General features: G+C 46.5%; 148 protein-coding genes and 2 tRNA genes. 66 read left to right on the top strand and 84 right to left on the bottom strand.

Annotated features, from left to right (window positions below):
* Positions 1-197: 197 nt before the first annotated feature.
* From H6F52_RS04605 to H6F52_RS04650, 10 genes are all read right to left on the bottom strand, one after another.
* Entirely contained in the window at positions 198-1,817 is a 1,620-nt protein-coding gene (locus H6F52_RS04605) for an adenylate/guanylate cyclase domain-containing protein (RefSeq protein WP_190532301.1), read from the bottom strand.
* A gap of 75 nt (positions 1,818-1,892) precedes the next feature.
* Positions 1,893-2,237, bottom strand: coding sequence for a hypothetical protein (locus H6F52_RS04610; protein WP_190532304.1), 345 nt, complete (start codon positions 2,235-2,237; stop codon positions 1,893-1,895).
* Between the two features lie 40 nt (positions 2,238-2,277).
* Entirely contained in the window at positions 2,278-2,862 is a 585-nt protein-coding gene (locus tag H6F52_RS04615; protein ID WP_190525799.1) for a DUF6272 family protein, read from the bottom strand.
* 300 nt (positions 2,863-3,162) lie between these two features.
* Positions 3,163-5,103, bottom strand: a complete 1,941-nt coding sequence (locus tag H6F52_RS04620; RefSeq protein WP_190532307.1) for a PAS domain S-box protein — start codon at positions 5,101-5,103, stop codon at positions 3,163-3,165.
* A gap of 289 nt (positions 5,104-5,392) precedes the next feature.
* The gene (locus H6F52_RS26340; protein ID WP_190532310.1) at positions 5,393-8,188 is read right to left on the bottom strand and encodes a SpoIIE family protein phosphatase; all 2,796 of its coding nucleotides are present in this window, start codon (positions 8,186-8,188) and stop codon (positions 5,393-5,395) included.
* 597 nt (positions 8,189-8,785) lie between these two features.
* Positions 8,786-11,773, bottom strand: coding sequence for a UPF0182 family protein (locus tag H6F52_RS04630; protein WP_190532313.1), 2,988 nt, complete (start codon positions 11,771-11,773; stop codon positions 8,786-8,788).
* A 75-nt stretch (positions 11,774-11,848) separates the two neighbouring features.
* On the bottom strand, positions 11,849-13,135 hold the full coding sequence (locus H6F52_RS04635; protein ID WP_190429782.1) for a glutamyl-tRNA reductase: 1,287 nt from the start codon (positions 13,133-13,135) through the stop codon (positions 11,849-11,851).
* Positions 13,136-13,290: 155 nt separating this feature from the next.
* A complete protein-coding gene (gene glpX / locus H6F52_RS04640) occupies positions 13,291-14,328 on the bottom strand; it encodes a class II fructose-bisphosphatase (RefSeq protein WP_190415450.1) in 1,038 nt (345 codons plus the stop codon).
* Positions 14,329-14,521: 193 nt separating this feature from the next.
* On the bottom strand, positions 14,522-15,439 hold the full coding sequence (locus H6F52_RS04645; protein WP_190415730.1) for an NAD(+) kinase: 918 nt from the start codon (positions 15,437-15,439) through the stop codon (positions 14,522-14,524).
* Positions 15,440-15,558: 119 nt separating this feature from the next.
* A complete protein-coding gene (locus H6F52_RS04650; RefSeq protein WP_190532317.1) occupies positions 15,559-16,536 on the bottom strand; it encodes an SDR family oxidoreductase in 978 nt (325 codons plus the stop codon).
* A 159-nt stretch (positions 16,537-16,695) separates the two neighbouring features.
* Between H6F52_RS04650 and H6F52_RS04655 the strand changes: the two genes are divergently transcribed.
* Positions 16,696-16,854: a hypothetical protein gene (locus H6F52_RS04655; RefSeq protein ID WP_190532570.1), complete on the top strand. Its 159-nt coding sequence runs from the start codon at positions 16,696-16,698 to the stop codon at positions 16,852-16,854.
* On the opposite strand, the gene H6F52_RS04660 is transcribed toward H6F52_RS04655, so the two are convergent.
* Entirely contained in the window at positions 16,816-16,929 is a 114-nt protein-coding gene (locus tag H6F52_RS04660) for a PetM family cytochrome b6-f complex subunit 7 (RefSeq protein WP_190415454.1), read from the bottom strand. The genes H6F52_RS04655 and H6F52_RS04660 overlap by 39 nt on opposite strands.
* Before the next feature lie 58 nt (positions 16,930-16,987).
* Between H6F52_RS04660 and pdxA the strand changes: the two genes are divergently transcribed.
* Positions 16,988-18,160 (top strand): 4-hydroxythreonine-4-phosphate dehydrogenase PdxA, encoded by a 1,173-nt coding sequence (pdxA, locus tag H6F52_RS04665; RefSeq protein WP_347276186.1) that lies wholly within the window; start codon positions 16,988-16,990, stop codon positions 18,158-18,160.
* Positions 18,161-18,215: 55 nt separating this feature from the next.
* Complete coding sequence (locus H6F52_RS04670; protein ID WP_190532320.1) at positions 18,216-19,268, top strand: phosphodiester glycosidase family protein; 1,053 nt, start codon at positions 18,216-18,218, stop codon at positions 19,266-19,268.
* A gap of 110 nt (positions 19,269-19,378) precedes the next feature.
* Here H6F52_RS04670 and H6F52_RS04675 read toward each other — a convergent pair whose 3' ends face one another.
* Positions 19,379-19,735 carry a hypothetical protein gene (locus H6F52_RS04675; RefSeq protein WP_190532322.1) on the bottom strand — a complete coding sequence of 119 codons (357 nt, stop codon included), beginning with the start codon at positions 19,733-19,735 and terminating at the stop codon, positions 19,379-19,381.
* Positions 19,736-20,335: 600 nt separating this feature from the next.
* Positions 20,336-21,013, bottom strand: coding sequence for a response regulator transcription factor (locus H6F52_RS04680; RefSeq protein ID WP_190415460.1), 678 nt, complete (start codon positions 21,011-21,013; stop codon positions 20,336-20,338).
* A 150-nt stretch (positions 21,014-21,163) separates the two neighbouring features.
* Between H6F52_RS04680 and H6F52_RS04685 the strand changes: the two genes are divergently transcribed.
* The 5 genes from H6F52_RS04685 (at position 21,164) to H6F52_RS04705 (ending at position 29,439) form a co-directional block, all read left to right on the top strand.
* Entirely contained in the window at positions 21,164-24,907 is a 3,744-nt protein-coding gene (locus tag H6F52_RS04685; RefSeq protein WP_190532324.1) for a PAS domain S-box protein, read from the top strand.
* A 105-nt stretch (positions 24,908-25,012) separates the two neighbouring features.
* Complete coding sequence (locus H6F52_RS04690) at positions 25,013-25,615, top strand: DUF1517 domain-containing protein (protein ID WP_190525704.1); 603 nt, start codon at positions 25,013-25,015, stop codon at positions 25,613-25,615.
* A 50-nt stretch (positions 25,616-25,665) separates the two neighbouring features.
* Positions 25,666-26,547, top strand: coding sequence for a hypothetical protein (locus H6F52_RS04695; protein ID WP_190415465.1), 882 nt, complete (start codon positions 25,666-25,668; stop codon positions 26,545-26,547).
* Positions 26,548-28,293: 1,746 nt separating this feature from the next.
* Positions 28,294-28,455 carry a hypothetical protein gene (locus H6F52_RS04700; protein WP_190428556.1) on the top strand — a complete coding sequence of 54 codons (162 nt, stop codon included), beginning with the start codon at positions 28,294-28,296 and terminating at the stop codon, positions 28,453-28,455.
* Between the two features lie 642 nt (positions 28,456-29,097).
* Positions 29,098-29,439, top strand: coding sequence for a hypothetical protein (locus tag H6F52_RS04705; protein ID WP_190440968.1), 342 nt, complete (start codon positions 29,098-29,100; stop codon positions 29,437-29,439).
* A gap of 72 nt (positions 29,440-29,511) precedes the next feature.
* Here the strand turns inward: H6F52_RS04705 and nadB are convergent, their stop codons facing one another.
* Together nadB and psbU are read right to left on the bottom strand one after the other, a co-directional pair.
* On the bottom strand, positions 29,512-31,284 hold the full coding sequence (nadB, locus tag H6F52_RS04710) for an L-aspartate oxidase (protein ID WP_190532326.1): 1,773 nt from the start codon (positions 31,282-31,284) through the stop codon (positions 29,512-29,514).
* Between the two features lie 238 nt (positions 31,285-31,522).
* Entirely contained in the window at positions 31,523-31,957 is a 435-nt protein-coding gene (psbU, locus tag H6F52_RS04715; RefSeq protein WP_190415476.1) for a photosystem II complex extrinsic protein PsbU, read from the bottom strand.
* A gap of 242 nt (positions 31,958-32,199) precedes the next feature.
* Between psbU and H6F52_RS04720 the strand changes: the two genes are divergently transcribed.
* The 3 genes from H6F52_RS04720 (at position 32,200) to H6F52_RS04730 (ending at position 34,636) form a co-directional block, all read left to right on the top strand.
* Positions 32,200-32,838, top strand: coding sequence for a peroxiredoxin (locus H6F52_RS04720; protein WP_190415478.1), 639 nt, complete (start codon positions 32,200-32,202; stop codon positions 32,836-32,838).
* A 174-nt stretch (positions 32,839-33,012) separates the two neighbouring features.
* Positions 33,013-33,597 (top strand): Uma2 family endonuclease, encoded by a 585-nt coding sequence (locus H6F52_RS04725; RefSeq protein WP_190525707.1) that lies wholly within the window; start codon positions 33,013-33,015, stop codon positions 33,595-33,597.
* A gap of 64 nt (positions 33,598-33,661) precedes the next feature.
* Positions 33,662-34,636: a cysteine synthase A gene (locus H6F52_RS04730; protein ID WP_190532328.1), complete on the top strand. Its 975-nt coding sequence runs from the start codon at positions 33,662-33,664 to the stop codon at positions 34,634-34,636.
* A gap of 69 nt (positions 34,637-34,705) precedes the next feature.
* Here the strand turns inward: H6F52_RS04730 and H6F52_RS04735 are convergent, their stop codons facing one another.
* Positions 34,706-35,464 carry a 4'-phosphopantetheinyl transferase superfamily protein gene (locus H6F52_RS04735; RefSeq protein ID WP_190532330.1) on the bottom strand — a complete coding sequence of 253 codons (759 nt, stop codon included), beginning with the start codon at positions 35,462-35,464 and terminating at the stop codon, positions 34,706-34,708.
* A 186-nt stretch (positions 35,465-35,650) separates the two neighbouring features.
* Here H6F52_RS04735 and H6F52_RS04740 point away from each other — a divergent pair, with 186 nt between their 5' ends.
* The 12 genes from H6F52_RS04740 to H6F52_RS04795 all read left to right on the top strand — a co-directional run bounded on the left by H6F52_RS04740 (position 35,651) and on the right by H6F52_RS04795 (position 52,245).
* Positions 35,651-35,890 (top strand): hypothetical protein, encoded by a 240-nt coding sequence (locus tag H6F52_RS04740; RefSeq protein WP_190532332.1) that lies wholly within the window; start codon positions 35,651-35,653, stop codon positions 35,888-35,890.
* A gap of 743 nt (positions 35,891-36,633) precedes the next feature.
* Positions 36,634-38,478, top strand: coding sequence for a fatty acyl-AMP ligase (locus tag H6F52_RS04745; RefSeq protein ID WP_190532334.1), 1,845 nt, complete (start codon positions 36,634-36,636; stop codon positions 38,476-38,478).
* A 77-nt stretch (positions 38,479-38,555) separates the two neighbouring features.
* Positions 38,556-40,364, top strand: coding sequence for an acyl-CoA dehydrogenase family protein (locus tag H6F52_RS04750; RefSeq protein ID WP_190532336.1), 1,809 nt, complete (start codon positions 38,556-38,558; stop codon positions 40,362-40,364).
* Positions 40,333-40,785 carry an acyl carrier protein gene (locus H6F52_RS04755; protein WP_190532337.1) on the top strand — a complete coding sequence of 151 codons (453 nt, stop codon included), beginning with the start codon at positions 40,333-40,335 and terminating at the stop codon, positions 40,783-40,785. The genes H6F52_RS04750 and H6F52_RS04755 overlap by 32 nt, the downstream gene beginning before the upstream one ends.
* Positions 40,786-40,972: 187 nt before the next feature.
* The gene (locus tag H6F52_RS04760) at positions 40,973-42,436 is read left to right on the top strand and encodes an MBOAT family protein (RefSeq protein ID WP_190532339.1); all 1,464 of its coding nucleotides are present in this window, start codon (positions 40,973-40,975) and stop codon (positions 42,434-42,436) included.
* A complete protein-coding gene (locus H6F52_RS04765) occupies positions 42,436-43,401 on the top strand; it encodes a hypothetical protein (protein WP_190532342.1) in 966 nt (321 codons plus the stop codon). Before H6F52_RS04760 ends, H6F52_RS04765 begins: the two co-directional genes overlap by 1 nt.
* Positions 43,402-43,462: 61 nt before the next feature.
* On the top strand, positions 43,463-44,812 hold the full coding sequence (locus H6F52_RS04770) for an NAD(P)/FAD-dependent oxidoreductase (protein WP_190532345.1): 1,350 nt from the start codon (positions 43,463-43,465) through the stop codon (positions 44,810-44,812).
* Between the two features lie 68 nt (positions 44,813-44,880).
* Positions 44,881-46,716: a DCC1-like thiol-disulfide oxidoreductase family protein gene (locus H6F52_RS04775; protein WP_190532348.1), complete on the top strand. Its 1,836-nt coding sequence runs from the start codon at positions 44,881-44,883 to the stop codon at positions 46,714-46,716.
* 174 nt (positions 46,717-46,890) lie between these two features.
* Complete coding sequence (locus H6F52_RS04780) at positions 46,891-48,450, top strand: glycosyltransferase family 39 protein (protein ID WP_190532351.1); 1,560 nt, start codon at positions 46,891-46,893, stop codon at positions 48,448-48,450.
* A 206-nt stretch (positions 48,451-48,656) separates the two neighbouring features.
* Positions 48,657-50,060 (top strand): hypothetical protein, encoded by a 1,404-nt coding sequence (locus H6F52_RS04785; protein WP_190532354.1) that lies wholly within the window; start codon positions 48,657-48,659, stop codon positions 50,058-50,060.
* 60 nt (positions 50,061-50,120) lie between these two features.
* The gene (locus tag H6F52_RS04790) at positions 50,121-51,758 is read left to right on the top strand and encodes a glycosyltransferase family 39 protein (RefSeq protein WP_190532356.1); all 1,638 of its coding nucleotides are present in this window, start codon (positions 50,121-50,123) and stop codon (positions 51,756-51,758) included.
* A gap of 199 nt (positions 51,759-51,957) precedes the next feature.
* Positions 51,958-52,245: a (2Fe-2S) ferredoxin domain-containing protein gene (locus tag H6F52_RS04795; RefSeq protein ID WP_190525801.1), complete on the top strand. Its 288-nt coding sequence runs from the start codon at positions 51,958-51,960 to the stop codon at positions 52,243-52,245.
* A gap of 10 nt (positions 52,246-52,255) precedes the next feature.
* Here the strand turns inward: H6F52_RS04795 and H6F52_RS04800 are convergent, their stop codons facing one another.
* The 3 genes from H6F52_RS04800 to H6F52_RS04810 form a co-directional block, all read right to left on the bottom strand.
* Entirely contained in the window at positions 52,256-53,260 is a 1,005-nt protein-coding gene (locus tag H6F52_RS04800; protein WP_190532360.1) for a folate-binding protein YgfZ, read from the bottom strand.
* Positions 53,261-53,417: 157 nt separating this feature from the next.
* Complete coding sequence (locus tag H6F52_RS04805; protein WP_190532363.1) at positions 53,418-54,062, bottom strand: Uma2 family endonuclease; 645 nt, start codon at positions 54,060-54,062, stop codon at positions 53,418-53,420.
* A gap of 103 nt (positions 54,063-54,165) precedes the next feature.
* The gene (locus H6F52_RS04810; RefSeq protein WP_190532367.1) at positions 54,166-55,128 is read right to left on the bottom strand and encodes a hypothetical protein; all 963 of its coding nucleotides are present in this window, start codon (positions 55,126-55,128) and stop codon (positions 54,166-54,168) included.
* A gap of 202 nt (positions 55,129-55,330) precedes the next feature.
* Between H6F52_RS04810 and H6F52_RS04815 the strand changes: the two genes are divergently transcribed.
* On the top strand, positions 55,331-55,624 hold the full coding sequence (locus H6F52_RS04815; RefSeq protein ID WP_190532370.1) for a hypothetical protein: 294 nt from the start codon (positions 55,331-55,333) through the stop codon (positions 55,622-55,624).
* 47 nt (positions 55,625-55,671) lie between these two features.
* Here the strand turns inward: H6F52_RS04815 and H6F52_RS04820 are convergent, their stop codons facing one another.
* Both H6F52_RS04820 and H6F52_RS04825 read right to left on the bottom strand, forming a co-directional pair.
* On the bottom strand, positions 55,672-56,178 hold the full coding sequence (locus tag H6F52_RS04820) for a hypothetical protein (RefSeq protein WP_190532373.1): 507 nt from the start codon (positions 56,176-56,178) through the stop codon (positions 55,672-55,674).
* Between the two features lie 40 nt (positions 56,179-56,218).
* Entirely contained in the window at positions 56,219-57,244 is a 1,026-nt protein-coding gene (locus tag H6F52_RS04825) for a DUF389 domain-containing protein (RefSeq protein ID WP_242033852.1), read from the bottom strand.
* A 274-nt stretch (positions 57,245-57,518) separates the two neighbouring features.
* On the opposite strand from H6F52_RS04825, the gene H6F52_RS04830 reads away from it, so the two are divergent.
* Complete coding sequence (locus H6F52_RS04830) at positions 57,519-59,366, top strand: protein kinase (protein WP_190532376.1); 1,848 nt, start codon at positions 57,519-57,521, stop codon at positions 59,364-59,366.
* 55 nt (positions 59,367-59,421) lie between these two features.
* Here H6F52_RS04830 and H6F52_RS04835 read toward each other — a convergent pair whose 3' ends face one another.
* From H6F52_RS04835 to lpdA, 6 genes are all read right to left on the bottom strand, one after another.
* Positions 59,422-59,958: a hypothetical protein gene (locus tag H6F52_RS04835; RefSeq protein WP_190440924.1), complete on the bottom strand. Its 537-nt coding sequence runs from the start codon at positions 59,956-59,958 to the stop codon at positions 59,422-59,424.
* Between the two features lie 270 nt (positions 59,959-60,228).
* On the bottom strand, positions 60,229-61,383 hold the full coding sequence (locus H6F52_RS04840) for an alanine--glyoxylate aminotransferase family protein (RefSeq protein ID WP_190532379.1): 1,155 nt from the start codon (positions 61,381-61,383) through the stop codon (positions 60,229-60,231).
* Between the two features lie 209 nt (positions 61,384-61,592).
* The gene (locus H6F52_RS04845; RefSeq protein ID WP_190532382.1) at positions 61,593-62,897 is read right to left on the bottom strand and encodes a hypothetical protein; all 1,305 of its coding nucleotides are present in this window, start codon (positions 62,895-62,897) and stop codon (positions 61,593-61,595) included.
* Between the two features lie 265 nt (positions 62,898-63,162).
* Positions 63,163-63,444, bottom strand: coding sequence for a DUF5340 domain-containing protein (locus tag H6F52_RS04850; protein ID WP_190425738.1), 282 nt, complete (start codon positions 63,442-63,444; stop codon positions 63,163-63,165).
* A gap of 128 nt (positions 63,445-63,572) precedes the next feature.
* Complete coding sequence (trpC, locus tag H6F52_RS04855) at positions 63,573-64,454, bottom strand: indole-3-glycerol phosphate synthase TrpC (RefSeq protein WP_190532536.1); 882 nt, start codon at positions 64,452-64,454, stop codon at positions 63,573-63,575.
* A gap of 122 nt (positions 64,455-64,576) precedes the next feature.
* Positions 64,577-66,007 carry a dihydrolipoyl dehydrogenase gene (lpdA, locus tag H6F52_RS04860; protein ID WP_190532384.1) on the bottom strand — a complete coding sequence of 477 codons (1,431 nt, stop codon included), beginning with the start codon at positions 66,005-66,007 and terminating at the stop codon, positions 64,577-64,579.
* Positions 66,008-66,269: 262 nt separating this feature from the next.
* Between lpdA and H6F52_RS04865 the strand changes: the two genes are divergently transcribed.
* Positions 66,270-66,503, top strand: a complete 234-nt coding sequence (locus tag H6F52_RS04865; RefSeq protein WP_190415527.1) for a hypothetical protein — start codon at positions 66,270-66,272, stop codon at positions 66,501-66,503.
* Between the two features lie 74 nt (positions 66,504-66,577).
* On the opposite strand, the gene H6F52_RS04870 is transcribed toward H6F52_RS04865, so the two are convergent.
* Entirely contained in the window at positions 66,578-67,363 is a 786-nt protein-coding gene (locus tag H6F52_RS04870) for an RNA methyltransferase (protein ID WP_190532386.1), read from the bottom strand.
* A 218-nt stretch (positions 67,364-67,581) separates the two neighbouring features.
* A tRNA-Leu gene (locus H6F52_RS04875) sits at positions 67,582-67,665 on the bottom strand.
* 203 nt (positions 67,666-67,868) lie between these two features.
* Here H6F52_RS04875 and murA point away from each other — a divergent pair.
* Positions 67,869-69,278, top strand: coding sequence for a UDP-N-acetylglucosamine 1-carboxyvinyltransferase (gene murA / locus H6F52_RS04880; RefSeq protein ID WP_190532389.1), 1,410 nt, complete (start codon positions 67,869-67,871; stop codon positions 69,276-69,278).
* 98 nt (positions 69,279-69,376) lie between these two features.
* On the opposite strand, the gene H6F52_RS04885 is transcribed toward murA, so the two are convergent.
* From H6F52_RS04885 to H6F52_RS04905, 5 genes are all read right to left on the bottom strand, one after another.
* Positions 69,377-70,300: a TIGR01777 family oxidoreductase gene (locus H6F52_RS04885; protein WP_190532392.1), complete on the bottom strand. Its 924-nt coding sequence runs from the start codon at positions 70,298-70,300 to the stop codon at positions 69,377-69,379.
* Positions 70,297-70,701: a photosystem II reaction center protein Psb28 gene (gene psb28, locus H6F52_RS04890; RefSeq protein ID WP_190415533.1), complete on the bottom strand. Its 405-nt coding sequence runs from the start codon at positions 70,699-70,701 to the stop codon at positions 70,297-70,299. Before psb28 ends, H6F52_RS04885 begins: the two co-directional genes overlap by 4 nt.
* 364 nt (positions 70,702-71,065) lie before the next feature.
* Positions 71,066-71,635: a Uma2 family endonuclease gene (locus tag H6F52_RS04895; RefSeq protein ID WP_190415535.1), complete on the bottom strand. Its 570-nt coding sequence runs from the start codon at positions 71,633-71,635 to the stop codon at positions 71,066-71,068.
* A 31-nt stretch (positions 71,636-71,666) separates the two neighbouring features.
* Positions 71,667-73,028, bottom strand: a complete 1,362-nt coding sequence (locus H6F52_RS04900; protein ID WP_190532395.1) for a (Fe-S)-binding protein — start codon at positions 73,026-73,028, stop codon at positions 71,667-71,669.
* A 59-nt stretch (positions 73,029-73,087) separates the two neighbouring features.
* On the bottom strand, positions 73,088-74,410 hold the full coding sequence (locus H6F52_RS04905; protein ID WP_190532399.1) for an FAD-binding oxidoreductase: 1,323 nt from the start codon (positions 74,408-74,410) through the stop codon (positions 73,088-73,090).
* Between the two features lie 285 nt (positions 74,411-74,695).
* On the opposite strand from H6F52_RS04905, the gene H6F52_RS04910 reads away from it, so the two are divergent.
* Positions 74,696-77,389 carry an EAL domain-containing protein gene (locus H6F52_RS04910; RefSeq protein ID WP_347276187.1) on the top strand — a complete coding sequence of 898 codons (2,694 nt, stop codon included), beginning with the start codon at positions 74,696-74,698 and terminating at the stop codon, positions 77,387-77,389.
* A gap of 70 nt (positions 77,390-77,459) precedes the next feature.
* On the opposite strand, the gene H6F52_RS04915 is transcribed toward H6F52_RS04910, so the two are convergent.
* The gene (locus tag H6F52_RS04915; protein WP_190532405.1) at positions 77,460-80,264 is read right to left on the bottom strand and encodes a diguanylate cyclase; all 2,805 of its coding nucleotides are present in this window, start codon (positions 80,262-80,264) and stop codon (positions 77,460-77,462) included.
* Positions 80,265-81,278: 1,014 nt separating this feature from the next.
* On the opposite strand from H6F52_RS04915, the gene grxC reads away from it, so the two are divergent.
* The 3 genes from grxC (at position 81,279) to H6F52_RS04930 (ending at position 83,096) form a co-directional block, all read left to right on the top strand.
* Complete coding sequence (grxC, locus tag H6F52_RS04920) at positions 81,279-81,599, top strand: glutaredoxin 3 (protein ID WP_190415551.1); 321 nt, start codon at positions 81,279-81,281, stop codon at positions 81,597-81,599.
* Positions 81,600-81,652: 53 nt separating this feature from the next.
* A complete protein-coding gene (tadA, locus tag H6F52_RS04925) occupies positions 81,653-82,162 on the top strand; it encodes a tRNA adenosine(34) deaminase TadA (RefSeq protein WP_190532408.1) in 510 nt (169 codons plus the stop codon).
* 151 nt (positions 82,163-82,313) lie between these two features.
* A complete protein-coding gene (locus H6F52_RS04930; protein WP_190525763.1) occupies positions 82,314-83,096 on the top strand; it encodes a 1-acyl-sn-glycerol-3-phosphate acyltransferase in 783 nt (260 codons plus the stop codon).
* 162 nt (positions 83,097-83,258) lie between these two features.
* Here the strand turns inward: H6F52_RS04930 and H6F52_RS04935 are convergent, their stop codons facing one another.
* The 4 genes from H6F52_RS04935 to H6F52_RS04950 all read right to left on the bottom strand — a co-directional run bounded on the left by H6F52_RS04935 (position 83,259) and on the right by H6F52_RS04950 (position 90,867).
* On the bottom strand, positions 83,259-85,364 hold the full coding sequence (locus tag H6F52_RS04935) for a S8 family serine peptidase (RefSeq protein WP_190532411.1): 2,106 nt from the start codon (positions 85,362-85,364) through the stop codon (positions 83,259-83,261).
* Between the two features lie 192 nt (positions 85,365-85,556).
* The gene (locus H6F52_RS04940; protein WP_190525768.1) at positions 85,557-87,851 is read right to left on the bottom strand and encodes a GAF domain-containing protein; all 2,295 of its coding nucleotides are present in this window, start codon (positions 87,849-87,851) and stop codon (positions 85,557-85,559) included.
* A complete protein-coding gene (locus H6F52_RS04945) occupies positions 87,848-90,484 on the bottom strand; it encodes a response regulator (protein ID WP_190532413.1) in 2,637 nt (878 codons plus the stop codon). The genes H6F52_RS04940 and H6F52_RS04945 overlap by 4 nt, the downstream gene beginning before the upstream one ends.
* Before the next feature lie 107 nt (positions 90,485-90,591).
* Positions 90,592-90,867 (bottom strand): hypothetical protein, encoded by a 276-nt coding sequence (locus H6F52_RS04950; RefSeq protein WP_190532415.1) that lies wholly within the window; start codon positions 90,865-90,867, stop codon positions 90,592-90,594.
* A 113-nt stretch (positions 90,868-90,980) separates the two neighbouring features.
* Between H6F52_RS04950 and H6F52_RS04955 the strand changes: the two genes are divergently transcribed.
* Both H6F52_RS04955 and H6F52_RS04960 read left to right on the top strand, forming a co-directional pair.
* Positions 90,981-91,562 (top strand): Uma2 family endonuclease, encoded by a 582-nt coding sequence (locus H6F52_RS04955; RefSeq protein ID WP_190532417.1) that lies wholly within the window; start codon positions 90,981-90,983, stop codon positions 91,560-91,562.
* The gene (locus tag H6F52_RS04960) at positions 91,559-91,750 is read left to right on the top strand and encodes a hypothetical protein (RefSeq protein ID WP_190532419.1); all 192 of its coding nucleotides are present in this window, start codon (positions 91,559-91,561) and stop codon (positions 91,748-91,750) included. Before H6F52_RS04955 ends, H6F52_RS04960 begins: the two co-directional genes overlap by 4 nt.
* A 120-nt stretch (positions 91,751-91,870) precedes the next feature.
* Here H6F52_RS04960 and H6F52_RS04965 read toward each other — a convergent pair whose 3' ends face one another.
* The 5 genes from H6F52_RS04965 to H6F52_RS04985 all read right to left on the bottom strand — a co-directional run bounded on the left by H6F52_RS04965 (position 91,871) and on the right by H6F52_RS04985 (position 97,951).
* The gene (locus H6F52_RS04965; RefSeq protein ID WP_190532422.1) at positions 91,871-94,282 is read right to left on the bottom strand and encodes a hypothetical protein; all 2,412 of its coding nucleotides are present in this window, start codon (positions 94,280-94,282) and stop codon (positions 91,871-91,873) included.
* Between the two features lie 591 nt (positions 94,283-94,873).
* Positions 94,874-96,106, bottom strand: a complete 1,233-nt coding sequence (locus tag H6F52_RS04970; RefSeq protein ID WP_347276188.1) for a DUF4336 domain-containing protein — start codon at positions 96,104-96,106, stop codon at positions 94,874-94,876.
* 362 nt (positions 96,107-96,468) lie between these two features.
* Positions 96,469-97,359, bottom strand: a complete 891-nt coding sequence (locus tag H6F52_RS04975) for a metallophosphoesterase (RefSeq protein WP_242033853.1) — start codon at positions 97,357-97,359, stop codon at positions 96,469-96,471.
* Positions 97,360-97,489: 130 nt separating this feature from the next.
* The gene (locus H6F52_RS04980; RefSeq protein ID WP_190532427.1) at positions 97,490-97,639 is read right to left on the bottom strand and encodes a hypothetical protein; all 150 of its coding nucleotides are present in this window, start codon (positions 97,637-97,639) and stop codon (positions 97,490-97,492) included.
* A 30-nt stretch (positions 97,640-97,669) separates the two neighbouring features.
* Positions 97,670-97,951 (bottom strand): hypothetical protein, encoded by a 282-nt coding sequence (locus tag H6F52_RS04985; RefSeq protein ID WP_190532429.1) that lies wholly within the window; start codon positions 97,949-97,951, stop codon positions 97,670-97,672.
* 391 nt (positions 97,952-98,342) lie between these two features.
* Between H6F52_RS04985 and H6F52_RS04990 the strand changes: the two genes are divergently transcribed.
* The 3 genes from H6F52_RS04990 to grxD all read left to right on the top strand — a co-directional run bounded on the left by H6F52_RS04990 (position 98,343) and on the right by grxD (position 99,672).
* Entirely contained in the window at positions 98,343-98,981 is a 639-nt protein-coding gene (locus tag H6F52_RS04990; protein ID WP_190532432.1) for a hypothetical protein, read from the top strand.
* 37 nt (positions 98,982-99,018) lie between these two features.
* The gene (locus H6F52_RS04995) at positions 99,019-99,279 is read left to right on the top strand and encodes a BolA family transcriptional regulator (RefSeq protein ID WP_190415578.1); all 261 of its coding nucleotides are present in this window, start codon (positions 99,019-99,021) and stop codon (positions 99,277-99,279) included.
* A 69-nt stretch (positions 99,280-99,348) separates the two neighbouring features.
* Positions 99,349-99,672, top strand: a complete 324-nt coding sequence (gene grxD, locus H6F52_RS05000) for a Grx4 family monothiol glutaredoxin (protein ID WP_190415580.1) — start codon at positions 99,349-99,351, stop codon at positions 99,670-99,672.
* Between the two features lie 382 nt (positions 99,673-100,054).
* On the opposite strand, the gene H6F52_RS05005 is transcribed toward grxD, so the two are convergent.
* Complete coding sequence (locus H6F52_RS05005; RefSeq protein ID WP_190415582.1) at positions 100,055-100,303, bottom strand: DUF6761 family protein; 249 nt, start codon at positions 100,301-100,303, stop codon at positions 100,055-100,057.
* Positions 100,304-100,422: 119 nt separating this feature from the next.
* Positions 100,423-100,695 (bottom strand): hypothetical protein, encoded by a 273-nt coding sequence (locus tag H6F52_RS05010; protein WP_190532436.1) that lies wholly within the window; start codon positions 100,693-100,695, stop codon positions 100,423-100,425.
* A gap of 569 nt (positions 100,696-101,264) precedes the next feature.
* Here H6F52_RS05010 and H6F52_RS05015 point away from each other — a divergent pair.
* Positions 101,265-102,050, top strand: a complete 786-nt coding sequence (locus H6F52_RS05015) for a winged helix-turn-helix domain-containing protein (protein WP_190428949.1) — start codon at positions 101,265-101,267, stop codon at positions 102,048-102,050.
* A gap of 43 nt (positions 102,051-102,093) precedes the next feature.
* Here the strand turns inward: H6F52_RS05015 and H6F52_RS05020 are convergent, their stop codons facing one another.
* From H6F52_RS05020 to H6F52_RS05040, 5 genes are all read right to left on the bottom strand, one after another.
* A complete protein-coding gene (locus H6F52_RS05020; protein WP_190532439.1) occupies positions 102,094-103,281 on the bottom strand; it encodes a PepSY-associated TM helix domain-containing protein in 1,188 nt (395 codons plus the stop codon).
* Positions 103,282-103,520: 239 nt separating this feature from the next.
* On the bottom strand, positions 103,521-106,061 hold the full coding sequence (locus H6F52_RS05025) for a TonB-dependent siderophore receptor (RefSeq protein ID WP_190532441.1): 2,541 nt from the start codon (positions 106,059-106,061) through the stop codon (positions 103,521-103,523).
* Positions 106,062-106,366: 305 nt separating this feature from the next.
* Complete coding sequence (locus H6F52_RS05030) at positions 106,367-106,567, bottom strand: hypothetical protein (protein WP_190532444.1); 201 nt, start codon at positions 106,565-106,567, stop codon at positions 106,367-106,369.
* A gap of 98 nt (positions 106,568-106,665) precedes the next feature.
* On the bottom strand, positions 106,666-107,376 hold the full coding sequence (locus tag H6F52_RS05035) for a tetratricopeptide repeat protein (protein WP_190415592.1): 711 nt from the start codon (positions 107,374-107,376) through the stop codon (positions 106,666-106,668).
* A gap of 76 nt (positions 107,377-107,452) precedes the next feature.
* The gene (locus H6F52_RS05040) at positions 107,453-109,567 is read right to left on the bottom strand and encodes an energy transducer TonB (protein ID WP_190532446.1); all 2,115 of its coding nucleotides are present in this window, start codon (positions 109,565-109,567) and stop codon (positions 107,453-107,455) included.
* A 312-nt stretch (positions 109,568-109,879) separates the two neighbouring features.
* Between H6F52_RS05040 and H6F52_RS05045 the strand changes: the two genes are divergently transcribed.
* Both H6F52_RS05045 and H6F52_RS05050 read left to right on the top strand, forming a co-directional pair.
* Positions 109,880-110,530: a MotA/TolQ/ExbB proton channel family protein gene (locus H6F52_RS05045; RefSeq protein ID WP_190532450.1), complete on the top strand. Its 651-nt coding sequence runs from the start codon at positions 109,880-109,882 to the stop codon at positions 110,528-110,530.
* A complete protein-coding gene (locus H6F52_RS05050; protein ID WP_190415598.1) occupies positions 110,514-110,912 on the top strand; it encodes a biopolymer transporter ExbD in 399 nt (132 codons plus the stop codon). Before H6F52_RS05045 ends, H6F52_RS05050 begins: the two co-directional genes overlap by 17 nt.
* A gap of 92 nt (positions 110,913-111,004) precedes the next feature.
* Here H6F52_RS05050 and H6F52_RS05055 read toward each other — a convergent pair whose 3' ends face one another.
* The 3 genes from H6F52_RS05055 to H6F52_RS05065 all read right to left on the bottom strand — a co-directional run bounded on the left by H6F52_RS05055 (position 111,005) and on the right by H6F52_RS05065 (position 112,759).
* Positions 111,005-111,772, bottom strand: a complete 768-nt coding sequence (locus tag H6F52_RS05055; RefSeq protein ID WP_190532453.1) for an ATP-binding cassette domain-containing protein — start codon at positions 111,770-111,772, stop codon at positions 111,005-111,007.
* Between the two features lie 4 nt (positions 111,773-111,776).
* On the bottom strand, positions 111,777-112,304 hold the full coding sequence (locus H6F52_RS05060; protein WP_190532541.1) for a hypothetical protein: 528 nt from the start codon (positions 112,302-112,304) through the stop codon (positions 111,777-111,779).
* A gap of 116 nt (positions 112,305-112,420) precedes the next feature.
* Entirely contained in the window at positions 112,421-112,759 is a 339-nt protein-coding gene (locus H6F52_RS05065; RefSeq protein ID WP_190532456.1) for a 2Fe-2S iron-sulfur cluster-binding protein, read from the bottom strand.
* A 106-nt stretch (positions 112,760-112,865) separates the two neighbouring features.
* Between H6F52_RS05065 and cimA the strand changes: the two genes are divergently transcribed.
* Both cimA and H6F52_RS05075 read left to right on the top strand, forming a co-directional pair.
* A complete protein-coding gene (gene cimA, locus H6F52_RS05070; RefSeq protein ID WP_190532459.1) occupies positions 112,866-114,527 on the top strand; it encodes a citramalate synthase in 1,662 nt (553 codons plus the stop codon).
* Positions 114,528-114,650: 123 nt separating this feature from the next.
* Positions 114,651-115,391, top strand: coding sequence for a Uma2 family endonuclease (locus H6F52_RS05075; RefSeq protein ID WP_190532544.1), 741 nt, complete (start codon positions 114,651-114,653; stop codon positions 115,389-115,391).
* A 23-nt stretch (positions 115,392-115,414) separates the two neighbouring features.
* Here the strand turns inward: H6F52_RS05075 and H6F52_RS05080 are convergent, their stop codons facing one another.
* A complete protein-coding gene (locus tag H6F52_RS05080; RefSeq protein ID WP_190532462.1) occupies positions 115,415-116,299 on the bottom strand; it encodes a lipid kinase in 885 nt (294 codons plus the stop codon).
* A 312-nt stretch (positions 116,300-116,611) separates the two neighbouring features.
* On the opposite strand from H6F52_RS05080, the gene H6F52_RS05085 reads away from it, so the two are divergent.
* Entirely contained in the window at positions 116,612-116,833 is a 222-nt protein-coding gene (locus H6F52_RS05085; RefSeq protein ID WP_190415607.1) for a DUF4327 family protein, read from the top strand.
* Here H6F52_RS05085 and H6F52_RS05090 read toward each other — a convergent pair.
* The 10 genes from H6F52_RS05090 to H6F52_RS05135 form a co-directional block, all read right to left on the bottom strand.
* A complete protein-coding gene (locus H6F52_RS05090) occupies positions 116,830-118,104 on the bottom strand; it encodes an FHA domain-containing serine/threonine-protein kinase (RefSeq protein WP_190440830.1) in 1,275 nt (424 codons plus the stop codon). The genes H6F52_RS05085 and H6F52_RS05090 overlap by 4 nt on opposite strands.
* 77 nt (positions 118,105-118,181) lie before the next feature.
* Entirely contained in the window at positions 118,182-120,494 is a 2,313-nt protein-coding gene (locus H6F52_RS05095) for a serine/threonine phosphatase (protein ID WP_190532465.1), read from the bottom strand.
* Positions 120,495-120,717: 223 nt separating this feature from the next.
* On the bottom strand, positions 120,718-121,326 hold the full coding sequence (locus H6F52_RS05100; RefSeq protein ID WP_190532468.1) for a pseudouridine synthase: 609 nt from the start codon (positions 121,324-121,326) through the stop codon (positions 120,718-120,720).
* Between the two features lie 72 nt (positions 121,327-121,398).
* On the bottom strand, positions 121,399-124,893 hold the full coding sequence (locus H6F52_RS05105) for an isopeptide-forming domain-containing fimbrial protein (RefSeq protein ID WP_190532470.1): 3,495 nt from the start codon (positions 124,891-124,893) through the stop codon (positions 121,399-121,401).
* A 471-nt stretch (positions 124,894-125,364) separates the two neighbouring features.
* Positions 125,365-128,439: a DUF11 domain-containing protein gene (locus tag H6F52_RS05110; protein WP_190532473.1), complete on the bottom strand. Its 3,075-nt coding sequence runs from the start codon at positions 128,437-128,439 to the stop codon at positions 125,365-125,367.
* 107 nt (positions 128,440-128,546) lie between these two features.
* A complete protein-coding gene (locus H6F52_RS05115) occupies positions 128,547-130,661 on the bottom strand; it encodes an OmpA family protein (RefSeq protein ID WP_190532476.1) in 2,115 nt (704 codons plus the stop codon).
* 90 nt (positions 130,662-130,751) lie between these two features.
* Positions 130,752-134,807 carry a hypothetical protein gene (locus H6F52_RS05120; RefSeq protein ID WP_190532479.1) on the bottom strand — a complete coding sequence of 1,352 codons (4,056 nt, stop codon included), beginning with the start codon at positions 134,805-134,807 and terminating at the stop codon, positions 130,752-130,754.
* A complete protein-coding gene (locus tag H6F52_RS05125; protein ID WP_190532482.1) occupies positions 134,807-135,730 on the bottom strand; it encodes an isopeptide-forming domain-containing fimbrial protein in 924 nt (307 codons plus the stop codon). The genes H6F52_RS05120 and H6F52_RS05125 overlap by 1 nt, the downstream gene beginning before the upstream one ends.
* Before the next feature lie 571 nt (positions 135,731-136,301).
* Positions 136,302-139,229 carry an isoleucine--tRNA ligase gene (ileS, locus tag H6F52_RS05130; RefSeq protein WP_190532485.1) on the bottom strand — a complete coding sequence of 976 codons (2,928 nt, stop codon included), beginning with the start codon at positions 139,227-139,229 and terminating at the stop codon, positions 136,302-136,304.
* Positions 139,230-139,528: 299 nt separating this feature from the next.
* Entirely contained in the window at positions 139,529-140,467 is a 939-nt protein-coding gene (locus H6F52_RS05135) for a Ycf66 family protein (protein ID WP_190532488.1), read from the bottom strand.
* A gap of 230 nt (positions 140,468-140,697) precedes the next feature.
* Here H6F52_RS05135 and gndA point away from each other — a divergent pair, with 230 nt between their 5' ends.
* From gndA to H6F52_RS05155, 4 genes are all read left to right on the top strand, one after another.
* Entirely contained in the window at positions 140,698-142,194 is a 1,497-nt protein-coding gene (gene gndA, locus H6F52_RS05140) for an NADP-dependent phosphogluconate dehydrogenase (protein ID WP_190440791.1), read from the top strand.
* 342 nt (positions 142,195-142,536) lie between these two features.
* Positions 142,537-143,610, top strand: coding sequence for a tocopherol cyclase family protein (locus H6F52_RS05145; protein ID WP_190532491.1), 1,074 nt, complete (start codon positions 142,537-142,539; stop codon positions 143,608-143,610).
* Between the two features lie 49 nt (positions 143,611-143,659).
* Positions 143,660-143,733: transfer RNA gene (locus tag H6F52_RS05150), tRNA-Arg, on the top strand.
* Between the two features lie 143 nt (positions 143,734-143,876).
* Positions 143,877-144,554: a YdcF family protein gene (locus tag H6F52_RS05155; protein ID WP_190532494.1), complete on the top strand. Its 678-nt coding sequence runs from the start codon at positions 143,877-143,879 to the stop codon at positions 144,552-144,554.
* Here H6F52_RS05155 and H6F52_RS05160 read toward each other — a convergent pair.
* The 7 genes from H6F52_RS05160 to plsX form a co-directional block, all read right to left on the bottom strand.
* Positions 144,493-144,795 (bottom strand): DUF2288 domain-containing protein, encoded by a 303-nt coding sequence (locus H6F52_RS05160; protein ID WP_190415638.1) that lies wholly within the window; start codon positions 144,793-144,795, stop codon positions 144,493-144,495. The two genes, H6F52_RS05155 and H6F52_RS05160, sit on opposite strands and share 62 nt — an antisense overlap.
* Positions 144,796-144,869: 74 nt before the next feature.
* Entirely contained in the window at positions 144,870-145,919 is a 1,050-nt protein-coding gene (locus H6F52_RS05165; RefSeq protein WP_190415744.1) for an AI-2E family transporter, read from the bottom strand.
* Positions 145,920-146,100: 181 nt separating this feature from the next.
* A complete protein-coding gene (locus H6F52_RS05170) occupies positions 146,101-146,739 on the bottom strand; it encodes a lysophospholipid acyltransferase family protein (RefSeq protein ID WP_190532547.1) in 639 nt (212 codons plus the stop codon).
* A gap of 13 nt (positions 146,740-146,752) precedes the next feature.
* Positions 146,753-146,890, bottom strand: coding sequence for a hypothetical protein (locus H6F52_RS05175; protein ID WP_190428837.1), 138 nt, complete (start codon positions 146,888-146,890; stop codon positions 146,753-146,755).
* A complete protein-coding gene (gene fabD, locus H6F52_RS05180) occupies positions 146,880-147,767 on the bottom strand; it encodes an ACP S-malonyltransferase (protein WP_190415641.1) in 888 nt (295 codons plus the stop codon). Before fabD ends, H6F52_RS05175 begins: the two co-directional genes overlap by 11 nt.
* A gap of 239 nt (positions 147,768-148,006) precedes the next feature.
* Positions 148,007-149,005, bottom strand: a complete 999-nt coding sequence (locus H6F52_RS05185) for a beta-ketoacyl-ACP synthase 3 (protein ID WP_190428836.1) — start codon at positions 149,003-149,005, stop codon at positions 148,007-148,009.
* 127 nt (positions 149,006-149,132) lie between these two features.
* The gene (plsX, locus tag H6F52_RS05190; protein ID WP_190415645.1) at positions 149,133-150,164 is read right to left on the bottom strand and encodes a phosphate acyltransferase PlsX; all 1,032 of its coding nucleotides are present in this window, start codon (positions 150,162-150,164) and stop codon (positions 149,133-149,135) included.
* A 351-nt stretch (positions 150,165-150,515) separates the two neighbouring features.
* On the opposite strand from plsX, the gene H6F52_RS05195 reads away from it, so the two are divergent.
* Complete coding sequence (locus H6F52_RS05195; RefSeq protein WP_190532497.1) at positions 150,516-151,841, top strand: D-alanyl-D-alanine carboxypeptidase; 1,326 nt, start codon at positions 150,516-150,518, stop codon at positions 151,839-151,841.
* Between the two features lie 138 nt (positions 151,842-151,979).
* Here the strand turns inward: H6F52_RS05195 and lptC are convergent, their stop codons facing one another.
* The 3 genes from lptC to metG form a co-directional block, all read right to left on the bottom strand.
* Positions 151,980-153,149, bottom strand: coding sequence for an LPS export ABC transporter periplasmic protein LptC (gene lptC, locus H6F52_RS05200; protein ID WP_190532500.1), 1,170 nt, complete (start codon positions 153,147-153,149; stop codon positions 151,980-151,982).
* Between the two features lie 38 nt (positions 153,150-153,187).
* Positions 153,188-153,796, bottom strand: a complete 609-nt coding sequence (locus H6F52_RS05205) for an NYN domain-containing protein (RefSeq protein WP_190415651.1) — start codon at positions 153,794-153,796, stop codon at positions 153,188-153,190.
* A 166-nt stretch (positions 153,797-153,962) separates the two neighbouring features.
* The gene (gene metG / locus H6F52_RS05210; RefSeq protein ID WP_190440769.1) at positions 153,963-155,555 is read right to left on the bottom strand and encodes a methionine--tRNA ligase; all 1,593 of its coding nucleotides are present in this window, start codon (positions 155,553-155,555) and stop codon (positions 153,963-153,965) included.
* Positions 155,556-155,964: 409 nt separating this feature from the next.
* On the opposite strand from metG, the gene H6F52_RS05215 reads away from it, so the two are divergent.
* On the top strand, positions 155,965-156,687 hold the full coding sequence (locus H6F52_RS05215; RefSeq protein WP_190430404.1) for a lysophospholipid acyltransferase family protein: 723 nt from the start codon (positions 155,965-155,967) through the stop codon (positions 156,685-156,687).
* A gap of 228 nt (positions 156,688-156,915) precedes the next feature.
* Positions 156,916-157,731, top strand: a complete 816-nt coding sequence (locus H6F52_RS05220; protein ID WP_190440765.1) for an alpha/beta hydrolase — start codon at positions 156,916-156,918, stop codon at positions 157,729-157,731.
* A 211-nt stretch (positions 157,732-157,942) separates the two neighbouring features.
* Here the strand turns inward: H6F52_RS05220 and H6F52_RS05225 are convergent, their stop codons facing one another.
* Together H6F52_RS05225 and H6F52_RS05230 are read right to left on the bottom strand one after the other, a co-directional pair.
* Positions 157,943-164,242: a CHAT domain-containing protein gene (locus tag H6F52_RS05225; protein WP_242033855.1), complete on the bottom strand. Its 6,300-nt coding sequence runs from the start codon at positions 164,240-164,242 to the stop codon at positions 157,943-157,945.
* A gap of 240 nt (positions 164,243-164,482) precedes the next feature.
* Complete coding sequence (locus tag H6F52_RS05230) at positions 164,483-165,322, bottom strand: COP23 domain-containing protein (RefSeq protein ID WP_199300392.1); 840 nt, start codon at positions 165,320-165,322, stop codon at positions 164,483-164,485.
* 312 nt (positions 165,323-165,634) lie between these two features.
* On the opposite strand from H6F52_RS05230, the gene crtR reads away from it, so the two are divergent.
* Positions 165,635-166,537, top strand: a complete 903-nt coding sequence (crtR, locus tag H6F52_RS05235) for a beta-carotene hydroxylase (RefSeq protein ID WP_190415660.1) — start codon at positions 165,635-165,637, stop codon at positions 166,535-166,537.
* A 56-nt stretch (positions 166,538-166,593) separates the two neighbouring features.
* Here crtR and aroH read toward each other — a convergent pair whose 3' ends face one another.
* Together aroH and sppA are read right to left on the bottom strand one after the other, a co-directional pair.
* Positions 166,594-167,013 (bottom strand): chorismate mutase, encoded by a 420-nt coding sequence (gene aroH / locus H6F52_RS05240; RefSeq protein ID WP_190415750.1) that lies wholly within the window; start codon positions 167,011-167,013, stop codon positions 166,594-166,596.
* A 96-nt stretch (positions 167,014-167,109) separates the two neighbouring features.
* Positions 167,110-167,931, bottom strand: a complete 822-nt coding sequence (gene sppA / locus H6F52_RS05245) for a signal peptide peptidase SppA (protein ID WP_190532503.1) — start codon at positions 167,929-167,931, stop codon at positions 167,110-167,112.
* A gap of 432 nt (positions 167,932-168,363) precedes the next feature.
* Between sppA and H6F52_RS05250 the strand changes: the two genes are divergently transcribed.
* The 10 genes from H6F52_RS05250 (at position 168,364) to H6F52_RS05295 (ending at position 182,367) form a co-directional block, all read left to right on the top strand.
* On the top strand, positions 168,364-169,485 hold the full coding sequence (locus tag H6F52_RS05250) for a DMT family transporter (protein ID WP_190532506.1): 1,122 nt from the start codon (positions 168,364-168,366) through the stop codon (positions 169,483-169,485).
* Positions 169,486-169,724: 239 nt separating this feature from the next.
* Positions 169,725-171,038, top strand: coding sequence for a HEAT repeat domain-containing protein (locus H6F52_RS25650; protein ID WP_242033856.1), 1,314 nt, complete (start codon positions 169,725-169,727; stop codon positions 171,036-171,038).
* 61 nt (positions 171,039-171,099) lie between these two features.
* Complete coding sequence (locus tag H6F52_RS05260) at positions 171,100-172,173, top strand: glycosyltransferase (RefSeq protein ID WP_190532558.1); 1,074 nt, start codon at positions 171,100-171,102, stop codon at positions 172,171-172,173.
* Positions 172,174-172,189: 16 nt separating this feature from the next.
* A complete protein-coding gene (locus H6F52_RS05265) occupies positions 172,190-173,137 on the top strand; it encodes an LD-carboxypeptidase (RefSeq protein ID WP_190532561.1) in 948 nt (315 codons plus the stop codon).
* 149 nt (positions 173,138-173,286) lie between these two features.
* Positions 173,287-174,507 carry a hypothetical protein gene (locus tag H6F52_RS05270; RefSeq protein ID WP_190440753.1) on the top strand — a complete coding sequence of 407 codons (1,221 nt, stop codon included), beginning with the start codon at positions 173,287-173,289 and terminating at the stop codon, positions 174,505-174,507.
* A gap of 281 nt (positions 174,508-174,788) precedes the next feature.
* The gene (hemE, locus tag H6F52_RS05275; protein WP_190411105.1) at positions 174,789-175,838 is read left to right on the top strand and encodes a uroporphyrinogen decarboxylase; all 1,050 of its coding nucleotides are present in this window, start codon (positions 174,789-174,791) and stop codon (positions 175,836-175,838) included.
* Positions 175,839-175,897: 59 nt separating this feature from the next.
* The gene (locus H6F52_RS05280; protein WP_190532509.1) at positions 175,898-176,857 is read left to right on the top strand and encodes an NAD(P)-dependent oxidoreductase; all 960 of its coding nucleotides are present in this window, start codon (positions 175,898-175,900) and stop codon (positions 176,855-176,857) included.
* A gap of 286 nt (positions 176,858-177,143) precedes the next feature.
* The gene (locus tag H6F52_RS05285; RefSeq protein WP_190532511.1) at positions 177,144-178,745 is read left to right on the top strand and encodes a B12-binding domain-containing radical SAM protein; all 1,602 of its coding nucleotides are present in this window, start codon (positions 177,144-177,146) and stop codon (positions 178,743-178,745) included.
* Positions 178,746-179,100: 355 nt separating this feature from the next.
* Positions 179,101-180,687, top strand: coding sequence for a B12-binding domain-containing radical SAM protein (locus H6F52_RS05290; RefSeq protein ID WP_190411108.1), 1,587 nt, complete (start codon positions 179,101-179,103; stop codon positions 180,685-180,687).
* Between the two features lie 90 nt (positions 180,688-180,777).
* A complete protein-coding gene (locus H6F52_RS05295; protein WP_190532514.1) occupies positions 180,778-182,367 on the top strand; it encodes a B12-binding domain-containing radical SAM protein in 1,590 nt (529 codons plus the stop codon).
* 215 nt (positions 182,368-182,582) lie between these two features.
* Here the strand turns inward: H6F52_RS05295 and H6F52_RS05300 are convergent, their stop codons facing one another.
* The 5 genes from H6F52_RS05300 to gyrB form a co-directional block, all read right to left on the bottom strand.
* Positions 182,583-183,131: a DoxX family protein gene (locus H6F52_RS05300; protein WP_190430939.1), complete on the bottom strand. Its 549-nt coding sequence runs from the start codon at positions 183,129-183,131 to the stop codon at positions 182,583-182,585.
* 225 nt (positions 183,132-183,356) lie between these two features.
* A complete protein-coding gene (locus tag H6F52_RS05305) occupies positions 183,357-184,196 on the bottom strand; it encodes a DUF1838 family protein (protein WP_190411111.1) in 840 nt (279 codons plus the stop codon).
* A 44-nt stretch (positions 184,197-184,240) separates the two neighbouring features.
* On the bottom strand, positions 184,241-186,169 hold the full coding sequence (locus tag H6F52_RS05310) for an ABC transporter ATP-binding protein (protein WP_190532517.1): 1,929 nt from the start codon (positions 186,167-186,169) through the stop codon (positions 184,241-184,243).
* Between the two features lie 89 nt (positions 186,170-186,258).
* A complete protein-coding gene (locus H6F52_RS05315) occupies positions 186,259-187,236 on the bottom strand; it encodes a type IV pilin-like G/H family protein (RefSeq protein ID WP_190532520.1) in 978 nt (325 codons plus the stop codon).
* 437 nt (positions 187,237-187,673) lie between these two features.
* On the bottom strand, positions 187,674-189,617 hold the full coding sequence (gene gyrB, locus H6F52_RS05320; protein WP_190429377.1) for a DNA topoisomerase (ATP-hydrolyzing) subunit B: 1,944 nt from the start codon (positions 189,615-189,617) through the stop codon (positions 187,674-187,676).
* A gap of 378 nt (positions 189,618-189,995) precedes the next feature.
* On the opposite strand from gyrB, the gene miaA reads away from it, so the two are divergent.
* From miaA to H6F52_RS05350, 6 genes are all read left to right on the top strand, one after another.
* Positions 189,996-190,922, top strand: a complete 927-nt coding sequence (miaA, locus tag H6F52_RS05325; protein ID WP_190532564.1) for a tRNA (adenosine(37)-N6)-dimethylallyltransferase MiaA — start codon at positions 189,996-189,998, stop codon at positions 190,920-190,922.
* A 555-nt stretch (positions 190,923-191,477) separates the two neighbouring features.
* A complete protein-coding gene (locus H6F52_RS05330; RefSeq protein WP_190532523.1) occupies positions 191,478-194,630 on the top strand; it encodes a PAS domain S-box protein in 3,153 nt (1,050 codons plus the stop codon).
* Between the two features lie 348 nt (positions 194,631-194,978).
* Positions 194,979-197,840, top strand: a complete 2,862-nt coding sequence (locus tag H6F52_RS05335) for a tetratricopeptide repeat protein (protein WP_242033857.1) — start codon at positions 194,979-194,981, stop codon at positions 197,838-197,840.
* 8 nt (positions 197,841-197,848) lie between these two features.
* Positions 197,849-199,321, top strand: a complete 1,473-nt coding sequence (gene glcD / locus H6F52_RS05340; protein ID WP_190532529.1) for a glycolate oxidase subunit GlcD — start codon at positions 197,849-197,851, stop codon at positions 199,319-199,321.
* Between the two features lie 45 nt (positions 199,322-199,366).
* Entirely contained in the window at positions 199,367-200,020 is a 654-nt protein-coding gene (locus tag H6F52_RS05345; RefSeq protein WP_242033858.1) for a hypothetical protein, read from the top strand.
* Positions 200,021-200,131: 111 nt separating this feature from the next.
* Positions 200,132-200,719 carry a GDSL-type esterase/lipase family protein gene (locus H6F52_RS05350; protein WP_190428318.1) on the top strand — a complete coding sequence of 196 codons (588 nt, stop codon included), beginning with the start codon at positions 200,132-200,134 and terminating at the stop codon, positions 200,717-200,719.
* Positions 200,720-200,992 lie beyond the last annotated feature (273 nt).

Genomic DNA, 200,992 nt, shown 5'->3' on the forward strand with positions numbered 1-200,992 from the left:
TGAGTTTCTCGGCTTAAATCTCTAATAAATCTCATAAGTCTCTTGTTTTCTTGACTTTTGTTTTAGCTTATTCTACTTTTTATTATGTGTAATTTATTTTACATAAGCACTTATCCTTAATCATCCCCAATATCATGTTAAAAACAAACACCAGCTTGAAAGGAATTACTTTTTTCAATCTTAAATTTTTGCTTCAATTACTCGCCACTTAGACTGAAACTAGGAGATGAAAATTGACATCGTTCTAAATATATCTTAGCAACTTTATCCATCGGGTTATACCATAAACAATCTTGAAAGAGTTGTGCAGCTTCATGAAACTTTTGATTTTTGTAAAATAACAAAGCTTTTTCAAATATTGTTTTCGCGCTAAATTTACCATCTTTTAATTCCGCTAAATCCCCATCGAATACTTCATAAACTGTTACTTCTTCGGATTTACCTTTTATTTTCACCCGATCGATAATGCGGATGAAGTAATCAGATGAATTCTGTAACTGTAAAAAAGTCTGATGACTGATTAATAATGACACTCCATACTCTTTCGTCAATCCTTCAATACGGGAGGCTAAGTTGACAGCATCGCTAATGACAGTGCCCTGCATCCGGTTATTTCCTCCCACCGTACCCAGCATCAAAGAACCCGTATTGATGCCAATTCCGATTTGAATTGGATGATAACCAGCTTGGGCGCGATGCTGATTATACTCGGCAAGATTATTTAGCATGGTAATGGCTGCTTTAATAGCATCATCTGCACTACCGCTAAACAGCGCCATCATCCCATCACCGATATATTTATCAATGAAGCCGTTATTCTCAGTAATAGCAGGCTCCATGCGGCTCAAAAAGGCATTAATAAATTGAAAATTGTCTGACGGCGTCATTTTTTCTGATAGTGCAGTAAAGTCTCGAATATCGGCAAATAACACCGACATTTCCTGCTGCACTTGGTCGCCTAATATGACATCAATAATGCTTTGTTTCTTCAAAAACTGAAGAAATTCACGGGGTACAAACCGTTCGTAAGCGATGTTAAGTTGATAAAGTTGATCGATCAGCTGAATTCGCTCTGCTTCTGCCTTTTTGCGTCGCGTGATATCTTGAAAAGCCGCGATCGCGTACACAATTTCGCCCTTCTCATCAAAAATTGGCGTTGCCCACACCTCTATCGGGATAATCTTGTCTGCTTGGCGAACCTCCATATCATCAACAGTCGAGCAGGAGCCACTCAACGCCAGCGCTAGGGGCTGTTGGGCATTCGGGTACAACCGATCTGTCCCTGCCACATAAGCTTGATAAAGTTCTGGCAGTTGAGCGGTAGTGTCTTCCAGGACGATGCCCTTGCCGAGAAGTCGCTGTGCCGTATGATTGGCGTAGTAGGGTTTGCCGCTCGCATCAATCACGAAAACACCTACCGGCACAGCTTCTAGAAATTGAGCCAACCTTCTCTCACTGGCACGTACTGCCTCCTCTGCCTTGTGATGCAACTCAGCTTCCACCCTATCGGAATGTTCCGTAGTCGTCTCCAGCAAAATTTCCAAATCGGTCTTATCTCTAGTAACGATTGTCAAAAGAGACTGGAGAGCTGCTTGACTTGCTTGTAGTGCTTCTTCGGTACGCTGGCGTTCGGCAATTTCGGCTTGTAGCTTTTGATTGGACTGATGCAGCTGGGCTTCAACCATATCGGAGTGTTCTGTCGTCGTCTCTAACAAGATTTCCAAATCAGCTTTTTTGTTTTTTAAGTCTTCCAATTCCCGGCGCAGATTTGCGATTTCTAAAAACAGCTGTTCCCTTGAGGGTTGTTCTTCTTGCATCGCCTTAGGATTTGCACTTGACGAAAATGAACTTATCTAGTTTTAAGTGCCAGTATCTTAGCCTTGTAGGAGTTTTTATGCCAATTCCAGCTGCAAAGAAGGCATTAGTCGCTGCAAATTTTTCAACGACTTACTTTGCCAGGGGATATTCTTAGAGCCTTGTACAATCATCTGCATACTTGCTTTTTGACGCACGTTGATGACAAATTTCGACAGAACATTGATTCCCGAACTATTCAAGAATTCTAGTTCCCGCAAGTTCAAGGTAATTTTTGGTGGCTCTGAGTCAACTAGATCGTTAAGTAACTTTACGATTGGTGCATATTCTTCCATTCCGCTAAGTCGAAGCGAACCCTGAAAGATCGCTGTTTCAGTAACCGAGTCGTACCAAATGCTGTAATCTTCGGTCTTAATTTCCATTACGCATCAACTCCTTGCATATTCTGAACAACTCGGTAAGCTATACTGCCAACTGCACCATTGTGGTCACGGCGATCGCTTCCGGCTCCGACTCTTTTTGGATAGTCTCAAACTTCCAACCTAGCTTAGCCTGATAATCGTTCATCATTGTCAAAAAGCCTAGCCCAGATTCGCTCTCGCTCTCGTCTTCTGCATTTTTTTCTAGCTGGCGAAGATAGAACTCGCTCGGATCGCAGGTGGTTAACTCTGTGATAAATGCCTGAAACTTAGCGATCGCGCTTGGATTGATATTGTTCGTACCGAGGAATACCAAGCGATCGTTATGCATTTGCAGCCGAATACTAATAGGTTGCACTGATATGTCATCGTTAAATTTCATCGCATTCTCTAGCAACTCATTAGCGATAAAACTAACAGCACTTTTGATCTCTGCTTTTGGATCGGTTTCGGTCGTATTTTTATTACCAGGAAAGAAAGTTGCAAAATAGTCAGCCATAAAATCAGCCGACAAACCATTATTGCGCCAGCGTTGCTTTAGGGGAATGGAGGTAGGCGAAAATACAATTGTTAAGCCTTCCTGACTGCTTGGTAGCTCGTCCCTAAAGTCTCCGAATATTTGAATCATATCCATTTGGTAGTTGGTAATTGGTAATTGGTAATTTTTTTGAGTTTTAAGTTTTGAACTAAAGTGCTTAGTACTCTCGCGTACAATACATTCTGCTCCTTGCTTCTTAAGTGCCTTTCCGAAAAGCGAAGAAAGGGAATATTAAACTCCTCCCTACTTTTCGGGCAGCGGCAGAGGTGGGATTAAACTGTACTGCATCCAAAAGAGAATTACTATAAATAATTTCTTTTAACTCAACATTCATTACCAATTACGCATTTTTGCTTGAACAGCGCGAAGATGATTTGCTTGTACATTGGCTCATTGATTTGCCTGTGTAGAGCTAATCGGAATCTCAATGTAGAATTCTGTCCCTTGTCCTGGCTCAGAGATACATTTAAGCTGTCCCCCATGTTTTTCTACGACAATTTGATGACTGATTGAGAGACCCAATCCGGTACCTTTGCCGACTTGCTTGGTTGTAAACAAAGGTTTAAACAAATGTTGCTTTGCCTCTTCTGAAATACCAACTCCATTATCTGCAATCCGAATCAAAATCTGAGAGAAATTAAGCCCAAAGAATGAAGAAGCAAATAATTCATTTTCAGTTTTTATCCTTAGATTATCCTGCTTTATTTCCGTGCTAATCCGAATAGTAGGCACAAGGTTTTGATTTTTACTGAAAATTCCAGAAGCTATTGCTTCTTCTAGCGCATCAATGGCATTGGCAATGAGATTCATGAACACTTGATTAAGTTGTCCGGCATAACACTCAACAAGCGGGATATTTTCATATTCTTTAATTAATGTAATTCCTGGACGATTTCCGTTTGAATTTAAGCGATGCTTCAAAATTAGTAGAGTGCTATCAATGCCATCATGAATATTAAAAAGTGTCTTTCTGGATGTATCGGCACGAGAGAAGGTTCGCAGAGACACGCTAATTTGATGGATACGATCTATTCCTATTTTCAGAGAAGAAAGTATTTTAGGCAGGTCTTCTGCTAGGAAATCAACATCAATAGCTTGTGCCTCTGATTGGATTTCTGGTACTGGATTTGAATAATGCTGTTGGTAAAGTTTTAACAACCTAAGCAAATCGCAGGTGTAGTCGTAGACATAAGTGAGATTGCCAGATAAAAAATTAACTGGATTATTGATTTCGTGGGCAATTCCTGCGACTAATTGACCAAGAGAAGACATTTTTTCACTTTGTATTAATTGAACTTGAGCTTGCTGCAAATCGCGCAGCGATCGCGCTAACTGTTGAGCTTTTTCTCGTTCTCGCGCTTCGCTTGCCCTTAGAGATTGCTCAATCTGCTTGCGCTCAGTGATATCAATGATGGTTCCCTCGTAGTAGAGTAAGGTGCCGTTGGCATCACAAATCGCGCGGGTATTCTCGGAAACCCAGATGATGCTGCCATCTTGTTGATAAATTTGATACTCGAATCCTTTAACTTCACCCTGTTTAGTTAATAAATCTAAAAGGTTCTTGCGGCATTTCGGGTCAACATAAACTTGCTCTTTGATTTCTGGGATGCTATTCATCATCTCCTCAGGAGACTCATAGCCGTAAATTTTTGCTAGTGCCGGATTGACACAAATGTAGTGTCCGTCTAATGTAATCTGGAAAATTCCCTCAATGGCATTTTCAAAGATACTGCGATACCTTGTTTCCGCTTGTTGCAGCGCTTCTGCGGATCGCTTGCGCTCGGTGGTGTCTTGAAAGGCAGCAATCGCATAAGCAATATCGCCCCGGTCATCAAAAATGGGGGACGCCCACACCTCTATGGGAATTATTTTGTCTGTTTGATAAATCTCCGTATCGTCAACGGTTACTTTTTCGCCTCTCAACGCTCGTATAATCGGCAGGCGATCGCTGGGGTACAATTGCTCTGTGCCTGCGAGATAAAGTTGATAAGTCTCTGGCAATTCCTCGACAGTGGCTTCTGACATAATGCCTTTGCCTAGGATTTGCTGTGCCGTCTGATTGGCGTAGTAAGATTTACCGCTAGCATCAACCACGAAGACGCCCACTGGCAGGGCTTCCAGAAATTGCGCCAGCCTGCGATCGCTTTGTTTTCCCGCCTCCACTGCCTTGTCATACAACTGCGCTGCAACCGTATCCGAGTGTTCGGTAGTATTCTCCAGCAAGATTTCCAAGTCAACTTTTTCTCTTTTCAAGTCTTCCAATTCTTGGGACAAGCTTTCTATCTTCAAAAAGAGCTGTTCTGTTAATGATTTTTCTTCCTCAATTGCCATAAATTTTTATCTTTGCCAAAAAATGGATTACCCTAGCAAGGGATATTTTTAGAGTTTTGTATCACTATTTAAATATTCCCTTTCTTAGGGGCTTTTGTAACAAACTTTACAGAACATTTACTTACAAACTGGTTAAAACTTCTCGCTCCAGCAATTTGAGTTTGAGAGCGGCAGCAAACTCACGAAAGATAAAGTGCAAGTTCTATACAAACAGCGCAGACTACAGCCTTTGGTGTGAAGGCAATGCAAGCTGTTTTGCATCTACAACAGATAAGAAGTCAAACTCGGCTTATTTCTGTTTAAGAATCAGCAAAGTGATGTCATCGTAAATTTTTTGCTCACCGATATGCCGTCGCAGATCCTCAATCACAGCTTGTTTAATTTCCTCAACGGTCTGTTGGCAGCTGCGGCTGACTATGTCGCACAGCCGATCTAACCCGTATTGCACCTTGAATCTATTTTCGGCTTCAGTAATGCCATCGGTGTACAGCACCACGACGTCCCCTGAGTGCAATTGCAACTGAATCTGGGCAACGAAATTGGTAATGTCTGCTTCTAGCCCAATCGGGAAGCCTAAATCAACCGTGTCTATCCGTTCCACCTGACCGCCGGAACGCACGACAATCATTTCTTCATGTTGCCCCGTCAGGCGCAGCGTTCCCGCTTGGTAGTCCAATAAGGAAAGGCTAAGATTTTTATCGGAACTCATCCGCTGCACATTGTGATAAATAGTGCGGTTGAGTACGTCCAAAAATTTTTTGGGGTCGGTTTCGTTGTTTTCCAGTAGCGTCCGGACTGCTGTCTGCACCATGATCGTTAAGACGCCGCTTTCAAGCCCGTGTCCGGTGACATCGCCGATCCCAATTTTGACTGTATCCTCATAATTGAGTACATCGTAGTAGTCGCCGCCTACCTCTTCGGCAGGTTCCATAAAGCTGGCAATCTCCAGTCCAGGAAGCGATTCAAGTTCTTGCTGTTTAGGCAATAGCATCTGTTGCAGTCGGCGCGTTACGGCTAACTCAGCGCTCATGCGGATATTGTCGGCTTGAAGACGCTCGTTAAGGGCAAGAATCTCGGCGTTGGCGTGAGCGAGTTCGCTGGTGCGTTCGTCAACTTTTTGTTCCAAAGTGTGGCTGTAATTCCGCACCGCCTCCTCAGCTTGCTGGCGCTCGGTAATATCGCGCACCAGTACCACATATTCTTGAAAGTCCTGATTGAAACGGTTAGAGACGGCTGCCTCAACGATGGTGGGATGTTCGGGCGTTTTTAGGGTATGTTCGCTCCGACTCGACCAATTATCTGGTTGACCTGCCAAGGCGGGAAATATCTGGTTGAGACGACATCCTAGGAGATTGGGAGCGATCGCTTTTAATAGTTGCTCGGCGGCTGGGTTGGCTTGCCGAATAACGCCCTTTTCATCGACGACGAGAATCCCGTCAATGGCAATATTAAACAAATGCTCAGACTGTTCTCTGGCTTCGACAATTGCCATGACTTGGGGCAAACTTGTCCAGCAAGCGATCGCTACCCCAACAAAGGCAGCGATCAGCAGCATCACCACATAGAGATTGTTGCCATTCTGACCTAGGTCTACCGCCCCAATTCTGGCTCTAAACATCCAGCTAATCGTGGCAGCGCTACAGATCAGTAAGATCAGGATGACTACCTGAAACCCTACAAAATCGGATATTTTAGTTTGCGATCGCCCTCGGTAATGCTGAATCCACCAAGCAGCATGAAAGGGTGCCCACCGGATGCGGCGTATCACCCGATCTGCTGCCAAAATCCCTAGGGGAAATAGCAACCCAATCAAGAAGTCTTTCCAACCCCAAGCCAAACCCCCAACCACTAAGACAACGACTTCCAGCAAAAAGAAGACCCCCGACCACCAAGGCAGAAATACCTCCGGTCTCTTTCGGCGCAGCCACAGTGCTAAATGTACCGACATGATAGACACAAACCAGCCGGTGTTACTCACCACCGCAATCCGGGCGACATCCCCCCAAGCTAGACAAATGAAAGTGAACAACAACGTCAGCACCAAAGCGGGACCGAATACACCCCGTCGGGACACCACAGCGAACACGGGAGATAAATGTCCGTCTGTAGCAAGTTGGTACAGCATCCGGGGACAGTTGGAAAGCACCGTCGCGCAACTCAGAAGCGACCCAGCAGCGAGAAAAAAGGTAACGATGATCGCTGCCGACTGTCCCCAGAACGGCGTAGAAACTGCTAACAAATTCAAGAAAGTGTCACTGCCCAAACCTGGGTCGGTTGCTAAGCGCATCAGTACCCAGGAACCCCCCAGAAAGATGGGCGGCATGATCCAACAGGAGATACTTAGAAACCGCAACGTTTCATCAGGGCGTCGGCTATCAGCAACAAATGCAGACGCAGATTCACAAGCGTAGGTCGTGTAGGTGACAAAGAATAACCACTTCGCCCAATCCACAAAAGAGGGAGGCGACCAACTGGATGGGAAAAAGCCAGGACTTGCTGGGGAAATGGCTAACCAGCCGATGCCAAATAGACAAAAAGCGAGTAAAAGTCCAATTGCCGGGATAACAAAAAATAAGTGCAGGATACTTAAAGCGCGGGTGCCGCTAAACGCCAAAATAAACGCGATCAGCGTCAAGCCAATTTTCACAAGAGTATCGGGACAAGCAATTCCTAAAGGCTCCAGGTTTACCTTAATGAGTTCTGTAAGGACAACCACGTTAATCGCCAGCGTCGAAACCCAGCTGAAGAAGTAACCAACTGCCGCGTAACGGGCTAACCCCGGATAGTGCTTTAGCAATCGGGTGGTATAGTTGGGCGTTCCTCCGGCTACGTCAGGAAAATGCCTGCCTAAGCGTTTTACTTGCAGGTTTAGCAAGATGCCAAGGATCGTTCCTGGCAACCAGACAAAAATAGCCCCCGTACCGAGAGCAATGTGCAGTACGGGGGCTATGGCAGGCCAAGAGATATGAGCCGTTACACCAAAGCCCCACGTTTCCAGAGAGCTAAGACTGCGGGGTAAGCGCGGGGCTGAGTACTGATTCGGAGGCGCAGAGTCTATGATTGTCGGCAATGGTGTTGAGGTCATCAGGTTTATTCGTATTTTTGTCTCAATTTATTTTTAAAGCTTGACAAGGAGAGCGATCGCGCTATTGAGATTTCCAGGAGATTAATTGCAGTAAGATACTTTTTTTAATTTATATGTCGAACTATTCCTATTTGAGTCCTGGCATGATGCCATCGTAAATTATGCGCTCTGCAAATCATCGCAGGTTTTCAACACAACGCTGTTCTCGCCAGTATTGCATCCTAGACCTGTTTTCGGCTTCGGTAATTTCATCGGTTATCCTAATTTATTTTCTCTAGAAATACTTGCCTATCTATTCATCGTTGATTGTTATTGGAGAAGTCTTGATAAAACCTAAGCTGAAAGCTATAAACTAAAATCAAATCTTTGAATTTGATACTAATAGAAAGTTTACTTATTAAGTGATTCATATCCTTTTGGTTTATATCTCCAACCGCAACCCTAATCGAGTATTGGTCAGGGTTCTGCTATGTAGCATTACCAGAGAAAGTGGTATTTGTTTATTTGATAACTACGTTTTTTTTGAGAATTCACACTTTGTAGAGATGCTTTCCAGAAAACATTTTTACAAAGTGTTAAATTCTTGGAATAAGCGATTTAAGGAGCGCCCGACGGTTCGACTGGACGGATAATTGCTGGGGTAGCGGATTCTTCGGGTTGAAAGATTGCCTGAAGTGCTTCTTCTAGAGTTTCTGCCATAACGATCCGGTTTTCGTAAGCGACAATCACTCTCACTAATGTTGGTAGACTATTTTGTTCTGCTTCTAGATAAAGAGGTTCGACGTAGAGAAGCGATCGCTCAATTGGAATTACTAACAAATTACCTTGTATTGCCCTGGAACCCTGCCGATTCCATAGAGAAATCTGTTGAGAAATAACCGGATCTTGGTTGATTAAAGCTTCGATTTGCTCTGGGCCATAGACCAACTCCTGTTTGGGAAACCGATAAAGCAACAGCTTGCCGTAATTCTCCCCATCGGAACGCGCTGCTAACCAGGCAATTAAATTGTTACGTTGGGTGGGTGTAAAAGGAAGCAGCAGAATAAATTCTTCCTCCTGGGCAGTTGGCAGTCTTGTGATTAGGTAGTAGGGTTCTACGGGTCGCGGTTCGCTGCCATAAATCTCAGTCGGAACCTGCCACTGGTCTTCCCGGTTATAGAACACCTGGGGGTCGGTCATGTGATAAGTCCGCAACCGTTCCGACTGAATGCTGAAAAAGTCCACTGGATAGCGGAGATGACTCCGCAGGGAAGTGGGCATTGCATTTAATGGTTTTACCAGGTCGGGAAAGATAGCAGTCCAGGAGTTAATAATCGGGTCTTGGGGGTCGGCAACGTAAAAATTAACCGAACCGTTATAGGCATCGATGACGACTTTGACAGAGTTGCGGATGTAATTAAATTGGTTTTCTCCAGGATCGGAGTAAGGATAGCGATCGCTTGTTGTATAAGCGTCAATAATCCAGTAAAGGTAATTTTGCTCCTTCGATGCATCGGTCTTGGCAACCACTAAGTAGGGGTCGCTATCGAACTGCAAGAAAGGCGCGATCTTCTGAACTCGCTGTGCAATATTGCGACGAAACAACAGCTTGGTTTGCGGTGTGAAATTCCGCGTAAACATCATCTGCCAGTCTTTCAAATACTCGGCAAATAAAAGACGACGCCACCACGAACCGATGGAGACGCCGCCAGTACCATCGTAAGTGTTATAAACATTCTCGTTGCCACTGGGATAATCTAACTCTTCGACTGTCGTTGGCGTCATCACATAAGTATTCGTGAGTTCGCCGTAGTAAATCCGGGGTATCCCAATCGGAATGCTGACTCGAATGCGTTCGCTGGATACATTTAAGGCATTGTTATCACCAGAATCTGCACTCGTTCCAATATCTTTAACAAAGTAATCTGGCAACCCACCTGCGCCAACTGTATTCACAGGGCTGAGGGTAAAGCCATAACCGTGAGTGTAAACTAAATGTTTATTAACCCAAGTTTGAGCTTCTTGGGGAACGGCATTGTAATCTAATTCTCTTGCTGCCAGAATCACCTGTCGTTTTTCTGTCCCATCGCTTTGTGCAGATGCTTCTAGTTTCAAAGTATATCGATCGATATCGGCGTCAGGAAATTTGTAGTAAAGCCGAATCTGTTGCAGTTGGCGATTTGTTTGTAATAAGGGACGTGTATCCCAAAGGCGAATATTGCGAATCGTCAGTTCATTTTGCTGGAGGTCTACGGCAGTAAGATTTGCTTGAGGGTCGAAGGTTTGAACGTCAATATTCTCTAAATTAAATGCTTCCCTCGTATAGGCAATACTGTGTTCAATATAGGTTCTTTCTCGCACCAACTCATTGGGTTGAACAATGAGGCGTTGCACTGCGACAGGTAAGCCAATTAAAAATAAAAAATTGAAAATTGAAAATCCCAACAAACCAATTTTTAATTTAAAAGTTTTAATTTTTAATTGAATTGTCTGCCAAAACAAAAGCAACGCGATCGCTAGTAAAAATACGCTCAATCCGGTATACAGTGGCAATCGCACGGTGACATCGGTGTAACTGGCACCATAAGTAACGCTGGTGGTGGAATACAACAATTGATACCGCAATAACCAATAACCGAGAGCCAAAGCAGCACATAGGCAACCGCTGAGTCCGTACAAATGGCGCATCTGGGATTTGGAAAACCCTAAAAATCTTCCCTCACTAAAACTATCTCCAGATAGCAAATATATTAGAGTGACTGCTGCAAAACCATACAAAAATAGTCCAAAAAGCCAAAATTCTAGTAACTCCCAAACAGGCAACTGAAATACATAAAAGCTGATATCTCGTCCAAATAAGGGGTCAACACTGTTAAAACTGGTGGGATGAAAATACTGTAAAATTCTCGCCCAGTGGCTTGATAGCACCAGTCCAAAAAATAAACTGAGGACAAGCGCGATCGCTGTTAACAAAAACTGCGGATAAATCAACACCAGAGCCGCCGATACCAACACCACGACAACCTGCCAGATGCTAGAGAGCATCTTTCTACCCATCTGCCAGATCAAGTCAGGCTGAAACCAAACTGGCAACAGAGGAGATACACTTGGCAACCCGACCTTAGAATGCCAATAACTCGTGGCTATTTGACTGTAGTGCAGCAGCATCAACCCGATCGCTAAACTAAGTACTCCTAGCAAAGGCAAAAGCGATCGCAATTTCAGTACTGAGGACTGAGGACGGATCGAAGAAAAAGATTCTCTCTGGTACTCTTCACTTAAGACTTTATCTCCCCTAACTCCCGCGCTAACGCGCTGCTTCGCTAGAAAAAAGGGAGAATCAACCTCCCCCTTTTTAAACCCTGTGGGGGGGATCTCTTTAGAATACTTAAGACGATGGGCAAGATATAGATTACCTAGTAAAAAGCCAGCGGTGACAATAAATGCGATCGCCCCCAACCCCGCCTGAGTGCTTACCCTGAGAAGAAACGCCGGTAGATATCCGACTTCCTGGAACCAAAAAACATCTGCTACTAGGTAAGCGACTAGATCGAAGGCTAGCCACAGTCCTAGTAGCAGTAAAAGTCCTGGAAAAATTCGATTCATTATTCATTGTTCGTTGTTCGTTGTTCATTGTTCATAGAAGTTTGCCATGAACCCTGAACGATGAACCCCGAACGATTAACTAAATTGTTCGCCTATATCCAGGTTAAACAGAGTTTGGAGTGCCTGCATCGCTTTGCGTCTGGCTTCGATATCCTGCTGCGATCGCAGTTGTACCATCGGATCGTGCAGAATTTTATTGACAATTCCGCGCGTTAGTGCCTCGATAACTTCTTGATGTCTTTCGGCAAATTCTGTACCCAAGCGAGACAAAGCTTTTTCTAACTCTTGGGTGCGAATCGTTTCCATTTTATCGCGCAGGCAGCTGATGGTAGGAACGGTTTCCAGCGATCGCCACCAGAGATCAAAGGCTTCCACCTCTTCTTCTAGCAATTCCTGGGCTTCCATTGCCATCTTGCGGCGGCTTTCGTGATTCTGAGCCACCACTGCCTTTAAGTCATCGACATTAAACGCCTGCACGTTGTCCAGATCGTTAACATCCCCATCCACATTACGCGGCACGGAAATATCAAAGATCATCAAACCTCGGTGCGCTTCCAGGTGAATTTCCAGTTTCGATCGATTTAACAGGGGTTCTGTGGAAGAGGTACTGGTAAACACTAAATCCGAGGAAGCGATCGCTGACATCATTTCTGACAGTGGATACAGTTGCAACTGTGCCTCTGGGAACTGATTCGCCAATTCCTGTGCCCGTTGCATAGAACGGTTCAACACCGAGATGTGAACCGCTCCTTTTGCTAGTAAATGTTGCACTAACAGCCGGGACATTTTCCCCGCACCTAGAATCATTACTCGGCAAGCTGCCAAGTTCTGGGCTTTGATCTGGGCTAACTCTACCGCTGCTGAACTGATGGAGACAGCACCTGTACCGATACTGGTTTCCGTCCGAACTCGCTTTCCAGCAGTCAGTGCTTGCTTGAACAACCGATTCAGGATGCTACCAATGCCCTTGTATTGCTGTCCCAGTTTGTGAGTATGTTTCACTTGCGCCAGGATTTGCCCTTCCCCCAGCACCAAACTATCTAAACCTGCTGACACTCGCATCAAGTGCATGACTGCATCTTCATGCAACAAAACAAACAAGTGTTGCCGCAGTTGATGGAGGGGAAATTTGCTGTGTTCGGAAAGAAATTGGGTGACTTCCCGAACGCCCTGTTCGGTTTCATGAGCAACGATGTAAATTTCCAGGCGGTTGCAGGTGCTAAGAATCGCGACTTCTGCAATGTGGGGGTAGCTCATGAGGGCAAGAGTTGCACCTTCACACGCTGGCTCTGGAATACTTAATTTTTCCCGAATCTCAACCGGCGCTGTTTTATGGCTAAGACCTACGACTGCAATATTCATTTGCTAATTGCTAATTACTAATTGCTTATTGGGTTGATGGTTAAAAGATTAGAAGATTGAAGATTGAAGGGTGAAGATTGAAGGTTGAAAGTTAACCTGCACGACCTTCAACCTGCAACCTACAACCTGCAACCCGATTTCCGATTATCCGCAGACTACCTCAATTGCAGTTGCTTCGGCTCTTCAAACATGTGGATCGTATCAACAAAGCGGGCGGTCTGCGACTGGCTGGAAATGACCAAGCTTTGAGTCCGTGCCCCACCCTTGAAGAACCGCACGCCTTCCATGAGCGTACCAGGAGTGATACCACAAGCTGCGAACAGAACTGTCTTGCCAGAGGCGAGTTCCTCAGCACTGTAAACTTTGTCTGGGTCTGTGATGCCCATGCTATTAAGCCGTGCGATATTGCTCTCTCTGCTTTCTCCGATCAATCCAGTTTTCACCACATCTGGATCGTAGATCAGCTGACCTTGGAAGTGTCCACCCAGACAGCGCAGAGCGGCTGCTGAGATGACGCCTTCGGGTGCAGCACCAATTCCCATCAAAGCGTGAATATTGGTACCGGCAAAGGCGCAGGAGATGGCAGCAGAAACGTCACCATCGCTGATCAGTCGCACTCTGGCTCCCGCTTGCCGGATTTCTTGAATCAGTTCTTTGTGACGAGGGCGATCCATCACTACGACCACCAGTTCCTCAATCGAGCGACCCAGGCACTCTGCGAGAATCTTCAGGTTTTGGGTGGCGGACTTGTTAATATCAACATGACCGCGTGCCACTGGGGGCGCTGCCAGCTTTTTCATGTAAAAGTCAGGAGCGGCAAACAAACCGCCTTTTTCAGCAATTGCCAGAACTGCCATTGAACCATTTTGACCGTAGGCAACGAGGTTGGTGCCTTCGCAAGGGTCAACGGCAATGTCAATCTCAATTAATTCATCTGGGTTGCAATAAGTTTTGGCATCTTCGCGGGTACAGATACCAACTTCTTCTCCGATATACAACATGGGGGCATCATCCCGTTCGCCTTCACCGATGACGATCCGACCCCGCATATAAATTTTGTTCATCCGCTCCCGCATGGCTTCCACCGCGACTTGGTCAGCGATGTTTTTTTCGCCTTTTCCCATCCACCGGGAGGATGCGATCGCAGCTTGCTCAACTACCTCTATAATTTCTAATCCCAGCGTGTTTTCCACAAAAATTATCCTCTCAACTGCTTGATTTAGCGTCGTTTCATCTGGCGATTCCAGTTAGAAGTCTATCAGAGGGGGGATACCCAAAGCTGGAGATTAACGGCTTGGTTTATGTTAACTTTTGTAATTCATCCGGCTGATGGGTCATGGGTCATTCGTTGGGAAATTACGAATAACTCATGACTCCTGGCTTTTTTTAAGGCAATTCAACCGATGTCGGTTTAGCAATGTGAGGCAGACCCCAACCGAGTTTTTCTCGTAAAATTCGGAAAAACTCAGGGGATTGCAAGCGGATGAACCGAGCTGAAAAAGGCGATCGCTCCAGATACACCCGATCTTCTGGCAATACATAGCATCCAGCATTCCCATCCACCACCATTACCAGTCGGTTAGGATTTGCGGGGAAAATCGTCACAGGTTCGCTATCTGCAAACACCAACGCCCTAGACGCCAGTGAATGAGGACAAATCGGCACCAACTGTAATGTCGGCACTCCAGGCGTCACCACCGGCCCCCCAGCACTCAATGAGTAAGCCGTCGAGCCAGTCGGGGTCGAGATAATCACCCCGTCTGCGGCAATATCCATCAGCGCGTGACGCCCAATCAGCACCTCGAAATGGCACATACTGGTGAGCGGTTCCCGATGAATCACCATTTCATTCAGGCACAGCGCTTCCCACAGCCGGACATTATCGCGAAATAGTTGCACCGCGAGCATCGCCCGCTCTTCGACTTCATACTCCCCAGCCATGAGCATTTCCAGCGCTTGCGGGATCTGGTTCACATAAGCTTCAGTGAGAAAACCCATGTGCCCAGTATTCACCGCCAGCAAGGGAATCCCGCAAGGTGCCACTTGGCGAAATGCCGCCAGAACCGTGCCATCTCCCCCTAACACCACGGCAAATTTCATCTCTTCATCAAAGCCGGGGGGAGCCAGGGAATCGATTGGGGTATGACATACCGGACGATCGGGGCGAGAATATCCCAAAATCCCACCGGAACCTGTTGTCATGCAAACTTCCCAACCAGCGGCTGTCAGCTTGTCTTTTAACTCTGTTGCAGCGCGACAAGCTACAGGTTTGGTGTCATTGTATATAATCCCTGCTTTGGGCACGCTTCGAGTCCGGTAGTAGTTCATTCTTAATTGTTAGCGATCGAGGATTGGTTTTTAGGTATGTAACCTATTAAAAACCAACAACTAACAACTCACTTTGCGTTGAGGCTGTAATCAGTTCAAGATGTATAGGGCATTTTCTTTTTACTCTGCTTTTTATTTTTTGATTTTTCGTAATCAATTTCCTTAAGTTTTTTCAAGATGCGACTGAAGTAGTCTTGCAGGTATGCCTCCAAAGTCGTGATTTGGGCTGAGTCTATCCCGAAGACTTGATAAACCTCATCCATCGACGCATTCAGGGGTTTGCCGGTCGCTACCACTTCTGCAAAAGCCAATCGATCTGCTAGGTTCCAGCCCCATTCAAAAAAGCGAGCGATCCGTCGCACTGTCCGCAGTAAGCCCAAAGGCATTCGCGTGACCTTGGATTCTCGCCCAGAAAGACGTTCGCACAGGCGGATGATTTCATAAGCACCCCAAGCGCGAGAACCGACAATCGGGAAGGTTTTCTTTTCAGTTTCCGGAACCTTCAGGGCTTTGATTGCAAACTTAGCAATATCCTGAGTGTCCATGTAAGCCACCGGAGAGGTGTCCCCTGTCACCCATACAGCTTGTCCATCTAAGATCGGCACTGCATACTGACCAATCAGCCCTTGCATAAAGCCGCAAGGTCGCAAAATGGTGTAATTTAACCCGGATTCTGCTAAGAAAAGCTCCGTACACCGCTTGATTTCCATCAACGGGACATTGGGATACTTTTCAGCATCCAAGATGGAAAAGAAGATAAAACGATCAACTTTGGCAGCGCTGGCGGCTTGAATCAGCGCTACTTTGCCATCCCAGTCTACCTGTTTGATACTAGTGGCGTCTGTCGGTCGTGAAGTTGCCGCATCAATCACGGCTGTGACACCTTCAAAGGCTGCTTTCAGGCTTTCAGGATTGGTGAGATCGCCGCCGACTAACTCAGCGCCCCATTCTTTTAAAAATGCCGCCTTCTTCGCACTTCGTACCAGACAGCGAACTTGATAGCCCTCTTCTATTGCCCGACGAGCCACCTGTCTGCCCAGGGTGCCGGTGGCACCGACAATTAATAAAGTCATCTAGTAATTAGTAAGGAATCTTAAACTTTCTATAAGATGTTATCAGAAATCTCAGAATTAACGCAAAGAAAGTTTACAAAACTAGTAATCAGAGCGATCGCGCACCTCAATTGCTAGTCGCTAATCCTATGAAAATGCCCAATAGTAAATTCTCGCCAGATGACAAAGCAACGGGCGAGGAACAAATCAACGATACGTTTTTATGGCAACGGACAAGCTGCTAGGGGCGTTGATGGAACACGCCCCGGCGTGGCTTGCCCTTGCTTTCAGGGGTTGCCCTTAGAGGGACTCGTTTTCGCCGCCTTGGATTTTGAGTAACAAAAAGCCTAGACCCAGACCCACTAAAATCAGGGTAGAGGACAATATAGCTGCATTAAAAATCTCACCGCTCATCGGTTGTAGGCTCCTTGGGAATCAATTAAAAAGTTTAGAGTATTTTAAACTGAAAGCTGTGAAAACTTTCTTTACACAAACACCTACCAATCTCACGCAACGGCAAGAACGTCCTCGGTTAGCGGTAACACTGGGAGATCCGGCGGGGATTGGGCCAGAGGTGGTGCTGAAGGCGTTGGCAGATCCGATTACCGAAAATTGCGAGATTACTGTCGTTGGCAGTCGGGGACTGTTGCAAGAAACTTATCATCGATTGACCCGACAACGTAAGGGCACGGTGCCGTGCCGCTCCCAGCAACAGGAACAAAGCCTGCCTACACAGACTTTAGAAGCGGGTGGGGAGGCATCTGAGTTGGTGTCAGCACCGCTAGCAAACCCGGCACAGTTATCAATTCTTGATGTCCCGCTGGATGGGGAAATAGAGCGGCAAATCAAGATTGGGACTGGGAATGCTGCGAGTGGCGCGGCAAGCTTTGCTTATATGGAAACAGCGATCGCGCACACGCTTTCGGGTGAGTTCCAAGGCATTGTGACTGGCCCGATTGCGAAATCTGCTTGGAAAGCCGCAGGATATGATTATCCGGGTCAAACGGAACTGTTAGCCAAGCGTTCCGGGGTTCAGCGCTTTGGGATGTTATTTGTGGCGCGATCGCCTCATACTGGTTGGACACTCCGCACTTTACTTGCCACTACCCATATTCCCCTCCGTCAAGTCGCTGAGGTGCTGACACCGCAACTGCTGACGAATAAGCTTGATTTGCTGGTGGAATGCTTAAAAGCAGATTTTGGGATAGAAAAGGCAAAGATAGCGATCGCTGGTCTAAATCCTCACAGCGGCGAACAAGGACAACTGGGACGAGAAGAAATCGATTGGTTAATCCCTTGGCTAGAGCAACAACGGCGACCCGATCTGCAACTGGATGGCCCAATTCCCCCAGATACGATGTGGGTAAAGCCCGGTCAAGCCTGGTTCGGTTCAAATGGCATCTCATCGGCTCACGATGCTTACTTGGCACTCTATCATGACCAAGGCTTAATCCCGGTTAAACTGATGGCATTTGACCGAGCGGTAAATACTTCTATCGGTCTTCCCTTCATCCGCACCTCTCCCGATCACGGGACTGCTTTTGATATCGCTAGTCAGGGAATTGCCGATGCTACCAGTATGAAGGCAGCGATTCAACTTGGGGCTGAATTAGCGGCTCGGAGGACAGCCGCGAACGCTATGTAGCTTTCGCTAGCGAATAAGGTATCGTCAGCCAGATTAATTCGAGAAGAGATTGTTCATGTTTGCATATTTGATTTTTAGCGCGATCGCTCAAAGCATCCACTTGAGCGCTCCCAAACTTCCTGCGTCTAAATCTGAGAACGCTCGAGCCAAGTTCGAGCGAATAGCAGCCTCAACAGTACCAACGAACTCCGCCTTCGCAGACTTAAGGTATTTAAAAACCGCACAGAGGGGTTTTGCCGTTTTACCTGTTGCTTATGTAGCCGCGAATTCTATTCACCGGAAACATTCTCTAGGGTTGGATGCTAAAAACGGTATCTCCTCACAAACACCATTTTTTAAAAGCGATCGCAATCAAAAATTCTTTCATCTTGGTTTTAAAGCTATTAGAAGTGCGCCAGGGGTTACACTTTATCATCAAAACTCTGATTATGTGCAAGTTGTTGATTTGAGCAAAGGCGCGTCTGTCAAATTCCTTTATGGCGAGATTACCAATCCCGGTAAGAAACAAGGCGCTTATGGAGGAAACGATCCTAAGTTGAGACGCCAAACGCTGACACAAGCCTGGAAAAATTTCTATTCTTTTAATAAAAAAGCTTTTTCGATAACGAATGGTCAGTTTTTCAGAAATGACACTAAATCCTCCATCATCACTAACTTAGCTTTTCTAGTTAAAGCCAATGGAATCATTATGAGTGACGGCTATGCAGGCGAAAGTGAGTTTGTCAGCCAAAAGCTGATGCTTGCAGTTTGGGATAATCGCGCAGAAATTAGCATTTTTTACGGTAAAAATTCTCTTTACTCTTCTTCAGCACCTAATATTATTGTTGGCTTGAGTGAAAAAGCGAATAAATTTATGAATAAAAATCTGGGTAGAACTTTTATGGGAGTTCTAGATAAAGACTCTAACGGGATTCATGAAACCGTTTTAATTTTTAATTCGACTGATTCAACTCAGTTCCATGCAGCACAGACGCTAAGAAAGTTTGGTGCAGATAAAGTAGTCATGCTCGATGGTGGCGGATCTTCCCAGTTGCTTGCTCAGGGTGAAAATTATATTAAATCTACAAGAACAATTCCCCAAACTATTGGCGTGGTGAGCGCTCCTTGAGCAAAGACTAGGCAGGAATAAGAATGCGATCGCAAGGAATGCCCTGTTGATTCAGGTAGGGTGCGATCGCATTTTCATTTTTTGCTTTCTTCATTTTAAACCTTTGCAAATTAGGTAAACCAAGTAGATGGGGAAAAACTCTGCTCAGACGAGCTAGGAAGTTGATGTTTAATCCAATCTCTCTTCCTTCGGAGAATCTCAAAAATTCCTTGGCGAATTACTGTTTCTATGTGCAGCTTTCTTTCTCCAGAGCAGTAACGGCGATTACATTTCTCTGAAAGTTTTTGACCATCCTCGATCGCAGCGTATACGTTAGGAACTCGACTCAGGGTATAAGTCATTAATTCTTTATATAATCTAGAATTTAAAAAAGCTCCGTATTCAAAATACTCTTGTTCATTGTCTAAGATTTGAGCAATTTCATCGGCAACCCATAACATTGTTAAATTGATGGTTCGATTAGCCATTTTAACCTCACTTTTTATCGAATAACATTCTGATTTTGTCTGGTTGATTTTCTAATTTATATCTATTATTATTAAATTTTAAAAACATCAACGTCTTGCCCGAAGCAAATTTTAAAACTGGAGATTTTCTCTTATTTTATTTATGAAGTTTTCACGTAAAAACACAGATAAAATTTAATTACTTTCTTTGCAAATGAAGAGACAATAATAGTACTTATAGGCTGACTAATAGGTAATAATTTCCCCCAGCCATAAAGTTTACGGGTATCTTGCTTAGAGGTTTTTGTTAACATCGGCTGCTTTGCAAACTCAAGGCATGAATATTAACAGGAAACTCAGCTTCTATTGGATTAATATCAGTTCTATCTACTAGCGCAAAGAGAGCATACTGGATTAATCGCTTCTAGCGTATGCCGACTAACCCAGCCTGCATTAAAAGGAGGTCGTCAGATTGGGAAACAGACTCTAGCCTGTTTTGAATCTAAGATTACGTCTCAAATGTAAAAAAATAGAGGAGAAATCGGGAAGAAATCGAGAAGAAATGAAAAAAACAGTAAACTTTTGCAAATAATATTTTGCTGCTGTTTACAAAGCATCAAATTAAGATAGCTGTTTAAGGCGATACCCAATACCGTGAATTGTCTCAATCAAATCGGGCGGTGCGCCTACTGCTCTGAGTTTCTGCCGTAGGCTTTTAATATGGGCTTTAACAGTCTCCTCCTCTGGCGGTTCCTCAAGAGACCATACGTGTTCAATGATGCTACTGCGGCTGAGTACCCGCCGACCATTGCGGAGGAATAGCTCCAATAAAGAATATTCCTTGCGGGTTAAGTGCAAAGATTGCTCAGCATAGCTAACTTCATAGGTACTAGGGTTAAAGCTCAAGCTGCCCCACTCTAGCACTGGAGACGCTGAGGAACTCCCTCGACGCAACAAAGCGCGTATCCGGGCTAATAACTCTGGCAGATCGATCGGTTTAACAATATAATCATCCGCTCCAGCATCTAAGCCGGTGACTTTATCTGCGCTAGTGTCACGGGCAGTGATCATGAGGATTGGCTGGTTGTAGTCATGAGAGCGCAATCGACGGCAAAGGCTTATGCCATCTAGCTTAGGCAGCATTACATCTAGCAAAATTAAGTCATACGTAACGGTTTGGACTTGATCCCAAGCAGCTTCCCCATCTGTCACCACATCAACCACATAAGTTTGATCGGTAAGAGCTTCTACTAAAGCTTCTGCAAGACGCAAATCATCTTCTATTAGAAGGATTCTCATTGCATAAATTGCTTTTAGTTGATAAAAAACGGGAAATAAAGATGATTGATAAAGTCTCTAATTGGCTAAACTGCCCTATTCATAGAATATCATCTATCATTCGGACGATTAACGCAGGATAAACAGTAACCTTAGCAAGAAAACAATGCGATGAAGTGGCCTATTAAAAAAACAATGATTATCAGCGGTTTAGGGTTGGCATTGTTGCTACTCGGTGCAACAAGTACAGCTTCGTATTGGAGCATGACTCAACCGATCGAATGCCATGAATGGATACAGCACACTGAAGAAGTTGTGCAGAACCTTGATGAGATGCTTTCTACGCTAAAAGATATTCAAGCAAAGGAACGCAACGATATCCTAAGGGGCGACGAAACTTGGCTAAACACCGCTCCCGCGGCTAGTCCGGAAATTGGCTCGAAAATTCAAAAGCTCCGAAAGTTGACGGGCGATAACTCCCTGCAACAGACAAAGTTGAATGTGCTTGAGTCTTTAGTGACAAAGGAACTCCCTGTAGCCGAAAAGTTAGTTTCCTTGCGGCAAAACAATGATGAAGATGCGGCGGGTCAGATTGCCCTGATTGAAGAGGAGCAAAAGCGTCAAGGTGAGATTCGCCAGTTAATTCAGCAGATGCAGAATGATGAGCGAGCATTTTTACAGCAGCGATCGCTAGCAGTATCAACCAGCGCTCAAAATACAATCCTGATGCATTATCTTGGCACAGGCTCGGTTTTTTTGCTTTTATGCTGGGTTTACTTGCTTCTGTATAGCGAAAATGCAAAGCGTCAACGCGCAGAGGAAGCACTCAGAAAGGTTAATGAGGAACTAGAAATCAGAGTTCAGGAACGAACCGCAGAAATCGTTAGTACGAATGAATTGCTGCTGGCTGAAATTATCGAGCGCAAGCGAGCTGAAGAAGCGTTACATCTAACCCAATTTTGTGTCGAGCGGGCGGTATATGCGATCGCTTGGATAAATCCGGAAGGGCGGTTTGTCTATGTAAACGACGCCCTTTGTCATTCCATCGGTTATTCACGAGAAGAATTACTCTCGATGAGCCTATATGACGTAAATCCGGACATTCCCCCAGCAGTCTGGCCAGATATTTGGCAAGCTATCAAGCAACGCGGCTCTCTCTCCCTGGAGTCTCATCATCGTAGTAAAGATAGCAGGATATTCCCGATTGAGGTGACAGGCAATTACTTGCAGTTTAAGGGCAAGGAGTACGCTAGTTTTTTTGCTCGCGATATCAGCGATCGCCTGCGGCACGCTACGCTACGCCAACAAGCAGAATTAGCTCTCCGAGAGAGCGAACAACGGCTCCAGGCAATTCTAGATAACTCCCAAGCAATTATCTACCTTAAAGACACTTATTGCCGACACATTCTAGTCAATCGCCAGTTTGAAAATTTATTGCACCTCACTAGAGAGCAAGTTCTCGGCAAAAACGATTACGATATATTTCCCAAGGAAATCGCAGATAGATTGGTGTCCAACGACAAGAGAGTGCTTGAATCTGGAAGTTCCTTTGAGTTTGAAGAACTCATTCCTTGCCCCGACGGTATCCGCACTTACTTATCGCTCAAGTTTCTCATTCATAACACCGAAGGGATTCCCTACGCAATTGGTGGCATTTCCACCGATATTAGCGATCGCAAAGCTGCTGAAGAAGCACTGAGAATTAGTGAGGAACGCTTTCGGATTGCGCTCAAAAATTCACCCATCGTTGTCTTTAATCAAGACACCGATTTACGCTACACCTGGGTACATCATCCCACCTCAAGGGTTGTTGACGAAGTTTTACTAGGAAAATTAGAAACCGAAGTCTTTTCGCCTGAAGATGCCCAACAGCTGGTAGCGATTAAGCGCCCGGTGCTGGAAAGCGGAATTGGAACGCGCAAACAGACGTGTATTGCACTCAATGGAAAAGTTCGCCACTACGATTTAACCGTAGAGCCGTTGCGGAATCCAACCGGGGAAGTTATTGGCATTACCGGCTCAGCGATGGATATTACCGACATCCGTACTAGGGAAGAACAACTGCGAGCAATCTTTGAGAGCGCACTCGAAGCGATATTAATTACAGATAACGAGGGCGCTTATGTAGAGGGGAATCCCGCTGCCTGCCAACTACTGGGGCTGCAACTTCCAGAACTCCTGGGAAAGCGGATTGCAGACTTTATGGAGCCTAGTTTCGATTTTGAACAGGCGTGGCACAACTTCCAAAAACAAGGGCTGGCAACCGGAGAATTGCGCCTCCTTCATCCAGATGGAACCGTGCGAGAAGTTGAGTATGCGGCTAGAGCTAATTTTCTTCCTGGGCGACATCTATCGGTGCTACGCGACATCACCGTGCGTAAACAAGCGGAGGCAGCGCTACGGGAAAGCGAGGCTCGTTTCCGCATGATGGCTGATAGCGCCCCTGTGATGATTTGGATGTCCGATCCAGATGCACTTTGTACGTTTTTCAACCAGACTTGGCTAAACTTTACCGGACGGACTCTAGAACAAGAAATTGGGAATAGTTGGTTGGAAGGCGTGCATTCCGAAGATATTCAGCATTGTTTAGATAGCTACTTATCCGCTTTCAATTCCCGAATGTCCTTTTGTATAGAATATCGGTTGAGAAAGGCTGATGGCGAATACGGTTGGATTGTAGATAAAGGAGTTCCCCGGTTTACCCCAGAAGGAGATTTTGCGGGTTACATCGGCACCTGCCTCGACATTACTGAGCGTAAAGCTAGTGAGGAAGCACTGAGAGAAAGCCAACGTTTCATCCAGAAAATTGCCGATACAACGCCTAATTGGCTCTACATTTACGACATGGTTCAAAATTGTAACGTTTATGCCAATCGCCGAACAGAAGATTTTTTTCAATGCACTCAAGCAGAAATCCAAGCAATCGGCTCGCGGCTCTTATCAGATTTTTTACACCCTGACGATTTTTCTAAACTTGATGAATTCAACAAAGAATTTGTCGCCACTAAAGAGGATCAAGTAATCGAAAAAGAATACCGAGTGAAAAACCCCAAGGGTGAATGGCGTTGGTTTCATGTCTGTGAGGTTGTCTTTACGAGAACCACTGACGGTAGACCCGAACAGATTCTGGGTACAGGGGTAGACATCACCGAGCTTAAGAAGGCTGAAGAAATTCGGCTAGCGCTAGAAAGGGAAAAAGAATTAAGTCAACTTCAGCAGCGCTTCTTTTCGATGGTTTCCCATGAGTTTCGCACTCCCATTAGCACTATTTTACTCTCTGCTCAATCCCTAGAAAATTCCTTTGAGCGATGGTCAAAGGAGAAAGTTTTGAAGAATATCGGTCGGATTCAAGCTAGTGCCAAACACATGGTTCAGCTATTAGAAGATATTCTAATCATCAATAGAGCGGAAGCCAGGAAACTAGAATTTAATCCTGCGTCTATTGACATCAAAAAGCTTTGCTATTACTTAACTGAAGAAATGCGGTTAATTGCGGGTAGTAATAATTCAATAATATTTGTCAGCCAGGGAGATAGCCCAAACTCAGCAATCGATGAAAAACTTCTGCGCTCGATTGTTACCAATTTACTCTCCAATGCGATTAGATACTCCCCCCAAGGCAGTCATATTCATTTTTCCCTCGTTTGCGATCGCCAAGAGGCAACTCTGCAAATTAGGGATAAAGGCATTGGTATTCCACCAGAAGACCAACTTCATCTATTTGAGCCGTTCTATCGAGGGGAAAATGTTGGAAATGTCGCTGGTTCGGGATTAGGACTAACCGTGACTAAGAAGTGTGTGGACTTACACGGCGGCACAATTACAGTAAAGAGTGAAGTCGGGGTGGGAACCACTTGCACTGTGACATTGCCTTTATACAACCCTGTAAGGCCAGGAAGTCTCCAGCCCAGCTAGAGCAGTCAAACCATTCTGAGGGTAGACGGCTGCGATCGCACCCACCGAGTAAAGTAAAAAAGTAGCTCAATTGACTAAGATTGGCATTTGGTAGCAAGATAAGTCATGACTTCTTGGCGCGATCGCTTCAATCAAATCAGTGGCAAAAGCCGCTTCGTAGTCTGTCGTTTGTTTGTCCATCTAGCAGGTGCAGAGGTTGCGCCTCTGTTGGGAGTTCTAAATCGTGCTGCTAGAGAAGCCGTCGAAGCTGACGGGGATCTGCAAATTTTGGGCGAAGGACTGGTTGAAATTTGTCAGAACCTCTTACAGTACGATACTTACTGGCAATCCGCAGCGAATGAAGGCGACGTTTTCTGGAATGAAGGTGAAGCTGGGGACTATGTGAATGAATTGTTCACAGACTCTGCTGAGCGCTATTTGAGCGAACCAGACTTCAGCCAACCTTCTCACGGAAATGAACCCTTGTCATTGCCAGTCACTCGCAACTTGATTGTGATGATTACGGTGGCTTATGAGGGGGAACTTCCCGTACTCGAAGGCGATCTCGCCAATCTTAGTGCGCTTAAAGAAGGTCTAAAAGCCTTGGTTAATCTGCACTATCAGGAAAGGCTGCGAGCAATACAAGTTCACTTTTCTCCAGCGCAGTTGGGTGATGAACTCACAAACGATCAATTGTTGCTGAATTTTCCAGAACTGATTCCTCTTTAGATTCCCCTTTAATGGCTAATAGCTTCCTCATCAAAATTATTCATCCGTTTATGTTACGTAGATTGACCATTCTTTTCATGTCCCTGACGTTGTGCTTCACAACGGTAGCTTGTGGTAGTCCCTCAACCACAACCCAAGCCCCATCTCAGAATCGGGACTTTAAGACAACGACCACTCAAAGTCGTTTGCCTGATGGACAATATCCAGTCCAGCAGGCAACCTACAATGATGCCGATGGGGAATACACCCTCATGTTGCTCAATACCCCTCCGGGCACGCCCGCCGTTTATCGCTCTACAGATTTGCAAATGGCACGTCTGACAGACGAAGAAATTAAGTCTGGTCAGAAGGGTTATGTGAAAGCAGCTAACGGTCAGGCATCTCTGCACATTCCAGAAGACTTCAAAATTGAATACGTTCACAACGTCACTGAAACGCGACCCGACCCTCAAACAGGTCAACCCCAGACCGTGGTCGTGCGTCAGCAGTCAAGCTTCTGGGCACCTTTTGCAGGAGCATTGGCAGGTCAAGCCGTAGGCAGTTTGTTGTTTACGCCGCGTTACTATATGCCGCCAGTGTATCAACCGGGCGGAATTATGAGAGGTTACGGCGGATACGGCAACACTTATAGTCAAGCAGTTCAGCAATACCAAACCCGTTACCAAGCGCCGCCACCAGCTGTTAGAAATCGTCAAACCTTGCGGACAACTGGGCGCTTAAGATCGCCTTCATCCAGTCAACCGACCAGCATTCGTCGAGTCCCGCAAAGCGGAAACCGTTCTACTGGATCGGGTTATGGTTCCAGCACGCTGCGTCGCTCTAACGGATCGACTCCCAGCCGCGCGAATAGAAGTCCCAGTTTTGGCAGCGGATCGCGATCGCGTCCCAGTCGTAGTCGGGGATCGTTTGGTTCTGGTGGCAGACGCCGCTAATTATCGAGAGCGTGGGTAACGCCTATTCTCCTAGCTAGCTCTGTAAGCGCACATTGCCTTGCGCTTACAGAGTCAAAAGAAATTTTTACAAGCTGTATCTTATTGCTTTTGGCCGTTTGAGAAGACTCTGGGGCTGAACTTCCTGGAACCCCTCCCCGCAAGCGCGGAGGGAAATTAACTTGCGGTTACGAGTATTAAGTCAAACAAAAAACGCCCAACAAAAACTTGAGGGCGTTGATCATCAGGGTGCATCTACTAAATTCAATATACCTCACTGAGGGGTCACACCCCCCACCCCTAATAAAAGATTGTTATAAAACTTCTCAATCGCTCCTCAAAAAGCCAAACGTTCTGGCTGTCGCGCGTTATCCCCCTTCACTTTATTAGCGGCTACATCAGGGCTTCCTCTTTACCCACCTTGGTAGGTAGTGTAGCGGTGCGTCCATTGCGGGGGTTAAGGAACTGTTGCAGACGATTTGCACAACAAAATGACATTACTACCAGAAGCTGCTTCTACCAGCTTCAAAGAACCGAGTAGCCGCCCATAGCCTGCGCGATCGCTACTCCCCTAAAAACAAAAAACGCCCAACAAAAACTTGAGGGCGTCGATCATCAGGGTGCATCTACTAAATTCAATATACCCCGCTGAGGGGTCACACCCCTCACCACCAAAAAAGTTGTTACAAAACTTTACATTTTGGGGGAGCGATTAGCCGAGAGTCCTTATCAAGGGGGTTGAAGGATGCTTGCAGTCAATCCAGATAAAGCAATACCTTGAAACCTACGTACAGCCTAGACGTCAAGAGAGACTGAGAGACACACTAAGCGATCGCTTCTGTTAGCTTTGTATTTACTTGAGCTGTACTTTGTCTACCCAAATCGCTTATCTCTCAAGCAGTGTGTGCAGATTGAGCTTTCTCGCCTGATTGACTGAAAAAACTCCCCTCCTTCCTATCCCTGCTACCTATAGCAGTCCTCAAGGATTCGTGAAGCCTTGCTCCCCGGCTTCTTAGAGAAGTTGAGAAGCTGAAGGGCTGGCATTCCACAACTCAAATAGGATTGCTATAGTTAGTTGAATTTCTCCAGCGTAGCTGCTACTTAAACGAAATTCGCCCAAAATAGTATCAGTAGTTTTGGTCGCAACAATGCTATATTTGATAGCCGTTATCGTTCTTATTTAAATTTGTTTTTATAAATTGACGGCGACTTAGGGCGTAAAATTTAAATTCGATCTATACTAATCCCTCAGACGATCCCCTGTATTTTTCCTAAGAAAAGTTTACCCATTAGGGTGATGTGTAAAGGAGGTGAGGAGGGAAACATGGTAATAGCTTGATGGAATGACCCTAAACAGGGCAACTTGACAACAAGTAGCCTGCATATTCGATTTCAAGAGGTTTTGGATATGTCCTTGCTTTTTTTAATCCCTTTAGCAATCTCGATAGCATCAGCCTTCGTCATCTTTGAGAATTCTCACGATGAAGTTGCCATGCTTGCTGCATCAGCAGCATCTGTCAGTTTGATTCTATGTTTGCTCTTTTTGCCTTGGCAAGTCCAGCTTTTGGTATTGATGTTTGTCTTAACGATTACTAGACGGGTTTCTGTGCCAAATCAGAGCAAATTTAGGTAAAAAGACAATAATTTATGCTGCGCTTTCCTGTACAGCGAACTCCAATCCAGTCTCGATCTAGGTTGTTAGAGCTGGATTTGGTAACGCTGATACTGAACCTCTAACTGAAACATCTGATGAACTGCTGCCATTTTGAACAGCAGCTATCGTTTACAGGTTCTTCGGATAAACTCATCGACTCTCAAGAGTTTATTTGCTTTGGTAGGTATATCCCAGTTTGCCCTGCCATCCTAAGCGTGAAAAGGCGCGATCGCTGGAACCTCTACACCCAGCGCTGAAACTGCCCTTTCTTAAACACAGTCTTGACCAATGCTGCCTTGTGCTTTTCGCCTTGATGATTCACTTAATAGACTTGGGTGTGAATACGCCTACTTTTTTGGGATACGTCATGAGCTGAGGATAGAACCATGTTTGTCCTCTAGTTGGGCGCTCGGCACGCATAGCCGCGCCCTTGCTTGTGACAGATGCGTAAGTCCTGACGATTTTACTTCATGTCTGCAATGGATACATCTAGTGCCCCTCTTTAAAAAAAGACCTGGGGATATCTGATATGTCGTCTCCAAAAGTGAAAAATATAACACCTATCTTGAAAGCTTCGATCAAACTTTTAGCAATTAATACCCAAGGAAGAGCCTAAATCATTTTTGATTTGATAATAACTTTTTCGAGAAAATAAAAATACGAAATATTAAGCTTATGAAAACTTTCCGGATTCATTGCCAGATCTATCGTTGAAAATACTGAATACTAAACTTACAAATAAACGTTTAGTTGACCACTACACAGAAACGCCTGCTATTGTCAGAAAATCACTCGAACAACTTCTACAGCTTTGTTTAGCGTACCTTACTACAGATTCTAACTTTACAAATTCTTTGTAGAAGCTCAAGTTTTCATGAAGAGAACGTAAAGAAAAAGATTTGATAAAGGTACTGGCTACTGAGGTTTTCAGTGGATATACTGATATTACTGGCACTCCCAAAAGTGGCACTCCCAAAAGTCTAGGAACTGTAACGGGTGTTATGAGTAATTACTTTCGATTCACAGGAACAGCAACTTTACTGATTGGGTTGCAACTATTCAGCCCCCAGATGGTGTCTGCCAGAATCGACCCCACTCTTCCCAACAACAGCCCGTCAAACAGCTTCTGGAGTGCTGCTGAGACCCAGAATTTACTAAAATCTGGCGGGGAAGGGAAAGCATTTCAACCGAAAGATAACGGCCCTCCTGCTGGCGATGGCACTGGTGCAGGAACGCGCTGAACCAGGCAAAGGTAAAGGTCAAGTAAAAGTTAAAAGGCAAGGATAAAGAAGTTTGTTCTCTCTTCTAACTGTTTAGTTTTGCAGAGGGGGAGATTTCCACCAATGCTGATGTTGAACTAAGGTGTGAACTTGCCAGCTTGGCGAGGTTTGAGAGAAGTCAGTTCGGTAGTGTCCGCCTCGACTCTCTGTACGAAAAGCAGCACTTTTGAGAATTAGATACGCTACATCTAATAAGTTGTGGGTTTCTCCCCAAGTTCGCAGTTGTTGGTCGGCATCGGGTAAGTCGAAACTAGCCCGCTGACCGGGGATTAAATTCATCAGGTACTGACTCAGAGACAGAGCAGCAAATTCTTGTTGCCAAACTTCGATTTGAGCGATCGCATTCTCTAAAACCTCTTGCGATCGACAAATTCCAGCACTTTGCCACACTAAGCGCGGTAACTCTTGCCGTAAAGCTTCAATTTTGTCTCGTTCGGTCGAATCGCAGATGAATGATGAGGGATGAGAGAGAGTCAAAGGGGAAAGTTCTCCCATGCTTCCACTGTCTGGTTTTTCTTGTATTGTTTCATCCTGCATCCTTGCTGTTTGAGCCTTTCGAGTCTTTCCTTCTTGCTTCTGACTGCTTTTTAAATGAGCCAGTTGGGCACCAAACACCAAACATTCCAGGAGGGAATTACTGGCGAGACGATTGGCACCGTGAACGCCAGTACTAGCTGTTTCCCCAATCGCATATAAACCGGGAATCGAGGTGCGATTCATTAAATCGCTGGCGACGCCTCCCATCCAGTAATGAGCCGCTGGCGCAACCGGAATTGGCTCGTGAAAGACATCAATTCCCCACCGCTGACACACCTGGATAATGTTAGGGAAACGGTGGCGAATCTTTTCTTGGGGAATTGGGCGCAAATCTAAGAAAACGTGACCTGTGGCAGGGTCGGCTGCGATTTGCTGCAAGTGGCTAAAAATCGCTCGACTGACAACATCTCTCGGTGCGAGTTCACCCGCTGGATGGTAATCAAAGGCAAATCGTCGTCCTTGGGAATCGACCAGATGAGCGCCTTCCCCCCGGACTGCTTCGCTAATCAAAAAACGAGGCGCACCCGGCTTGGTGAGGGCTGTAGGGTGAAATTGGACAAATTCTAAGTCTCGCAGGATAGCCCCAGCACGCCACGCGATCGCTACCCCATCTCCCGTACTGACCGATGGATTTGTCGTTTGAGCAAATACTTGACCTCCGCCGCCTGTCGCCAGCACCACCGCACCCGCCCTTATCCAGCTAATCTGATTTTGGTAAACCAGGCAAATTCCCTGGCACTCACCAGTTTCAGGATTGAGCCACAGACTTAGGGCAAATGCTTGAGAGATAATCTGGATATTCTGACGACGCAGCACTTGTTCGGTTAAGGTACTCACCATTGCGCGACCCGTCGTATCGGCAGCATGAAGCACGCGGGGACGAGAATGAGCCGCCTCTAAGGTCAAAGCGAGATAGGTTCCTTTGCGGTCAAAGGCAACGCCCATATCCACTAGCGAATCAATGCAGGATGCAGCCTCCTCTACAAGAAACTGTACGGCTTCTTTGTCACACAAACCCGCCCCTGCCCGCATTGTGTCCTCAATGTGCAGCAAAGATGAGTCTGTCGGGTCAATTGCAGCCGCGATGCCGCCTTGCGCCCAGTCGCTGGCAGAAAGAGGTAGAGTATCCTTTGTAATCAAACCAACTTGATACCAGTCTGGTAGACAAAGCGCTGCATAAAGTCCTGCTGCACCTGCGCCGACTACCAAGACATCAAACTGGATGGGTATTTCCTGCTGGGGTAAAGATTTTAAGTTTATAGAGTTCAACGATAAGTTCCTTAATACTTTCACTCATAATAAATAACCCACTCCTCAATGGAGTGGGTGATGAAAATCGAGTCGTTAGGGGCGAAGGTTCTTTTGAGGGTCTAGATTCTGAATGCAAGGTTAAGTTGATCTCACCCAGCTTGCAGAATCTTTTCCTGGATAGTCACGACTCAGCACGGTTAGCAAATCGCTAAGTTTATGCTCAAAGAGCTATAGCACTCAGCACTTTATCAGCGCTTTAGTAGTAGCCGTTGTTATAGCGATCGCCACCTTCCACGAAGCTTGATTCTATTTCTGTCACCGTGAAATTATCCAGGTTCGCTTGAAGCCGTTCTTTTTGACCGTCACTTAGGCCTGGAATTTGCAGGACATCTTCTACTTTCTTGTAAGGTGCATTATCGACAACTTTGCGAGCCAGAGTGGGGTACAGCCCTGGATATTGCCGAAACGCTCGCACATTGGTGTTGTTCAAGTCAATCTTTTTCCCGAACTCGGTGGCTAGCTTATCATCCGCCCGATTCCGGAGGGGTGCCTCGACTGCTGCCAACACTGATGAAGAGTGCAGTGCTACACCCGTCAAATCGGCTGCAATAGCGCTTTTGGGCAGCCCCATCCATCCTAAGCAGCTCACCAACATAGCCAACACTGTCAGCAGACGAACCAATCGTTTCATAAACTTAAATCCTCCTGACACAGCATGATTGAGGGTACCATGTCCTCAACTATTAGTTTAATTTTTGTTTTCTATCCTCTCATCTTATTACCTCTCGGTACCCACTCCACCTCAACTCTGGAACAATTGGAAGTTGGTTAGTTTTCCCAAATCTTAATAAAGAGCTAAACTCCGACCGGGAAACTGGGGTTTTATGGCAATATAGAAGATCGTTCCTCAAGGTAGTTCACAGGAAATCCGATATGGTTCTTAGATTAGGCGACCAAGTACCCGACTTCACGCAGGATTCTACACACGGTCAAATCAACTTTTATGAGTGGGCTGGCGATAGCTGGGTAGTGCTATTTTCTCACCCCGCAGACTTTACGCCCGTTTGCACCACAGAACTTGGCGAAGTCGCTCGTCTCAAGCCAGAATTTGACAAGCGCAACGTGAAGGCGATCGCACTTAGCGTCGATGATGTTGACTCCCACAAAGGTTGGGTCGGTGATATCGAAGAAACTCAGAGTGTTGGTCTTAACTACCCAATTCTGGCAGATCCGGATAAGAAGGTCTCTGACCTTTACGACATGATCCACCCCAACGCCGCCAACACTGTAACGGTTAGATCGGTTTTCGTCATCGATCCGCAGAAGAAACTGCGTCTCACCTTCACCTACCCCCCCAGCACCGGACGTAACTTCGATGAATTGCTGCGGGTAATCGATTCGCTGCAACTGACGGATCACTATAGCGTAGCCACTCCAGTTAACTGGAAAGAGGGAGACGATTGTGTAATCGTTCCTTCGCTGAAAGATCCCGAAGTATTAAAAGAGAAATTTCCTAAAGGTTACACGGAAATCAAACCTTACCTGCGGATGACTCCCCAACCGGACAAATAGTTTTGAGTGGGTAAGTGAGCGATCGCGCACAGCGATCGCTCACTAGATAATTAACAATAGCCTGATGGGTCGAAAGCTAATCGTCCGTCAGGCTATTTTCATTGGTTTGAGTGAGCCAACAGTAAAATTTTGGAGTAGGCGTTGCCCACTCTAACTGAATCGAGGAAATCCAGAATGCTTTCTTCTCCCCTAGTTGTGCGAATTCCGCCATCAATGCCAATGACAGACGAACAGTTTTTTGAGTTCTGTCAAATTAACCGCAACTTACGCATTGAACGGAATAAAACTGGAGAAATCGTCATCATGCCCCCAACTGGTTCAGAGACAGGAAACCGAGAAGGTAATATATTCGGGCAGCTCTGGTTATGGTCAGAACAAGACGGCACGGGGATAACTTTTTCTTCTAGCACGGGATTTATTCTATCAACAGGTGCAGAAAGGTCGCCTGATGCTTCATGGATAAAACTGGAACGATGGAATGCTTTATCCCCAGAACAACAGCAAAAGTTTGCCCCTATTTGCCCTGATTTTGTGATTGAACTGAGGTCAGCTTCGGACAACTTAAAGCCTTTGCAAGAAAAAATGCTCGAATACATGAGCGAGGCAGGATTCCAGCTAGGCTGGTTGATTGACCGAAAAAACCGCAAAGTTTATATCTATCGTCCCAGTCAAGAAGTGGAATGTCTAGACAATCCCGACACGGTAAGTGGCGATCGCGTTTTGCCTGGATTTTCCCTCAATATGACTAAAGTTTGGTAAAAGTCGAGTCGGACTACCGCGATACGCCAAAATTTTTATAGGGAAGAACTTAGGTAATTTCAGAATGGATATCAAAAAGGGTTTTGTAGAGACAGTTGGCAACACACCGCTCATCCGCTTAAACAACTTCAGCGATGAAACAGGTTGTGAAATTCTGGGAAAAGCAGAATTTCTCAATCCAGGGGGTTCTGTGAAAGACCGGGCAGCACTTTATATCATTGAAGACGCCGAAAAAAAAGGTTTGCTCAAACCTGGCGGTACAGTCGTTGAGGGAACCGCCGGGAACACCGGCATCGGTTTAGCTCATATTTGCAACGCCAAGGGCTACAAATGCCTGATTATCATCCCAGATACCCAGTCTCAGGAAAAGATGGATGCTTTGAGGACGCTGGGCGCAGAAGTTCGTCCCGTTCCAGCTGTACCTTACAGCAACCCCAACAACTATGTCAGGCTCTCCGGCAAAATTGCGTCTGAGATGGAAAACACGATTTGGGCGAATCAATTTGATAATTTAGCCAATCGACAAGCGCACTACGAAACTACCGCAAAAGAAATCTGGGAACAAACGGACGGTAAAGTTAATGCTTGGGTTACAGCCACGGGGACTGGCGGCACCTTAGCGGGTGTAGCGATGTACCTGAAAGAAAAAAATCCTGCTGTTAAAACCGTCTTAGCAGACCCGATGGGCAGCGCCCTCTACAGTTATATCAAGACGGGTGAAACGAAGAGTGAGGGCAACTCAATCACAGAAGGGATTGGCAATAGCCGCGTCACCGCCAATATGGAAGGTGTACCGATAGACGATGCTATCCAAATTGATGACACCGAAGCGGTACGGGTTGTCTACAGACTCTTAAGAGAGGAAGGACTGTTTCTGGGTGGCTCCACAGGAATCAATGTAGGAGCAGCCGTAGAACTCGCCAAGCAGATGGGGCCAGGTCATACGATTGTGACCATCCTCTGCGATAGCGGCGCTCGTTATCAGTCACGGCTGTTTAATCGGGAATGGCTAGAATCGAAGGGACTTTCACCCGATTAGAAAGGAAGCAAAGGGGAGGCGGTGAAAATTCTCACCGCCTCCCTACCCTCAGCATTTAGTCGTTTTTATCTAACCATTGCTAGCATCCCATTGCCAGCAGCGGGTGCAAGTGCCAGTTCCTTCCACAGCAAGAGCGGCTACGTAGTCGAGTTCCGGTTTCAATTCTTGGAGTGACCAGCGATCGCTTTCAATGCGATCGCCTTCAATGCTTAGCAGCATCGCTGGTTCCCCTGGAGCCAGCGTTACCTCAATTTGATCCAGAGGTCGAGCCAGCCCTTCTCCAATTGCTTTTAGATAAGCTTCTTTGCGAGTCCAGGCGTTTAAAAATGCTTGCTGCTTCTGATGTGCAGGCAAGGCACGCAAAACGGCATTTTCTCGCGCCGAAAAGAATCGTTTAGCGATCGTTTCAACTTCGGCAACAGAACGAATGTATTCAACATCGACACCGATCTGGCGATCGCGTGTTACTGCATACAGGCAGATATCTTGAGAGTGAGATAAATTAAACCGAAGGTTACTTTCTGCGTGCGTTCCAGCCAGTGCTGGCTTGCCACGAGAGCCATAGCAAAATTGCACCTCGACTGGGTTGATTTCTAAGTAGCAACTCAGAATTGTCCTGAGCAGACCTCGCCCAATGATGAAACGCTTCCTGTCCCGCTCAAAGTGGAAACGTGCGGCTCTTATTTGCTCATCTTCAGAAAGGATTTGTTGCAGATGCTGAACGTGAAATGCTGATTGGTCGAGGGAAGCACGCCAGACATGGACATCATTGCTCGATAGCGCTAAGTCAGTTTGTGGAGGACACCACATAGAATCAATATCAGTCATCAGTCTGAGCCATCAATCTGAGCCTGTGGTTATCTAACTCCAACGTTGCGCCATTTTGAGTCCGGAGAATTACCGAAGGAAAGCTTCTGTTTTAGCGTGTCATCATCACTGAACCCGAACAAGCCGACAAAAACTCTTAAGCATTTTCTCGGACTCGATCTAATACAGTTCGCTTAACTCTGCTTCATGTCTCTCTTGTGCATTGGTCCCGCCCGTGAGTTAGGAGACGCGGTTCGCGATCGCACTGCTAAAGAAGTCTTGCTCTCCTACTGCGCCATCTGCCTCTGCATTATACTTTCTACCCATCAGAACGCACCAAAGCGCTTAGATTGGCACCGCTTGCCTTTACCGGGTACTTCTCCTCGCTCGTGGGGCGGAGAGAAGCCATACGCTAACGGCGCTACTGGTAGATTTTTCGGGAAGTAGCCTATCCCTTATTCTTTGAAAAAACTAGTTACTCCGAGATTGCCGTTTCTTCAGTATAGCTGTCTCTCTTTTTTGTAAAAAACAACACTCATACTAAATTAGTTACAAACCTTGACACACATATACAAGAATTTATATAACTGCTTATAGCTAATCCCACACATGGTCAATAAATTTGGCTGAGTATAGATTTCAGAAAATTACTTCAGCATAGTCTTCCGGCTTCTTACTACGAAAGGACTTCAAATCTTTTTGCCATCTTCCAAGCTGTAATGCTTACCAGCAAAGCAATTTAACTTTGCTGGTAGTCTCGTCTTTCGGAAACCAGCTTGTGCAAGAAGTTTTCATATTTGTAATTTAGATGACAGATTAATCGGACTTAACAATGAAATAACTTTACAAAATCTTTATAAAACTTTTTAGGTGCCATATCAAGAAAAGCAATGTAGGATAAGTTATTTACCGTATTTAGTCTGGAATTTAAAATATATTTTTTTAGTAAAGATTCGTAGAATTACTAGTCTTAAAGATAGACATCAGACCAAAATTGAAAAACTACCGAAAGGTTGATTTTTTTCTCAAGACCACTGTCTGTACCTTGCCGGATTGTTCAAGCTAGAAGCTTTTTTAAAATCTGAACAAAAACAATAAAGAAGATGAATTGTAGTTCTTAACCTTGATATGTCAACTTTCTGGTGCCGCGACCACTTCTCAATAAAGCTAGTAAGTTTCCATTAGTACTTATGAACACCGTTACACCAAGCGATATTGATTCTTCTACAGCTCAAAATTTTTCTACCCTAGTTGAACTGCTACGGTGGAGGGCACTCCAGCAGCCGGAAAAGGTAGCTTATACTTTTCTGATTGATGGCAAAAAAGAAGGTTCCCAGCTCACTTATGCTCAGCTCGATCGCCAAGCAAGAGCGATCGCTGCCTTGCTACAACAGCATAATGCCAGAGGAGAGCGGGCACTACTGCTTTATCCACAAGGTCTAGAGGTTATTGCCGCTTTTTGCGGTTGCTTATATGCCGGGACAATTGCCATTCCCGTACCCCCACCGGAAGCGGGGCGATTGAAGCGAACCTTGCCCAGACTGCAAGCGATCGCGAAAGATGCCCAAGCTTCATTGGTGCTAACCACCTCTGGCATTCTTTCCCTCGTTGAAGAGTACGACGAGAAAATTCCGGAATTTCAGGCAATGAGCTGGATTGACACCGAGCAGGTAGACCTGTCTCTGGCTGAAACCTGGCAAGATCCAGCCGTAACCAGCGATATGCTGGCCTATCTCCAGTACACCTCAGGCTCCACTTCCACTCCTAAAGGTGTGATGCTCAGCCACAGTAACGTAATGTTCCACTCAGCGAACCTCCAAAAAGCCTGTGGCTACACCCCGGACAGCGTAACTGTGGCCTGGATGCCTTACTTCCACGATTACGGACTGGTTGAAGGACTCATCCAACCCCTCTACAACGGTATCCCCTGCTACGTGATGTCACCCTTCGCCTTTATCAAACGCCCATTCCACTGGCTCCAGGCGATTTCGCGTTACAAAGTGACCCATAGCCAAGGCCCTAACTTTGCCTACGATCAATGCGTGCGTAGGATTACACCAGAACAACGCGCCACCCTGGACTTGAGTAGTTGGCGTGCAGCAGGCAATGCCGCTGAGCCAATCAACCCCCAAGTTATGGAAAGTTTTTACGAAACCTTTGCACCATCCGGGTTTCAGTGGAATGCTTTTTGTCCTGCCTACGGATTGGCTGAGGCAACTTTGTTAGTATCCTTCTCTGCACAAACCGCAACACCCGTTTTGTGCAATCTCGATCCGGCAGCACTAGAAAAAAATCGCATCGTTCCAGCCTCCAAAGATCAAGATATTGTACGAACAGTTGTTGGATGCGGGACTAAAGTTTGCGACACCAAGATAGCGATCGTGCATCCGGAGAAATTTACCCGATGTGCCGCTGATGAAGTCGGCGAGATTTGGGTATCCGATCCTAGCGTGGCTCACGGCTACTGGCAGCGACCCGAAGAATCGGAACGCACCTTCCGGGCACGCATCGCCGATACAGGGGAAGGGCCATTTCTACGTACCGGCGACTTGGGATTCTTAAAAGATGGCGAGCTATTTATCACGGGGCGCATCAAAGATTTAATTATCATCCGAGGCACCAATCACTATCCTCAAGATATTGAATGGACGGTGCAAGAAAGCCATGCAGCGCTTCGACCCGAACATGGCGCAGCCTTTTCAGTGATGGTGAATGGCGAGGAGCGACTGGTAATTGTCCAGGAAGTCGAGCGTCATACCCAGAATCTAGACACCAATGAGGTCATGGGAGCCATCCGTCAGGTGGTATCGGAACAGCACGAGCTACAGGTTTATGCTGTGGTATTGGTGAAGCCGGGAAGTATCCTGAAAACTTCCAGCGGCAAGATTCAACGTCAGGGTTGTCGAGCAGCTTTCTTAGCAGGAAGTCTAGATGTCGTGGCGGATTGGAGCGAAAATCCTCAAGCTACGGCAAAGTTTCAAAGTCTCAAGGGAGAAGTAGAATCCCTGTTGCAGAAAGTGCAAACTCCTAAATAGCGATTGGGAATTGGGAATTGCGAATTGCTTGCGATTACCCACACCGATAAGCCATTACCCATTACACGGAGAATTCAATGCATCAACTAAAACAGTACTGGGTCGCTGAAGCGCTCGAAAAGGACTTAGGCGATCCAACACAGCCGGAAAGCGTGATGTCTTTCAAAAGCGTCATGGAGCTGGACGAACGCGAAGAATTTCCAGAAAAAGACGTTGAATGGCTTTATAACTGGAATCTTCATCACTACCACATCCCCGTGGAATACGGTGGAGAGCTGAAATCTTATGAAGAATTCGTCGCTTTTGTTAGAGTTTTGTCCAGACGTGACCTAACGACATCGATAACTTTTAGCACGCTTTTCTGGTCTGGTTTAGTTTGGATGGCAGGCACCTACGAACAGAAACAAAAGCTGGCAAAGTTTATTAAAGATAAACATGGTGCCATGTGTCTTGCTTATTCAGAAAGGGCACACGGAAGCGACCTAGTTGCTAGTGATGTGCAGGCAACTAAGGTTCCCGGTGGTTATCTGCTGAATGGGGAAAAATGGCCAATTAACCGAGCGACAATTTCTGGAATTTCAGTTGTGCTTGCCAAAACAGATGACAGTGGCGGGGCACGTAGCTTGTCGCTGTTTGTTGTTGATAAAAGTGAAATTGATCCAGCGGGTTATTCCAATCTTCCTAAGATCAAGACTTTGGGAATTCGCGGTTCTGATATGAGCGGAATCCGTTTTGATAATTGCTTTGTACCTGAAGAAATGCGTCTGGGGCAAGAAGGAGCGGGTTTAGAATTGGGGCTGAAAGGCTTTCATCTAACCCGGACGTTGTGTGCAGCCTTTTCTTTAGGATCGGCGGATACAGCCCTGAGAACGGTGCTGAAGTTTTCTCTAGGACGGAAATTATACGGCAAAACAGTTTTCGATATTCCTCACCCCCGGACTACTTTAGTAGACGCTTTCTTAGATATTTTGGTCTGCGATTGTGTCACGATTGCGGGGGCAAGAAGTTTTCATGTCGCGCCGGAGCAATCTAGCGTTTCGTCTATTTTCGTGAAATATTTTGTGCCTGTAACGGTTGAAAAGTTAATTCAAAACCTTTCCGTAATTCTAGGGGCACGTTTCTATTTCCGCGAAGGTCACGATGAGGGAATTTTTCAAAAAGTTGTCCGAGATAATGCCATTATTAGCGTGTTTGATGGCAGTACGGTTGTTAACTTGCACGCGCTGATTTTACAGCTTCGTCAGATAGCGAAATACCGGGCGAAAAGAAATGCTGCCACTTATGAGGGATTGCGATCGCGTCTGGAAACCCGGTTTTCTCTAGAAGCACCGCTACCACCGTGCGAACGGGCAAAATTTGAGCTGTTCAGTCGGGGATGCGATGACGTTTTACAAGGTCTGGAAATCTCTCTAGAACACTTGTATGACTTAAAGACAGATTCCAGCGTCGATGCTGAAGTGTTGCAGAAGCTGATAACACTGACAAGCGCCGTCCTTGAAGAACTCGACGCACAGGATGAATTCTTGGCAAGCTCAGGTTTTGAATTCGGACACGATCAGTCTCCTGAGTTATTTGAACTAGCTAAGAAGTACTGCACATTGCACGCAGCCGCAGCTTGCGTACATATGTGGATTTACAACCGAAAAGTCTTGGGTAACTTTTTTGCCAAAGGTGAATGGTTGGCAATTTGTCTGAACAGACTCCTGATGACTTTTCGACCTTCATCAGGTATCATTCCTAGCATTTACATTGAGAATGTTGCCCAAGAACTTCTCAAGCTTGACCGAGAAAACAAGATGTTTTCGATTGTCCCCCTCCAACTAGCCCAAGTTCAATCACCAGAGGAGAAAACCCATGCAGCTTCAGAACTCCAGCTCCAAGCCTAGTGAAGATTTAAGCAAAAACAATTTACAAGATGAGAATATGATTGTTAAAAACTCCCCTGCTGAAGCGATTCAATCCTGGCTAGTTACCAAGCTTTCTAAGCAACTTTCACTCAATGCAAAAACTATTGATGTCCGCGAACCTTTGACGCGCTACGGTCTGGATTCCATCGATGCTGTTACCTTAGTGGGCGATTTAGAAGATTGGCTAGGATGCGAGCTTCCTTCTACTCTGCTGTGGGATTATCCGACTATTGAAAAATCTGCTGAATACTTGGTTAAAGAGTTTGATGTTTCAGCGGCAGTTTCTCCAGTTGCGTCTAGCAATGTCAAGGATGCTAGTGACGATAAAACTGAAAAAGTAGAGGCATCTTCCAAGCCTTCTGGCTGGGGCGGTCTGTGGAACCGAATTAGCGGCAGCTAGAGTAAGATATCTGGTTGGTAATTGGGAATTGGGAATTGGTTAAAGATTTTATCGCTGTTGTGGTGACTGTAAATCTTTAACTTCGGACAAGGAAGAATAACCCATTCTTGATGACTAATTACCAATCGCTAAATACTGACTAAGATAATAACTTTTAAACCCTAAAAAATAGGGAGGAAACAGTCAATTGAATTTCTCTGATTTCTCCTTCTGGTGGGTACTTCTTCTGATCGGCGTTCCCTTCTTCACGGTTCGCTATATAGGCAAGTACCTGAACATTTGGCGAGATTACTTGGATAGCATCGGGTTGATGGCGCTGTCGCTGATGCTGTTTGTGAATGCGTCGCGCTCCAGCTTTATCATCTTTGCTTTTGAGATTATCTTTAACTACTTGATGGTGCGCCTGATGTTGCGCCGTCGAGGTTGGGAGTCGCAAGCGATCGCAGCCGTGGTGATCGGAATCGACGTCGCCATCCTTGCCTACTTCAAATACGTGAACTTCTTTGTGGAAGATGTTCTAGGACTATTTGTGGGGGGAGTTGCTGCGAGTTGGCAGCAGAGAGGCGGCATTCCTGGTGCAGGTGCAATTCCTCCAGGGATTTCGTTTTACACCTTCCAGATGGTTGCTTTTGTAGTGGATTCATTCAGAAGCAAAAATAAGCAGCCAATTGGAGTTGTTGATTACATCAACTTTGTTTCCTTCTTCCCGCAAGTCGTCGCTGGCCCGATTGAGCGCCGAGCTGACCTGTTTCCTCAAATTGAATCATTCCGCTTTAAGTTCTCCGCAGAAAACTTTGAGGACGGTCTCAAGTGGCTGTCTTTGGGCTTGTTTATGAAGTTGGTACTGGCAGATAACTTGTCGCCGTACATCAACTTGCAAGAAACAGGAAATGTCTGGCTGGTGTGGCTATCTATCTACTTGTTCACTCTGAGGATTTACTTTGATTTTGCTGGATATAGTTTCATCGCACTAGGTTTAGCTAAATTTGTAGGCGTTCAGCTAACGCTTAACTTCATCGCCCCTTACACTTCACCAAGCATCCAAGAATTTTGGCGTCGTTGGCACGTAACGCTAAGTACCTGGTTTAGAGACTACGTTTTCCTCCCCCTAATGGGCGCAAAGAAGCAGTGGGCTGCCTTCTATCTGTTCGTCACGTTTACGCTCTCAGGCTTTTGGCACGGAGCTGCTTGGAATTTCATCATTTGGGGTGCTTATCATGGCTTGTTACTGCTAGTTCTGCGATATGCGGGTCGCCCTTTTTACCGCTTTGTTGGCGAACGTTTATTCATGCCTCAGTTCTTATCGTGGGCGCTAACGTTTGGTTCGGTGATGCTGGGCTGTCTATTCTTCATGGAGTCAGATATGACTCGTCTGGGACAGAAGCTGCAAACACTGGTGACGCCTTGGGCGTACTCGTTCTCAAATTTGGGAGCGGCAATGAGTTCCTTTAGTGCGAATGAGGGTGCGGTCTTAGTTTTGATCCTCTTTCTCACAACGGCGGAATTGTTCTTGGAACACCTCGCAGTTTGGCAAAAACGGACGAATGAATATGATTTGCTGTTATCCCCTTGGGTAACTCGCGTTCTGTTAGGTTTGACCATCTTGCTAGCTGCAAATACCCCTTCTAAATTTATTTACTTCGAGTTCTAATGTGGAAACCTCTAAAGCTTGCTAGTTGGATAGCGATCGCTGGCTTAGCCTGGTCTGTTGGGTACCTTTACAACGTGCGCTACGGTGGAGAACTGAGCTGGCTGCGTGCTATGTACGAACGAAAGGTAGCGCTGGCAAGCCAAATTGAAGCACCCCACCGCCTCCTGATAACGGGTGGTTCTGGAGCGCACTACACGTTGAATACCAAGCTAATGGAGCAAGAACTCGGCATTCCCGTATTCAACATGGGGTTAGATGGCCCAATTGGTTTAGATGTCATCCTTCCGAGCGTTTTGAGTCAAGTTCGCCGGGGCGACATTGTGCTTCTGATTCCAGAGTACCTGCTGCTGTTGGATGAGGATGGGTTGGGCGATCGCTCTGGTTCGTTTGGGATGGCAATTGGACAGCCCGGTTTGGGAGGAATCCCTCCCAAACAGTTGGCTCTAGACGCAATGATGCTAGGGGTTCCGACTCTTAGAGGAATTACTAAGTCGAGCTTGGAGGTGATTGAAAAAGGAAAAATGACTGGCTACTACTCCGATCCGGTTGACGAACGTGGCGACCCTACCGTAACGAAAGAACGCGCTGGGAACTGGTGGCAGATGACATTTCAAGAACCCGTATCCAAACACGCGCTTCAGCGGATCGCTAAATTCCGTGAAGAAGTCGAGGCAAAGGGAGCAACTTTAGTTCTGTCATTGCCGTGGGTCTATGCGAACAGCAGCGACGAGAAGACGATTCGTAACGTTAAAAAGACGGCTGAGGAACTGAGCAAAATCGCTCCTTTGATCTACGAAAAAGACTCGTTGAACCTGAAGAGTGACTCTAACTTGTTTGCTGATACCCACTATCACCTGAAGCCGGAAGCCAGAACAATCCGGGCAATGGAGCTGGTTCAACAGCTAAAACCAGCGATCGCTCAGCAACTGACAGCGCCCAACTCCACGACCAAAGTGCCGCAATAGCGAATCGCTTTAGCCATTCGCGTTTGATATCAAGCTTATTTACCAAAACCCTGTCAATGATATGGACGGCAAGCTAGACGGTACAAAGCATCAAAGAAAGGTCAGTTCTACTCCCTCTGAATCTGGGAGCGCTACTCCCACCCGGATTTGCATTCTCGGTGGGGGCTTTGGTGGTCTTTACACTGCTTTGTACCTGCGCCGTTTTCCCTTACTCAAATCAAGTCGATGCGAAATTATCCTGGTTGAGCAAAAAGATCGCTTTCTCTTTACCCCCTTGCTATACGAACTGGTGACAGACGAACTGCAAGCGTGGGAAATCGCTCCTTCTTATCAAAAGCTATTAAGGAACACTAATATTCGGTTTTGTCAAGAGACGATTCAGGAGGTTAATTTACAAACGCGCCAGGTAAAGCTTGAATCCGGTGAGGCTCTCGCTTACGACTACCTAGTTTTAGCAGTCGGGGGAGAAACGCGCTTAGAGGGCGTTCCTGGAGCTGGCACTTATGCCCAAACCTTTCGCAGTTTGGCGGATGTAGAGCTTCTGAAACAACAGCTATACGAGTTTGAGCTTTCTGAGCAGGAACAAATGCGGATTGCGATCGCGGGCGCTGGTCCTAATGGCGTAGAACTCGCTTGCAAAATCGCCGACCGGCTACAGAAACGAGGGCAGGTACTGTTGATTGACCGGGGTAATCAAATTCTTAAAACCTTTTCCGCTCATACTCAAGCTGCGGCTCTCCGTGCTTTATCAAGTCGTGGCGTGCGGGTAGAATTAGAAACGAGCATCCACCGCATTGAACCTGACCAAATTACCCTAGTTCGGGATGGTCAGATTGACATTTTGCCTGTAGATTTGGTATTTTGGACGGCTGGAACCCGGCAGATTGATTGGGTGCGAGAACTTGATTGCCAGCATAATAACCAGGGACAACTGATTTCTTGCCCTACCTTACAATTAGTTGACTATCCAGAAGTGTTTGCTTTGGGGGATTTGGCAGAAATTTACAATCCCCGTGGCGCACGGGTGCCAGCAACCGCTCAAGCCGCTTTTCAACAGGCAGATTGTGCTGCTCGCAACATTTGGGCAGCGATCGCGGGCAAACGCTTACGGCGCTTCCGCTATTTGCACTTAGGAGAGATGGTGACTTTGGGAAGGGGTGCGGCTGCGGTTTCTAGCTTTGGTCTGAATTTAGAAGGGCGCTTGGCATCGATTACTAGACAAGTCGTTTACCTCCAGCGCCTGCCAACCGTGCCTCATCGCCTCCGAGTAGTGAGAAACTGGATTTATCAAGCGATTCGGCGGGTTGTTTTAACAGTCTGGAAGTGGCTGGCAGCAATCCGGCGGTTAGGGTCCAATAGTTTGGGAAAGCGGCGATTGGCGGCGAATTACTCCAGGCGATCTAAGTATTAAATTTAACAAACGGCAATTGCTTACTGCCGTTAACCATGAAAAAATTTTCCATCAAGGTCTAATGTTTTATGGCTTCTACTCAGCAAAAATCTAAAGCCATTTTTACTTCCAAGCTTGAGCAACTGTTTGGGTTAGACCTGCGATCGCTAGCCCTGTTTCGGATTGGTTTGGCGCTGGTTGTTCTTGCCGATTTAATCATTCGGGCGGGGGATCTGACAGCACACTATACAGATGCTGGAGTAATGCCGCGATCGCTACTAGCCACTATCTTAAAACCTTGGTATTGGTCAGTTCATGCGCTGGGCGGTCAAACCTGGTTTCAAGTCATTCTGTTTTTGCTAGCTGGATTTGTGGCTTTAGCTTTATTGGTGGGATACCGAACCCGGTTAGCAGCGATCGCAACTTGGGCGCTGATGGTATCTCTCCACAACCGAAACCCAGCTTTGATTTTTGCAGCGGATGATGTAATTCGCGCCCTGCTTTTCTGGGCAATGTTTTTGCCCTTGGGTGCTTATTACTCGATTGACAGTGCCCTAAATACATCTACCCAAAAATTACCCAAGCGCATCCTCTCCGGTGCCACCCTAGCACTTACGCTACAGCAATGCTTTATCTACATCTTTTCGGCGGCTTTTAAAGCGAAGAGTCCACTTTGGTGGCCTGATGGCAGTGCGGTTTACTATGCTTTGAGTTTCGACCAATACGCAACACCCTTTGGTCAATTCCTACTCAGCCTACCTTCTGCACTTTTAGTCTTGCTCACCTTTAGCGCCCTGTGGTTAGAAACCCTTGGCCCTTTGTTACTCTTCGTTCCCGTCCGTACCAGCTTTTTCCGCTGCTGTGCAATTATCTCGTTTATCCTCTTACATATCGGTTTCGGATTGTCGTTTGTGCTGGGGATTTTCCCGTTTCTCAGTACAGCTAGCTGGCTAGCTTTCATCCCGACGGAAGTTTGGGACTCGGTATCTAAGCGGCTGTATACTCCAGAACGAGCCGGACTCCAGATTTACTACGATGCCGACTGTGGCTTCTGCAAGAAGGTTGTCCACCTGATTCGCACTTTCCTGATATTGCCTGCACAGACGCCACTACTCTTAGCTCAGGACGATCCCTCGATTTTTGCAGATATGCAAGCGAAAAATTCTTGGGTAGTGGTGGATTGGCAAGGAAACAGGCATTTTAAGTGGGAAGCGATCGCTTACGTTTGTAGTTTATCCCCAATATTTAAGCCACTGGTTCCCCTTCTCAAATGGGGGCCTGTGATGTCTGTAGGAACGAAATTTTACGAGACAATTGCATCTAACCGCAGGGCGGCTGGTAACTTTACAAAACCCTTCAAGTTCCGTCCCATTGAAGTACGTTCTTCGCGACCGATGAATATAGTGACGTTACTCTTGCTAGCTTATGTCACTATCTGGAACTTCAGAAGTTTTGCTCCTGAGAAATTTAATCGAAAAGCCTTAAATTCGATTGACTGGATTAGCCGAATTTTGAGGGTAGATCAATCTTGGAGTATTTTTGCCCCCGCTCCCCCCAGAGATGATGGTTGGCACGTAATCCCAGGCAAGTTGAAAGATGGAACTGAAGTTAATGTTTTGAGAGATGGGGAGCCTGTAAGTTGGGAAAAGCCGAGTCGGAAGAGCCGAAACGCCCTCTATCAAAATATGCAATGGCGCACCTATTTCATAAACCTCAATCGCACCATCGGCAAAAAGCTTTATCCCTACTATGGACAATACCTCTGCCGTGACTGGAACGCTCGGCACCAAGGTTCAAAACAACTAGATAACTTTGAAATTGACTTTATGAACGAGAGAACCGTGCCACCCGGTCAACCTCAGAATGTCGAGAAGAAGCCTGCTTGGCAGCAATCCTGCTCACAGAATCCCGAACAATATCAGTGAGGCTCGTCAAAGAAAAAGTTTGCTGTGACAAGTTTAAAACACTTATCATTCAAACTTTCTCTAGTCGATTGACCGGATAAAACTTAGTATTTAAAGTTTGCGTTTTTTCAGTCGCATTGGCTTTGTCTTTTTTCGTTCTAACTTGACATCTGGCGCTATCTTTACACATTTAAAATGCTTAAATTAAACTTTTGGAAGCCTGATAGCAAGAATAAGCAAAAAGTTAAAGCTTATTTAAGTATATTTATTTTTTTCTGGATACTCTTTATCTTGAGTAATTGCGGATTTGATTATGCCGAAGGCTCCTTCCACTATAAACTTGCAGAACATATTGTTACCACTGGGCAACTAGGTTTTGATACTCCACAAGAGGGAATTTTTTCAATAGCACCCAATGGGAGAACCTATGCTTCCCAAGAAATTGGAAATACAATATTTTTTCTACCTACCGCCTTTATTAATGTAATTTTAGAAAGGATTTTAGCTCCTTTCACTACGGTAAAAGTTATATCTATAACGAAGGAATTTATACGTTCATTTCAGCCCGGGTTTTATTCTGCACTCACAGTCACTGCTTTTTTCGGTATCTTGCGGTTTCAGTTTGGTCAAGCTATCTTACCCAGCTTTATCGCAACCTTATGCCTAGCCGTCAGCACTTATTTTTGGACTTATACCAGAGAATCCTTTGATGGAGTTCTCTGTTCTACATTATTGACTACATCTTTTCTGCTGTTATTAAATTTTAGAAACAACAAAAAAAATCAGTATTTAATACTAGCTTTTATTTGTTTGGGTTTTTCTTTAATTACTAGAATTTCCATGATTTTAGCTATAGTAGCTTCACTTGGTTATCTAGTACTTATTAGCAGACTATCTTTGCTCAGGCGAGCAAAGAATGTTGCCACTGCATTACTGATAATCTTCCCTTTTTTAGTATGGCAATCATGGTACAACCATCTAAGAACTGGATTTTTCTACCTTTCCCCGGTTCAAACAGACGCCAAATATTTGGGTAACAATGCGTTGGATGGAAATATCTTTATAGGATTGACAGGTCTTTTGCTGAGTCCTGGAAAAAGCATATTTATATATGCCCCTTTATTAATCCTATCTGTTGTTCTATTTAGAAAATTCTTTAAGGAGCATAAAAAAGAAGCTTTGTATATATTGGTACTGACAATAGCTTGGTTTCTACTGCATGCAAGATTAAGGAGTTGGTATGGTGGCGGAGGATGGGGACCCCGTTATCTAGTGACCATCCTGCCCATTCTCTTTTTGCCCTTTGCAACCAATATGGAATATGTTTTACAAAGAACCTCGTTGAAGCTCTCAGCAATTTTTCTAGCTGGTTTTGGTTTCATTCTCTCATTTTCATCAATTCTTTCACATTGGTACTGGAGACTAGAATTCGCTAGAAAAGATGAAGTAGCCTATGTCTGGAAGTTCTCAAATAGCCAGTCATTGGATATGTTGAAGAGTGCAGCGAGAAATCTTCTCAATTCCTTTAAAATTGCTACTCATTCTCCAGGAATTCAAAACCAAAATTTATGGTATTTAAATTCAGGCATAGAAGCTTACGGTAGTCATACTGTAAATCTCTGGCCTAACTCTCTTGTGTTTATCGGTGTTCCTTGGTATTTAGTAGCGACTTCAGTCGCCTTTTTATTGTTGATGATGTACTTATCTATTCGGAACATTTTTAATCTGGAAGATACTAGCAAAATGGCAGATTAAATTAATTTAAGTGACAAAAAGAAAGAATAACTTTTTTAAGGAATAGGGTTAAACCAGTGTTCAATCTTAAGAAGAATCCAGCCAACATTACTGCATATACTTTAATCGTATTATCCTTAGTTTTTGGATTTTTTATACGCCTATTCAGTGTTCTCAGATATACCACTTTTTTTTATTACGATCAGGCCAGAGATGCTGAAATCTACATGAAGATGTGGCAAGGAAATTGGCCTATATTAGGCCCTTCTGCCTCTGTCGGAGGATATCATCTACCGCCTCTTTATTATTATCTAGTTTTTCCTTTTACTATATTTGGCTCAGATCCAGTTTTTACAGCTGTACCTAATGCATTATTCTCTTTTTTCTCTATTCCGCTTTTAATTTATTTAGTTTATGAACTATTAGAAAATGTTGAATTTTCCAAACGCCTTCTTCTGGCAGGCTTAGCAGGTTTTTGGTACAGTCTAATCTTCGGAGAAATTTTTATAAGTACGTTCCAGTGGAACCCCAGCCCTATTATATTTTTTCTGCTTTGTTTTACTTTACTCTATAAATACCAGTTGGAAGCTAGATTTTCTCTAGTTCCTCAATGCTTCTCCTGGATACTTTATGGGATTGTTTTAGCCATATTAATTAGCTTGCATTCCACAACTCTTTTTGTAATGCCAGTAGTTTTTATTGCCAGCTCTATTTTATTCATCTCAAAAAACCGCAGAACTCCTATTAGGTTTTTACTGCCTATCTTGTCCGTTTTAGCAGCATTTGTAGCTTTGTTTCCTTATTGGAAAGGAGAACTTAGTCGCGGTTGGTTGAATACCAAACAAATTATCGCTACTTTAACCAGCTCTAATCAAGAAGCTAATTCTAATATCTTAAGTAAGATTGGTAGGCTGGTATTTAATTATGTTGAACTAGGACAACAAGCCTATTTTACTGGAGAAGGTTGGTTTTATATTTTAACCTCTATTATTTTCTTAACAGTGGTTTTAACGGTAGCAATAGCCAAGTTTAAAGGGAACAAAACTATTTTTGCTTTTTTAGCATTTACTTGGTCTATTTATCTATATGCTGCTTCAAATTATCAAGGAATTTATTACATTCATTACAAACTTTTAATTTTAATCTCTCCAATGGTTTTGGCTGTCTTGAGTTTAGCTTACTTAGATTTATCTAAGAAAGCAGATAAATCTTTAAGTGCTTTTTTAATTGCAGGTATAGCTCTATCAATCTTGATTAATGCGAGTTATGACTATCAGTATTTAACCAGCAAATATAGCCAAAATAGACTGGTATCTACTTCGGACATTACTCAAATTTTAAGTCAATTACCTGCAAACTCAACAATCTGTACATTTGATCCGAAACCTGTCGGTTGGATGTCAATGTACCAGCCCTATAAATATATCGATCAATATATCACTAAAAAGAATTTCAATATTGTTAAAACTTTTTGTCAAGCAGGGAACTACCTAATTTATCCAAAGTCCTATATGGTACAACGTACTGATAACCTTTTTCCAGTTTTTAATGTTTATAGAAATCCAGATTTAACACAAGCTCATAGTACAGTTTTAGAAACTCAAGTTGCTGAGGTTCATCTTCTCCAGTAAAAGAGACCTTATTTTTGGGTAGGTTAAATATTTAGGGACTGAAATGGACGGACTAACCTCATGATGAAAATACAGGAATCGAGCCACAGGTTTTATTCAAAAGAGGTACGATTTTTTATCGCAATTTTATTAATCATAGGTCTTTTCTTTCGATTCGCTAACCTTGAAAAAAAAGTTTATTGGGGCGATGAAAGTAGCACTTCACGTCGGATTTCAGGTTATACCTTAGAAGAAGTTAAGCAGGAAGCTTCTAGCACTGGTGCAATCCCTGTAAAGGATTTGCAGAAATATCAGCGCCCTAATACTGAAAAAGATTTAACTGATATGATTAATTCTTTAGCAGCAACTGCTGAACATCCACCACTCTATTTTTTGTTAGCTCGGTTTTGGGCACAGTTGTGGGGAAACTCGGTGGCAGTGATGAGAAGCCTACCTGCTTTGATTAGTCTGCTTGCGTTTCCTTGTATTTATTGGCTATGTGTAGAATTATTTGAATTGCCTCTGGTGGGATGGATGGCAACCGGGCTGGTAGCTATTTCACCATTTCATATCTTATATGCTCAGGAAGCTCGTCAGTATAGCCTGTGGACTGTAGCAATTTTAATATCTAGTGCATCGCTTCTAAGAGCGATGCGAGTAAAAACAAAATCCGCTTGGGCTATGTATGCAGCAACCTTAATTTTAGGTCTTTATTCTCATTTATTTTTCCTGTTGACTGCCATTAGTCATGGAGTCTATGTATTTTCGCTAGAAAAGTTTCGAGCAAGTAAAACATTCATCTCCTATCTGCTAGCATCTTTAACAGCTATCTTACTTTTTATACCTTGGCTTCTGATTGCTCTTGCTAATTTGTCAACAGTCGATGAAGCAACCGAGTGGATGCGATCGACTTTTCCGATACAATCTTTAGTAAGAACGTGGATTTTAAATCTTAGTCGTATTTTTGTGGATTTTAATTACAGTTTTAAATATAGAAATTTTGGATTATATATTGCAATTTTTCTCTCGTTGATTTTAGTAATTTATGCAATTTACTTTCTTTGCCGCCGGACTGAAAAGCACGTTTGGTTGTTTATCTTGACGATGCTTGGAGTTACTGCAATCGCATTGACACTACCAGATTTAATCTCTGGAGGAAGACGCTCTGCTGTTGCTCGTTATCTTATCCCTTGTTACTTAGCAATAGAAATCGCAATTGCCTACCTACTTGCTGCTAAAATATCCTCATTTTCTGCTAAAAACTGGCAGCGGTGGCTATGGCAAATTGCTACAGTCGTCATCATTTCGGGAGGAGTTTTATCCAGCGCAGTCAGTTCTCAAGCACAAGAATGGTGGAATAAATATAACAGTTGTCACTATAAAGAAATCGCTCAGATTGTTAACCAGGCTAATTATCCACTTTATATCTGGTACAACTTACCTCCTTTTTCCTTGACTTACCTACTCGATCCCAAAGTTAAACTTCAGTCAGTTTCTAATCAACCTGTTCTTAAACCAGGTGAAGAGATTGACAGCAAGTTACCTATAAATTCTATTGCTAATGATTTCAGTGATGTATTTGTGGATTCTAAAAAGGCTTTGAAGGCTGTTCTCGATCGAGAACCAAGCTACCAGATAAAGAAAGTATATGAGTGGGAACAGCAGATAGATCCTGTTTACATTACGAAGACTACTCTCTGGCATTTAGCAAAACAGTAATGATTAGAAAAGTTGATTTTTTAAAATTGTCTGTTTAGCAAATTACAGCGCGATCACTCACCATACCAAGATTGTCCCTAACCTAGCATCGTCGTCTCGTGCAATTCCCTTGCCTTGGGTGGGAATCTGCCTGAGCTACCCTAGAGTTGTAGGCTTCGGCTTCTTACCCAAAGAAGCGGAAATTTTTCCAACCTTTACCTTGTCTTGCTCTAAAAGTATTTTGATTTGCCAAAACCGCAGCTGCCGCAAGCAGGGTGCAGCTAAAGTTTTGGCAGCTTTCCAGGCGTCTGAAGTTCCCGACGTCACTGTAACAGGGAGCCAATGTTTAGGACAATGTGGCAATGGCCCGATGGTATTGGTGATGCCAGAAGAAGTGTGGTACAACCACGTCCATCCCGATGAAGTGCCAACAGTGATAGAACGACATTTGCGAGGTGGACAACCTGTTGCAGCAATGCTTTATGGCAAATTTCACCAGCGTTCGTAGCGTATTGCCGCTAAACGTAGTCGTGTGTCACGAATGGCACCGCGACGAGTTCACCCTCGCTTTCTCCTACTTGTACTTTCAGCCCTTCACCACCGGCTTTGGTGCGGACGTAGCCGAGTCCAAAGGAACCTTGGTCGGTTTCAGTATAGCTGGTAAGTTTGCCGACTTTTTCCTCTCCAACGCTAATTACACTTCCTGGTTGGGCGGGTGTGTTGAGTCGGACGCCCCAAAGGTGTTGTTTGACTCCTTTATAAGTATTTAAACGGGCAATTGTCTCCTGTCCGATGTAGCAGCCTTTTTCAAAGGAGATGGTTTGCCACAAGCCTGCTTCTAGAGGATTGTAATCCTCAGTTAGCTCAAGGTCAGGTGCGGGGCGTCCTTGTTCGATTCGGAGATGTTCCCAGACACGATCGCTCATCGGCACTGCCCCAGCTTGCGCTAAAGTATTCCACAGCGTTTCCTTATCAGCAGCGGAGAGAATCAGCGTGTATCCCGGCGTTGCCAAACCGCTGCCCACAGCTACCCGCACCTCGATATCCCCCACCGTCAATTGCTGATGAGAACCATCAGGTTGACCAATCATGGCACCCGCACCCAACTGTTCTAAGAGGGCATCACTCCCTGGCCCAATCAAGCTGAAGCTTGCAGTATTATCAGTTACATCGGTTAACTGCACCTTGTCGGCGAAAAAGATGTATTGGTCTAGCCATTTCATCAGCTTCTCGCGCCGATTGGGTGAAACCAGCAGCAGCACTGCATCTTCCATCACATAAGCGGTGGCTAAGTCAATCGTTCGCGCCGTTGATGTGACAAAAACCGTATCGCAGCCTTGTCCTGGCTTGAGTCGCTGAAAGTCGTTTGTACTCTGGTTGTGCAAAAATCGGATGCGATCGCCTTCGGAAACTTGAATCCGTCCCCAATGAGAGCGATCGCATACAGCAACCCCCTCCCGCGCCGCTTGGATAGCTGCTGCACTCTTGTCGTCAAAATTGCCGTCAATTGCAGATGTAGGCATGGTGATTGTTGCTAATCGTTTCAATTTTTACCTAGCATTTCTGCTAGTTTCTCTGACTTGAAAATTTTATCAAAAAAGACTAATCAGCTTCAATCTGGTATTCAATATAAAGCTAAAATACCGTGCGAATTGCTCTGAGTAAGACATCAGGCAATAGTTACTGCTGAAATTGGGATAATAACCAAGCACCAACTAAGCTTTGGTTTTCTTGACGACTGCGCTGTAAAGCTTCCACTAGCATTGAAATTGCTAATCCCGGCAACACCTGAGACTCAGTAATTCTTTGACTTCCCCCAGCAGAGGTGATGACAAAAGCAATAATGCTGATATTCGCAACATCTACCACCCAATATTCTGCCACTCCTAAATCTTCGTATAGCAGCCGTTTTTGCCCAATATCATCAGATAGTGAAGTATTAGCAATTTCAATTACTAAATCTGGTGCTGGATATTGGTTTAAGTCAATGATTGACGTTCCCCAAGGGATTACATCAGCATTTTCACCAATATAATAAGACACATCTGGTTGACTTTCTTGAACGCCTATTTTTCTGTATGTACAGTTATCCCGTCCATGTATAGGAATACCTTTGAGGGTAGCAAACAGGTTAACGGCAAAGATAATAATAGTGTGATCGCTGGCGTGGTCAGAGCCGATAGGTGACATTTCTATCCTCAATTGTCCATTGTGGTAATAGCCTTTCGCTTGTTCTAGTTGCGGATCTTCAATCGCCTGGATATATTCATCCCAAGTCGCTACAACCCAAGTTTCTGTCGGTATTTTTGTTTGTAGTTTACTCATAGTTAAGGCGTTTAGGGCGCGATCGCTTCTTTAAATGTAGTGTAGTTTCTGGAATAGCATGCAATTGTCTATTACCAGAATTAATGGCTGAATTTGACACAGATTATTGGCTTTCTATCAAAATCTTCCCAAAGTGATCAATAAACTCTCGTAAAACTTCCCTTGAGCTGATACATACTTGCCAAGTATTGGGGAAAAGGTTATCTTCATTAAGTACTAGATAAGTGTCTCTGCTACTTAAGGTTTCAGGGTTAAATTTTTCTAAAGGAATTTGAGGAATAACTAATTCCGAATTATCATCATCCACTACTAGTTTATCCAGATAAAAAATGCCCATAGTTTTTCCTTCTACTTTTAAAAGATTCCAATAGTAATAGTCAAGTGACTGTAAAAAAATAGCTTTTTTACTAGGTAATATCCAAAACCTTCCTTTTGTGAAAGGACATATTTCCCCTGCTAAATCAAAATATTCCCGATACTGGAATATAAGTGAGTATCGATCTAAAATTTCTTTAGCAATAGAAATAAATAGCTTTTCTTTTTGCTGTACTAAAATAAGTTGATAGGGTTTAGCTCCTTTACCAGGATTCTTGAGCTGATACCCTCTATGTTGAGCGAATTCACTCACTTCAAACGTTTCATCAAAACCAAGTTGTGTCAGCATAGTGAGAGCCAAAGCCCTTAAATTCTCTCCGGCTTCACTATCTTTCGTGCTTGATGATGAAACTGGCTGAGATAGACCATTTAAATTTGCCTTTTTCTCTTCATCGCTAACCTCATTTGTGGCAGCAGGAGAACAATCATGAACCCACTCAGGCTTGTACTTGGCGAATAGAGCAACTAAGTCGCCGCGTTTCGACCGTCGATCGCCTTCAAATTCACTTTTGATGCCGAAGGCGGCATAAAGTTTTTCGATGTGCTTGCGTATAGTTCCTTGATGAATGTCCAGAGACTTAGCAACTTCAGCATCTGTACGCCTAGTCAAGACCATTCGCAACACCTCAACTGTACGAGGTTTCCGCAATTCTAGCTTTTCCAGTTCTTCGTTGAAGTGTTGACGATTCATATCTTTTCAAATATCGCAGTTATTCCATTATCTGCGTACTTTGCGTACTCTGCGTACTGAAATTAGGCTATATAGATGCCCATTGTCGTATGTATCTGCGTACTTTGCGTACTCTGCGTACTGAAATTAGGCTAATAGATGCCCATTGTCGTGTGTATCTGCGTTCTGAGCATGATATTCACAGAAGCATTTGAGTAAAGCAATGAAAATTCTAGAAAGTCAGCCTAGATTCCACCAGTTAGAAATACCAGGCATGGAAGAACTTCTTGGCAATCTGGAAATGCAGCCAGAAACTACAAAGACGAACCCAAAACCTATCTCCGAAATTTCGGCTAATAACACAGAAATTTATACCCCATTCCATCAGTTGGAAGTACCGGGGATGGAAGAATGTCTCTCAAAGCTGAAAACACAATCAGAGACTACTGACTTGAGCGAATACGGTGACGCGATCGCAATTAGCATCGATAATCTGGCTGACGAGACTGCCGCTTGAAAAAAAAGCGATCGCGTCCTCTCCTCATCTTTTAACTTGCGGACTTTTTAACTAGCTGGTAAGTCCGCAAATACTTTCTCTACTAGCTGTCGCGCTTTAGCGTCCAAGAGGTTCCAGTCTACATCGCCAGTATCCTCTTCAATTAAGCTAGTATCAATCTCGACTTGCTGATTCTCTGGGTGAGCGATCGCTTGCGTGTAATTGCGAAAACAGACTTGATAACAAAGTTCCCACAAATCAACAGTAACTTGCTGGTCTTGATGCTTCAAACAAAGTAGATAACCAGGATAGGGATTAGGCATTGCTACCAATGCTTGTTCTATCTCCGCAGCTTCCTCTGGAGAAGCAGATGCAAGCTGTTCTCTTAATAACGTAAAAGTGTTTTTAGTTTCCTCCGGCGTCCCTTCAGGCCAAATCAATACATCTTGGTAAGTTCCCTTCCAGTTTGATTGGTCTAGCTGTTTGCGAATCTGGTCGATGATTCGGATGAAAGCTGGTTGCATGAGCAATTCAGCTTGCTCCCAACTCGTAATATTTGTGAACTTTGGCATCATTTTTATCTTATAAAATTGAAAAAAATGTGATAGAAAAAACTTAAGGTTGAGGTGAAGATGGTGACGAGACTGGAGTTTCTCGCTGTACAGTTTCGACTTGACTAACTTGAAAAATCAAGGTAAAACGTTGACCCATCTTTTTGGCAACAAATTCTTCCAACAATCGCACTTGTTTAGGAGTTAAAACTTGCTCAGCGCGAACAGTAAGATAAACTTTAGGGGGGTTTGTTAACCAGTTGGACTCAGTTTTAACCAGTTCTACTCGCTGAAAAGTAATCGTATTCTTCAGTAGCGCCTGCTTCAAACTCGCTTCTAGTCGGGCTTGCCGGAGTAATTCTACAAAACTGATCCCTAAAGGAATCAAAAGAATCGCCGTTAAAGCAAGCGTCCAACTTAGGGCTTTCCTTGCTTTCGCTAGAGGGGTGTAGCCTGACAATAAAAAAGTCAGCATACAGGCAAGGGTAATCCCCAGCAAGTTCGTCATGTACAGCAGCGCTGCACCCAGACTCAGCGACCAATTCGCTTGGGCAAGCCCCAAACCAATGACACAAACGGGAGGCATCAGCGCCACAGCGATCGCTGTCCCCGCCAAAGTCCCAGAAATTTTGGGCTGCACTTTCGCAAAGCCACTAATGCCTCCAGCGACTACAGCAATTCCCAAATCGAGTAGAGTCGGTCTAGAGCGAGACAGTACTTCGCTGCCAAATTCTGGGAGTCCGACAAAGGAACCCAGAAGCATCGCTAAAACAATCGCCAGACACGTCCCCACGACGACTGCAACCAACCCTTTGCGAAACAGAATCACGTCGCCTTCTAAAGCGGCAAAGGCTAATCCGCGAATGGGGAACATCAACGGGGCAACGATCATCGCACCAATAATGACAGCCGCACTGTTAGTCAACAATCCCAAAGTAGCGATCGCGCAGGAACCAATAATCAACACGATGTAGTTCAAATCCATCGTAGATTCTTCCAACAGCCCCTCTCGCTGCACGCCTAACTCCTGCTGTGCCTTTCGTCGCCATCGCCGATATTTCGACCACTTCCAATGAATATTTTTTAGCAAATGAAAATAATACCCTAAAATTCTATCTGAAGCCTGATAAAAGCTCCGCTTGATGCTCAATATTCACAATGATCGCAATCCCTCCGCCAAATTTAGCTACGTCTCTGGATGGAAATCAGCAGTGAATTATCGGTGTTTACAGCCACGCTTCCCGAATGCTTCACACTCCAATCTGAAAAAATTAGTGAAATCTTTGACAAACTCTGCGGATTCGTTGGGTTTATCCGAGTGGTATTAATATTGAGCGTACATTCTTTTTTCGGCAGGTCGCACCATGATCGGGCGTTTATTAGACCAGCGTTACCAAGTTGTCCAAGCCTTGGGGGCCGGTGGATTCGGAAAAACCTACATCGCCAAAGACACCCGCCGTCCTGGTGCCCCAACTTGTGTTGTCAAGCACCTCAAGCCTGCTAGTAGCGACCCTCATTTTTTGGAAACGGCTAGACGGTTATTCACTAGCGAAGCCGAAACTCTAGAACAACTGGGAAATCACGACCAAATTCCTAGATTATTAGCCAACTTTGAAGAAAACCAAGAATTTTACTTGGTACAAGAGTTCATCGATGGGCATCCCCTCAGCGCCGAACTCTCACCCAGTTATCGTTGGGAAGAAGGTCAAGTCATCCAGATGCTGCAACAAGTCTTAAGCGTTTTGGAATTTGTCCACTACAACGGCGTCATCCACCGCGACATCAAACCAGACAACTTAATCCGACGCAACTCAGATAGCAAGCTAGTTTTAGTTGACTTTGGCGCAGTCAAGCTACTGCGAACTCAAACACTCATCAATCAAGCACAAGCCAGTGCCACCGTTGCTATTGGCACTCCCGGCTATATGCCAACCGAACAAGCGCAAGGCAGACCCCGCCCCAATAGCGATATTTATGCTTTGGGTATGATTGGCATCCAGGCACTGACGGGATTGATGCCGCTACAATTGCACGAAGATCCCCAGACAGGCGAGATTCTCTGGCAGCATCTAGTGGCGGTCAGTCCAGGGTTAGCAGGTTTTTTAACAAAAATGACCCGCTACCACTTCAAAGACCGCTATCAGTCAGCGACGGAAGCACTACAGGAATTGCAACAGCTAGCCTATGGGGGTGGACAGCAAGCTGTGGGGGTTGGATATCCACCCATCGGGTACACACCCGCTCCCCCACCGCCCCCAACTCCACCGTCTGAACAGAAAACCTTTGCAGTCGTTCCTCCACAACCAACACCACAACCTACTCCAAAACCAATCAGTCACGAGTACAATCGTCCTGTTGTTGCTCCCTCGTCTAATAAATTTCCCCTAGCGATGGGGATCGGGGTAGCTATTTTGGTATTTGCGGTAGGGGGGGCTATTGCTCTTTATCAATCCCAACCCAAGAGTAATGGAGGGTCTAAGAGCAATCCGAATGAAGTGGTAGACAAAGTACAAGAGACTTGCAAAGTTTCGGATGGGCCATTAAATGTACGTTCTAGCCCTAACGCTTCGGTAGTAGGTAGCGTCAAACAAGGGACGATTTTATCTGTTACCGGCACTGCACGAAATGGTTGGGTGCCGATTAGTTCGCCGCTCAAGGGATGGGTATTTAGAAAATATATCGATTGTGGCTCATCGGCCTCAACGCCTACCAAGCCCACTCCAACAACGACTGCCAAACCCTCTCCAGAAACGCCGAAACCTGCCGTCGATCGGGGACGGGAGATCATCGCCCAAGCGACGGAAAAATTTCAAGCGGGAGATTTCGACGGCGCGATCGCTCTCGTTAGATCCATTCCCGCTAACAGTTCTGCTTACGGACAAGCGCGGGAAGCGCTGCAAGAGTGGTCTTTGAACTGGTCAGTTGCACAAGGGATATATCGGGATTCCCAAAGAGCTTTCGAGCAAGGTCGGTGGCAAGATGTAATTGCTGCTGCAAACGACCCTGGACTTCCCCAAATCCGGTATTGGCAAGATCGGTTACGCCAATTAGCGGCACAAGCCGAGCAAAAACAGAACGAACAAACACCGTCTCCCAGCCCCAGCGAAAGCCCCACCGAGAGTCCTAGTCCCACTGAAAGCCCTAGCCCGATTCAGAGTCCGAGTGAAAGCCCTAGCCCCACGGAGAGTCCGGCAACTGAGCCTTCCTTGTGACGACACTCAGATAAGTGCTAAGCGATCGCTTTCCGCTCAAAGCGGGCACATTTCTCTACTTGCTCTCATCGGGAGGTGGAGGGAAAGGCACCAGCGCCGCTTGGAAGAAATAAACGCGACCGCAATATTGCGACCTATTAGAACAGATCGTTTCTATCGCCACATTATTGACATTAGTAACATCAAATGACAAGGAATCTTTCTGCCCAGGAGCAATCGTGCGAGAATGCTTACGCTGTCCATCTAAATAAATATTGACCGTGGTGGGAGGACTACCGCTGTCGTTATCCCGCATTCCATATTCCAAATTCAGAGTTTGGAAGTAAGTGTCATAACCCTCCGGCATGATTCTACAGGTCATCGACACAAAAGCATTGCCTGGGGCCAGACTGAGACGGCTGGTGTAGACGGCTCTACCCACAGCAACATCTGACTTATAAGGACGCCAACGACCAGGGCCAGTACTCACACATTTAGTCTCTGGGAGAGAGACCGTACGCCGTGCCTGTACAGCTTGATTGCCCAGAGTCGCCAAGACAAAGGACAGCAGCCCGCCAACAAGAAGTTGACTGATCAACTTGGTTTTTTGCATGGAGAGATCGCCAAGTTAAAAGGTAACAATCTTTACTAATGATACCGAATCCCCAGCCCCTGAATTGGCACCGACTCCAATAATAATCAGAATGCGAGCGCTTGGGTTAGAGAAAGCCCGATCGCAATGGGCTGACTGACAAATCAGATCGGACTGAAGGCAAAATCCCGGACTTCTAAGAAGTCCGGGATCTAAACCGCTGGCATCTCACCACTCAAATAAGACTGCAATATAAAATGCCTGCAACTATCCAAACCCCAAGAGACAGTTCTAGTGGGTGCTAAATATCCTAGCGGCAGCGGCAACACCGGCACCGGGAGTAAAGCCTTCGTATCCGACTTCTCGCAGTGTCGCTTCCAGAGCGGCAACGGCAGCGAGGATATCGCGATCGCTCACAAAACCCAAGTGACCAATCCGGAAGATTTTGCCTTTGAGATGGTCTTGTCCGCCAGCCAGGACGATGTCGAACCGCTTTTTCATCACGCTACGGATTTGTTCTGAATCCACCCCAGTCGGTGCCACAGCGGTAATCGCCGGACTGCCTGCCCCTTCAGGCGCAAACAGCGGCAACGAGAGCGCATTCATCGCGTCGCGGGTGGCAGTCATCAGCCGCTGGTGACGGGCAAAAATCGACTCCAAACCCTCAGCTTTCATCATTTTCAGGGCAACGTGCAGCCCCACAAATAAGTTCACCGGAGGGGTAAAGGGAGTGGTGTTTTTGGCGGCATCTTTGCGGTACTTGCCCAAATCCAAGTAGTAGCGGGGCAACTTAGCCGTTTTGTAAGCTTCCCAAGCTTTCGGGCTGACAGAGACAAACGCGAGTCCTGGGGGAATCATGTAACCTTTTTGGGAGCCAGACCCCACCACATCAATGCCCCATTCATCAATCGGCAGATTCACCGCTCCCAAGCTGGTAACAGCGTCAACGATCATTAAAGCTTCACCGTGGGCTTTAACATGACGATTGATCGTTTCCAGGTCGTTGAGAACGCCAGTGGATGTCTCGCTATGGGTGACAATGACCGCTTTGATTTGTTTATCTGTATCGGCTTCGAGTTTTTCCCGGAATTGTTCTGGGTCGAGGGCTTGACCCCACTCAGCTTTTACCGTATTAACATTCAGACCGAAAGCTTGGCTAAGTTCCGCCCAGCGATCGCCAAATTTGCCATTACAGCCAACCAAAACGCGATCGCCTGGACTCAGGAAGTTAATGATGCCAGCTTCCATCGCCCCCGTGCCACTGGCAGTTAACATCAGCACGTCATTCTCGGTTTGGTGCAACCATTTCAGGTTTTGCGTCACCTCAGCCATCAGTTTGCTAAATTCACTGCTGCGGTGCCCAAATGGATGCTTGGCTAAGGCGAGTAATACCTGTTCCGGCACTGGTGTTGGGCCGGGAATCATCAACATTAACTTATCGTCCATCGATCTGTCCTTAAACTTGAAGAGCGCATACTCCAGAATCGCATATCTTTTCCAATCCATTCACCAATTAGCAATCAGCTTTTTAGCTTTTCGGAGTAATTGAGTAATCGATAGTCAGTAGTGGGTAATCGGTTTACAGTCTCTTTACGAGCTAGTACTGACAAGTAAGGAGTTAATAACTACTAAAACATTGACAAAAAGCCAAATCTTTACTCTAATTTCTCCGGTGGGATTTTTCTTAAAAAAGCGGGAAGGTCTACCTGTAAATGTTTGTTGGGGTGAGGAGATGATAAAGGAGTTCGGTTGATTGGCTGAGGAATCTCAGCCACAGTTGGGGGTTCTATTGCCATCAGCAGTTCTTCCAGATCCTCAGGGCTATCTGCTAGCACTCGTTGCAAGAAATCCTTTAGTTTTTGAGCGCTACGAAGGCTAGCATTGCAACGGTCTTTCCAGTACTGGATGGCGGCTTCGTACTCATTTGCTTGCTGGGCTTGCATGAGAATTTGCTCTTGCAGGGTCGCGGTGTGAGTTTCTAATTCGGTTGTCTGGGCTTGATAGCGATCGCGCGACTCTGCCAAGTCGTGGCAAGCTTGTTGTAATCGAGCCTGAATTTTAGCTTGCTTGTCTAGCTGGTTTTCTAGGTCTTTAATCTGTCCGTGGAGAGCTTGAATGGTTGCATCCTGTTCACCAACCAAGTCTTCAGTCTCGGAAAGGTTTGCCAACAGTTGTTGCTGTTCTTCCAAAGTTTCGTTGGCTTCTTGGAGTTGATCTTCTAGCTGATTGATAACTGTAGCGCGCTCGCTACATCGACGGTAAAGCGCCTGCATTTGCTGCTCCTGCTCTAGCGCCTGCACCTCCAAACGCCTTATTACAGTTTGAGCTTCCAGCATTTGAAATTCTAGCTCCTGCACTCGTTGTTGCTGGGCTTCTAAGGCTGTTTGCCGGTTCGCTAGCTCTTGTTCCAGCAGCGTTTGACTGTTTTGGATAGTCTGCCGGCTCTGAGCCAGCTGCCTCCGCAAACGTCTTAATTCCCCTTGCTGTGCCTCAGCTAAAGTTTCAATCGTCGCTAACAATTCTTGAACCGTTTCCTCTTTGAGAACCGCTTGCGATTGATGATTCTCTAGCGCTTGCTGCTGCTCGAACAGCTGTTGCTTGAATTGATCGAGCGCCCGCTGTTGAAGATTCGCGGCTTCCTCTGTCGATGCCAGCTGAGTTTCTAAAAGATGTTGCTCGCTCAGTTGGAGCCTCAACTCACTGACACAAGCCTGGGATTCCTCCAACGCCTGCTCTAACTGATGAATGCGAGCTAACTGCTGCTGTTCTTGCGAAGGCGATCGCGCCAATTCCAGCGGTTCTGGAGGCTCCAGTTCCCAAGATTGTCTTTGTGAGTCTTCTAACGAGGGTAATTCGCTGGGGTGAGGCTGTGGAATAGCAAGAGCATCCGTTGCCTCTGCGTCTGCTGAAGCTTCCTTTGAATTTAACCAAAAACGATCGGCTGAATCTGGTTCAGTCACTCCGAACCTCCCAGAAGTCAATAACGGTCTTGGAGCATCCAACAGCCATCTCGCATTTCCGAGTGATGAGTTAGCAGTTAGCAGTTCTCGGAGCGTTTATCACTGTTTATCACTTAAGTAAGTAGAAAGCATTGACCCTAATTTTAGGGCTTTCCGGCGATTTTTCTGTATTGAGGACGAAGCATCAGTGCCAGCATCTAGGCACAGAATTCAGGTATTTAATAACTCTGGCTTCGCCCCACGCCCTTTCTAATCTTAATACCTTTTATACCTTGGGTTCTCGGTGTCCGGTGACAATATCTGGCGAAGGTGGTTGATCGAAGGCAATGTTATTCAGAGACCAACGGTAATCGATTGGTAAATTTGCTCGTTCGCAAGTTTGTTCGAGTTGCTTCTGTTGAGCCATTGCTTTGCGAAGAGTACTAATCAGCTGGTGAACTTGCTCCCGCACTGCCGGTTTTTGGCTAACGGCGAACGAGGTGTGGCGTTCCAACACTTGCAGGAGTAATTCGTAGTGGATACGAGAGGGAAGAGGAATTGGCTCCATGAAACCTAATTTACCTATAGGGGTCAAGATATTGGGCAAGGATGAGGCGGAAGGGGGAATGAAAAAGTTCTTTATTCAATCTTTCATCCTTCCTCCTCCCTCCTTTATCCTGCAAAAGGGTTTTCATTCTAGGAAAACAGCTTGGCGATGCCAACAGCAGGGTCGGACTGTTTCACCAAGGACTCACCAATCAGCACCGCATCAGCACCCGCTTGCACAACCAAGCGAAGGTCAGATGGCGTGTGCAGACCCGATTCGCTAACGACAGCGATCGCCCGATCGCGCAACTCGCTACCTCGCGCCGCTAAAATCTGGCAGGTTGTTTGTAAGTCTACGGAAAAATCTTCCAGATTGCGATTATTTATACCAACTAGCGTAACGCCTTCTAAGGAGAATACTCGGTCTAATTCTGCTAGAGTATGCACTTCAATCAGCGGTGTCATCCCCAAAGCATTGATAATTTTGACAAAGTATTGGAGGTCTTGATCGCTCAGAATTGCTGCAATCAAGAGAACGGCATCGGCTCCGTGGCGTCGGGCGAGATAAATTTGGTAAGGATAGATTAGGAAATCCTTACATAAAACGGGCAAGTCTACGGCAGCGCGAACAGCCGTCAGATTTTCAAAACTCCCTTGAAAAAATTTTCGATCGGTCAAGACTGATAAACAGCTGGCTCCTCCTTGCTGGTAAGCAGTCGCGATCGCCACTGGGTCGAAATCTTCCCGAATCACACCTTTACTGGGAGAAGCCTTTTTGACTTCTGCAATCAAGGCAGGTTTTGTCTTCCCTTGCCGCAAAGCACCGATAAAATCACGAGGTGCAGGTGCAGACTGCACTTGACGCCGCAACTCCACTAAGGGCAGGCGTTCTCGCATCTGGTCAACTTCCGTTTCTTTTTGCCAGACAATTTCCTCCAGAATGTGGCGGGGTTTGGCATCAGGTACGGCAACCTGATAGCGTAAAGTGCTGATGGCAATCGATGGATTTGGGGGACGGCGGCGAATTTGCATATTTCCTAGTTTGGCACAATTATTCATGGGGAATGGGGGCTTAGTAGAGGTCATTTGTCAACGGTGATTCGTCATTTGTCACCAGCAATCGACGAATGACGAATCACAAATGACTCTTCTCCCTAATGAGAACCTACAGCCCGTTTGTAAGCTTCATCCAATACTTCTGAGAGGGTGGGATGTGCGTGGACAAAATATGCCAGAGTCTGGACAGAATTGCGTTGAGCGATCGCGTTTGCGGCTTCGTGAATCAAATCCGCTGCATGCATTCCGATGATGTGGACGCCCAGCACTTCGCCTGTATCTTTGCGGTAGATGACTTTTGCCATCCCGTCGGCTTCCCCTTCTGCGATCGCTTTCGAGTTTCCTTTGAAATAACTCTTCGCCACTGCAACTTCGAATCCCTCCTCTTTCCCCATTTCTTTCGCCGCCAGTTCCGTCTTGCCGACAAAGCTAATTTCTGGGTGAGTAAAGGCGGCGGCAGGGATGCTGTGATAATCGATCAAACGGTGACGCCCGCAGATATTCTCTACCGCCACGACGCCTTGAGCCGACGCCGCATGAGCCAGCTGCATCTTGCCCGTAGCATCTCCAATTGCCCACAGGTGAGGCACGGGTTCGCCACTTGACAAGACTGCCATCCGGTCATCGACGGGGATAAAGCCTCTATTTGTCTCAACGCCGATAGCATCCAGCCCCAAGTCCTTAGTATCCGGAATGCGACCTGTAGCGACCAAGCAAGCGTCTACTTCCAGCACGTCCACAACTTCTTTAGTTTGGGCGTCAGCTAGCTCAATGACCACGGGAGAACCAGGTTTAACACTCTTCGCCAACGTGCCTACTTTCGTTTCAATGTCGCGCGGCTTAATCAGCACTCTTTCGGCAATTGTGGCAATGTCCCGGTCAAACCCTGGCATCAGCTGGGGTAACGCTTCAATCATCGTGACTTCAGCGCCTAATGCCGTGTAAACATCTGAAAATTCTAGACCAATGTAACCGCTGCCAATAATCGCGATCCAGGAAGGTAGCGACTCCAATCTCACGCCGTCGTCACTGGTAAAAACAGTTTTCCCATCAATTTCAATTCCTGGTGGAACCCAAGGAATTGACCCAGAGGCAATGATAATGTCTTTTGCCGTAACGGTTTTTTCACCCGATCCCGTGCTGATGGTGACTTTTTGGGGTCCCGCAATTTTCCCCCGACCTTGGAGAATTTCAACGTCCAGCCGTTTCAAACTGTTTGTCAAATCGCCGCGAAGCTTGGAGACAAGGTTGTTCGCATGATCTGCGATCGCTTGTCGGTCAAACTCAACACCTGCAACTTGAATCCCCAGCGATTTCAGATGGTGGGCATTGCGTAACTCTCGCACTCGACCGGATGCTGCCAACAAAGCTTTAGAAGGAATGCAGCCCCGATTCACGCAGGTGCCGCCCATATCGGCTGCTTCCACAATGGCGGTTTTGAGACCGCAGGAAACGGCGTGTAGGGCAGCGCCATGTCCGCCGACACCGGCTCCAATAATCACTAAATCGTAATCAAATCCTTGAGTCACGTTACTCTCCCCTAGACGACGATGCCCTCCTCATTTTCAGCTTGACCAACGGTGAGCGCAAGTCCCCAATCGGTTGTGGAGTGAAAGAGTGCAAGTTATTCTCCTTACAATTTTCTCTAAAAAAATTACGAATGAGTCATCCCTTCAGCCGCGTGTTATATCTTAGAAACTAAAAGAAATCCAGCGTTCGCTCGAATTGAGCGAGCGCTGTCAATTACTAGGGTGCCCTGCTATCAAAAGCAGTGTTTGTGGAACCAGCGTAATGAATCAGAGTGACCAAGACCATCGTCGCGCCGCCGATCAAGCGTTTAGCGAATCGCTTGAGCAATTGCAGGATTTATTGGAATTGCCGGACAATCAGACGGCTCGATCCCAGTCAGAGTCGGACAGCGGTAATCATCAAAAAGAATTGACTGAAGCAGATGAGCTGGAACAAGCCGCTGCTGACATTGAGGAATATATGCAGAAAAAGACTAAATCATCGGGGAACGGATAGCGAGTAATTGGTTGGGAAAAGCGAAAAAAACACTAACCATTGTTGACCCATAACTACTGATTAGCGGCTACTTCCTAACTTCTGCCATTCTGACGCTTTACTTCGTACAACATCAAAGCAGCTGCTACAGCCACGTTTAGCGACTCGACTCCTGGACTCAGGGGGATGGTCACTTGCACCTGTGCCAGTGAAACTAACTCTGAAGACAATCCAGCACCTTCATTGCCCATCAAAATCAGCGTGGGACGACGTAAGTCTACCTCCCAGTAGGTTAAAGTCGCACTAGGCACAGTTGCCACGACTTGCATTCCTCGTTCCCGACACTGAGAGATATCTGCGATCAAATCAGAACTGCTCCGCATCGGTAGCCGAAACCATTGTCCAGCAGAGGCTCGCAGCACCTTTGGATTGTCCAGATCCACACTATCTTCACTGACACACAAACAATCCGCACCCGCAGCGGCGGCAGTACGAATCATCGTGCCGAGGTTGCCCGGATCTTGCACGGTTTCCAAAATTAGCCCCAAACCCGTAACTGGCAATGGGGACACCTGGCGGCTCATCCGGGGTGCCGTAGCGATGACACCATCGGGTTGAATCGTGGTAGCGATCGCTTTCAGAACTTCCTCGCTCACCACTTCAGCCCTTTGACATCGATTACAAGCTTGCTCCCACAATTGCTGGTGACGCTCCTGCCATTGAGGCGTACAACAGACCGTTTCTAACGGATAATCAACCGCACAAGCTTCCTCTAGCAAATGCGTCCCTTCCAACAAAAATATTTGCTGCTCCCGCCGTTCCTTGGAGCGATGTAACTTGCGAATTTGCTTGACCAGAGGATTCTGGAGACTCGTCAACATCAACAAGAATTAGGACTGAGGACTGAGGACTGTAGGACTGAGAAAGTGTCAAAAGGCAAGAAAGAACCTTTTCCCAATCTGGCAAAGGATTGAGTTTTGAGTGTTACTAAGTGACGAAATTCTTTATTAGCGTCTGACTACATTAGCGTCTGATTACCCTATCTCGATCGCCACTTTTTTCTACTCAGTCCTCACTCCTGATACCTCAGTCCTAAAAATGCGGAACCCGGGACTTGAACCCGGAAGTCCTTGCGAACACTAGAACCTGAATCTAGCGCGTCTGCCAATTCCGCCAGTTCCGCTGACGTCTGGATTTATACCACCGATTTACTATCTTGCAACAAACCCTAGAATTTGTCAATACCTTTTATCCGGAAAAGTGAACCGATACAAGGTACAATGCTTCATCGACTGACAATGAAGCGGGATTGCTAATCTAGACATTTAAAATCTTTCCTGTAGAATCAAAACCAAATTTAAAAAAAGCCACCCTATTCCGTGAAATTTGGAGGACAGACCTATTAACTCCCCTCTCAGCCTGACCGATACTTACTCTCTGCCCGAAGAAGACAAGTCCGTTTTGCACATTTGGGGTAGAGCTTCCTTGCAAGGGCACGTCAAGATTAGCGGCGCAAAGAACGCGGCACTAGCGATCATGGCAGGAGCCTTGCTGTGTCCTGAAGATTGCCGAATCCGTAACGTTCCCTCGCTTGTCGATGTCAAGCGCATGGGTCAAATTCTGTCGTCCCTAGACCTGAAGCTGGAATGGAATGGCGACATTCTCGACATCAACGCTAGCCACATTGGGCAATCAAAAGCTCCCTACGAGTTAGTTTCTCAGCTACGAGCTAGTTTCTTCATCGTTGGACCGATGCTGGCGCGACTGGGTGTAGCAAAAGTGCCCCTACCTGGCGGTTGTGCTATCGGTGCCAGACCTGTCGATCTTCACGTCCGAGGTTTGCGGGACATGGGGGCAGATGTCCAAATTGATCATGGGATGGTCAATGCCCATGTAACTGGCAGCAATCGAAGATTAAAGGGAGCCAAAATTTATCTGGACTATCCCAGTGTTGGTGCGACAGAGACACTGATGATGGCGGCAACCCTAGCAGAGGGAGAAACAATCCTAGAAAACGCCGCCCAAGAACCAGAAGTCGTGGATCTCGCTAATTTCTGCATTGCAATGGGAGCCAAGATTCGCGGTGCAGGTACCAACACAATTGTGATTTCTGGTGTTCCCAGCTTACATTCTGTAGATTACAGCATCATTCCCGACCGGATTGAGGCGGGGACATTGCTCGTTGCAGGAGCAATTACCCATTCAGAACTAAGTCTGTCCCCAATTATTCCAGACCATCTCACGGCTGTGATTGCCAAGCTGCGGGAAATTGGAGCGACGGTACTCGAAGAAGCGCCCGACTGCCTGCGGATTATCGGAGGACAAACACACACGGCAACAGATATTGAAACATTGCCATATCCTGGATTCCCCACGGATATGCAGGCACAATTTATGGCATTGCTGACCCTCAGTGAAGGGGACAGCGTGATTAGCGAAACGGTTTTTGAAAACCGATTGCGTCATGTGGCAGAGTTGAATCGCATGGGTGCAGATATTCGCGTGAAAGGCAATCATGCAATTGTGCGGGGTGTGCCAATGTTATCGGGGGCACCTGTACTAGCTACTGATTTGCGTGCTTCGGCGGCGTTGGTTTTGGCATCGCTGGCGGCAGAAGGAAAAACAATCATTCGAGGATTGCAGCATCTAGATCGGGGTTACGAAAAACTGGAGGATAAACTACGGCAGCTGGGAGCTAAACTACAGCGGGTGCAGGATGATGACAGTTTGCCAGTTGAAAATTTGAAGGTTGAAGGTGACAGCCTGCCGGTTGAAGGTTTAAAGGTTGAAAGTTGAAGGAAGGGTAATCGGTAATGGGTAGAGTGATGAGTGATGAGGTATTCATTCAAAACTCATAACTCAACACTCATAACAATTACCTTTTACCGAATTGTCTATTCCTTCACAATTTCTGTCAGCGCTGGTTTTAGGGTTGAATACTGATATTCAAATCTTTGGGACAAGGTGCGTTTTGGAAGAACTTGTTGCCCTTCCAAAACGACTTGGGCACCATCTCCTAAGAGACCTTCTAAAACAAAGCTGGGAACTGGTAGCCAGGAGGGTCGATTTAAAACTTCTCCCAAAGTTTGAGCCAATTCGTTCATCCGGACTGGATTCGGAGCTGTACCGTTTAGGACACCTTCAATTTCCGGATGGCTGAGTACAAATAGAATTAGATTCACTAAATCGTCTCGGTGAATCCAGGAGAACCACTGACGCCCTGAACCAATGGGGCCACCAGCAAACATTTTGAAGGGGGGAAGCATTTTGGCAAGTGCCCCTCCCATTCCTAAGACAATTCCAGTTCGCACAATTACTAGTCGCGTGCCGCTGTCTTTGACTTTTTGCGCTTCTGTTTCCCATTCTTTACAGACAGTGCTGAGAAAATCATTACCGGCTGAACTAGTTTCATCAAAGGCAGCCGTTTCGCTGGTGCCGTAGTAGCCGATTGCAGAAGAATTAACTAAGACAGCGGGCTTACGATTCGCTTGATTAATTGCTTCTACAATTTTTTGCGTCCCTAGCTTTCGGCTATTTAGGATCGTCTGCTTTTGTTCTGGAGTCCAGCGTTTTTCCGCAATCGGTTCTCCCGATAGATTCACCACAGCATCGCATCCAGCAATGGACTGTTGCCAGGAGCCTGATTCAGTGGGTGTATATGCAATGATTTCGAGATTGGGATAGGTGTTGGCAGGAAAGACTTGCTTCGCTTTCGCAGGGTTACGACTGAAAACCAAGATTTGATTTCCTTGAGCGTGTAGTCGTTCTACCAGACGAGAGCCGACAAATCCAGTTGCTCCTGTAATGGCTACTTTCATGCTTCTCTGGTTGCCTCGCTATCGGGGGTTTTTTTCGTGTCGCTGTAAGCCATACCATTGACCTCAGCATAGCGATTCATAAACCGCATAAATCTCTCCCAGTGGTCTTCTCGCTGAATTTCAAATTCGCAGTCCAACCGCTGAAAATCATCCCCTTCTGGTCCGCTGAAAACAAATTTTACAGAAGAAGGCTCAACGCTTATTTCACCTTCTTCATCCGTTAATCGCAGCCCATTAGAAAACTTATTTTTAAAGCTGTTGAATTTTTCTATGGCTTTCAGCTCGTTAAATGTCATCAATACCGTGCGGACTCCAGAACTGCGATTCCGCCGTAAGCTGACGTTACCGATTTCTTCAGGAATCCCTTCAAAAAATTGAATTAAGGGTGTATTAGAAGTCATGCACAAAATTAATGAAACTCATAAAGTAGTATACAAAAGTCAAATGCCCTCCGAGCGCTGACTCGGTGAGCTAGAGAGTTTAGAGGCGATCGCCTAAAATATTTTTGACAAGTTGTCGGTAAATGCGTCCTAAAACCGACATCCAAGGTAGGGAGATTTTTAACTCAACTTTTCCCTAACCAGATTCTGAGCAAGTAGCTTTAAATTTATTAATTACAGGGGTTGACTCCCCAAACTCCTCTTAGAAGCCCGAAGGAGCCTTGAAGATGGCTCTCCTTCACTCTATAGGGAAGGGGCTGGAGGTTGGGTCTGTATTGCACTCAACTGCAAACCGTTATCGTTGCTCAATCTTCGTCTTTCCTGTTCATCCTCCCAGTCTTAACCATCCAAACACATCCCTTACCGTTAGCCGCAGTTCTGTTAACAAGTCTGGAACAGGTAGCACGTCGAATGCTTCCTGCAACAATTCCGGTTGCTGTCCGGGAGGATAAACTAGCACGGAGCGTTCGTCTGGATCGAGTAGCCAGCCTAATTTGCTACCGTGTTTGAGGCAGTGCAGGATATTTCCGGTTACTTTGGTTTGACTTTGTTCTGGAGAGAGAACTTCAATTGTCCAATCTGGAGCAGCCTGAAATACATTGGCAATATCCTCATTTTCATCAAGAGGGATTCTATCCCAAGCAAACACCGCCACATCTGGCACGATTGACCGTCCGCCGAAGGTACACCGCAATTCCGGAAAAGCTAGGGCAATTCGCTTAGCCTCGACCACCTCATTAATAACAGTGACTAGCTTTCCCTGTAACTTGCTGTGCTTCCCTTGCGGCATTGGCTTTTGGATGCTTTGACCCTTGATGTATTCGCTGGCTGGCTTAGTTTCTGGCAGCTTCAGAAACTCCTCTAGAGTCAGGGTTTTAGGAGGTGTATGTACCATAAGCGCTCGCATAAATGCCGCTACTATTACCCTACTCGTGCAGTTTCACTCCCCGAATTGACAAATCCAACAACTCTACCGGATGCATGATGGGAATTGTCTTCTCTTGCAGTTCTAAATGCTTGCTAATTTGGATCGTACAACCGGGATTTGCCGAAGCAATTAATTCAGCACCCGTATTCAGAAGATTTTCAACTTTTTGTTTACCCAATTCTCCAGCAACTTCAGGTTGCAGCATATTGTAAACCCCAGCACTGCCACAACATAACGCTGCATCCATCGGTTCTCGAAGTTGAACGCCTGGAATTTGGCGCAATAATTGACGCGGTTGGACGCTAATTTTTTGCCCGTGCAATAAATGACAGGCATCTTGATAAACCAAAGTCAATGGTTGATCGGAAATTGGGGAAAGTTTTGCCGTGATTCCGGCTTCGTATAGAAACTCTTGAGCGTCTTTCACTTTAGTAGCAAATTTTACAGCTTTCTCTTGATAATCGGGGTCATCTTGTAGCAGGTGTCCGTATTCTTTTAGAGTATGACCGCAACCAGCAGCATTGATGATGATGGCATCAACGTTTGTACCTTCAAAACTATCAATCATTTGGCGCGCGATCGCTTTTGCTTGTTCTTCCTGTCCTTGGTGATGCGGCAATGCAGCACAACACCCCTGAGCCTTTGGAATCACGACTTCACAGCCATTGGCAGTTAATACCCGTACCGTTGCTTCATTGACCTTTGAGAAGAATAGACGTTGCACGCAGCCCAAAATAACGCCCACTCGATAGCGTTTCTCACCCTCAGCCGAAATCACCTCTGGTAGGGTATCTACAAAGGTTCTGGGAGTAATTTCTTGCAGATTTGATTCCATCGCTGCTAAGCGGGGAGAAAGGCGTTGGAGTAATCCAGTCGAACGAACTAATTTTTGCAAGCCTAATTTCTGATAAACCATCAGAGGCGCTAGCAAAACTCGCAGCCGATTAGGATACGGAAATAAGGAAAAAATTAGTTTTCGATACAACTTGTCTGGCAAACTGCGCGAATAATTGCGTTCAATTTGGGGACGCATGGCAGTAATTAGCTTGTCATACTGCACGCTAGAAGGACAGGTTGTGACACAGGCAAGACATCCTAAACAAGAGTCAAAATGCTGTACTGTTGCAGTATTTAGAGAAATCTCACCTTTATTGATAGCATCCATGAGATAAATTCTGCCTCTAGGAGAATCCATCTCTTTGCCAATCACCCGATAGCTGGGACAAGTAGATAGACAAAAACCGCAGTGAACGCAGCTATCAATTAACTTGGGATTGGGGGGATGATCGTTATCAAATCCGTTAATATTAATCGGGTTTGAGTCATCTAAATTTGTTAAAGAATTTTCTGATGTTTGCATGGATGAGTGTAATCTTCCCTACTTTTTGGACGGTGTTTTCTGCGATGAAAGCGCTTTGTTCACATTCCACCAATAAACCGACTTGGACTTAAAATATTTTCTGGATCAAATTGCGTTTTGATTTTCTGCATTAAATCCAGGGCGTTGCCGGTATAACCCCAGACATCTAGTTGCTGCTTCAAGAAAATCGGCGCTTCTAGAATTGTCAGAAACCCGCCGTGAGATTCACAGAGCGATCGCATCTGTTGTAAAAACGCGATCGCTGTTGTTTCTACAACGTCACTATTGCACCGCAGTAGTCCCAACCCACTTCCAGCATGGATCAGACACATCACCGATGGGACGTGGATTTGCAGATGAGTCAAAATGGTCGCGGCGGCAGTTGGTAATACTCCTATTTTGCAAGCGATCGCTGCCTCTGTGTGGGATGCCCACATTTGTTCTTGTAACTTCTGCCATAACTCAGCCTCATCGGCATCTGAATACAAGACACCCTGTAAACCGAGATGTTGCCCCACTTCCAACCATCGAGCGCACTGTTCCTTCACGCTCGGCGATACACTTTGAAAGCGAGCGATCGCACCAATGCCCTCCCCTAACCCTAAACTAGCCACAATTTGAGTGGATAGCAGGTCAACAGCCGTGGGAGTTAAGGCTGAAGCGAGCAAAGTTTTGGTGGCTGCGGCAATTTTTTCGGCTGTGCCAGTCAGCACTACGGTTGCAGATGCCTCAGGCAGGGGATAAACCCGAAACGTCACTTGACTGATAATCCCTAACGTTCCAAAAGAGCCGGTAAATAGCTTCATCATGTCGTAACCGGCAACATTTTTTACCACCCGACCCCCAGCTTTGGCAATCTGACCATCGCTGCGGACGAAAGAAAGACCCAGTAGCATATCCCTCACCCCACCATAGCGTTGTCGCAAAGAACCGCCCCCCGCAGTCGCAACAATACCACCAACCGTGGCGTCTTTTGGATAGGCTGGATCGAGGGCGAAAAATTGACCTTGTTGCGCTAGAATCTTTTGCAGTTCGGCAAATTTCATGCCTGCTTCGACCGTAACGGTTAAATCGCCAACCGCATGAGCGATTAAGCGATTCAGACGTTCGGTACTGACAACCAAATTGACCCCATCGACTAATCCGCCCCAACCTAGTTTGCTAGCGCTGCCACAGGGTAAGATGCCCCACCGATGCTGGTAGGCATAAGCCATAACCTGAGCGAGTTCTTCCTCGGTGCGGGGAGAAACAATGCAATCAAGGGTCGTTCCTGGTGCAATTGCTTGAGAGATTTGTGCTTTTCGAGTGGCTTCTATCTGTTCCCACGGCACAATACCAGAGCTGGGGAGGAGACTTTCAAGTTTTTGGGCTACGCTATTCATTGCTTAAAAAAACATCTGTGCGATCGCACTCAGGTGGACATGAACACTAGCAAAACATAAGCACGGTACGCAAGTAACACTCAGTTCTCGACGTAACATCATTTAATTATTTAGTTATAAATTTATTTCTTTATATCTCAAGATAGATGCAGCACTTCATACTGGTATTTGTGGGGTCTATTTCTCTCTTTAGACAGGTTTAATTGAATGGTTCGACGAAAGAATATACCGGCATTACAGCAAGCAAGAAGGGCAGGGACAACCCGATCTTACGATAGGGAAAGCTTGCTAAATCGAATTACAACCCGAATTCGCCAATCTTTAGAGCTACAAGAGATTTTGGCGACAACAGCGCGGGAAATTCGCTCATTTTTAGACATGGATCGGGTCAAAATTTACCGATTTCACCCAGATGCCAGTGGCGAAGTAATTGCCGAATCTATAAATGGCGATTGTTTACCCTCTATGATGGGGCTGCGGTTTCCAGCCGAGGACATTCCGCCCAATGCTCGTGAGTTGTTTGTCAAAGTCCGCCAGCGAGTCATTGTCGATGTCATTTCTAGGCAGAAAACTCAAGAACAGTTAGATTGCCTATCAACCGGAAAAAATTTAGTAACTAGAGACATCCGCTATTCCCCAGTCGATCCTTGCCACGTCGAATATCTAACGACGATGGGGGTGAGTGCTTCTCTCGCCGTGCCAATCCTACATCAAAACAGCTTGTGGGGGTTGTTGGTGTGTCACCATGCATCCCGGCGCAAATTTAGCGAACAAGAGTTACAAATTGTTCAACTGCTCGTGGATCAGGTGTCGATTGCGATCGCGCAGTCCAATCTTCTTCAAACCGCACGCGAACAAGCTCAGCATGAATCAACAATCAACCAAATCAGTAGTCTACTCCACTCTCCGCTAAAAATTTCAGAAATTCGGCAGACCGTTTTAGAAGAAACCGTTAGCGCCTTACACGGTGCTGCTGGCAGATTGTACATTACAGCAGATACAACAGGTCAGCCTGCTCAACTTTATACGACTGGCGAGCAGCCACTCCAAGCTTGGATTGAAGAAACTCCTTTTTGGCAACAAATTATCTCCGGGAAACCGAACAGCGTCGGTATCCCAGACAGTCCTTCTGAAAACAAATCCAAAGATAACAATCAAGATTTCAGTCATCAGAATCTCATCAATCACGCTTCTGACTCTTGGTTTTTGCAGTCGGAATTTAATCCTCAAAATCATTCCCTTGAGTCTTCGCATCACAGCTACGGAGTAGCTAGGGAAATATCAAATTTTAAAAGTCAAAATTTTCTCTACACCATCCCCGATTTATATCAAGAACCACAACTAAAATATGCAGCCCCTGCTTTTGAGCCAACGCCCATTCACTCTATTCTGATTGTGCCTCTCAGTTATCATCAGCAATGCGTGGGGTGTCTTACCATCTTCCGGCATGAGATGAATACAGAAACCCTATGGGCAGGTCGTCAGAATCCCGACGAACGGAATGTCCGCCCCCGCCAGTCATTTGAAGCATGGCGAGAAATCACCCAAGGACAGGCTAAAGAGTGGACACAAGAAGAACTCAAGCTGGCTCAATCGGTGGGAATCCACCTCTACATGGCAGTAATGCAAAGGCGTGTAGAGGATACAATCCGACATCAGGCGTCTCATGACCTCTTAACGGGTTTGCCCAACCGGCTGTTATTCAATGACCGGCTCTCTCTAGCGCTGGCAAGCACTCATCTGAATTGCGGCGATATGCTGGCAGTGGTGTTTCTCGACCTGGATGGCTTCAAAACGATTAACGACACGCTTGGTCATGCCGTAGGCGATCTACTGCTGCAATGTGCGGCTCGACGCCTCACAGATTGCCTACGAGAAAGCGACATTGTTGCTCGTTGGGGTGGGGATGAATTCACCATTATGCTCTCCCCAATCACTTGTTTGGAAGATGTTACCAAGATTGCGAAAAGAATTCTGGGTGCCCTGAACGTTCCTTTTCATTTTGAAGATGTAGAGACTTATCACGATACCTCTTTACACATCAAAGCGAGTTTGGGGATTGCTTTAGCTCCTTATGATGGGGAAGACGCAGAAACGCTGTTAAAAAACGCCGATGCTGCGATGTACAGAGCCAAGCAACAAGGGCGCAATAATTATCAGCTATATACACCAGCCCTAGGGGCAAAAGCACTGGAACGGCTGAAATTAGAAAACCGACTTTACAAAGCCTTAGAACGTGAGGAATTTCTGTTGCACTACCAGCCGCAGGTAGACTTAAAAACAGGTCAAATCGTGGGCATGGAAGCGCTGATTCGCTGGCAATCTCCCGAACTAGGCTTAATTCCCCCTTACCAATTTATTCCTCTGGCAGAAGAAACGGGTTTGATCTGTCCGATTGGAGAATGGGTTTTGCGGACAGCTTGCAGGCAAAATCGTCTTTGGCAATCACTTGGAGTGCCACCAATCCGGATTGCCGTGAATCTTTCAGGTCGTCAAGTTCAGCAACCCACTTTAGTAAAAGTTGTTGAGCAAATTCTAGCTGAAACTGAGTTGGAACCTCGTTATCTGGAACTCGAAATTACTGAGAGTATTGCAATGCAAGATGTGGAATGGACAATTTCTGTGTTGCAGAAGTTGCAGGAACTGGAAATTCACATTTCAATGGATGATTTTGGGACGGGTTATTCTTCACTGAGCTATCTAAAACACTTTCCGCTCAATACGCTAAAAATTGACCGCTCATTTATTCGCGATCTTATGACGAATACTCATGATGCTGCGATTATTAAGGCAGTCATGGCACTGGGTCACGGACTCAATTTAAAAGTGATTGCTGAGGGTGTTGAAACAGTAGAACAATTGGATTTTTTGTACTCAGTTCAGTGTGATGGTTTGCAGGGTTATCTGTTTAGTCCCCCGGTTCCGGCGGAAGCGGCAACAGAGATCCTTAAATCTAAAAGGTTAAAAAATCAAAGTTAGAGATTCTCAGTTTGTATGATGGGGCGACGCTCTCAATGATTCTGGTGTACTTTAACGCGAAGAGCTGCGTCTAGCAGTATCCCTTGACGCGATCTCGTCCCTCTCTTTTCGCTTGATATAGTGCTTCATCGGCTGCTGCAATCAGCGCTGCCGGTGAAGACGTTAAACTGGGAACTATGCTGGCGACACCCAGACTCAGCGTGACGTAGGGGCTAACTGGAGAGTGGACGTGGACAATCTCTAAGCTTTTGACCATTGAACGGATCGACTCGGCGATGTAATTGGCACCCGCAGAGGGAGTGTTGGGCAAAATTAAGGCAAACTCCTCGCCTCCATAACGGGCAACTAAATCGGTTGAGCGCTTTAGCATCAAACGAATCGCACCAGCAACCTGTCGCAAACAGCTATCTCCAGCTTGATGACCGTAGGTATCGTTGTAAATTTTAAAACAGTCAATATCGCAGAAAATCAGCGATATTGGCGCTTGTTCTCGTCCCAGCCGCCGCCACTCTTGGGCAAGATATTCGTCAAACCTGCGCCGATTTGCCACCTGAGTTAAGCCATCCAGAGAAGCGATACACTGCAACTCCCGGTTGGCTTCCTCCAGCTGTTTAAAGAGGGAAGACTGCTGAATTGCGATCGCTAACCCGACGGACAATTGTTGCAACAACTTAATTTCATAAGGCTCCCAGTGACGAGATCCAGAGCATTGATGGACGCAGAGTATCCCCCACAAATGAATTTTGGCGGCTGGATTGGATAAAGAGGGACGGAGTGGGGCGGGATTGTTGCTATTCGATTCATTATTCGCTTCTCGGTTGCCTCCCTGTTCCCGAATCAAGATTGGCACCATCAAATTTGCCCGAATTCCTGCCCCTGCGAGTAACTTCACGTAACTCGCAGGCAGATCCGCTTGGTAAATATCATCCACCGCTGACACATACCCGGTGGTTTGAAATTTTTGGATATATTCCGCCTCAAAGCAGGGGTCATACAGCGAGACATCCAGAATCGATTCACAACCGGGTGCAACAGATTCGACGACAAAGCAAGCACCGCGAGCATCGAGCCGATAAAGAGCAACTCGTTCGGCTGGCAGAAAGTTTCGCACCTCTGCAACCGCTGTGTTAAGGATTTCGTTTAAATGCAACGATTGGCGGATGCGCCCTTGTATTCTTCCCAGCAAGCGCTCTCGCTCAATAGAAGAGCGTAATGCCTCCTCAGTTCGCGTCCGTTCTGTAATGTCAAGAAAACTCCAAACCCTGCCAATGATTTGTTCGCCGAGTCGGTACGGTGTGGAGTAGCGCTCAAAGATTTTCCCGTTTTTTAATTCCAGAATGTCGTATGCCTTAGTTTCTGGTTGCCTGGAAAGTTCCCAAACCTGCTTTAGAAAGGCTTCTGGCTCTTTTAACTGGTCTTTAAGAAAGACGATTTGTTCGTTAGCGCGAGGCGAGCCGATTAGGTCTTCGGGAACCTCCCACATCTGAAGAAACTTCTGATTGTAGCTGACAATATCTCCTTCTAGGCTGACTGCAACAATGCCGTCAGCAGTTGATTCAAGCGTGGCGCGCAGCAGAGAAAGCGATTTCTCAACTTTTTCCTCTGCGGTTTTACGCTCTGTAATCTCAATGTAAGCGATCGCAACGCCATAATCTTTGAGAGGAATGGGAATCGCAGTGACGTTAAGCCAGGTGATTTCATCCTGGTCATTTACAATCCCGATTTCTCGATTTTCAATCACTTGATTTTCTTTTAACGCCCGAACGCTAGCAAATTCTTCCGGTGGCATCGAGCTACCATCCGGTCGAACGATTCGCCATTCTTTGCTGTCGCACCTTCTATTTTTATGGTTTTCAATAGATAACTTTAGAATTCTTTCTGAAGCTTGGTTGGCTTCAACAATATTGCCGTTATTATCGGTGATAGAAATGCCAATTGGGAAGCATTGAAAAAGAATTTTATATTTTTCTTGACTTTCTCTTAACTCAGCTTCTGCTTGCTGGCGTTGGCTAATATCGCACGAAACAGCGATAATTTCTTGCACTGCTCCCGTATCCGGATGGCGGATAGTTCGGAGCGTAGTTTTAAACCAAATGTAATAACCTTGCCGATGACGAATTCGGTAGCTAACTGTGTTGATGTCTGGAAAATTTAGTTGAGTTGGATGTTCTCTTAAAGCAACCGTGTCATTCTGAGCAAATTCCTCTATCAGGACTAAATCTTGCGGGTGGCAAAATTCAAGCACCGAGCGTCCCAGAAGTTCATCCGGCTTATACCCCAGTAAAATACTGCATACAGGTGAAACGTAGAGGTAAACACCTTCCGGAGTATGAGTGGAAATCATGTCGGTGCAGTCTGATGCCAGCAATCGGTCACGAGTTTCCCGCTTAGACAATTCTAAGTTTGAATCGCCGAAGAAGTTTTCCGGTTTTGGGTTATGGCGATCGCTAACGACTGGCATCAGACTGGTTGGCGTCATGATGCCGACCAGTTGACCGGATTCATCCTCTACAATCAACAGATGGCGAATCTGATGGTGGTAAAATAGTCGGCTGATGGTTTGAATATCTTGTACTTGGGATTCGTTCAGGGTAATCAGCGGCTGGTTCATTAGTGCAGCGATCGCTACACCTTTAATGTCTCTACCTAGAGCCGTGACTCGAACCAAATCCCGTTCTGTAAAAATCCCGATGGGGGTTTGTTTCGCTAGTTGTGTTGGTTTTTCCGCTGTTATCTGCTCATTTACCACGATGACACAGCTAGCCCGCGCCCGACTCATCAATGCGATCGCTTCTGTGGCTAGCGTGTCAGGAGTTACCGTCAGAGGGTTGCGATCAATTGCTTGATGGAGCGGTAAAGCGTAAGGGTGGAGCATAGAGAACACATTATTAGTTTCTTTAATAGAATTAACCATTCTTATTAATTATTTTAAATTTTAATTGAACGAAGCGGAACCGTTTGCTGGGTAATGTGGTAGGGAGTAAGCATAGATGTGGCGATTGAATCGCATCTGAGTAAACGACTATGGCTTTACAGATAGCTTTTTAAGCAATGAAACAATTGTATTTTGTAATAAAAAAACCAGCTAGCTAAAAATTCTCACCAAATAAAGGGCTGAAGGCATTAACATTCTTTATCAACTTTCCTGCCAAACCCGGACAAGACAGCAATTAACTTATAAAAAAAATCTGAAATCTGCTGCCAAGGGTGCCTTAAAACAGAATGGTATTTCCTCAAAGGTTAACCCGATCCGTCGCATTGCCAACGCTAGTTAGTCAAAAATCTTCGCTCTATCACTGAAAAGCTAGCTATGTTCGTACCTACGAACCCCTTTGGCTGATGTCTCTTAGAGAATTAATTCCAGCAGCCAGCACAAAAAATCAACCGATCTAGAACAATCCTATTTGAGTTGTGAGATGCTAGCGGTTCAAATCCCTAGCTTCTCGCTCGAACTCAGGAATCTTGCCTTTCTCGAATCCTTGAGGACTGCTTTAATTAAGTTTAGATATTTCTTTCTTGAAACAGGTCGAAAAGTATTCGCTGGCTTTTATCCTCAACAATCAAAAATTTTATCAAATCTCCCTTTTAACCTTATTTTTTTCGCCTTAGCATAATTTTCAAAAAACTTTGTATTTATTGGAACAAAATACTCGTAAGGCTAAACGCATACAACCTTTCACGAAGTAAACTATAAAAAGTTATAATTAATAAAATTATTTTTTTAGTTTACTAAACTTATTAATATATTGTGGTTGTTGTCTTGTTTGAAAAAACGATCTAGTTTAAACAGAGGTACTCAGCCCTGGGCTTGGTAAATTAAACGAAGGCGCATTGCTGAATGCCAACAGCTAAACACATATCCAAATCTAGAAAATTTAAAAATCCTAAAATGTTTGACTTTCTTAATCCAATCCTAGGGCGTCATCCAGAACGTAACAAAGCCAACGTTGAAATCTATACTTGGCAAACTTGCCCCTTTTGCATCAGAGCCAAGATGTTGCTCTGGTGGAAGGGCGTCAACTTTACTGAGTATAAAATTGATGGTGATGAGGCAGCCAGAGCAAAGATGGCTGAACGTGCCAACGGGCGTCGAAGCGTGCCGCAGATTTTTATCAATGAGCAGCACATTGGTGGGAGCGATGACCTCTATCAACTGAATACAGGCGGACAATTAGACCCCCTACTGGCTCAACCCGCCGTTCAAGGCTAGAATCAGCCAACACAGGTGAATTTCGTTTGTATAGTCGGTACGGGCACAAGCGCATGGCTATTGAAATTCCGCCACCGGAAATTGAGGACTCTGCTTACCTAGTTCACCGACAATGGATGATTCGAGCGCTGGAACTTGCCGAGAAGGCGGGTGATGCTGGGGAAGTGCCAGTGGGAGCAGTAATTGTGAGTGCAGATGGTAACTTGATTGCAGAGGGTGAAAATCGCAAAGAACGTGACAAAGACCCGACTGCCCACGCCGAAATTTTAGCTCTCAGAGCTGCTGGGCAAGCAATGCAGAACTGGCACCTTAACGAATGCACGCTCTACGTCACCCTAGAACCTTGCCCCATGTGCGCTGGTGCGATCGCGCTAGCACGTCTGCGACTTCTCGTTTACGGTGTGGACGATCCAAAAACTGGCGCGATTCGTACCGTTGCCAATATTCCAGATAGCGCTTGCTCTAACCACCGCTTGCCGGTCATAAGTGGTATCTTAGAGTCTGCCTGCCGCCAACATCTGCAATCTTGGTTTGCCCAACGGCGCTTAAAAAGTCAAAAGTAAAAAGGCAAAAGGCAAAACAAAAAAATTGCTCTTATTTATGTTTACTTTTACTCTGCTAATGACAGCATGAGAACTGTCCTTCTACTACAAGACAGATGCCGTAATCATACATAAGCTGGAATTATGGATGCTGTGAGAAGTTTTATTCGTGATGACTCAGCCCGACCCCTCTGAACAAACGATAGAGACACCAAAACCTGTCAAGGTAGTTCCTATTACTTCCCGTGTTTTACCTTGGCTAGCTTCCTTAGGCTATAAGGTGACGAAATATCTTGTCATTCCCTTTTACTTTGGTAAAGCCGAAGTCACCGGACAAGAAAATATCCCCGCTACCGGGCCGGTGATCCTAGCTCCTACTCATCGCTCTCGCTGGGATGCGTTTGTCGTGCCTCATGCGGCTGGACAACCTGTGACGGGTCGTGACCTGCGGTTTATGGTGTCAGCGGATGAAATGAAAGGGTGGCAAGGCTGGTTTATCAGCCGCATGGGAGGGTTCCCAGTAGATACCCGAAATCCGGGAGTTGGCACTTTTCGTCATGGCGTCGAAGTTCTCCGCCAGGGAGAAGTGCTGGTCATCTTCCCGGAAGGCGGCATCTACCAGGATACGCAAGTTCACCCCCTCAAGACGGGTTTGGCGCGCATTGCCTTGCAAGTGGAATCCAGCCAACCAGAATTGGATGTCAAAATTGTGCCGATTAGCGTCCGTTACGGCAGCCCGGTGCCGCATTGGGGATGCGGTATAAAAGTTAACATTGGTGAGCCGATCTCAGTCGCGAATTATTGCAGCAATACGCCAAAACAAAGTGCGAAAAAACTAACCGCCGATTTAGAAGCGGCGCTTAAACAGATAGATGGATGCGAAGTAGAAGAGGCGGATACGCTCTCTACTGCTCCCCCTTTAAATGAAGTATCGGGCGCTCAGTCATCGTTTTAACCTTTCTATAGAAATTCTCATTCATTCGCAAACAAGAGCTTTTAGGGAATCAATAATGGGAGACGGCTCATTACTCACGACCATTACCGCTATTTCTATATATCCAGCAACATACTCTGATTGCCGATAAAAGACTGAGTAGGGGCACTGCTGTGCCCCTACTCAGATGCCCAAGGTTAATTCCCAGCTGTTCAAAGTTCCTGTATCCATCTGGGCATAATCCACGACCCACAACTGCCAGATGCCTGCTACGGGTTTGTTGAGAAGTTGCTGGAGTGCGGGTGTATTTTGCAGCGTGTAGGTGGCTTGCAATTGAGTTGTAGAACCCAGAGTGCGACCTTGCAACAGCACCGTAATTCCGTTCGGACTCCTCACGCTAACCTCGATGTCGCCTAAAAACTGGTGTTGAATGTTGACGCTGACTTGGATATCTCGTAAGGGACTGGCGTAAGTTACGTTAATTGGGCTGGTAACGCCTTGGGAGTTGTAGTCGGGAATGGGGACGAGGTTGTCGTTGCGTCCGTGCAAGGCTTGCGAGGCTTGCGAAGGTTGGACGCGCTGCTGTTGAGCAGCTTGAACAGCTTTAAAAGCATTGACTTTGCCATAGCCGAACCACTGAGAGAAACCGTTTGCATCGTAACTGCCCAATCGAAAAGTCAATTGGGGGTCGGGGTCGGGGTCAACGACTTTGTCAGCGGTTTGTTGCAGAATTTGCCTAACTTCTGTTGCAGTTAAATCGGGATTAGCTGACAGAATGAGGGCAGCAACGCCTGCGACCACGGGACAAGCACTAGAGGTGCCGCCAAAGTCACTGGTGAAGTTGCTGCTGTCGTAGCCAGCGGCTCCGAGTCGGTCAGTGGTAAAGATGCCCAATCCAGGCAGCAATGCTCTGACTTCGGGGGCGGTACTGACATAGCCGGTTTGTTCAAACCACATTCCCGGCGGGGCATTGTTGCTGGGGGCACAGACAGAGACGTTGGTTCCCCAGTTACTGTAGGCAGATTTTTTGTTGAGGCTGGTACAAGCAGAAACTGCGATCGCATCTGGATGAACGGTGAAACCGCCTAGCCACTGGGTAGGGCCTTTTAACAGGTTATTAGGCCATCCCTGCTCGTTAATCGTGCCACTGATGGGACGATTTGCATTCCCGGCAGCAAAGACGATGACACATCCTTTACCGTCTCGTCCTTGGGTCGCGGCACGAGTTAGGGCGGCGCGTTGCCGCAGAGACAGGGGAAAGTAGACGGCTGCTGGCCCCCAGCTACAGGAAATAACCGCAGCACCGTTGTTGGTAGCCCAGTCAAAGAGTTGTTCGATGGTTTCGTCATCTAGATAGCCGGTGGTGCGGAGGGGCATCAGGGCACAGCCTGGGGCGACTCCTACAATGCCGGTGCCGGTTTCTTCTGCGACTGCAACCCCAGCACAGGCGGTTCCGTGGTTTTCATTGTCATCTCCAGGTAGCGGCAAGAAGTCTTGTTCTTTGAAGTCTTTAGGAGCAACAATTTTGCCGGTTCCCTGAAAATCTGGGTGGTTGAGGTCAAAGCCATCATCTGCCACTGCGACAACGATGGAACGGATGCCTTTGGTTATATCCCAGGCTTTCTCAACCGAAATATGAGAACCGACTGCTATCTGAGATCCGCCAAGGTTGTTGAGATACCATTGCTTGGGATAGAGGGAATCTTTGGGTCGGTAGTGCTTTTCTTGTCGAACAACGATATTGGGTTCGGCGGTAAGTACCTCTTGTCGCCCCATTAAGCGGTTGGCAATTTTAATGGGATTTTCCCGTGCTTGCGGACTGACCTCGAAGACGAAGGTGTTGGGAATACCGCTAACGGGTCGCAGCAATTGTAAGCCAAATAAGGATGCGATCGCTCTTTGGGTTTCTTCATCCACCGATGGGGCAAACTGAATAGTCACCTGATCCGTTAGGTAAACTAACGTTTGCGGATTCTCTTTAAGTTTATAGACATGACTGGCAAAGGCGACATCCTCAGATTCTCTTGCCGCCTGCATGGCTTCGTCTCGCTGGGATGGGTCAACAATGAATTCTTGTAGGGGAGGAGTCATCCCGCTTCTACCGGGGATTTCCTGGTGTGCTTGGGCGGGAATCGTTTGCGCCAACTCCTCAGATGCAGCGTCGGGGGTAGTGGGGCGAACCGTGAAGCGATCGCTCACTTTCTCCAACGCCAGTTCTTCACCCCCCCGCTGTAAAATACGACCGACGCTTTCTTCTGGCACACTACCCGCAGATTGGTCATTGCTCATTGGTAAACAGCTAAGTTTTAAGTTTTTATTTTTATTCTCTATAGCAATTCTATTCTTTTTGTAACATCATAGTTTCTCTTGATTCTTCTTTTCTGTTTTATCAATATTGTATTTTTAATCCTAATGGAATTTTTAGATTTCTTGACAATTATTGCAAATTACTTTAGTACCTGCTAACAAGTTTTACTAAAATCAAAGAATCGGTAGTTCAACTAAAAAACAGGTGATTTTGGATTCGCTTTCCACTTTAATTGTTCCTCCTAAATAAGCTACCATTTTTTGAACCAATGCCAGTCCTAGACCAGTTCCGCCATGCTTCCACGGGTCATTACTTGGAATGCGGTAGAACTTATCAAAGATTCGGGGAATTTCATCTGTAGGAATTTCGATTCCAGAATTAGTCACTTCGAGCTGAAGCTTTTCTGATTTAGCATGGACAGCTACCTTAATTTTTTCTCCTTGCGGAGTATATTTACAAGCATTATTCAGCAGCTCGGTGAGGATGCGTGCTAAACAGAATGGATCGGAGATTAGAATCGGCAGTTCTTCGGGAATCTCTACTTGTAAGATTTGCTTGTGTTTGTGGGTTCGCTGTTCAAAAGGTTCTACGATATGGGGAATCCAGTCTTGTAGATGAATCGCTGTTTTTTCTAAAGGATGCGCCTCTGCATTGAGTTGCTGTAAGTGGAGTAGATCGTTAATCAGATTAATCTCTCGGTCACACTCATTATTTAACAGCTCAAAATAGCAATAACCTGGGTGTCTCTCCGCACTTTTATTAGCGATTTCATCCCGCCAATTGCAGGTTTCTTCCATAATCACTTCCAACATCTGAATTGCCATTTTCATGTTGGATACGGGGGTGCGTAACTCATGAGAAACCGTACTCAAAAAATCATCTTTGAGAAAATTGAGTTTTTCTAATTCCTCAACTTGAGCCAGCGAAGCTTGGTAAAGTCGGGCTTGGCGAATTGCGATCGCGCATTGATTAGCAACCTGCTGTAATAAGCGAATCTCTAGTTCGTTAAAAATATATTCCCGATCGTTTAATAACCACAGATCGCCCAAAACCCCTTGGTCATCAAAAATCGGACAAGCTAAAACTGAAAATTCACCGGAAACCGGCTGAATTGGGTTAGGGCCTATTTTGCAAAATTGTAAATGCTTTCCTTGCAATAGTTGGGAGTAAATCGCCGGATTACTTGCCATTTGGATTTCGCTTCCCTCAGATGAAGGCATGGAAAGCGTGTACTCATAGCAAACCGTGGAAGTAGCCCCATTAATGTCATACAACGCCGTATCGCAGTATGTAACTCCCAGCACTTGTGCTAATTCTTGCACGGCTGTTTGCAAAATTTGGCTCTCATCAAGGCTGTCACGCACTTTATCAGTAATTCGTTTGAGCATCGCTTCAAATTTGAGAGCTTGCTGCAACTGGCTGGTGCGTTCCTGTACCTGGTGTTCGAGGTTTGTGTTGAGCCGCTGCACCTGTTGGTAAAGTTCAGATTGTTGAATCGCGATCGCTACCTGAATTGCCAACGAACTGAGGAAATCAATCTCCCACGGTTGCCAGTGCCGAGGTTGCGAACAGTGATGAGCAATCAACAGCCCCCATAACTGAGTGCTATCCGTGCTAAGGGCTATTTGGGAACTGAGCGAAGATTCCTCCCGGCTCTCCGGGTCCCTTTCCTCAGCCCTGTTTTGCAGGATGGGCACCACCAAATTAGCTTTGACTTGAAACTGAGACATTAAATCGATGTAACACTGTTTCAAGCCAGCGTTGTAAATATCCTCCGTAGCTCGGATACGACCCTGTTTGTAGGGCTTGACATAGTTTTCAGCAAAGCACGGATCTACAATGGTTTTTCCTAAGATAGGAGTCCAGCGCTCATCTACAGATTCCACCTCCACCATGCCACTCCAATCTGGATTGAAGCGATAAATTACCACTCGATCGGTCTGAAGAAATTGCCGCACCTCGCTGGCTGTAGTATTAAGAATTTCCTCTAGATTCAGAGATTGGCGGATGCGCTCCAGCATCGCTCCCATTAGCCGTTGTCGCTGATTTTGCTGCCGTAATTCTTCCGCTGCTCGACTCGCTTGCAGGAGACGACGCATCCGTTGGCGCAGCACTGCCCAGTGAACCGGCTTAGTCACGTAATCGGTAGCACCTGCCTCAAACGCCTGATTGACAGATTCTCGGTCATCAAGACTGGTAATGATTAAAACAGGTGTGCGATCGCCTTGAGGAAGTGATTTTAACTGGCGACAACAACTAAAGCCATCCAGAATCGGCATCAACGCATCTAGCAACACAATATCTGGATGTAGGCTGATGTAAGCAGCTAATCCTTCCTCTCCATCACTTGCCTCTGCCACTGTGTAGCCTTCGTGTTCAATCATGGCGCGCAGCTGCATCCGCGTGAATTTGTCATCGTCAACAATCAGGACGAGGTAGGAATCTGGTTCGGTGCAAGTAATATTCATTGCTGACTTGATTGTGCTTCCATCTGCAAAGCCGTTTTCACTTTTTCATACTCTGTTTCAATCTGTACAACAATTTTGGATGCACCCGCAATTTCTCCAGTCCGGCTCATCGCTTCTAGCTGTTTACACAAAGTAGCCAGTTGTACTGCCCCAAGAGCGGCACTGCTGGCTTTCAAAGTATGAGATGCTTGCCTGAGCGCGATCACATCTTGGTTACTCACTGCTGTCTCCATTGCTTGCAGCAGTTTGGGAGCATCTTCTAAATAGCAATGAATCAATTGAGTCAATAAATTTGAGGCTTTCCCTCCCACTGTTTTAGCAAATGCTTCCAGGATCTTCGCATCAATAGGAGTACTGAATGATAATGTTACATCGCTACCCTGTCCGCACTCAGTATTCAGTGAAGTAGTGGCTTCGCCCTCTCTTTTTTTGACTTCCCCAATCCCCGACTTCCCTGCACCTTTGTACCCCTGCACCTCAGTGCCCCTGTACCTCAGCAAAGCCTGAACTAACTCTTCCTTCCGGAGCGGCTTGCTGATATAGTCGTCCATGCCAGCTTCCAGACACGTTTCGCGATCGCCTTGCATGACATTCGCCGTCATGGCAATAATCCAAGGTTTTGCGCTCCCATCGGTTGCCAATTCTTTTTGGCAGATGTTACGACTCGTCTCTAAACCGTCCATTTCTGGCATCTGCACATCCAGCAGCAGCAGATCGTAGGGTTGACCCCGCAAAGATTCCAGCACTTCTAACCCATTGTTAACAACATCGGCTCGATACCCCAACTGTTGAAGTATGTGCAAAGCAACCTTCTGGTTCACCCGATTGTCTTCGGCGACAAGAATTCGGAGGGGAAGACTTTCGGCAAAGGGGAGCTGAAACTCAGGGAAAGTAAAGGGTGCGCGATGCACCTTGATCGGCTCTCGTACCAACAGATCGCTCAAGGTATTGTAAAGCTGAGATTGTTTAATCGGCTTATTCAGGAAGGTTGCAAATTTTACTCGATCTAACTGTTTCCCCCCCGGTTCCTTGCCAAACGTTGTCAACATCACCACGGGTAATGCTTGAGCGTTCGGTAAGGAGCGAATTTCTGTCGCTAGGCTCAAGGCGTCCATCCCTAAAATTTGCCTATCGAGAATCACCATATCAAAACGCTCTCCTTGCCGAAGCCAGTTTAAAGCCTGGGCACCCGATTCAGTTGCCTTCGTCATCATTCCCCATGATTGGGTTTGCAAAATCAAAATCTGGCGGCTAGTAACGTTGGCATCCACAATTAATAGCCGTTTTCCAGCTAACTGCGGCTGAACAGCATCGAGTTCAACAAGTGGACAGCCAGGAAAATCTTGGACGACGATCGTGAAATAAAAGGTGGAGCCGCGTCCCACTTCGCTTTCAACCCACATCTGACCCGCCATCATTTCACTCAAGCGTTTGCTAATTACCAGTCCCAAGCCGGTTCCCCCATATTGACGGGCGGTAGAGACATCAACCTGGCTAAACGACTTAAATAAACGATTGATTCGGTCTGAAGGAATCCCAATTCCGGTATCTTTGACGGAAAATTGGATTTCGTAATAGGTTTTAGGGAATGAATCAGGGGCAATGGATGATTGGTTTTCTTGCCGGTGACTAATTGCTGATTCCTGATTAACCATTACTTCTGTTGCTGTCACCGAAACCACGACTTCCCCAGCAGAAGTAAATTTAATTGCATTACTTAGCAAGTTCACCAGAATTTGGCGCAGTCTAATTTCATCTCCTAGCACGATGCTAGGTGTTCCTGTCTCGATTCGGTAAGCAAGTTCTAAGCCTTTTTCACAAGCATGGGGAGTGAGTAAATCTAAGGCAGCTTCAATGCAATCTAACAAGTTTAAAGGGTGTTCTTCTAATTCCAGCTTGCCGGACTCGATTTTTGAAAAGTCGAGAATGTCGTTAATAATTTTTAGTAAGGACTCGCCACTGCTACTGATGATCTCGACAAACTTTCGTTGCTGGAACGTTAGTTCTGTATCCAATAGCAAGCTTGCCATTCCAATGACGCCGTTCATTGGAGTACGGATTTCATGGCTCATCATTGCCAGAAATTCGCTTTTAGATCGCGTTGCTTCCAGTGCTGCCATCCGGAGGGCGACTTCAGCTTGTACGGCTTTTTGAGCGGCGAGTCGCAGTTCCAATTCATCAACAATGATGGCAGCTAAGTCTTTGAGAGTTGCCTTTTCTGCCTCGGTGACTTGGCGGGGTTGATAGTCGATTACACAAATAGTGCCTAAGTTGAAACCATCGCGTGTCTGCAAGGGAGCCGCCGCGTAAAAGCGAAGTCCAAATTCCCCAGCTACTAAGGAATTTACAAACGTGCGGGGGTCTACTTTGGCATCCAGAACGGTGTAAACGTCTTCTTGCAAAATCGCACTGGCACACAGTCCGGGTTCGCGTCCAATTTGCTGAACTTCTAGCCCATGATGGGATTTAAACCAGATCCGGTCGTGGTCAACGATGCTAATAATGGAAATCGGGACATTAAAAAACCGGGCAGCTAGAGCTGTAATTCGGTCGAAGGCTCCATCTGGAGGTGTGTCAAGAATGTCGTAGCGACGCACTGCGGCGAGTCGGTCAGCTTCGTTATCGGGAATCATTGTTATATCAACTATCAATGGATTGTCTGGCTGACATACCTGGAGGTAGACACCACTTTCATCCTTCTCTACATTCTTGCGGTTATGTCAATTTATAATTTTTGTTTTTAGAATTGCTCGGAAACTAGCAACCCAGCCCATGCTAATTCCTGTTTGAGGGCTTTGAGTTGCTGTTGATCCACAAGTAGCGCGTCTGAGCCTAGCGTTAAATTGCAGGGGGGTTGGAATGTTGCGCGAGTAGAGATCGCTTTAAAAACGACTACATTGGGACACCACAGTACAACTACTTTAGCAAGTTCCACGATCGCTATTTTCCCCTTCTCTGCCCAGGGGAGTAAAGGATAAATAAAGTGTGTTTCCGGGTATACAACCGTCAGTAACAAAAGAGCGATCGCTCTTTTGTTGTGTCAACTGAATCTGAAGCCAAGTTCGGCAATGCTTTGTTAAAGTTGGTTACAGATTGCTGAAATAGCCACTCGTCCTGAAAAACTATCCAATGACTATTAGCAAAAACTTCTACATCTCAAAAGAAGATTACCTAGAGGGAGAGCGAGTCAGTCCTATCAAACATGAGTATAGGCGAGGGCAAGTTTATGCAATGGTATGGGCAAAGAAGCCTCATATTATTATTGCTGGCAACTTAGTTACTTTGTTCAATAATCACCTTGAACACGCCCCCTGCATTGTTCTTTCTTCAGATATTAAAGTCAGGCTTGAGTCAGCAGACTGCTATTACTATCCCGATGTTGCAGTAACTTGCGATGAGCGGGATACAAACTCTACAGATGACTTCATCCTCTATCCCATTTTGGTCATTGAAGTGCTATCTCCCTCAACAGCAGCTTTTGACAGAGGAGAGAAATTTGCTGACTATCAAACGTCGCCATCTTTACAAGAATATGTGTTAATTGATCAATCTCAGATGAGTGTCGAGTGTTTTCGCCTTTCCGACTCAGGCGATTGGGTTTCTCAAATCTACCACCAAGGAGATGAAGTTTACTTTGCAAGTATCGATCTTCGCTGCGATATTGCCTCCATCTATCGAAAAGTCCCTGGACTTCAGAGTGCTGATTCGTGAACATGAGAGCGATCGCTATCTTGTCCCAACCGATTTTAGGCGTTGCTGAACAGGAGTATGAATTAAGTTGTCTGACCAAGGCGGAATGTATAATCTTTGCACCTTTGCGCCTTGGCGCGAAACAAATTCATTCCATCAATCAGCAACGCCCGATGTTGAAACCAAGTCGGTGGCAACAATTAAACTAAAGACCACGTATGTTAGGTTGTTGCACAACCCAGAATTTGCAAAGGCTTTGATTGGACTTTCGCCCGTCCGCTCAAATGCAGCGTTAGTTTGCAAGTACCACAATTCGCATGAAGTTGATTTCACGCTTTTAAGTCTGATTCCCATTGCTTTAAAATCTCTTTGTCGAAAAGACCCTTTGAGCCAACTGCACCACCATAGTGACTAGGTGCTTCGCCTACAGTCCATTCATTTGACAAAGCTTGTTCCTCAACTAATAGATCGCCTAGCTTTATTTTTCTTGGTTCAATACCGTCTGAGTTTCCCCATAGATGTATTCTTCCATTTAATGCAAGATGCAAACCAATACTTTGACCTCTAGCCATATTCTTTAAATCAGCTATGATGTTAAGTAAATTAGATATGTTAGATACATTTGTAAACACACCCAAAATAATTGCACTTGCGCCTATACGCTTTGCTACATCTAAGTTCTTCTTTAAAGATTCTCGAGTACGCTCAATTTGTTCTTTTATGCTATTTTCTATTTCCTTCTCGTCAGCTTCTTTTTTAGTGAAAAGGGACTTGCACTCTGAAATTATTAACGCCTCTTCTGTTAAGCAGAATAAATCGACTTCAGCAAATTTAGTTTTATTTTCAACATTAAAGAAATCCCCACCAAACTGAATAAGGCTAGAACTTGAAGATGGAATCCTTCTAAGTGTAGCTGCTGTCATTAAAACTGCTAAGCCTCCCTCTCGTATTAGCTGAGCTGCAAGCTCGTTAGGCTTATACGTAAATTCTAAATCATCTAAGGGTAGCTGTTCTCTTTCATAGCAGCCTTTGCACTCAATGAATTCTCTAATTTCTTCTATAGAAAACCAAGTTTTTAGATTGCAATTCTGACATCTATGAGAATAACCACGACGCAATAAGTCACTTGCCAATAGTGGCTTAAGTTTTTGATTAATTATTTTGTTGGCCTCTTCTTGATTAAAGCTACGTTTTTTGATGAGAGCAGAGAGAATCTTGCTCCTATTCAGACCTTCTCGATCTCCTCTATCCGCGCTAAGGACGGATATAATATCTACCCCTCCATCATTAATAAGGCTTGTTACTTCTCCAATTCCACCTAATCGCTTAACTAAACCTTGAGCATAGCGAGTGTGTTCATTAGCTTTAACTTCAAATCCAAGTTCTTTAAGCAGTCGAGTAATAATGACATTATCTGGATGTATAAAGAAAAAACATTCTTTACCAGGTAATGCTAATCCTGCAATTCCTTTAACTGCTGCCCGAATAGGTAAATCTTGCCGTAACCAATGTTTCCCAAGATTCTCTCTATTAGTTTCTGAATAGTCAAGTCTCCACAGCTCATTAGTAAGTAAATGTGAATTTACTAAAGTATGAGGGCAGAAGAATTTCCTACCAGATCTAAATTTTACCTCTGCATCATAACCAAAAGTAAAGTTTATATTTTCATGCCCAACTGGAGTACTTAAGTCAAAGCGAACACAACCTTCTGATGTAACTGTTCTTGTGATTTCGATAGCCTTACCTGAGGATAAGGTACCAGGGATCCAATTGAAACGAAAATCTTGGTAGTTTATTTTTACTAAAACTTCTTTGCCACCCTCCATAAAAATATTCTTTAAAAAACTGCACAATTCTAATGCTTTTTCACGACTAAAAGGTGTTGTAATATGGATTGCTCGAATATAAGGCATAAACTTAATAATCTGCAAGGCATAAGTTTTAATATTTTCCAAGAAATCTTTTCTAGAGAAGAAAATTTTATTGTATGGAAACATCCACCGACAATTCCAAAATGCAGTCGCAATACCGACATCGTTGCCATCATCTAGAAATATGCAAAGAGTTTCTTCGTCATTTGTTTCTATGATATAACTATTAAAGTTATAACTTTTTCCAGTTCTAACCAAAGTTAAATCATAAGGACTTTTAAACTTTGTTATTGTTAGCAATGCTCTAAATAAAAAGTTTCTATTTTCTAAATTATAAAACGTACTAGCTCCTAGATATTGAACTAAGTAATCACAATATGATTTTGTTGGCAGTCCTGCGTGTAAAGCACTTTCTAAATTAAAGGGATTGTTTGTAGCGAGCAGACGAATACCAATATCTTCTGTTCCGTTTTGATATATTGCTGAGAGAACTTTACTAATATGAGATAGCGAACCAGGCGCTAAGTGAAGTAAATCCCCGCTAGCAATATCAATGTGGCGTTGAATCTCAACTTTTGAGATAGGTCTAACTAGAATTGGTAGCTTTTCCAACACCTGAGATACTGGTAAAGACCGTTCTTCTCTAGGAATAAAAATGTAATCCGGATTCATCCACTCAAGAGTATATGTAAAGCTATTTAGTTCTTCATCATTCTCAGGTAGGGGTAGGATTGCATTTGCCGCACCTCCCCACATATGTGTATATAAAGCTATTGCGTCGAGTAACTCATCTCTGTTACGGACTAGATATGCACAACGTAAGGGGCGTGATTTTATTTTAAGCGTTACTTCGCGATCCTGAAGTTCCATATTTATGTTAAGTGTTTATCTGTAACACAATTTATAGCAAATGAAGGCAACGGAGATTCATCCTAACCCTTAACAGTAGCTATCGCGCTTCGCGATCGCATCCTTTCTCTCTAACTCCATTTTTCCAAAACCGAAACAGCACGGGAAGCGATCGCTCCTGTCTTAGTCAGGGTAGTTAGTCCTACAGCAATACTTAATCAGTTATACATATTTCTGCCCGTCTTATTGAGCAGTTGTTTTGATTAAGTTAAGGCTATAGTCATACAAGTGTAAAAATACTTTTGAGCATGACCACGCAAACCTGTCCCATTTGTCATACTGGGGTAACTCCTTCTCTTAGATACCCGGAATACATTTGTAGTGACTGTCGCAGCAAAGCGACAGATATTAATGGCAGAAAACTGCATTTTTACAATAGTTCCATGTCAGGTGGATACATCGCATATTATGCAGACAGCAACGACGAAGAAGAATACAAAAGCCACTTCTGCTATATAGATGGAATCAAATGCAGAGCTGACGAAGGAAGGGTTGGGGGTATAGTGATTGAAGTATATTTGGGCTAAGAACCTAGTTGCAAAAATCACCGCCTCACACCTTTTCCTTTTGTGGCGATGTGATGCCGCGCTTAGTCAAATTTTCTTCGAGTTCTCTAATGAATTCAAAGTCTTCCTCCGGCAAAGGCTGACTTCCACCCCCTAAGAAACCCTCACCGATAGAAGACTTCTTCTTCAGGAAGGTGAACGCCCGCCGGAACTGATCGGGAGTTGCCTCAATCGGCGCATCAAAGTGGCAGGGAATAATTCGCTGGAAATTCCAGCTTGCCACCTCGTCCGCCCAATCAAGGACTGCCTGAGGCGCTTGGGTGAAAATGAACGATTGCAGAATCGGTGCCACGAACGGGCGACCGCCCCCTCGCAGCGCCTCAAAGGACTGCTGCCACTGAGCCTTCCATTTAAAGGGAAACCAACCGAAATACGCCTTCTTTGACCGATCCGGTGCTTTCAAGGCATCGCGCAAAGCCTGCCCCTGTCCGCTCATTTCCAAGGCGCTAGGACGTAGGTACAAAGCAAACAGCGTAATGCGCTGCCATCCCTTGCGACGATTCGCCTCTGTATCTTCAACCCTCTCCAAGGCGCTATCTCTGGCGTGGAACAGCAAGGGATATGGGTCAACTTGGACAATCTCTGGCGGAGACTCTGGCACCGAAAGTACCGAATCTGTCAGCAGCAGCGTGCGCGATCGCTTGTGCAATAAAGCAACTTCTTCAAACGACCCTCGCCCCAAGTCGATGCTCAGCACTGCATAATTAAAATCCTCAGCAAAGGGCGCATCCTTGCTATTCTCCGGAAGTACGTGAGTCCGTTTGCTAGGGAAACCAAGCCAACTCAACGGCAGATTCACCGGAAAGCTCCATTGGTTCTCAGTCACGAAGACCTGTGCTACAGGAAAGCGTCTGGCGAACGGACCCACGAAGACCTTGTGTTCTAAGCCAGAAGCAGTTGGCAGGATGATGTACTTAACATCGCCGTATTTCGCCTCTAACTCCTGAACCAGCCGGATACACTCTTTGGTCGCTGCAACTGGGGCATAGACGAGAAGACCTCCTTCTGAGAGCTTAACGACGGTCATGCGAATCGGTACGACAGTGTAGAGGATGCCCTGCATCTGGTCAAAAGTCCAGATCGTGTCCTTCACGACTTCTTTGCGGAGTGTCCGCCGCCGACTGTATGGGTAGAGTGGCACAGCCAGCCAAAAAGGCCATGACGAGTCTCCAGGTTTGATACTCAAACTATCTTGCCCCTGCCCAAACAATGCCTTCAATAGGTGTGTCTGGTGCGCTTTTTTTAGCGGTTCTATCCACTCCACGACCCCTTCCCCTTCTTCATGAATGCTGACGCCCGTGTTTGTCGAATTTCTAGCTGCTGGAGGAAAGCAAACTTTTGACTCAATAACTTATTTTTATCTAAAATCTAGACCCGCATGACAATTAGACTTTAAACAAACGCTCGTTTTCTACCCTATTAGGATCAATCCTTCCCAGATAAAGCAGACCTAACCCCCTCACAAGGGTAGGTTTTTTAGAGGATCAAGGAGTGGGAAAGTGGAGGAGTGGGAGAAAGCCGATTTTTCCGTTGATGATTCATCCCCTTGCCCCCTTGTCCATAAAAAAGGTTCGCAGCAAATTACCCTGACGTTGCCACCGTGAGGACAACAACGCGGCTGTCTACATTGAGAACTTGGACTCCTGGGAATAACGTAGTCATCGGCACCTTCCAATGGGAGTGACCGCAAATGACTAACAACTCGTTCGCTGTGGCAAGTTCAGCGCGAATTGACTGATTTCCGATGAGTTTCGCGTCTGGATCGTTGGGACCTTCGTGCAAAATTAGGATATCTGGTAACTCCTTGAGCAGTTGGCGAATAGCTTGATGAAAATCCTTTTCTGAACGACGCCAAAGTTTAGTCGGTTTGCCGATAATCCCTGAGATACCAGCAATGCGGAATCCATCAACCACAGCGATTTCACCATCTAAGTAGCGGATACCTCGCCCTTTTTTAAAGGTTTGAATTTCCTCTGGCGTGTTTCCCAAAATGTCATGGTTTCCTGCAACTCCAGCAACCCAACGAAAACGACGGCTGAAAGATTGCCAGACTTCGCGGACATCTCCCTCACCCCCACGCTTATCGCTTCGTGCGTAAAGATCGCCTGCCAAGATAATGCCTGTTTTCTGTGGGGATGGAATTCGTCCCAGGTTCGCTAAAGTTTCTAATTCTTCCGCGACACGATGACCGAGAAGGCGTCCATCTGTGGGATTGATACCCTGTAAATCGCTAGCGATGATGATGGCGTCTAAGCCAGGTGGAAGTGAGTCAGCTTCTGCCGATAAAATCGGTAAAACTTGCTCAACCACATGGAGATGACCTGCCGCAGCAGCGGTAATAAAGGGGATTTCATGAATGGGTTGGTCGGAAATAGAAGCAATCCGCATAGGGCTTAAGGATAGCGTTTGCCTTGAAAAGACGTTGTCATCTTGACGCCAGTTCAACTGCGAAATTGCTGCTATTCCTGGCATTGACCGATTGGAAGCAAGATGTAGGTTTATATCAAACCTACATTATTTAAACGTTTTATAAAAGCAGGGCGTCTACTGTAATTGCTCGTGAATTTGGTTTAGGCGCGTCCGAAAAGCTAGCTTTTTGTTTTTATTGAGTGCTAAATCTTGGCAGCTTCAAAAGTAACTTCATCGCCTCATCATAAGCTTGCGCCTGAGAACTTTCTAGCAGCCGTTTGACATCTTTCCAAGCATCGGCGTCCCGTTTAGCTAACGTCTCTAACGCTTTGATATGTCTCACCCCGGCTTCTTGCCTTTGCCTAATCGTTTCCTATTTCTCTTGTTCTTCTGCCGCTTCAAATAACTGCTTGATAGTCTTTTGTGGCTGGCTTCCGAGTTGAGCCACAAGAATTAGTTCAGATAATTTATTTTTAATTTTAAGGGAAAGATTCGCTTCTTCTTGAGCAAGCCGCAGCAAAAAGATAATAGATGATGCGATCGCTATCGCTGCATCAACACGTTCAATATCCTGTTCGTGTACAAGATATTGAGTGAGGTGCTGGGAAATCGCTACAGATTGACGCCGATCGCGCGATCGCCCGCTCATCTCCATTTAAGCTAAAAATAGCGGATCGACCCTTAGCGGAACTCCTAGCGCCAGATGAACGGGGACGGTGGTTTCAACCAGCAGGGACAAGATGCAAGTTGACGGGACAAGGCTACAAATCCAATTGAAATCCTTGACTCCGCCCAAATTCGCAGTCCTTTATCAGATTAGATGGAATTGCTCTAGGGATATTTGAGCTTTTGCGCGTAAAATTTCCACCCTTATTTTTTCTATTATTAAAGAATATTCGGAAACTTTTTTATAGTTTTGTCAATCTAAACAGGGCATGACTTTGGGAATTTATCAACGGCTGGTCTTAAACTTGGTGAGTCCGACAATGTTAAGATACCCAAAGTTTGTCATCGTTCTGTTTTCAGCCCCCCAATAGGGTTATTTTATGGTATCTTCTGGAACTGCTCGACGCCTCGGTTTTACCTGCCTTGCTGGCCTACCTTTGACAGTGTCTTTGGCTCTGCTACAACCCGTGCAGGCTCAGAACCAAATGCCTGCTTTACCAGAAGACACCAGTCAAACACAACCAGACTTAACCGATCCCAACAATCTGCGCCCGATCGATCCGGACAGTGGCTTATTGAGTATGGCAGGAGGGAACCGTTTGCTGAGTGAGGCAGATAGTGCCGTATCTTCGCAGAACTATACTCTAGCCGCCAAGAAGCTCCAAGAGGCTCGTCAGGTTTTCAACCAGTTGTCCAATTTCTACCAACAACTGGGTTCTAGTTTTTCGGGAATTGATAATCGAGTTTACGAGAGCCAGCGCCGCAAGGCTGTAGAAGCTGCTCAACTTCGAGATCGGGCAACTTATCAGCTAGCGCTGGTACATCGCGCGCAAAATCAGCCAGATTTGGCAGTACCTTTGTTAATACAGATTGTTCGCAGCCAGCAGCCGACACGCGATCTCGGCAAGAAAGCTTATCAGCAGCTGCTGGAAATCGGGTTTATCGATGCTCCTGATTCTGCGCCTGCTAGTTCTTCGAGCGATCGCTCCAATTCATCTTCCTCTGCACCTAAACGGTAGATTAGAATTAGCAACTTGAAGTGATACGGGAGTTTAAATGGTTAGCCCAGATCAGGTAGAGGCGATGATCAAAGCCAAAATGCCAGATGCCCAGATTCAAGTTCAGGATCTGACTGGCGGTGGCGACCATTACCAAGTGACAGTGGTTTCGTCGCAGTTTGAAGGCAAAAGGCTTGTACAACAGCACCAACTGGTTTACGGTGCTGTGCAGCAAGCGATGGCTACAGAAGCGATTCATGCTCTAGCACTGAAAACCTATACTCCCCAAGATTGGGAGGCTGCTACCAAGCGAGGTTGAACCTGAATAAAAATTGCGTTCTCGCGCACTGGCATTACACTAGAAAATAGAGGCATTCCAAGCAGAACTATGACGCCAGAACTAAAAGAGCGGATTGACAGCTTGCTCAAAGAGCATAAGATTGTGGTCTTTATGAAGGGCAATAAGCTGATGCCCCAGTGTGGTTTTTCTAACAATGTGGTACAAATTCTGAATACTTTGGGCGTACCCTACCACACGATTGATATTTTGGACGACTGGGAAATCCGGCAGGGAATTAAGGAATATTCTAATTGGCCTACCATTCCCCAAGTTTACGTTGATGGTCAGTTTGTTGGCGGCTCAGACATTCTGATTGAACTGTATCAAAAGGGCGAATTGCAGGAAATGGTTGAAGTTGCCTTAGCTTCCTAAAGCTTTGGGATACGAACTGAAAATTCCCTCCTGGTTCTTCAAATTAAGAATCTAGGAGGGAATTTTTACTGGGTTTAGGATAACTTGCGACTAAATTTAAAAGCTCATTCAAAAGCTGTGCAGCCTAAATCATCCTAAATAAAATTATTGACTGGACTAGGACGTAAACGATACTAAGGGGGAACGCTCTTTTTTCAAATTTTTCCTTATCGGCTGTATAAAAATTCCGAAGCTGCTGAACTTCAAAGATAAACAGCACCCGGAAGATCGCTGTTGTCTACCCAAACCCGATCCCTGTGGGCAATTTAACCACATTATCCACAGGCAACGATGACAAGGCTGATGCTGATAGCCTCAGCTTGACCAAAGCAGCTAACCCGAACTAATAATAGTCCGATTTAGGTTGAGTCTGGGTCATGTCAAAGTTGGATGGATCGTAAATGTAACGGGTAACTTCTTCTTCTAAGCGGTGGATGAGAAAGGGTTCCAGAACGTTAGAATGACGCATAGCTGCGAGATAGCCATCTAAAAACAGCCGCAAATCATCGAAACGATAACCCCGATTCCACATTTCGACGAGGGCGTCGGTGAGTCTTTGGTAGTAGCGGATGGTTTGAGAGTCCTGTAGCATGGTCGGAAGTATCAGGTTTGAATTAGAAGTATAAGGGGTGAAGTCGCAAGAAGGAAACTTTCGCTCTAAGCGGTTAGCTTTGATTCTGGCAACTCATTAAGGGCGCTAGGCGCTAGGCGCTAGAAAACGCAAGCGTACTTCGGGTTTGCTTCAGTTAAGGCTAGTGTCTTAACCAGAACTACAGCGGTTTGGAGTTGCGGTGCGGAAACCGAAAACGAATGCACCCCAGTTTGGTGATGAAAGAACGCTTGGTTGTGTTCCTTGAAAATTAAGGGAATAACACCAAAACTCATCCCGCCGAGAGCAGCGAGTTGCGCGATCGCTCTCACTTTAGTTTCATCGTAGAAAACTTGATCCCCAACGTCATGCCCCTGTCGAGCGATTTGTGCCATCTTTTCTAGCAAGCACTTGAATTTAGTCGTTAGCTGGTTTAAACCGCCGGTTGACAAAGACTGTCTCTGTAATAAGCAGAATTTTAAGCTTTTGTCAATAAAATTCCGTTTTTTTAACCACATTTCCGATTACCAGGATAGATTTGCCTGTTGTCCCATGCCTGGTATATCCAAAACGCGATTTGTCTCATGCCTTGTGCCTCGCTCAGTGGGTTTCTAGTAGGAAAGACATCCTGCTTGCTTTAGCTAGGTATACTAATTTGGTCATCGGAAGCTTTTGGCATGGCATTGTTCAGTAAACTTGACTAAACGTTACCCTTCGTTAACTTTCATTTTACTGACTGCTTGGTGAAATGGCAGCTTTGACTTCAGACTCGCTCTAAATCTGTAATATTTCTTTTAAAGTATTAAAAATATAAAACAAAAGTTTGAGTTTCAATAGAATTTTTTTAATTTCTCACTTTTAATTTTTAATTGTATAGCCTAGACCCCTCGTAGCCCTGGTTACAGAATCCTGACATAAGCTTTGTTAAGCTAAATCTCACCAGCTTGAAGGGAAGCATGCCACCGTGGGATCGATTTGCATTCAGATCATCGAGGGGAATCCGCACCTGCGATCGCTACTGGGCTGGCACTTACAGCAAGCAAGCTACTGGGTGTGTCAATCCGCTGGCGTTCATCAAGGTAGAGAAACGTTTTATACTCGCCAACCTGCACTCGTAATCCTTGATTCCGACCTGCCAGATGGCGATGGAATTGAATTTTGCCGATGGCTTCATCAACAGGGACAGGTACTCATCTTGATGCTGTCCGCCCGCAGTATGGAAGCCGATATTGTCGCTGGGTTAAAAGCGGGAGCCGACGATTATTTGACCAAGCCATTTGGGATGCAAGAATTTATGGCGCGGGTTGAGGCGCTAGTTCGCCGCGTTCGCGTCACAGCCGCACCGATATCCCTAGATTATGGCGACCTAAAAATAGACTTAGTGCAGCGCCGCGTCCGCTTCAAAGAAGAATTCATTGACCTGACGCCCCAAGAGTTCAGCCTGCTTTACGTTCTGGCACAGGCTGGAGGAGTGGCGCTGAGCCGTTCCGAACTGCTGCGCCGCGCTTGGCCTGACGCTATCGATAATCCACGCACTATTGATACTCACGTCCTCTCCCTACGCAAGAAAATTGAAACCGATCCTCGACAACCCAGCATGATTCAAACTGTCCGCAACGTGGGCTATCGGTTCAATCCAGAGATTCTTAAGGGAGCGGAACCCGTTGCCTCAATAATTGAGAACGATTCCAAACCGCTCCCTGCTCATGCTACCCCTGCCATGCTAGGCGGACAGAACCGCCACCGCTAAGTATCAATTTTTAAGATAGATAAGATAAACTTTGCCACCCGCCTCAAATCCAAGGCACTTCAGTTGTCGGGTAGATTTTCGGGCGAGGTTCTGGGATTCCCTGACTCTGACGGATCGCTTCTTGACGACGAGCGATCGCCCACTGGCGCTGTCGCCACATCACAAAGCCAGTGATAAATAGAACGGTGGGGGTCAAGCCAGCGAACACATACAAAATCCGCATTCCCAGCCCACCATAAATCCCAATGTGCAAAGTAAACAGCTCATTCATAATCCGGGTTCCTAGAGGTACCGTCAGCGCATTTTCCACCCGCAAGACCTTCCCACTGTACTGGTCGAGATAGACACGGCTACGACCATCTGGGCGGATTTCCTGGGGCAATTTCTTCGTGACCCTGACGATTCCATCCGGTTTACTAGCAAGAGAAATGAAGGTGGTTTTGCCTTCTGGCAACGCCGCATCAGCTTTGGGCAAAATTTCTGCCAGTGTCAAAGGTGACTTGCCCACTTGAGGTGTAGACGTTAAGGGAGTAGGTTGTGGCGTCTGTGTCAGCCAGTAGATTGCTGGTTCGGTTTCCGCGTGAAAAATCATTGCGGCTCCTGTGGAAGCAATCAGGAGCAGAAACACAGCAGACACGATACCCCCGACCTTATGGAGGTCATAGTTGACCAGCTGCCAGGGAGCTTGCCACCTGATCTGGAAGCCGGAAAGGAGCCTTCTCCAACCAGACCATAAAATCATCCCAGAGACGCTCAGCAGCAACAGCAACAAGCCACAAATCCCAACGACTTTCTCGCCAACCTTGCCAGCGAGGAGAGAGAAGTGGATGTCATACACGAAAGTCATCAACGTGCGTCCCCACTGTTGTGTGCCGAGGATCGCTCCAGTGTAGGGGTTGACATAAGCGTAGATAAACTCATCCTTCTTTGATTCCATCCCCACCGTGTACACCGAGTCTGGCTTTCGCGGCAGATCGATATAAGACAGTGTCAAGTCTGGATAGGCTGAGCGGACGATCTGTAAAGCTGAATCTGGGGATATGCGATCGCGCAGGCTCTCGGAAGCAAGTTCGCCTTGCGGGACAACCTGATGTAAATGGGAATTGAGAGCGCGATCGATCTCTTCGTGAAAGACTAAAGCGCTTCCCGTCAATCCGATTACAAGTATCAGAAGACCGAATATTACACCCACATAGCGGTGCAGTATCAATGCAAGTTTGCGTAATTTCATCAGCAAGACTTCCTTTGAATTTTGTCTTCTGGCTTCCTCAGGGCGGGTTTAATCTAATACTTTTCAGTAAGGCTAGTTCCTCTCAAATAGAGCTGAACAAATAGAGAAACATAGTCCCCCTCAAAAAAGGGGGTTGGGAGGATCTCTGAGCGATGAAACTTACTCATCGAAAAGTATTGAGCTTTAACCAGAATGGCGTTGAGGATACCAGATTAACCGCTTAGCCAGAGCCTAAAACATCAAAATTCCACCCCAAATGTCCCCAACAAAGTTAAAGGCGCTCCGGGGTAAACTAAGAAGCCTTGAGAATCGTAATATTTGATATCAAAGAGATTCTTGATATTCAGAGCAGCGCGGTAATTGTTCCGCCGATAGAAGATAGCGGCATCAGTTCTCAAATACGAAGGGATTTCGATGGTATTTGGAAGCTCCGCTTCCCGCGCACCCACGAAATATACTCCAGCTCCAAAACCTAACCCTTGCAAAGCACCTCTTTGGAATTCATAAGTCATCCACAAGCTAGCGCTATTATTTGGCGCGTTAACCAATTCGTCCCCTTCAGGAAGGCTCTCATCTTTGCTAACAAAAGCATCCATATGGGCATAAGATGCAATAACATTCCAACCGGGTGTAATTTCTCCCCTCACGTCCAATTCAATGCCTCGGCTCTTAACTTCTCCCGCTGCAATTGAGAAATCACTATCATTGGGATCTGCCGTGGCAACGTTTGTTTTCGTTATCTGGTAAGCTGCCAGCGTCGTGGACAATCTGCCATCTAAAAATTCGCCTTTAATTCCGGCTTCGTATTGGGTACCTCTTTCAGGCTCTATTAGCTGTCCGTTCGACGTAAAAGCAAAAATATTTGGTCGAAAAGAGCGGCTGTAACTGGCATAGAGTGAAATCGGTTCTATAGGCTGATAAACAATTCCAACACGGGGTGAAAAGGCTTCAAAGTAACGGCTGGATTTTTCAGCTTCGCTTCCATTCAAAGCGTCTGAAACATCTTCGATGTCAAGATCGACCGAATCAAATCGACCGCCAATCAGTAATTTCAGATTTGGCAACAATGTTATCTGGTCTTGTACATAGATACCTAACGTATTAGTGTTTTCTTCTCTGCCAAAGGCGTCACCGAAACTGTTTGGACGAGGAAACCCGTAAACTGGATTGTAAATATCAATTGAAGGGAAATTTGCTCTGCGTAATGTGTAGCCATTTCTAATTTTACTTAACTCAAGCCCAATGAGAAGTTGATGATTAATCGAGCCAGTATTAAATTTGCCTACCAAGTCTGTTTGCAGAGAATAATCTTCTCTGTTTTCATCAGAGTCATTATATCTTCGCCGTAAGGTGCGTCCATCTCCCTCTAATTGGAAGGTACGTGCTTGGACATTTTTACGCTCTGTATCAACGATTTGAGCTGAAAAAGCATTCCGGAGCCGCCAATTTTCGCTAAAACGGTGATCCAGAACATAACTAGCTTTATGGCTTCTATGGTTGTAACTGTCGTTGGGTTCTCCTAAATAACGACTAATGGGAAGATCAAACATCGCAGTTAGCGGTGGAAAGGCTCGGTCGAAAGTTCGATCGAGATCTAGGTACTCATACTCCAGGGTTAAGGTGGTTTTATCGGTAATCTTGAAGCTTAAGACAGGTGCAACCACGAAAAGCTCGCTGTCTACGAAATCTCTAAAACTACCTGAATTCTCATAGGCAACATTCAATCGATACAATACATTTTTGTCAGGATCGAGGGGGCCAGAAATATCTATCGATGGGCGATAGAAGTCGTAACTTCCAGCCGTAAATGAAGCGGCATAATAAGGTTCGCTCAGCGGTTGCTTGGTGATGTAATTCACGACACCACCCGGTTCAATCTGACCATAAAGCACCGAAGCTGGCCCTTTGAGAACTTCGACTCGTTCGATGTTGGCGACATCCGTTAATGAGTAAAAACCGCCATCGCTGAAACCATTTCTCAGGTTACTGGAGATGGCAAATCCCCGGATGGTGTAGTTATCAGTAGCGCCTCCATAACCCTCGCTTCTCACAACGCCACTGACGTTGCGTGCGGCTTCTGTGATTCTTACGACTTGTTGATCCTCAATCACCTGTCGAGGGACAACCTGAATCGACTGAGGAACGTCGCGCAAGGGTGTATCGGTTCGCGTGGCGGTTGTGGCGTCGATGACTCTATATCCGCCTTCTTGCTGACCCGTCACTACTATTTCAATTTCTTCTGGCTCTTCAACTGAAGCATCTGCATCTGGTTGGGTTTCGTCACCAGGTTCAGCCTCTGAAGGGGTCTGGGGCGACTCAGAAGGCTCAAAGTCAGCCGTCTCTGGCGTTTGGCTAGGAGGGGAAGCCTCTGCTGTTTCGGAGGCGGTTGTTAAGCTGAGTACCACTCCTTGCGGACTCGGCACGACTTCTGCGACTGGCAGTTCTGCGACGCCTTTGATCGTTACCCGAACACTGTTGCCATACAAGCGGTTTACGGTTAAAGAAGTTATGCCGAAAGCTGGGTTGTCCTGAGTAAACGTATCCCCTTCTGGAAGGCTTAGCTGGGCGTTAAGCAGGTCAATGAGCAGGGTTTGGTCATAGCTGGATGTGACCACTTGGGGCGCTGCTCCATTTGTCGTCTGCAAAATCACTTGCAAGCCGTCGGGTGTTGAGTTGAGTTGCACACCTGTTACTACGACATCAGCCCGTACTGGCTGAGCCACTGCCATGACAACTGAGCCTGCGAGCAACAAGCCAGGAAGTAATTGCTGTAGTTTCATTCCGTTTCCACACACCTAATTTATGCACCCAGGTCTTGGTTAACAAGCCTGATTTTTATTGCAAGTAATTATCATTAGTGTGGTTAAGATAAAACGACGCCTGTGCAAAAGTCAAGTGAAAAAATTTAGAGGCATCGCCTACGAGAAAGATTGACAAATGGCTAGTTTTGGGCATTTGTTCTTCAGTAATTGGCTCAAGCTTAACTTCTTTAAACATTGGTTAAAGAAGTTAAGCAAGCGAATAATTGACAAAACCTCATAAAAGTGTTTTCTCTAATTAAGAAAGTTATTCAAGAAAGGCGAATTTAATCCACCAGCAGGCTGGTATAGAGTGGAGAACGATTGCTTTTCGCCTTGTTAATCGATCCGATGGCTACAAAATATTGAGTCTTAGAAAAATCACGAGGGCGATCGCAGCCAATCTCTACACGCACCGACTCTACACGCGCCAACTCTACACGCGAAACTAGAGTGTCTAAAAAATCAGCGAAAAAACCCGAACACACTTAGTGACTCCTGAAGCGGCGGCGCGGGTCAAAAATCTATCACATCAAATTCAAAAAAACGCTGAGAGGCTGAGCGTCGCTCAGCCTCTCGATTCAGGCTATGGCTGAAGTTTTTTGATCAGCGCCAGTGCTTCTTTGGACTCATCTGGCTTGCCTTGCGTAGCAAAGAGTTCAGAGGCTTTCTGAAGGTCTTCAATCGCTTTATTATCTTCCTCTAGCTGAGCATAAGCGATTCCTCGCTGATAGTAAGCTTCTGCTTGATCGGGCTTTAGTTTGATAACTTCGCTGTAATCAGCGATCGCTCCGGCGTCGTCTTCTAACTCAGTCCGAGCTAGTCCTCGATTCAAATAAGCTTCATCATCCTTGGGATCGAGTTGCAGCACTTTGCTGTAGTCAGCGATCGCTTTCTCGTAGTCCTCTAGCTCAACCAGAGCCACGGCTCGGTTATAGTAAGCTTCTGTATCATTGGGATTTACTTCTAGCACCTTCGACAACAGATCGACGGCTGCCTTGTAGTCTCCTGCATCAAGTTTGTCCAAACCCTGTTGGAGCAGCGCCTCAGGATTCCCTTGGAGGCGGGGACTGCTGGGAGCAGGTGGTTTAATTTGAGGACTGGTAGACGCAGGCGGTTTAATTTGAGGACTGGTAGGAGCAGACGGTTTAATTTGGGGACTAGTAGGAGCGGGGGATGGTTTAATTTGAGGACTGGTAGGAGTGGGGGATGGTTTAGTTTGGGCACGAACTACAGGGTTCACTCCACCCACTCCGATAACAACTCCTAGAATTGCGATCGCTGTCTTGATGTTCATAAATCTACTTAGTGACGAGTGATTAGGTATTCAACAATCAGTTCAAGAGTCTATACCCACTCTGGTTGAGAGGCAATTATTCATTGTTCGTAGTAGCTGAACCCGATGATCCGGCTGAGGAAGGTGCAGCTCTCCGCCGCCGCGCCCGTGGAGCTTGTTGTGCCTGACTTGCTGAACCGGCTTCCAGACGCCGCTGCCGCCGCGCCCGTGGGGCTTGCCGTGACGGTCTAGAGGTCGAACTAGAGGCAGATTCCACCCGCCGCCGCCGTGCCCGTGGGGCTTGCTGGGACGGACTGGCAGCCGCAGATTCGACCCGCCGCCGAGAACGACGCGGCGTTTCTGAGGCACTCCTGGAAGAAGATGCTGTTTCCAGACGCCGTCGCCGACTAATCCGGCGTGTTTCCGAGGCACTTGTGGAAGAAGATGCTGTTTCTAAACGCCGCCGCCGACTAATCCGACGTGTTTCCGAGGCACTTGTGGAAGAAGATGCTGTTTCCAGACGCCTCCGCCGAGAACGACGCGGCGTTTCCGACGCACTTGTGGAAGAAGATGCTGTTTCCAAACGCCGCCGCCGACTAATCCGGCGTGTTTCCGAAGCACTCGTGGAAGAAGATGCTGTTTCCAAACGCCGCCGCCGCCGGGGAGTCGATGACTCCGAGCTACGGCTGGAAGATGCCGATTCTGTGCGACGACGTTCGCGAGAACGACGCGATCGCTCCGATCCTTCTAGCTGAAAATCAACTGAAGCCACAACCCCCTGTCGTCTACCAGAGGAAGAACTGAACTTCCAATTTCTTGCCGCTCTCACAGCAGCTTCATCAAGTTCGCTGTTACCGCTGGAACGCGACAGCCGAACATTGGTGACATTCCCTTTGTCGTCAACATCAACACTGACCTTGGATGCGCCTTCGACGCCTTGCCGTCTCGCATTGCTTGGATAGTCGGGCTTGTCACATTTAACGCAACCGATTCGGCTCGCTCCCGATCTTCTCGAAGGACGTTCTTCATCCCTGTCTCTTGGCTCAGTTCTTGGCTCGGTTCTTGGCTCGGTCCTCGGTTTGAAATTTTCCGGAACTATCGCTACCTCCCTTCCGCTTCCCGGTTCTTTGCTGGTGCCAGTGCCACTACCCGTACTAGCGCCCCTACCGCTTCCTTGTCCTGAACCTGTACTAGAGCTACTACCCGTACCAGTGCCCCTACTGTTTCCTTGTCCTGAGCCTTCAGTGCTACTACCTGTACCAGTGCCCCTACCGCTTCCTTGTCCTGAGCCTTCAGGGCTACTACCTGTACCAGAACCACTTCCTAGCAGACTTCCCGTTCCGGCAGCCACAGTAGAGCCGCCGATGGCACTGCTTTTATCAGTTTGGCTAGCGCTATTTCCTGCACTTTCTTGAGTTTGTCTGGAGCCGGTAATTCCTCTAACTAAATCTCTAAATCTTTCAGACGTTTGTTGCTGGAAAGAAGGACTCGCCTGTGTTGGAGCTGCTGGCTTGTCACTCTGTGGAGACGGCGCAACGGCAACCGAGCTAGGTTGGCGAATTGGCTTCGAGTTACTTGCTCGATTGGGTTCCTCAGTGCGTTCCAAAGACGTCTTTTCTACTGCTTTGGGCGGCACGCTTGCCACTTGATCGGGAGCGACTCGTTGCTCGACTCGTTTGGGCGTTTGAGCGGGTCTGAACGGAGGTAAATTTACTGCAAGCGGCTGTCGCACTGGCTGCGGTACCACTTCAGGGCGTGTAGGCGCGGGTTGCGACGCTACTAGTGGAGAGGGAGCGATCGCTTTTGGTTCCGTGCGAGGTTGAGATGCTGGCGTAGCTGTACTGGTATCGGGTGTACTGCTTTGACTCGAACTCTCTGCTGCAACTGAACCTTCTTCCGATTCCTGCCTAGAACCCGTAAGTATGCGAGAACCTCCGGCTGCAACTGAACTTGCTGCCGATGGCGTCTGCTCTTGTTGATCTTCTTTTGGTGTATCTTCCTCTGGTTCCAAAGCTTCAAGGCTCTCAGGATCGAGAACCACAACTTCCATTGGCTCTTCTGCAATAATGTCAGATGTTTTCACCCAACGATTGCTCATCGCCAATACTCCGATATGGAGCGCTAGGGAACCGATGAGGCTATAGGCAATAAAAGACCTCAGAGCCTCTTCTTCTTTTTCTCGCTGCTGAACAGCAACAGTTGACAAGCCCATATATTATTGCAAGTTATTTGCACTTGTTTGGTCAAGGTAAGATGCACTGAAGTAAATGTCAAGAGGGAGAACCAGGAAAATGGGCTGTTATCACCTTAGCCAAACCCTCTCCAAACCTTTCCTTGATAGGCTTCTCAACCTTTTCAACAGTTCCGTTAAAATTACTTAATAAAAATCATTATTCCCCAAGTTGTGGAGAACTGCTTGACATAGATTCTCATTAGGTTTAATTTCTCTTGAGAACTTCTATCAGCTTTAAGACTCAAGTAAGCTGGTAGGCTAAGCCTTGTTGAGTGCCCTAGAGAAACTTAGATGGGAATTAGTAATCTTTTTGCGGCGGGCGGCGTGGTCATGTGGCCACTCCTAGCATTTTCTATATTAGCGATCGCCCTAGTAATAGAGCGTTCAAGATTTTGGTATGGTATTAACCGACGGCAAGGTCGGGTTGTCCGAGACGTGATGAAGCTTTATCAGCACGATCCCGAAGCTGCTGTGCATCGGCTCAAGCAGAATGCTGACTTGCCGATTGCGCGAATCTTTTTGGCAGCATTGGAACTGGAACAACCCAATCCAGAAGAATTTCGATTAGCGCTAGAAAGTGAAGCGCAAGCAGAGTTACCGGGATTGAAGCGATTCAATGTGGTGTTTGAAACGATCATCGCCCTGTCCCCTCTGCTGGGGTTGCTGGGAACGGTTTTAGGATTGATTAACTCCTTTGCCTCGCTGACGCTAGGGAGCGTCGGAGGTAGCCAGACGGTCGGTGTTACAGCAGGGATTAGCGAAGCGTTAGTTTCCACTGCTACCGGGTTAATTGTGGCGATTTTTGCCCTCGTGTTTTCAAATGCCTTTCGAGGGTTCTATCAGAGGCAGTCAGCGCACATTCAAGAGTACGGCGGGCAGTTAGAACTGTTATACCGTCGCCGTTATGAGAAAGGAGAGCCTTCCTATGCGACTACCCGATGAGCCGGATATCCCAGTACAGATCAACATCGTGCCGATGATCGATGTGATCTTCGCCATTTTGACCTTTTTCATCATGTCCACACTGTTTTTGACCCGTTCAGAAGGGCTATCGGTAAATTTGCCAAAAGCAGCGACCGGACAAGCTCAAAAATCGACACCCGTAACGGTGTCAATTGACGAAGAGGGAGAAATCGCTCTCAACCGCCAACCAATTGATTTAGAGGAATTGGAAACCGGAGTGCGATCGCTAATTCCATCTGAGCAAGAAACCCTTGTCGTGCTAAATGCTGATGAAGGAGTCAATCACGGTCAAGTCGTGGCGGTGATGGATCAATTGCGTAAGGTAAAAGGAGCGAAATTAGCGATCGCTACGAAAAAATAATCCGTCCATTGGGTAAAAGATTATTCGTTATCAGTCGATAGTCATTAGTTTGTTGTTACTAACTAATGACTCATCACTCATGACAACTCTTTTTAACCCCAATCTTGGGCGGCTTGGGCTTCCGCTTGGATGAAGCGATCGCGTAAATTAGTCCAGTCTATCTGTGCTGCTGAGACATCCTCAAGCAACTGCCCATCCTGCAAATACAAAACCCGATTGCAAAACATTTGGGCTAAATCTAACTGGTGATTGACCATCACCACTGTCGTTTTTCCCTCGTTGCACAGTTGTGTCAATACTTGCAGGACGTAAGCAGCACGACCCGCATCTAGGGCAGACGTTGGCTCATCAAATAATAAAATTTTAGGTTCAATCATCAAGGCGCGAACAATTCCAACCAATTGCCGCTGTCCTTGCGACAGTTGCACTTCCGTCCGCCCTAACCAATCTTCTGGAAGGTGCAATTGCTCGATCCATTTGAGCAATTGTTGCTGAATTACCTGTTTTGTGACTCCTTGCAAAACCAGAGGATAAGCTAAGGCATCTCTAACCGTCATTCCCAAAAGTTTTGGTTCTTGAGAAACCAACATTACCTGCCGACGCAACGGGATAACCGGAAGCTTTCGGTAATCTTGATTTTCTAGGTAAATTGTGCCAGCAGTGGGTTCTAATAGCCGGTTTAATAGCCGCAATAGCGAGGTTTTCCCGGCACCAGAAGGGCCAATTAAACACAAGCGATCGCCCGGAAAGACCTCAAACGAAATCTCCTTCAATAAATACTGCGAACCGACTGGCGCGGCTAGGCTCACCCGTTCCAGCCGCAGCAAATCTTTTTGTGCTTTCGTGTCTTCGTAGTTCAAAAAATTATGTCAATTGTCCTTGTGTAGTCGCCATCCAAATTGTCCACCCATCTGCAACAAAAAGCAGCAGCGAGAACACTAACAAAATCAGATACATCCAAGGCTGAGACAAAGGACGAACATCAGTTGTATCAATTCCTGTCTTGTCTTCCACCAGTTTAACTAACCGAGCAAAGCCAACGACACGCATCGGTAGCAAATAAGCTTTTTGTTCTGACTTGCTAATAAAGTAATAAACGATTCCACCTTGCCCCGTGGAGCGAAGTTTTAAATCCTTGACTTCTGCCCACGGTAACGACCAACCTCTGCGGAAGAAAACGGGAACCCAGCGAGGATAAGTTACCTGGATTTTTTCATCATCCACAATCACTCGTTCGCTGAGGACACCATATAAGGGTACTAACCCCAAGGCAATTCCCAGCCATAGCAACCAAGGCGGTACGGGGGACGCAGATGCCTGTGACAAAAACGGTAGCGGAATCGTTAGTGCCAGGTAAAGCGCTATCAACGTAATACGAATCAGAGGGGAAATGCGAAAAACGAAATGACTGGGTTGCGCTGATTCCGACTGGGCTGATTCCGACTGTAAATCAAGATTTTGTGACACGCTTTATAACCCAAAATCTAAAATTTAAAACTGAAATTGTTTTATTTTTGCGGCGTCCAAACCGTTTGAGTGCCTTGTCCCCAAAATCCATCAAATTTGGTTACTTTGACATCTCCTAAAACCTGGGTTTGACAAGCTAAGCGACGGTTTGTCGTGGGAGAATGAGGAGGAAGCGATCGCCTGGTTTTATCTTTCCAGTTGGCTTCGGAAACGTTTCCTTCTACTGCCACTGCACAGGTGCCACAGGTGCCAATTCCCTGGCAGTTAATGATTTTTGCCTTGCCATTGTAGAGGTCGATGCCATTTTCCAGTAGCACTTTACGCAGGTTAGCACCCGTACTGCACTCAAACGTTTTTCCTTGAGCTGTTACCTTTGGCATAATGATGGATTCAACGAGCCTCTTGAGTGACGATTTATCTTCACTTTATTTTTACAGTTCTTTACAAAATTAGCTGTTAAATTTTCTCCCTCGGCGACAACTTCCCATGCACTCAGATCAAACAAACCGAATTTGGATTTACGACACGACGTTACGCGACGGTGCCCAACGCGAAGGGCTATCGTTATCACTCGAAGACAAGTTGCGAATTGCCCGAAAGCTAGATAAGTTGGGTGTTCCGTTTATTGAAGGCGGTTGGCCTGGGGCGAATCCCAAAGATGTACAATTTTTTTGGCAATTGAAAGAAGAACCGCTTTCCTCAGCGGAAGTTGTCGCTTTTTGCTCTACTCGCCGTCCAAATACAACTGCGGCAGAAGATCCGATGTTGCAGCCGATTCTCGCGGCGGGAACCCGCTGGGTAACGATTTTTGGCAAATCCTGGGATTTACAGGTTATAGAGGGTCTGAAGACCAGCTTAGAAGAAAATCTGGCGATGATTGGAGATACGATTGAATATCTCCGCAGTCAGGGGCGGCGGGTGATTTACGATGCGGAACACTGGTTTGATGGCTATAAACACAATCGGGATTATGCGCTTAAGACCTTAGAAACCGCGATCGCAGCCGGTGCAGAATGGCTCGTTTTCTGCGATACCAATGGCGGCACGCTTCCTCACGAAATTAGCCAAATTGTCCGGGATGTCGCCAGTGTAATTGGAATCAGCGCTCAGCAGTCAGAAGCCAACAGTGAGTTCAAAACTCAAAACTTACCGCTTCTCGGCATTCACACGCACAATGATTCTGATACAGCGGTAGCGAATGCTTTAGCAGCCGTCATGGAAGGAGCCAGAATGGTGCAAGGCACAATCAACGGCTACGGCGAACGCTGCGGGAATGCTAACCTTTGCTCTGTGATTCCCAATTTGCAACTCAAACTGGGATATGACTGTATTCAAGACGAACAACTGCTACATCTGACAGCTGCCAGTCGTTCAATCAGCGAAGTCGTCAATCTTGCTCCCGATGAACACGCACCCTTTGTGGGTCGTTCTGCGTTTGCTCACAAAGGCGGCATCCACGTTTCAGCGGTTGAGCGCAACCCGTTGACTTACGAACATATTCAGCCAGAACAAGTCGGCAACGAGCGTCGAATTGTGATTTCCGACCAAGCTGGATTAAGTAATATTTTGGCAAAGGCTCGCAGCTTTGGTATTGACTTAGATAAGCAAGATCCCGCCTGTCGCCAACTTTTACGCCGCCTCAAGGAACTGGAGAATGAAGGCTATCAGTTTGAAGCAGCAGAAGCAAGTTTCGATTTGCTGATGCGCGAGGCATTGGGGCAGCGACAGCAAATGTTTGAACTCAAAGGCTTTCAAGTCCACTGCGATATCGTCAGGAATGCAAACGCCCTTGCCACGGTGAAAGTCGCTGTCAATGGCAAAGATATTTTGGAAGCTGCGGAAGCAAATGGTCCCGTTTCGGCGTTGGATGCTGCATTACGCAAAGCTTTAGTCAATTTCTATCCAGAAATTGCTGTATTTCACTTGACCGACTACAAAGTGCGGATTCTCGACAGTGGCGCGGGGACTTCAGCCAAAACTCGTGTTCTCGTGGAATCTAGCAATGGTCATCAGCGCTGGGCAACTGTAGGGGTTTCTAGCAATATTCTGGAAGCTTCTTATCAGGCAGTCGTCGAGGGAATTGAGTACGGTTTGCTGTTGCAATCTTCAGCAAGTCGGACGACAGAAGTTGCAACGACACAATTGTAGAAACCAGAGTCGGTTACGTCTTTCTCCATAGGTTTTGATGGCGATCGCGTGATGAGAAAATCCTCAGGCGCGATCGCATTCTCATCCGCCACAATAAAGCTAAACCAGTGCGAGGGAGAGAAGATGACTTTAACTGCCCAGCAACTAGATGCGATGATGCCCGACGCTAGCCAACTGTATAGCGATGAGCCAGAAATGGAAAGTTCTTTGCACTATATGCAACTGCTGTTGCTTGTCACTTGTCTGGAATGGCTGTGGCGCGAAAGAGAGGATTTTTTTATCGGTGCCAATCTCACGATTTATTTTAGTCGGCAACAACTGAGAAATCGGGATTTTCGGGGTCCCGATTTCTTCTTGGTCAAACAGACCCAAAAATCTCCTCGCAATGCTTGGGTGGTGTGGGAAGAAGATGGCAAGTATCCCAATTTGATTATCGAGTTGCTATCAACTTCTACCGCCACGACAGACCGCAGTTTGAAGAAAGACTTGTATCAAGACCGCTTCCGCACGCCGGAGTATTTCTGGTTTTCCCCAGATACGCTGGAATTTCAAGGTTTTCGATTGATGGGAAATCAATATCAGGAAATTGCCCCAAATGAAAAGAGCTGGCGTTGGAGTGAGGAGCTAGGCTTGTATCTGGGCGTAGAACAGGGACAGCTACGCTACTTTACTCCAGAAGGCGATTGCGTACCGACCCCAGAAGAAGCCGCTCAACAGGCAGTAGAAGCCGCTCAACAGGCTCAAGTGCAAGCTCAGCAAGCTCAAGCGCAGGCTCAACAGGCTCAATCCCAACTAGAACAAGAACGACAACGCGCCGAACGATTGGCTGAACGACTGCGATCGCTCGGTATCGATCCAGAGTAAGCGATCGCTCTTATCCTATTTATCTACCTTTCGCTAGATGACGGCACAAAAACCGATAGAACTTGCGGAATCACCCGAAATCGGGCTGGCGTCTCCGTTGTTCTTTCCCCATCGGTATTAATTGGATAAGGTTTTCGAGTATATAACTCAATGTCTTTACCCTGGATGGTACGCACCCCCCTACCTATCGCAGATTTCCCCCGCAAAGCAGCAAATACCAACGGCAGCGGTTCCCACCAATGCTTAATTTCCCAACTTTGCAGATCCAGCCTTTGATCGTCAATCGTGGCATCATCCGCAATCACTAAGCCACTGCCGTAATAGCGACCATTCCCCACCGTAATCTGCAAAGTTTTTACTTCGATAGACTGACCTTCCCAGTGGATATCAACCCAAAACGGTCGCACAGTCGAAATAACTTGCACTGCTGTAGCAATATAAGCAAAAACGCCCCAATGCCGCTTCAATCTTTTGGAGACTCTGCGGTTTACTTCTGCACTCAGTCCCAGACTGGCAATATTGAAAAAATACTGTCCGTTCACCCAGCCCAAGTCAATCCGTTGAATTTGACCATTGGCAATGATTTGACAAGCTTCTGGCAGCGACTGGGGAATATTTAGGGTTCTTGCCAGATTATTGGCGGTGCCTAAAGGCAAAATTGCCAAAGGTAAGTCAGTATCTAGCAATCCTTCGACTGCTGCATTGACACTGCCATCTCCACCCCCAATGATGACCAAATCAACCTGTTGGCAGTGTTTCCGAATAAGTTCAGAAAACTGCTTGGGATTTTCACTCTTTTCCTCTACTAGTTCAAAACCCAGTTGTTGCAATTGTTCAACTGCTTGCCGTCTGGCGTCTTGACCTCGTCGAGCATTCGGATTCACTAACAGCAGTGCCCGCTGACTCATTTGCATTGTTTTGAGGGAAATCGGTCATTGGTAGAAAGAAATTACCCCAATCCTCCCAGCCTCAAGTATATGCTTCCGATTGCAGCCTGCGATACTGTCTAGTTGTGTTGCAAAGGAGCTTCCAATCGCTCTTAGGGGATGCGACGGTAGTAATTTCCGTACAAAACTTGTCAAAACACTTGCCAGAATACCCTAATATACGCTACAAGGATAAAGGATTGCTTCCCTAGCGCATAGAATTCTACGCATTAAATCTCAGAAGCGGGAAGCTTTTTTACTTCGTAGTATTTACAAAACTGATTTCTAGACCCTATGACTCAGCAAGTAATTCACCCAATGGTGAAAATGCAGCGTCAAATGCATTCACTTGTAACATCGAATATTATCAAGCCCACAGATAAACTCTGGAAAATCGCTCTCCTCTATGGAGATGAGTGGTCTTACTGGAAAAAAGAACTGTTGGAATTTGGATTTACCATGCAAGATCCAGTCAGCGAACTGCTGGCGGTTGAAGCTTGGGAAGACGAGGATTAAAGGCAGGCGGTTAAAGCTTGGGAAAGTTCCCATGCTGATTGATAGCGATCGCTCGGTCGGGGTTCTGTCACTTTCTCTATCACTATCCGCAGTTGGGGTGTAATTGTCGGCATCCCTTCGACATTGAATCTGTAACCCATCCCCTTTCGTTTATAAAACTTTTGGGGGCTTTCACCACCTAATAGAAAAATTAGGGTCGGCCCGATTGCATATAAATCTGATTGTGTCACTGGCTGACCCCGATCTTGTTCTGGGGCGCTATAATCTGGGGCACCAATGCGTGTGCCTGGTGGCGTGCCAATTTCTTTGACTGCCCCAAAATCCAATACAACCACCTGATTGTCTCGAAAGCGCACCATCAAATTTGCCGGTTTAATGTCCCGGTGAATGAGGGGCGGATCTTGACTGTGGATATAGCCCAAGATGTCGCAGGCTTGAATCATCCACTCAATCGCCTGTTTGAGATGTACTGGTCCCTTTAGATAGATGCGCTTTTCTAAATCCTCGCCTTGGATCAGCTCCATTGCCAGGTATTTCTTGCCAGCCTCTACAAAAAAGTCATAATACTGCGGAATCCCTGAATGATGCAGCGTCTTGAGGGTACGAGCCTCTCGTTCAAAGAGTTCTCTGGCTTTAGAATTTTGTGCCATATCGGCATTCATTTCCTTTAACACCACGAGAGCCTCCCCGCGCAAACGTTCAGGGTCCCAGGCAAGATAAGTGGTGCCCATTCCTCCTTGTCCTAGCGTCCGCAACACCTGATACTGACGGATGTGGCGATGTATCTTGACTAGAGGTTGCCCGCAGTGGATGCAGAACAAATTCCCCGGCGGATTTCCGGCGTGAGAACAAGCTGCTTCAGAACTGACTGCTGGCTGTGGGATTGAACTACTGCGTGCCCTTTCTCCGGACTTCTGAGAGAGAGTTGCTGGCTCTTCTTTGCTGCTGAGTTGAAATTTCAGTACCGGGCCTCCTCGCGCCAGCTGAATGAGGGAATCATCTGATACCATCCCCTGAGAAATCAGGATGCCATTGACAAAGGTGCCGTTCGTGCCTTGATTAACCAACAACCATTGGACGGATGGGGTGCCTCCGTTGCTACTAGATGAGTTGCCTAATCTCCGAAGTTCTAGATGGTGCCTGGAAACCATGCCATCATTCAGAACTACGTCATTATCAGGGGCGCGACCAATCCGAATCGTGGATGCTCTTTGGAAGTTCCACTGCTGCGGAGAGGTAGACGAGGGATCGAGAAGGGTCAGCGTAACCATAATAGTTTTGAGTTATTGGTTTTAAGTTTTGAGTTTTAAGTTTGAATTCAAAACTCAAAACTCAAAATTCAAAACTTTTAAAACATCTGATGTTGATCCAGGTTTGGTCGCACTTTCGCTCGGATAACCACCGCTGTGATGTTATCGTGACCGTTGTGCTGATTGGCGAGGTCAATGAGTTGCAAAAGACCCTGATCTAGGTTGGCTCTAGAACTTAAGAGAGGCAAAAGGTGAGTTTGCCAGTGAGTTTCTATGAGGTCGTTGTCTGATAAACCATCGGAACACAGAAGCAATAAAGTATCTTCATTGAGTTCCAAAAATTGGACATCAGGACGGACAAAATTCTCGTCTCGCGGTCCCAAAGCTTGGGTCAGCTGGTAAGCATCAGGTCGATCGTAGGCGATGGCAGGGTCTACCCCGCGCTGGATTTCCCGTTGACCCACTTCGTGGTCGATTGTAATTTGTTCTAAACCGCGTTTGCGGCTGAGACGATACAGGCGGCTATCCCCAACATGAGCGATCGCTACCTTCGTATCCTCAATCAAAACCATGACAAGGGTCGTCCCCATTCGTCCAGAGCCAGAGCGTTCTTGCTGTTGGTTAATATCAAAAATCGCTTTATTGGCTAAAAGCACTGCCTCTCGAATGCGGTCTTCTGTTGGTAAACGGTTTTGCCAATTGTCTTGGAAATAGCGCCTGACAGTGTCCACCGCCATCACACTTGCTACTTCGCCCCCAGCGTGTCCTCCCATTCCATCGCAGAGAATATACAGCCCCCGCGCTTGGACGGTTCGACCTAGTGGAGTTTCCTGCTTTTTAACTTCTGTGTTGATGCCGAAGTTGTCTTCATTGTGTTCGCGTTGCCGCCCGATATCCGTGGTACCCGCATCGTCGAGACTGAGCAACTGCATCGGTAGGATGATGGTAGGCATATCATCGCCCTCGCTGGTGTCAGGAACGCGATCTTCTGAGGTGAGGGGCGGCTGAATCCGAGTTTTTGAGGTTTGAGAATCTTCTTGTTCTTGAGCGATCGCTTGTAGCTGCGCTCTCAGCTCTAAGGGGGTTTGAATCTTACCGCTTTGTAGGTTAACCAAAAGTTGATCCAGAGAATCTAATTGCGATCGCCCTGATAGTTCAAATAATTTTTGCCACACTTGCCCCAAATTTTCGAGTGACAGGGTTGCGTTGGCTGGCTCTTTATACAAGCGTTGCAGGCACAGTGTCTGATCTTCATCTACGCGCAGATTTGATAGCTCCAGCAGACTCTGACGCATTTGCCAGGGTTCTAGTGCTACCCACAATTTCGTCATTTCATCTAGCCAGTACAAAATCTGCAACAGCGGAATTTGAGCATCATTGTCCAAGTCATGAAGGAGAGGCCACTGGGAACGGTCTTCTAGCAGTACAACGGAAGTTCTGTCCTGCTGCCATGCATCGTGAATCGCTGGCAGGGTCGGGGACAACTTATTCTGTAAATCCAAATATGCTTGTGCAATATTGGGAATACTTTTGGCGGCTAAAGAATTTACATTCAGCGTCTGGTCAATAAAATTACGGTTTTTGACCGATTCCGCCGCAGAAGACATCGATTCTGAGTTACTTGCAGCATTCGCTGCTTCAGCACCTTGTAGCTGCTCCATAATGGCGGTCAGCGGAGCTTTTTGGAACGGCTGGCAATCCAAAACTCTCACCATCACCTCAGCGCTGTCCGAATTGGTCGGTAGGGAGTCTAGCAATTGATAACGCTGTTGAGGGTCTAAATATACAACCTGTGGCGTTAATTGAGTCTCCCCGCTACTGCTATTTTCAGGGGTTGTTTGTGTGGAAGTGTCCGCAGCCGAACTTGAGGCGGTTAATTCGTTCTCCGCCATTGGAGTCTGAGCATCTGTTGATGAAACAGATGCGGAGGGTGACATTGTAGAAGCTGAAGAATTTGCTGACAAAGTGTTTTCCTCTAGTGAAGAGGTTGCCTGCAACTCCCCGGCCCCTGAAGCGTTTGGCAAGGGTACAGTTGCTCCGTCCAGGTCAACTTCAACTGTAAGGTCTGCTGGCATTGTAGCTGCGTCTGAAGCCGCAGCCGGTGACGGCGGTGTTGTTTCAGCAGTCGGGGCGCTCTCTGCAACTTCCATATTTTCGCGAGAATCAGATGTTGCCGCTTCCTGCCCAAGCATGGGAGTGGCGGCTGCGGCGACTTGCGAGTTTAAATCTTTCGAGAGAATTGCCCACCACACCGTTCCCGTCGTGGCACCACATTTGGGACACTCTACGAGATTAAATGGCACTTGAGTTGTGCATTCAGGGCAAACTTTGTGGGTTAGGGAAGTTCCACATTTTTGACAAAACTTGTTGGTATTTGGATTTTCAAACTGACACTGGGGACAGACAAGCATGGCGGAACTTCCTCGATTCCCGTGTGGTGTTTTAACTTAAGGGAGACAAAGTAACTGCGATCTAGTTTGCCACGTCACAATCGAAGCTTCCAACTTCAACGGGTAGAAGTCTTAAGGTCAGCGTTAGCAGACGGGGATGCCATACGCACGTCTTGCACCCTCAATGATTCGTGCTACGTCTACATTACGCGATCGCTCAGTGGATAGCGATCGCAACTCATCACTACTGAATGCGGCTAGCATCAGTTTGACACAGCTTCTTTAATAGTTCTAACTCAATTGAAGTTAGATCGCGCCACTGTCCGGGTTCTAGACCCACAAGAGACAAGTGAGCGATCGCAACTCGCACCAGCCGCAGCGTCGGAAACCCTACCGCCGCCGTCATCCGTCGTACTTGCCGGTTCCGTCCCTCCGTCAAAGTCATTTCCACCCATGCTGTCGGCACATTCTTGCGAAAGCGAATCGGTGGATCGCGAGGCGGTAGTTGTGGTTCATCGGGTAACAACTGCACCAATGCCTTTCGCGTCCGGTAATCTTGAATGACTAAGCCTTCGCGCAAATGTCTCAGCGCCTCTTCATCCGGAATGCGTTCCACCTGCACCCAGTAAGTCCGGGGATGCCCAAATCGAGGATTGCTCAACCGATGCTGCATTCGCCCATCATTCGTCAACAGCAACAATCCTTCACTATCCCAATCCAAACGACCCACCGGGTAAACCGAGGGAACGGGAATGTAATCTTTCAGCGTGTTGCGTTTCTCCTCAGTTGGACTGTTATCCGTAAACTGAGTTAAGACGCCATAAGGCTTGTAAAAAATTAGATATCGGTACACAAATCAGGCGGTTGAGAATTGGGAATTGGTAATATTTCATTGCGATCACCGATGACCGCTTACCACAACTTATTAGTTGATTTTGACCCGGAAACGAATAAAGCCAAAATTAATACCAGCCTTGTTGGAAATAGTACCTAAATTTAGGATAACTGCCCCGTCAGGATTCGTTTGGTTAGAGCAAGCATTCCCCGCCGGTAATGGAGCTAGCGGCGAGAAAAATGTCCCAGCGTCTGTATCTGAAGCATTCGTTTGAGCCGTCACTATTCCCGCTTGATTCGCTGAAATCCCGCTACCTGACCCAAAACTATCGGCGATAAACATTGTCCCAGATGGAATCGCATCGCAGAATCTAACATTATTGACTGGAGCAGTTCCATCAGAGAGGAAATAGATAGTGTAGTCCACCTCATTACCGCTTGCCAAAAGCGTTTCTGACCCCAACCTACTTACTCCCACGGGCGACAATTGAGAAAAGCCCGGAGCATCATCATTCGGGTCATTTGGGTCAGCGACAAAGCTACCAAAATTAATCCCGCTAATCGGAACGCCATTTCTCGTCGCATTGGTAATTCGCTTCACCAAACGCAGACGCGGTACTCCAGAAGCAGCTACTGTCAACACAGTTGGGTCATCATCCCCAGTATCTCCCAGGTTGCCCTGATTAATCTCATCATCCAACTCCTGCGGCAAATCATTAGGCCCTGTAACCGCATCTGTCACCGAGTTATTAACTGTGCCACTTGTCGATGTGGCACGGGCTTGGTTGATAATCTGGACGCCAGTTGTCGCCGTCACCGTAGCACGGAACTTAATCGTCACCTTGCCACCGCCTGCACCCAGTTGACCTTTAGTGGTGGGATTGGTAAGGTTCGTGTCGGTGGTGCCGTTATAGCTAGAGTTCCCCGTAATCGTTGTTCCAGTTCCAGAAAAAGTAAAGCTATAACTGCCTGCGACAAAACTCAACTTGCTAGTGTCGATGCTGTCGGTAGCCAAGAAGTTGCTGACGCTGTTGGGAGCAGTGTTGATGTAGGTGATGGTGTATTCAATTACATCACCTGTCGTCACAGTGCCGCTGTTATCGGTGTCGGTAAACAGACGGACAGACTTGGCACCGCTGGGTGAGACAGGATTGACAAAGTTAAGAATGTTGGGGTCAGCACCGCTTTGATTAGGTTGGTTCACATTGCCGCCAGAGCCAATATTACCGGGATTGCCGGGATTATTGCCAGAACCGGGTTGCGTGGGGTTTGTCGAGTCACTGGCATCTGTGAGTACAGGATCGCCGTTATCTCCGGCAAAGTTCACTCTCCCTTGGTTAGTAATTGGATTAGCCGCCCCTGGTCTGAGACGGGCGTTAAACTTGAGGGTAACGGTGGCACCAGCGGCTAGGGTTCCTGGTTGGGTGAAAGGGACAGGAGTGCCCGTACCGTTGAAGTCACTGCCAGGGAGACTAGCGGCAAGGGTAAAATCACCGTCTATGGTAACGGTATTCCGCAGCACCAGCAACTGTATGGGAATAACGTCACTGATGACTAAGTTATTAATCGGACTTGATGTGGGATTGCTGACAATGATCGTGTACTGAACGTCATCACCGATGGTAAGTGTGGTGCTACCGTCGTTGTCGGTCACAAAGCGGACGGATTTGGTGGCGGTAGGGACGGGGACGGGTACTAAGCCAATGGTCAATCCAGTTTTGTCGGCAGGGCCAGTATCGCCGTAGGGCGTTTGGCTAATGCTGCCTGATGGAGTAGTAGCATCGGTGGGGACTCCTCCGGGTGGGAAGCTAGGGGTGGTAGAAGTAGCAGTAGCTTGGTTGAATAGGTTGCCGCTGACTCCACTACCAACAGTGGCATCTACGGTGACGGCGATCGCGCCATTCGGTGCTAACACGGCTCCGGCAGCTAGGAGAGTATTGGTGCCAGTACCGTTATAAGCTGTATTAATAGCAGCACTGCTGCCCGTTCCAGCGACAGTAACGGTGGGTGTTGCAGCTAGAGTCAGTCCAGTAGGTAAGGCGTCTGTAATCTGGAACTCGTTGGCAGCACCAGACCCCGTGTTTGTATAGATAATTGTGTAGCGGACGCGATCGCCTGGTGTCACCGAACCCGTGCCATCTGCATCTGTTACCAGAGCAACGGATTTTGTACCGGAAACAGCAGGAGGGGTGGGAATAGTCGTAGTTTTATCAACAAATTGTGGAGTCGGCGGTTCATTACCAGCCTGTTGTCGTACCTTTTGATCCATAAAAGAAACCGCATTAATTCTGGTAACATCCTGGGGAGGTGCCCCAGCATTAGGAGTTACACACAAAGTAAAACTTTTGCTTTCTCCTGGTTGCAAAATTCCCGTGTCAAAATTCCCATCGCCATCGGTATCTGTAAGAACAGTCGTACCCGCAGCATCTCGCAATTCCACCGTGTAATTCGGATCGGTTCCTGTAGGCGTCAGGTTAATAATATCAGTGGTAAAAAAGTTATTTGTAACCGTAAACTGGTGACAAACAGTCTGTCCAATTGTGGTTAAAAGTGTAGTATCTTGCGTAATTGTGAAGTTACCGGCTTTTTGGGGAGGCTGATCGAATAGAGGCAGACGACTTCCATTGCCATTATTCGCTTCAAGGAGAGACTGGTTCCCCTCAGTGAAATTGTTGATCGTTAGCCCCCATCTTCCAGCATCATCAATAGGGGTCAATGAGCCGATCGTATCGCCCCCGTTGTTCAAATCGCCGCCGACACCATTCCAAATACCATCTTGTGATTCAGTACCTTCCGTAGATGCGCCACTAGGGCGAGTATAAGTTATAGTTCCACCTTTATCTAAGTCAAAGTTACGCAAAAACAGGCTGTTGGTTCCAGGACCAACGAGAAAATAGAATGGAAGGTTTGGGGTGCCACCCGTGCCCAACTCCTTCTGAAATGTGCCCTGAAACTGACCAATCAGCACTTCAGGAATGGGGACAACAATAGAAAAGCCATTATCATCGTTATTGAGGTTGGTGGTGACGGTGACACCGCCAGAGATTGAGCCTGCACCCGTCTCGCTCGTGACTTGGTAGATACCGGGTGTGGTAATGGGTGGAAAGGTAACGGTTGTTCCATTATCTGAGCCTGATGGTACTATTTGACTGCCGAGGACTGCCCCAGTCGGCCTAAGTAGCTCAAAGCGCGTCGGGTCACGTGTACCGCTTACTTCATCTAATGCCCCATTACTCTCTGCGTCATTGACTTGGACGACAATGCCTCCGGGACCAGCGGCGGCTATATCGGCTTCGGTAATGCTGATAAAAAAGCGGTGAACCCTGTCGGTGCTGGCGCTGGTTGCTGTGGTGTACCAGTCACCAATACCGGGAGGGCGAGAAGGTCCACTCGTTTGAAAGTTGAGTCCTGGTGTAGATGGCAGAGTTGTTTGAGCTTGAGCAGAAGGAGAGCAACAAACTAAAGCTGCAACTAAGGTGACGCTTGGGAAGAGAAATGAAAGCGGGTTATATAAGGAAGAGAAGTTTCCTTCATCCTCTACTTTCCGTCCTTGCGCTTCCTGAGAGTGCTTGAAGAACATCTGCATAATTATAGTTTTTACGAATAAATTACTTGGAAATACAGAATTATTGCATTAATGACGTAAATATTTCTATAGGTAGATGTATGTTTGAGCAGAGAAGGGCGTCGCGCGAACATCTTCTCTGCTTCCCATTGATTAAATAGTTAACAAGCGTCGCAAAAAGTGGATTATTTCAATATCCCGCCGAACGAACGAGTTGCGCCTCAAGTGTGGAAAGTCACAGAATGATTTATTAAGGGCGAGAGAGCGATCGCTCTCTTGCCAAAGCTGCTGCTACAAAATCAGTTTCCCAATGTTCTTTAAGTCATCAAAACACCCATTTTCTCCAAAAATAGTGCCATCGGTGTTACAGAAAAAGGTATGAGCCTAGGCAGGTAAGTACGCTATTTGTCATACTTTGTTCGCATTTTTACTGTTGTTAAATTAACTTGATTGAAACCCCATCAGGCTTGTTATAAACGTAGTCAATAAAGATTAGTTTATTTTGACGCGGAAGCGGGTAAAACCATAATTACTACCTGTTGCATTAGAAATATTACCCAAATTCACAGTTACCGCTCCATCAGCATTATTTTGGTTAGGACAACCATTCCCCGCAGGTAAAGGAGCAAGTGGCGAGAGAAATGTCCCTTCATCTGCATCTGAAGCATTCGTCCGGTTGGCAATTGTCCCAGCGCGATTCACCGAAATTCCCGCACCCGAACCAAAGCTGTCAGGAAAAAATGTTGTCCCGGTAGGAATCGGATCGCAGAATCTGACATTGTTAGCTGGAGCAGTTCCATCAGAGAGAAAATAAATCGTGTACTCGACTTGGTCGCCGCTTCTCAAAGCTGTTTCAGCGGCTATGGTGGAAACTCCTATGGGCGACAGTTGCGACCACCCAGATGCATTGTCATTATCGCTGTTTGGGTCATCTACAAAACTATTGAAGTTAATCCCACTCAGCAGCACACCGTTTCTAGTCACAGATGTAATTCGCTTCACCAAACGCAGATTCCCATTCCCAGGTGAAGCGACCGTTAGTACAGTCGGGTCATCATCCCCAGTATTGGCAAGGTTTCCTTGATTAATTCCATCATCTACAATTTGAGGCAAGCCGCCATTCCCTTGAATGGCATCTGTAACCGACGAGTTAACGGTGCCACCTGTTGATGTGGCAACAGCTTGGTTGCTAATTTGCACCCCAGCAGCCGCCGTAATAATTGCCTGAAACTTGATGACCACCCGACCACCATTTCCACTTAATGTGCCCAAAGCTGTCGGATTTGTAAGGTTCGGGTCAGTCGTACCGTTGTAGTTGGGATTCTGTGTCACTGTTGTTCCAGTACCAGAGGCTGTAAAGCTATAACTGCCAGCGACAAAACTCAATTTACTGGCATCAATGCTGTCAGTTGCTAGAAAGTTAGTGACTGGGGTAGCGGAGTTATTAACATAGGTAATCGTGAATTCAACCGTATCTCCAGTCGTCACAGAGCTGCTAGCATCTGCATCCGTGACCAGACGAACTGACTTGATGCCAGTGGGCGTAACTGGGTTCGGTTGAATAGTGGTTATAGTGCTTGATGTGTTGTTGTTAGGATTGGGGTCGGTTACATCCTTCGGTCGCGTGACCGTTGCTGTGTTGCTTAATTCTCCAGATGGAGTTATGGGAGAGATGGCACCTGTAACGGTATAGCTAGCAACAGCTCCGCTATTTAGATTTACTGTTGTGTTGATAGCATTTCCCGTACCGCTAGGTTGTCCGCAACTACCAGTTCCGGTTGTAATGGCGCAAGTCCAAGTAACTCCAGTGATTTGCTCCGGAACGTTATCTGTTACCGTTGCTCCAGTCACGTTAGAGGGGCCGTTGTTGGTAACGGTGAGGGTGTAGGTAACAGGACTGCCTGCAACCACTGGACTCGTCACCAGCGTTTTTTGAATCTGCAAATCGGCTTCGGATATGGTGATGCCTTGCTCAAGATTGGTGAGTGTAGATGGGTAGTATGTCCAAGTATCAATACCTCTGTTATTACCAAAACCTTCCTTACCAACCCCTTGAAATGCATGGGCACCATTGCTGCTGGAAATCCCTGCTAGGGCGCTCAGAGGGTTAGGTGCTTGTGGGGGAGGCGGGTTTTTTACTAAAGGAGCGTCATTATAGTAGACCCTATCAGGAGGCGGTGCCGGATTACTTGCCGGAGTGGGATTATTAAGCCGCAGGATTTTCAAGCCATTCGGGTTGCTTTCAGGATCTAGAAATGGAAAATGAATTTCACCGGCACTAAGTACGATTTGGGCACCGTAAGCGATATTACTAGGAGGGATAGTCGCTCCATTCGCATCTAAGCCATCCCAAGGTACAGTGTTGATCCCAACATCTGCGGTTCCTACTAGTATGCGATCGTTTCCAGTACCGTATTTTTTGTCTTGGTTGAGATCAAGAATAATCTGGTAGCTGCCCGATGCCGGGGTGTTAAAGCTAAAATTTCCTCCCAATGGAGTAGTTGTACCCGCCTGACCGTTAGTTCCCTCTGTGCCTGTAAATTTAAAATCAGTGGGAGTAGGAGGTGCCACGGCTGGTGTCAGTAGCCATGTCTGACCACCACTGGCTGGAGTTATGGGTGCTTGCAGCGGCAGGGTAGAACTGGGTTGATTAAAGAAGATTTTATAGGTGACATCCGTCCCGAAATCTGGCTGATCCGGGTTATATACGTTACTTCCTATAAGCGGAACAGATTGGTAAATCGGACTGCCGTTTGGATTTGCCGTAAAACCTTTGTTATTGGCAAAAAAGATAAATCCAAAGGGGTCGAGACCATTTAAATCGATTTGGTACTGATAGCCTTCATCAGTCAAAACAAAGGCTTTGGAACGGAGACTTCGCCCATTGGCTCCCAAGTTGAGAGAAAAATAATTTGCATAGGCTCGACCGGGGATAGGTTGATTTCCGTTGGCGACTGTGACATCCCAAGCTAAAACCCAAGGAACATCATTCAGCTGATCTGTTGCTGTCCAGCTATAGCTGTTTTGTATTTGAGGCGCATTGGCGCTATTTTCGTACGGATTGTTATCGCTTTGAGGATCTGGGCTGACAAAGTCGATTTCCCAAATGCCATCTCCAGCAGATGAAGTTTGAGCCGCCGTAATTGTGCAGGGGCTGTAGCCTTGGGGATTGACAGGTAGAGGGCCTGCTTCCTCTTGCGCTCGGTTTTCGATCTTACCGATACCTGCACCACAAGAAGTAAAAGCATTGCTATTAGGCGGTCTATATTGGATCTCGCCATCTCCAACACCGACGGCACTGGAACCAAGATAGATTGTTTCTCCTGCATTCGCGTAAACCCGAATTCTGGTTCGACGCGGTATATCAGTAGTCTCAAAATTAGCGTTTCGATATTCTAGAAATGGGCGATTGCCTGGGTTATTGGTCAGTTCCCGACTGCCTTCAGCATATGCAACTTCACTACCAGCACTAATGGCACAGATGGCAAGGGCAAGGCTACCGCAAAGGCGACTCCAGCAGCTAAAGGGAGTTTGATTCGTTGGGGGATGCGGGTAAAATTTCAACATCAAACTAACAGTCTCCTCGCACTTTGTCTGGCAATATCATCAAAAAGTAAAAGGCTCTCATCAAGAATTATTTTTTTCTTTTCCCTGAGAGCATGAGAGCCTTTTTCCTACTCCAACTGCAAATCCTCTTCTTGGACAAATAGCTCGATGCCTCTGGCATCTTGGAAGATAAATTCGACCCGACGATTCCGGGCATAATCTAGACGGTTTCTTCCGGTTACTCGCGGCTGAGATTCACCCAAGGCACGAATTGTCATGCGTTCTGGGGCAATGCCTTGACGCAATAAATAATTTCTCACTGCGATCGCGCGCCGATTTGACAAGTCAAGATTATATGCATCGCTGGCACGAGGGTCGGTGTGACCTCGAAGCTCAATCACAATCGGGGGATTTGCTTGTAAAACTTCGGCAATTCGATCCAGAACTCTGGCACTTTCTGGACTAATCGTGGCTTTGTCGAGAGCAAAGTGGACGTTGGTTGGCACCTGGATGCGGATGGGTTCTGGCGGTGGCGGTTCTTCCGGCGGCACTTGTACCACTGGCGGAGCGGGTGCGGTGGTACATTGAGGAATTGTCCGCAGTCTGCTTCGCAATATATTCGTGCTGGTAAAGTTGGTGGTGGAAGAGAGGTTCACCCGGTCGCCGACTGGTGACGGTGACACAATTTCAGCATTGGCAGCGGGTTCGGAGGTGCCGTATTTTGGGATAGTCGCGATCGCGCTGACTCTATCTCCTGGTTGTAAATTATCGAGCGTGAGGCTAAATTTTCCCGCATCATCTGCTGCGACCGTTGTCAGCAGTTCCCTTAAAGGGCTATAGGGCGTCTCGGTATTCTCCTCCACTCGATAAATTGTCACCTGAGAACCCGGATCGGCAGTTCCATACAGATTGGTTTTATTACCCAGGACAAAAAATTCGCGGCTGATGAACTGGGGGGCATTAATCGCTGAGTTAGCCGTATCCAGGCGACGATTGGGCGAATTTCGAGGTAGATTAGGGCCATCTCCTCTTTGGTAATCTTGGACACCCGTGTTTTGTTGAGCGATTAAGTCAATGCTCAAACCGGCTAAATCGAAGTAGCGATTGGATTGAATGATGTTGCGATCGCTCTTGGGATAAGATGCAACCACGACACCCGGTCCGGTTTGATGACCAATTTGGTTATTGATTACCTGATGATCGTTCCCCATCAGGTAAACTGCTGCCCGACGCAAGCGACGACCGTTATAAATAATTTGGTTATTATTAATTTGCGCCGCACCTTGGGGTTTAAATAAAAAGACGCCGCTGCCATCGTTGCCGCAAATCAAGTTGGCGCTAACCTGCGTCTTATCAATCATCCCTTCTAAGCGAATTGCATCGGGCATTCCCGCAATCCCGTTGCCAACAATAATGTTTTCTGTCACTTGCAAATTTTGAGCTTGGACAGAGGTAATAATTCCGCTGCCATCGTGGTAAGAAATCCGGTTTCGTTGGATTGTTGTCCCCAAGCTGTTAAATACAAATACCCCAAATGCCGAAGTTTGCTGCGGTACACTTTGATCCGGCGGAATCCCTAACCAGTTGTTCTCAATGACTACATTTTTCGGGGAATTGGAGATTGGTGATGGTTCGCTTTCCCGGTTCTCGGGTAACTTTTGACCATTCGCGGCTCCCTTAATTGCAGCAGACTGAGGATTATCGATAAAAATGTCTGCGGGTGGCAAGGTAGCAGTGGCGCGGTGGCGGGAGGTGAAACCGTAGAGGCTTAATCCGCGAATTGTCACCCCATCCGCAACAACTGTTAAGCCCCGGAAGACTTCTCTATCGGCTGCGGGAGCGATCGCGACTACCGGAATCGGAATTGCAATCTCGGCGGTTGCAGAACCTTCAGAGTCATACTCCGGTTGAGTTGTCCCATCGACGATCAATCCCGGACTCGCCAAGGGTGGCAACACATCAACGAGACGGATGGTGGTATCTGCTGACGGCAAATTAAAAGCAATCAGCGAACCTGTACCACCATTACTTGAAACTAGGCTTTTTTCGGCGCTACTGAGACGATCTAAAGGCAATGTACCATTGACAATCTCAATCGCTTCCCGCAGGGTTAAGGCATCATCTGGATTAACGGCTCCATCCTGGTTGCTATTAACAACAACTTTTAAATTTTCTGTTTGAGCAGTTGCAGAAACAGGCAACAGTAAAAAAACAAAAGGTAAGAGAAATTTTTTAGCGTTCATTTGTAGTCATTCGTGATTAGCGAGCAGCGATCGATAATTGGTTATTCTTTACCGATTACCCATTACCAATTACCCCTTTCTCATTCCCCATTACCTCTCTACCGCGACTGGTTGCACCTGGGATTCTTGCTGCTGAGGCGGTGACACTTTTTGTCGCCCGAAGCCGCCGAGTAATTCATTTACCTTCAGCGTTAAGCCAAAATAAACGCCACCCTCTGACCGATAGCCGCTAAAATCGCGGTCATCTACACTGCCAAAGCTATATCCCAGCGAAGCTCGCAAGTCTGGCGTCACATAATAACCCGCCTCTAAAGCGAAGCCAGTTTCATTAAAATTTGTGTCGGGTTGTCCAATCCAACGAGCTTCCCCCGCCACATCCCAGCGATATCCCAGCCGGTACATCGTCCGGAACTGTGCCAGAAACACAGTCGAAGAGTTGCTGAAGTTATTCGCTAAATCGGTAGTGCTGTTTCGCATGGCATATTTGCCATAAAATTCCCACCGCCAGGAAGGAGCATAAATCGCCTCCGCAGCGATGATGTGATCTCTGTAACCCGTGCCACTCCCTAGTAGCAATGTCTCTGGGATTGTGGAGGGGTTGCGGCGATATTCATAACTCAACAAACCATTCCACTTGTCAGAGTTGGGATTGCGGTAAGCCATGCCCAGCTTGACATTCATCGTGTCTCCCAAGGCATATAACAACTGGTTAGAAGCACTTGCTTGTTGATAGCGCACTAAGGCAGTCACGGCAGGAGAAAGTTTACCGGCAGCAGCGCCAGAAATCACGGTGTTACTGCCGCCAGAGCCGGTACGATGCTCGAATCGGGCGGATGCTTGGAAATTGGGATTGTCGGTATATTCCACCCCAACACTGTAAGCGTCGCCGCCGCTGAGTCCTAAGGAGGAAGCACTTTGTCCAGTAGCGTAGGGCTGTTCAAATCGCGGTCCGGCGGCGGTGCGGCTAAATAGGTCGCTGAAGATATGCTCGTAACCCAAATGGACTCGCAATCCAGGGGCAACAACCCAACGGTGGTTTAACCCGACCGCCCCTTGCCCGGTGATGGTGTTGAAGCCGCTGATAATCGAGTAGCGACCTGTAATGGAGGTGTTTTCGCCGAGTTTTTGTTCTACCAGTGTGTCCAGGCTGGTGATGGAATTGCGACCAAAGACTCTAGTGTCTACAAATTGGTGGGCGAGTCGCAAAGCTACCCCTTCCATCACTGCCCAATCCAGCCCAAAGGTAGTACGGTCGGGATAAAGGGCATCGCTGCCGTTTCCCAAGTTCAGTTCATTTTGTGCCCGAAAGGTTAGGGCATCATTTAAAGCAACGTTGAGGCGAGAGACAATTTGGCTGGCGTTGCTGTCGAAGGTGTCGCCGATACGGTCGTCGCGGGAGCGATTGACGTATTCTAAGCTGAGGTCTGAAGCCCCAAACTTTTGCAGAATTCCGGCGCGAACTGTGGTTAGAGAATTATCGACTTTTTCACCGGGTGTGGGTTGGGGTTGAGGGTTAAAAATATCAAAGAATTCAACCCGTTCTAAGGGTGCCGTACCAAAATTTACCTCGTGGTCGTAGCTAGCAGTCAGCGAAGTGGTTTGGCTAAGTTGGGCGGCAATATTTGCGCCGTATCTCGTTTGACCGGGGGTAAAACTGGTTGTCGCATTATTGGAGAAATTTTCCTCGACAGAACGGTAATAAGCGCGAGCGAGAATGCTTTTAGCGATCGCACCATACGCTTCTAGTCGATAAGCATTGCCGTTCATATCTCCGTTAAAAGGAGAATTATGAGCTGAGCGGGCATATTCCCCAACAATTTGACCACTATTCCCTAAAGGGAACAGGAAATCCGCACCCAATAGCTCAAAATCCTGCAATCCCTCATCTTGCCGAAAATAGCTACCTCCCACCCAAGCTTGGCGATTCAAGTCCTGTGAGAAGTTATACTGCGCTCGTCCCGCATAAATATTTGTCTCTTCGCTATCAACCCCTTCATGCTGGTAAGTGACGACAATTCGCTGCACCTGAGTCACGCCAAACGGGTCAAATCGCGTGGCAAAGATGGGACGACGGAATAGCAGCGTCCCCCGGTCGTAGTCAATTTCGTAGTCAGGCCCACGAACCAGGGGTTTGCGCGATGTCACCGTTCCCGGACGATTAATTTCTTCTGTTTCTAGGAAAACACTTTCACTACCAGGGACAAGCAGACGACGAGATAGAAAATAATAGCCGCTGGTGCCATTGGGAGCAACGGTATCTCGCTGGAATCCTTCGACATCCGGGCTATAGAGGGCAGTGATTTGCAGATTGCCCAGGTTATAGTTGCCTTTGAACCCGTGTAGCTGGCGAGACGTAGCGCTAAATAGCTGGGAGGCGCGGGCGAATTCTGTGGTGTTGTAATCTCCCCACATTACATAGTCTGGTTCGGCACCAAAAACTGGGGAAGTGCGTTCCAGACGGAAATACAGGCTATCTTTTGAGGGGGTTAGATAATCAACGGTGGAGCTATCGCCATAGACGGGATATTGTTGCTCGCAGAATTGCGGCCCCCGGAACAGGGTGGTGATGCCATCGCAAGTTTGGTTGAGCGGACGAGCGCTATTATATGCGCCGGTGAGCAGCCATTCCCCCACTTTACCTGTGGCGAAAACAGCAGCACTCAAATCGATATTGGTGCCATCGTCGATGGTATCCGGATTCAGAAACTCTCGGCGCGGTCCCCAGAAGTTTGTTCCTTTAGGGCCAATTCGCAGATTCACCACGCCCGAAACCAAGGAAGGACGCAGATTAGTGATAAATTCTACCTGCGTATAAGTTTCTAGGGTGTTAGCGGAAAGGGTGTTAGCAGATATTTCATCTTGGGTATAAGCAACGGGGTTATCAGTCGGCGGTACTGGCGGGTATTGGGTATTCGAGGGGATGGGAGATTGCTGGAGATTGGGAGATAGGGGATTGGAGTTTGGGGATTGGTTAATTGGGGTAGGATGAGCGTCTTTCCCAACCCGAATCCCTTCTAACCGATTCCCCTCTGTAGCGGCTCGAATGCGGACTTTCTGCGCTTCCAAACCCGATTGCAGTTGGGCGGTAAATTGTCCTCCTCTGGCAATCACCTGAAATCCGGCTCGATCTTTATCCTCGTCAGCACCGACAAACTTACCGGCGCTAGTCGTTAAAGTTACAATTGTGTCTTCGCGGATTAATTCCCCATTCTCATTGGTGATTCTCCCTGCTAGGGGCAATAGCGATCGCCCATCAGCGGGAATCCGAGCATCGCTCACCGGAGCAATTTCTAAGGTTTGGGCAGTTGTCCTTTTTACAGTTAGCTTGACACTTGCCGAGGTGCCGTTATTCGCTTGCACTGTAATTGTGTTCTCGCCTTTCTCTAGAGGGACGTTGTACCAAACCTGAGTAACAATATTTTGGGCTTCGTTTCGCTCTATCTGGGTGGATGTTTTGGCATCCAGTGGTTTTTTGTTGACGCTGACTTTTACCTGAGCTTGGGTGTGGTACTGAACGACGAGATTCGTAGAAGCCTCCCCCAATACTCCACTTTCAGGGGTCAGAATCCGAACTTCGGTAGGTGCCAAAATCCCATCGGAAGTTTGCTGAGAGGTTTGCTGGGCATTCGTTTGAGGGATTGACTGTCTCAGCTCGCTGGCGGTTGGTACGGTTGTTGTCGAGTTCTCAGAAGCTGACCCAACCTCTTCTTGAAGTTCAGGGAGGGGTGAAGCCGTCGGCGCGGTATTTTGAGGCGCTACGAGGCTGGGAGCTGATGTTGCTGGTTCTGCCTCCCCTACCGCTTTCTCTACTAAAGTGGACGGTGAAGCTGTTGGTGCAGTATTTTGAGCTAAATCTAGAATTTCTGCTGAATCTGGGACAGCAAATTCTAAATTTGCGCCCAAGACTTCTGAATTCTCTGGTGTCGTCTCTAGAGCAGCCGCCTGCTCGATTGCAGGGAGAGTGGTGGAATTTTTAATTGCAAACTCAGAATCTTCTGCAAGTCCACCTTGAGGGGGTGCAGACAGTTCATTTGCCTTCGCGGAGCGAGGAAGTAAGAAATAAAAAGTAAACAGTAAAAAGAACGAGAAATACGGCAAAATCCCATCTTTTGGCGGCTGCTTTTTGCCTTTTGCCTGGTGGTTCATCACTGCTTGCCCTCCCGATAGGTGGGTGTCACCCCGAAATTCATCCGTACTAATCCTCCCGGTTCGAGTTGCACCAGGCGGGACTGACTATTGCGCTCAATAAATTTTTGGTTGGGAGCCAGAGTGTAGCCCGGTAGACTGGTTAAATCCAGCGTGCCGGTGCGGTAGCCAGAGATAACATTGGCAAGTGAGAATAAACCGTTGGCATCGGTCGTGATGCGGTTGCCGTCATCCATAAAAATTACAGCATTGGGCACTCCTGCTTCTCCTGGCTGCTGTTCGCCATCAAAGTTTTTATCGACAAATACTCGCCCAATCAGGGTGCCGCAGTCTGACAAAATGCCGGGTCGAATCCGCAACTGATGGCTGGCGATGTTGCTCCGCGTTTCTTGTGCTTGATTTCTCCCGTTACCGCGAATGGCGTCTGGCGTTACCACGGCGGCATAAACCACGTTCAGAGTTTGGTTCGGCTCAAGTTTGGGAAAATTAAAGGTAACTGTCCGGTTGGACGTGGAAGCGGGCTGTATAGTGGTTTGGGCAGTACTGGAGCCAGTGGTCAGCGAGGCTTGCAAGGACTCCGGCACATACCGTAAGCCCACAGGTAGGGTGTCTGTAATGCTGATATTGCTGGCAGTGGCTGTGCCGGTATTTTTCAACGCCAAGCGATAAACAACCGTGTCGCCCGGTTCTGCTGCGGCGCGATCGCCTGTTTTGATCAGTTCTAGAGCCGCTTGACCCGCTGTTACTGAAGTTTCATTGGATTTCACGCCTTCTGGGGGGAGATTGTCACCCGCAGCAGAGGCGGTATTCAAGATGTCTATTGCGCTAACGGGCAACGACTGAAAAGCAAAAGCAAACGAACACGTTAGGATAGCTGTTAGACGCAGGTAGGTACGCCCCAACAGAGGTTGCAGGGATTTCATTCTTCAGAGATTAACTAAACAAAACACCCCATTGCTGGACTGTTAGAGAGATAAAGAAATTGTGGTGGTAGACTCCCTGATGCTCCCTGAGGGGTATAGACCCTGATTAGGTGAAACTTACACTACCAGGTTTCTACGATCTACGACAATACCTGTATCTGAGTCGCTTCCGCAAGAGAATTTTATAAGGAATATTGCTAGAGGAAGAGTTTCCTTTTAAGTTTTAATAATTTTTTTATAACTTTTGGTAGATGAAATTAACTAAAGATTATTAATATTTGTCTTTTACCTTTGCATCAGCCTGTTCTTGAGCGCGAAATTATTAATAAATTGCCAATTTTACTCAAAATCTGAAGTTTCTAAATTTGGGGCAAATTTGAGCGGCGTTGACTACTCTGACGCTATGTAATGCTATGTAATGGTGAAGAATCTATACTAATTGCTCATCATAAAAGAACCCCACCCCTAACCCCTCCCCGCAAGCAGGGAGGGAACTGGAAGCGTAGGGGATGGCAGGGTGGAGGAAAGAGCGTAAGGTCTTAGCCGAGGCGAAGCCATCGCTTTTTGCGACCTAAAATTCACCAACTAAAGCAGGAATACAACGTTCGCACAATAGGGGATGCTCGGCAGATTCGCCGACATGAATCGAGTAGTTCCAGCAGCGATCGCATTTTTCCCCGTCTGCTTTAACTACGCCAATCGATAAAGTTTCTGTCTGCGAACTGTATTTTAAGCCTTGCAATGCTTCCGGAGAATCTAGCAACTCTACTTGGGAGGAAATAAACAAGTATCTCAGCTCATCTACTCGATTACCCAGTCCTGAAGACGGAGAATGGGAATGGAGGGCTGAATTCAAATTCAAGGCTTGCAGTAAAGAACGGAACTCCGCATTCGGGACATAAAGTAATACCTTGGCTTCCAGAGAAGAACCAATCATTTTTTCTGCCCTTGCTTGCTCCATCACCTTATTCACCTCAGTGCGGATTTGTCGCAATTGTTGCCAAAATCCTGCCAATTTTGGAGCTTTCCAATGCTCCTCTAACTTCACCCACCCCGATTCAAACACGGATTTGTAGGGTGTGGGATAGGGGAGATATTGCCAAATATCTTCTGCTGTATGACAGAGAACCGGCGCGATCGCGCGCGCTAAATTTTCCAGAGCGATCGCCAAAACTGTCTGGCAACTACGGCGACGGAAGCTATCTGGAGCGCTAATATAAAGCCGATCTTTGGCAATATCTAGATAAAAATTGGACAAGTCAACAACGCAGAAATTCTGCACTGTTTGAAAAAAGCGGAAGAACTGGAAACTCTCAAATGCTTGCGTGACTTCCCCGAAGACTTCTGTCATCCGGTGCAACATATAGCGGTCGAGTTCTGGCAGTTGTTCGTAAGGTACTGCATCTTTAGTTGGGTCAAAATCGTGTAGATTTCCTAATAAGAACCGCGCCGTATTGCGAATCTTGTTTCTAACATCTCCCATCTGTTTGAGGATGTTCTTGCTGATGGGGACATCTGAAGAATAATCCACCGAAGAAACCCACAAGCGCAAAACGTCAGCACCGTAGGGTGGCTCTTCTTTTTGATTTTTGCCCCCATTGATGACAATCGAGGGGTCGATGACATTCCCCAGAGATTTACTCATCTTGCGTCCCTGCTCATCCAAGGTAAAGCCGTGGGTCAAGACAGTTTTGTAGGGCGCGATGTCGTTCGTTGCCACACTCGTGAGCAAACTCGATTGGAACCAACCCCGGTGCTGATCGGAGCCTTCTAAATAGATATCTGCTGGATATTCCAATTCTGGTCGCTGTTTCGCTACCGCCGCCCAAGAGGAGCCAGAGTCAAACCAGACATCCATCGTATCCGTGCCTTTGCGGTAGCTGCGACCGTTATGGCGATAACTTTCTGGCAAGAGTTCTTCTACGGACCTTTCCCACCAGACATCCGAACCCTTTTCAGCAATGATTGCCTGGACGTGGGCGATGGTTTCCTCGTTCAGTAGCGGTTCGTTGGTTTCTAGGTCGTAGAAAACGGGAATTGGCACGCCCCAGTTGCGTTGACGGGAGATACACCAATCGGAACGATCCGCGACCATTGCCGTGATCCGATTTTCACCTTGAGCGGGAATCCAGGTCACGGAGGCGATCGCTTTTAGCGCCTCTTCTCTAAATCCCTCCACCGATGCAAACCATTGTTCTGTGGCTCGATAAATGGTCGGCTTTTTCGTGCGCCAGTCGTAAGGATATTTGTGAACGTAGGGTTCCTCTTTCAGTAGCGATCGCGCTTGGCTGAGCGCATCAATCACTGCCTGATTTCCATCACCCAAGACGTTCAACCCGGCAAACTGCCCTGCTTCTTGCGTGAAGTTTCCATCGGCATCTACTGGCGACAGCAGCGGCAAACCATAGCGTTGACCGACTTTGTAATCCTCATCCCCATGACCGGGAGCCGTGTGAACTAATCCCGTGCCGGAATCAGTGGTGACATAATCGCCCCCAATCACAATCGGACTCTCGCGGTCGAAGAGTGGGTGTCGGTAAGTGCTGTGTTCCAAATCTTTACCCGGTACTGTCGCTTTTACCGTGAGATTGGTCGAGAGCGTCGTTGACAAGCGTTCTACCAAATCGGCAGCTACTAACAGGTATTTGGTTGAAATTGGTAGAGAATCCGCCTCCACTTCCACCACTGCGTAGGTCAGGTCTGGATTCAGGCTCACCGCTAGGTTGGCGGGAATCGTCCAAGGCGTCGTCGTCCAAATCGCCACCCCCAAATCGGGCAAGAATGGTTGCAATTGCGATCGCACGGCTGGCCCCAGATTCGTCATCTGGAAAGCTGCATAAAGGCTGCGCGAGGTATGAGCTGGGCGACCTTCAGAATCTTCGGGATACTCTAACTCTGCCTCAGCCAGCGCCGTTTTAGAACTAGGACTCCAGTGAACTGGCTTTAAACCGCGATAAATATATCCCTTCAGCACCATCTCACCGAAGACGCCAATTTGAGCGGCTTCGTACTCTGGTTTTAAAGTCAGATACGGATGCTCCCAGTCGCCCCAGACACCGTAACGTTGGAAGCTTTGGCGCTGCTCGTCTACTGTATGAAGCGCAAAATCTCTGGCTTTGTGGCGGAGATCCAGAGGTGTCAGATTTTGCCGCTCTGCTGGCTTCATTTGCTGAAGGACTTTCAACTCAATCGGCAAGCCGTGACAATCCCAACCCGGAACGTAGCGAACTTTGCGCCCTTGCAGGAGCTGGTAGCGGTTGATGATGTCTTTGAGGATTTTATTTAAAGCATGACCAATGTGGAGCGAACCATTGGCATAGGGCGGCCCATCATGCAAAACAAAAATTTCGCCGGGATTGTTCTGCGACAGTCGCTCGTAAATTTGCTGGTCTGCCCAAAATTTTTGCAGTTCCGGTTCCCGCTTAATAGCGTTCGCCCGCATATCAAATTGGGTTTTGGGCAGATTAACGGTGTCTTTGTAGTTCCCTGTTTCTGTCACAGTTTAATGCCGAGAAATGATTGAGTTGCTTTCAATCATTATCGGTTACAAATCGCAATCTCTTCAAGTTGCAGCGGAAAAATGAACCGCAAAGATGCACAGAACACAAAGCAAGAAAATGGAATAAGCAGCGATCGCAATCCGATTTTAGCTGTAAGATGCCCGTCCTTCAGATCCCAAACTTCAAGAGAGAAGTCTGGGATCTCGCTTTAGAAAGCATTCAAGACTGCTATATCTTCCGCTGCTTTTTTGGCGCTATGCAACATCTTCGGGATTCATTTTCCTCCTAACCTTTATTTTTAAGTTGGGTTGGGTGGATTTTCTAACGGCTGATTTGCCTGCTCTGTTCCACTCACCGAGTCACTTGTTTCTTCATGGGCTGGTTCTGGAGGTGAAGCTGGAATATGCTTTTCTTCAGCATCTTCTAGAGCAGCTTCCACCAGTTCGGGGTCGGGTGGGTTCGGACGAACGGGTTCGGGCACATTTTCTGGGTTAGCTTCTGGGTTAGCCTCCACCTCTGAAGGTGAGGATGGGGCAGTCTCTGGTGTTATGACTGTTTCTCCTGTAGTTGCTTCTACAGATGCTGGGGGTTCCAAGTCATCCAAGTCTGTGTCTTGGACACTTTCTTCAGATGGGACGGATATTACTTCCATCTGAGATTCCGGCTGGGATTCCGGCTTTGAGGGTGCGGGTGAAACGGGTGGTTGATTGAGTAACACCGTTTCATCCTCATCTTCATCCGTCCGGTTATCCAGCACGGTAACACGGGGTTTTCCGGCGTCGGTGGAGGTAGGCGCAGGTGTCGTCTTGGATGCCCCTGATTGGGGGGTTCCAGTGCCCGATTTGCCCTGAGTCACTTTACTTGCCGTCTGCTGAGCTTTGTCCTTAAAAGTTGCAAATAGACTGGTTATCCGCTGCGGTATGGATAAACTGGTCAGTTTTTCCTGCAATGCTTCGGGACTCGGAATCTCAGTTTGCTGCGCTGCGGGGGTGAGACTGCGTCGTAATGTCAGGGTTTCCCAACCTAACCAACCGACTAGCGCTACGCTAGCGATTTGACCTAGCAGCACACCGCCGGTGATGCGTCCAGCACACACCCATAAAACCAGGGCATAGAACAATCCCACCCCACTCCAGATAAAATCACTCTTTCGGTGTACTTCGGGGAAAAAGAAAGCCGCCATGTAAAGGGCGAAGCTACCGACTGCAACAGCGATCGCTAGGATATATGCCAGCATTTCGTGGATGCTCCAAAACTTGTGTCTATGTTTCAATTCTGCTTGAGATTGTTGACTTAGATACAAATAAAAACTAAATCTGCTGTTTCAATTGTTGATTCTTCGCCGAAGGAGGCGGTACTACTTTTGCGACTCTTAATATCTTCTTTAGGGAAAACTCTCAGGATATCGGGCTACTCTGAAGGAAAAGCAACTGTTCAAAAGCATTGCAGAGTTGAACATTGAATCTTATGACACAGCAGAGCTTTGGTGTGATTGGTTTGGCGGTCATGGGCGAGAACTTGGCGCTGAATGTGGAGCGTAATGGGTTCCCCATTTCCGTCTATAATCGCACTCCAGAAAAAACGGATGCCTTTATGGCTGAGCGAGCGCAGGGCAAAAATGTCTATGCCGCCTATTCCATTGAAGATTTTGTCCAATCCTTAGAACGCCCTCGCAAAATCCTGATTATGGTGAAAGCGGGTGCGCCGGTAGATGCGGTGATTAACCAGCTCAAACCGTTACTGGATGAGGGTGACATCATTATTGATGGTGGCAACTCCTTATTTGACGATACCGCTCGTCGCACCCGCGAATTAGAGCCATCTGGGTTCAGATTTATCGGGATGGGCGTTAGTGGAGGTGAAGAAGGAGCGCTAAATGGCCCTAGTCTGATGCCGGGAGGTACGAAAAGCTCCTATGAGTATCTGGAACCAATTTTGACGAAAATTGCGGCTCAGGTGGATGATGGCCCCTGTGTCACCTACATCGGCCCTGCGGGTGCCGGTCACTACGTCAAGATGGTACACAATGGCATTGAGTACGGCGATATGCAGCTGATTGCAGAGGCATACGACTTGCTCAAGAATGCGTTGGGGCTAGACGCGAACCAACTACACCAAGTATTCGCCGAATGGAATACGACTGATGAACTCAATTCTTATTTGATTGAGATTACAGCTGATATTTTCAATTACCGAGACCCCGACACTCGTCAGCCTCTGGTCGATGTGATTCTCGATGCGGCTGGGCAGAAAGGGACGGGTCGCTGGACGGTGCAGAGTGCGCTGGAGCTGGGGATCGCTATTCCAACGATGACGGCGGCGGTGAATGCCCGGATCATGTCTGCCTTTAAGAAGGAACGGGTGGCTGCTTCGGAGATATTAACGGGTCCTAGTGGCAAGTATGAGGGAGACGCCAAAACCTTCATTAACCAAATCCGTGATGCTCTGTATTGCTCGAAGATTTGCTCTTACGCCCAAGGGATGGCGCTATTGAGTTCGGCGTCGAAGGCTTATTCCTATGACCTGAATTTGAGCGAAACTGCCCGGATTTGGAAGGGTGGTTGCATTATTCGAGCCGGATTCTTGAATAAGATTAAATCTGCTTTCAAGGACAATCCAGAGTTGCCTAATTTGCTCTTGGCTCCTGAGTTTAAGCAGACCATTTTGGATCGCCAGGATGCTTGGCGGGAGGTATTAGCGCAGTCGGCGAAGCTGGGGATTCCAGTTCCGGCATTCAGCGCGTCGCTAGATTACTTCGATAGTTACCGACGCGATCGCTTGCCGCAAAATCTTACCCAAGCTCAGCGCGACTACTTTGGTGCTCATACCTACGAGCGCATTGACAAAGCAGGCTTCTTCCATACCGAGTGGACTCAAGTCGATGAGGAAAGCGTTCAAACCTCTACGCCTGAGCCACTGCAAGCCCAAGATCCTGCGGAAGTTGTACGCACAACGATTACATAAATAGGAGTAGTCGGGCGGGCATTGCCCGCCCGACTGTCGTTGTCGCGATTTCAACAGCTTTTGGCTCCGGACGCCAAAAATTTAGGAAATTTCCAGATGGAGGGTCGTTATTCTTCTGGGTAGACGCTGCGCGATCGCGTCTTTCCCCATCGGTTTTGGGTGAAGATTTAAGGCAACTCCTCAGATCCTTTTTCTTTGCGATTCATGAGCCAGATTTTTCTAATAAAGAACTCTGCCTACACGAATTCATGCACAAACTGGATCTGGGGTATTTGAATCCAGCATCCAGGGAGCAGAGAATGGGCGATCGCTATTCTGAGAAACAGTTAGGAATTTGAATTGATGCAAAATCCTTTACAAACGCCTCACAGTGGCTACCAGTGGGACGGCACCAGTCAGCGATTCTTTGAAGGTTGGTACTACCGCGTCACCTTACCAGATTGCGGACATACCTTTGCTTTCATGTACTCCCTCGAAGATCCCCTAGGCAATCAACCCCACAGCGGCGGTGCTGCCCAAATTCTGGGTCCCGAAGATAGTTACCTTTGCCGGACTTTCCCAGATGTCAACAAATTCTGGGCATCGCGGGACGTTTTAGCCTTGGGACACTGGGGCAAAACCGATTTATCCATCAAACCCGCCTACCTCCCTCCAGAGGCTTTTGAGCGTCACGTTCAGGATGGCTATCAAGCTACCGCTACTTGGCATCAGGGAGCTTTACACGATCCGGGCACGGGTTCTCAAGCGCGTTGGCAGTATGAAATTAAACCTGTATATGGATGGGGAAATCTAAATCAGCCACAACAATCAACAGCCGGATGGTTGTCTTCTTTCCCGATTTTTGAACCGGGATGGCAAATTTTGATGGCTCACGGGCTGGCAACTGGCTGGATTGAGTGGAATGGAAAACGCTACGACTTCACCAACGCCCCTGCCTACGGTGAAAAAAACTGGGGGCGCTCTTTTCCTCAAAAATGGTTCTGGCTGAATTGCAATAGTTTTGATGAGTCTTCAGATATCGCCTTAACGGCTGGTGGAGGCAGACGCGGGGTGCTGTGGTGGATGGAATCGGTGGCGATGATTGGCTTGCACTATCAAGGAAAATTTTATGAATTTGTACCCTGGAACTCGAAAGTAAGTTGGAATATCGAGCCTTGGGGCAGCTGGCAAATGCAAGCTCATAACTCCGAGTTTGAAGTTGAGTTAACCGCTACTACAAATCTACCGGGGACTCTCCTGCGTGCCCCCACGGAAAAGGGTTTAATCTTTTGTTGTCGCGACACGATGAACGGTCAAGTTGACCTAGAACTGCGCCAACGGGGTGACAAATCTAAAATCATCCTGAAAGCTGGCAGTTCTCTATGTGGATTGGAAACAGGCGGTGGCTCTTGGGAAGAAACCTGGCGGTCTACTTAAATTCAACTGGGTAATGCTGCCCTTGGGCTGCTATGATCGCCTTAGAATTGGGGCTGTAGCTCAGTTGGATAGAGCGAGCGCCTCCTAAGCGCTAGGTCGCCGGTTCGAGCCTGGCCAGTCCCGTTGTCTGCTACTCTCTAAAACAGTTAGTCGCCCAGTGGAGTGTATCTATGTGGACGCTAGCTAGGATAGGGAATTTTAACCAGTTAGCGATCGCGCTTCGTGCGTATCGCTTCCCATGTAAACACGGCTTTTTCAATTGATTGATGATCCTGAAAATTGGTGCTAGCCGACAAAAACACTTGTCTTCCAAGCCCTCGCGCTCTAAAAGTAGATATTCTCGGCTGCTAATGCTCGCTCTGCCCGTGGCGCTGTGGTTTGGTTACAAGGAAGTTAAAAAAAGCCTGGTCAAACCCCAGGCAATGTTAGTTTTGGGTGGCTCTACCTCAGCCTTGGAGCGGGAGAAGTTGGCAGCAAGAATGGCTCGTCAGCATTCAGATTTGCCCATCTGGGTTTCTTCAGGTAGCACTAACAAAGCTTACGTTAAACGGGTTTTTGCCAAAGCTGGGGTTGCCCCTAGTCGCCTGCATTTGGACTATCAGGCGGTGGATACGGTTACGAACTTTACGACGCTGGTTGATGAGTTGCAGAGTCTTGGGATCACCAGCATCTATTTAATTACCTCTGACTATCATATGCGCCGCGCCAGAGTCATTGGAGAGATTGTTTTAGGCAGTCGGGGCATTACTCTAAAGCCCGTGGTCGTGCCTTCGGACATACCGCAGGAGCCGATTGAGAAATCAATTCGGGATGGAGCCAGAGCCATTCTTTGGGTGACTACCGGCTATACGGGAGCCACCCTCGGTCAGTCATCAAATCAGATTAAGCAGGAATCGTTGCCGTTTCTTTCACCAAGACATAAGGCGACACAATCAGAGCGCTGAATCGCTTGTTTTTGTTGTCGTTCCAATCTTGTTTCTGAGCTTCGGAGGGCTTGTAAATCAATTGTTCGCTAATCCAGTGCTGCACAGAGGAAACATCATCATTAGCGATCGCTACCCCAACATCTAGCAAGTCCAGCTCTTGAGCTACGATAACCACAGCCTCCCGTTCCGCATGAGGCATCAGCCAGTTCCACTCAGCCTCATCTAGCAATTCTGCTAATTCTTCTCTTAAACCCTGCATTTTTACTTGTTTTGATTCCAGTAAATTTTATTTTAATCTATTTTATAGAAGCTGCTACTCTTCATGTCATTCCTCTAAGATTCTGCTTTCATTTCGTCAATTTCAAATAAACTGACAATGACTCCAGTAATCGGAATTGCAATAAAAATTCCGAGTAATCCTGCTACTCTAGCACCTACTAGTAAGGCGAAAAATACAACAACTGGATTAATATTAAGCGAATTTTGCATAATCCGGGGCGTGATGAAATTGTCTTGTACTTGCTGAATTATGATACAAACAACAACTACTTGAACGGCTAACCAAACACTCTGAGACAATAAAATAAGAAAAACAATACCCACCCCTAAAGTAGCTCCAATCCCAGGGATTAAATCGAATAATCCAGCAATAATTGCCAAAAGTAAGGGAAATGGTACATTTAAAATTAAAAAAACCAAAAAAGTAGTCGTAGTCAGAAATAAACATAAAACCATCTGTCCTCGAAAAAATCCGAGAAACTTGCGTTGAATGACAATGGTAAATCTATTTTGTAAATGTGCAGGAACAAGCTTAAGAATAAGCTTCCAAAGCTTTTCTCCATCTAGCAACATAAAAAAAGAAATAACGGAAATTAATATCAAATTAAGAAAATTGGCAAAAAATACTTGTATAGTCGTTAAGCTATAACCGATTCCTAACCCCAGTGATGAGACGATTTGATTCTGAAATTGTTCTTGAATTATGCTCAAATTTACTTGAACATTGAATCTTAAAAGGAATTTTTCTATTTGATAAGCCAAAGGAATTAAAGAATTTAAAAAGGTTGTTAAGCTAGAAATTAATTGTTGCCCTTGCGATACAACTGTTAAACCAACTGTGACAGTAAGACTAGCAATCACGATCATGCCTAGAATAAAGACCACGGTAACAGCAACACCGTGAGGCACAAAACGAGTTAGCGATCGCACGGGATAACTCAGTAGAAAAGCGACAATAGCTGCAAATGTAAAAATGACAATAACTGTTTCAAAGTAAGCTAAAATTTTTACAAACGCCCAGCCAGAAGCAACGAAAAGCAAAAATCTAACCAATGCCAAATTGTTCAGACGCTGCAAAAGATACTTGGCAGAAGGTTCGCTCATTTCTTTTTGGGATGGTGATTTAATCCAGAATCCTGGTGATTGACTCATTTCTTTATTGAATGAACCAATAGCCGGATATCCAGACAGATTTGGAATAACCTAATCCTACTGAAAGCGCAACTGTCAGGACATCATCCCAACGTTTTAATTTCGCCGAGAAAATCTTGTCTTTTGAAATTCTTTAACGGCCTAAATCGTGTAAAGCATGAATCGCTGTGGCGCATTTTTGCGTTACCGCCTGTAACTCATCCCGGTCTGTTGAATTAGGAGGATTAATTACCTGACCAATCCGCACCGTTACTGGCACCGGACGCGGAACCAGCGAACCTTTCTTAAAAATCGCTTCCGTACCCCACAAACTAACGGGCAGCAACGGCACCTTCGCCTTGGCGGCAATCAGCGCAGCACCTAGCTTTGGGTCTGAAATTCTGGCGTCTGGCGTCCGCGTTCCTTGTAAAAAGACACCGACCGCCCACCCTTCCTCTAGGAGAGACAGCGCCGAACGAATCGCACTCCGGTCTGCGGAACCCCGCTTGACGGGGTAAGCACCATACAACTTAATTGCCTGCTTCAAAACAGGGACTCGAAACAGTTCTTCTTTTGCCATATACGCTACGGGTCGTCGCACGCAGCAGGACAAAATCGGCGGATCGAAATCACTGGCATGATTGCTAACCACTAGAAGTGGTCCAATCGGAGGAACGTGTTCGCATCCATAAATCCGACCTCGCAGGTAGGCATGAAGCACGGGGCTGACCACCGACCACTTAAACAGGTGGTATAGAACTAAACTCGAAACAGGCTCGCGGCTTCTGCCCAGATTAGATAATTCGCTATCCACCGTACTCTCGCTGTAAACCTTTAACCACCTTGTCTGATTTTTCTCGTTCCCTGGCTGATGAGGGAAGGAGGGAATTTTTCCATTCTCTCACTCGCACGCGCTGTTGCGGTCGCCGGACTTTATTCTGCATTCGGCAACTCTGCAACACTACCCACGTTTTCCAAAGTTAAATCGGGGCAAGTACGTTTAATTAAACCCGTAAGGACTTTCCCTGGACCAATTTCCACAACCTGCGAAATTCCTTGTACTGGCAATTGTAGGGAAATTTCTCGCCACCGCACCGAGCCGGTCATCTGACGGATGAGGCGCTCTTTTAAAATATCAGCGTCCACAGATGGGACAGGTTCCACATTTGACAGCACTGGCACTTGAGCAGAATTAAATGGAACTGACTCCAAAACTACCTGGAACTCGGCGGCAGCTTCCGCCATTAAGGGAGAGTGAAAGGCTCCTGAAACATTCAAGCGGACAACACGCTTAACCTTTACTTGACTTAGCACTGCCTCCACCGCTTCTGGCGTTCCAGAGATGACGACTTGGGCGGAACTGTTGTCGTTGGCTAACACAACGTCAGGGGTCTGCTGAATTTGTTGTTCTAGCTGTTCGCGGTCAAAGCCAATCAGCGCTGCCATCATGCCATCGGACGCACTATCCATAAATTCTGCCCGACGTTTCACTAGGCGCAACCCCGCCTCAAAGTCAAAGACACCGGCGACGTAGAGAGCAACGTATTCTCCCAGACTGTGACCGGCAACGAGGTTAGGTTGATGTCTCCCAGCTTGCATTCGATCCGCTAAAATGCTTTCTACCACATACAGGCTGGGCTGGGTATAAAGAGTGCGGGATAATTTATCTTCCTGACTCTGACAGATTTCTGGTACAGACCAGCCTAAAATTTGCTCGGCTTGCTCAAATTTAGCCTTTGCCTCTGGCAAGTCTAATAAATCCACTCCCATTCCGATTGCCTGAGAACCTTGCCCAGGAAACACCCATGCGGTCTTTGTCATTGGTCATTGGTAATTGGTAATTCGTAATTGGCAATTAGCAATAGGTAATTGGAGAAAAGTTTTCAGTTTTAGAGGCGCAATTGATCGCGTCTGAGTTTTGACTTCAAGAATTTCTTTCTTGCCTTAAAACTCAATCCTTAACACTCCTAACTTTCATTACCCATTACCAATCCACCTATCGAAAATTATTGGAGGCAGAGAATCTCCGACCTCCGCAAAATTCAAAATCTAAAATTGATTTATCTGCCCCATTGGAAAATCGCTGCGCCCCACGTTAGACCCGCGCCAAAGCCGGAAGTTGCAATCATGTCTCCTGGTTTAATTTTGCCTTCTCGCACAGCTTCATCCAGCGCTAAGGGAATGGAAGCAGCAGAAGTATTGCCGTAGTTAGCAAGATTGCTAATGACTTTTTCAGCAGGAATCTTTAAGCGTTGGGCGACGGCATCAAGAATTCGCTGATTGGCTTGATGTAAAAGCAACCAGTCAATTTGTTCAATGCTGATATTTGCGCGAAACATTGCTTTTTCCAGCACTTCCGGCACTTTTTGCACGGCAAAGCGATAAACTTCCTTACCGTTCATGGTGATGGGGTGGTAAGTGCCAGCTTGGACGTTGATCCCAGGAACCAGTTCTTTAGGCTGTGCCGTGTAGGCTAGGCTGAGGGATTTGTGCTGGGTTCCATCACTGCGGAGTTCAAATCCCAGCAGGCGATCGCGATCGCTCGCCTGCATGACAATGGCACCAGCACCATCCCCAAATAACACGCAGGTTCCCCGATCTGACCAATCTACCCAGCGCGACAGAATATCAGCCCCAATCAGCAAGACATTTTGATAGACGCCGGTGCGGATAAACTGCGATGCCGTAACTAGACCAAAGACAAATCCAGAGCAAGCGGCTGTTAAATCAAAAGCTACCGCCCTAGATGCTCCCAGTTGAAACTGAATTGCTGAGGCACTCCCGAACAAATCATCGGCAGTTGAGGTTGCCAGAATAATTAAATCCAGGTCTTCTGGGGCGATCCCAGCCATTACGATCGCTCTTTGTGCCGCGAGTGTGGCGATCGAACATAAGGACTCCTCACCCGCCAGCCGTCGCTGACAAATCCCGGTGCGGCTGGCGATCCAATCATCGGAAGTATCTACCAGCTGAGTGAGTCCATGATTATCCAGAGAACCTGAGGGGATCGCAGAGCCGCTTCCGGTAATGGCGACGCCGACGCCTGTTTGTTGCAACATTGCTCTCCATGCTTGCTGGGGTCTTTAGGTATCAGCTATCAGCATTTTAGCTTTTAGCTAAATCGATTAATTCTAAACGATCGACGCTGGAATGTCACATTTTACACTTCATCCTTCATACTTGTTGCTATTCGCCGATTGCCGATTGTTTAGCACTGATATCTTGAGACTGAATTCGCTCCAGTACCTGGTTATCAACAGCTTCTTTCGCGATGCGAATCGCGTTGAAAATTGACGGAGCCTGGGAGCTACCGTGGCTAATAATACAAATGCCTCCTACCCCCAACAACAAGCAACCGCCATGTTCCGCGTGGTCGACTCGCTGCTTTATTCGCCGCAAGTTTGGTTTCAACAGAGCCGTGCCGACTTGCCCGCGCAGTCCTTGAGGTAACTCTTCCTGGAGGATTTGCAATACTGCCTCACCAACGGCTTCAGCAAATTTCAACAAAACATTCCCGGCAAAACCATCGCAAACGACCACATCAAAATTACCCGTCAGGACATCTCGCCCTTCGGCATTGCCAGTAAAGCAAATTTGCGAATTCTCTTGCAGCCTTTGGTAAGTGCGAACCGCTAGATCGTTCCCCTTACATTCTTCTTCACCAATGTTGAGTAAGCCGACTTTAGGAACGTCTACACCCAGCACATACTGGCTGTAAATCGATCCCATCAGTGCGAACTGCTCCAAAAATTTAGGACGACAATCGACATTTGCGCCGACATCGAGAATTAGCACTGATTTACTAGCTACCATCGTTGGCAAAACTGCTCCGATGGCGGGGCGGTCGATCCCCCGAAGGCGTCCCAGTCGCAGCAGAGCAGATGCCATAGCGGCTCCTGAATGACCCGCTGACACTACTGCTTGGGCTTGTTTTTGTTTTACCAAATCCATTGCTACGTTGATCGAAGCCTTGGGCTTGCGTTTTAAACCACTTAGAGGCTCCTCGTGCATTTCAATTGTGCCCTCAGAAGGCACAATTTGAGGAAGATGAGAACTGGTGTGTTGCCCTAGGGAAGCTTCAATCTGATGAGGATCGCCCACCAGCAAAACCTCTACGTCTAATTCTTCCTGTGCCCTAAGCGCTCCAGCAACGATTTCGGCGGGGGCGTGGTCGCCACCCATAGCGTCAATTGCGATCCGTGCGCGAGTCGATCCCATTGATCAAAGTGATATAAACCTTAAAAATTCTACCAGTACCCGATGACTCGTGGAGAAACCGGGGCCAATCCGGGAGGATGAAACAGGACGCAGGAAGGATAAATAAAAGAATGCTGAAAAAAATGGTACTCCTAAATAGGTAAAGATAGAGAACTAGTTGTCCCACGGGAGAGTTTATCCATTTTCGCTTGCTCACCGATTACTCATTCCTTGTCCCTGCTTGTGCTTTACCTATACGCGAACTCCCGAAAAAATATCTTCATTCTGGCGGAAGCAATTTCCGCCTTGGGCTTTTTTTGTAGCTTGCACATCCGGCAGGCTCTTTGTTTAGTGAATAAAGGAAAGTGAGGAATGTTGCAATTATTTGGCTCTGGATTGGTAGCGCTGTGGATGAATATGGCTGGGGTAAAAACAACAGAGATAGATACTACCCAACTGGCTGCGTGGCGGGGAGTTCCTTTGTTTTCCCTCTCGATGGCGACCGATCCGGTAGCTGAAAACACCATGCGGCAATATTTGAAGGGCTGGAGCGCTAAAGGCATGGGGGAGGCGGCTCAAGGGGTGTGGATTCAGTCGGGTTCGATGCCCTTGGCAACTCATCAGGGAAATATTCCCTTACCGGCAGCTTCTTTGACCAAGATTGCGACTTCTGCTGCTGCGCTGGAGACTTGGGGTCCAGGCCATCAGTTTGAAACCTCAATTGGCACAACCGGACCTGTGAGAAATGGAGTTTTGCAGGGAGATTTGGTGATTAATGGCAGTGGCGATCCCTTTTTTGTGTGGGAAGAAGCGATCGCTCTGGGGAATGCCTTAAATAAACGGGGCATCCGCCGCATCAACGGCAATTTGGTGATTGTGGGCGATTTTTACATGAATTACCAATCCCACCCTTATATGGCGGGTCAGATGCTCAAACAAGCATTTAACCCCACCTCGTGGCCCAGAGATGCCCAATATCTATACAACTTAATGCCCCCAGGAACGCCAAAACCACAAATTGCGATCGCGGGTTCGGTCAAAGTTTCGTCAATTGCAATTCCCAAGCAAATTTTGTTGTTGCGTCATCGCTCAATGTCCTTGGCACAAATCCTCAAGGAAATGAACATTTACAGTAACAACGACATGGCAGAGATGCTGGCAAAAGCCCTTGGGGGGGCACCTGCCGTCGCTCAGTTGGGGGCTACGTCTGCCGGTGTCCCCCAACAAGAAGTTCAACTGGTAAATGGCTCTGGGTTAGGGGTAGAAAATCGCATCTCGCCCCGCGCTGTTTGCGGCATGCTAACGGCGATCGAAAGTTCTTTACAACCCCATCAGCTAACGGTAGCTGACCTCTTCCCGATATCGGGACGCGATCGCCGGGGAACGATGGTATCTCGCCACATCCCCACAGGCACGATTATCAAAACTGGCACCCTGCGCGATGTCAGCGCCCTTGCTGGGGTAATGCCGACACGCGATCGCGGTCTGGTTTGCTTTGCGATCATCAACCGGGGTGGTGATGTCGATGGTTTTAGAAAACAGCAAGACCAAATACTTCAAAAACTGGTGCAACGATGGGGCGTTCCCCCCACTCTACCAGCAGCGATTCTTCCTAGCACTGGGCGAGCTGATATTGCTGGATTTCTCGGTGACGCCAGTCGCAATGAAATTCTCTCAGATTTTCAAGCGCGACGATAATATCGCACAGCACTCCTAATGATTCGTGAAGGCAAGATCCCCGACTTTCCAAGAAGGCGGGGATCTCAACCACTGGCATCTCACAACTCAAATAGGATTGCTATACCATTTTGGTTATTATGACCCTCGCTTACCGATTCAAGGAATAATTTCCGTCACCACCCGGCTACTACCACCGCTAGCACCACCGCCACCCGTGACAACAACCGTTTGACCTTGAAACTTACCGACTGCTCTGGAACCCGTCAAGTGCAGCGGCGGGTCAACTTGTTGATGATAAATTACATTGCCTTGAGCATCAAATTCTTCAGTCGGAATATTCCAAGTCACCTGATTGGCGTAAAGTTGGGATTTATTCCGACTGCCAACGCCTTGGACGCCACCAACCAGACGAGCCACTTTTCCCTTCAGATCTACCTGACCCCGGTTCCCCGTCAGCGTCACTTGCTGCTGCTGATGCACCACTTTCACGGGTTGGTCTGACGTAACCATTTGTGTGTCTAAGTTCCAGGTGACAGAATTTCCAGCGATTTGCACCGGCGGCTCTAAAGAAGTCATCTGAACATTCTTTGTCAGCGTTGCCATCTTCGTTTTCAGGTTTACCTGACCAGAATCTCCTGCTGCTTGCTCTGTCACGCGATTGCCTGTGTAGCGGTCAATCTGGATGCGGCGATCGCCAACTACCATCTGCTGGGGAATTTGCCACACTAAATGCTCGGTTCTCATTTGTACCGCTGGGTCTTTCGATGTTGCGACAATTTGACCCAATAATTCCATATGCTGCGACCGACTAAAATATCGTCCTTCCTTCGCTGTTGCCACCATCTTTTGATGGGTGCCGACGAGATTTTGACGCACGATCACAACGTCTTCCTTTGGTCGCCACTCTAATTCATTCCCTTTTAAAACTGCCCCATTCCGAGGGTCTGTGGCAACAATCTGACCCTTCAGAAAGATTTTTTTACCATCCTCTTGAACTTCGCCACTATCTGCGGTGATTTGCATAATCATTTTTCCATCTTGGAACAAATCCCCGCTAGGATTTTGGATGCGAGCAGCTTTCTTATCTTTGGTATAAACTGCCTGCTTTGCCTTCACTTTCCACAAAGGTTGTCCCTTCTCATCTGCCTGATCCAGAGTCACATTTTGGAATACTAAACTCCCCTCAAAATCTGTCACGGAAGCAGTATCTTTCTGCAATTTTTTTTCCGTGCGTTTTTCAGTATTACAAGCACTAACTAAAAAAGTGAATAATAAAAAATAAATAGGCAAAAGAAATAATTTTTTGCGAGGAGCTACTTTTTTCATTTCTATTGCCTATTTATGTCTTTATTTCTTAGGTTGCGTTATCTATCTTCTTGGTCATCCATAAAGCCAATGCCCGACAGTGGACGGTAAGTATAATTTTGTCTGGGCGTCTTTTGGATATCTTCTTTGATGCTATCCAGGTCAATGTATCGATCTGATACATTGATTAAACTATCGCTGGTCATGGAGCGCAAACTGACCACTTCCACTCGGACACCCCGATAGCTAACGGCATCCACAGCGTAAGCTAAATCCCCATCCCCGCTGACGAGAACAGCGGTATCGTAAGACCCCACTAAAGCCATCATATCGACAGCAATTTCCACATCCAAGTTGGCTTTTTTCGAGCCATCCGGCAGCTGTACCAAGTCTTTGGCAATGACTCGGTATCCATTGCGACGCATCCACAACAGAAAACCCTGTTGTTTTTCATTCGTGCGATCGACGCCGGTGTAAAAGAAAGAGCGTAACAAGCGAGATCCAGCGGTTAAGCGGCACAGCAACTTGGTGTAATCAATTTCTATACCGAGCTGTAGTGCTGCATAAAATAGATTTGATCCATCGATAAAAATGGCTACACGACCGCGATTTTCTAAAACCTGTTCTGGAGTAAATACAGAGTCGTTACTGCTGAAATTATTCAACATGATTGTTATGCCTCGATTTTTTTATGAAAAAAGCAATTAGCGATTTTGATGAACTTTTAGCTTTTGAGAGAGCGGTCTGTACCAGAGTTTTTACTTTTGTATGTATCAGCACCCGATGGTCAATCCGCCAACAGCCAACAGCTATTAGCTACTAAGACGAAACTCTTCAGGGGAGTTCCAGCCTTGGAAAAACAGGTCTGGCTTCACCTAAAGCTTGTCTTGCAGTTAGTGTTCCCCAAGTGGCATGAGCGGAAAACGCAGCCGAAACATCTATTAACGTTTTGTTATTAAAGTCAATTGAAAAACCTAGCTGTTGGTAAATGTCACTACTGATGGTAGGAATAATCGGTGATAGCAGATAAGCTGCTAGTCTAACAGATTCTAGAACCGCATACAGGACTTGTTCGACGGCCTGTTGTTGCCCTTGCTTATATAAAGTCCAAGGAGCTTGATCGTCAATAAATTTGTTGCTGGCTCGAATTAGAGTGAAAATATCTGCGATCGCATCACTAAACGCCAGAGATTCATAAGCTTGAGCAACGCGATCGCCTAAACTAAGGCCAATTGCTTTAATTGTGTTATCTGCGGGGATGTTTTCAGCTAAGCAGTCAGGCACGATGCCATTGCAATATTTCTTTGCCATGTTCATCGTCCGATTGAGTAAATTGCCCAGATCGTTTGCTAAGTCAGCATTGAGGATATTGATAAACCGAGTTTCGTTGAAATCTCCGTCTTGCCCAAATTCAATCTCCTTGAGAAAATAGTAACGAATAGCCTCAGCTCCGTAACGTTCGACTAAAGCGATGGGATCGATCGTATTACCAACCGTTTTACTGATCTTTCGCCCGTCTTTTGTCAGGAAGCCATGTCCAAATATTCGAGCGGGTAGCGGCAGATCCGCTGACATTAACATGGCAGGCCAATAGACCGCGTGAAACCGCAGAATGTCTTTACCAATCAGGTGCATATTAATCGGCCACCACTTGGATAAAGCATTCTCTAGCGTCGGTTCGCTATCTGGTTCGAGCAACGCCGTGACATAGCCCAGCAAGGCATCAAACCAGACATAGATGGTGTGGCTGGGATCGACGGGTATAGGGAAGCCCCAGTCTAAATTCACTCGCGAAATGGAGAAATCTTGAAGCCCCTGACTGACAAAGCTCAAAACTTCATTGCGGCGAATTTCTGGCTGGATAAAATCTGGTTGCTGGCGATATAAGTCTTCCAGCTGGCTTTGGTACTTAGAGAGGCGAAAAAAGTAGTTTTGTTCATCCCGCCACTCGACTTCTTTGTTGGGGTGGAGGGGGCAGTGGTGTCCTTCTAGAAGGTCGCGTTCCTCTTTGAATTCCTCGCAGGAGACGCAATACCAGCCCTTTTGTTGCCCCAAATAAATGTCGTTTTTTTCCCAGACGCGCAGGAAAAACTCTTTAACAATAGCTTGATGGCGAGAGTTCGTCGTGCGGATAAACCGATCGTACTGGATATTGAGTTTTTGCCAAAGGACATCGAATCCAGCCGCAATTTCATCCGAGTGAGCTTGCGGTGAAAGCCCTTTGGTTTCTGCTGTGCGCTGAATTTTCTGCCCATGCTCATCCGTGCCGGTAATCAACAGCACAGACTTTCCCCGGAGCCGTTCAAACCGAGCCACCACATCCGCCGCCATTGTTGTATAAGCGCTGCCAATGTGGGGTACGTCGTTCACATAATACAGTGGTGTAGTAATTGCAAATGAATTTTTACTTGTATGATTAGCACTCATAAATATAAAAAACAACCCCTTTCTTGCTTTTGATCATATACTTCGGGCTGCAATTTTGTATCTTTTCGTTATCTTGTCTTGAGAGTTCCACTTAGCTCCGGGAAATATAAGTATAAAATGTTACTTTTCCTTGACAAAATTAAAATTGTAAAAAATCTTTACCAGCGATTTCTACCCTGAGAGATTCGTATAGGTGAGGAAGTTACGTTAATAATTGTATTAAGAAAAGTTAAGTTATGGGGCGATCGATCGCATCTGCTCAACGAATAAAGTCCAGGCTTGGTAAAAAGTGGAGAATGAACTCAAGAGTCAAGATTCAGTCTACCTCTAGACTCTAGCCATTTATAATCAAGGCGATTGCCTGTTGACTGTAGCGATCGCGCTTCCTGCAAGAAAGCCTATAGAAAGCATGTCTTCAGATAACCCATTACAGATTTCTCGCTTGCTGATGAAGGCAATGGGAACGCAGATGTATATATACCATCAGGATCGCGTTCCTCAAGAAGGTGGCGTTTTAGTGGTGAGCAATCATCGCAGCGTCATGGATGCGCCAATCCTGATGGCAGCTTTAAATCGTCCGATTCGCTTTGCCTGTCATCACTACATGGGACAAGTGCCCGTGATGCGGGAGATTGTCAATCAACTGGGTTGTTTCCCTTTGGAGACGCCAGAACACCGCCAGCAAGATTTCTTTAACAAGGCAATCAGCCTGTTGCAGTCCCAGCAGGTGGTTGGGATATTTCCAGAAGGTGCCCAACCAATGGTAAGCCTAACCCAGCCGAATGAAATGAAAACCTTTCATCGGGGATTTGCTCATTTAGCTTTGCGAGCGCCGGTGCAAAATTTGGCAATTTTACCCGTGGCGATCGCATCCCAGGAAGAAACCAATAACTCGGCAATCCCTCTGCGATTATTAAGTTTATTTGACCCTTCCGAACCCCTATTTAAACAGGCAGGCTGGCATCCGATGGTCGTTTACCGTCGATCTAGCATCCTAATTGGGCGTCCCTGTTGGATTACGTCTCAAGTGCGGGAACAATATCAAGGAAAACAAGCCAAAACTGCTGTTGCCAGTCTTATCAATTACTGTCAGGAAGAAATTGCTGGTTTACTTCGTCAAGTTTGGTATTAGTTCGCAAGGATGGGAGTCTGCCATAGAATAAGAATTAATACCTACGTCTACAGGTAGATGGCTTAAGGGTAGGCAAATGGGCAAAGTCCGCTCTCAGTATCCGTCGCCTTCAAGAATTTAGACTTGCCTAGTTTTTCACCGAAGTGTCTTGAGTCCTCGAATCGTTCGCATCCGCCCCAAAGAAAGCAATAAATTTTTGACCTGTTGTTTTTAAATGGACATTACGAAATGCCAGACGTAAAAAGCCATCCTTGTTTTCTCACCCCCAGGCTGTTTAATCCAGACTGCCCGCTGTTCGTGTTCCTCCCAGGCATGGATGGCACGGGTCAATTGTTGCGAGCGCAGACCGAGGGGTTAGAAGCAGCCTTTGATATCCGTTGTTTGGTCATCCCAGCCGATGACTTGACCAGCTGGGACGATCTAACCGATCAAGTGGTAGCGCTGATTGAAGCAGAAGTAGAAAAACAACCTAATCGGTCAGTTTATCTGTGCGGCGAGTCATTTGGGGGCTGTTTGGCGATGAAAGTAGCGTTGCGATCGCCCGAACTATTTGACCGAATTATTTTGATCAACCCCGCTTCTTCCTTTAATCAGCGACCTCTGCTAGCTTGGGGATCGCTGGTGAGCGGCTGGATACCGGAAGTCCTCTACCGAGTGGGATCGGTGTGGTTATTGCCGTTTTTAGCTCATTTAGAACGGGTTGCACCGCGCGATCGCCGCGCCCTTCTAGACGCTATCCACTCCGTACCCCCAAAAACTGTCCTTTGGCGACTGTCCCTCATCAGAGATTTTGATGTTGATGCTTCTCAATTACGTCGCATCACCCAACCTACCCTGGTGATTGCTGGAGGTACAGACCGACTACTGCCCTCTGTAAGTGAAGCTCAGCGCTTAGCTTCTTGCCTACCCGACGCGGAAATGGTCATACTGCCGAAGAGCGGTCATGCTTGTCTTTTAGAAGCTGATGTCAACCTCTACGCAATTATGAAAGCTGAAAATTTTTTAGAAAGTCGGGATAAAGTTTCCCTATTGGCGGTTTCTTAGCGAGCCGTCATTCAGCAGGAGATATGAATTGAATAAAAGCTTGTCATTTTGTACGCTGGGAACCGACCTCGTGTCTATTTGTTCTGCACATTAAGAGCCTGCTGTTTGAAGTCCAAAACTGAATACTCAAACGGGTGTGATGGGTAGAGCGGCAGGAAAACTTATCCTAAAAACAATTCAGTTCGTCTACGTTGTGATGAGTCATTTGCTTTTACCAAGGATTGCCAATCATTGTAAAAGCAGACCAGTAATAAGGATGGGAGAGGACTTGATTTCCGATTCCTAGCAATTGGGGTGGCAAAGAGATATCCCCATTGCGAGTCCGTAACTTTCCTCCTTCCAGTCGCACTTGCCCCCTGAGCATCGCTAACTGAGATTGACGTAGCGCCTCTGCCTTAATCGGAGCTGTTTTTAGTTCCTCGTAGAATTCTGCCATTAGTCCTAGAGTTCCCTCATCGCTGACGTACCACAAACTTGCCAACGCCGATTTCACCCCTGCTTGCACCGCTAATCCCGCAAACCCCAACTCTGCCTGCTCGTTCCCCACTGCTGTGCGACAGGCACTCAGCACTAATAGCTCTACTGGTGGGTTGTCCCAACCCAGTTCCCGCCACTGATCGAGTCGCAACTTGGTGTCCCATAACTGAATATAGGAGTTGCTGGGAGAACCTGAATTAAACTCTCCGTGAGTTGCCAGGTGTACAATCTCAAACGGCTGTTGTTGACGCTGCGCCTTCAGATTCTTTAGCGTAAAATCTTCATTGAGAAAGGACTTGCCTTTCCACAGATAGGGCACGATTGCTGATAATTCCCTCGGTACTGCTGGTAAAGGATTTTTATCCGTAAATTTTGAGATGCCCATTGCCAAAACTTGAGCATTTTTCAAACTCTGATAGTGAGTATCGGTGAGGCTAAGGCTGGGCATCAAACCAACGCTGTAGCGCTCAAGGATAAACCCTTTACCATCGTGGAGGGCAGCGATGGGGATCGTGCGTAGACCCTCGTCCATGAGGAAGACAAGATTCTGAATATCGAGTCTTTGCAGATCTTTCTCTAGCGGTGCTAGCAGCCATTGATACATCTGCTGAGAGGATACTAGGTAGCCACGAGCGCTTTTAACGTTGGTCACTTGCGTCTGGAATTGGTTAGCAAGTTTGAGAACTTTTTGGCGGGTTGCGCCTGTGAGTCGTTTCCGAATCGGTTGTCTATCTGCCGTCACTAGTACGAGTTCCAGCTGATCTTGATAATTTTCCGTTTTTTGCGGTTCTAGGCTGTCAGGATTAATGGAATGATCAATTGAGGAAGATGGGCTTTTTGCCTCATTTGCTACCGCAGTTGTGGGAGTAAAAACAGCGTAAATGAGTGCCGCTTTGATACCGCTAGATGCTTCAATGCTTTGCAGGGTACTACGGGCATCGGAAAGGCTCCTTGTGGGGGTATCGCTTACGCCTAGATATTGTTCATATTCCTGGGTGAAGGGTTCGTCAATTTGAGCCAACGCAGAATCAACTTCAACCAAGGACTGACTGGTATTGGCCGGAGGGGAAAGCGAAGTAGTCTCCTGCGGTTGTGATGCTTCTTGCTGTGGGATTTCGACGGGCAGTGAGGGGGTTTGAGCAGGGATAAAATCGGGAGTAGGGCTGAAGGTGATGATTTTAATGTTGCCCTGGATGTAAGTGTCCGGCGGTACGGGTACTGAAAAGATTGTGGCAATCGTATTAGTTGCCCCACTGGTTATCGATCCAGCTGTCCCGTTGATGGTGGCATTCCCAACGACGAAGGGAGTGGTCGTGCTGCCACTGTGACGGATGGTGATGTCACCGCCGTTGGTTCCACCAGCGGTCGAAATACTGGAATTTAGGCTATTGCGGTCTGTAAACGTGCCTGTAGCCCGAAAGAATTTACCAGCAGTGATATTAACAGTTCCGCCAGTGCCACTTCCCAGACTTTGGGCATTGATGGTACGGGTAGTAATGTTGCCGTTGTTAGCAGTTAAGGCGATCGCTCCCCCATTCCCACTCTGCGAGTAAGAAGACAACTTTTCGGTATCGATCGATCCCGTAGTGCTGTTGAGCGCGATCGCTCCCCCATTCCCACTCTGCGAGTAAGATTCTAGATTGCCGGTGGTGATGTCCCCGGTGGCAGAAAAGGTTATGGCACCCCCCGTAAAGGTTGTCGAGGCGTTAATGACCGATCCAGTGCTGATGCCTCCCGTTCCTGATATCAGCGTGATGTCGCCGCCTTTGCCAAAACCACTATAAGATCTTGCATTCAAATTGCTGGTGGTAATGTCGCCCTTGGCAGAAAAGTTGAGCGCCCCTGCATCGCCATACTGAGAGTCAGAATACACCTCTAAAAGTGAAATTTTTCCAGTATTACTCGTGAGGGTGATGCCACCCCCCGTGCCGAAACCATAAGTGCCAGAATCTAAAGTGCCAGTCGTGATGTCACCGCTGGTAGAAACAGCGATCGCTCCTCCATCGTTATCAACTGACCAAGATTCCACGTTACCTATCGTAATATTGCCATTGGCTTCGAGGGTGACAAATCCCCCGTAGGCTTCAGAGGAGGTTGTATCTAAAAACCCGGTATTAATGGCTCCCTGGTCACTGTAGATAGAGATATCACCCCCATCGTTATCAACTGACCAAGATTCCACGTTACCTGTCGTAATATTGCCACTGGCTTCAAGGGTGACAAATCCCCCGTAGCCTTCAGAGGAAGTTGTATCTAAAAACCCGGTATTAATGGCTCCCTGGTTACTGTAGATAGAGAGATCACCACCATCACCCTTCACTGACCAAGATTCCACCTTACTGGTGGTAATGTTGCCATTGGCTTCAAGGTCAATTGCGCCCCCAAAACCTTCTAAGGAAGTTGCATCTAACGCCCCAGTTTGGATAGTTCCCTGGTCACTGTAAAGATAAATATCACCAGCATCCCCACTGTTTGAGAAAGCGTTCAAGTCAGCGGTAGTAATGTTGCCTTTTGCATCAAATGCGATCGCGCCCCCATCACCACCCTTTGAATTTGATCGTACTTGTTGGGTGTCGATCGTTCCTGTATAGCTTGTCAGAGAAATTTTTCCCCCATTGCCATACCCATTTGAAAAAGCATGAATGTAGCTGGTGTTAATGTTGCTACCAGCGGTAAGGGTGATGTTTCCCGTAATGCCTGCACTCAGACCATAAGATCCTGTGTTGAGGATACCAGTGGTAATGTTGCCCTGAGGGGCAAATAAGTTAATCGAACCCGCATCATTAGTCTGGGAGTAGGAGAATAAGTCTCCACTTGTGATGCTTCCCCCACTGCTAATAACGGTGATGTCACCCCCAATCCCAGAATCATAGGAGCGAGAATCTAGACTGCCCGTGGTAATGTTTCCATTGGCAAACAGGGCAATCTCTCCAGAAAAACCATAATCTGACCAAGATTGCAAGGTTTTTGTTGTAATTTCTCCAAAAGCCATCAGCGCGATCGCACCGCCATTGCCGTCAAAAGTGGTTGCGTCTAAGATGCCAGTATTAATGCTTCCTGCTTTGCTAGAGAGGACAATATCCCCGCCATCGTCTTCAACTGACCAAGATTTCAAATCACCAGTGGTAATATTGCCGAAAGCATTCAAGGCGATCGCGCCGCCGTTATCGCTATAAGCGCTAGTATCAAGCTTGCCTGAACTAGTATTGATACTGCCGAGGAAGCTGGTTAGCGTAATCTGACGACCGGAATTGATGATATTGCCAGTCGTGATATTTTGGTTGGCTAACAGGGTAAGCGTCGCGTTATCATCTCCGGCGAGAGTATAACCTGTCGTGGTTATAGAACCAGAACCTACGGGCGATCGCACGGTGACTGGATCGAAGAAGGTGGTGTTGCCAGCCAAAGTGATTGCACCGCTGCTATCTGCCCGTCCGATGATGATTTGAGAAAACCCATTTTCTAAAAAATTGAGTTCGCTGGTGTTGAGATTTAAGCGGTTGTCGTTGACTGTCCCGCCAATGGTAATACCCAAACTGGAAGTCAGAGGCTGCAATTGAAGCGTACCGCTGCCCTTAATTTGCGGGGTGCCAGGATTCGTGGAGTCAATAAAATTAATTTCATTAGCGGTAAGAGTGATATTACCGCTACCCCCAATTCCAGTCGGATTAATGCTGCTGTCTTGTAAGAGAATGCCTGCTGCATCAATCGCACCAGTGCCATTGAGGGTAATCGCCCCTGTCCCAACAGATTCCACGACGCTTTCAGAGACAATAATAATCTCGTAGCTGTCGCTGCCCGTTCCCTTGACAGTGCCAGACAGATTAATATTTCCAGCTTGCGATCGCACTCTGCCGCTTCCATAAACAGCCGTTCCATCCTGACTTCCCGCCCCAGTGCCGCTGGTGCCTGTCAGGGTAAGATTCCCGCTATTGGATTGCACGATGCTGCCAATCGTGCCAATCGAAATGCCGTCATTGTTGAAACCCTTTCCGTTACTGGTACCGATTAGGGTAACGTTCCCCGCCCCAGTGGATGCTACATTGCTACCTGTAGAGACCTGAATTCCATGATTGGCAGCACCAGTTCCGTTACCAGTACCCTGAATATTAATATTTCCATCCACGGAACTCACTTTAGAGTTTTGGATGATTTCTATGCCGTCATTTGCATTTGTTCCACTTCCAGGCAAACCCGTTAGGGTAATCGTTCCGGTTCCGGTTGATTGCACTGCACTGTTGTTTTGAAGCGAAATCCCGTTGTTGGTAGTACCAGTAACACTAAGAAATCCTGTGCCCGTCAGGTTAATATTGCCGCCTTGGACATTAATAATGCTGTTGTTGAGCAGAATGCCATTGGTGTAGGTGGCATTTCCTCGACCAACTCCTGTAAGATTGCCGCCGTTTGTACTAATCGTGGCATTGGTGAGGGCGATCGCGCCGCTACCGTTGGTGTCATTATCAGCAAAAAGATTGACATTCAGCTTGCCGCTACTGGAAGCGATCGCTCCATTCAGAATAATGTTGTTGTTAGCTTGTAGAGTAAGCGCGGCATCTCCCCCAGATGTCTTGCTAATAAAAGCATTGCTATTTTGAGTAATATTCCCGGCACCTGGAGAACCAGAAGCAGTTGCCGTGTCGAGGATGACGCTAGTGCCAGTATTCAGGGCAGCATTAATATTGGCAACATCCACCGTATTCGTGCCAATCGCACCGCCGCCACTATTCACAATCGTGATATCGGTCGGGTCAATCAGCCAAGTACCACCGATTCCCTGAGGCGCACTTGCATCCGGCGTACTGACGAGATTGAGAAACTGTTTGCTAGAAGTTTCAATCAATCCACCATTTCCAGAATAAATGCCTCCCCGTGCCGTTAGTGTCCCGTAAATGCTAGCTGTATCATCTGCAAAAACAATGACTTTTCCACCATTGCCATATTGCAGTGCGTCGGCAGAAATCACCGAGTCGCTGCTAACCAATGTTTGTAAGGCATTTGGCACTTTGCCTTGACCCTGATAATCACCGCCAATTAGTACCGCACCGCCGCCATTGGTGCCCGAAGCGTTGATATTGCCACTAATGACACTCGCTTGGTTGCCGAAGACATAGACGGTGCCGCCGGTTTGACCCGATACATTCAGAGTGCCGGAAGCAATGGCAGTACCTGGTTGTGTGCCAATTTCAGCACCAGAAGCGGTCAACCGTACCGTGCCATCGCTATTGACGGTTAATCCCGTGGCATTCGCAAGCTTTCCGCCCGTTAGCAGCGCAGGGAGGGAAAGGGGAGTAAAGGGTAGCGCGGCTGTATTCGAGGTAGGTAGCGGTTGAATTTCTAAACTTAGTGGACTGCCGGGTAGACTCAGCCGCACTAATTTCTCACCCGGTATACCGACTACAGCAATTTGCCCCCCAGTTGCCGTCATCTGCCCCGTAGTAACTGCCGTGCCACCTAACAGGGTTAAATTCCCCGATACTGCCAAATTCCCCGCATTGATAATGCTTCCTGGTTGAGGAGTGTTAAAAATAAACTGGTTGGGCGTTCCGACCAATGTAGCGTAGTCATTCGCACCAATTGCATTAAACCAATTACTGCCAAGACCGATACCTGTGGCAGTGGTGACGGTAAATGAAGCAGGAACATTTAGGCTGGCATGAGAACCGAAAATAATCCCCGCTGGATTCATCAAGAACAGGTTAGAGTTTCCTCCCGTAACTTGGATTAATCCATCGATATAAGAAGCATTTCCACCTGTAACGCGCCCTAAGATATTTTGAATATTAGGGTTAGCAAGAAAGTTCGCAATTTCCCCAGAATTTAACCCTAGCTGCTCAAAGCTATGAAAAAGATTTGCCTGATCTTTTGAAAGCGTGCCGCCGCTAATGTTAAGACGATTCCCATCTGGAGTAACAATTGTGCCGGTGCCGTCAGCCGCTGGGGTAATCGGCTGTGCTTGTACTGGTTGAAGCGAGTTAGCGATCGCTGTTAGTGAAAACACTACCAGTAACAGCCTTATATTTCTAACGGCTGACATAGTTATGCACTTACCCTGTTGTCAATATCCCTAAAGTAACATTGACAGATTCAACGTGTTAGGAATGCTTTTATTTGTTTTAGCTCCTAAGAGCGATCGCCATCTGTAAATAAATAAAATTGTCTGGCTTCCAGACGGCTCAATATTGGGAAGCCAAACAATTTTGTATCTTCTCTATTCTATTGATTGTGCTGATTATGCGATCGCGGGTTTGAGTCCCCGCTCGCCTATCAACAATTTTTAACGGAAGTTGCCTGGATTCAGTCGAGGATTGGCTCGATTCGAGCGCATAGGCACTCCGCCTTTCAACTGGGTGCCGGTGCCACCATCAGCTCGATCTAAGAAAGGTCGCAAGTTAACGCTTTGTGACCTACGGCTGGAGCGATTTGTGCTGCCGCCGAGGGAAGATAAGCCCAAGTTTAATAGATCGTTGAGCATTTGAGCATCCCGACCCCCAACAAAGGTATTGACGCCCTCTGTCACCTGTCCGCTGTCAGCAATGCTGATATTTTGGAAAACGCGATCGCGGATTAACTGCGGATTTTCACCGGGAGGTACAGTCAGGACAATCCGACAGTCTGGATTTTTCTGAGTCGTGATGCAAACAACGTTGTAGTTATTTTCCACCGATGCCCGCATTTCCTGAAGACCATCGGGTCGATAAGATTCTAATCTGCGACTAATTTCGTTACAGCGTCTCTCCGCAGTCCAACCACCGCCTAAAGGAGTGGGAGTTGCCCAAGCATAAGCTTGATCGGGTTGACTTTTCGGGTGATACATCACCATATACTGACTGTTCGTTAGCTGGCAGGTAAACCGTGGCTTGTTAGCAGTTGTACTATTCTCTGATTCCGTTCCTGAGCTAGTGGTGCTATCTGGACTCCCATCGGTGTCTACCACAACATCCCCATCCGAGGTCTGAGTATTCTCATTTTCGACACCCGGTAGTTGCGCTTGCTGAATAGAACCTGCAAAGGCGATACCGCTATTCAGTAGCATTGCTACACCAGCAGATAAAGCCACACTTTTGACAACTAAGGACTTTGTCTCAGACGCGAACCTAGACAGATAAGGTGACATATCAACAATCCTCCTGTATATTTTTTGGCTATCGTTAGCATCATTTGAATTAAATGAGCTAATTTCATAAATCTTTATAAATTGGTCTCCGTAGCGTATACTACGAAAGCACGACTAGAATCCCCGGTTCCCTAGTAGGAATAAGGGTAAGAAGTCAGGAAAATAGCTCGTATTTTTTGAAAATTGTCAATCAGTGGGTACAGTTTCTCGTGTATCTAATGTTGCACAACATATCCCCCTAGATGCCATAGTGACGGGAAAACCGAAGCAAAGTTCCCGCAGAACCCTTAAATCATTAAAAAGGAGAAAACAATGTTGTTGGAGGCACAAAAGCCGCTGACAGTTCCCAGACATTTCCTGGAACCGCCTGCGTCCCTAAGCCCAACGCTACTCATGTTTCTAGCCGCCGTAGCGATGGTTGTGCTATCAAACTTTGGTTATTGGCTCTGGGAGTGGCCTCACTGGTGTTGCTTTATCACAAACACGATCGCCTTGCACATTTGTGGAACGGTGATTCATGATGCTTGTCATAATTCTGCCCATCGTAACCGAGTCATCAACGCCATCCTGGGACATGGCAGTGCGCTGATGTTAGTCTTTGCCTTCCCAGTATTTACTAGGGTTCATTTGCAGCATCATGCCCATGTCAATGACCCGGAAAACGATCCAGATCATTACGTTTCTACTGGCGGACCCCTGTGGTTAATTCCGGTGCGATTTTTATACCACGAAGTATTTTTCTTTAAACGTCAGCTGTGGCGAAAATACGAACTTTTGGAATGGTTCTTAAGCCGTTTGTTTGTCGGGACGATTTTCTATATTTCAATTCAGTACCACTTCTTAGGCTACATTCTCAATTTTTGGTTTATCCCTTCTGCCCTGGTAGGATTGGCGCTGGGATTGTTTTTTGATTATTTGCCGCATCGCCCTCATCAAGAACGCGATCGCTGGAAGAATGCCAGAGTTTACCCCAACCCCATCCTCAATTTGCTGATCATGGGGCAAAATTACCACCTCATTCATCATTTGTGGCCTTCCATCCCCTGGTATCACTACCAGAATGCTTATTACGCCACCAAGCCCCTCTTAGATGAAAAAGGCTGTTATCAAACTCTGGGAATCTGGCAAGGAAAAAATTTCTGGAGCTTTTTATATGACGTTTTTTTAGGCATCCATTTTCACAACAAATCACCTAAAAACCTAGAAAATAGCTAATAAATGTCATTAGTGATTCGTCAATGACTAGGGACGAATCACTAATGACAAAAACCTCAGCGATGAAACGACTGAATCGTTGACTGCGAGGATAAGCTAACCTGAGACAAACTCCAATCCGGTCTTAGGCTTTTAGCTCCCCGCAGATAAGGATGGTAAATCGGTGGGTGGGAAGCTGGCAAATTGACGTGAATTAAGAAGCGGATGCAACGCTCCAGCCCTCCCTCCACGTGCATTTGCTGGACATCGAGCAGAGGAACATTGTCCCAGTGGGGACGAGAGCGAGCGATCGCAGCGGGAAAGATCGCATCCAGATCCCGCGTCACCGAGAACGTGGCACTAATAATTAGATCGGGATGTAGTTGATTGTGTACTTCTAATTCATCGAGTAGTTCCGCTACCACTTCTCGAATTGCCTCAGCCGTGTTTTGTGAGGCAGTTGTTGCCCCGCGAATCGCTCGAACTCGCCACTCCACGCAAGCATCCTCCATTTTATAATTGAGATTTTGAATTTTAGATTTTGGATTTCAGAATCATCTAAATCATCTATAATCTAAAATCTAAACTTCATACTAGGGTCGGTAAAGCCACAACGGCTGACCACTGGTAGAAAGTTCAAATTCTAACCAGTCTATCCCAGCTGATAGACTAGATGCCCCCTGAACTCTGCTTGATACCACACGATTCCAGAAAGGTTTGCGTTCTTCCAGGGTGTAACACTTCGTTTTTTCGGGATCGAGACCGACCAGTTCCGCAGCCCAACGGCGGGCATCTTCCTCAGTGCCGAGCCGGTCAACAACCCCCAGTTCTAACGCTTGTTGACCTGTGAAAATGCGACCATCGGCAAAACTTTTAACGGTTTCGGTTGTCAGCTTCCGAGCCTCAGCAACCGTTTGCACAAATTGCTGGTAACTGATGTCAATCAGGTCTTGGAGAATATTCTTTTCCGGCTCAGTGAGTTCCCGGTCAAAAGCCAGAATATCTTTATAAGGACCGGATTTGATCACCTTGAAAGAAACGCCAATCTTTTCTAGCAAGCGCTCCAGGTTGTTTCCCCGGAGAATTACACCGATACTGCCGGTAATTGTGCCTGGGTTGGAAACAATGTGTTCGGCTCCCATCCCGATGTAGACTCCTCCAGATGCGGAGATATTGCCAAAGCTGGCAACAATTTTCACCTTTTTTTGCAGGCGAGTCAGGGCTTCATAGATTTCTTGAGAATCCCCGACCGTACCACCAGGACTATCAATGCGTAGCAGTAATGCTGGAAACTTTCGTTCTTCAACCGTTTTCAGGCTTTCTAGAACTTGTTTTCGGGTAGTACTGCCAATCGCACCAGTCACTTCAATCCGAGCAATTTGTTTACGAAACTTAGGCTGAAAAGGCCAGATCATGAGCAGGCAAGCGATGAATCGTGAATGAATGAGCGAATTAGAGAAGGAAGCAAATCCTGCAAAACAGTAAATGTTTCCCTAGTAATGCTGGCTCTTTCTCTAGTTTGCACGATCTGCATCGGTTTCGTTGGCTTGCGGGTGAAGCCTGAAAGCTTATCAGAAAGAAGGTTTTCCCTAGCTCCCCGAATTTAACAGGTACTTACAAGTAAAAACTTACCCTTTTGTCGGCATCCCAACAATTTGCCAAAGCGCCTTAACAGAACTACATATTAAGTACAATTAAGTAAATAAACGCGCAACCAGCCAGCAAAAGAGCAAGAAACTGGAAAAATTTTTGATAAATCCGGTTGCGACTTCTGGAAGGGCAGCTCGTGATGACCTGCTTCAAGAGTGCTGATTTGGCTCTGTTATGTACGCCCACAAAGAACTTTTATGCAGCTAAAACTCACAGAATCCAAAATTCCGTTGGCACCCTTGCTGCTGATTGCCCCCTTTTTCTTGTGGGGAACGGCGATGGTGGCAATGAAGGGTGTTATCCCAAACACGACGCCCCTGTTTATGGCTGGTGTCCGGTTGGTGCCTGCTGGGGTACTGGTATTAGTTGCTGCCTTTTTGATGGGCAAACCTCAACCGAAAGGCGTTCGGGCGTGGCTGTGGATTAGCTTGTTTGCCTTGGTTGACGGCGCTTTGTTTCAAGGCTTTTTAGCCTTTGGATTAGTGCGAACGGGTGCCGGGTTGGGTTCGGTGATGATAGACTCTCAACCCCTAGCAGTGGCTTTGCTGTCCTGTTGGTTGTTTGGAGAAACCATCGGGCTGTGGGGCTGGCTGGGGTTGGCATTGGGAGTGCTGGGGATTAGTTTGATTGGCTTGCCGGATGATTGGATTATCAATCTTTTCCACGGCAACGCGATCGCTGGCTCGTTTAGCTTCACGCACTTGTTTGAGAGCGGGGAATGGCTGATGCTGCTGGCGGCGCTGTCGATGGCTGTCGGAACAGTGCTGATTCGTTTCGTTTGCCAGTATGCCGATCCGGTGGTGGCGACTGGCTGGCACATGATTTTGGGCGGATTGCCTTTGTTTGCACTCTCCCAAGTGTGGGAATCTGACCAGTGGGTGCATCTAAATACGTCTGGCTGGATAGCATTGAGCTACGCAGCCGTATTTGGGAGCGCGATCGCCTATGGTTTATTCTTCTACTTTGCCTCTAGCGGCAATCTTACCAGTCTTAGTTCCCTCACCTTTTTGACACCCGTGTTTGCTCTCGTGTTTGGCAATCTGCTTTTAGCTGAAGTTCTCAGCCCGCTTCAATGGCTGGGAGTGAGTCTAACCCTTGTCAGTATCTATCTAATTAATCAGCGCGAGAAGATAGCCGAACAGGTACGATTGCAAAGCCTTCGCTTCGGGCAACCCTCTACATCAGTTGAAACCAGGGTGACACAAGAAGAAAGCAAAACCGAGCAAATTTCTCTCTTAGAGCCATCCGAGCCATTACCCTATCAATCACTGCCAATACAAGCGAAAGAATCCGAAACCGAGATTTGGCAAAATCGGTAGAAATGAATAGGATGACAGACAAGTTAGCCGCTAAGATTTGAGAGCGAGTTGAAACTTTCTGTTATGATCAGCCCAATATTCACACTTGCTCCCAGAGCCGCTCGCCCAAAACATAGGGATGAATTGCTCGCTAACTATTTAGAACGAATAACTTCATGCTGGTACTAGAAGCTAAGCAGAAAATTATCAGCAAAGGATCTTGTCTGGTTGTATTCACTTAGACAGGTTTCCCCAAAACTATGTTCTACCGCTCCACATGGCTTCTAGTTACCTGGATTATCTGTCTGGGCTTTATCCCCAGGTCGGGTCAGAATTCCATAGGATTGCCGTCAGCGATCGCTACTTCCCCCCCCAGTTTACCCGTCTCCCTAGAACTGGCTCAGGCGAGTTCCCCAAACCCTAAAAACGATTTGCCTATCCTCCAAGTAGGCTCTCAAGGCTTTGAAGTCGCAGAACTGCAAAAGTCACTAAAGCGTTTGGGACACTACAATGGGCCAGTAGATGGCGTTTATGGGCGAACGACAGCAGTTGCTATCTCTAAATTTCAAACATCTGTCGGGTTAACGCCTGACGGAGTTGCTGGTTCCACGACTCAAGAGCGGCTTCAGGCAGCCGAAGCCGCAAAATCTTCACCGGCTCCCACCCCAAAACCTAAGGCGGCTAAACCGAGTTCTGAAGGGAATCGCCTCTGGTGGTTATTAGGTCTAGCAGCAGCATCAGCTGGGGTCGGATTAGGAGTTTACTTCTTGCTGAAATGGTTAGGCAACCTCAACAGAGAGGAACAGCCGGAGTCTGGAGCCGAGGAATCGGATGAAAGCCGCTATGAAGACCCTAAAGATGCCAATCATCCCGCAGATATCCATTCTCGCCCGATAGAAAATGACAATGGCAATAACGGCTATCATGCCTCTGCTTTGACCCTTTCAGAAACAAGCAATTTAGAAAAAAGCAATTTAGACGGGAGAACAACCGCACAAAAGCCAACAGAAGCGGTTAGCGAAGCGAAGCCGTTAGCACGGCTGCGAAGCAACGAGGCAAAAGCGATAGGAGAAACCACTCGCCTCCCCAAAATTGATATTGTTAATGAATTAATTAAAGATTTACAGGGAGCCGATCCGACAAAACGACGCAAGGCGATCTGGGAACTGGCACAATGCGGCGACTCCAGAGCAATTCAGCCCTTGGTGGATTTGATGATCGACTCGGATTCTCAGCAGCGCGGCTTAATCTTAGAGGCGCTGTCGCAAATTGGCACCCGCACCCTCAAACCGATGAACCGGGCACTCGCGATCTCGTTGCAAGATGAAAACCCTGATGTCCGCAAAAATGCAATTCGGGATTTGACGAGAATTTATGACACGATCGGTCAAGTCAGCAATTTATTGCGTCACGCTGCTGAAGATCGGGATTCGGAGGTTCAGGAAACAGCGCGGTGGGCGATAGGGCAGTTAAATCGGCTTCGCTTGAATCCTGGCACGGATAATAATTTGCCCGCTTTGCCAAATTCCCAAAATTCTTCTAATCATCCGTCAGAGGAATCAGAAAACCGCTAAATCAGCGTCTTTACAAGAGTTTGAATTTATTGTTTATCGTTGTAGAGTCCAAAAGTTGTCCATCTTGCATCGTCCATTGAAACTGTTGTTGCTCTCAACCTCGGTGGGCGCTCTCGGCACGGGGTTGGGGGGTGGCGTAGAACTAACCCTGCTCAACGTTGCCCAAGAGATGCTCCGGCGCGGACATACCCTCAAAATTGTGGCTCCCCAAGGCTCTGTGCTGGGAGATATTCCAATTGTCGAAATTGCTGGAGAACTCCAGACAACGGCTCAGACGCAAGGACGGAGTGCCCCGATTGTCATGCCGGAGAATTCTGTGCTGGGCAATATGTGGGATTATGCGCGGCAAGTCCAAGCTGACTACGATCTGATTTTCAACATTGCCTATGATTGGCTACCGTTCTATCTAACGCCATTTTTTAATCGAGCGATCGCTCATTTCGTAAGTATGGGTTCTCTCTCGGCAGCGATGGATCGCATTGTGGAACAGATTGCCGGTCAGTTTCCCGGTACGGTTGGCGTCTACACATTGACACAGGCAGAAACGTTTCCCAGTCCGTCGCACTATCGGATTCTCGGAAGTGGTCTAGATTTATCGCTTTATCAATTTTGCTCAGAACCTTCCTCCGCCTTGGCTTGGGTAGGTCGGATTGCACCAGAAAAAGGTCTAGAGGATGCCGTTGCCGCTGCCAAAATTACCGGCATTCCCCTAAAAATTCTTGGCAAAATGCAAGACGATGCATATTGGAAGCAGATTTGTCAAGATTATCCCGATGCTCCTGTAGAATATGCAGGATTTTTCTCCACATCCGAACTGCAACAGCATTTAGGCAACTGTCGGGCGTTGTTGATGACACCTCGCTGGGTGGAAGCGTTTGGCAATGTGGTGATTGAGGCGCTTGCGTGTGGAGTGCCGGTGATTTCTTATTCCAGAGGTGGCCCGACTGAAATTATTCAGGATGGGAAGACGGGCTTTTTGGTGGAGCCGGATAGCGTGGCGGGGTTGGTCGAGGCCATCGGACGCATCGATCAACTTGACCGCTATACTTGCCGCCAACAAGCCGAAGCGGAATATTCCCTGGAAGCACTGGGCGATCGCATGGAAGAATGGTTTCGGGATATCTTGCAAAATTAAAACTTAAACCAGAAGAATTTTGGATTTTTCCGCGTACCAACTACCCCCGCCTTTACAAACTAGCGACTTGCTGCGAGTCATTGCTCCCAGTGGTGCCTTGCGAGAACAGGAAGCGTTCCACAAAGGTGTGGAAATATGGCGATCGCGCGGCTACCGAGTCGAAATTAGCAGCGGCGTAGAGGAACGGTGGGGCTACCTTGCTGGTCGCGATGACAGCCGCCGCCAACACCTCGCAGACGCTTGGAAAAACCCTGAATGTAAAGGCCTTCTCTGTGCCAGAGGCGGTTATGGTAGCGCCCGCTTACTAGAAGATTGGTCTTGGCAGGGTGCGGAACAGAAAAAGAAAATCGGAGATTTTTTACGCAGCACTCCCAAATGGCTGATCGGCTTTTCTGATGCCACTGGCTTGCTGTGGAGCCTCGGTAAAGTTGGCATTGCAGGGGTTCATGGCCCGTTGCTAACTACCCTTGCCGCAGAGCCAGAGTGGTCGATTCAGCGGCTGTTCGATTGCGTAGAAGGTCGCCCCCTAGAACCCTTAAAAGGAGTCGGCTGGGGCGGCGGTAAGGTCAGCGGCATCTTAATACCGGGTAATCTGACTGTAGCCACGCATTTTCTGAACACGCCCGTACAGCCCCAGCTAGCGGGCGTCATTCTCGCCTTGGAAGATGTGACTGAGGCTCCCTACCGCATTGACCGAATGTTAACGCAGTGGCGGATGACAGGGGCTTTTCGGGAAGTCAAAGGGATTGCGTTGGGGCGCTTTAGCCGCTGCGAAGCTCCGCCGAACATTTCTAGCTTGACGGTGGAAGAAGTATTGCGCGATCGCTTGGGGAATCTTGGCATTCCCATTGTCTCCGATCTCCCCTTTGGTCACGATGGTCCTAATGCAGCTTTACCCTTGGGAATCCCCGCTCAGTTAGATGCAGATCGCGGCAGTTTGAGTTTTTCCTCTACCGAGCAATAATACTTAGGTGCTTCTAGATTGCATCAGTTGAACAGGCATTTCAAACCGGCTTTACAAGTTTGAGGTGCCTGGACTCTGGGAACTATGGATGGATATCATCTGTCCAAACAGAAGGAAGCAGTTCTTGTTTATAGGAAAACGGGTCTACCATGATGGGTCGTAAGTTTATTAATAGGGTTGCGGCAAGTGTCGCGATCGCCGGGATGATGTTTACGGGGATCTCCGATATCGCTGGAGCAGCAACCGCACTAAAAAATGGTGAAAACGTTAACGGGTTCATCCGTACTAACTCTCCCACCTTCACCTTTAAAAACCAATCTCTAAGGGGTACCCCTGTCCAGAAAGCCTATGGTGAGGAATTCCTGATTAATGCTAAGCAAGGTGATGCAATCGTTGCCGCTGTTGATGTAGAAGACGGTAGTACTCTTTTGCCTATTCTAGTTCTAGTTTCCTCACAGAGTGGGGCGCAGGTTGCCTACGATGACCGATCGGGTTTGGTGAGGTATCGTGTGCCAACGACTGGAGAATATAAACTTCGCGTGTTGGGTAAGAACAACACTAGGGGGAGATACACGCTTTCAATTTCTGGGATTAGCCAGACAACAACTTCCCAAAATCCACCGGCTCAAACTCCCGCGGGTCAAAAAGATGCGCGACAAAAATTTCTAGAAGATGAATATGGATTGAGAGTCCTAGAAAATTGTCCGGCGGTAAGGAGTAATGTTGTTGTTGTCACCTTCCCCGAATACGGTCAAAACTATACCTACTGCGCTAATCCTAACCGCAATATCAAGGCAGGCGAATATCGTTACGACGTTAGCAGCAATGATATCAAGCCAGGGGGTGCTGTTACCCAAAATCCACCGGCTCAAACCCCAGCTCAAAATGACCCCCGGAAACAAGCTCTGCTCAATGAGTATGGGTTGAGGGTTCTGGATACCTGTCCAGAAGTAAAAACTTCTTTGGTTGTTGTCACGTTTACCGAATACGGTCAAACGTACAATTACTGCGCCAATCCTAACCGCCTTGTCAAAGCAGGAGCGTACACCTTTGACATTAGCAGTGGTGACTTAAAGCCGAAAACAACGACTTCCCAAAATCCGACTCAACCTACAGCTAACGATCAAAGAAGCCAACTGCTGCGAAATGAGTATGGCTTGACGGTTTTGGATAGTTGTCCTCCGGCAAAGAATTCTTTGGTGGTCGTGAACTTTACCGAAGCGGGTCAAACCTACACTTACTGCGCCAATCCCAACCGCGTTTTCAAGGCGGGGGAATACACCTATAACCCAACCACCCGCAACTTAGATACGGCTAAGAAACCGACGCGATGCACTGTTGAAATTAGTGGCATCTGCATTGTCAAATAACGTCAATAGGTAGTTAAAAAAGCACGCAACAGAAAAACCCGGTTGATTCAAGAAGCCGGGTTTTTCGCGTGTCAGAGAGTCACTCAGGCTCGCTGACTACTACTAGGGAAACGCACATTCCATGTCTCTAGGAGTTGATACCCTATCTAGAAGGGTTTAGCGTGGATTGCCTCTCTCATGGCGGGCAAACTCAAGAGAAGCGATCGCAAAACTAAACTTGGGGAATCCGACAATGATAAGCTAAACAAATGCCTTTAAATAAGTCTTTAGGTGAAGTGTAAATGACCGTTGCAACCCAAGTTCCGTATCTGCTGAGGGCAGCCCGTGGTGAAGTTTTAGACCGTCCGCCAGTGTGGATGATGCGGCAAGCGGGTAGATATATGAAAGCTTATCGAGATTTAAGAGATAAGTATCCTGCGTTTCGCGATCGCTCGGAAAAAGTAGAACTGGCAATCGAAATCTCCTTACAGCCGTTTCGCGCCTTTGAGCCAGATGGGGTAATTTTATTTTCTGATATTTTAACTCCGTTGCCGGGACTTGGCATTCCCTTTGATATCATCGAAAGCCGAGGACCAGTCATCGATCCGCCCATCCGCAGCCAAGAGCAAATTGATAAACTGCATCCTCTAGAACCTGGGGAATCGCTGCCTTTTATCGGGGAAATTTTGCAAACATTACGCCAAGAAGTCGGCAACAAAGCAACTGTCTTGGGTTTTGTGGGTGCCCCTTGGACGCTGGCAGCGTATGCGATTGAGGGCAAAAGCTCGAAAGACTACGCAATTATTAAAAGTATGGCTTTTTCAGAGCCAACGATGCTGCATCAATTTTTGGGTAAATTGGCAGATGCGATCGCAACTTACGTCCGCTACCAAATTGATAGCGGTGCCCAAGTCATTCAAATGTTCGATTCTTGGGCAGGACAACTGAGTCCGCAAGATTACGAGACATTTGCTCTACCGTATCAGCAGCGAGTTTTCAACCAGGTAAAACAGACGCATCCGGATACTCCCCTGATTCTCTACATCAATGGTAGTGCAGGCATTCTGGAGAGGATGGCACAATCCGGCGCGGATATCGTCAGCGTAGATTGGACGGTAGACATGGCAGAGGCAAGGACAAGACTTGGCTCAAACATCGGTGTACAGGGAAATATGGACCCCTGTGCCTTATTTGGCTCAAAAGAGTTCATCCGCGATCGCATTTATGACACGATCCGCAAAGCCGGAAACAAAGGTCATATCATGAATCTCGGTCATGGTGTTTTACCCAGTACCCCCGAAGAAAACGTAGCTTTCTTCTTTGAAACTGCCAAATCAGTCAAAAATCATTAGTCATTAGTCATTGAACTAAAGACGAATCATTCTTGACTAAGGACGAATGACCAACCCTTATGAACCCCAAGCGGATTTTGGTAACTGGTGCGAGTGGCTGCATTGGTCACTACATTAGCGAAAGCCTGATTCAAGAAACCGAACACGAGCTGTATCTGTTAGTCAGAAATCCAGACAAACTGCAAATTGACTACCAATCTCGACCGGGAATCACCGTTGTAAAAGCTGATTTGCGAGACATTGAACGAGTGGGAAATCTACTCAAGACAATCGATGTCGCGATCTTAGCTGCAACCGCTTGGGGCGGCTCCCAAGCGGTATTTGACGTGAATGTGATTAAAACCATCCGGTTGCTAAACTTGCTCGACCCCGCAGTTTGCGAACAAGTCATTTACTTTTCTACTGCTAGCATCCTCGGACGCGACAACGAATTATTGAAAGAAGCGGGAGAACTAGGGACAGACTACATCCGTTCTAAGTATGACTGTTTGCAGCGCTTATCGAAATTAGCGATCGCACCCCGCATCACTACCCTCTTTCCGACCTTGGTTCTCGGAGGAGATGCCAACAAACCCTACTCCCATCTTTCTTCAGGATTGCCAGGGGTGGCAAAGTTGATTGACCTGATTCGCTTTTTTAAAGCTGACGGCAGTTTCCACTATATGCACGGGCGAGATATTGCCCAAGTGGTACGATTCCTGATCGAACATCCTCCTGGCCCCTCGGAACCTCGACAGCTGGTTTTGGGTCAAGCACCCATAACGGTCAACGAAGCCGTAGAAGAAGTTTGTGCTTATTTAGACAAGAAAATTTATTTTCGCGTGCCCCTGTCTCCCTGGCTAGCTGATTTCTTCATCCTCTTGTTCCGAATTCAGATGGCACCTTGGGATCGGTTCTGCTTGCGCTACCGTCATTTTACCTACCAAGATCCCGTCAATCCTGCTACCCTGGGTCTGCCGAATTACTGTGCCACATTCAGCGATGTGCTGAAAATAAGCGGAGTTCAAAAAAGCAGCTGACAGCTAAGAACGAGTAGAAATTAGATTTAAAAGGTTGTTTTAACGCAAAGGTACGCAGAGGTTAGTGCAAAGGTACGCCAAGGAGGTTAGAGGCTGTCTTCAGAAGAATTTCTTAGACATATCAAGACCTCTTACTGATTTTCTACGTACCTTTACGTCACCCTTGGCGGACCTTTGCGTTAAAAAAGCTATCAGACTTAACCTAAGCTTGCCAGATTCAGCTAGGCTCGTGTGCTATGTATTAGCTAATAGCTGAAATTTAAAAAGGTGTGAGGTTTTAAATTCAATGAAAGTTTTATTAGTTTATCCCCTGTTTCCTAAAACTTTTTGGTCTTACGAAAAAATTCTGGAATTAGTCAATCGCAAGGTTTTATTGCCGCCGCTGGGTTTAGTCACCGTGGCGGCAATTTTGCCTCAAGAGTGGGAATTCAAGCTGGTCGATCGAAATATCCGCACCGTTACAGAACAAGAGTGGGAATGGGCAGATGTTGTCATTCTCTCGGCAATGATTGTTCAGAAAGAGGATTTACTAGATCAAATTAAAGAAGCCAAGCGGCGCGGCAAACTGGTGGCGTGTGGTGGCCCTTACCCAACTTCTGTTCCGGAGGAAGCTCAAAAAGCGGGTGTAGATTATCTGATTTTAGATGAAGGGGAAATCACCCTGCCGATGTTTGTTGAGGCAGTTCAGCGGGGCGAAAAACAGGGCATTTTCCGTTCTAATGGGGAAAAACCCGATGTGACGACAACCCCGGTTCCTCGTTTTGATTTGCTGGAGTTTGATGCTTACGACTCGATGTCGGTGCAGTTTTCCCGGGGTTGTCCTTTCCAGTGCGAATTTTGCGACATTATTGTTTTGTATGGTCGCAAACCCCGGACAAAAACACCGGAACAGCTATTAGCAGAGTTGGAGTATCTCTACCGATTAGGGTGGCGTCGTAGCGTTTTCATGGTGGATGATAACTTCATCGGCAATAAGCGCAACGTCAAGTTATTTCTCAAAGAGCTAAAAACCTGGCAAGCAGAACATCAATACCCCTTCCGCTTTAATACAGAAGCTTCGATTGATTTGGCGCAAGACCAAGAACTGATGGATCTGATGGTGGAGTGCTATTTTGATGCGGTGTTTCTGGGAATTGAAACGCCAGATGAAGAGAGTTTGTCACTAACGAAAAAGTTCCAAAATACGCGCAGTTCTCTGGGTGAAGCGGTGGAGGCAATTACGCGAACCGGATTGCGCCCAATGGCTGGGTTTATTATTGGCTTTGATGGGGAGAAAGCTGGCGCAGGCGATCGCATTGTCCGATTTGCCGAGCAAACTGCCATTCCCACCACTACCTTTGCCATGCTGCAAGCCTTACCCAATACAGCGCTGTGGCATCGATTAGACAAGGAGGGCCGCCTACGGGGTAAAGATGGCAATATCAATCAAACTACCTTGATGAACTTTGTCCCCACACGACCCCTGCAAGATATTGCCAGAGAATACGTTGAGGCTTTCTGGACACTATACGATGCCGAAAAGTTTTTGGATCGGACTTATCGCTGTTTCTTGATGCTGGGTGCGCCCAAATGCAAGGCTCCTGCTAAATTACCAAATTTAGTGGATCTGCGAGCGCTGCTGATTGTGATGTGGCGTCAGGGTGTCAAACGCACTACTCGCTGGAAGTTCTGGCACCACTTATTGAGCATCCTCAAACGCAATCCTGGTGTTTTTGAGCATTACATCGCAGTCTGCGCTCATAATGAGCATTTTCTAGAGTACCGCCAGATTGTGCGGGACGAAATTGACGCCCAGTTAGCTGAGTTTCAGGCAGAAGAAGCAAAACTGCAACAGATGGAAGATATCTCATCGGCATCTGTAAAAGAAAAAAATCCTGTCGGTGTATAAGACAGGGTTGTTTCGGGATTGCTAACAGAACAGGGGCTTTTGCGATCGCTCTGAAATGAAAAGGCTCGTTAACCGGCAGGAATCAAAATTACTGGTAGTGTCTGGGAGTAGGGAGGCAGAAAGTCCAGAGTCAGTAGGTGGATATCAGGTTCCCACTCCCCCCTAACCAACGGTTAACTACATTCGGCTACTGAGTTAGTTAGCATGGAATATCCATTCATCATTAGCGAAAACCTAGCGGCATATTGTATTCAGTCAATTTAATGACTCCTTCATGAGCGATCGCACGTCGAAAGTGATAGAACAATTTGCCCCTGCTACGAATCACTAAAATTAGTCCGAGGTTGCCAATTCAATGCGAGTTTTACTGCTTTATCCTTTATTTCCTAAAACTTTTTGGTCTTTTGAGAAAGTCCTAGAATTAGTGAATCGCAAGGTTTTATTGCCGCCGCTGGGTTTAGTGACGGTTGCCGCAATTTTGCCTCAAGAATGGGAATTCAAGCTGGTCGATCGAAACGTTCGCAACGTCACAGAAGACGAGTGGGAGTGGGCGGATTTGGTCATTCTCTCGGCAATGATTGTCCAGAAAGAGGATTTACTCGCTCAAATTCGAGAAGCCAAACGGCGCGGTAAAGCGGTTGCGGTAGGTGGCCCTTATCCGACTTCTGTGCCTGATGAAGCCACTAATGCGGGTGCAGATTATCTAATTTTGGATGAAGGGGAAATCACCCTGCCGATGTTTATGGAAGCGATCGCACGAGGTGACAAGGGTGGGATTTTCCGATCCGATGGGGAAAAACCGGATGTGACGACAACTCCTGTCCCGCGTTTTGATTTGCTGGAGTTTGATGCTTACGATACGATGTCGGTGCAGTTTTCGCGGGGTTGTCCTTTCCAGTGCGAATTTTGCGACATTATTGTTTTGTATGGTCGCAAACCCCGGACGAAGGCACCAGAACAGCTATTAGCGGAGTTAGAGTATCTCTACCAATTAGGGTGGCGTCGTAGCGTTTTCATGGTGGATGATAACTTCATCGGTAATAAGCGCAACGTCAAGTTATTTCTCAAAGAGTTAAAAACCTGGCAAGCGGAACACCAGTATCCCTTTAGCTTTAATACTGAAGCATCAGTTGACTTGGCGCAAGACCAAGAACTGATGGATTTAATGGTGGAGTGCAATTTTAATGCCGTGTTTCTGGGAATTGAAACGCCAGATGAAGCCAGTTTGCAGATGACGAAGAAGTTTCAAAATAACCGAACTTCGCTTGCTGACTCGGTAGAAACCATCACGCGGGCGGGGTTGCGGGTGATGGCTGGGTTTATCATTGGCTTTGATGGAGAAAAATCAGGCGCAGGCGATCGCATTGTCCGCTTTGCCGAACAAACAGCGATTCCGACCACCATTTTCGGAATGCTGCAAGCTTTACCCCACACTGCCCTCTGGTTCCGCCTAGAAAAAGAGGGGCGATTGCTGGATAGCGCATCGGGCAACCAGTTCAATGTGATGAATTTTATCCCGACCCGACCTGTAGAAGAGATTACCAGGGAATACATCAACGCCTTCTGGGACTTATACGATGCTGAAAAGTTTTTAGATCGGGCTTACCGCCATTTTCTGATGCTGGGCGCACCGAAAGTAAAGGTTCCGTTTAAAATGCCTGGTTTAATGGAGTTGAGGGCTTTAGCAATTGTGGCATGGCGACAAGGCATTAAGCGTCACACTCGCTGGAAGTTCTGGCACCACTTGTTTAGTATCATCAAACGCAATCCTGGCGTTTGGGATCATTACCTCACCGTCTGTGCCCACAACGAGCATTTTCTTGAATATCGCCAAATTGTCAAAGACCAAATTGAGGTGCAGTTAGCTGAGTATCTAGCACAACAATCGAAACAGGAAGCTAAAGTTTCTTCTGTGAAAAACAGTGTCGGTGCAAGTGCGTGATATCAAGTGAAAAATGGGGAATTAGAAATTTTTTACCCATTTTTCATTTCTTCTCATCAATGACCAATTAAGCGTGAGGATTGTCAATTAATGCGAGTTTTACTTTTATATCCACTATTTCCGAAAAGTTTTTGGTCCTTTGAAAAAACTTTAGCCTTGCTAAATCGTAAGGCAATGTTGCCGCCTTTAGGTTTAGTGACCGTTGCCGCAATTTTGCCCCAAGAGTGGGAGTTTAAGTTAGTAGATCGAAATGTTACCCAAATAACTGAAGCTGAATGGGCATGGGCAGATTTAGTAATTCTGTCGGCAATGATTGTCCAAAAAGAAGATTTGCTAGATCAAATCAAAGAAGCAAAGCAAAGGGGTAAGTTAGTCGCAGTCGGCGGCCCTTATCCCACCGCTTTACCTCAAGAAGTAGAATCGGTAGGCGCAGATTATTTGATTTTGGATGAAGGGGAAATCACCCTGCCGATGTTTGTGGAGGCAGTGCAACGTGGCGAAACTTCAGGAACTTTTCGGGCGGGAGGAGAGAAGCCGGATGTCAGTTCCACACCCGTTCCCCGCTTTGATTTACTAGATTTTGACGCTTATTCAGAAATGTCTGTGCAGTTTTCGCGGGGATGCCCATTTCAATGCGAATTCTGCGACATTATTGTCCTTTACGGACGCAAACCGCGCACAAAAACGCCATCTCAATTATTAGCAGAATTAGAACGCCTTTATGAGTTGGGTTGGCGACGTAGCATCTTTATGGTGGATGACAATTTTATCGGGAATAAGCGGAATGTCAAGTTATTCCTGAAAGAGTTGCAACCGTGGATGGTGGAACATCAGTACCCTTTCTCTTTTGCGACGGAAGCATCGGTGGATTTGGCAAAAGATCAAGAATTGATGGATATGATGGTTCAGTGTAATTTTGGAGCGGTGTTTTTAGGAATTGAAACACCCGATGAGGAGAGTTTAGCACTGACTCAGAAGTTCCAAAATACGCGAGATTCATTAAGTGATTCCGTTCAAGCGATCGCGCGATCGGGATTGCGGGTGATGGCTGGGTTTATCGTAGGCTTTGATGGAGAAAAACCCGGTGCAGGCGATCGCATTGTCAACTTTGTCGAGAAAACGGCAATTCCCACCGCTTTATTTAGTATGTTGCAAGCTTTACCCGATACCGCCCTTTGGCATCGGTTAAAGAAAGAAGGGCGGCTACGAGGTGAATCTGCCAACATCAATCAAACGACATTGATGAACTTTGTGCCCACACGTCCTCTAGAAGACATTGCCCGCGAATACATCGATGCATTTTGGACATTGTACGATCCGGAGCGTTTTCTAGACCGCACTTATCGTCACTTTCGCATATTAGGAGAAGCGACGTATCCGAATAAGGGAAAACGTGCGAAGAAGAAAATAGATTGGGTTGTGATTCGAGCCTTATTAATCATTTGTTGGCGACAAGGTGTGCTTCGTAAAACTCGCTGGCAGTTCTGGCGCAACTTGTTTAGTATGTATCGCCACAATCGAGGCGGAATCAGCAGCTATTTAGCGGTTTGCGCTCAAATCGAGCATTTTGTAGAGTATCGCCAGATCGTTAAAGAGCAAATTGAGGCGCAGTTGGCAGAGTTTATGGCAGAAGACACGGTTCAACAGCCGCAAGAGGTGAAAACCCCAGTGAATGCGTAGGGTAGACGACACCTCAGATCCTCCAAACCCCTATTATTTAAGAGACTGACTTAATAATGGGGTTTGGAGAATCGCAGAATAGCGCCCATAAAGTGACTGAAGATGAGCAATTCCTTTATTTAAACCTGGTATATAGCAATCCTGTTTTAGTTGCGAGATGCCAGTGGTTTAAATCCCCAACTTATCCAAGAAGTCGGGAATCTTGCTTCCAGAAATCATTTAGGACTGGTATAGGTAGACAAACGTTTTTGCCGTCTGCGTCTTGTCCAAAAGTTGTTGGCAAAGTTGAGTATGTTTTTGTCGCGATGATCTCCTGAACCTGCAACAGTCCGCCTGTTGCCAAGCCAGCGATCGATGGAGTAAATATTGAAGCTGCTACCAGCTAGCAATATAAATAGCACAATCCCGTAGATAAGCATCGTTTGTGCTGCACCCCAGTTTTGTATGGATGTGACACCCATCATCAAGACGATCATCAGGATAAATGTTGCGATTAGGGCGCTGCGCGTTGCTAATCCAATGGAGATCAATACTCCCACGATTAATTCAACCGGGGGTACTAAGTAAGAATTGATCCTCACCAAAAATTCCGGGAAATAAGAATTTGCAAGTTGGTTGACAGTATTTTCAGCAAAACCGGGAATATTGCCGATGCGAGTAAAGCCGTGATTAAAGTAATTCACGCCGATCAGAATTCGCAGCAACAAATAGGCGATCGCAATATCCCTAGTTTTTAGACCAATATAGGGTCTATTTTCAGTCATTGCTATAACTCCAACTGTGTTACTTAAACTTTAATTGATTTTAACTGTAGAGATTTGAATTAATTAAAGTTTAATGAGAAATGAATTAGCCAAGCTAAACCTACCAACCCAAATAAGTCTGTTTTTTCCCTTTTTGAATAGCAGCCAACAAGCGCTATTCTCTGAGTGTTGAAGTTATAAGGTAAAATCCTGAGTTTTGTTATTTGTCAAGAGTAAGAATCGGCTTTATTCAATACAAGGCTCATCTATAATCGGGGCGGGTAGTGGAAATTCTTCTCCTCGTAGGTAGGCATCAAATTGTTCGTCAAAACGGCTCCAACTGGTAGCAATCGAACGCTGAATTCTACAGGTTGGAGCTTCGCGGAATAAAGGCAGCCGATGTTCGATTTGTTCTTTAATGGCTACAGGGATATCTTCAAATACATCAGTTTTATTGCCAGTGTAATTTAAGACTAAAAAGCCGGGTTTCCCCTTCATTTTCATCCACGGTTCCCACGGCCCCATGCGGTAATAAGAAAGTGTAACAGCGCGATTGTCGCTAGCACTGATGGGTTCGTCAGATAGTATTTTTGTCGGAAAAATAAATTTGTAGGAATCCGACGATTGGACATATTTCTCTGGCGAATAATCTGCAAACTTGGGGTTCGTTGATAACGGGTTGGGCAGTTTCATATTGAAATCTAATGAAACTGAGGATATTTCTGAAGTTATGTGAGCATCTATCTGTTGTGGAATCTGGAACTCCTGGTAGTCATAAGAACGGTGCATAATATTCAGTGTTTCACCTGACCAGGGGTTTTTCCAACTTTTTAGAATTTCTCCAGTTTTGGGATCGAGATAAAGTGTAATTTTACGACTTACAAGCGTCCAGCGGGATGTTGAATTATCTTGAATACAGCGCGAGATATCAACGCCTAAGAAATCAAACAGATGAACAGGTTGATCGTTATCTATCGGATGGGCATACATAGCACCTGTAGCCGGGAAATAGTGAGTTTTACTGTCACTGCTACAGCGTAGTTTGACAAACTGCTCATCAGTAATTGTTGATTTCGTTAAGGTCATAGTTTGCGCTTCCCCAAAGTATAGATTGAGCTAAGGATGAATACTTAACTAGTAATTTCTCGCCCTCCTGCTGATATCTTGATTCGGTCTTGCTGACGCTGCTGAATCTGTTCTAGACTGCCGGTAGGAATGGCGGCAATTAACTGGCGCGTGTATTCTTGCTTCGGTTCGCGGTAGAGATTTTCAGCGGAGCCAATTTCTTCGATTTTGCCTCGATTCATGACCATGATGCGATCGCTCATAAATTTCACCACGCTCAAGTCATGGGAAATAAAGATGTAAGTTAAGCCAAATTCACTTTGGACTTCTTTGAGCAAATTCAGCACTTGCGCTTGTACGGAAACATCTAGCGCCGAGACGGATTCGTCGCAGATGATGAATTTGGGATTGAGTGCCAAAGCACGAGCAATACAAACCCGCTGGCGCTGTCCGCCAGAAAACTCGTGGGGATAGCGATTCATCCAGGCAGGATTTAAGCCTACACGCTCTAAGAGATAGGCTGCGCGATCGCGTCTTTCCTTAGAATTCTTCCCATAGTGATGGATTTGTAGCGGTTCCATCACCGCATCTCTAATTTTTAGACGCGGATCGAGAGAACTAAAGGGATTTTGGAAGACAATTTGCATCTCGCGTCGCAATTGCCGCAGCCGCCGATTACTGACTTTTGTAATATCTTCCCCTTCAAACTCGATCTGCCCGCTTGTTGGTTCGATCAAGCGCAGGATGGTACGCGCTAAGGTACTTTTGCCACAGCCGGATTCTCCCACCAATCCCAGCGTTTCACCGGGATAAACATCAAATGAGATGCCATTCACTGCCATCAAATAGCGTTTGGTTTGACCAAACATCCCCTGGATTGGAAAGCCAACTTGGAGGTCTCGGACAGAGAGTAGAGCTTTTTGAGGCGTAGAGATGCGATCTATCGCTTCTGGGTTTTGAGTGGAACCCAGAATTTCTTCTGACTCCTGACTCTTGACGCCTGTTTTTTCTCGAATCTCGATTTCGCCGCTAGGTGTCTTCACCACTTCCATAAAGTCAGCGACGGTCGGCAGGTATTTCAACCGGCGGTTAAGGCTGGGGCGACAGGCTAACAAACCTTTGGTATAAGGATGTTGAGGGTTAGAAAAGATTTGCTCAACTGAGCCGTATTCAACTATTTTGCCTTGATACATCACGGCGACAACGTCGGCAATTTCAGCAATTACCCCCAAGTCGTGACCGATAAACATCATCGACATCCCACGGGCGTCGCGTAACTCCCGCAATAGATCCAGAATCGTCGCTTGAACCGTTACATCCAAGGCGGTTGTCGGTTCGTCAGCAATCAATACCGCTGGATTGCAGGAAATAGCCATTGCAATCATCATCCGCTGCAATTGCCCGCCGGAGAGTTCGTGGGGATAGCGATCCAGCATTGCCAATTTTTGCTGATTGACCTGCTGATTAATTTCCGCTTCGCTTTCTCTTCTGGCTTCTGGTCTTTCTTCTAGATAGCGTTGCCGCATCTCTTCATCGCTAGCGAGGAGTTTGACTTCTTGGAGACGCGCGATCGCTTGCCGCCTCGCCTCGGCAGGCGTTACATTTTGATGCTGACGGATTGCCTCGACTAACTGAAACCCACACGTAAAAACTGGGTTTAAGGAACTCATCGGTTCCTGAAAAATCATCGAAATTTGACCACCCCGATACTTCCGCAACTCCTCTGCACTCAGATCCCGCAGATTCACTACAGATCCGCCTCGTTCCTGGGAGTTTTGAAACCAAATTTCACCGCCGCTAATCTTCCCCGGAGTTGGCACCAGACCCATGACGGCGAGGGAAGTCACCGATTTACCCGATCCCGACTCTCCCACAATGCCCAAAGTCTGCCCGCGACTCAGTTTGAAGGAAATACCATCAACTGCCAAAATTTGCTTTTCATCAGTTAAAAATTGAACTTGCAGGTTGCGGATGTCTAAAACGGTGTCACTCATGGCAGTCAAGGCGAGAAATTTAACTGGATTTTAACAATCGATGCGATCGCGAGAGAATCAATCGGGTTGTTGATAGCGACGGCAGCCGATTACTGTAACAGACGCGAACCCGATGGACATTGAACTGCTGATGAGCCACTCTGCGGCGGTTTCGGCATCGCTGGAGCCGAGGTTGAGGGGCGCTGGGTTTCGCAAACCGCTACGAGGGTGGTGGCTTCACCGTTCTTTTTGGTGGCAAATACCGCACCTGTGTAGCTATGAATTTCAGCATTCTTGGCTTGGGCGGCGATCATCACGCTTTGGGCGTCCTTTCCGGGTGATACCAACCGATAGTTGTAATACACGCTGGCTGGCTCGCCGCCTAAACCTAAATCTTCAGTGTTTGTGGCAAATTTGCCTTTTTGCTGATAATAAGCCTGTTGCGCTTTGTTTACCATCGCGATATACAGTTTGGCTTCCGTTTGCGGTTTTGGAAGCTGCGAATCTTCGGGCACTTGACTCTGTGCATTTTCCAGCTCAATTACTTTGGCGTCTTTGGGTAATATCGCGCTATCGGAAATTTTCTCAAATATCGTTGCCTTGGCAGTAAAAGCATTGGGTCTGGGTTGTCCAGCTTGCCGTCCCTCTAATTCCAGACGTAGTTTACCGCGATCGATAAATTCAAAAATGCTCAGGATGCTCTCTTTTTTGCTAAAAACCAGGTCAAGTTGTCCCGGTTTAGCCTGGGAATTAACCTTGTACTTAATTCCGACGGCAACCGGAGGTCCATCAGACGTTGGAAATACAATGAATAATTTTCCCTCTGGCGCAAATATAAATGTGACCAACTCCCCGGTTTGCGGATCTTCGGCTTGCCATTGCCCTACAAATTGCTGGGTGGCGGTCGTTGCTGGTGTGGTTTTGGTTGGAGTCGCTGCGGGTGCGGGTTTGGCTGGGGTATTTGCCGATGTCCCTAGGATACCTGTCACCAGGATGCCGTTGATTGCGATTAATAAGCTGGATACAATCAACTTGTTGTTAACTGGGAGTTTCACTAGTTTGGCAAAGTTGATGATAAAGTGATTCATTACTTTTTGGTGTTTGCTTGATATTTTTTATCCAAATTTTGATGATTTTCTTGTGAAATATCGGAGATTAAATTAGTAAGACATGAAATTGCAAATATAGTTTCCTTCAAGTTATAACATAGCCAAGCTATAGCAATTCTATTTGAGTGATGAGCTAGCTCTTCAGATCCCGATTTTTAGAGAAGTCGGTTTTTTTTCTTCATAAATCATTTAGAGCCGCTTTATAGCCTTTTGCAGGCTTCGATGTCACAGAAAAAATAGCGATCGCGTTCTTTTGGTGCAGTGTTGATGGGAAATCTAGCGCAGGGGCTTTAAAAGACAAAAGTATGGTTAAGTTCTTAATTAACCATACTTTTGTAACAAGGCAACCTTATGTACTAATCATTTTTACATTAGTTGCCCAATTTTGGGGTATTCAATCATTTCAACCGGAGAATCTAAATATCTAGATCGTTGAGATTGAGACGAGGGCCATAGGTTTCGATAAATTCGCGGCGGGGTGCAACGCGATCGCCCATTAGAACGGTAAAGATGCGATCGGCTTCCGCCGCATCTTCAATTTCCACCCGTTTGAGAGTGCGAGTTTCCGGGTTCATGGTAGTATCCCACAACTGTTGCGGCATCATTTCACCCAAACCTTTGAATCGCTGGATAGTGTAGTTGGCATTAGCGGGAAACTCATGCTGAATCAGGTTTGCCATTTCGCGATCGCTATAGCAATAGTAATGATTGCGTCCGCGTTCTACCTTATAGAGTGGAGGACAAGCGATATAGATGTAACCCTGCTCGATTAGCGCCCGTTGATAGCGATAGAAGAACGTTAATAACAGCGTCCGAATGTGCGCCCCATCTACATCGGCGTCAGTCATAATCACGATGCAGTGATAGCGCAGCTGAGAAGCATCGAACTCCTCACCCTTAACACCCAATCCCAGTGCGGTGATTAGCGCCTGGATCTCCGTGTTTTTATAGATTTTGGCATCGTCGGTTTTCTCAATGTTGAGAATTTTACCGCGCAATGGGAGGATGGCTTGGTTGCGTCTGTCGCGTCCTTGTTTGGCACTTCCTCCGGCTGAGTCGCCTTCCACGATATAAATCTCAGATTCCGAGGGATCTCGCGTACTGCAATCGGCTAATTTACCCGGTAAAGGAGAAGATTCCAAAACCGATTTGCGGCGCACTAACTCTCGTGCGTGACGCGCTGCCTCGGCGGCTTTGAAAGCTTGAATTGCTTTCTCCAGAATCGAATCGGCAACGTTTGGGCGGAACTCTAAATATTCTGTGAGAACTTCGCCAACTAGGGAATCAACAATTCCCCGGACTTCGGTGTTACCGAGTTTGGTTTTAGTTTGTCCTTCAAATTCCGGATCGGGGACTTTGACGGAGATAACCCCCGTTAAACCTTCGCGGACATTCTCGCCGCCGAGGTTCGGTTCATTTTCTTTGATTTTATTGCGCTTGCGAGCGATCGTATTCAGCGTCCGCGTCAGCACCGCCTTCAACCCTTCCAGGTGAGTACCGCCGTCAACTGTGCGAATATTATTTGCAAACCCCAGCAGAGTATCTGTATAGGCATCGACGCACCACTGCAACGCCACCTCTACCTGTACATTGTTGCGTTCGCCGGATACATAAATAATTTCTTCGTGGAGAGCCTGTTTATCGCTATTCATATAGGCGATATACTCTTTAATACCTCCTTCATAACAGTAGGTTTCTACTCTTGGCTCTCCACCCTTAACTAATTCCAGGCGGTTGTCAGTAAACGTGATTTTGACACCCGCATTTAAGTAAGCCAGTTCCCGCAAACGACTCGCCAAGGTGGTGTAATCAAACTCAATGCCAGTCGTCACAAAAATCTGTAAATCTGGCTTGAAACTAATCGAGGTGCCTGTCCTCGCTTCTTTAATTGGCGTTGCCTTGAGTTCGGTGACAGGAATACCCCGCTCAAAGCGCATGATATGCTCCCGCTTCTCCCGCCAAACGGTTACTTCTACCCACTCAGACAAGGCATTGACTACGGAGATCCCGACACCGTGCAAACCACCAGAAACCTTGTAACCGCCGCCGCCAAACTTCCCTCCGGCGTGCAGCACCGTCATTACCGTTTCCAAAGCTGATTTGCCTGTAGTGGGATGAGTATCGGTGGGAATCCCCCGCCCATCGTCTGTCACCGTCACCGAACCATCGGCGTTTATGTCTATCTCCACATGGGTGCAATAGCCAGCCAGAGCCTCATCAATAGAGTTGTCCACCACCTCGTAAACTAGATGATGGAGTCCCCTAGGGCCAGTCGAACCGATGTACATCCCCGGTCTTTTCCGGACTGGTTCAAGACCTTCTAGAACTTGAATCTGATCGGCACTGTAACTGCTCGTCATGAATAAGGATACTCCAATAATGGCTTGGAAGCCCACCGGGACTTCAAAAATGTAAAAACACTCCAAAATTGTAGCACAAAAGGTTCCGAGGCGACTGTAGGGCAATTTCAAGAGATATTTGTTTAGGGGCTGTACCTAGTGAAAGGCAACAACGCAGGAAAGCACGGTGGCACAAGGGAACGGGAAGCGAGAGAAACAGACACAGGGAGCAGCGGAAAATTACCTGTTCACTCAGTCCTTAACCCTCAATCCTCAGCCCTCTTCACTCAATCCTCAGCTAACCCTCAGTCCTCTTCACTCAGTCCTCAGTCCTCAGCTAACCCTCAGTCCTCTTCACTCAGTCCTCAGCCCTCTTCACTCAGTCCTCAGCCCTCAGCGCTGATTGTCATCTGTGGTGCTACTGCGACGGGAAAATCAGGACTGGCATTAGCATTGGCGCAGCGGCTGGGTTCTGTAATTCTTAGCGCTGATTCGCGTCAAGTGTACCGCGAATTTGATATTGGCACAGCTAAGCCAACAGATGCTGAGCGCAAGTTGGTACCGCACTACTTAATTGATATCTGCGATCCCACAGAAACTTTGACAGTGGCAGATTACCAGCAGCAGACGCAAGCTTTAATTGCTGCTTTGGGCAAGGAAACTCCGCCTTTACTGGTGGGAGGAACGGGTTTATACATCCGTTCTATTGTGCAGGGGTTAAAGATTCCTAGAGTAGCGCCCCAAGAAGAGTTGCGATCGCAACTGCAATCTCTCGGTCAAATCCAACTTTACGCTTTTCTACAACAAGTCGATCCCGTTGCCGCTCAGAAAATTCATCCTAACGATCCCGTGCGGACATTGCGAGCTTTAGAAGTATTTTATGTGACGGGTCGCCCCATTTCAGAGCAGCAAGGAGAGAATCCACCCGATTATCCCATTCTCCAAATTGGCTTAGATTGCCCGGACTCTAGCCACCTTACGCAACGCATTGAACAGCGAACCGAACAGATGTTAGCAGCAGGGTGGGAAGCGGAGGTAAAAATCCTTTGTGAGAAATACGGTTGCAATCTGCCGCTGCTGGATACGCTAGGTTATAGGGAAATGAAGCAATATTTAGCTGGAGAGATTTCTCTATCGGACGCCAAAGAGTTAACCGTTTTGCACACTCGTCAATTTGCCAAGCGACAACGCACTTGGTTTCGTGCTTATCCCCAAATTGAGTGGTTTGAGGCAAATCAACCCGATTTATTGGAGCGCGTGTGGCAACGAGTGCTAGAGTTCATTGCCGCAAGTTGTCAGGATGTGCCTCCTCAAGCTAGATGCTAACTTCCTGTCCAATTTTATACTCTTGTAACTAAACTTAACTTCGTACATTTTCGAGTTGTATGGAAGTGATTTCTTTGCTTTCTGCTACAAGGAGTTGAAGGATTCGTGTATAGCAGATTACCCAGGAAATGCAATGATAAACTTTTCTGCTATATTAAACCGCCATCAACCTTTAGAGAGATTTTATAGAATTTATATATGAATAGGAAAACCATTTAATAGACTATGAAAACAGCAAAACCGCCTTTTTTAATTCCTACGGGTACAAATAACCCTTAGCAGTTGCGATCGCATTTCCGGCACTGCGGTAAAAGGCTGGAGACCTTTAGTTTGAGCGAGAATGTGTAGAATTTAGCGATTTTCATGTAGATTTTCCTGGAAGTGTTAGTCCATTGAAGTGCCAGGGAACAATCTAGCTAGGGTTATCGGACGGAAAAGTTGATCGCTGAGACTTTCTCCTGCTTTTTCAGCATTGAGACATTTAGCGCGACAAGGCAGAACAAGCATTTTCAGATGATGGCTACCGAAATCCGGTCCAAGTAGGAATAAGTACTGATGAAAATTTTAGAGTCTAGTAAGGAAGCGGCGAGGCTAGAAGCTCTGCGCCGATATCGGATTCTTGATACAGAACCCGAAGAGGCATTCGACGATCTTGCCCATTTAGCGGCGCACGTTTGTGGAACCCCGATTGCGTTAATAAATTTTTTGGATAAAAACCGTCAGTGGTTTAAGTCAAAGGTGGGTTTAGAAGTATCAGAATTCCCCCGTGATAGCGGGTTCTGCCCCCTACTTGAGCAACACGAAATTTTAATGATTCCTGATACATTGGCTGATAAGAAGTTTGCCACTAATCCGGTCGTCATTGCTTGCCCCAGCGTCCGATTTTATGCGGGCGCACCGCTGATAACGCCTGAGGGACAGATAATTGGGACGATCTGTGTTGTTGATTATGTACCGCGAAACCTCAGTCCAGAACAAGTAGAGGCACTTAAAGCTTTAAGCCGCCAGGTAATTAGCCAACTAGAGCTACGGCGCAATTTAGCTGAAAAGGAACGCAGCATCGCTGCACGCGAACGAGCCGAGGAGGCGCTACAGCGAGCTGCTACCGAGAACCGGCACCTGGCACGGGCGATTACTTCAGCTTCTGAGGGAGTGATTATTACCGATCCGAACCAGCCAGACAACCCGATCGTTTACGCAAACCCAGCTTTCTCGCGGATCTCTGGGTATAAGCCAGAAGAAATTATGGGTCGCAACTGCCGTTTTCTGAAAGGTTCTGGCACAGATCCGCAAGCGATCGCTCAAATTCGCCAAGCGATCGCCGAACAAAAAGAGATTCAAACGACGCTGCTGAACTATCGAAAAGATGGTCAGCCATTCTGGAATGAATTAAGAATTTCGCCAGTATTTTCAGATGAGGGGAACTTACTCTACTTCGTAGGCTTGCAAACGGACATCTCCGCTCGTAAGCGGGCAGAGGAAGAGCGCGATCGCTTATTCACCCTCTCGTTGGATATGCTGTGTATTGCTAGTTTGGATGGCTATTTTAAGCGCGTAAACCCAGCTTTTGAGAAAACACTTGGGCTTTCTCAAGAAGAACTTTGCTGTACACTACTGTTTAACTTTGTTCATCCTGAAGACCAAGGAAAAACCCGTGACGAATTCCAGAAACTTGCCACGGGCGAACCAACCATCGACTTTGAGAACCGCTACATCTGTCAGGATGGTTCGTATAAATGGCTATCCTGGACAGCCTCTCCGGTCGTTGAAGAAGGGTTGATGTATGCGATCGCCCGCGACATTACCGAGCGCAAAGCTAACGAGGAGGCATGGCGTCAAAGCGAAGAGCGGTTTCGCAATTTAGTCGAAACCACTAGCGATTGGGTCTGGGAAGTGGATGAAAACGTTGTTTACACGTATGTCAGTCCGAAGCTCCGCGACATTTTGGGTTATGAACCAGAAGAAGTTCTGGGCAAAACTCCCTTCGATCTCATGCCTCCGGAAGAAGCTTTTCGAGTTGCTAATATTTTTGGGCAAATGGCTGCCCTTGCACAACCCATTACGTGTCTTGAGAATACGACTGTTCACAAAGACGGTCATCTGGTTGTCCTAGAAACTAGTGCAGTTCCAGTTTGGAATTGTGATGGAAAATTCCAAGGTTATCGCGGCATGGATCGGGACATCACCGAGCGAAAGGAGGCAGAACAAAAAATCCGCAGACAAGCTGCCTTGCTAGATGTAACAACAGATGCAATTCTTGTGCGAAATCTAGAAGACAAAATCGTACTTTGGAGTAAAGGAGCTGAGTTACTGTACGGTTGGAAGGCGGAGGAAGTTCTGGGGAAAAATGTTTCGGAGATTTTGTACAACGATCCTTCGCCTCAACTCCTAGAAGCGCACAAGACTGTTAACAACAAAGGTGAATGGCAAGGTGAATTGTATAAAGTCACCAAAGAAGGCAAACAAATTGTCGTTGCCAGTCGTTGGAGTTTGGTGCGCGATGATGAAAACAACCCCAAATCAATCCTCTCTGTAGACACCGATATTACAGAGAAAAAACAACTTGAAGCACAGTTCCGCCGCGCCCAACGGATGGAGAGTATCGGTACTCTGGCTGGCGGTATTGCCCACGATCTAAACAATGTACTGACGCCAATTCTTGCCGCCATTCAAATCTTACAAATGGTAATTCCCGATTCGCGCAGTCAGCGGCTTTTGGATTTACTAGAAACAAATACTAAACGGGGTGCCGAGCTAATTAAGCAAGTCTTGTCATTTGCGCGAGGAGTTGAAGGGGAGCGAATGACCCTTCAAGTAGGGCACTTAATTGGGGAAATTCAAAAAATTGCCAAAGAGACCTTTCCTAAATCAATCGAAATCTATACAGATGTACGAATGATGGAACTTTGGCCTGTCTCTGGAGATGCCACTCAAGTACATCAGGTGTTGATGAATCTCTGCGTGAATGCCCGTGATGCGATGCCAGATGGTGGAGTCTTGAGTATCTCTGCCGAAAATCTTATCATCGATGAAAACTATGCCCGGATGAATATTGAGGCCAAAATGGGGCCTTATATCGTTATTACTATCTCGGATACTGGAAGTGGTATTCCTCCAGAAAGTTTAGAAAGAATTTTTGAACCATTTTTCACAACAAAAGAACTCGGTAAAGGCACAGGGCTAGGTCTGTCCACTGTGTTGGCAATCATTAAAGGTCATGACGGTTTTATCAATGTCTATAGCGAAGTAGGAAGAGGAACCCAATTTAAAGTTTATTTTCCAGCAACTAACACAACTACAACAGATCCAGAAGCTACGGAGCGTTATGAACTGCCCAGAGGTCACGGAGAATGGATTCTTGTGGTTGATGATGAACCAGCCATTCGAGAAGTGACTAAAACATCCCTAGAAGCCTATGACTATCGGGTACTCACTGCCAACGATGGGATTGAAGCGATCGCACTCTATGCCCAGCATCGCGCGGAAATCAATGTCGTGTTAATTGATATGATGATGCCTACGATGGATGGTCCAACCACCATCCGCGCCCTACAAAAAATGAACCCGCAGGTCAAAGTTATTGCCGTGAGCGGACTGGTTTCCAACCATAAGCTCCCAGCGATCGCAGGTGGCGTAGTTAAAAGATTTTTGTCGAAGCCCTACACCGCAGAAGATTTGTTGAAATCCATTCACGAGCTTCTAAGTTAGCGCTGTGATTCCAGCAGTCGATGCAATACACGCTACGAGGTCAAGTATGCACGATTGGCACTCCCTCCCCTTTCTAGCACTAACTTTTGCCCTGTTTATCATCTTCCTCAAGATTTTAACGAACCAAAACTTTGTGCCTAATTTTTTCTTTAGATAAACTAAAAGTAAGCATACAAGGTGTTAGCGATGGATTACCAAAAGTTTGTTGAGCAACTGCCCAGCCTTTATGAAAATTGGGGACGCGAATCGGTTGTACCTAAATCAAAGCGGTTTCAGCAAGCACTTGACCAAGTTCAAGGGATGACTACTGCCAACGTAATGCAGTTGCTCAATTTTGCTGTGGAGTGCATGGAACCAGATGAAATATATTGCGAGATTGGCTGTTATCAAGGTTCTACTTTAATTGGCGCACTGCTCGATCATCCAGAACGAATGGCATACGCTGTAGATAACTTTTCTGAATTCGACCAATCCGGTGAGAATCTGGATAAATTAATTAATAATTTATCAAGTTTTGATATTCAAGATCGAGTTTATTTTTGCAATCAAGACTTTGAAGAATTTTTATTAGAGCTTCGAGAAATTAATCCAGATGACAAAATCGGGGTTTATTTATATGATGGTGCTCACGACTATCGGTCGCAATTATTAGGATTACTCCTAATCAAACCGTTTCTAGCAGAGAAGGCATTGATTATTATCGATGATAGCAATTGGGAAGCGGTGCGCCAAGCTAATTGGGATTTTATGGCTGCTAACCCAGAGTGCGAATTATTGCTGGAGTTGCTGACGCCAGGAGATGGCTATCACACTTTTTGGAATGGGATTCAGGTACTCAGTTGGGATGCAAATAAAAAAGCAAACTATTCCTGGAATACTTTTAGTAAGATGCGCCGGAAGTCAGTTATTCAAGCTATCTATGAATTACAGTTTATTGGAAAAAACGAAAGGGAGTTAGACAATCTGTATCAAGAAGCCTTATCGCTGCATGAAAAAGGACAGTTTTTAGCTGCTGAAAAAAAATATTGTGACTTTATACGAGCGAAAAACTGGGATACTAAAGCGTGGCTAAGCTTAGGAATTCTATATTACGAGGCAGAACAGTATCAAAAGTCCGTTGAAACAATTTTTAATTTACTAAAAATAGATTCATCTGTAGCTCAAGCATATTATATCCTTGGGTTGGCTTTCGAGAAAATCAATCAAAATCCTCAAGCGATTTCCGCTTACACAGAAGCGATCGCTCTTGAACCAAAACTAATTGAAGCTTACAACAATTTAGGAAATCTCCTCAGTCAGGCGGGTGAAAGCGAGCAGGCTGAAGCAGTCTACCGTCAAGCGATCGCAGCTAACCCCAGCCACTTTGGTAGCTACCTCAATTTGGGAAATTTGTTAATGGAACAGAATCAAATTGAGCAAGCAATTGAGGTGTATAAAACAGCTCTGACGCTAATTCCAGATAATCCTGATATATTAAATAACCTAGCGATGGCATTAGAAGCCCAAAAGAATCCTACTCAGGCTCTTCTAAATTTTGCTAACAAACTTTACCAGCAAGAGAAGTATGAAGCAGCAATTAAGCAATATCAAAAATTGCTAGAAATTCAAACAGGAGATGCAGAGGTTTACTTTAACCTGAGTGATTGCTTTACACATCTAAATCGAGTAGAAGAAGCTATCAATACGCTTAAAGAAGGCATCTCCTTTTACCCAATAAGTGGTAAGCTGCACTTTTATTTTATAAAATTATTGCAGGAAAACGGACGGATTAAAGAAGCAATATCAAGTGCAGAAAAGGCATCTCAAATCCTGCCTAATGAATATGTATTTAAAATTTTTAAAAATTTAATATTACCCACTAATTATAATAGCGCTAATGAAATTAGCTTTTATCGTCAGCGATTTATCCAAGGCATACAAAGTTTAATTCAGGAGACATCCTTAGAAGAGCCTGAAGATAAAAAGAATGCTCTTGCCGGTATTAGTTGTGTAACAAACTTTTTTTTAGCGTATCAGGCTCATAACGATTTGGAATTGCAACGCCAGTATGGAAATTTAGTCCATCAAATTATGGCAGCCAACTATCCACAATGGGTTCAAGCTATATCCATGCCTCCGCTTAAGGAGAACAAAAAAATTCGTGTTGGTTATGTCTCAGCATTCTTACACGGTTGGAGTGGAACATTTTTATCACTAGGTTATCTGCGTTACTGCAATCAGCAAGATTTTGAATTTCACTGTTACTACACAGGGAATCAGCTAGACAATATCACTGAGTTGTTTCGTAATTATAGTGATGCATTTCATCATATTCCTAATAATCTCGAAGCAGTATGCGAACAAATTGTTGCCGATAAACTACATATACTTGTTTTCCCAGAAATTGGTATGGATGCAGCGACGATGCAACTTGCCGGTTTGCGTCTGGCTCCTGCTCAGTGCGTAGTATGGGGACACCCAGTAACTACTGGTTTACCGACCATTGATTACTTTTTATCCAGCGAGTTAATGGAGCCAGAAAATGCACAAGCACATTACTCTGAAACTCTGATTCGTCTGCCGAATGTTGGAGTTGCTTATCCTACATTAGAGATTCCTCCGCTAACAAAGACACGAGCAGATTTTCAGCTAAGGGATGATGCTGTAGTTTACCTATCTTCTCAAGCTCCTTACAAGTATTTACCGCAACATGACTATATTTTTGCTGAAATCGCCCGTCGCGTGCCTCAAGCTCAGTTTATGTTTCTTCGTGCAGGTGTGCCTCAAGAACGCTTGGAACGCGCTTTTTCGGCAATTGGTTTGAACAGTAAAGACTATTGTGTTTTTTCACCTGTTCTACCTCGCGCTGAGTATTTCATGCTTAATTTAGTTTCAGATATTTATCTAGATACTTTAAGCTGGTCTGGCGGTAACACGACACTAGATGCGATCGCTTGTAGTTTACCCGTTGTTACCTGTCCTGGCGAATTTATGCGAGGTCGTCACTCTTATGGATTTCTAAAAAGGCTTGAGGTGACAGACACAATTGCTCAGACTGAAGCAGAATATATTGATATTGCTGTAAGGTTAGGTTTAGACCCGATTTGGCGGCACGACGTTTCAGAAAGAATCAAGGCTCGGCATGACTATCTTTATGACGACAAAACTTGTGTAGCAGCTCTTGAAGATTTTTACAAACAGGTTGTCCAAAAGGGACTTACGCAGACATAGAGTTACCGATGATTACCCAAGACAAAAAACAACGAAATTGGCAACCCATCATCAAGCAATTTGAGGCAGTTATCGGGAAAAACGGCGTCGTGCAGCGTTGTGAGGAGTTAATAACCTACGAGTGCGATGGTTTAACTAGCTACCGACAAAAACCTGCCCTCGTTGTGCTACCGCGCACCACAGAAGAAGTCGCAGCGGCAGTGAGGATATGCGACCAAAATCAAATTCCCTGGGTTGCACGCGGTGCTGGCACTGGACTTTCTGGTGGAGCCTTGCCTGTAGAAAATTGCGTGCTAATTGTTACTGCATTGATGCGAAAACTCTTGAGCATTGACTTAGAAAATCAGCGGGTTGTGGTGCAGCCAGGAGTAATTAATAACTGGGTAACGCAAGCCGTTAGCGGTGCCGGATTTTACTATGCGCCTGACCCTTCCAGCCAGATTGTATGCTCGATTGGCGGTAACGTTGCAGAAAATTCTGGAGGCGTCCATTGTCTTAAATATGGCGTTACCACCAACCACGTTTTAGGTTTAAAATTAGTTCTCCCCGATGGCTCTATTGTAGACGTGGGAGGACAAATTCCCGAAATGCCTGGTTACGATTTAACGGGTTTATTTGTTGGTTCTGAAGGCACGCTAGGTATCGCTACAGAAATTACTTTGAGAATTCTTAAGACCCCGGAATCTATTTGCGTTCTTTTAGCAGATTTTACCAGTGTCGAAGATGCTGGAGCCGCTGTATCAGATATTATCAGCGCTGGGATAATTCCAGGCGGTATGGAGATTATGGATAATATCAGCATCAACGCTGTCGAAGATGTTGTAGCAACAGGTTGTTATCCTAGAGATGCTGCCGCTATCTTGTTAGTTGAAATAGACGGCTTAGAAGTGGAAGTGGCGGCAAATAAACAGCGTATTGCGGAAATTTGCACCACCAATGGAGCGCGTAGCATCACCACGGCAAACGAGCCAGAAACCCGTCTAAAGCTCTGGAAAGGACGGAAAGCAGCCTTCGCAGCAGCAGGCAAACTCAGCCCTGATTATTATGTCCAAGATGGGGTAATTCCCCGGACTCAAATGCGATTTGTACTGCAAGAAATTGAAGCATTGAGTCAAAAGTACGGCTATCGTATTGCTAACGTCTTTCATGCTGGAGATGGCAATCTTCACCCACTCATTCTTTATGATAATTCAATTCCTGGAGCGTTGGAACAGGTGGAAGAATTAGGCGGGGAAATTCTTAAACTTTGCGTAGAAGTAGGCGGAAGCCTTTCTGGGGAACACGGGATTGGTGCGGATAAAAAATGCTATATGCCGCAAATGTTTACCGAAACGGATCTAGAAACAATGCAATGGGTGCGCCAAGTATTTAATCCCAAAGGTTTGGCTAATCCGGGTAAAATATTTCCTACTCCCCGCACCTGTGGCGAAGCTTCACACGCTCAGTCTCAAAAGCAGTTTGAGTCAGTTGATGTATTTTAATTCATTAACCAAGAGCAAATGATTCGCTAAGAATTTTGGGGAAATATGCGATCGCGCTACAATCTAGACACAGAAAGATGCTCTAATTTGCAATCTAGATGGGAGTCTTTACTACAACCGTTTCAGGTTGAGCAAAAGATTGCTCAGAAAGTGTTGCTTGACTTATTCAAGGCTTACTCCAGTGATGGTAGACATTATCATACTTTGGAGCATATAGAACAAGTTTTAGCAACGCTTAACGATTTGCGATCGCTATCCCAAAACTATGCAGCAATTGAATTTGCAGCTTGGTTTCACGATGCAGTTTATAACCCAAAAGCTAACGATAATGAGGAAAAAAGTGCAGAATATGCAGCGATGATTTTGAAAGGGTTAGACATTCCCTCATCAACTATAGAGGTTGTATATTCTTTAATTAGAAAAACCAAATACAATCAAAATATAGACGGTATTGATAGCAAAATTTTTCTAGATGCAGACCTTTCTATATTAGGAGCATCGGCTACTAAATACAGAATATATGCTCAAGCAATTAGAAAAGAGTATTTATGGGTCTCTTCCACAAAATACAGAACAGGGAGGAAACAAGTATTGCAGAGCTTTTTAAACCGAGAACGAATATATTTTACTGAAAAAATGTTTGTTGCTCTAGAACAACAAGCTAGGCAAAATATTAAAGAGGAAATGGAATTTTTATGAAAAACTGTAAGAGCGCTCGCTCAATCCGGTGAAGTTCTTCTAGAGCCAAGGATGCTGGTGCTATTCAGAAAAATAAATATGGGAAAAAACTAAAAATAAATTTCAGACAAAATGCGAATTTGCTTTATTGGTGACTCTTTTGTAAACGGAACTGGCGATCCAGAGTGCCTCGGTTGGACGGGAAGAATTTGTGCAGCAGCACGAAAGCAAGGTTATGACATTACTTATTACAATCTTGGGGTACGGCGGGAAACCAGCGCAGATATTAGATCCCGTTGGCTAGGTGAGGTTACTTGTCGCTTACCTAAAGAATATGATGGCAGGATTGTCTTCTCGTTTGGTGTAAATGACACCACCCTGGAAGATGGGAAGACTCGTGTGGAGTTAGCGGATTCCCTAGAAAATTGCTGTGCAATTCTTGAAGTTGCAAGGCAAACATTTCCAGTCTTGATGGTGGGAGCGCCACCCGTTGCAGAGATTGAGCAAAATTTGAGGATCGCTGGTTTGTCTGAGCAGGTAGCTCGTTTATGTAGCGATCGCAATGTGCCTTATTTAGATGTTTTTACTCCTTTACAGGCGTCATCGGTGTGGATCGGTGAGGCAACAGCGAATGATGGCGCTCACCCCGGTGCTGCCGGTTATGCCGAATTTGCTCACTTAGTACAAAGTTGGTCTGCGTGGTTATCGTGGTTAAAATAGCTCAACTCACATCTTGCGCCAAGCTCTCAGAATGGAATTCTAAGGCGATCGCATTCTAGCTAGGAAAGCGCGAACCAACTGAAAATAAAGGGTTTTGTAACCTGCTCCCAGCAGGTTTTGTTTGTGTAACTGTGTTTCAACAGCCTAGAGCAAGATGTATCCCTCTTCTGTCACTTTCCGGAGAAGCAAGTAGTAAATCAGTTAAATTATCCAGAAGCCAAACCGGGTTTAAATTGATTCATTGCAGCAATTAAATGATTAAATCCCAGCAAT

Source organism: Coleofasciculus sp. FACHB-542 (assembly GCF_014695825.1).
In the GTDB taxonomy this organism is placed as follows: domain Bacteria; phylum Cyanobacteriota; class Cyanobacteriia; order Cyanobacteriales; family FACHB-T130; genus FACHB-T130.

Bases quoted from the DNA above. Each gene is read 5' to 3' on its own strand.
- H6F52_RS04840 (WP_190532379.1), bottom strand. From the start codon at position 61,383: ATGGACGATAAGTTAATGTTGATGATTCCCGGCCCAACACCAGTGCCG.
- gndA (WP_190440791.1), top strand. From the start codon at position 140,698: ATGACACAGCAGAGCTTTGGTGTGATTGGTTTGGCGGTCATGGGCGAG.
- H6F52_RS05195 (WP_190532497.1), top strand. From the start codon at position 150,516: ATGTTGCAATTATTTGGCTCTGGATTGGTAGCGCTGTGGATGAATATG.
- H6F52_RS04755 (WP_190532337.1), top strand. From the start codon at position 40,333: ATGCAGCTTCAGAACTCCAGCTCCAAGCCTAGTGAAGATTTAAGCAAA.
- H6F52_RS05175 (WP_190428837.1), bottom strand. From the start codon at position 146,890: ATGCAGAATAAAGTCCGGCGACCGCAACAGCGCGTGCGAGTGAGAGAA.
- H6F52_RS05165 (WP_190415744.1), bottom strand. From the start codon at position 145,919: ATGAGCGAACCTTCTGCCAAGTATCTTTTGCAGCGTCTGAACAATTTG.
- H6F52_RS04790 (WP_190532356.1), top strand. From the start codon at position 50,121: ATGATGAAAATACAGGAATCGAGCCACAGGTTTTATTCAAAAGAGGTA.
- H6F52_RS04700 (WP_190428556.1), top strand. From the start codon at position 28,294: ATGAACTGCTGCCATTTTGAACAGCAGCTATCGTTTACAGGTTCTTCG.
- H6F52_RS05040 (WP_190532446.1), bottom strand. From the start codon at position 109,567: ATGGGCTTGTCAACTGTTGCTGTTCAGCAGCGAGAAAAAGAAGAAGAG.
- lptC (WP_190532500.1), bottom strand. From the start codon at position 153,149: ATGAAAAAAGTAGCTCCTCGCAAAAAATTATTTCTTTTGCCTATTTAT.
- H6F52_RS04990 (WP_190532432.1), top strand. From the start codon at position 98,343: ATGGTATCTTCTGGAACTGCTCGACGCCTCGGTTTTACCTGCCTTGCT.
- H6F52_RS04770 (WP_190532345.1), top strand. From the start codon at position 43,463: ATGGACGGCAAGCTAGACGGTACAAAGCATCAAAGAAAGGTCAGTTCT.
- H6F52_RS05020 (WP_190532439.1), bottom strand. From the start codon at position 103,281: ATGAAATTACGCAAACTTGCATTGATACTGCACCGCTATGTGGGTGTA.
- psbU (WP_190415476.1), bottom strand. From the start codon at position 31,957: ATGAAACGATTGGTTCGTCTGCTGACAGTGTTGGCTATGTTGGTGAGC.
- metG (WP_190440769.1), bottom strand. From the start codon at position 155,555: ATGAGTGCTAATCATACAAGTAAAAATTCATTTGCAATTACTACACCA.
- H6F52_RS04810 (WP_190532367.1), bottom strand. From the start codon at position 55,128: ATGAATCGTCAACACTTCAACGAAGAACTGGAAAAGCTAGAATTGCGG.
- H6F52_RS04650 (WP_190532317.1), bottom strand. From the start codon at position 16,536: ATGACTTTATTAATTGTCGGTGCCACCGGCACCCTGGGCAGACAGGTG.
- H6F52_RS04750 (WP_190532336.1), top strand. From the start codon at position 38,556: ATGCATCAACTAAAACAGTACTGGGTCGCTGAAGCGCTCGAAAAGGAC.
- H6F52_RS05345 (WP_242033858.1), top strand. From the start codon at position 199,367: ATGCGATCGCGCTACAATCTAGACACAGAAAGATGCTCTAATTTGCAA.
- grxC (WP_190415551.1), top strand. From the start codon at position 81,279: ATGTTTGACTTTCTTAATCCAATCCTAGGGCGTCATCCAGAACGTAAC.
- H6F52_RS05025 (WP_190532441.1), bottom strand. From the start codon at position 106,061: ATGAAACTACAGCAATTACTTCCTGGCTTGTTGCTCGCAGGCTCAGTT.
- grxD (WP_190415580.1), top strand. From the start codon at position 99,349: ATGACGCCAGAACTAAAAGAGCGGATTGACAGCTTGCTCAAAGAGCAT.
- H6F52_RS04720 (WP_190415478.1), top strand. From the start codon at position 32,200: ATGGTTCTTAGATTAGGCGACCAAGTACCCGACTTCACGCAGGATTCT.
- H6F52_RS05110 (WP_190532473.1), bottom strand. From the start codon at position 128,439: ATGTTGAAATTTTACCCGCATCCCCCAACGAATCAAACTCCCTTTAGC.
- H6F52_RS04965 (WP_190532422.1), bottom strand. From the start codon at position 94,282: ATGGAACTTCAGGATCGCGAAGTAACGCTTAAAATAAAATCACGCCCC.
- H6F52_RS04945 (WP_190532413.1), bottom strand. From the start codon at position 90,484: ATGATTCCCGATAACGAAGCTGACCGACTCGCCGCAGTGCGTCGCTAC.
- H6F52_RS04985 (WP_190532429.1), bottom strand. From the start codon at position 97,951: ATGGAGATGAGCGGGCGATCGCGCGATCGGCGTCAATCTGTAGCGATT.
- H6F52_RS05135 (WP_190532488.1), bottom strand. From the start codon at position 140,467: ATGCTGGCATATATCCTAGCGATCGCTGTTGCAGTCGGTAGCTTCGCC.
- H6F52_RS05310 (WP_190532517.1), bottom strand. From the start codon at position 186,169: ATGAGTGACACCGTTTTAGACATCCGCAACCTGCAAGTTCAATTTTTA.
- H6F52_RS05205 (WP_190415651.1), bottom strand. From the start codon at position 153,796: ATGTTGAATAATTTCAGCAGTAACGACTCTGTATTTACTCCAGAACAG.
- H6F52_RS04680 (WP_190415460.1), bottom strand. From the start codon at position 21,013: ATGAGAATCCTTCTAATAGAAGATGATTTGCGTCTTGCAGAAGCTTTA.
- H6F52_RS04620 (WP_190532307.1), bottom strand. From the start codon at position 5,103: ATGGCAATTGAGGAAGAAAAATCATTAACAGAACAGCTCTTTTTGAAG.
- H6F52_RS04785 (WP_190532354.1), top strand. From the start codon at position 48,657: ATGAAGATGTGGCAAGGAAATTGGCCTATATTAGGCCCTTCTGCCTCT.
- H6F52_RS05010 (WP_190532436.1), bottom strand. From the start codon at position 100,695: ATGGCACAAATCGCTCGACAGGGGCATGACGTTGGGGATCAAGTTTTC.
- H6F52_RS26340 (WP_190532310.1), bottom strand. From the start codon at position 8,188: ATGACCTCAACACCATTGCCGACAATCATAGACTCTGCGCCTCCGAAT.
- H6F52_RS05035 (WP_190415592.1), bottom strand. From the start codon at position 107,376: ATGAACATCAAGACAGCGATCGCAATTCTAGGAGTTGTTATCGGAGTG.
- H6F52_RS04915 (WP_190532405.1), bottom strand. From the start codon at position 80,264: ATGCTCCACCCTTACGCTTTACCGCTCCATCAAGCAATTGATCGCAAC.
- H6F52_RS05225 (WP_242033855.1), bottom strand. From the start codon at position 164,242: ATGTCAGCCGTTAGAAATATAAGGCTGTTACTGGTAGTGTTTTCACTA.
- H6F52_RS05270 (WP_190440753.1), top strand. From the start codon at position 173,287: ATGATGGGTCGTAAGTTTATTAATAGGGTTGCGGCAAGTGTCGCGATC.
- H6F52_RS05295 (WP_190532514.1), top strand. From the start codon at position 180,778: ATGCGAGTTTTACTTTTATATCCACTATTTCCGAAAAGTTTTTGGTCC.
- H6F52_RS04765 (WP_190532342.1), top strand. From the start codon at position 42,436: ATGTGGAAACCTCTAAAGCTTGCTAGTTGGATAGCGATCGCTGGCTTA.
- H6F52_RS05305 (WP_190411111.1), bottom strand. From the start codon at position 184,196: ATGACCTTAACGAAATCAACAATTACTGATGAGCAGTTTGTCAAACTA.
- H6F52_RS04940 (WP_190525768.1), bottom strand. From the start codon at position 87,851: ATGAATATTACTTGCACCGAACCAGATTCCTACCTCGTCCTGATTGTT.
- sppA (WP_190532503.1), bottom strand. From the start codon at position 167,931: ATGATCTGGCCTTTTCAGCCTAAGTTTCGTAAACAAATTGCTCGGATT.
- H6F52_RS04815 (WP_190532370.1), top strand. From the start codon at position 55,331: ATGAAAATTCTAGAAAGTCAGCCTAGATTCCACCAGTTAGAAATACCA.
- H6F52_RS04780 (WP_190532351.1), top strand. From the start codon at position 46,891: ATGCTTAAATTAAACTTTTGGAAGCCTGATAGCAAGAATAAGCAAAAA.
- H6F52_RS05125 (WP_190532482.1), bottom strand. From the start codon at position 135,730: ATGAAATCCCTGCAACCTCTGTTGGGGCGTACCTACCTGCGTCTAACA.
- H6F52_RS04725 (WP_190525707.1), top strand. From the start codon at position 33,013: ATGCTTTCTTCTCCCCTAGTTGTGCGAATTCCGCCATCAATGCCAATG.
- H6F52_RS04675 (WP_190532322.1), bottom strand. From the start codon at position 19,735: ATGGCTAATCGAACCATCAATTTAACAATGTTATGGGTTGCCGATGAA.
- H6F52_RS05160 (WP_190415638.1), bottom strand. From the start codon at position 144,795: ATGCAGGGTTTAAGAGAAGAATTAGCAGAATTGCTAGATGAGGCTGAG.
- H6F52_RS04655 (WP_190532570.1), top strand. From the start codon at position 16,696: ATGACAAAGCAACGGGCGAGGAACAAATCAACGATACGTTTTTATGGC.
- H6F52_RS05155 (WP_190532494.1), top strand. From the start codon at position 143,877: ATGATCCTGAAAATTGGTGCTAGCCGACAAAAACACTTGTCTTCCAAG.
- H6F52_RS05045 (WP_190532450.1), top strand. From the start codon at position 109,880: ATGGGAATTAGTAATCTTTTTGCGGCGGGCGGCGTGGTCATGTGGCCA.
- trpC (WP_190532536.1), bottom strand. From the start codon at position 64,454: ATGCAAATTCGCCGCCGTCCCCCAAATCCATCGATTGCCATCAGCACT.
- H6F52_RS04870 (WP_190532386.1), bottom strand. From the start codon at position 67,363: ATGTTGACGAGTCTCCAGAATCCTCTGGTCAAGCAAATTCGCAAGTTA.
- H6F52_RS04670 (WP_190532320.1), top strand. From the start codon at position 18,216: ATGTTTGCATATTTGATTTTTAGCGCGATCGCTCAAAGCATCCACTTG.
- H6F52_RS05090 (WP_190440830.1), bottom strand. From the start codon at position 118,104: ATGGTTACGCTGACCCTTCTCGATCCCTCGTCTACCTCTCCGCAGCAG.
- H6F52_RS04615 (WP_190525799.1), bottom strand. From the start codon at position 2,862: ATGATTCAAATATTCGGAGACTTTAGGGACGAGCTACCAAGCAGTCAG.
- H6F52_RS04995 (WP_190415578.1), top strand. From the start codon at position 99,019: ATGGTTAGCCCAGATCAGGTAGAGGCGATGATCAAAGCCAAAATGCCA.
- H6F52_RS04830 (WP_190532376.1), top strand. From the start codon at position 57,519: ATGATCGGGCGTTTATTAGACCAGCGTTACCAAGTTGTCCAAGCCTTG.
- H6F52_RS05115 (WP_190532476.1), bottom strand. From the start codon at position 130,661: ATGAACGCTAAAAAATTTCTCTTACCTTTTGTTTTTTTACTGTTGCCT.
- hemE (WP_190411105.1), top strand. From the start codon at position 174,789: ATGACCGTTGCAACCCAAGTTCCGTATCTGCTGAGGGCAGCCCGTGGT.
- H6F52_RS05105 (WP_190532470.1), bottom strand. From the start codon at position 124,893: ATGCAGATGTTCTTCAAGCACTCTCAGGAAGCGCAAGGACGGAAAGTA.
- H6F52_RS05285 (WP_190532511.1), top strand. From the start codon at position 177,144: ATGAAAGTTTTATTAGTTTATCCCCTGTTTCCTAAAACTTTTTGGTCT.
- H6F52_RS05145 (WP_190532491.1), top strand. From the start codon at position 142,537: ATGCAAAATCCTTTACAAACGCCTCACAGTGGCTACCAGTGGGACGGC.
- plsX (WP_190415645.1), bottom strand. From the start codon at position 150,164: ATGGGATCGACTCGCGCACGGATCGCAATTGACGCTATGGGTGGCGAC.
- H6F52_RS04630 (WP_190532313.1), bottom strand. From the start codon at position 11,773: ATGAATCGAATTTTTCCAGGACTTTTACTGCTACTAGGACTGTGGCTA.
- H6F52_RS04635 (WP_190429782.1), bottom strand. From the start codon at position 13,135: ATGAATATTGCAGTCGTAGGTCTTAGCCATAAAACAGCGCCGGTTGAG.
- H6F52_RS05300 (WP_190430939.1), bottom strand. From the start codon at position 183,131: ATGACTGAAAATAGACCCTATATTGGTCTAAAAACTAGGGATATTGCG.
- H6F52_RS25650 (WP_242033856.1), top strand. From the start codon at position 169,725: ATGTTCTACCGCTCCACATGGCTTCTAGTTACCTGGATTATCTGTCTG.
- H6F52_RS05005 (WP_190415582.1), bottom strand. From the start codon at position 100,303: ATGCTACAGGACTCTCAAACCATCCGCTACTACCAAAGACTCACCGAC.
- H6F52_RS05290 (WP_190411108.1), top strand. From the start codon at position 179,101: ATGCGAGTTTTACTGCTTTATCCTTTATTTCCTAAAACTTTTTGGTCT.
- H6F52_RS04820 (WP_190532373.1), bottom strand. From the start codon at position 56,178: ATGATGCCAAAGTTCACAAATATTACGAGTTGGGAGCAAGCTGAATTG.
- H6F52_RS04885 (WP_190532392.1), bottom strand. From the start codon at position 70,300: ATGAAAGTAGCCATTACAGGAGCAACTGGATTTGTCGGCTCTCGTCTG.
- glcD (WP_190532529.1), top strand. From the start codon at position 197,849: ATGATTACCCAAGACAAAAAACAACGAAATTGGCAACCCATCATCAAG.
- H6F52_RS05085 (WP_190415607.1), top strand. From the start codon at position 116,612: ATGACTCAGCAAGTAATTCACCCAATGGTGAAAATGCAGCGTCAAATG.
- H6F52_RS04865 (WP_190415527.1), top strand. From the start codon at position 66,270: ATGAATCAGAGTGACCAAGACCATCGTCGCGCCGCCGATCAAGCGTTT.
- gyrB (WP_190429377.1), bottom strand. From the start codon at position 189,617: ATGACGAGCAGTTACAGTGCCGATCAGATTCAAGTTCTAGAAGGTCTT.
- H6F52_RS04850 (WP_190425738.1), bottom strand. From the start codon at position 63,444: ATGGAGCCAATTCCTCTTCCCTCTCGTATCCACTACGAATTACTCCTG.
- H6F52_RS05065 (WP_190532456.1), bottom strand. From the start codon at position 112,759: ATGCCAAAGGTAACAGCTCAAGGAAAAACGTTTGAGTGCAGTACGGGT.
- H6F52_RS05095 (WP_190532465.1), bottom strand. From the start codon at position 120,494: ATGCTTGTCTGTCCCCAGTGTCAGTTTGAAAATCCAAATACCAACAAG.
- H6F52_RS05220 (WP_190440765.1), top strand. From the start codon at position 156,916: ATGCCAGACGTAAAAAGCCATCCTTGTTTTCTCACCCCCAGGCTGTTT.
- cimA (WP_190532459.1), top strand. From the start codon at position 112,866: ATGCACTCAGATCAAACAAACCGAATTTGGATTTACGACACGACGTTA.
- H6F52_RS04730 (WP_190532328.1), top strand. From the start codon at position 33,662: ATGGATATCAAAAAGGGTTTTGTAGAGACAGTTGGCAACACACCGCTC.
- H6F52_RS04610 (WP_190532304.1), bottom strand. From the start codon at position 2,237: ATGGAAATTAAGACCGAAGATTACAGCATTTGGTACGACTCGGTTACT.
- H6F52_RS04695 (WP_190415465.1), top strand. From the start codon at position 25,666: ATGTTACGTAGATTGACCATTCTTTTCATGTCCCTGACGTTGTGCTTC.
- H6F52_RS04660 (WP_190415454.1), bottom strand. From the start codon at position 16,929: ATGAGCGGTGAGATTTTTAATGCAGCTATATTGTCCTCTACCCTGATT.
- H6F52_RS04900 (WP_190532395.1), bottom strand. From the start codon at position 73,028: ATGCAAACATCAGAAAATTCTTTAACAAATTTAGATGACTCAAACCCG.
- H6F52_RS04685 (WP_190532324.1), top strand. From the start codon at position 21,164: ATGAAGTGGCCTATTAAAAAAACAATGATTATCAGCGGTTTAGGGTTG.
- H6F52_RS04745 (WP_190532334.1), top strand. From the start codon at position 36,634: ATGAACACCGTTACACCAAGCGATATTGATTCTTCTACAGCTCAAAAT.
- H6F52_RS04605 (WP_190532301.1), bottom strand. From the start codon at position 1,817: ATGCAAGAAGAACAACCCTCAAGGGAACAGCTGTTTTTAGAAATCGCA.
- H6F52_RS04930 (WP_190525763.1), top strand. From the start codon at position 82,314: ATGACTCAGCCCGACCCCTCTGAACAAACGATAGAGACACCAAAACCT.
- H6F52_RS04690 (WP_190525704.1), top strand. From the start codon at position 25,013: ATGACTTCTTGGCGCGATCGCTTCAATCAAATCAGTGGCAAAAGCCGC.
- fabD (WP_190415641.1), bottom strand. From the start codon at position 147,767: ATGACAAAGACCGCATGGGTGTTTCCTGGGCAAGGTTCTCAGGCAATC.
- H6F52_RS05335 (WP_242033857.1), top strand. From the start codon at position 194,979: ATGGAACCAGATGAAATATATTGCGAGATTGGCTGTTATCAAGGTTCT.
- H6F52_RS05075 (WP_190532544.1), top strand. From the start codon at position 114,651: ATGACTTTAACTGCCCAGCAACTAGATGCGATGATGCCCGACGCTAGC.
- H6F52_RS04975 (WP_242033853.1), bottom strand. From the start codon at position 97,359: ATGCCAGGAATAGCAGCAATTTCGCAGTTGAACTGGCGTCAAGATGAC.
- H6F52_RS04735 (WP_190532330.1), bottom strand. From the start codon at position 35,464: ATGACTGATATTGATTCTATGTGGTGTCCTCCACAAACTGACTTAGCG.
- crtR (WP_190415660.1), top strand. From the start codon at position 165,635: ATGTTGTTGGAGGCACAAAAGCCGCTGACAGTTCCCAGACATTTCCTG.
- H6F52_RS04835 (WP_190440924.1), bottom strand. From the start codon at position 59,958: ATGCAAAAAACCAAGTTGATCAGTCAACTTCTTGTTGGCGGGCTGCTG.
- H6F52_RS04800 (WP_190532360.1), bottom strand. From the start codon at position 53,260: ATGCCTACATCTGCAATTGACGGCAATTTTGACGACAAGAGTGCAGCA.
- tadA (WP_190532408.1), top strand. From the start codon at position 81,653: ATGGCTATTGAAATTCCGCCACCGGAAATTGAGGACTCTGCTTACCTA.
- H6F52_RS05050 (WP_190415598.1), top strand. From the start codon at position 110,514: ATGCGACTACCCGATGAGCCGGATATCCCAGTACAGATCAACATCGTG.
- H6F52_RS05185 (WP_190428836.1), bottom strand. From the start codon at position 149,005: ATGTTGCAACAAACAGGCGTCGGCGTCGCCATTACCGGAAGCGGCTCT.
- H6F52_RS04955 (WP_190532417.1), top strand. From the start codon at position 90,981: ATGACTATTAGCAAAAACTTCTACATCTCAAAAGAAGATTACCTAGAG.
- H6F52_RS05315 (WP_190532520.1), bottom strand. From the start codon at position 187,236: ATGAATCACTTTATCATCAACTTTGCCAAACTAGTGAAACTCCCAGTT.
- H6F52_RS04895 (WP_190415535.1), bottom strand. From the start codon at position 71,635: ATGGTACATACACCTCCTAAAACCCTGACTCTAGAGGAGTTTCTGAAG.
- H6F52_RS05120 (WP_190532479.1), bottom strand. From the start codon at position 134,807: ATGAACCACCAGGCAAAAGGCAAAAAGCAGCCGCCAAAAGATGGGATT.
- H6F52_RS05330 (WP_190532523.1), top strand. From the start codon at position 191,478: ATGAAAATTTTAGAGTCTAGTAAGGAAGCGGCGAGGCTAGAAGCTCTG.
- H6F52_RS04905 (WP_190532399.1), bottom strand. From the start codon at position 74,410: ATGAATAGCGTAGCCCAAAAACTTGAAAGTCTCCTCCCCAGCTCTGGT.
- psb28 (WP_190415533.1), bottom strand. From the start codon at position 70,701: ATGACTTCTAATACACCCTTAATTCAATTTTTTGAAGGGATTCCTGAA.
- H6F52_RS05215 (WP_190430404.1), top strand. From the start codon at position 155,965: ATGTCTTCAGATAACCCATTACAGATTTCTCGCTTGCTGATGAAGGCA.
- H6F52_RS04935 (WP_190532411.1), bottom strand. From the start codon at position 85,364: ATGAGCAATGACCAATCTGCGGGTAGTGTGCCAGAAGAAAGCGTCGGT.
- H6F52_RS04740 (WP_190532332.1), top strand. From the start codon at position 35,651: ATGTCTCTCTTGTGCATTGGTCCCGCCCGTGAGTTAGGAGACGCGGTT.
- H6F52_RS04805 (WP_190532363.1), bottom strand. From the start codon at position 54,062: ATGAGTAAACTACAAACAAAAATACCGACAGAAACTTGGGTTGTAGCG.
- H6F52_RS04775 (WP_190532348.1), top strand. From the start codon at position 44,881: ATGGCTTCTACTCAGCAAAAATCTAAAGCCATTTTTACTTCCAAGCTT.
- H6F52_RS05250 (WP_190532506.1), top strand. From the start codon at position 168,364: ATGCAGCTAAAACTCACAGAATCCAAAATTCCGTTGGCACCCTTGCTG.
- H6F52_RS05080 (WP_190532462.1), bottom strand. From the start codon at position 116,299: ATGAGTCAGCGGGCACTGCTGTTAGTGAATCCGAATGCTCGACGAGGT.
- H6F52_RS05230 (WP_199300392.1), bottom strand. From the start codon at position 165,322: ATGTCACCTTATCTGTCTAGGTTCGCGTCTGAGACAAAGTCCTTAGTT.
- H6F52_RS05280 (WP_190532509.1), top strand. From the start codon at position 175,898: ATGAACCCCAAGCGGATTTTGGTAACTGGTGCGAGTGGCTGCATTGGT.
- H6F52_RS05350 (WP_190428318.1), top strand. From the start codon at position 200,132: ATGCGAATTTGCTTTATTGGTGACTCTTTTGTAAACGGAACTGGCGAT.